Below are 230,686 nucleotides of genomic sequence, written 5' to 3'. Positions count from 1 at the left end.
TTAATGCGGGTATCATCGCGGGTTCACGGGTCAGTGAAGCCAGAATACCGGCACTCAAAGAACACCTCGCCGGGTTGATGCTGAAAGGTCAGTATATCGACGCCACGTTGCAGCTGACGTCGGCACTGGGTGGCGGCTATCATCATGGCTAAAAAGGGTCATCAATCCTCATCGCGAGTTTTCTCGCGATGCTTCAGCCACAGCCGTACTGCAATCACCGCGATAACCACCAGAATTAACCACGCCCAGTGCTTCAGGTGCTGGTCAAGGTTATGCAGCCATGGACCAATCACTTCGCCACCGACGTAACCGAGCGTCGTAAAGATAAGCGCCCAGGCAATCGCGCCAAGAATATTGAGCGGCAGGAAAATTTTCGGAGGCAGATGGCTGGCACCTATCAGTATTGGGCCGATAATTCGAAAGCCGTACATAAAGCGTGTGCCAATGACGAACAGATAGGGATGACGTTGAATGAGCCGCTGAGCGCGTCGAATTTTCTTCTGATGCTTTTTGAAACGCTTAAGTAGCCCTGGTCCAAAGCGCAGCCCCAGAAAGTAGAGCAGCTGGTCGCCAATCATCCCCCCCAGGGCGACGGCGGCGACGACCAGCGGGAATTTCAGTAACCCCTGATGCGCGGCGACGCCGCCGAGCAATGTGATGGTTTCGCCTTCTGCCACGCTGCCAGCAACCAGCGCGGCGTATCCATATTGTTCAATAAGATTGTTGATATCCATTACGTAAACGTCATCTCCCTCGGTATACCTCCGTTAATCATATACCCCATGAATCAACAGCGGGGAAATCAACGGAAATTTCCTGCTGTACATAAAATAATCTAAAGCCTGCATTATACTTAAAGTATCGCTGACGGACCGACAACAAGGGGGCTCTATGAACCATGTCTGGGGACTTTTCTCCCATCCCGATCGTGAAATGCACGTCATCAAAAGTGAGAATGAAACCGTCTCGCATCATTACACGCACCATGTGTTGCTGATGGCCGCGGTGCCGGTAATATGCGCCTTTATCGGAACAACTCAAATCGGCTGGAACTTCGGGGATGGCACCGTAGTTCAGCTTTCATGGTTTACCGGGCTTTATCTGGCCATCATCTTTTATGGCCTGATGCTGGCGGGTGTTGCCGTCATGGGGCGTGTCATTCACTGGATGGCGCGTAACTACCCGCAACGTCCATCGCTGGCGCACTGTATGGTCTTCGCCGGATATGTCGCGACCCCGCTGTTCTTAAGCGGTATTGTTGCGCTCTATCCACTGGTCTGGTTGTGCGCGCTGATCGGTACCATTGCCCTCTTTTACACCGGTTATTTGCTGTATCTGGGGGTTCCAACCTTCCTGAATATTAATAAAGAAGAGGGCCTGAGCTTCTCCAGTTCAACACTCGCTATCGGTGTGCTGGTGCTGGAGGCGTTACTGGCGCTGACGGTAATTCTTTGGGGTTATGGATACCGTCTCTTCTAAGTTCACTGCATTGCTGGCGTAAATGCCAGCAATGCAGCATCTGCTCACGATTATCCGCTGGCGACAAAGCGCGGTGACGGCTATGATGCCGAAGCCAGCCTGTGTTTACCGTCGACACAGGCGGTGTACGTCATTACGTGCGTGAATAATTATCAGAAGTCTCACCATGCTGAAATTCCGAGTCTCTTTACTTAGCCTGGCACTGTTGCTGGGGGCGTCCGCTGCCGTGCCAGCCATCGCCAAAACGCCCGCGGTGACCGCTGCTGCTGCCCAGCCGCAAATTGCCTCCGGCAGCGCGATGATTGTTGATCTCAACACCAATAAGGTCATTTACGCCAGCCATCCGGACCTGGTGCGCCCGATTGCCTCCATTACCAAATTAATGACCGCGATGGTGGTGCTTGATGCACATCTGCCGCTGGACGAAAAACTGAAAGTGGATATTAGCCACACGCCGGAGATGAAAGGGATTTATTCCCGCGTGCGACTGAACAGCGAAATCAGCCGTAAAAATATGCTGCTGCTGGCGCTGATGTCATCTGAAAACCGCGCTGCGGCGAGCCTCGCCCACCATTATCCGGGCGGCTACGACGCATTTATTCGTGCGATGAATGCGAAAGCCAAATCGCTGGGGATGAACAATACGCATTATGTTGAACCGACAGGTCTGTCGATTAACAACGTCTCCACCGCCCGCGATCTGACAAAACTGCTGATCGCCAGCAAACAGTACCCGCTGATTGGTCAGCTCAGTACCACCCGTGAAGAGACGGCGACGTTTGCGAACCCAGCCTATACGCTGCCGTTCCGTAATACTAACCATCTGGTTTACCGGGATAACTGGAATATCCAGTTAACGAAAACCGGTTTTACCAATGCGGCGGGACACTGTCTGGTCATGCGTACTGTTTTTAACGGCAAACCGGTAGCGCTGGTGGTGATGGATGCCTTCGGCAAATACACCCACTTCGCGGATGCAAGCCGACTGCGTACCTGGATTGAAACGGGGAAAGTGCAGCCTGTTCCGGCTGCGGCATTGACCTATAAAAAGCAGAAAGCTGAACAGATGGCGACCGCGCAAAACGACTGAGCCGCCTGTCAGCGCCGGGTGGCGGCTTCGCCTTACCCGGCTTACTCCGGCAGCGTCCAGTCTCCATCGTTGAGTGGACGCTGCATAATCACCGTATCCCGCCAGTCGCCTTTCTTATACCCCACGCTGCGCAACTGACCGACAATTTCAAAGCCGTGTTTTTTGTGCAGCCGTAACGAGCCGGGATTATTACTGCCATCCCCCACAACGGCAATCATCTGGCGCCATGGGCCTTGTTCGCAGCGCGCAATCAGCGCACTCATTAATGCGGAGCCAAAACCGCGTCCGGTGGTGCTGGCATCCACGTATATTGACTCTTCCAGAGTATAACGATAGGCGTGTCGCGGGCGGTAAGGTGTGGCATAGCAATAGCCCACAACGATGCCGCGATACAGTGCGATAAGCCACGGTAAACCGTTCTCTGCCACACCTTTCATACGTTGACGCATTTCGTCAATGGTGGGGGGAACTTCTTCAAATGACGCACGCCCGTGAAGTACATGCCAGGCATAGATGGCCGCGATGGCATGCACATCATCGGGAAGGGCATCACGCACTTCCAGTTCGGTTTCGGATAAAACATCAACAGCCGACATGATGTGCCTGCTCCTCGTTATAGAATGCCGGAGAAACGTTTCTCCGGCGTCAGACAGTTACTCTATTACGATTAAGGAGCGCTTAACAATCTCTCAAATTTGGCTGTAGGAATTAATCAGAAGCTTGCGTAATCTGCTATTCCGTGTCAGCACTCTCTTTCCAGTATTTCTTCCGCGTTGTTTTACCGATACCGGGATTCATGCTGTTTGTAGGGTCATTCTCGCGATAAAACTGCTTAAGTGCGTCAGGGGCTTTATAAAGATGACCGACGTTGTGTTCCGCAGGATATTGTGCGCCACGTTCACGTAACAGGGCGAGCATCTGCTCCTTCAGTTCGTGTGCATCAACCCCTTTTTTAACGATGTAATCCTGATGGAAGACGTAGCACATAAAGTGGCCATAATAGAGCTTATGTACCAGCTTGCTGTCGATCTCCGGCGGCAGGTGTTCAAACCACTCGGTATCGTTGCGTCTTAGGGCGATATCCAGCGCCAGAATATCTTCTACCTCTTCTGAATGTACCGCCTGATAACGGATGGCGGCACCTGCAGCGGCAAAACGGTGCAGGAAGGCTTTGCTGCCTTCTTCAGGAGTACAGGCAAAGAAACCCCCGTCAGCGGTTTTGAAGAATTCGGTCAGCCAGGTCTGCGCTTCGGTAATCCCGTCACCGGCCATTTTCAGCAGTAAATGGTGTTCATATTTGTCGCGCCAGGTTTTCATCCGCTCCGGTAAATGCGCCGGGAAGACGTTGCCTAACTTCTGCATAAAGCGGTCAGTGAAGTGAGGTTTAAACAGCGACACTTTCTCCAGCATCGCGTCGGTGCGACCCTTCATAGTGAAGAAGAACGGCATTTTGTCGGTGCCGAGTTTGTCGATCATCAGGAAGGTGTCTTTGCCGTAGCGCTCGGCAATATCGTAAATATCCCGATGCATATATTCGCCCGCCACGGGCAGGTGCGTGAATTCGCCCAGAATATGGCGGCGGATCTCGGTCAGCACCTCAGGCTGATTAGTACCGATGTAAAATACCTGCTGTTTTTTCTCTGCCGGGAACGTATCAAGGCGTACCGCAAAAACCGCCAGCTTGCCCGCGCAGCCAGAAGATTCAAACAGGCGATCCGGATCGGCGTTGTAACGGGCTGGCGTATCGGCTTCGATATCCCGCACGCGGGTAACATAATCGTGATCGTGCGCATGGCGGCCATCGTGCTGAACGTCTTCATCTTTAACGCGATCGTCGTCAAGTTTGCTGAGGATTTGTTCCGGCGTAACGCCCAGATCAATCCCCAGATGGTTAACCAGCGTCAGTTTGCCGTTTTCGTCAATACGGGCAAAAAGCGACATTTCGGTATAAGCGGGGCCACGCTGCACCAGCGAACCGCCGGAGTTGTTGCAGATCCCACCTACCACCGAGGCGCCAATGCAGGAGGAACCGATTACCGAGTGCGGCTCACGACCCAGCGGCTTAAGTGCCTTTTCCAGAGAGTAGAGCGTTGTACCAGGGAAGGCGAGCACCTGCTCACCTTTATCCAGAAGGTGTAATTTGTCGAGGCGCAGGGTGCTGATGATGACAATGTCACGATCGTAATCGTTGCCGTTCGGCGTTGAGCCTTCGGTCAGGCCGGTGTTTGCTGCCTGCATTAATATAATCTTGTCTGCGGTGACGCAGGCGCTCAGCACGCGCCATAGCTCCAGCAGCGTGCCGGGGAAAACCACCGCCAGCGCCTCGCCCTGACCGGAGCGAAACCCCTTACGGTAGCGGGCGGTTTTGGCCGGGTCGGTAAGCAGGTGAGAGGAGCCAACCAGGCGCGACAGTTCGTTGATAAACGTCGTGTTATTGTGAGTTTGAACAGAAGACATCTTCCACTCCTTGTGGTGGGGCAAATTTCTCGCAATAAAGCATAGCGCGATTAACTGTTAAGCGGTCGAGTATTCACGAGAAAAATCAGAGAATAACCCTGCAACGTTCAGAGGGTTTGTGGCACACTGCGCCTTTCGCACGGTTTGGCCGAGATCTTCCGGCGGTTATTGATGAGAGAGTATAACAACATGAAATGGCTATGTTCTGTAGGTGTTGCCGTCAGCCTGGCGCTGCAACCCGCGCTGGCAGAGGATTTGTTTGGCAATCATCCGCTTACGCCTGAAGCCCGGGACGCGTTTGTGACGGAATTGCTCAAGAAAATGACGGTCGATGAGAAAATCGGCCAGTTGCGTCTTATCAGCGTTGGCCCGGATAACCCGAAAGAGGCCATCCGTGAAATGATTAAGGATAGTCAGGTCGGGGCGATTTTTAACACCGTTACCCGCCAGGACATCCGTAAAATGCAGGATCAGGTGATGGAACTCAGTCGCCTGAAAATACCGCTGTTCTTCGCCTATGACGTGCTGCACGGTCAGCGCACCGTTTTCCCCATCAGCCTTGGTTTAGCCTCCTCCTTTAACCTCGACGCGGTGAAAACCGTGGGGCGAGTTTCCGCGTATGAAGCGGCAGATGATGGCCTGAACATGACCTGGGCACCGATGGTCGACGTCTCCCGCGATCCGCGCTGGGGCCGTGCGTCCGAAGGCTTTGGTGAAGATACTTATTTAACCGCCACGATGGGCAAAACCATGGTGGAAGCGATGCAGGGCAAAAGCCCGGCAGACCGTTACTCTGTCATGACCAGCGTGAAGCACTTCGCCGCTTACGGTGCAGTGGAGGGCGGCAAAGAGTACAACACCGTTGACATGAGCCCGCAGCGCCTGTTCAACGACTATATGCCGCCGTACAAGGCAGGTCTGGACGCGGGCAGCGGCGCGGTGATGGTGGCGCTCAACTCGCTGAACGGCACGCCTGCGACGTCTGATTCCTGGCTGCTGAAAGACGTATTGCGCGACCAGTGGGGCTTTAAGGGCATCACCGTTTCTGACCACGGCGCCATTAAAGAACTGATCAAACACGGTACCGCATCCGATCCGGAAGATGCCGTGCGCGTGGCGCTCAAGTCCGGCATTAACATGAGCATGAGCGACGAGTACTACAGCAAATACCTGCCGGGGCTGGTGAAGAGCGGCAAGGTAACGATGGCGGAGCTGGACGATGCCACGCGTCACGTGCTGAACGTGAAATACGACATGGGGCTGTTTAACGATCCGTACAGTCACCTGGGGCCGAAAGACTCTGACCCGGTAGATACCAACGCCGAAAGCCGTCTGCATCGTAAAGAAGCGCGTGAAGTTGCGCGTGAAAGCCTGGTGCTGCTGAAGAACCGCCTCGACACGCTGCCGCTGAAAAAATCTGGCACCATTGCCGTGGTCGGTCCGCTGGCCGACAGCAAGCGCGACGTGATGGGGAGTTGGTCCGCGGCGGGCGTCGCTGACCAGTCCGTGACCGTGCTGACGGGTATTAAGAACGCTGTCGGTGAAAACGCCAGTGTGGTCTATGCCAAAGGGGCTAACGTCACTAACGATAAAGACATCGTGACGTTCCTCAACCAGTATGAGGAAGCGGTGAAGGTTGACCCGCGCACGCCGAAAGAGATGATCGACGAAGCGGTTAAGACGGCAAAACAGTCTGATGTCGTTGTGGCGGTTGTGGGAGAAGCGCAGGGGATGGCGCATGAAGCTTCCAGCCGTACCGATATCACCATTCCGCAAAGCCAGCGCGATTTGATCGCTGCCCTGAAAGCGACGGGCAAGCCGCTGGTGCTGGTGCTGATGAACGGTCGTCCGCTGGCGCTGGTGAAAGAAGACCAGCAGGCTGACGCGATTCTGGAAACCTGGTTCGCCGGTACCGAAGGCGGTAACGCGATTGCCGACGTACTGTTTGGCGATTACAACCCGTCAGGCAAATTGCCAATGTCCTTCCCGCGCTCCGTTGGTCAGATCCCGGTCTACTACAGCCACCTGAACACCGGTCGTCCGTACAACGCCGACAAACCGAACAAGTACACGTCTCGTTACTTCGACGAAGCTAATGGCCCGCTGTACCCGTTTGGTTATGGCCTGAGCTACACCACCTTCAAGGTCTCTGACGTGAAAATGTCGGCCCCGAGCCTGAAGCGTGACGGTAAAGTGACAGCCAGCGTTGAGGTGACTAACACCGGTAAGCGCGAAGGGGCTACGGTGATCCAGATGTACGTTCAGGATGTGACTGCCTCCATGAGTCGTCCGGTGAAGCAGCTGCGTGGCTTTGAAAAGGTCAACCTGAAACCGGGTGAAACCAAAACCATCAGCTTCCCAATTGACGTGGACGCGCTGAAGTTCTGGAATCAGCAGATGAAATACGATGCTGAGCCTGGCAAATTCAACGTGTTTATCGGTGTGGATTCTGCCCGGGTGAATAAAGGCGAGTTCGAACTGCTGTAAGGGTGTTTAACGTCCCTCTCCTCAATGGGGGGAGGGACGGAGTGACCTATCGGGAGCGTGGATCATCAACCGCTCTGGGAAAGAAATACTTAACCTGTAATTCAAATATATTGCAGTACAAGAGAGTATAATCCAATGGATTATGATGCTCATCAATGGCTTGCGTCTGAATTTTTAAGATGGGATCTTTTGTACTGATACACAATATCCCAGCAATCTCGGGTGTTGGAAATACCGGTGAGAATGTCTCAAAGGTACCCGTGATACGGATATTACATTCTTTTTCTATATATGAAAATTTTGATTGTTTCATATGCGAAATAGTCAGGTCCGGAAAACGGTTAACGGCCAGCCATGTTTCCTCCAGTTGAGCAGGTCTATGCTCAATAAATCGCAAGCGTTTTATATAATATACGGGATCGTTTTGCTTTAAATTTAATTCATTAGCAATGACTAGTGATGCCGTCTGCAATTCAAATTTAATGATCTGACTATCAACATTCTTACCGTTGTTAATAGCTATTTCACTAAAGCTATTCATATGTTCAACATGCGCCATGAAGTTCTTTTTTTGTATATATGTTCCTGAGCCATGTTTACGATGAATAATCCCTTCGCTTACTAAAAGGTCCAGTGCTTTACGCAATGTGTTACGAGATACACGGTAACTGGACGCCAGTTCAATTTCTGATGGCAGTGGGTCGCCAACGTTATATAAACGGCTATTAATATCACTCTTGAGTCTCCTGGCAATATGATGAAAAATCACTTTTGAACCTCTCTGCATTCAATAAAAACAACGTGTTATGTTTCTGTGTTTACACTGGAAGTAAAAGTTGTTTATTTTTGTCAATAAAATTGAACCTATTTAGCTGTATATTACTGTGACGGAACTAACAAAAAATATAATTAGCATTAAATATGATGTCTGCGAATTAATATTAATTCTGAGAATTTATAAGGAAATCATATGAAAAATATATTGTTAGTCTGTGCCGGCGGAATGTCAACCAGTATGCTGGTGACTCGTATGGTTGAACATGCAGCGACTATTAATGTAAATGTTAATATAAATGCATTAGGTATTGTTGAAGCTAAGGGAAAAATTAAGAATAACGAAGTCGATATTGTCTTACTTGCTCCACAGGTTCGTTTTCAAAAATCAGAACTTGAAGCACTAGCATCAGGTAAAATCCCAATCATAGTTATTGAAATGAAAGAATATGGTGCAATGAATGGCAAAGTCGTTCTGGAATCTGCGCTGAACATCCTTCAACGGTAATCCACCCTTCAGACTAATATATTGTCTTAAATTCATATCATTCAATTAATCAATCAGAGTAATTGAGAGATGAGATTCGTCCTGCGTAAGTCGGACGCTAATACACTACAGGAAGGGCATAATGGGAGTGATGAGTTCTTTTGAACGCGGTATGGAGCGTTTTTTAGTTCCTATAGCCATAAAGCTAAATTCACAAAAACATGTAGCGGCTGTCAGAGATGGGTTTGTTTTTACATTTCCCATTATTATGGCAAGTTCATTAATCATTTTAATCAATTTTGCAATTCTGTCCCCAGATGGCTTTATTGCAGGATTACTGCATTTAAGCAGTATTTTCCCAAACCTGGAAAAAGCGCAGGCTATCTTTACTCCAGTCATGAATGGTTCAGTGAATATCATGTCCATAATGATCGCTTTCCTTGTTGCCAGGAATATCGCGATCAGCTATGAACAAGATGATCTCCTGTGTGGACTGACGGCCATTGGCGCATTCTTCATTGTCTATACCCCGTATCAGATGGTGGATGGCCAGGCTTTTTTGACAACGAAATATTTAGGTGCACAAGGACTATTTGTCGCCGTGATCGTGGCGCTAATAACGAGTGAAATATTTTGCCGCCTGGCACGCAACCCAAAAATAACAATCACCATGCCTGCAGCCGTTCCACCGGCAGTCGCACGGTCGTTTAAAGTGTTACTGCCCATCTTCATTGTCATGGTGTTTTTCTCGGCACTGAACTACGCATTAGCCATGATATCGCCAGCGGGGCTGAATGATCTGATTTATAAACTAATCCAGGCCCCACTTAAGCATATGGGAACCAATATTTATGCTGTTGTCATTCTTGGTGCGGTAGGGAATTTTTTATGGGTTTTAGGTATTCACGGTCCGAATACTACGTCGGCCATACGTGAAACGGTTTTCTCAGAAGCAAACCTTGAGAATCTTTCCTGGGCCGCACAACACGGAACAACATGGGGAGCACCTTATCCCGTGACCTGGACGTCTATTAATGATGCTTTCGCCAACTGCGGCGGTTCAGGGATGACTCTGGGTTTATTGATAGCCATAATTATTGCATCAAGACGTGCTGAATATCGCGACCTTGCCAAAATGTCATTTATTCCGGGTATTTTCAATATTAATGAGCCGGTGATGTTTGGACTGCCTATTGTATTAAATCCCATCATGATGGTTCCGTTTATTTTGGTCCCTGTTGTTAACTCAGTCATTGGCTACATTTTTGTGTCGCTGCAAATCATTCCACCTGTTGCATATGCTGTTCCCTGGACAACTCCGGGGCCTCTGATTGCATTCCTGGGAACGGGAGGAAACTGGTTAGCATTATTGGTCGGGCTCTTATGTCTGGTAGTTGCAACATTAATATACCTGCCATTTGTTATCGCCTCAAATAAAGTCAATACATTAATGGATAAATAATACATCAGGGAATCAAATTATGTTTGCAGATGAAGAAATGGTGATGGCGTTATTGATCAATGCCGGACAAGCGAGATCTGATGCTATGGAGGCTATTCATTGCTCAAAGGATAAACAGTGGGAAGCCGCGGATAAATTAATGCAGAGCGCTGAGAATGCTTGCCGTGAAGCGCATAAAATTCAGACTGCGTTAATTAGCCAGGATGAAGGCTGCGGCAAAGTTCATGTCAATTTGATTCTTGTCCATGCACAGGATCATTTGATGAATGCAATGCTGTGCCTGGATTTTTCAAAGGAAATTATTTCATTAAGAAAAGAGATCTCCGCGTAGTTATCTCACACCATGGATTTACCAGGATAATTATTTTTTGTTAAGGATAAATCATGAAATTTAACAGTTTTAAGATAGGTTTATTATCTTTTTCTGTCTGTGTGGCATTTTTCCCTCTGGATGTTTTGGCAAGCAAATTGACTGTAGAACAAAGGCTCGAACTCCTTGAGGCAGAACTGTCGGCGAATAAAAAAGAACTAAATGAAACGACTAAGGAACTCAGTCAGTATAAAACCAGGTTCACATCATTACAAAAGAGTGTGCTTGAAAATAAGTATAAAGATACAACGTTTTCCGATCTTTCGCAGTCATCACCTGTTGCTGACAATATAAGAAATGAAAATGGCGAACTCTTACAAGCTTCAGATAAAGTGCCTGTCAAAGGTACACAGCAAGTCGCAGTGATTGATAAGAGCGGAGAAAAAACGACCATCGAAAGTGTGACGCTGAAAGATATCAGCAAGTATGTGAAAGATGACATTGGATTCAGCTATCAGGGGTACTTCCGTTCTGGCTGGGGAACGAGCAATCATGGTTCTTCGCAAACGTACGCCGCAGGATCGTTAGGGCGTTTTGGTAATGAAATGAGCGGCTGGTTTGATCTGACATTAAATCAACGCGTCTACAATCAGGATGGAAAAACGGCCAATGCTGTTGTGACTTATGATGGTAATGTTGGCGAGCAATATAATGATGCCTGGTTTGGTGATACCAATAATGAAAATATCATGCAGTTTAGTGATATTTTCTTAACCACACGCGGTTTTTTACCCTTCGCCCCCGATGCTGATTTTTGGGTGGGTAAGCATAAGTTACCCCAGTATGAAATTCAAATGTTAGACTGGAAAACGTTAAATACTGATGTTGCGGCGGGGGTGGGTATTGAGAATTGGGCCATTGGTCCAGGTGTGTTTGATATTTCATTAAGCCGTGATGATGTGGATGTTTATTCACGAGATTTTTCTAAAACAACGCAAATGAATACTAATTCAATTGACGTTCGTTACAGGAAAATTCCAGTGTGGGATAAAGGGACATTGTCGTTTATGGCAAAATACTCCACGCCTAATAAAACTGATGAACAGCAATCGAATGAGGATAATGAAAGCTATTTTGATATGAAAGATAGTTGGATGCTGACATCTATAGTTCGACAAGACCTGGAGCGCGATACTTTTAATGAGTTCACTCTTCAGGTTGCCAATAACTCTTTCGCAAGCAGTTTCTCAAGCTTCTCAGATGCCAGTGATACTATGGCCCATGGTCGTTACTACTATGGCGATCACTCTAACGGAATTGCCTGGAGATTAATATCTCAAGGTGAAATGTATCTTGCTGACAAGATCATTATGGCGAATGCACTGGTGTACTCTCATGGTGAAGATGTTTACAGCTATGAAAGCGGAGCGCATAGTGATTTTGATAGTATGCGCGCCGTTATTCGTCCTGCATGGATTTGGAATAACTGGAATCAGACAGGTGTTGAATTAGGCTGGTTTAAACAGAAAAATAAAACTCAGCAGGGTATAACATTAGAAGAATCGGCGTATAAAACTACTCTTTATCATGCGTTCAAAGTCGGGGCAAGTATTTTAGGTTCACGGCCTGAAATTCGTTTCTACGGTACGTATATTGATATTCTTGATAATGAATTATCTAAGTTCCAGTTTAACGATGAAAGCAAAGATGAATTTATGGCTGGGATTCAGGCGGAAGTCTGGTGGTAATTTTTCGAGTGGAGAATAATATGTCTGGTTTTAAAAAGAATTTCCTGTGGGGCGGTGCAGTATCAGCGCACCAGCTGGAAGGTGGCTGGAACCTGGGTGGTAAAGGCATTAGCATTGCAGATGTTATGACCGCTGGTGCATTCGGTGTACCGCGAGAAGTCACTCAGGGTGTTATTGAAGGAGAGAATTACCCCAATCATGATGCAATTGATTTTTATCATCGCTATAAAGATGATATAAAATTATTTTCCGAAATGGGGTTTAAATGTTTTCGAACTTCAATTGCCTGGACGCGTATTTTTCCTCAAGGCGATGAGCTTGAGCCGAATGAAGACGGGCTGCAGTTTTATGATGATGTATTTGATGAGTGCCTGAAGTATGGCATTGACCCTGTCGTCACTTTATCTCATTTTGAAATGCCTTATCATCTTGTGACTGCGTACGGAGGATGGCGGAATCGTAAACTTATTGATTTTTTCCTGCATTTTGCCACGACTGTATTTACGCGTTATAAGACTAAAGTAAAATACTGGATGACGTTTAATGAAATAAATAATCAGGTGAATTTTGATAACGTCTTATGTCCCTTTACTAACTCCGGCATTGTCTATTCACCGGATGAAGATGAAGTGCATCGTGAAAAAATAATGTATCAGGCTGTTCATTATGAACTGGTTGCCAGTGCGTTGGCAGTTGATGTGGCTCGTTCGATTAACGCCAGCTTTAAAATAGGATGCATGATCGCTATGTGTCCGATCTACCCGCTAACATGTGCCCCCAAAGATGTCATGATGGCATTGAGCGCAATGCATCGTCGTTACTGGTTCACCGATGTGCATGTTCGTGGGGCTTATCCTCAACATATACTGAATTATTTCAGCAGAAAAGGCTTTAATCTTGATATTACTGAATCTGACCTGGATGTTCTCAGACGTGGTTGCGTTGATTATATTGGCTTCAGTTACTATATGTCTTTCGTTACTCAGTTTATGGAAGGTAACGAAGAGCTGAATTATATAGAGCATAAACATCTTGTCGAAAACCCGTATATTCAGACGTCTGACTGGGGATGGCAGATTGATGCGACGGGTCTGCGCTACTCGCTCAACTGGTTCTGGGATCATTATCAATTGCCTATGTTTATCGTCGAAAATGGTTTCGGGGCCGTCGATATACAAAACGCAGACGGAACAGTAGATGACCACTATCGTATTGATTATCTGGCAGCCCACATTGGCGAAATGAAAAAAGCCGTTGTTGAAGATGGTGTTGATTTGATTGGCTATACCCCTTGGGGATGTATTGACCTGGTCTCCGCGGGTACGGGCGAAATGAAAAAACGCTATGGGTTAATTTATGTCGATAAAGACAATGACGGAAAGGGGTCTCTGAAGAGATTCAGGAAAAATTCGTTCTACTGGTATAAAGAGCTTATCGCCAGCAATGGTCGCGATATTTGATGTGAAACAAAGGGAGCCGCAGGGTTCCCTTTCTTATTGGACCTGTGTGGTTTTTTATCTTGGGAATGACGTTGTCGAAGAGAGCAGATTTTGCCGACAGAATGGTCCCTCCCGCAAAAAAAAGAATGGGAAAAGTCGTACGGTACAGCACTGAAATTGCTGAATATCACATAAAAAGAATAAGTATATGATATTCAGCGCAAGGAGAGGGTTAGTTATTGACGCTCAGTATACCAGGAATCAGAATAGGAAACATTACCAGGTAAATAGTTAACTGTAATTTTGGTTGAGCGTAACCCAATAATTTCATTCATATTGGAATGAAGAGAGCCTGAAGTAAATGAATGGCCAAATTTAAATGAACATATCCCAGCCTCTTCCATTTCAATATTAAATGTTTCCATTTCTACTCCTGCTGTTGAAACTTCATAATATTTAAATACAACTTTTTTGAAACGTCTGTTTTGACAAACAGAAATGAACATGTAAGGAGTTAGTTTATCAATTTCTTTTCGGAAAACAAATGGATCGTGCTGCCGTGTACCATTGTAACGACCTGTGAAGGAATCCATTGCCTGAAAAACACCAAATTGTGAGCTTGCTACTTCTGTAGAGCCAACTCTTCCTGTGGCGGTACAATCTCCTGGAATTAAAATTCCGTTTTCATCATATAAAAACATATAGGATGGTAATGACATGACAATCCTTATTAATCAGTATAATGGCGTGAATAGATATTAGCGTGGCTATCAGTTATAAAATCTACTGTATACGATTTATTATCCAAACGATAAAAAAGAGTATAACCCATGAGTGATTCAATTTTTAATTTAAAACAATATGGCGTTTGTGACTCTATAATTTTAGAGATCATCATAGTACTACCATCGTGCGGTGAACGAAGTTTTCTGGCTTCTACGCTGTAGAATGATAGATTTTTCCCCCTTGATGAAGGGATACAAATAGATTCATTTGAAATGTTGGCATCACCGGGATAAATTGCAATTTGCCGTTCCCAGCAACATGAAGAAAGCATAAGGCTACATAGCAATAGTAATATTTCATTTTTCAATTTGGGAAATCCCCTAGTATTCTTTCATATTCGGCTAATAGTTTTGAGAGCGGTTTATCAGGATTGAACTTGAGTAATTTTAAACTTCCGGGATCATATGATGTATGGTTTTTAATAAGCCAGTAATCAGAGGTGATGGAAGCCTGTTGTTCCATCGAATAATCAGATAGGCGATATTTATCCAGGCTGTAGTGATAGTTTGATATGCCGGATGCGACACCTCTCAAAATAACATTCATTCCCCGTTCTCTTTGCCAGACATGCATCAATTCATGCATGAAAATATGCTGTAGACCGACATTGCCGATAGAAAAGTCATCAATATATAAATATTCTTCAAACCATATTTCTCCGGCGGGAGTCATTGCAGTATGGTTCTCCTGCATGTCAAAAGGAAGAAAACTGCCGTGATGTATCCAGACTTTTCCATAATGAATACTATTCCCGTATAATTGTTGCGCTAAAAGGATTTCACCCGCTCGCATTACGCGCAAGCCATTTCGGTCGATATGAGGGAACCTGATGGGTGAGAAGTCCAGAGGTTCAAATTGAAGTGGCATAAATATAAATTCCTTTTTTATTCATACAATGAATATTTGATTTCAATTTAATTATTAAAATACACTCCCTATGTGATTAAATATTGCTCTAAATCAAAATAAAAGAGTTCAAACAAGTGAGTTAAGTTACTGACAATTTATTGCAACGGATAAAATGAACAAGTGGAAACATGTTTTTTCTGCATTCAGAAACCTGACTGTCATCATGCCGATATTTTGGCGGCAGTAAGTAAAAAAACAGAGCGTTTGCATACCAGCAGTTTCATGCTGCTTCTCAGTGTCAGATACTGATTGAAGATCTCGCTGGTTATGGGGATGATTCTTATCTTATGCTAAAAAGGCATTTTGACGGTTAATCACGCCGTTTTAAGCTACGCTTTTCTCTCAAGCCTCTGAAAAAGGCAGCAAAAAATATGAGGATAGCGGAATGACGATTGCAAAGGGGATGTTGGGATCTGCGGTGTTGCTGGCGGCAATAAGTCTGCCCTTACAGGCGGCGGAGCCGGTAAAAGTGGGCTCAAAGATAGATACCGAAGGCGCGCTGCTCGGCAATATCATTTTGCAGGTGCTCGAAAGCCACGGCGTCAAAACCGTCAATAAAGTCCAGTTGGGTACTACGCCCGTCGTGCGCGGCGCGATTACTTCCGGCGAGCTGGATATCTACCCGGAATACACCGGCAACGGCGCATTCTTCTTCAAAGATGAAAATGATCCGGCCTGGAAAAACGCCAAAGCCGGATATGACAAAGTCAAAAAGCTCGACGCTGAACAGAACAAGCTGGTCTGGCTGACCCCGGCTCCGGCCAACAACACCTGGACTATCGCCGTGCGTAAAGACGTGGCGGAGAAAGGGAAGCTGACTACCCTGGCCGATCTCAGCCGCTACCTGAAAGAGAAGGGCGATTTTAAGCTTGCCGCGTCGGCAGAGTTTATCGAGCGTCCTGATGCGCTGCCTGCGTTCGAAAAAGCCTATGACTTCAAGCTTGACCAGGCGCAACTGCTCTCTCTGGCAGGCGGCGATACGGCGGTGACCATCAAAGCCGCAGCACAGCAAACTTCGGGTGTTAACGCGGCAATGGCCTACGGTACCGACGGCCCGGTCGCGGCACTTGGCCTGCAAACCCTGACCGATCCAAAAGGTGTGCAGCCGATTTATGCCCCGACGCCGGTGGTACGTGAGGCAGTGCTGAAAGCCTACCCGGAGATTGCCGACTGGCTCAAACCTGTTTTCGAAAAACTGGATGAAAAAACGCTGCAACAGCTGAATGCCAGCATTGCCGTCGAGGGGCTGGATGCCAAAAAAGTGGCCGCCGACTTCCTGAAACAACAAGGGCTTGTGAAGTAACGGGAAAAGGCTGTGCCAATAAAATGTCATAACCGCGTCCTGCTGCTGTTGGCCTGTGTGACCATCGCAGCGGTCGCGTTACCGTTTGTGAATGTCGCCCCTAATCGCCTGATGTCGGGGGAGGGGCGTTCTCTCTGGGAAGTCTGGTCGTTTACACCGTGGTTGCTTGCGGTGGCACCGGGGGCGTGGGTTGCGCTATCGCTCTGGCAAGGTCGTACAGCACAATGGTTGACGTTGCTGCTCTCTGAAGGGCTTTTTATCACCCTTTTCTGGGGAGCCGGGCTTGCGGCAACGCATATGGCTTCGGCGGAAAGCCCGCTGGCAAGAACAACGGTGGGGAGCGGCCTGTGGCTGTGGCTGGCGTTGTGCCTGCTCGCCTGCAGCGATGCTATACGTCGCCTCATCTCTGCGTCCGTCTGGCGTTGGGTGCTTAATGCACAGATATGGGTTATTCCATTGCTCCTGCTGTTTAGTGGCGAACTGAATAATCTCTCGCTGTTAAAGGAGTACGCCAACCGTCAGGAGGTGTTTGATGATGCCCTGACGCAACATCTGACCATTCTCTTCGGGACGCTCTTCCCGGCTCTCCTGCTCGGGATCCCGTTGGGCATGTGGTGCTATCGTCACCCTTCACGTCAGGGGGGCGTTTTTGCCGTGCTGAACGTTATCCAGACTATCCCTTCCGTTGCGCTGTTTGGTCTGCTGATTGCCCCTCTGGCCGGGCTGGTGAAGTCATTTCCTGTGTTGGGAACAATAGGTATCGCCGGTACGGGATTAACCCCCGCTCTGATCGCGCTGGTGTTGTATGCACTGTTGCCGCTGGTACGCGGCGTGGTCGCGGGCTTAAGTCAGGTCGCCCCGGATGTGCTGGAAAGCGCCCATGCGATGGGGATGAGCACGCGACAATGTTTCTGGCAGATACAGCTTCCGCTGGCACTGCCTCTCCTGCTGCGTAGCCTGCGGGTAGTGGCGGTGCAAACCGTTGGCATGGCGGTCATTGCGGCGCTGATTGGGGCGGGTGGTTTTGGCGCGCTGGTATTCCAGGGGCTGCTGAGTAGTGCCCTGGATCTGGTGTTATTAGGCGTGGTTCCTACGATTGCGCTGGCGGTTGTTGTCGACGCGCTGTTTGCCTTATGGCTCGCGCTGCTCAGGAGAAGAGCCAATGATTGAATTTCATGATGTCAGTAAAACTTTTGCGGGACGCCCGGCGGCAAGCCATCTGAACCTGAACTTTGCCGAGGGTGCGTTTTCCGTGCTGATAGGTACCTCGGGCTCGGGAAAATCCACCACCCTGAAGATGATCAATCGTCTGGTTGAGCATGATAGCGGTTTGATCCGCTTTGCCGGAGAGGAGATCCGCAGCCTGCCGGTTCTGGAGTTGCGTCGCCGGATGGGATATGCCATTCAGTCGATAGGCCTGTTTCCGCACTGGACGGTGGCGCAGAACATTGCCACTGTGCTGCAGCTGGAGAAGTGGTCGCGGGCAAAAATAGCTGACAGAGTTGATGAACTGATGTCTCTACTGGGGCTAGAGTCCACACTGCGTGACCGCTATCCGCACCAGCTTTCCGGGGGACAGCAGCAGCGGGTGGGGGTAGCGCGCGCCCTGGCGGCCAACCCACAGGTATTGTTGATGGATGAACCCTTTGGTGCGCTTGACCCGGTCACGCGCGGGGCGCTGCAGGCGGAAATGACCCGTATTCACCGCATTCTCGGACGTACGATCGTTCTCGTGACGCACGATATTGATGAAGCCCTGCGCCTGGCCGACCATCTGGTGCTGATGGATCACGGCGAAGTGGTTCAGCAGGGGACCCCGCTCGAACTGTTAAGCCATCCGAAAAGTGATTTTGTGCGTGAGTTTTTTGGCCGCAGTGAACTGGGGGTCAGGCTGCTCTCCCTGCGGACGGTCAGCGACTATATGCGTCGGGAAGATGCGCCGGTGGGTGGTGAGCCGTTGCAGAAGCAGATGAGCCTGCGGGATGCGCTCTCCGCGTTTGTTGCGGGTCAATGTGAGGTGCTACCTGTTGCGGACGCCCACGGTGCGCCTTGTGGTGCCTTGCATTTTCGCGATCTGCTGGCCGGGGAGGTGATACGTGAAAACACTGCGTGATCCACTTCTCTGGCTGGTAGCCATCTTTGTCGCCTTACTGTTTCTGATGCCACACAGCGCGGCGCTGTTTAGCACCCTTTTTCCCGGGCTGCCACGACCGGTTTATCAGCAGGAGAGCTTTATTAATCTTGCCCTGGCACATCTCTGGCTGGTGGTCCTCTCAAGCGCTATTGCTGTTGTGCTGGGAGTGGGGGCGGGTATTGCGGTGACACGGCCAGCAGGCCGGGAATTTCGTCCGCTGGTTGAGACGATAGCGGCCATTGGTCAGACGTTTCCGCCGGTGGCGGTGCTGGCGATAGCGGTTCCGGTCATGGGCTTTGGTCAGCAACCGGCAATTATTGCGCTGATTTTATATGGCGTATTGCCCATTCTGCAGGGCACGCTGGCGGGTATCGCGGCAGTACCTGCATCTGTATTGAGTGTGGCTGAAGGGATGGGAATGAGTCGCGGGCAGCAGCTACGTAAGGTTGAATTGCCATTAGCGGCGCCCGTTATTATTGCCGGGATCCGCACGTCGGTCATTATCAACATCGGAACGGCAACAATTGCGTCGACGGTAGGAGCCAATACGCTGGGAACGCCGATTATAATCGGCTTAAGCGGGTTTAATACGGCCTATATTGTGCAGGGGGCGGTGCTGGTCGCGCTGGCGGCGATCGTCGTCGATCGCGTTTTTGAGCGGCTGACGCTGCACCTCAGCCGACACCGCCGCGAACAATAAACGAGTATCCTGCCAGCATCACGCCGCCGATACCGCTTACGGCCATCAGGACAAAAAGGGTAATAATGGCCAGTTTGGTTGCCTTCATCATCTGCTCCTGTTGTTAACGGAACAATTATACGGTGAAGCGCAGCTGTTAATGAACCATTAAATGCCGTTACTGTTCATCCGGGCCAAGTGAGTAAACCGGGTAACCATGTTCACGCCATTCCGTCAGCAGCTGTTGCTGCGAGGCGGATGGCACTTCGCCACACCAGACCAGCAGAGTCTGACCATCGAAAAATTCGGGCCGCAGCTGTGCCAGCGAATGCGCAAGGACATCCACGCGCCAACCCTTTTGCGTTGCAATCCAGGCTTCCAGCCACAGGCGGGTGGTATCGTGCACGTTCCATCCGACCACCAGCGCATCTTTCCCGGCCTTGCTCTTCGCGGAGGCAAGACAGACGGCAATGTAGTTGATAAGCACACCATCGAGCATACTGAGCAGCGCCTGCAGGGTGGACTGTTGGCACTGCAGACGACGGCGAAGCGGTATGAAAAGATGCGTGATCAGCGTTTGTGCCGGATAATCGCGCCCTTGCTCTTTTATCCATGCGCGCAGGCGCTGCAGGTTGCCTGCCTGCAGAAGTCTTAGCAGGGTTTCCTGTTGTTCGCGCCAGAGGTGCTGTGTGTCAGGATCGTCCTGGCAAAGCAGAGACTTTACTTTGCCAACCTGCACACCGTTGTCGATCCAGCTTTTAATCTCACGGATCCGGTCGATATCGGCATCGTTGAAAAGGCGATGTCCGCCATCCGTTCTTTGCGGTTTCAGTAATCCATACCGCCGTTGCCACGCCCGTAGGGTAACGGGATTGATATCACAAAGGAGTGCTACTTCACCTATTGTGTAAAGCGCCATATTCGCCCCCTGGCTCACGCTTCCCCAGAATAAATGTAGACCCACTTTGCCGAACCAGGAAGGATTGATTGATTTTTGAACAAAAAATGCGAAGCATGCGCAATGTTCGGAAAAAGATGTGATTGCGAACACGATTTCGCGCTTTTTTGGGGTGCTTCAAAGAAAGTTTCCCCTTATCAGTGTATGTTACGCGTTTTTAGCGTGTGCGGTTTTGAGTATGTACGAGTTTAATCTGGTGCTGCTGTTGCTTCAGCAGATGTGCGTGTTCCTTGTCATCGCCTGGCTGATGAGCAAAACGCGCCTGTTTATTCCGCTGATGCAAGTCACCGTCCGCCTGCCGCACAAATTTCTCTGCTACGTCGTATTTTCCATATTCTGCATTATGGGGACCTGGTTTGGTCTTCATATCGAAGACTCTATTGCCAATACGCGCGCTATCGGTGCGGTGATGGGCGGACTGTTGGGCGGTCCCGTCGTCGGTGGTCTTGTCGGTTTAACGGGTGGCCTGCATCGCTATTCCATGGGCGGGATGACGGCACTCAGTTGCATGATTTCCACGATTGTAGAAGGGCTGCTCGGTGGCCTGGTGCATAGCTATCTGATCAAACGTGGCCGTCCGGATAAAGTCTTCAGCCCACTGACCGCAGGTGCGATTACCTTTGTCGCTGAAATGGCGCAGATGGCGATCATTTTGCTGATCGCCCGCCCGTTTGAGGATGCGCTGCACCTGGTCAGCAGCATTGCCGCCCCGATGATGGTGACCAACACCGTGGGGGCGGCGCTGTTTATGCGTATTTTGCTCGATAAACGTGCCATGTTTGAGAAGTACACCTCGGCGTTTTCCGCAACCGCGCTGAAGGTTGCCGCTTCGACGGAAGGGATCCTGCGCCAGGGTTTTAACGAAGAAAACAGCATGAAGGTTGCGCTGGTTCTCTATAAAGAGCTGGATATCGGTGCCGTGGCGATAACAGACCGTGAGCGGCTACTGGCTTTTACCGGTACCGGGGACGATCACCATTTGCCTGGTAAACCCATCTCCTCAGCCTATACGCTGCGCGCCATTGAAACTGGCGAAGTGGTTTATGCCGACGGTAACGAAGTGCCTTATCGCTGTTCGCTGCATCCGCAGTGCAAACTGGGTTCTACGCTGGTCATTCCGTTGCGCGGAGAAAACCAGAGAGTGATGGGTACCATCAAACTGTATGAAGCGAAAAATCGCCTGTTCAGTTCCATCAACCGCACGCTGGGGGAGGGGATCGCCCAGTTGCTTTCCGCACAGATCCTGGCCGGGCAGTATGAGCGCCAGAAGGCGTTGCTGACCCAGTCAGAGATCAAACTCCTGCATGCTCAGGTGAACCCGCACTTCCTGTTTAATGCTCTCAATACGCTCAAAGCGGTCATTCGGCGCGACAGCGATCAGGCCGCGCAGCTGGTGCAGTTTCTGTCGACCTTTTTCCGTAAGAACCTGAAGCGTCCTTCTGAGATCGTGACCCTGGCCGATGAGATTGAGCACGTTAATGCTTATCTACAGATTGAGCAGGCACGTTTCCAGTCGCGCCTGCAGGTGTCGCTCTCCGTCCCGGATGAGCTGTCCCATCAACATCTTCCTGCTTTTACCCTGCAGCCTATTGTAGAAAATGCCATCAAACACGGTACCTCGCAGCTTCTGGGTATCGGGGAGGTCACTATTTCCGCCAGCCGTTTTAATCATCATCTGGTGCTCGATATCGAAGATAACGCCGGGCTTTACCAGCCTTCCGCTACAGGGGGTTTAGGGATGAGTCTGGTAGATAAACGTCTGCGTGCCCATTTTGGCGATGACTGCGGCATCACCGTCGCCTGTGAGCCCGATCGATTTACCCGAATTACCGTACGACTGCCGCTGGAGGAAAACGCATGTTAAGAGTGCTGATTGTGGATGACGAGCCGCTGGCACGGGAAAACCTGCGCGTTCTGCTGCAGGAGCAGCCTGATATTGAGATTGTGGGTGAGTGTGCGAACGCCATTGAGGCTATCGGTGCTGTCCACAAACTGCGCCCGGACGTGCTGTTCCTCGACATTCAGATGCCCCGAATCAGCGGGCTGGAGATGGTCGGGATGCTCGATCCGGAGCATCGTCCCTACATCGTGTTTTTAACCGCATTCGACGAATATGCCGTTAAAGCCTTTGAGGAGCACGCGTTTGATTATTTACTCAAGCCAATTGAAGAGAAGCGGCTGGAAAAGACCCTGACCCGATTACGCCAGGAGCGTACCGTTCAGGATGTCACGCTGTTGCCCGAGAACCAGCAGCCGCTGAAGTTTATCCCCTGCACTGGACACAGCCGGATTTATCTTTTGCAGATGGATGATGTGGCATTTGTCAGCAGCCGCCTGAGCGGCGTATTTGTCACCAGTGCGGAAGGAAATGAAGGGTTTACCGAGTTGACCTTGCGGACGCTGGAGAGCCGTACGCCGCTCATTCGCTGCCATCGCCAGTATCTGGTCAATATGGCGCACCTGAAAGAGATCCGCCTGGAAGACAACGGTCAGGCAGAGCTGGTGCTGCGCGCCGGGCAAACGGTGCCGGTTAGCCGTCGCTACCTGAAGAGTTTGAAAGAGGCGATTGGCCTGTAAAGCTGGTACACTGCGCGCCATTGCATCATCGACATTCGAAGGCTCTATGCTCAGTAACGATATACTCCGTAGCCTGCGCTACACCCTTAAAGCGAATAATAACGACATGGTGCGCATTCTTGCGCTCTCCGACATGGAGTCCACGTCGGCCGGTTTCGATACCTGGATGACCAAAGAAGACGAAGAGGGCTTTGTCCGCTGCCCGGACATTATTCTGTCTGGCTTCCTGAACGGCCTGATCTATGACAAGCGCGGTAAAGATGAGTCTGCGCCAGAGCTGGCGCTGGAGCGTCGCGTAAACAACAATACGGTGCTGAAAAAGCTGCGTATTGCGTTTTCACTGAAGACTGACGATATCCTGGCGATCATGACCGAGCAGAAATTCCGCGTCTCGATGCCAGAGATCACCGCCATGATGCGTGCCCCGGACCATAAGAACTATCGCGAGTGCGGAGACCAGTTTATGCGCTATTTCTTGCGCGGGCTGACGAATCGCATACACAGCGCGAAGCCATAAAAAAAGCCGGAGATTATCTCCGGCTTTTTTGTTATTTCACCTGCTGACCAGGCTTCGCGCCTTCGTCAGGACTTAACAGGAAGATATCTTTCCCGCCAGGGCCTGCGGCCATCACCATACCTTCAGAAATACCAAAGCGCATTTTGCGTGGTGCCAGGTTAGCCACCATGACCGTCTGGCGGCCAATCAGCACCTGTGGGTCTGGATACGCAGAACGAATACCCGAGAAGACATTACGTTTCTCGCCGCCCAGATCCAGCGTCAGACGCAGCAGTTTATCGGAGCCATCCACAAACTCCGCGTTTTCAATCAGCGCCACGCGCAGGTCAACTTTCGCGAAATCATCAAAGGTGATGGTGTCCTGAATCGGATCGTCAGCCAGCGGGCCGGTAACCGGCGCAGCAGCGGCTTTCACCTCTTCTTTCGAAGCTTCAACCAGCGCTTCAACCTGCTTCATCTCGATGCGGTTGTACAGCGCTTTAAAGGTGTTCACCTTGTGGCCGAGCAGCGGCTGAGCAATCGCATCCCAGGTCAGTTCAGTGTTCAGGAACGCTTCTGCACGTGCAGCAAGCTGTGGCAGAACCGGCTTCAGGTACGTCATCAGTACGCGGAACAGGTTGATCCCCATGGAGCAGATAGCCTGCAGATCGGCATCACGGCCTTCCTGTTTCGCCACAACCCACGGAGCCTGCTCGTCCACATAGCGGTTAGCCAGGTCTGCCAGCGCCATAATTTCACGCACGGCTTTACCGAACTCACGCGCTTCCCACGCTTCGCCAATGGTGGCTGCGGCATCGGTGAAGGTTTTGTACAGGGCTGGGTCAGCCAGTTCGGCTGCCATCACGCCGTCAAAACGCTTGGCGATAAAGCCCGCGTTACGGGATGCCAGGTTCACCACTTTGTTGACGATGTCGGCGTTCACGCGCTGCACGAAATCTTCCAGGTTCAGGTCGATATCGTCGATGCGGGAAGAGAGCTTCGCGGTGTAGTAGTAGCGCAGGCTGTCCGCATCGAAGTGGTTCAGCCAGGTGCTGGCTTTGATGAACGTCCCGCGGGACTTGGACATCTTCGCGCCGTTTACCGTCACGTAGCCGTGTACGAACAAATTGGTCGGCTTGCGGAAGTTGCTGCCTTCCAGCATTGCTGGCCAGAACAGACTGTGGAAGTAGACGATGTCTTTACCGATGAAGTGATACAGCTCGGCTGTGGAATCTTTCTTCCAGTATTCGTCGAAGCTGACAGTGTCGCCACGCTTGTCGCACAGGTTCTTGAAGGAGCCCATGTAGCCGATTGGCGCGTCCAGCCAGACGTAGAAATATTTACCCGGTGCATTCGGAATTTCGAAACCAAAGTACGGTGCATCGCGGGAGATATCCCACTGCTGCAGACCGGACTCGAACCACTCCTGCATCTTGTTCGCTACCTGCTCCTGCAGCGCGCCGCTGCGGGTCCATGCCTGCAGCATTTCACTGAAGGATGGCAGGTCGAAGAAGAAGTGCTCGGAGTCACGCATCACAGGCGTTGCGCCGGACACCACGGATTTCGGCTCGATAAGCTCGGTCGGGCTGTAGGTCGCGCCGCACACTTCGCAGTTATCGCCGTACTGGTCCGGGGATTTACATTTTGGACAGGTGCCTTTGACGAAACGGTCCGGCAGGAACATGCCTTTTTCCGGATCGTACAGCTGGGAGATGGTGCGGTTTTTGATAAAACCGTTCTCTTTCAGACGCGTGTAGATCAGCTCCGACAGCTCACGGTTTTCGTCGCTGTGCGTGGAGTGATAGTTGTCGTAGCTGATGTCAAAGCCAGCAAAATCAGTCTGATGCTCCTGACTCATTTCGGCAATCATCTGCTCCGGGGAAATCCCCAGTTGCTGAGCTTTCAGCATGATCGGCGTGCCGTGGGCATCGTCCGCACAGATGAAATTAACCTCGTGGCCGCGCATTCGCTGGTAACGGACCCAGACATCAGCCTGGATATGCTCCAGCATGTGGCCGAGGTGGATTGAGCCGTTGGCGTACGGCAGTGCGCACGTTACCAGAATTTTCTTCGCGACTTGAGTCATAGTAGGCATTACTTCTTTTAACTGTGAAAAGGGTTTTTGATATTACCAAAAGGGGCATTATTAAGTAAGCACAAACCACGGCCTTTCAGGTAAACTTGTTCATCTAAGGTCTTATTCACAAGAACAAAGGAGTCGGGATGAGTTCTCAATCCCAGGCCAAATCACCGGAAGCCTTACGAGCAATGGTCGCCGGGACGCTGGCTAACTTTCAGCATCCAACCCTGAAACATAATCTTACGACGCTGAAAGCGTTGCACCACGTCGCCTGGCTGGACGATACCCTGCACATTGAGTTGCAGATGCCATTCGTCTGGACCAGCGCATTTGACGCGTTGAAAGAGCAAACCAGCTCTGAACTGCTGCGCATTACCGGTGCAAAAGCGATTGACTGGAAGCTGACCCACAGCATCGCTACCCTGAAGCGGGTGAAAAACCAGCCGGGCGTGAACGGTGTGAAAAATATAATTGCCGTAAGTTCAGGCAAAGGCGGGGTAGGTAAATCCTCCACCGCGGTTAACCTGGCGCTGGCGCTGGCGGCAGAAGGGGCAAAGGTCGGTATTCTGGATGCCGATATCTACGGGCCTTCTATTCCAAACATGCTGGGGGCGGAAAACCAGCGTCCAACCTCGCCGGATGGCACTCACATGGCACCCATCATGGCTCATGGCCTGGCCACCAACTCCATTGGGTATCTGGTCACCGATGATAACGCCATGGTCTGGCGTGGCCCGATGGCCAGCAAAGCGCTGATGCAGATGCTGCAGGAGACGATGTGGCCGGATCTGGATTATCTGGTGCTGGACATGCCGCCGGGCACCGGTGATATTCAGCTCACGCTGGCGCAGAATATTCCGGTTACGGGGGCGGTTGTGGTGACCACGCCGCAGGATATCGCGCTGATTGACGCCAAAAAAGGCATCGTGATGTTCGAGAAAGTGGAAGTGCCGGTGCTTGGTATTGTTGAAAACATGAGCATGCACATCTGCAGCAACTGCGGTCACCACGAACCGATATTTGGTACGGGTGGGGCAGAAAAACTGGCCGCGAAATATCACACCCAACTGCTTGGCCAGATGCCGCTACATATTACTCTTCGTGAGGATCTCGACAGCGGAAAACCGACGGTCGTCAGCCGTCCGGACAGCGAATTTGCTGAGATGTATCGCCAGCTGGCGGGGCGCGTTGCAGCGCAGCTTTACTGGCAGGGTGAAGTGATACCGGGTGATATCGCGTTCCGCGCGGTGTAAGTTCCCAGCTCCGAATTGCCGGGTGGCGGCTTCGCCTTACCCGGCCTACGGAATACGGTTTTGTAGGTCAGGTAAGCGTAGCGCCACCTGACTTTACCCAAGCCGGTAATGCATCAGATAGTACTCTCCGTCCGGAGAAATTCCCTTCGACTCAATGTGCCAGCCGTGTCGCTGGTAAAACGCAACAGCCCGCGAATTCTTCTCCAGACACTTAAGCGAACCTGTGCTGGTAAACGTCTTCTGCACCTGCTCCAGAAGCAAGTGTCCGACTCCACGGCTCTGATACTGCGGGTCAACAAACAGGTTGTGCAGAAAATTATCGTTCGTCCAGACTGAAGCAAAACCCAGGCGATGACCGTTCTGCACGGCGACCCAAATTACTTCGTCACGGGTTGCTGCATCAAAGTCTTCAAGCTGCCACTGTGAATTGTCCAGCCACGGCCAGGCTTCACGCCGGGCGTGGAGGTAGAGCGTGCGCAGGAAAGGGCGATCGCTCTCCTGCCACGGGCGAATCAGGATCGAATCAGCGATGATAGAAGATATCTCCGTTATAGGCTTTGTAGATTTTGCCATCAGTATCACCGATCAGGACGTAATTCTCGCCCATATAGGTCCAGTGTGTACCGGCATCCGGTGCCGGGAGGTTACGCAACTGGTACTGTTTGATGGTGTACTCGGGCGTTTGATACTGCGCAGGTGCGGTGTCGCCAATTTTGAACTTCGTGAAATCAGCGATGAACTCTTGTTCTTCATAAGCTTTGATGCCGCCAGACGCTGACGCTGTTTGCGGGGCTGCTGAAGCCGCACTCGCAAGAGACATTATTACACCCAGAAGTAGCCATGTACGCTTAGCCATTTTTTCTCCAGTTATATCGTTACTGATACTCTCAGCCTGCTGTAGTGATGACGATGTGGCAGACAGCCTATTTTAAGTATCCCAGCAGACCCTGTTAGAAAAAAAATGTAACAAAAATGGACGATTTTGTGTAGATCAAATGGTTAATACCATTTTGCTTATGAATGATATTTCCTAAGAGCAATTCAGTGCAGAAATGTGTTTTTTAATTAATTCTGAAAGTATAAATTTACTCTAAGTTTGTGATCTGAAAGACATGCGTTTTTTTTAAAGACAACTTAAACTTATAAAAGCGGAATGGTTTAATTTTCAATTCAACTTCCTTCCGTTTCTTAAATTAATCCAGCGCATCATTCGATGATGTGTTTTTTTATTTAACTGCATGAAAAACAGAGCGTTGATGGGTTCAGTAATTCTTCCTGAATTTTCTGTTATACGTTTGTTGTGCTCATGAATCATAAATTAATTTTAATGAAAAACACAACGACACTATTTGTAATATTCTTAGCGATAAGTCAGTTGACTGGCTGTGTATTTTCTCCCGGGCAAGCATTAAGCTCATCAGGGAAAAATATCATCACGACGAGTGATGAATATAATAATGTTGATAAGCGTGTGGATCTTTATCCACTTACCCCTTCCCTGATTGAAAAATTACGTCCTGCCGTCGTGAAATCTCAGCCAAATCCTAAGCTGGATGAGCAGCTCAGAAACTGGGAGTACCGCATTGGAGCAGGTGATGTTTTAACCGTTACCGTTTGGGATCACCCTGAACTGACAACACCGGCTGGGCAATATCGTAGTGCCAGTGATGCCGGTAACTGGGTGAACGCGGATGGTACCCTCTTTTATCCCTATGTCGGAAAAGTCACTGTGGCGGGGAAAACGGTCTCTGAAGTGAGAGAGGAGATCGCCACACGACTGGAGAGCGTTATCGAAAGCCCGCAGGTGGATGTCAGCGTGGCGGCCTTCCGCTCGCAAAAAGCTTATGTCACTGGCGAAGTCGCCAAATCTGGCCAGCAGGCTATCACCAATATTCCAATGACGGTTATGGATGCCGTCAACGCGGCGGGTGGGCTTTCTGTTGACGCTGACTGGCGCAATGTGGTTCTCACTCACGAGGGGAAAGATTTACACCTCTCTCTGTGCGCGCTGATGCAGCACGGCGACCTGACGCAAAATAAGCTGCTCTACCCGGGCGATATTCTTTTTGTTCCACGCAATGATGCACTGAAAGTCTTTGTGATGGGGGAAGTGATTAAGCAGAGCACGCTGAAGATGGACAGGAGTGGGATGACCCTTGCCGAAGCGCTGAGCAATGCGGGCGGGTTGAACCAGGACATGGCCGATGCGACGGGTATTTTTGTCATTCGCTCCATTGCTAAAGGCAACAATGCGGGAAAAATCGCCAACATTTATCAGCTTAATGCGCAGGATGCCTCTGCGATGGTGTTGGGCACCGAATTCCAGCTTGAACCCTACGACATTGTTTATGTCACCACGGCTCCGCTGTCGCGCTGGAATCGCGTCATTACTCAGCTCGTGCCGACCATCAGCGGTGTTCATGATCTGACCGAAACGGTCCGTTACATCAGATCGTGGCCGCAATAATGTTCGATTCCATCTTAGTGGTTTGCACCGGCAATATTTGTCGCTCACCGATTGGAGAGCAGTTGTTACGCCAGTTGCTACCGGGAAAACAGATCACCTCGGCAGGCATATTTGGGCTGGAAGGAAGCCCGGCGGATATCCACGCTCAGGACGTGGCCGGGCGACATGGGCTCTCACTCGGTGAACATCGCGCGCGCAAATTAACTCCGCAGATCATGCGGGAATCGGATCTTATTCTGGTGATGGAACCTGCTCATCTTCGCTTTATCTCTGCCATGGCCCCGGAAATTCGCGGCAAATCGCTGCTCTTTGGGCAATGGCTGGAGCCGCAGGACATCCCCGATCCCTATCGTAAAAGCCGTGAAGCATTTGACTATGTTTTCGGACTGCTGGGCAAAGCCAGCCAGGAATGGGCTCATCGATTGAGTCAACAAGGAATGAAGCGTTAATGTCGTCTTACACAACAGGCAGTTACGGTGCCACAACACCGGAAAATCATGAAATTGATCTCATTCGTCTACTCGGCGAAATGATCGATCATCGTGCAGTCATTTTATCGATGACTGTCATTTTTACCTTGCTGGCAGGCCTGTATGCTTTTTTGGCCACGCCCGTATACCGCGCGGATGCCTTAATTCAGGTGGAAGGAAAGCAGGATAATAGCCTGCTCAAAAATTTAAGACAGTTTGGTAATGAGATGTCTCCCGATGTGGAACCCGAAATACTCCTGCTTAAATCGCGCATGATCCTGGGCGCTACCGTTGATGAATTAGGTTTAACGCAGCACGTGACGTGGCGTACTTTCCCTGTCGTAGGGCAGTTGTGGGCGCAGTTGCAGGGCCGTAAGCCAGCGACGATCGTCCTTGGTTGGTTACAACTGCCACTTGTTGATGGAAAACCACGATCCCTTTTGCTCACGGTGCTGGAAAAAGGCGCATACCGGCTGGAAGGCGACAATTTTTATGCTGAGGGTAGGGAGGGAAAACCTTTTGAAAAAGATGGGATTTCCCTGCTGGTGGCGAAACTGAATGCCCCAACGGGCACGCAATTCACGCTACAAACCTGTTCCCGTCTGGAGGCAATCAATGCGCTGAGCAACCAATTTAGCGTAGTTGAATCGGCAAAACAGAGTGGAGTAATGACGCTCACCCTGACCGGCAACGATCCTGATCGTATTGCCCATGTGCTCAACCGTATTGCCAACAATTACCTGCAGCAAAATATTGCCCGTCAGGAAGCGCAGGATTCGCGAAGCCTTGCGTTTTTACAGCAGCAGTTACCTAAAATCAGAATCGAGCTCGAGCAGGCCGAAGAGCGGCTGAATCAGTATCGCAAACAGCGTGACTCGGTCGATCTTTCACTGGAAGCGAAATCGGTTCTTGAACAGATTGTTAATATCGAAAACCAGCTTAACGAGTTGACGTTTCGTGAGGCGGAGATTTCTCAACTCTTCAAGAAAGATCACCCGAATTACCGCGCATTGCGTGAAAAACGCCAGACGCTGGTACAGGAGAAAGTTCGCCTGAATCAGCGTGTCTCAGCCATGCCTTCGACTCAACAGGACATTTTGCGCCTCAGTCGGGATGTGGAGTCAGGTCGGACAATCTACCTGCAGCTACTCACACGTCAGCAAGAGTTGAACATCTCACGTTCCAGCGCCATCGGTAACGTGCGAATTATCGACAGCGCTGTGACGCAACCTGATCCTGTTAAACCGCGAAAGCCGCTGATTATTGTTTTTGGTGCCCTGCTGGGGTTGATATTCTCAATGGGGCTGGTGCTGGTTCGCATTGCGCTCAGACATGGTCTCAACACCGCCGAGCAGCTTGAAGGGCTGGGAGTTCAGGTGATGGCTACCTTGCCGCGTTCGATGTGGCTGTGGAAAAAAACGCACCTGCACAGGAAAAGAGTATTTGGCTCGCGCTGGAGTCACACGATTACCGATGTGCCTTTCCTGCCTGTTGACCGGCCCGCAGATATTTTTGTTGAGGCTGTGCGGGGGTTACGCACCAGCTTGCATTTCACGTTGCAGGATGCCGCTAACCGGATCGTCATGATTTCTGGCCCGACGCAGGACTGCGGAAAAACGCTGGTCAGCACCTCACTGGCTGCGATTGAGGCACAGGCCGGGCTCAGGGTGTTATTCATTGACGCGGATATGCGTGAGGGATATGTCCATAACGTATTCGGTTTAAAAAACCACACCGGACTTTCCGGGGTGCTTGACGGAAAATGTGCGTGTCAGGAGGCGATTCAGCGCTATGAAAAAGGCAATATTGATGTGCTGACCTGTGGGCCGGTTCCATCGCAACCTTCAGAACTGCTGATGAGCGATCGCTTCAGAGTGTTAATGACGTGGGCAGATGAACATTATGACCTTGTGATCCTTGATACCCCGCCGGTGTTGGCTGTTACCGATGCCGCAGTGGCAGTCAGGGTGGCTGCAACTTCATTGCTGGTTGCTCGCTTTGGCAAGACCAGCCTGAAAGAGATGGAGAACTGCATCAAGCGCCTGCAACAAATGGGGGCGTGCATAAAAGGGACCGTGCTGAACGACGTGGTGAAGTCAGCAGCTCTGTATTACCACTCAGGCTATGGTCAATACGAATATGGCCATAGCACGACACGGCAACCGCGCAAGGATTAAAGTTTTACCAGCGTGGCAAAGCGGTACACTCGCGACACTTCTTTACAGCGAAACGACGCATAGCTCGCTAAGATGACCTTCGTTAACTCTCGAGGTCATAATGGAAAACCGCAAATTCAGCAAACTGCGCCGCTGGGCGCGGGAAGGGATCGTACTCGTTCTGCTGGCGCTGGCCGTGATGTGGGGTGTGGATCAGTACCGCAAGCCGACATTACCTGCCACGTTTAGTGCAACTCCGATGCAGGGGATTGATGGCACGATGCACGACATTGCGGCGCTCAGTCAGGACCGACCGCTGCTGATTTACGTCTGGGCCACCTGGTGCAGCATCTGCCGTTATACCACGCCTGCAGTCAATAAGCTGGCAGAAGAGGGTGGCAATGTGGTGAGTATTGCCATGCGTTCCGGTGATGACGCAAAGCTTGCGCGCTGGGTTGAAAAGAAACAGCTGAAAATGCCGGTGATAAACGATGAAAACGGCGCGCTGTCGCAGGAATGGCAGGTAAGCGTAACGCCGACGCTGGTCATTGTGTCGAAGGGGGACGTTGTCAGCACGACTACGGGGTGGACGAGTTACTGGGGATTAAAAGCCAGAATGTGGTGGGCAGGGGTATAAAAATAACCCCTCTCCTTGCGGAAGAGGGGTTTTGTATTACTTCGCCAGAACTTCCTGAGCGGTGCGCTCAACCAGAGACAGCAGGATTTTAATATCTTCCAGCGTCACGGTTGGGTTCAACAGCGTCAGCTTCAGGCAAGTGACACCGTTATGCTCAGTCACGCCGACGTTTGCACGGCCGGATTCCAGCAGCGCATCACCAATTTTCTGGTTCAGCAGGGCGATACCCGCTTCATCGGTCTGCACCTGTCCGCGGAAGCGGAACAGTACGCTTGCCAGCTGCGGTTGCATAACCAGTTCCAGAGCAGGCTGCTCTTGCACATAAGCCGCAACCTGCTGTGCCAGCGTCACGCCGTGATCGATGATCGCTGCGTATTGCTCCTGACCCAGCGCTTCCAGGCTCATCCACAGCTTCAGCGCGTCGAAACGGCGCGTGGTCTGCAGCGATTTGGACACCAGGTTAGGCACGCCCGCTTCTTCGTCGAACTCAGAGTTCAGGTAAGCCGCCTGATAGCGCATCAGTTCATAGTGGCGTGCTTCTTTCAGCAGGAAAGCACCGCAGCTGATGGTCTGGAAGAACTGCTTGTGGAAGTCCAGAGTAACGGAATCCACCAGTTCAATGCCGTCCAGGTAGTGACGATACTGCTCAGACATCAGCAGCGCGCCGCCCCATGCCGCATCAACGTGTACCCAGATATTCTGCTTCGCCGCCAGCTCAGCAATGGCACGCAGAGGGTCAATAGCACCGGCATCGGTGGTCCCTGCTGTCGCGACAATCGCCAGGATCTGTTCGCCATTCGCGTTGCACTGTTCGATTTTCGCCGCCAGATCGGTCAGATCCATGCGCGAGAATTCGTCCGTTTTCACCTGCACCACGGACTGGTAGCCCAGACCCATCAGCGCCATGTTTTTCTGTACGGAGAAGTGCGCGTTTTCTGAGCACAGTACGCGGATCTTACGCAGATCGCCCGTCAGGCCTTCCTGCTGAACGGAGTGGCCCTGACGCGCGAAGAACGCATCACGAGCCAGCATCAGACCCATCAGGTTGCTCTGGGTGCCACCGCTGGTGAAGACACCTGCGTCGCCAGCCTGATAACCCACGCGGGTACGCAGCCATTCGATCAGTTTGATCTCAATGATGGTTGCGGACGGGCTTTGATCCCAGGAGTCCATACTCTGGTTAGTGGCGTTGATCAGCACTTCTGCCGCCTGGCTTACGACCAGGCTTGGGCAGTGCAGGTGCGCCACACACTGTGGGTGATGAACGGACAAACTGTCTTTCAGGAAGAACTCCACGGCGCGTTCAATTGCCGCTTCGTTGCCCAGCCCTTTCGGGTTGAAATCCAGCTTAATACGGTCGCGCAGTTCCGCGACCGTTTTGCCCTGGTACATCTCAGGCTGTTTCAGCCACTGCATCACGGCCTGAGTGCTTTGTTCAATCGCCTGCTGGTAAGCTTCAATGCTCTGTGCAGAGGAGAACAAAATTGGGTTTGAATCTGACATCGTGTTCAACTACTCCGGTTACGCCGGGCGAACGCCCGCAGCAAGCAGTGCCTGCTCGAATTTATCCAGGAAGATTTTCAGCTCTTCATCGCTGATCAGCAGGGAAGGCAGCAGACGCAGAACGATACCGTTGCGACCACCACGCTCCAGAATCAGACCGGCTTCGAAGCACTTCTTCTGAATCAGGGCAGACAGCTCGCCATCACCCGGGAAGCAACCCATGTGGTCAGCAGCTTCGTTTGGCTTAACGATCTCGATACCGATCATCATGCCCAGACCGCGAACGTGGCCGATTACCGGATAGCGCTTCGCCATCTCTTTCAGCTGGCCTTTCAGCCATTCGCCCTGTGCGGCTACTTTGCCTGCGATGTTCTGATCTTTCAGGATTTTCAGCGTGGTCAGACCGGTTGCCATCGCCAGCTGGTTGCCGCGGAAGGTACCGGTGTGGTGACCTGGAGCCCATGCATCGAACTGCTTTTTGATACCGAGCACAGCCAGTGGCAGACCGCCACCTACAGCTTTAGACATCACGATGATGTCTGGCTCGATGCCAGCGTGTTCGAAGGCGAAGAATTTACCGGTACGCGCAAAGCCAGCCTGCACTTCGTCGAGGATCAGCAGAATGCCGTGTTCCTGAGTCACTTTGCGGATACGCTGCAGCCACTCAACTGGAGCCGGGTTCACGCCGCCTTCACCCTGAACGGCTTCCAGAATGACGGCTGCAGGTTTGCGCACGCCACTTTCCACGTCGTTAATCAGGTTTTCGAAGTAGTAGGTCAGCGCTTTCACGCCCGCTTCACCACCGATACCCAGCGGGCAACGGTATTCGTGCGGGTAAGGCATGAACTGTACTTCTGGCATCATACCGTCAACCGCTTCTTTCGGAGACAGGTTGCCGGTCACGGACAGTGCGCCGTGGGTCATACCGTGGTAACCACCAGAGAAGCTGATGATACCGCTACGGCCGGTGACTTTTTTCGCCAGTTTCAGCGCCGCTTCCACGGCGTCAGCACCGGATGGACCGGTGAACTGCAGGCAGTACTCTTTGCCCTGACCTGGCAGCAGAGAGAGCAGGTATTCTGAAAACGCGTCTTTCAGAGGCGTAGTCAGATCCAGGGTATGTAACGGCAAGCCGCTGGTAATGACATTTTGGATGCTTTTCAGCACATCAGGATGGTTATGGCCAAGCGCAAGGGTCCCTGCGCCTGCTAAACAGTCAAGGTATTCTTTATTATCTGCATCGGTGATCCACACGCCTTCTGCTTTAGTGATGGCTAAAGGCAGTTTGCGCGGATAACTCCTGACGTTAGATTCAAACTCGGCCTGACGGGCCAGATAGGTTTCGTTGCTTTTGTGGGCATCTACGGTGTCAATACGGACTTTATCCGTCATCATATCACTCCTACAACCGCCGCTTCGTTATGAGCCACGATTGAATAAAAAGTTAAAAAACAGATGGGGGCCTGAAAAAAACGCCGCCAATATAGAGCCTTTTGCCACGGGGCTCAATGGTTAATTTGTTTACTGTTTTGTGACATGGGGCACAGGGGAGGGAATATCCCTCTTTTCTGAAAGAAAATTGCACTTTATTACAAAGTAAAACAGCCGGTTATGTGCAGTCGGCCTGGAGTATAAAAGCAGAAAAAAGAGTGTGACAAATCGTGCCATTCGCTGACATAAAAGAAGGTATACGACCTCCTTGCCACCATGATATGCAAAAATCCCTGGTCTCTATAGATGCGCAACGGAATCGCGCATTAAAAATGGACTTTCAACACGCGTTGTTTCCCGATGGTTTTCACCGTTAATAATATGCAGGGCACTCAGACGTCCAATTTCATAATGTGGCAGTTGAACCGTTGAAAGAGGGGGGAGAAAGAGTTCTCCAATGCCCACCATATTGTCATAACCGATAACCGCAATATCTTGTGGGATGCGAAGCCCTTGAGCCAGTAGCGTCTGGTACACCATCAATGCGATACGATCGTTGCCGCAGATAACGGAGTCGAATCGGGGAATGCCGTTCTGAATGTGCGCCAGCAAAACTGACGGAATGTCACGATAGTGCTCGTCCCCGAACGCCATATAGCTATGTTCCAGACTGTTCGGGTCGAGCCCAGCTTCATGGCATGCACGTTCCAGCCCCTGACGGCGTCGGGTTGTGGCCAGATGGTCCACGGGTAAATGCAGGCACAGGGGCTGTCGATAACCCTCGGCGAGTAACGCATGCACGGCAGTGTACTGTCCCTGTTCATCATCAGGGATGTAGCTGGCAACTTTTTCATTGATACTTTCGCAGTTAGCCAGCACGCAGGGAAGGGTGAGGAGTTTGGCCGGGAGAGGAACCTGACGTAACCCCATGGTGGTGTAGATAATCCCGTCAGGCCGATGAGAGAGGAGAAGGTCGACAATGGCGTCCGGGTTGTCATCGGTAAACATATTCATCACGAAGCTGTTCCAGCCGTGCATCCGGGCCGTCTCTTCAATGGACAGCGTAATCTCTACCGAGAAAGGTGTCGTCACCGTATCGAGCGCCAGTACGCCTATGGTTTTAGGCGAGGCATGCGCACCGCGTATTTTCTTGGCGGACAGGTCAGGCACGTAGCTGGTCTGCTCGATAGCCAACTGAACGCGCGCCAGCGTTTCCGGTTTAAGGCGCTCCGGGCTGTTAAGCGCCCGGGAAACCGTCATCAGCGATACGTTAGCCAGCTTTGCGACGTCCTTCAGGGAAGCCATTTTCTTACTCCGTTAGTGCTCTGTGTGAGAGGGTATACAACTAAGTCGCTGATGTAAAAGGAAGGCTGATGCCCAGGCCTGGTCATGCTTAGCTCTGTGATGAATATTTGATCGCGATCTCATTCTTTTAATGTTAACGTTAACTTTCGTGATTAACATCTTAAATCTTAGCCAAACAGCATGAGAAAGAAATGATGTTAACGTTACCATTGAGTCATTACTCCAACATGAGAATGTCATGATGAAAACGCATCACTCTCACAGCTACCCTTTACTGAGCGCATTACTGTTTTTCTTTTTTGTCACCTGGTCATCTTCAGGCTCGTTGCTCTCCATCTGGCTTCATCAGGAAGTGGGCTTAAAAGCGGGGGATACCGGCGTTATCTATGCCGTGCTTTCCGTCTCCGCACTTTTTGCTCAAATCTGCTATGGATTCATTCAGGACAAACTCGGTCTGCGTAAAAACCTGCTCTGGTTTCTGACTTGTCTGCTCATTCTTTCTGGTCCGGCTTTTTTGCTATTTGGTTATCTGCTGCAGGTTAACGTTTTACTCGGCAGCATTTTCGGCGGGATATATATCGGCCTGACGTTTAACGGCGGAATAGGGGTACTGGAGTCCTATACCGAGCGCGTGGCCCGCCAGAGCCAGTTTGAGTTCGGCAAGGCGAGGATGTGGGGATCGCTTGGCTGGGCGGCGGCAACTTTTTTTGCGGGGCTCCTGTTTAACATTAACCCGAAGCTGAACTTCGCGGTGGCGAGCTGCGCCGGGCTGGTGTTTTTTGTGTTGCTGGCTCGTCTCAGGGTCTCTTCCGCCCCGCACGCCATGCAGGAGGCGGTGTCCGGCGGTAAGGTCACGCTGGAAGACGCCTTGCGGCTGCTGACGCTGCCGCGCTTCTGGGCGCTGGTGTTTTTCGTTATCGGCACCTGTATTTATGGCGTTTACGACCAGCAGTTCCCGGTCTATTTCTCCTCCCAGTTCCCGACGTTGCAGGAAGGGAACGCCATGTACGGCTATCTCAACTCCTTCCAGGTGTTCCTTGAGGCGGCTGGTATGTTTTGTGCCCCGTGGCTGGTGAATCGCCTTGGCGCGAAGAATGGTCTGATTTTCGCGGGAATGGTGATGGCGATGCGTATGGTGGCATCGGGTCTGGTTGAGGGGCCGGTATTGATCTCCATTACCAAGCTATTACACGCTGTTGAGCTGCCCGTGTTGTTGGTCTCAATCTTTAAATACAACAGTTTGCATTTTGATAAGCGGCTCTCTTCCACCCTCTATCTGGTGGGCTTTGCCTGTACAAGCTCGGTGATTGCCTCGGTCTTGTCGCCGCTGGCAGGCTACAGCTATGAGAAGTACGGCTTTGCCCAGTCCTATCTCATCATGGGGCTACTGGTATTCAGCACCACGTTTATCTCCATCTTCCTGTTGCGCTCGGGTAAGTCCTCTTCTGACCCGCTCATGCCGCAACCTTCAACCATCTGATCGAAAGAGTAAAGAAATGACGTATTCAATCACGAAAGCAGAACAGGAACTGCAGTCCAGACGTGAAGGGCTTAACCAGCGCTGGTATCCGCGTTACCACCTCGCTGCGCGCGCTGGCTGGATGAACGACCCGAATGGCCTGGTCTGGTTTGACGGCTGGTATCACGCTTTTTATCAACATCATCCATACTCGACCCAATGGGGTCCGATGCACTGGGGTCATGCGCGCAGCAAGGATTTAGTTCACTGGGAACATCTCCCGGTTGCACTGGCGCCGGAAGGGCCCGAAGACAAGGATGGCTGTTTTTCCGGATCGGCGGTTGTGGATGGCGATACGCTGGCGCTGATTTACACCGGACACAAATTCCACGGCGATCCCGACGAGGCTAATCTCTATCAGGTGCAGTGTCTGACAACCAGCCGTGATGGTGTCCATTTTGAGCGACAGGGAATGGTAGTTGATACACCACCTGGCCTGCATCACTTCCGCGATCCGAAAGTGTGGCGTGAAGGGGATAGCTGGTACATGGTTGTCGGTGCGCGGGATGGCGAGACGGGTCAGGTACGCGTTTATCGTTCTGCTGATCTGCACGAGTGGCTGGATATGGGCGTACTCGCGGTGGCGGAACAAGAGATGGGCTATATGTGGGAATGCCCGGACTTTTTCACTCTCAATGGCAAGCGCGTGCTGATGTTTTCGCCTCAGGGGCTGGTGGCTGAAGGCTACAAAAATCGTAATCTTTTCCAGAGCGGCTATCTGATAGGCGAGTGGCAGCCCGGTCAGCCCTTTGTGCGTGAAGGTGAGTTTGTGGAGATGGATCGCGGGCATGATTTCTATGCACCACAAAGTTTCCTGACACCTGATGGCCGCCGCATCGTCATTGGCTGGCTGGATATGTGGGAGTCCCCGCTGCCGGAACAGGAGGATGGTTGGGCTGGCATGCTCTCTTTACCGCGCGAGCTGACGCTGAGTGCGGATAACCGTCTGCAAATGCGGCCGGCCAAAGAAGTTGAAACCCTGCGCGGGGCGTGGTTCCCCTGGCCGATAAGTACGCTTAATAATCAGCAGATGACGCTGGTGGAACACTGCGAGGCGATGGAGGTCATTCTGCAGTGGGATTGTGCTAATAGCAGCGCGGAACAATACGGCATTCGTCTTGGAAGCGGGTTACGTGTTTATGTTGATGCGCAGATGCAGCGCCTGGTACTGGAGCGAGACTATCCACAGTATGGCCTGTGCGGTACCCGAAGCGTCGCGCTTAACCTGAATGACGCACTCAGTCTGCGCCTGTTCTTTGACTGCTCTTCCGTAGAAGTGTTTGTTAACGAGGGCGAGGCGTGCCTCAGCAGCCGCATATATCCTGATGCAGAATGCCGTGAGCTGGCATTGTTTGCCTGGACGGGGGGAGCGTCGCTTATACATGGCGGGGCGTGGCAGCTGGAGTAAAGCTTGACCGGGGGATACGGGTAGCCGGTCAGCTTAATTTAAAATAAAGCCCCATATTAATGGGGCTACTTAAATCCGGGATTGCATTGACCTGCCGATAACGTTGCGCCAGCCTTCGTATGCTCGGATGTAAGTAAGAGCAGCTTTAGCGGTGTACTAAAGGTTTACAGGATGTGAATTATTTATGGAAGTAAATAATATGCCGCTTACTTTTATGAGCATTACCTCAATTATTTAGAAATCTGTGAATTTACTACTTTATCATCTTCAACCATTAACGTAAGTGTATAACCTGTTTTATGCCATTTTCCGTTATTGGGTTTCCATCCCTTAGAGAGTAGGTACTCAGAAGCAGTAGAGATAGACATGTTCATCACATGATCTGCTTCATTGGCTTGAGTAGAAACTTTTTGTTTCGTTGAAGCTGTAGCGTTACATTTTCCTGTGGCCTCATCTACTTGCGTACAGCCAGAGTTAGCAAGTTCTTTTCGATGGTGCTCACTGATAGCGGCGGCGTTAAAAGCAGAAAAAGAAAGCAAAAAAAATATTAAAACTCTTTTCATGATAGATACCCGTATTAATTAATCATTATTATGGTGCTTGCCGCTGTTCTTTGCCCAAATACCAGTACCTGCAGCCGCATCACGCGCATTAGCATATGCGGCATTTTGAGCAGCATTATTAATCGAATCTTGTCTATTGTGCTCTACGGTGTAACAGGTATCACGACTTATCCCTTTCGCTTCACATTCAGCCATTCGTTGAGCAGGAGAAGAGCAAGCAGATAAGAAAGTCGCAATACTTGCAACTAATACTAAATTTACTAATTTCTTCATTACCATAACCTTAGATTAGAACGCTATCAACCGATATTAATTTAAATGCACTTATAGTGTTTAAAGCTATCTCTTCACATTCAGTTGCTTTTAGATTAAAATTACCCTCTTTAATTCTTCGCTTAACGACACCCCCGGTTTTATTGAAATCTTCTTTATTGTTAGATGCTTTCATTATCCCTAATGCAGCACATCCCGAAGAAGGCGATGAGTTACTATAAGTAGTGGGTTTTGGTCAGTTACCAGAAGTACATACAGTAATAACGCTAACCATAGCCAACAAATAAATATATGTTTTCAATATTGTTCATTCCTGTCTTGTGTGATTAAAGTAGAAACCTACTAAGCACCTCAGAATATACAGCTAAAATTATTCCACATAAACCCAATCCAGATACCTACTACAACCAAAATAAGATACAACACAACAGAAAGAAAAACATATTTTGCCATAATCGCTATCATCAGTATAATCAGACAGAGCCAGTCAGCTAAAATTCATGGTGTGATTTTGTTGCTTTACTATGGTTAGCTAATCTCTTCTTTTTAGTTGCAAATCAAGCTACCACCTGGAGTGGTGTAGCACGTTGAGCTATAAGATCTATCACCCTCATAAACATTAGTTTGATAGTTACCGTTAGGAAGTTTTGTAGTAGTGCTTTGCACCATATCATCCGTACTACCATCTCTTTCTCATTATATAGCCCCCATTTTGAGGGCTGGCAGGTCATTAATCAAAACCCGAAACCTACTCCGGCTCCGAGAGCGAAATCATTATTTGTGCTAGTTGATACACCCGTTTTAACCGTCGCGGCTCCCGCGTGGAAAGAAGCGCCTACGCTTACGGCTTGCTCGTCTTTAAAGCTACCTACGCCAGCAGAGAACATTACATTTTGACTTGCTTCAACTTGAGGCATAGAAGCAATCGCAATTGCACTCGCAGCGCCAGAACGGGCTTCTTTCTTATTACTGTCTACTTCATCGCGCAATGATTTGAATTGTGCGTTGGTGTTGGCTTGTTGCTGGCTAAACACTTTCTTAGCGTCTTGCAGATCTTGAGCCACGCCAGCAGCCTGGTTAGACGTTGAAGAGATAGCAGCAGTGTTAGCCGCTACTTTAGCTTGTGTAGCTGTGTCTACTTGTGTGATGGTGGTTGTTACACCGTTAGCCCCATCTTTCCCGTCTTTACCATTAGCACCAGTAGCGCCAGTGTCGCCCTTATCACCTTTTGCACCGTCTACGCCGTCTTTAGGCTTAGGCGCATTTTCAAGAGCAGATAAACGCCCATCTTGCTGAATGTTCTGATTCAGAAAAGCATGATTAACCTGATCTTGTGCATCTTTGTTTTGCGTGATCTCGCCTTGCAATTGCTGATCAGCAGTAACACGGTTTGCTGTTTCCTGGTTAGCGTTGCTATTGATGGTGTTAATCTCACCTTGCATATTAGCAACTTCCATTTTATCAGCCTTACCATTTTGAAGAGTGGTAATAGCTGAATCATGATCAACAGTCATTGTAGCAATTTTATCAAGGTCATAACCCGCGCCTTGTTGACCGATGATAGTGATCCCGTCAGTGTCGGAAGTAACAGGGAAAGCAGCGGCTTTAGCTGGTACTACAGCAGCGAACATAGAACCAAACACGATAACAGCCAGAGTAGTTTTAGCAGTAGTCTTAACGATAGTTTTCATTTAAAGCTCTCATCACATAAGTAAATAAGGTTATTTCGCTATCCAGGCGGGAAGATATAACACCCTGTTATATCTAGATGATTTCATGCGGCTTACGGCGATTTTTGTTTAATCACTTATTTCGTAACGTGTAGTAACTATCTTGTAATACATAAATTTGGATATTGACCTGGATCACTAAAAGCACTGAAAGCTAAAATGCCCTTACGCGAGTGATTTTAAATAAAACCAATAAATACATGTAGATATAAATCTCCTCGTTAAATCCAATGCATGCCAGGCTTTCATAAATACATTAATTATATTTATGTGTTTTGTCCGTAAAACGTATAAATCAAGCTCATTCAGTAAAGTTAATTAATATATTTGTGAAAGTTCCTTCTTTTCGAATTAATAGAAACTTTTGAATGAAGGGGGCTTTGACGTGGAGAAAAATATTTTTAATCGAGAATAAAACAGGGTTTTGATTGCTATAAATCAGTGATTGAATTGTTGTAAAAAATGATGTTTTTATTTCTCTTAATTAGAAAATTAGATTGATAGGATTACAAAAAAGATATTAAAGGCAGGTGCACCAACGAGTGACTGAGCGCAAAGCGATAGTAACGATAGAGGGAAAGGGGTAAAGGAACGGTTATGCGAGATACTAACAATAAGAATTTTATTGATTTCATGTGAGAGACAAATTGGGGTACAAGGTGAGGTACAGCGTGAAGAAAGGATAAACGTAAGTGCAAGCTTGCATCGCCAGGCTACATCCCCTAAGCTGGTAATTAATAAAGAAATGTAATCTACATGACTCGGGGTGCCCTTCTTTGTGAAGGCTGAGAAATACCCGTATTACCTGATCTGGATAATGCCAGCGTAGGGAAGTCAGATGCCTTCCCGGTCATCGCTTCTTCACGCAAGGCAGGAGCGAACCCATGCAGCCTGACCTGCTCGATTTACACGTTTTACATCAGTTCCGAACCCGTTCCCCGCTTACGCATTGTATGACTAACGACGTCGTACAGACCTTTACTGCCAACGTTCTGCTGGCGCTTGGCGCCTCTCCGGCGATGGTGATTGAGGCCGAAGAAGCTGAGCAGTTTGCCGCGATCGCCGATGCATTGCTGATAAACGTTGGCACGCTGACCTCACCGCGAGCGCAGGCGATGCGTCGGGCGATTGAGAGTGCGGTAGCTGCGGGTAAACCCTGGACGCTGGACCCGGTTGCCGTGGGCGCTCTAACGTTTCGCACCCGTTTTTGTCATCAAATCCTCGCCCTGAAACCCGCCGCCATTCGCGGCAATGCTTCTGAAATCCTTGCCCTTGCCGGGATGAGCGCCGGTGGTCGCGGCGTCGATACGACTGACACCACAGCCAGCGCGTTACCTGCTGCACAGGCGCTGGCTCGCCAGACCAATGCCATTGTGGTGGTCACCGGCGAGGTGGATTACATCACTGATGGACAACGAACCCGAACGGTTACCGGCGGCGATCCGCTAATGACGCGCGTCGTGGGAACCGGGTGCGCACTCTCTGCCGTTGTGGCGGCGAGTTGCTCACTGCCGGGCGACAGGCTGGATAACGTCTCCGCCGCGTGCGGGTTTATGAAACGAGCCGGAACGGCAGCCATTGCGCAGTCTCGTGGCCCGGGCAGTTTTGCCAGCGCGTTCCTGGATGCGCTCTACACCCTGGAGGAACTGGCATGAAACGCATTAACGCTCTGACCATTGCCGGCACCGATCCCAGCGGCGGTGCGGGTATCCAGGCAGATCTGAAAACCTTCTCGGCTCTTGGCGCGTACGGCTGCTCGGTCATTACCGCGCTGGTGGCGCAAAACACGCGTGGCGTGCAGTCGGTTTACCGTATTGAGCCAGATTTTGTTGCCGCGCAGCTGGATTCCGTATTCAGCGACGTGCGAATTGATACCACCAAGATCGGTATGCTGGCAGAGACAGATATTGTTGAAGCGGTGGCTGAGCGACTTAAACGTTATCAGGTACAAAACGTGGTGCTGGATACCGTGATGCTGGCAAAAAGCGGCGATCCATTGCTCTCCGCCTCCGCTGTTGAAACGCTGCGTAAAAAGCTGCTGCCGCAAGTGGCTCTCATCACGCCCAATCTGCCGGAGGCCGCGGCACTGTTGGGGGCAACACACGCGCGAAATGAACGGGAAATGAAAGAGCAGGGGAATGCGCTGCTGGCGATGGGCTGCGGGGCCGTGCTGATGAAAGGTGGTCATCTTGACGATGCCGAAAGCCCGGACTGGCTCTTCACCCGAGACGGCGAGCGGCGGTTCACGGCGCCACGCGTACACACTAAAAACACCCATGGTACTGGCTGTACGCTCTCTGCCGCGCTGGCGGCGCTACGTCCACGGCATGATAACTGGGCCGATACGGTGAGCGAAGCGAAAACCTGGCTCTCCGCCGCGCTGGCAAAAGCCGATACTCTGGAGGTGGGTCACGGTAATGGGCCGGTACACCATTTTCATGCCTGGTGGTAAGCCGTATACTGGCAGGATACACCACGCCTGAGAAAAACAGAGATGGAACAAGCGCATACCCGGTTAATCGATCAACTAAATGAACGGATCGCCGCGCCCGACAATACGCCGCTGTATCTGAAATTTGCCGAAACGGTAAAAAATGCGGTGCGCAGCGGGGTGCTGGAGCACGGCAATATTCTGCCCGGCGAGCGCGATCTGAGTCAGTTAACCGGTGTGTCGCGCATTACAGTGCGCAAAGCGATGCAGGCTCTGGAGTCCGAAGGGGTGGTGACGCGTGCCCGGGGTTACGGGACGCAAATTAACAACATCTTTGAATATTCGCTTAAAGAAGCGCGCGGTTTCTCTCAGCAGGTGGTACTACGCGGTAAAAAGCCCAATACGCTTTGGGTGAATAAACGCGTGGTGAAGTGTCCGGAAGAGGTCGCCAGCCAGCTGTCGGTGGAGCCGGAGAGCGAGGTCTTTCTCCTTAAGCGTATTCGCTATGTCGACGATGATGCGGTGTCGATTGAGGAGTCGTGGGTTCCGGTGGGGCTGATTCACGATCCGGATGCCATTGGTATCTCGCTGTACGACTATTTTCGCAGCCAGAACATCTTCCCGCAGCGTACCCGTTCACGGGTGAGCGCCCGTATGCCGGACAGCGAATTTCAGGCGCATATAAAGATGGATGACAAAATTCCGGTACTGGTGATCAAGCAGGTTGCACTTGACCAGCAGCACCGGCCGATTGAGTACAGCATCAGCTACTGTCGCAGCGACCTATACGTCTTTGTGTGCGAGGAGTAATTCCTCGAGAGTAGGGGCGCAATCACCGCCACGGTGGCTGACAACCCAGGCGGCTACCGCATTACCCAGCAGGACAGAGTCTGCAAGACTCCACCCCGCAGCCAGCCCGGCAAGCGTTCCGCCAGCATGACTGTCACCTGCCCCGATTGTGTCGACCACGGTGGCGGGAAACGCCGGAACAGAACCTGAGGCGTCACCGTCATGCCAGGTCGCACCGTCTTTGTCGTGGCGAATAATTAGCGCCGAGCCAAAACGCTGCTGCCACTGTGCCCCTAAGCGTGCAGGTGCCATATCAAATCGTTCAGCAGCAATCTGCGCCTCCTGGCGATTAAGCGAGACGATCGGTTTACAGGCCATAATTCGCGCCATTAGTGCGTCAGGAATATCGGCGATGCGTGGGCCAAAATCAATAAACGCGGCGATCGTCTGTAACCCTTCCAGCCAGGACGTCAGGAGCTCGCCGCACGGCGATGCCAGCTGATAACCGGAGAGATATACCAGACTCGCTGGCGGCACGTGAAGTGCTTCCAGCCAGCGCTGTTGCCACTGGTTTTCCACACCGCTAAATGACATAAAAGTGCGTTCACCATCCGGCTCTACCAGCGCCAGACACCAGCCGTTATCGCCGGTTTCGGCCTCGACGGCGCTGTGCAAATCCTGCTTCGCCATGGCGTTACGGATAATATCCGCCCAAACGCCATGGCCGACGGGCAGGGCGTTTTGCGCCGTAATGCCGAGCCGTTTAAGGGAGATGGCAATGTTCAGCGCACAGCCGCCGATATTGACGCCCTGCTGTTTAAGCTCGATATCACATCCGCGCCAGGGCAGGGCGTAGGCATCGGCGATAACGTCAATGACCGCTGCGCCCAGCACCGTCACCGGTCGTGTCGCGTGCAGTGTTTTAAGGCGTTGGGCAAAAGAATTCATACGCCCTCCCTTTGCTCCCGGTAGTGCAGCAGTTTCTCGCAATAGTGACCAAAATCAAGCTGGTTCACAGCGTCGAGTTCCTCTTTCAGCTGCGGATCAATAGCCTGCACCCCGTGGAGTGCGCCGCATATGGCCGTCGCCATCGCGCCAATGGTGTCCGTATCACCGCCCAGGTTGGCACATAAAATGGCACAGCGGTTCGGGTCGGTTCCTGCCAGTTCAACCATTGCAATGGCCGCCGGAACGGACTCGATGGTGCTGGTTCCAGCCCCGACGAGCTGATACACCTGCTCGCTGGCCGATTCTGTGCCGTTGGCTTCACGCACGGTTTTAAGCGCCAGCTCAATACGTGCTGCCAGCGACGCGCTGAAGGTGGTGGTTTTCACCTCCTGCGCATAGCGGGCGATACCCGGCAGGGCATCGACGATGTTCTGCCAGCGTTCGCCGTCGATGGCGCGAGAAACCGCCCAGGCAATCACCACCGCGCCGGCAATCGCGAGATCCGATTTATGGGTCGGACTGGAAGCCAGCGCCACCTGTTCAACAAAGTGTTCAAGACGCGTCGCCGGGAGCAGGCAGCCCAGCAGGGAGGCGCGCATCGCCGCCCCGTTAGTCACGCCGTTGTTTTCTAGTTCGCTAACCGGTTTCCCGTCGCGAATCGCGTTAAGCGCGATTTTGGAGGTCGGGCCGAGCACGTTTTTATTAAACGCGTCGAAATCGAGCGCCCAGTGCAGAATATGTTTGCCGATAACGTCTGCGCTAATCTCCCCATCGCATTCGATAATCGCATCCGCCAGACATAGTGCCATGGAGGTGTCATCGGTGAACTCGGCCTGTTTGAAATAGCAGGCCGCATTATTCTCTGCCGGGCCGGGTAAAAAGCGGTCGATCCAGCCAAAGTGCGCTTTGACACGCTTTCTCGGCCACAGCTCCGACGGCATCCCCATTGCATCCCCTAACGCCTGCCCGTAAAGGGCACCGAGAACACGTTCTTGTTTCATTTCACTTCCCCTTGTGTCAGCGCGGCATCGCCATCAACCACCTCAATTGCGGTGATCTCTTTATCCGATTCGCGGAAAAACAGCATAAACAGCACGGCGATCACGGCAATCATGATCCCTCCGAATGCCCACATTCCGGCCCAGTTGAAGGTCAGCCCGTTCACCGGCTCTTTGTATGCGAACATTTTTTCCATCATCACGCCGCCCAGACGGTAACCCAGCAGGCTACCAAAGCCCTGGCAGCACAGCGTAATCAGACCTTGTGCGGCGGTGCGCATATGCACCGGCGCTTTTTTATCCACATAGATATAGGCGGTCACATAATAGAAGTCGTAGCTCACGCCGTGCAGCAGAATGCCGAGGAACAGCAGGGCGTAAGTGAAGTACTGTTCCGCACCGCCGTAAACGAAGAAACCATAGCGGATAGCGGCGGTGATCAGGCCCAGCAGTAAGACCTTCTTAATACCAAAGCGTTTGGTGAAGAACGGCAGCGCCAGCATAAAGAATATTTCGGAGAACTGGCCCAGCGTCATCCAGCCGGTGGCGTTTTTCATCCCCACTTCGGTGAGATAGCCGTTAGCGAAGATGTAATAGAAGGCCAGCGGCATGGCGAACAGGAACGAGCAGAAGAAGAACACGAGGAAGTTTTTATCGCGCAGCAGGATTAACGCATCCAGCCCCAGCATCACTTTGAAATCCAGCTTGCCGGTGCTCTTCGGCGGGGTATTCGGCAGGAACAGGGCAAATACGCCGAGCAGGGCGGAGCTGGCTGCCGTCATCAACAGCGGAATATTGGTATCGGAAATATCGCTAAAGCCCAGCATCTGCGGCAGGAAACCGCACGCCAGACCGGAGGCAATCCAGCCAATCGTCCCCATCACGCGGATACGTGGGAAATCGGCCTCGACGTCGTCCACGTTGGCGAAGGCAATACTGTTAGTCAACGCGATAGTGGGCATATAGGTCAGAGAGTAAACCAGCAGCAGCGGGAAGAAGGTGCTGAACTGGGTTTGCTGTGCGGCGAAGTACATCAGAATGGCACCGGCAAACATCAGCACCGCCAGCACTTTCTGCGCGGCAAAGAAGCGGTCCGTCAGCGAGCCGACCAGAATAGGTGAGAGAATGGCGGCAATCGCTGTACAGGCGTAAGACCAGCCAATTTCTCCGGCGGTAAAACCGCTCTTGCTCAACCACAGCCACAGCGGCACAAACCACGCGCCCCAGATAAACCATTCAACAAACATCATGAACGACAGTTGGACTTTCGTTTTCATTTTTTAATCCTGCATGTCAGAGAGGGTACGCCTTTAACATACCATTCAATAATACCTTTTAAATACCTTTGTGGCGAATGTTTGATCGGTGTAACAGTTTTGTTGTACACGAAACGAGCCAGCAGATTGCGCTGAAAAAAATGCAAAAGCTGGAAAATCTGTTAAGTCGGTACCAGGCTTAGTCTGCCCGCAAATATGTGGGAATGGATTACATTCACCGACATGACGTCGGAGTTACGGGAGTATCACATGACTGATATTGCACAGTTGCTTGGCAAAGACGCCGACAGCCTTTTACAGCATCGTTGTATGACCATTCCAGCCGACCAGCTCTATCTGCCTGGTCACGACTACGTTGACCGCGTAATGGTTGATAACAACCGTCCGCCTGCGGTCCTGAGAAATATGCAGACGCTCTACAACACCGGGAGACTCGGCGGCACCGGGTATCTCTCTATCCTTCCGGTTGATCAGGGGGTTGAACATTCAGCCGGTGCATCTTTTGCGGCTAACCCGCTCTATTTCGATCCAAAGAACATTGTTGAGCTGGCGATTGAAGCGGGCTGTAACTGTGTGGCGTCGACCTATGGCGTGCTGGCATCCGTTTCACGTCGCTATGCCCACCGTATTCCATTCCTGGTGAAGCTGAACCACAACGAAACCCTCAGCTACCCGACAGAATATGACCAGACCCTCTACGCCAGCGTAGAGCAGGCGTTCAATATGGGCGCGGTAGCCGTCGGGGCGACCATCTACTTCGGTTCCGAGCAGTCGCGCCGTCAGATTGAAGAGATCTCTGCGGCCTTTGAACGCGCGCACGAGCTGGGGTTGGTGACGGTGCTGTGGGCGTACCTGCGTAACTCGGCGTTCAAAAAAGACGGCGTGGACTATCACGTGTCCGCTGACCTGACCGGCCAGGCGAACCACCTGGCGGCGACCATCGGCGCAGATATCGTGAAGCAGAAAATGGCCGAGAATAACGGCGGGTACAAAGCGGTAAACTTTGGTTACACCGATGACCGTGTCTATAGCAAGCTGACCAGCGATAACCCTATAGACCTGGTGCGCTACCAGCTGGCGAACTGCTATATGGGACGCGCGGGGCTTATCAACTCCGGTGGTGCGGCGGGCGGTGATACCGACCTGTCCGACGCGGTACGTACGGCGGTGATTAACAAACGCGCGGGCGGCATGGGGCTGATACTGGGCCGTAAGGCGTTTAAGAAATCAATGGCCGATGGCGTGAAGCTGATCAATGCCGTTCAGGATGTGTATCTGGACAGTAAAGTAACGATTGCCTGACGCCTCCATCTCCCTCTCCCGGTGGGAGAGGGTTGGGGTGAGGGCATCATCGTGCACTGTGTAAAACATCAGCGCAAAAGCGCACAATCCGGCGGCAATCTGCATTGTAGCGCGCCGGGCAAAACTTCTATGCGGAAATGCTTCCCGCTCAATGGCTCTCCGTCCAGATTAAACGTCATCCCGTGCGGAGCATCCACTTCAAACCATGCTGATTCCCCGTCAATAATATTCGGGCTCTCTTCCGGGCGGGTCAATGTGGTAAACAGTGCGGGCAGCAGTCCATCACCTGTGAAAATACGCAACTGCAGCTGACCGTCATTAATCAGCGCTTCCGGGCAAAGCTGCTGCCCACCGCCTGCCTGACGGCCATTACCGATACCAATCACCAGCGCGTCACCTTGCCACTGAAAATCTTCACCGCGAATTTCACAGCGGTCTGGCTTTAGGGTGTCCATTCGCATCAGTCCATGGATCAGGTATGAAACACCACCCAGCGCCGCCTTCAGTTTTTCCGGCGTTTCGCTGGTAATGCGCGTACCAAATCCGCCGGTCGCCATATTGATAAAGCAGGTTTTGTCATTCACCTGGGCAATATCCACGGCGGTGGCCTTGCCAAGGATTGCCAGCTGGAGTGCTTTCTCTAAATCTTCCGGGATCCCGACGCTGGTAGCAAAATCATTGGCGGTACCGAGCGGCAAAATCCCCATCACCGGGCGGTTGGCCTGGTTTAAATCAATCAGGGCAGACGCGATCTCATTGATGGTGCCATCACCGCCGCCGGAAATAATGGTTTTGACACCCAGGCCGAGCGCTTCATTGATATAACGTGCCGCGTCGCCTTTTTCCCATGTCACTCGCACGTGGATACGCGCACCGTCTTCACGCAAAACCTGAATTGCCTGACGCAACAGATCGTTGCCTGCACTTTTGCCATTGAGAATCAATAAACTGTCTGGATAGGTTGCCATCCGCGCTGCTCCCTTTTTTAGCGTTAGTAAGAGTGTATAGCAGGGAGGAAAAAAGCGCGTAAGAACAGGATGAAAGGGAAAAAATAAGCCCGCGTAAGGGAGATTACGCAGGCTAAGGAGGTGGTTCCTGGTACAGCTAGCATTTATGGGTTATGTTTTTCAGCGCTGAGGATAATACCCGTATTGAACGAAGCGGTATGTGATCCGTTTCTAAGAATTATCCCAGCGTGAAAAAATTCCCCTGATTAACTATTTGCTGTGTGGGTTTCGGGTGCTTTCGCCATCGAAATTACGCATCAGCAGTGCGAACTTCAGCTCCACCTCTTCCGGAACCGGCAACCAGACGGTATGACCGTCACCCGGTGCAACTTCAATCGCTTCGCCTTTACCGTTTTCCAGGTGTTCCAGCGTGAAGTTCATGTTGCCTTGCGGGGTCATCAGCTCCAGGCTGTCGCCTTTGGTGAACTTGTTTTTCACCGCCACAGCCGCCAGCGCGCCTTTGCGCTCGCCGGTGAAGTCACCGACAAACTGCTGACGCTCGGAAACGGAGTAGCCGTGCTCGTAGTTCTGGTAGTCGTCGTGGGTGTGACGGCGCAGGAAGCCTTCGGTATAGCCGCGATGCGCCAGGCCTTCCAGGGTTTCCAGCAGGCTGGTATCGAACGGTTTACCGGCGGCGGCATCGTCGATGGCCTTGCGGTAGACCTGGGCGGTACGCGCGCAGTAGTAATAGGATTTGGTGCGGCCCTCAATTTTCAGTGAGTGCACGCCCATCTGGGTCAGACGCTCGACGTGGGCGATGGCGCGCAGATCTTTCGAGTTCATGATGTAGGTGCCGTGCTCGTCTTCAAAAGCGGTCATGTACTCGCCCGGACGTTTGGCTTCTTCAATCATAAACACACTGTCGGTTGGCGCGCCGATGCCCAGCGTAGGCTCAACGTTGGTCACCGGAATCGGCTCATGCTTATGAACGATGTTGCCGATGTCATCTTCTTTACCTTCCTGGACGTTATACTCCCAGCGGCAGGCGTTGGTGCAGGTGCCCTGGTTCGGGTCGCGCTTGTTGATATAACCGGAGAGCAGGCAGCGGCCGGAGTAGGCCATGCACAGCGCGCCGTGAACGAAGATTTCGATTTCCATATCCGGCACCTGGGTGCGGATCTCTTCGATCTCTTCCAGCGAAAGCTCGCGAGACAGAATGACGCGGGTCAGCCCCATCTGTTTCCAGAACTTTACCGTCGCCCAGTTAACGGCGTTAGCCTGTACGGAGAGGTGAATATCCATCTCCGGGAAGTTTTCCCGAACCAGCATGATTAAACCCGGGTCCGACATGATCAGCGCGTCCGGCCCCATATCCACCACCGGCTTCAGGTCACGGATGAACGTTTTCAGCTTGGCGTTGTGCGGCGCGATGTTCACCACCACGTAGAATTTTTTACCCAGAGCATGCGCTTCGTTGATGCCAAGCTGGAGGTTCTCGTGGTTGAATTCGTTGTTGCGCACGCGCAGCGAGTAGCGAGGCTGGCCCGCGTAGACAGCATCGGCACCATAAGCGAAAGCGTAACGCATATTTTGCAGCGTTCCCGCCGGGGAAAGGAGTTCCGGTTTAAACATGTTTGTTCTCGTTCTGATGACAGGTCAGATCCGCGTGCACCCGGTGCAGCGGTAAGGGGAGATCCCCCACTTTAAGGGCGGGCATTGTAGCGCTGCGGGACGGGGAGGTAAAGCGCCGGGGCGTTACGCCACTAACCCGGCGAGTATAAACTGTGTCAGGTGTTGTCTTTTACGGTCTGGCTCGGACCATTAGTTTTCACTGATGCAATGCCCTTATCCCGCGATTGCTCAGATGCGTACATCTGGCTGGTGCCAATTACCTGATGATTGCCCGCTTTGAGGTTGAAATAAAATTTGCCGTTAGAGGCTGTTTTCTTCTCATAACGTTCCTCCAGCGGGCTGTTTGAGCGCACGGAGGCAATACCGTTCTCAGCGGCACTTTTGGTGGTATACAGCTCACTGGTAAGAATGGTTTCTGCGTTCCCTGCTTTAAGAACAAACCTGAACTGACCATCACTGCTTTTGCTTAATTCGAACCAACCAGACATAAGAACTCCTTGATCGAAAGTGAATTTATCAGTGCCGATGATAAATAAACGCATCGGTAAAGAGAGTATGGTTGATTATCGTGTGGATTCCAGAAATGAAAAACCCGCCGGTGGCGGGTTTGATAGCGAAAATGTCACGCAATCCTGCATGCATCCGCTTCCCATCTATACCCCACGCCATACACCGCGCGAATAAACGACTGCTCGGCATCCAGCGCTTCCAGCTTACGGCGCAGGTTCTTGATATGGCTGTCGATGGTGCGGTCGGTCACCACCCGGTAATCGTCATACAGGCGGTTCAGCAACTGTTCGCGGGAGAAGACTTTCCCCGGTTCGTGGGAGAGGGTTTTCAGCAGGCGGAACTCAGCAGGGGTCAGGTCCAGCATCTTGTTACGCCAGCTCGCCTGAAAACGGCTTTCATCCACAATCAGCGGACTTTCTGCGTCCAGCACCTGCAGTTCACGATGAGGCTTGCAGCGGCGCAGAATGGTTTTCACGCGGGCGACGACTTCACGTGGGCTGTAGGGTTTACAGATGTAATCATCTGCACCGATTTCGAGGCCCAGCAGGCGGTCAATCTCTTCAATTTTGGCAGTGACCATGACGATGGGCACGTCGGAGAAGCGACGAATTTCCCGGCACAGGGTCAGGCCATCGGTACCGGGGAGCATCAGATCCAGCAGGATCAGGTCCGGCGGCGTCTGGCGCACGTACGGCAGCACCTGGTCGCCATGATTAATCAGCGACGGGGCATAGCTTGCCGCGCGTAAATAGTCGATCAGTAACTGCCCAAGTTTCGGCTCATCTTCCACAATCAAAATGCGTGGCGTGTTTTCGTCAATCGGTAACTCGGTCATGCTTCTCTCGATAAATCCCGTTCCAGAGGTAACTCTACTGTAATGCTAACCCCGCCAAAAGGCGAATGGGCGGCGCGGATCGTGCCATTATGCGCCTCAACGATGTTAACGCAAATCGCCAGTCCCAGACCGGAACCGCCGCTGGCACGGTTGCGCGAGCCTTCGGTACGGTAGAAACGCTCAAACAGTTTTTCCAGCTGTGCGTCCTGCACGCCGGGGGTGGAATCGGCAAAGGTCAGGGCAAAGTTCCCGTTTTCCTGTTTGCCGGAGATATGCAGCCCGCCACCGCTGTCGGTGTAGCGCAGGCTGTTTTCCAGCAGGTTGTTGAAAAGCTGCATCAGCCGGTCTTTGTCGCCAAACACCACCGCGCTGTCTGGCAAAGAGAGATCAATTTTCAGATTGCGGCTGGCAAAACGTTCCCGGAAAGCGCCGGTGGTGACTTCCAGGACGCTAATCACGTCGACAGGCGCTTTCTGGTAGGCCAGCGCCCCTTCGTCGGACATAGAGAGCTGGTGGAGGTCATCCACCAGTTTGGTGAGCGTGCCCACTTCGGCCTGCAATGAGGCCACCGATTCAGGCGTGAACTGGCGTACACCATCCTGAATGGCCTCCAGCTCGCCGCGCAGCACTGCCAGAGGGGTGCGCAGCTCGTGCGAAATGTCGGCCATAAAATCGCGGCGCATCTGCTGGTTTTTCTCCAGGGTACTGGCGAGCTGGTTAAAGTCCTGAGCCAGCTTACCCAGTTCATCCTGGCTGCGGGTATCGACGCGGGTCGTGAAATCCCCGGCGGCCAGCTTGTGCGTGCCTTCCACCAGCCGTTTCACCGGGGCGAGCAGACCGCGCGCCAGCGGGAAGGTGGCAAGCGCGGCGAGCAGGGTGGAGAGGGCGACAATCAGCCAGCTTGTCCGGCGCTGCTGACGGTCAAAGTTAATATCGGTATTACGCGTCAGGCGCTCCACCGGCGAGGCGATAACCCAGCCGACGGTCGCGTTATTCACTTTAATCGCACGACGGGTGCCGTCCGGCGGAATCGGCGCGCGCGGGCCAACCAGCGGGCGCATATCCTGATCGATCACCCAGAACTGCGTGCGCCAGCCGTGCGGGGGCATGCCTGGCCCAGGGCGATCGTCACCGGTGTCATGCTCAAGTGAGCGCAAGATCTGGAAAATAAAGCGGTCGTTATTGCGCAGAAAACGCCAGTTGCCGTGCTGGGCGTACTGTTCACTCAGCGCATCGCTTAAGCCCTGTAAACGCTGTTCATTGCCATGCTTGATGTAATCAATAAAACCGCGCTCAAAGCTGATCCGCACGGCCCAGTGCATGGTGATCAGCAGGACAATACAGGTGGCAAATATTGCGACAAAGAGCTTACCGGTAATGCCCGGTCGCCAGAATTTCATGATTCACTCCTTTTACTGCGCAGGATAACGACATTCTTGCTGGTATCATCAGGCACTCTGGCGAAGATGAAAGCGGGCAGGGCGATGATGACCGCCATGCTGAGATAGGTGTATAAAAAGACCTGATGCGCGACCGAGGTATCAACGCTGAGATGGTGTTGTCCGTACATACCGAGCAGTAAACCCGCTACGGTGACGCCCACGCTCATCGACAGTTGCATAACCATCGACAGCAGGCTGTTGCCGCTGCTCGCCAGATCGTCCGGCAGGTCCTTCAGCGTCAGCGTGTTCATCGACGAGAAGCGCATGGAGTTAATGATCCCCTGGCAGAACAGCACCAGCGGCAGAACGTAGTACCAGCCCATCAGCGCCACGGCCATAAACAGCAGGCTGACCAGCGCCAGACCCAGCGTGGCGGTTACCAGCACGTGACGGTAGCCAAAGCGGTTCACTACCTGCACCACGATTCGCTTCATTCCCATGCTGCCGAGCACCATCGGGATCATCATCAGGCCCGCGTGGAACGGCGAAAATCCCATTCCGATTTGCAGGAAAACGGGTGTCATAAACGGCAGCATGCCGCTGCCGACTCGCCCGGCGAAGCTGCCGAACAGGCCAAGGCGATAGGTTGGGTTTTTAAACAAGTTCAGGCTGAACAGCGCTTTATCGTTACCTCTGGCGTGCCACAGGTACCACAGTATGGCGGTAACGCCGAGGGCGATCAGGAGCCCGAGCGTCAGGGGCGAAATCCCAAGACCTTTTTGTCCGTCGAGTGCCAGCGTCAGCGTTGCCATCCCTCCCGCCAGCAGTATAAAACCAAAGAAATCAAAGCGTCGGGTTTGCATGGTGTAGTTAGGCATCAGCATCAGCGTGGCAATGGCACCGATGATGCCAACAGGAAGGTTGATTAAGAATATCCAGTGCCAGGACGCATATTCCACCAGCATACCGCCCAGCGCCGGGCCCAGCAGCGGCCCCACCTGACCGGGAAGGGTCACAAAGGTCATTGCCGCCATGTATTGCTCACGTGGAACAATTTTCATAACTGTTAACCTTCCGACGGGGACCATCATCGCCCCGCCAACGCCCTGCAACACCCGCGCCATGATTAGCTGGTCGAGGGTGTTGGCCTGAGCGCAAAACAGCGAACCCGTGGTAAACAAGACGATCGCGGTAAAGAAGATATTCCGCACGCCGACTTTGTCCGCCAGCCAGCCGCTGGCCGGCAGCATCACCGCAACCGTCAGTACGTAGGAGACAATCACCATATGCATATGCAGCGGACTCTCTCCCAGACTTTTCGCCATCGAGGGGAGGGCGGTATTGACGATGGTCGTGTCCAGCGACTGCATAAAGAAGCCGAAGGCGACAATCCATAGTTGCCAGCGAACGTTAGCGGGGAGGTCGGTCATTTATTCGGTCACCGTAGTTCTGTTTTTCCGCAAAAAACGCAGTCGCAGACGGTCAAAGAACAGATAGACCACCGGCGTGGTGTACAGCGTCAGCAGCTGGCTCATGACCAGACCGCCGACAATGGTGATCCCCAGCGGCTGGCGCAGCTCTGAGCCGTCTCCGCCCGAGATAACCAGCGGCAGCGCGCCAAACAGCGCCGCCAGGGTGGTCATCATGATCGGACGGAAACGCAGCAGACAGGCCTGGAATATCGCCTCTTCTGGCGACAGGTTGCCGTTACGCTGAGCATCCAGCGCGAAGTCCACCATCATGATCGCATTTTTCTTCACAATGCCGATTAATAGCATGATCCCGATTAAGGCGATTAAGCTGAATGGCGCACCAAACAACTCCAGCGCAAGCAATGCCCCGACACCCGCCGACGGCAGCGTCGAGAGGATCGTCAGCGGATGAACGTAACTCTCATACAGTACGCCAAGCACAATATAGACCGTGGCAATGGCGGCCAGGATCAAAATCACCTGCGAGTTCATTGTGTCCTGAAATACCTGCGCCGTTCCGGCAAAGCTACCGCGTACGGTAGACGGCACGCCAAGCTGCGTCATCGCGCGGTTGATCGCATCACTGGCCTCGGAAAGTGATGAACCGGCTGGCAGGTTAAAGGAGATGGTCGATGCTGCCGACAACCCCTGATGGTTCACCGACAGCGGCGCGTTGGCAGGCCGCCAGCTGGCAAAGTATGAGAGCGGTATCGCCTTGCCGTCGTTATTGATTACAAACATTTTATCCAGGGCACTAATGTCCTGGGTGTAACGCGGATCAACTTCCATCACCACTTTATACTGATTCATCGGCTGATAGATGGTGGAGATCTCGCGCTGACCGAAGGCATTGTTCAGCAGGCTGTTGGCGGCTTCAACATTAATGCCCAGACGTGACATGGTCTCGCGGTCGTAGGTCAGGGCCATCTCTGCACCGTTGTCCTGCTGATCGGAATTCACGTCCGCCAGCTCCGGCAGGGCGGCCAGCGCCTTGCGGATCTTCGGCTCCCACTCGCGCAGGGCGGCCAAATCATCAGAGAGCAGCGTGTACTGATAGCTGGCATTCGCCTGACGCCCGCCAACGCGGATATCCTGAACGGCCATCAAAAACAGATTGGCACCGGGCTCTTTGGCGAGTTTCACCCTAAGACGGTCAATCACCTGCTGGGCGGTTTCGTTGCGCTCTCCGCGCGGTTTTAGAGTAATAAACATCATTCCGCTGTTGACGCGCGACCCGCCTGTAAAGCCGGTGACGTTATCCACGGCTTTGTCTTCACGAATGATCTTCATAAAGTCCTGCAGCTTGCCGCGCATCGCCTGGAACGAAATGCTCTGGTCAGCCTGAATACCGCCCATCAACACCCCGGTATCCTGTTCCGGGAAGAAGGTTTTCGGGATGGTGATGTACATCCAGACGTTGAGCACAATGGTACCGATGAGCACCAGGCCGACCAGGCGGGTATGGTTCAGCACCCATTTCAGTGATTTGCCGTAGCGCTCCTGTATGGCCATCAGGATGCGACCAAAGCCTTTACGGCGCGGCTGCGAGTGCGGTTGGCTGCGTTTTAACATCCAGCCGCACATCATTGGCGTGAGCGTAAGGGAGATGATCAGCGAAATACCGATAGCGACGGAGAGGGTGACGGCAAACTCCCGCAGTAACCGGCCCGGCAGCCCGCCCATCAGCAGCAGCGGCAGGAACACTGCCACCAGTGACAGGCTCATGGAGAGCACCGTAAAGCCTACCTCGCGCGTTCCCTGAAGCGCCGCCTGTAGCGGTTTGACACCTGCTTCCAGATGGCGGGATATATTTTCCAGCACCACGATGGCGTCATCGACCACAAATCCCGTTGCGATGGTCAAGGCCATCAGCGACAGGTTGTTGAGGCTAAAGCCACACAGATACATGGCGGCAAAGGTACCAATCAGCGACACCGGTACGGCGACTGCCGGGATCAGCGTCGCGCGGCCGGATCGCAGGAACAGGAAGACCACCAGGATCACCAGCGCGACGGAGATAACCAGGGTTTGCTCCACCTCTTCAAGCGAGGCGCGAATGGTTGGGGAGCGATCCTGGGCAATCTGCAAATCGATCTCAGCCGGGATCGTCTCCTGCAACACCGGAAGACGCGCGCGGATGCTGTTCACCGTCTCAATAATGTTGGCTTCCGGCAGCTTGCGGATCATCAGCAAAATCGCCGGTTTGGCGTTGGTCATCCCGGCGTTACGCACGTCCTGCACCGAGTCCGTGACGCTGGCCACGTCGCTTAAACGTACCGCTGCACCGTTGTTATAGTGGACGATCAGCGGCTGATATTCGGCGGCAGTTTTTAGCTCGTCGTTCGTCTGGATCTGCCAGCGATGGCTGTTGTTCTCGACGGCACCCTGCGGTTTACGGACGTTGGCAGTGCTGATGGCGGAGCGCACATCATCCAGCGACACGCCCTGATTGAACAACGCCTGCGGGTTCAAGCCCACGCGCACGGCGGGCAGGGAGCTCCCGCCGACGCTCACGTCGCCGACGCCGTTAATTTGTGAGATTGTCTGCGCCAGCTGGGTAGACGCAAAGTCGTAAAGCTGCCCCTGCGAGTAGGTATCCGAGGTCAGCGTCAGGATCATGATCGGCGCATCGGACGGGTTAGCCTTGCGGTACGTCGGGCGGCTCGGCATTCCGCTCGGGAGCAGGCTTTGCGCGGCGTTAATGGCGGCCTGCACGTCGCGTGCCGCACCGTTAATATCCCGATCGAAGCTGAACTCCAGAATGATACGCGTGCTGCCCAGCGAGCTGCTGGAGGTCATCTCATTAATTCCGGCAATCCGCCCGAGTGAACGTTCCAGCGGTGTGGCGACTGACGAGGCCATCGTTTCCGGCGATGCGCCAGGCAGCGAGGCGCTAACCATGATCACCGGAAAATCTACCTGCGGCAGGGGAGCCACCGGCAGCAGCCGGAAGCCCAGTACGCCGCAAAGGGTGATGGCGAGCGAGATTAAAATCGTCGCCACCGGGCGATAAATGAAGAGAGCGAAAAACTTCACTTATGCCTCCTCTTCACGTTTCGGGAAGCGGCTTTTGGTCCACAGCGCCAGGCGGTCGAACAGCAGGTAGATCACCGGCGTGGTGAAGAGGGTCAGCACCTGGCTCACCAGCAGACCGCCGACCATGCCGATCCCCAGCGGACGTCGCAGCTCCGCGCCGACGCCGGTACTGAGCATCAGCGGCAGCGCGCCCAGCAGGGCGGCCAGGGTGGTCATCAGGATCGGACGAAAACGCAGCAGGCAGGCCTGGAAAATCGCATCGCGCGGGTTCATCCCCTGCTCGCGCTCGGCAGCAAGGGCAAAATCGATCATCATAATGGCGTTTTTCTTCACGATCCCGATAAGCAGGATGATGCCGATAATCGCAATCACATCCAGCTCGCTACCCGCCAGCATCAATGCCAGCAGTGCCCCGACACCTGCCGTCGGCAGGGTAGAGAGGATGGTGATCGGATGGATAAAGCTTTCATACAGCACGCCGAGCACGATATACATTGCGACCACTGCCGCGACAATCAGCCAGATGGTGTTGCCGAGCGCCGCCTGAAACGCCAGCGTACTGCCCTGGAACTGGGTCTGAATATCGGACGGGAAGCTCAGCGTTTTCTCTGCGGCCAGAATCGCTTCCACGGCTTCGCCAAGAGAATAGTTATCCGGTACGTTGAAAGAAATGGTGGTGGACGGGAACTGGTCCAGATGGTTAATCGACAGCGGGGTATAGCGCTCTTCCACGGTCGAGATGGCGCTTAATGGCACAATCCCCCCGTCTTTGCTGGTCAGGCGTACCGAGTCCAGCCCCGCCAGGCCAGGCGTGTGCTCGGTGTTGTGCTCCAGCACCACGCGATACTGATTCGCCTGAGTGTAAATCGTGGAGATCAGTCGCTGCCCAAAGGCGTTATACAGCGCGTTATCGACGTCTGCCATCGTGATGCCCAGACGGCTGGCGGTGTCACGATTCACATTCACATACGCTGCCAGACCTTTGTCCTGCCAGTCGCTGCTGACGTCAGAGAGTTGCGGCAGGGTTTTTAGCTTATCTACCAGCTGCGGTACCCAGGTGCTGAGGGCATCAAGCGTGGTGGCCTGCAGCGTGAACTGGTACTGGGTCCGGCTGACCTGGGTATCAATGGTCAAATCCTGAATCGGCTGCAGATACAGTTCCACGCCAGGCACGCGCGCCACGGACTCTTGCAGACGTTCAATCACCGCGTTTACGCGATCGTCGCGCTGACTCAATGGTTTAAGGTTGATTTGCAGACGTGCGCTATTCAGAGAGGGGTTGGTGCCATCCACGCCGACATAGGAGGTCAGGCTCTCCACCGCCGGATCTTTCATGATGATCTCAGATACCTGCTGCTGCCGCTGGGCCATGTTAGCGAAGGAGACCGACTGCGGTGCCTGAAGCGTGCCCTGAATAATGCCGTTGTCCTGAATCGGGAAAAAGCCCTTCGGGATCACGATCCACAGTAAGACGCTGAGCGCCAGCGTACCGAGTGCCACGCCGAGCGTTGCCCACGGATGGTTGAGCACTTTCGCCAGCAGACGTCCGTACGCCGCGATAATACGTTCAAACATGCGTTCGGAGGCGCGGGAGAAACGGTTTTGCTTGCGCAGGGACTCATGGCTTAGCATGCGGGCGCACATCATCGGGGTCAGCGTCAGCGAGACGACCGCAGAAATCAATATGGCGACCGCCAGGGTCACGGCAAACTCGCGGAACAGACGGCCGACGATATCGCCCATAAACAGCAGCGGGATCAGCACCGCAATCAGCGAGAAGGTCAACGAGATAATGGTAAAGCCGATCTCACCCGCACCTTTTAGCGCGGCCGCCAGCGGTTTTTCCCCTTTCTCGATATAGCGCGAGATGTTCTCGATAACCACGATGGCATCATCCACCACGAACCCGGTGGCGATGGTGAGCGCCATCAGCGTCAGGTTATTGATTGAGAAATCGAGGAACACCATCACCGCAAACGTCCCCACCAGCGAGAGCGGGACGGCGACGGCGGGAATGATGGTTGCCGGAACGTTGCGCAGGAACAGATAGATAATCATCACCACCAGCGCAATCGCCAGCATCAGCTCGAACTGGGTGTCGGTGACCGACGCGCGAATATTCGTGGTACGGTCGGAAAGCACCTTCACGCTGACCGATTTCGGCAGGCTTTCGATCAGCTGCGGCAACATGGTGCGGATGCTGTCGGCGGTTTCAATGATGTTTGCGCCCGGCTGACGCTGGACGTTCATCACGATCGCCTGCTGCTTGTTGGCCCAGGCTCCCAGCCAGCTGTTTTCCGCTCCTTGTTCGACGGTCGCCACATCACCCAGACGCACCGGCGCACCGTTCTGGTAGGCGATAATCAGCTGACGGTATTCATCGGCGGACTGCATCTGGTCGTTCGCGGAGAGCGTAACGGCACGGGTTGGGCCGTCCAGCGAGCCCTTCGCCGAGTTGACGTTAGCATTGCTGATGGCGCTGCGAATGGTTTCGCTGGTCAACCCCAGAGCGGCAATCGCCTGGGCGTTGAGCTTCACGCGTACCGCCGGGCGTTGTCCGCCCGCCAGCGTGACGAGGCCAACGCCGGAAACCTGAGAAATCTTCTGCGCCACGCGGGTTTCGACCATATCTTCCACCTGCGTCATCGGCATGGCGGAGGAGGTCACGGCCAGCGTCATGATCGGCGGATCCGCCGGGTTCACCTTGCTGTAGACCGGTGGATTAGGCAGGTCTGACGGCAGCAGGTTGGTGGCCGCGTTGATGGCGGCCTGTACCTCCTGCTCGGCGACATCCAGTGACAGCGTCAGCTGGAACTGCAGCGTCACGACGGATGCGCCACCGGAACTCTGGGAGGACATCTGCTTCAGGCCAGACATTTGACCGAACTGACGCTCCAGCGGCGCGGTAATGGCTGACGTCACCACGTCCGGGCTGGCGCCAGGATAAAGCGTTACCACCTGAATGGTGGGGTAATCCACTTCCGGGAGCGCCGAAACGGGCAGGAAGCGATAGCCGATAATCCCGGCCAGCAGAATTGCCACCATCAGCAGCGTGGTTGCGACAGGACGTAAAATGAACAGGCGTGACGGCCCACCTGTAGAATCTGGAGGCATGACCTGCATCAGGCTTTCTCCCCCTGTTTTGCAGGCTCAACCACTTCCACTTTCGCCCCTTCGGTCAGACGGTCAATGCCGTCGGTGACCACGCGGTCGCCCGCGGAAAGTCCGGCGCTGATGACCACCATCTGGCTGTCCTGAATCCCGGTTTTCACCAGATGTTTACTGACTTTATTGTCGCTGTTCAGTACCCAGACAAAGTTCCCTTCATTACCCATCTGCAGTGCTGCCGATGGGATCACCACTGCGTTTTCTTCGGTCGCAACCAGCATCCGCGCATTGACGAACTGGTTCGGGAAGAGGGCGTCGTCCTGGTTATTAAACCGTGCTTTGAGCTTGATGGTGCCGGTGGTGGTGTCGATCTGGTTGTCCAGGCTGAGCAGGGAACCTTCGCTGAGTTTCTGCTTGTTGGTGCGGTCCCAGGCTTCCACCACCAGGCCATTACCGGCTTTTTGCGCCTGCACCACGGTCGCAATGTCGCTTTCCGGCAGGGTAAAGACTAAATCAATCGGGTGGGTTTGGGTGATCACCACGATGCCCGTGGTGTCGCCGCTTGAGATTTGGTTACCGATATCGACCTGCTTCAGGCCCACGCGCCCGTCAATCGGCGCGGTGATGCGGCTCCAGTCCAGCTGCAGCTGTGCACTGGCGACGGCAGCTTCATCGGCTTTAATGGTGCCCTGCGTTTCGCTGACCAGCGACTGCTGGGTGTCCAGCTCCTGCCGCGATACCAGGTTGGTTTTGACCAGCTGCTGGTAACGCGCTAAATCGCGCCGGGCATTGGCGAGCGTGGCGTTGTCCTTTGCGAGCTGTCCCTGCGCCTGGGCCAGCGCCACCTTGAACTGGCTCGGGTCGATTTCTGCCAACAGATCGCCCGCTTTGACCTGCTGACCTTCCTGGAAGTGAATGGCCATCAGCTGGCCGTCGACGCGGCTGCGTACTGTTACGGTGTTGGCGGCGGTAATCGTCCCAAGACCTGTAAGATAGCGCGGAACGGCTTTATTCACTGCCGTAGCTGCCTGTACAGGTGCCAGCGCACCGCCGCGCATACCGTGACGCCCTCCACCCGTCGGGCGCTGTGGCTGGCTGGTGGCACCCGCGGGGGCTGCGGAGTTTGCGGATTGACTGTGCCAGTACCAGGCGGCGGCAAGGACCACCACAATGATGCCAGCGGCGATTGCCCAGCGGGATTTATTACGGCCTTTCATCGTTATACGTTCTCATCCTGAATACTTCGGGGAATGATACTAGTTTAGTCAGGTAACACAGCGGAAAAATGGAGGAAATATGGAAGACTGTCAGGAATGGTCTGAGTATGGTGCTCTTTTTAGCCGGGTGGAGCGGATACGCCACCCGGCACAATGAGACTAGCTAAACATCACCTGCGCCCAGCGCGCCAGGCCGGCGGTAACGGAACCAAAGTCATCGCCACCCGCAATCGGAATGCCCGGCAGCTGTTCCGCCAGCGCTTTTTTGATCAGCGGTGAACGCGCGCTCCCCCCGGTCAGATAGATAACGTCCGGCTTCTCTTTGCCGTTTTCCAGCGCCAGCTGCACCTGCTCCAGAATACGCTGCAGCGGCTGCGCGAGCGCGGCCTCCAGCCCGTCCTGAGAAATCGCAGTGGCCAGATCGTCGCTGATAAACGGCAAGGAGACCGCATGCTCAGCGCGGTCGGAAAGGGCGATTTTGCTCTCTTCTGCGGTACGTACCACGCGATAGCTAAGACGCTGACGCCACACTTTATACAGCAGGGCGACTTTTTCGGCGTCCTGCGCGTCGCGTACCAGGTCGTTCAGGAAACGGCCATTTGCAGTGCTGTAAAAATCACTCTGCGCCGGGACGTCGTTAATCGCGATAGCGTTCCACCATGGCAGGATTGGCAGAGCGATGCCTTTTTCAGTTTGTCCGCCCATGCCGAGCAGTGGCATCAGGCTCTTGAACGCCAGGGCAATATCGAGATCGTTACCGCCGATACGGCAGCCACTGTGCCCCAGCAAGCTGTTTTCGCGGTCGCGACGGTTATGCCATTGTGGCCCCATCAGCAGCAGCGAGCAGTCCGTCGTACCGCCGCCGATATCCACGACTAATACGCGTTTCTCTTCCGTCAGTGTGGCTTCAAAATCCAGTCCCGCCGCAACGGGCTCATACTGGAACACCACGTCACGGAAGCCTGCACGGTGCGCCGCACGTTCAAGGATACCCTGCGCCTGCTGGTTAGCGTCATCTCCCCCCAGACCCTGGAAGTTGATCGGACGGCCAATCACCGCCTGGGCGATCGCTTCCGACACCTGGGTTTGCGCCTGATTGCGAATGTGCAGCATCATGGCGCAGACCAGATCTTCAAACATCGCCACCTGCTGTGGCTTCAGACCGCTGGCACCCAGGAAGGATTTTGGTGATTTAACGAAGTAAACCTCTTCGGGATCTTCGATGTAGTGCCCGAGCGAAGAGAGGCCGAACTGCACGCTGGAAGGCGTAACGTCGATATCTTCCTCGCGGTTAAAACTGACCGCGCGGCGCAGCAATGCCTGAGTCTCCGCCGCGGTGGCCGGAACCTGATGATGGCGGAACAGCCATTCGCTGACCGCTTCGCGGGTAGGTGCGCAGAGCATTGAGGGCAGCAGCGTACTCTCTTTTTCCATTTTCAGGAGCTGTGGCTGTCCGTCCTGCATAATTGCAACCGAGCAGTTTGCCGTACCGTAGTCAAATCCAATAAACACGAATAATCCCCATGCCAGTGAGAAGGGGCGAGACTTTAACGAAATGTCTGCATCGCGACAACAGGAATATGAAAGCAAGGCGAAACAAGGTCTTTCGGTTTATGCTGAGGGGAACAAAAAAGGAGCGACAATGTTTACCCTGACCTGGCAACCCCCTTATGACTGGCAATGGATGTTTGGCTTTCTTGGCGCGCGTGCGGTAGAGGGCGTTGAGACCGTCACTGAATACTATTACGAGCGCAGTTTCGCCTGTGAGGGGCACCAGGGGATCTTTCGCGTTACACCGGATAACCTGACCCACACGCTACAGGTGACGCTGAGCCTCGGGTTAATCCCGGTTGCGCAAACCTGTCTTGAACGTATTGGGTGTCTGTTCGATCTGGCCTGCGATCCGCATGAAATTCACAAGACGCTTGGCGATCTCGGCGTTGCACGGCCAGGCTTGCGTTTGCCGGGGGCGATGGACGCGTACGAGCAGGGCGTGCGGGCGATTCTCGGGCAGCTGGTGAGCGTGGCGATGGCGGCGAAACTGACGTCGCGCGTGGTGGCGCTGTGCGGCGAACCGGTAAACGATTCGCCAGGCTATGTCTGCTTCCCCACACCACAAGCGCTGGCCGCAACGGACCCGCTGGCGCTGAAAGCGCTCGGGATGCCAGTCAAACGCGCTGAGTCATTGATTCATCTGGCGCAATCGGTCATTGAAGGCACGTTTCCGCTGACGCCACCTGAGGATGTTGAGGCAGGCATGAAGGCGTTACAGCAGCGGCCTGGAATAGGGCGCTGGACGGCAAACTATCTGGCTCTGCGCGGCTGGCAGGCGAAGGATGTTTTTCTGCCGGATGATTATCTGATTAAGCAACGCTTTGCCGGGATGACGCCAGCGCAAATTCGTCGCTATGCTCAGCGCTGGCAGCCCTGGCGTTCTTACGCGCTGCTGCACATCTGGTATACCGACGGCTGGGCGCCGTCAGTTGATAGCGAAATAACTGGTATTGAGAAGTAGATCCAGCGGCTGTGGCTCGGCAATCGTGTCACCATAAATAAAATCGAGCCCGATGCCAGAGAGTGTATCCATCATGATCGGCTGGTTACAGGGACCCGCGATGGTTTTCATCCCCAGGCGCTGGGCATGGCCCTGGATGATAGTCACCATCATTTCATCCATCAGGTTGCCATAAACATTGGTTACCACTTCCGCATCCAGCATTAGATAGTCGGCCATATTCGCGCTCAGGTGGGTAAAGACGTTCATGTCACGCCCCACCTGACTGAAGATCACGCGACAACCCGCCTGACGAAGCTTTTGCAGCCCCCGTTGCAGGTTTTCATCCGGGTTGCACACCACATCGGCAGGGATGATCAGATGCAGAAGACGGCCCGGCAGTGGGCTTTTATCCAGCAGGTCGAGAAGTTCATCGACCAGCGTCACGCTGGCCAAACCGGCTTCAGAAAGCGGCAGTGCAACGCCCATACCTTTACTGGCAACCTGTGCGGCAGAGGTACGGAAAAATTCGCTAAAGATCCGTCTGTCGAGAGCGTGCAACAGCTCAGGCTCCGCCAGGCCAGATCGGAAGGCGTGTTCTTCCTGTACTTCGCCCTGGCTGGTCCACAGGCGTAACGAAATGAGCCAGAAGTTACAGCTTTCCGGTATGCGTGGCGAGGCGACACTGCGGGCTATCATCATCAGATGATTGTCTTTAATCATGTGCCACTGTTCATCCAGTGACATCATGCTGCGTGCGCTGTGGTCCCGCTCCTGCTGAGGTTCGTAAACCGTGACGATGCCGCGCCCACTGTTTTTCGAGGCATAACAGGCGATATCAGCCTGTGACATGATTTCCGATGCCTGATGATTATTTTCATCAATCAACGTGATACCTGCGCTGGCACCAATTCTGTGCAGGCGTCCTTCCCACATAAAGTGATAGCCATTGATGGTATGGATCAGGCGGCTGGCGATATAACGTGCGCTCTCTATGTTGCAGTCCGGCAACAGCAAACCGAATTCGTCCCCGCCCAGACGCGCCAGCACATCACTCGAGCGAAGCATGGTCAACATTAATGAAGAGAGCTCCCTGAGCAGGGCATCACCTGCGGCGTGGCCTGCCGTATCGTTGACCGCTTTGAAACGATCAAGATCGATAAAGACCAGCGCATGGCGCTGGCGCGTTTCGCGAACGGTCTGCAAGAGCCGTTTGAGATGATTTTCGAAGCTAACCCGGTTTGCCAGGTGGGTCAGGGCATCGTGGGAGGCGCTGTAACTCAACTGGCGCAGCATTTTGCGCGACTCTGTCACATCCTGAATCACGATAACCGAGCCAATGTTTTGTCCGTCCAGTGTGCTGAGCGGCGTAATGCTGTAATGAATATCAAAATTACCGCCGGTGCGGCAGTTCAGGACCACGTCCTGATCGATATCGGAACGGGACATATCACCGCTATGAATGTTCTCCATCAGCGGCCCTTTTTCACCAAAGGTAATATGCAGCACCCGCAGGATGGGCTGACCGATAGCTTCGGTCTGCAGCCAGCCGCTCATTTTTTCGGCAACCGGGTTCATGAAGGTGACATTCATGTTGATATCGGTGCACAGCACCGCTTCGCCGATGGAGTCGAGGGTTATGTGCAGACGCTCTTTTTCCTGGAACAGGGCCTCGTTGAGTTGCTTAACTTCGGTCATGTCCATGTTGATACCGAGCAGGCGTTCGACTTCGCCCTGCTTGTTCAGCACCCGGTTCGCCAGAGAGCGGATATGTCGCACGCCGTCCTTCACGCGGATGCGGAATTCAAGCTTAAACGGCAAACGGGCGATCAGAGAGTCCCGCAGCACCTTTTCTGCATGCGCGCGATCCTCAGGCAGCATCGTTTCATGCCAGAGTTGCCAGGTGGGCTTGATGTGCAGCGGTATTTCATAAAGCTCGAACATCCGTTTGTCCCAGCTAATAATGTCAGGCTCCAGGTCCCACTCCCAGATGCCGATCCCCCCCGCTTCGTTGGCAAGCGTAATACGCTCCATCAGGCGTTTGTTGACCCACTCGGTCTGCTTCAGGTCATTAATATCTTCGATCTGGGCAATAAAATAGAGGGGTGAACCGTCGGTATGGCGCACGACAGAGACAGCAAGAAGCGCCCAGACCACCTCTCCATTGCGCGTGTAGTAGCGCTTCTCAAGGGTGTAGGTATTAATCTCTCCGTTGACCAGTTGCTCCAGTTGTTTCAGGTCGGTATGCAAATCTTCCGGCCAGGTTAACTGCTGGAAGGTGAGCGACTGGAGCTCACTCTGGCTGTAACCGAGAAAGTTGCACAGTGCCTTGTTGGCCTGAAGCCATTTGCCCTCAATGCTGACCAGCGCCATCCCGATAGCGGAATACTCCATCGCGTTACGAAAACGCTCCTCGCTCTCGGTAATATGTTTGCGTTCTGCGCGGAAAGCATACATCACCATGGTCATTACGTTGGCAGGCAGAAGCAGCATCAGGAACGGTAGCCACGGCGCATTCAACATGGCGTTAGTATGCTGAGTGGTCAACGCCAGAGGGTTACGGGCGATCATCAGGGAAACCACCATAACGGTGACCAGAAACACCATGAACGCTTCCATTCGCGGCAGGCGTACGGCACTCCACATAAGCAGAACGATAACGCAGGTAAAGGGCCACGGCAGCCAGCTGATAGCTGCCCAACTGAGGACTAACGTCACCGCCATGGTGGTCAGCGTTTCAAGCAGTAATCTCGGATCACGATGGCGCAGCAGATAATGCGGTTTAAAAAGCAATCCTAACGGCACCAGCGCCAGCGCACCGATGGCTTCAGACAAGACCCAGACGAGGAAATTACGCAGTGGTTCTGGAGTAGGGACCAGAAAATAGACCAGAACACCGCCCATCAGTGGTGGCACCAGCGCGCTGCCAATGGCCAGACGGATCCAGTCATTCAGATTTTGCAGCGGGTTATACCACGGGAGCAATTTGCGCAGTAGCAACGCGCCAATCACAGCTTCAATCACGTTGATTGAGGGGTAGATGAAGCTTGTCGCCCCCCACGAAAACAACATCCATGAAGCCAGAATATTGCCAAACGAACAGGCCAGAGCAATCCCCGGCCACATTTTTCCTGCATGGCGGTAAAACGCCACCATCATGATGGCGGTGGGAAACCAGAGCGGCGCCAGCAGAGTACCGAAGCGAGTTAGCTCAAGCGAAAATAAGGTAAAGATAAAGGTGACCAGGCCCAGACAGACAAGTCGTAATAAAGGATGTGGGGTGGTAACCAAAACCCGCTGGTATTGTTTATTCATTACCGCTTTATCCAGAGACGCCATGCCGCCAGGAAAGAAGTCCGGACGAGTGAATTTGATAATTTGGTTTATGCTAGTACAAACAATTTACAATTCATATGGTGACTGCTCATAATTTGACATCATAGACTTATTAAATAGTTACTCTTAAAAAAATCCATGTTAATTGCTGAAAAAGTGTTCATTTAAATTTAACTAAAGGAAGAATGCGTCACTTTTCAGGCTGTCTCGCAGAACCTGTGCTTTCGACTGGTATCACGCTCCCGAAATCCCTATAATTGCCGCGTTTGACGCTCCGGCGTCGTCCTTCCTTAACATCCAGGTTAATCAGGTCGCTAAATTTATGACTGATAAGTCTCATCAGTGCGTCATTATAGGCATCGCCGGCGCATCGGCTTCAGGTAAAAGTCTAATTGCCAGTACGCTTTATCGCGAACTGCGTGAACAAGTAGGTGATGAGCATATCGGCGTCATTCCCGAAGACAGCTATTACAAAGATCAATCCCATCTGTCGATGGAAGAGCGCGTAAAAACCAACTATGACCACCCAAATGCAATGGATCACAGTTTACTGTTCCAGCATCTGGAAGCGCTTAAGAGCGGCCAGGCGATTGAACTGCCGGTTTACAGTTATGTAGAACATACCCGCACTCAGGAAACTATCCGCATCGAGCCGAAGAAGGTCATCATCCTGGAAGGCATTCTGCTTCTCACTGATGCCCGTCTGCGTGAGTCCATGAACTTCTCTATTTTCGTCGATACCCCGCTGGATATCTGCCTGATGCGCCGCATCAAACGTGACGTTAATGAGCGCGGTCGTTCGATGGACTCCGTCATGGCGCAATACCAGAAAACGGTCCGCCCAATGTTCCTGCAATTTATTGAACCGTCCAAGCAATACGCCGATATCATCGTGCCGCGTGGGGGCAAAAACCGCATAGCTATTGATATCTTAAAAGCGAAAATCAGCCAGTTTTTTGAATAAGCCGCGTGAATTGTGTACCGTTCAGAGATAACCTGGTTTTACCCTGAGTGTTTACCGCCTCAGGGTACGATGCATGAAAGGAGAAAGTGCCATGCGTCTTTGTGATCGCGATATTGAAGCCTGGCTGGATGAAGGCCGTTTGTCTATTACCCCACGTCCACCGGTGGAGCGTATCAATGGTGTGACCGTTGATGTGCGGTTGGGGAATAAATTCCGTACCTTTAGTGGCCACACCGCGCCGTTCATCGACCTCAGCGGGCCGAAGGATGAAGTCAGCGCCGCGCTCGATCGCGTGATGAGTGACGAAATCGTCATTGACGAAGGCGAAGCCTTTTATTTGCACCCAGGTGAACTGGCGCTGGCGGTGACGTATGAATCCGTGACGCTGCCAGCGGACCTGGTTGGCTGGCTGGATGGTCGCTCATCACTGGCGCGTCTGGGGTTGATGGTTCACGTAACCGCGCACCGTATTGATCCCGGCTGGTCTGGCCGTATCGTACTGGAGTTCTTCAATGCCGGTAAACTGCCTCTGGCTCTACGCCCTGGAATGATGATCGGCGCGTTAAGCTTTGAACCTCTGTCAGGTCCTGCCGATCGTCCTTATAACCGCCGTCAGGACGCAAAATATCGCGACCAGCAGGGCGCGGTTGCCAGCCGTATTGATAAAGACTGATCGTTAGTCCATCGAGGATGCCATGAGAAGAGTTCTGACAACGCTGATGATTTTGCTGGTGGTGCTGGTTGCTGGCCTTTCGGCGTTGGTTTTGCTGGTTAACCCGAACGATTTCCGCACTTATATGGTGCGGCAGGTCGAGGCACGCAGTGGTTATCAACTGAAGCTTGACGGGTCGCTGCGCTGGCACGTCTGGCCACAGCTCAGCATTCTCTCTGGTCGCATGTCATTAACGGCGCCGGGGGCTGCTTTGCCACTGGTTTCAGCGGATAACATGCGTCTCGATGTGGCACTAATCCCGCTGTTCTCTCACCAGCTGCAGGTTAATCAGGTGATGCTGAAAGGCGCGGTGATTCAGCTCACTCCGCAAACCGAAGCCGTTCGTGACGCGAATGCGCCGGTTGCGCCGCGAGAAAACACCCTGCCCGATGAACCGTCTGATACGGGCTGGTCCTTTGATATTGGTAAACTGAAAGTTGCTGATAGCGTGTTAGTTTTCCAGCATGAGGATGAGGAGCAGGTTACCGTAAGAAATATCAACCTGCAGATGGAACAGGATGCGCATCATCTGGCAACGGTGGAATTTAGCGGACGGGTGAACCGCGATCAGCGCGATCTGACCCTGTCGCTGAATGCCAACGTGAATGCATCGGATTATCCGCATCAGCTTACCGCCGACATTCAGCAACTGAACTGGCAACTGACGGGAGCCGATCTGCCCTCTCAGGGGATAACCGGTCAGGGAACGTTGCAGGCCGTGTGGCGTGAAGAACAAAAACAGCTGGAACTGGACAACCTCAACCTGCAGGCGAATGACAGTAGCCTGAAAGGGCAGGCGAGCGTCTCTCTCGAGGAAAAACCTAAGTGGGTTTTGAATCTGCAGTTTGACAAGCTTAACCTGGAAAACCTGCTGCCCCCTCTGCCTGCAAGCGCAACGGACAGCGATGCCACGCAAACGGGGCAAAGCCAGACACCGGTCTCACGCCCGGTTATCTCGTCGAATCTTGAACAGCCTGACTATAATGCCCTGCGCGGATTCACGGCAGATATTCTGCTGAAAGCCAATAGCCTGCGCTGGCGCGGCATCGATTTTACCGATGTAAGCAGCCAGATGTTCAACCATAACGGTTTGCTGGTGATCTCTGAACTGAGCGGCAAACTGGGGACCGGACACCTCTCACTGCCGGGCACGCTGGATGTCCGTAAAGATGTTGCCAGCGTCGAATTCCAGCCGCGTCTCGATAACGTTGAGATTGGTACCATCCTGAAAGCCTTCAACTACCCGATATCTCTGACCGGGCAGTTGACGCTGGCGGGTGACTTCTCCGGTACAAAAATTGATGCCGATGCTTTCCGTCGCGAGTGGCAGGGGCAGGCGCATGTTGCTCTGAAAAACTCCCGCATGGAAGGCCTTAACTTCCAACAGCTGGTGCAGCAGGCGGTTGAACGCAGCAGTGATGTGAAAGCCCAGGAAAACTACGATAGCGCCACGCGCCTCGACAGCTTCACCACCGACCTGACGCTGGATAACGGACAGCTTACTCTGGACAGCATGGAAGGAACCTCTTCCATGCTGTCACTGACGGGAGACGGTTCACTGGATCTGGTGAAAGAGACGGCGGACACCCGTTTTAATGTCAGGGTACTTTCCGGCTGGCAGGGTGAAAGTAAGCTGATTGACTTCCTGAAAGAGACGCCGATTCCGCTTAGCGTATATGGTAAATGGCAGGCGCTGAATTACAGCCTTCAGGTGGATCAGATTCTGCGTAAGCATCTGCAGGATGAAGCCAAACGTCGGCTTAACAGCTGGGCGGATCGTAATAAAGATTCACAGACAGGCAAAGATGTGAAAAAGCTGTTGGATAAGCTTTGATGTCTGTTGTGCCGGGTAAGGCGCTGCCGCCTCCCGGCTTTTTTTACACCTCAAAATCCAGCTCTTCTTCATCTCGCAGGGGGATGATTTGAACCTTTTGCACGCGATGGTTTTCAATCTGTAGCGTTTTAAGCAGATAGTCGCCCACCTGAACCTCTTCCCCCGGCTGCGGGATACGCTGCAAATACTCCATCAGCAGACCGGCGATGGTGTGATATTCACGTTTTTCATCCAGCGGTAGCGGTACATATTGCACCAGGTCCTCAAGCGGCATATGGCCGTTGGCCGTCCAGGAACCGTCAGCATTTTTCTGGATGTCATGGCGGGCATCAATCTCATCCACCTCGTTGGGTAAATTACCGGCGATGGTTTCCATCACGTCGCTGAGCGTGACCAGTCCTTCAACCGAACCAAACTCATCTACTACAAAAGCGAAGTGCGTGCGCGCGTTACGGAATTGCTCAAGAGCAGAGAGCAGGTGTAGCCCCTCCGGGAAAACCAGTGGCTGACGCACCAGGGCGCGAAGGTTTAACGCTTCACCGTGTAACTGCTGTTGCAGCAGGTCGATGACATGCACCACACCCAGTAACTCTTCCTCTTCCTCACCGCCAGTCACAACTACGCGGGTATGCTGATTTTTATCCAGCAAAGCGCGAATGTGTTCTTCCGGTGCTGTCAGGTCGATATGCTCAATGTCATGACGTGAAGTCATGATGCTGCTGACCGAACGCTGATTCAGATTGAGCACCCGCTCAATCATGAGCCGCTCCTGCGGATTGAAGATCTGCCCGTCGTTATGATCGGCCAGCATCGCAGAAGATTCGGCATCTAATTCCGCGTCCTCTTTTTGCCCGCTGAGCAGGCGCATCACGGTATCGGCAGTGCGCTGGCGCAGGCTCTGGTTTGCCGACAAAAAGCGACGACGGTTGAATATGGCGAGCTGGTTCAGGGATTCAATCATCACCGAGAAGCCGATCGCGGCGTACAGGTAGCCTTTTGGAATATGGAAGCCAAAACCGTCGGCGACCAGGCTAAAGCCAATCATCAGCAGGAAGCTCAGGCAGAGGATAACGATGGTCGGGTGGCTGTTCACAAACCGCGTCAACGCTTTGCTCGCCATGACCATCAGCGTGATGGCGATAATCACCGCAGCCATCATGACGGCAAGGTGGTCCACCATCCCGACGGCAGTGATCACCGAGTCCAGAGAGAAGACCGCATCCAGTACCACAATCTGTGCCACGACCGGCCAGAATTTAGCTCCCCGTCGCTGTGTGGGATTTTCGCTGTCTTTCCCTTCGAGCCGTTCGTTCAGTTCTACTGTGGCTTTGAACAACAGGAACAACCCGCCGAAGAGCATGATCAGGTCGCGGGCGCTAAAGCTGATATTGTATAGAGTAATCAGTGGCTTAGTTAGCGTGACAAGCCAGGAAATTGACGCCAGCAGCAGCAGTCGCATCGCCATCGCCAGCAGTAAGCCCGTTACGCGCGCGCGGTCGCGCTGGGAAGGGGGGAGCTTTTCAGCGAGGATGGCGATAAAGACCAGATTATCAATACCGAGAACTAATTCGATGACGACCAGCGTAACCAGCCCGGCCCAGATTGATGGATCGGCAATCCATTCCATAGTAATAGCAATACCTTCTGTTATATGACCAATGTCACACTTCGATCATGGATAAAGCTGAAAGAAATTGCAATGCCGGGCTGCGATTTCTCTTAATACGATGTACTAAACAGAATGGCATTGATTGAAACTGTAAATAAGGTAAATGCGTAGATTTAATTACAGAAAGGAATTTTAGGATATATCGCAGCTAATGGTTTTTATTTTTATATTGTCAATATAAAGAAAATCCTAAAAGGTGAAAACTTTGCTCTTAATATTAATCTTAAAAACAGATATTGAGAGAGATGTCTCCTTGCCTGCTATTAGGTAAGCTGCAACAATTCTCCCGGCACCAAATGTTAAATCACGGTGTTGCAATTATTGTTTTGGTCTTCAGACAGGGTTATTCATTGTCCGTTGGATGTTTCAGGCGGTTGATATATTTCCAGAAGACCATCCTCAAGAGGGCGTCTATCCATAACACATTGTTTAGTCAGTGGATTGGTAACTGAAAGCCAAGGGCGGTAGCGTGTCTGAAAGCGTGTGAATCAGCCCCGGTTATTCTGTCAAGAGCCAATGGATGAATAAGCTTTTTTTAGGACTGATGCCAGTTATATTTCTATTTGATTAACTGCATGCTGAAACCCAATACAACACGAGCTTATTTAAATTGAACGGGATAATTACTCTGCCAAAGTGATAAATAATCAATGATGAAATCCAAAATGAAATTGATGCCATTATTGGTATCTGCACTCTTGATGAGCGGTTGTACGGTCTTTCCCGGCAGCAATATGTCCACGATGGGCAAGGACGTGATTAAACAACAAGATGCCGATTTTGATCTCGACAAAATGGTGAATGTTTATCCGCTCACGCCGCGTCTGGTGGAACAATTGCGTCCACGTCCAAATGTTGCCCAGCCGAATATGTCTCTGGACCAGGAGATCGCCGCTTACCAGTACCGCGTGGGGCCGGGTGACGTTATCAACGTGACCGTCTGGGATCACCCCGAACTGACCACCCCTGCGGGTCAGTACCGTAGCTCAAGCGACACCGGGAACTGGGTGCAATCTGACGGCACCATGTTCTATCCCTATATCGGCAAAGTGCATGTTGCCGGAAAAACGCTTGCCGAGATCCGTAGTGATATTACCGGCCGCTTAGCGCAGTACATCGCTGACCCGCAGGTGGACGTTAATATCGCCGCATTCCGCTCGCAAAAGGCCTATATCTCCGGCCAGGTGAACAAATCAGGCCAGCAGGCCATCACCAACGTCCCACTGACTGTGCTGGACGCCATTAACTCTGCGGGTGGCTTAACCGATGGTGCCGACTGGCGCAACGTGGTGCTGACCCACAACGGTAAAGAGCAGCGTATTTCGCTGCAGGCGCTGATGCAAAACGGCGATCTGACCCAGAACCGACTGCTCTATCCGGGTGACATTCTTTACGTGCCACGCAATGACGATCTGAAAGTCTTCGTGATGGGGGAGGTGAAGAAACAGAGCACCCTCAAAATGGACTTCAGCGGTATGACCCTGACCGAAGCGCTGGGCAATGCGGAAGGTATCGATCTGACCTCGTCTAACGCCAGCGGCATCTTTGTGATCCGTCCGCTGAAAGGTGAGGGCAGCGCGAAAGGCAAGATTGCCAACATTTATCAGTTGGATATGTCCGATGCGACCTCTCTGGTAATGGCCACGGAGTTCCGTCTCCAGCCATACGATGTGGTGTACGTCACCACCGCGCCGGTTGCCCGCTGGAACCGCCTGATCAACCAGTTGCTGCCAACCATCAGTGGCGTTCGCTACATGACGGATACGGCGCGCGACATTCATACCTGGTAATCCATGATGTTTAACAAAATTCTGGTGGTATGCGTGGGGAACATTTGCCGTTCCCCCACGGCTGAAAGGTTGCTGAAACAGTACCAGCCTGCATTGGTCGTTGATTCGGCAGGGCTGGGGGCGCTGGTCGGCAAAGGCGCTGATGAGCATGCAGCGAGCGTGGCCCGGGATCATAACCTTTCTCTTGATGGCCACATTGCCCGCCAGGTCACCGGCCGGATGTGCCGGGAGTATGACCTGATCCTGACGATGGAAAAACGCCATATTCATGCGCTGTGCGATATCGCTCCGGAGATGCGCGGCAAGGTGATGCTGTTTGGTCACTGGGACAATGAACGCGAAATCCCTGACCCGTATCGCAAAAGCCATGAGGCCTTCGAGGCGGTTTACACCTTACTTGACCAGTCTGCCCAACAATGGGCGCAGGCACTGAAAGCTCAGCAGGGATAACAATGACAGAAAAAACAAGACTTTCTGCCGCCCCGACTTCGGGCAGTGATGAAATTGATATTGGGCGCCTGGTCGGCACGGTTGTAGAGGCAAAGTGGTGGGTGCTTGGGATCACCGCCGTGTTTGCCGCGGCCGCTGTCGTCTATACGCTGTTCGCAACGCCTATCTACAGCGCTGATGCGCTGGTACAGATTGAACAAAATACCGGCAACTCGCTGGTGCAGGATATCGGCTCTGCGTTGGCGAACAAACCGCCGGCCTCCGACGCTGAAATTCAGCTGATCCAGTCACGTCTGGTGCTGGGTAAAACGGTTCACGACCTCGGGCTCGATATCTCCGTCACCAAAAATACCTTCCCGATATTTGGTGCGGGCTGGGATCGGCTGATGGGCAGAAACAACGACACGGTGAAGGTCACAGACTTCGTGCTGCCGAAAGGGGCAGCCGATCAGACCTTTACCCTGACGGTGCTCGGCCCGAAACAGTATCAGTTGACCAGCGACGCGGGCTTTAGCGCACGCGGCGAAGTGGGACAGATGCTGACCAAAGAGGGCGTCAGCATGATGGTCAGCGCGATTAACGCCCACGAAGGGGGGGAATTCACCGTCACCAAATTCTCCACGCTGGGGATGATCAACAATCTGCAAAACAACCTGACCGTCACTGAAAACGGTAAGGACACCGGCGTGCTGAGCATGACCTTTACCGGTGAAGATAAAGATCAGATTCGCAATATCCTGAACAGTATCACCCGCAACTATCTTGAGCAGAACGTTGAGCGTAAGTCGGCGGAAGCGGCGAAAAGCCTGGCCTTCCTCGCGAAACAACTCCCGGAAGTGCGCGCCCATCTGGATGAGGCCGAGAACAAGCTGAACGCCTATCGTCAGGATAAAGACTCTGTCGACCTGCCGCTGGAAGCAAAGTCAGTTCTTGATTCAATGGTCAACATTGATGCTCAGCTCAACGAGCTGACCTTCAAAGAGGCGGAGATTTCCAAGCTCTATACCAAACGTCACCCGGCCTACCGCACGCTGCTTGAGAAACGCCGCACGCTGGAAGAGGAAAAGGCAAAGCTCAACGGTCGCGTGACTGCGATGCCGAAAACGCAGCAGGAGATCGTGCGTCTGACCCGCGACGTGGAATCGGGCCAGCAGGTTTACATGCAGCTGCTGAACAAACAGCAGGAGCTGAAAATCACCGAAGCCAGTACCGTCGGGGACGTCCGTATTGTAGACCCGGCCATTACTCAACCCGGTGTGCTGAAGCCGAAGAAAGCGCTGATCATTCTCGGGAGCATTATTCTTGGCCTGATGCTCTCCATCGTTGGCGTGCTGCTGCGCTCGCTGTTTAACCGCGGTATCGAAAGCCCGCAGGTGCTGGAAGAGAACGGTATCAACGTCTACGCCAGCATCCCGCTGTCTGAATGGCAAAAATCCCGTGACAGCGTCAAAACCATCAAAGGCGTTAAGCGTTACAAACAGAGCCAGCTGCTGGCGGTGGGTAACCCGACTGACCTCGCCATCGAAGCGATCCGCAGCCTGCGTACCAGCCTGCACTTTGCCATGATGCAGGCCAAAAACAACGTCCTGATGTTAACCGGCGTCAGCCCGTCAATCGGTAAAACTTTCGTCTGCGCCAACCTGGCGGCGGTGGTCAGCCAGACCAACAAGCGTGTGCTGCTGATCGACTGCGATATGCGCAAAGGCTATACCCACGAACTGCTGGGCACCAACAACGTTAACGGTCTGTCGGAAATCCTGCTGGGTAAAGGTGAGATCGGCCAGAGTGCAAAACCGACAACGATCCCGAAATTCGACCTGATCCCACGTGGACAGATTCCGCCGAACCCATCTGAACTGCTGATGAGCGAGCGTTTTGCCGAGCTGGTGGAGTGGGCAAGTAAGCATTACGACCTGGTGCTAATCGATACTCCGCCAATTCTGGCCGTGACCGATGCCGCCGTGGTTGGCCGTCTTGCTGGTACTACGTTGATGGTCGCGCGCTATGCGGTGAACACCATTAAAGAAGTGGAAACCAGCCTGAGCCGCTTCGAGCAGAACGGGATTGAGGTCAAAGGGGTGATCCTGAACTCCATCTTCCGTCGCGCGAGTGGGTATCAGGATTACGGTTACTACGAGTACGAATACAAATCTGACAGCAAATAAAAATCCCCCTCACCCTAACCCTCAGCCCACAGGGAGAGGGTCGGGGTGAGGGATAAGGGGAAGACCATGACCACACAACGCCCTTTAGTTTCAATCTATATGCCGACATGGAATCGTCAGCAGCTGGCGATCCGTGCAATCAAATCTGTACTGCGACAGGATTACGATAACTGGGAGCTGATCATCGTTGACGACTGTTCCTCCTCTTTCGAGCAATTGCAGAAATTTGTGGCCGACCTCAACGACCCGCGCGTGATGTATACGCATAACGAGATTAATTCCGGCGCGTGTGCAGTACGCAATCAGGCGATCACGCAGGCCAAAGGGCAATACCTGACCGGAATTGATGACGATGACGAATGGACGCCGAACCGTCTGTCGACTTTTCTGTCGCATAAGGAACAGCTGGTCACGCATGCTTTCCTGTATGCCAACGATTATGTCTGTCAGGGCGAAGTCTACTCGCAGCCTGCCAGCCTGCCGTTGTACCCGAAATCACCGTACTCCCGCCGCCTGTTCTACAAGCGCAACATTATTGGTAACCAGGTCTTTACCTGGGCGTGGCGCTTTAAAGAATGCCTGTTTGATACCGAACTCAAGGCCGCGCAGGATTACGACATCTTCCTTCGGATGGTGGTGGAATACGGTGAGCCGTGGAAAGTGGAAGAGGCCACGCAGATCCTGCATATCAACCACGGGGAGATGCAAATCACCTCCTCGCCGAAGAAATTCTCGGGTTACTTCCATTTTTACCGCAAGCACAAGGACAAGTTTGACCGTGCCAGCCGGAAGTATCAGCTCTTTACCCTCTATCAGATCCGCAACAAGCGCATGAACTGGCGCACGCTGCTGACATTGCTCTCCGTGCGTAACGGCAAGCGTCTGGCTGACGGGCTTCGGGGGAAATAATGTTTCTGGAAGATTGCCGCGCAAACAGCTGGAGCCTGCGCCCGTGCTGCATGGTCCTGGCCTACCGCATCGCGCACTTTTGCTCGGTGTGGCGTAAGAAAAATGTGCTGAACAATATCTGGGCTGCACCGGTGCTGGTGCTGTACCGCATCATCACCGAATGCTTTTTTGGTTATGAGATTCAGGCCGCAGCCACCATTGGCCGCCGCTTTACCATCCACCACGGCTATGCGGTGGTGATCAACAAGTTCGTGGTCGCCGGGGATGATTTCACTATTCGTCATGCGGTCACCATCGGTAACCGTGGGCCAGACAGTCTGGCGTGCCCGGTTATCGGCAATAACGTTGAGCTGGGCGCGAACGTGGTGATCATTGGCGATATTACGATTGGTAATAACGTCACCATTGGCGCTGGCAGCGTGGTGCTGGACAGCATTCCGGATAACGCGCTGGTGGTGGGAGAAAAAGCCCGCGTGAAGGTGATTAAATGAATATTCTGCAATTTAACGTACGCCTCGCAGAAGGCGGGGCGGCCGGCGTGGCGCTGGATCTGCATCAGCGTGCGCTGCAAAAAGGGTTACAGTCCCGTTTTGTCTATGGCTATGGCAAAGGGGGTAAGAAAAGCGTTAGCCACGATCGCTATCCGCAGGTGTTGAAACAGACCCCACGATTGACGTCGATCGCCAACATTGCGCTGTTCCGCCTGTTTAACCGCGATCTGTTTGGCAACCTGAATAACCTCTACCGCACCGTGACGCGAACCACCGGTCCGGTGGTGCTGCATTTTCATGTGTTGCACAGCTACTGGCTCAACCTGGAAGAGGTGGTCGCGTTTTGTGAGAACGTGCAGGCACATAAACCGGACACCCGCTTTGTCTGGACGCTGCACGATCACTGGAGCGTGACCGGCCGCTGTGCGTTTACCGACGGTTGCGAAGGCTGGAAAAATAACTGCCGGAAATGCCCGACATTAAGTAACTACCCACCGGTGAAAGTGGATCGTGCTCATCAACTGGTGGAGGGTAAGCGCCAGCTGTTCCGCGACATGCTTTCGCTGGGGTGCACGTTTATCTCCCCAAGCCAGCATGTGGCGGATGCGTTCAACAGCCTTTACGGGGCAGGGCGCTGCAAGATTATCAACAACGGCATCGACGTGGCGACGGAAGCCATTCTTGCCGAGCTGACTCCGGTGGCCGAAACCACGGGCAAACCGAAAATCGCTATCGTTGCGCATGACCTGCGTTATGACGGTAAAACCAATCAGCAGCTGGTGCGCGACATGATGGCGCTGGGCGACAACATCGAGCTGCATACCTTCGGCAAGTTTTCCCCGTTCGAAGGGACAAACGTGGTCAATCACGGGTTTGAAACCGACAAACGCAAACTGATGAGTGCACTGAACGAAATGGATGCCTTGGTGTTCAGCTCCCGCGTGGATAACTACCCCCTGATCCTTTGCGAAGCACTCTCTATCGGCGTGCCGGTGATTGCCACCCACAGCGACGCTGCGCGCGAAGTGCTGGAAAAATCGGGCGGTAAAACGTTCGCTGAAAACGAGGTGCTGCCGCTGGTGCAACTGCCGAAAGCCGATATCGCGCAGGCCGTATTTGGTACTGACCTGGAATCGTTCCGCAAGCGCAGCCGCAAGGCCTACAGTGGACAACAGATGCTGGAGGAGTATGTCTCGTTCTATCAGAATCTGTAGTTATCTCCTGCTGCCGCTGATCTACCTGCTGGTTAACGTTAAGATTGCCCAGCTTGGCGAAAGCTTCCCGATAACTATCGTCACTTTCTTGCCTGTCCTGCTTCTGCTGTATGTCGATAAAATCAACCTTAAGAAGCTGATGATTGCCCTGGGGATGGGGACGGGTCTGACGCTATTTAACTACATCTTTGGTCAGTCACTGGATGCCAGTAAATACGTCACCTCGACCATGCTGTTTGTTTATATTGTCATTATTATCGGAATGGTCTGGAGTATTCGGTTTAAAACCATTTCTCCACACAATTATCGGAAAATCCTTAGGTTCTTTTATATTGCCGTTGCGTTAATTGTTATGCTTGCCGCACTGGAAATGATGCAAATTATTTTGACCGGTGGCAGTAGCCTGATGGAGATAATTTCGAAGTATCTCATTTACAGTAACAGCTATGTATTGAACTTCATCAAGTTTGGCGGGAAGCGTACTACGGCCCTCTATTTTGAACCGGCGTTTTTCGCTCTGGCGTTAATCTCAATTTGGCTCAGCATCAAACAGTTTGGTATCAAAACGCCTAAGACCGATGCTATGATTCTTGCAGGAATTGTTCTGTCAGGATCGTTCTCGGGGGTAATGACATTTATCCTGTTTTACCTGCTGGAGTGGGCGTTCCAGTACCTGAACAAAGAGGCAATTAAGAAAAAACTGCCGCTGGCAATTATCTCCCTGACGGTATTCATGGTCGGCGTGATATTTGCTTTCCCGTACATCTCAGAACGTCTGGGTGATTTGGGAACGGAAGGGTCTTCATCTTATTATCGCATCATTGGTCCGCTGGTGATGGTGGGTTATTCCTTAACCCATATTGATGGTGTAGTAAGATTTGGCTCACTTTACGAATATGTTGCATCATTCGGAATCTTTAACGGTGCGGATGTCGGTAAAACCATAGACAATGGTCTGTATCTGTTAATTATTTATTTTTCGTGGTTTGCCGTACTGTTGACAATTTGGTATCTGTTTAAAGTTTTCAAAATGATGATTAACGCGTTTGGTGATAACCAGAACTTTCGCGTGCAGCTTTATCTGTTTACACCAGTGTCGCTGTTTTTTACCGGTTCAATATTTAGCCCGGAATATGCTTTCTTAATTGTTTGTCCGTTTATTCTGCGTAAAGCGCTTAATATTACGAATTCATGACGAGGTGGTCTTATGTTTCTAAGCGTCATTACTGTCGCTTTTCGTAATTACGAAGGGGTGGTAAAAACCTGGCGCTCGCTGCGCAATCTGGCGCGCGATCCGAGCCTTACCTTTGAGTGGATCGTGGTTGATGGCGGGTCGAACGATGGCACGGCGGAGTTTCTGGAAAAACTCAACGGTGAGTTCAACTTACGCTACATCAGTGAGAAAGATAAAGGCATCTACGATGCGATGAATAAAGGCATTGAGATGGCGCAGGGGCGTTATGCGATCTTCCTGAACTCTGGCGATGTGTTCCACGACGACGTGGCGATGTTTGCCCGACAGCTGGCTCGCCAGAAAGAAGAGGCCATGTTTATTGGCGATGCGCTGCTCGATTTCGGGGATGGACATAAAGTTTGCCGCAGTGCGAAGCCGGGTTGGTATATCTATCACAGTCTACCCGCCAGTCATCAGGCCATTTTTTTTCCGGTAAAAGGTCTGAAAAAACAGCCGTACGACTTGCAGTATAAAGTGTCATCCGATTATGCACTGGCAGCCAGTTTATATAAGTCTGGCTACCCGTTCCGTCGAATTAAGGGGCTGGTGTCCGAATTTTCCATGGGCGGTGTATCCACTTCGAACAACCTGGAGTTGTGCCAGGATGCAAAAAATGTACAGCGAAAAATATTGCGCGTGCCGGCCTTCTGGGCAGAACTGTCTTATTTATTACGTCTGAAAACCACAGGTAAAACCAAAGCCTTATATAACAAAGCCTGAAATATAAGGAAACGCAATGCAGGATCTTAAAGGATTCACCGTGCCGAAAGGTTTTCGCGGGGGTAACGGTATTAAGGTGCAGTTGTGGTGGGCCGTTCAGGCAACGTTATTTGCCTGGTCGCCGCAAATACTCTACCGCTGGCGAGCATTCTTATTGCGGCTGTTTGGCGCAAAAATCGGAAAAAACGTAGTTATTCGTCCGTCGGTAAAAATTACCTATCCCTGGAAATTAACGCTTGGGGATTACGCATGGGTAGGGGATGACGCAGTGTTATATACCCTTGGCGAAATTACGATTGGCGCAAATTCGGTGGTTTCACAGAAGTGTTATCTGTGCACCGGCAGCCACGACTTTATGAGTCAGCATTTTGATATTACCGCGTCACCTATTGTGATCGGTGAAAAATGCTGGCTGGCGACAGATGTTTTTGTTGCACCGGGTGTTTCTGTTGGCGATGGCACGGTAGTGGGTGCCCGCAGCAGCGTTTTTAAATCGCTACCGGCAAATAAAGTTTGCCGTGGCAACCCCGCAGTGGTGATACGCGAACGCGTTGAAACTGATTAAATTCATAAGTAGAGGAATATAAACATGTCTAAAGTCGCTCTCATCACCGGCGTTACCGGGCAGGATGGTTCTTACCTGGCAGAGTTACTGCTGGAAAAAGGGTATGAAGTGCACGGTATTAAACGTCGTGCGTCGTCTTTCAACACTGAACGTGTGGATCATATTTATCAGGATCCACACGCGGCGAACCCGAAATTCCACCTGCACTACGGCGACCTGACCGATACCTCCAACCTGACCCGTATTCTGCAGGAAGTGCAGCCGGATGAAGTGTACAACCTGGGCGCGATGAGCCACGTGGCCGTTTCTTTCGAATCCCCGGAATACACCGCTGACGTTGATGCCATGGGTACCCTGCGTCTTCTGGAAGCGATCCGCTTCCTCGGCCTTGAGAAGAAAACCCGTTTCTACCAGGCATCCACCTCCGAACTGTACGGCCTGGTGCAGGAAATTCCGCAGAAAGAGACCACGCCGTTCTACCCACGTTCACCCTACGCGGTAGCAAAACTGTACGCTTACTGGATCACCGTAAACTACCGTGAATCCTACGGTATGTACGCCTGTAACGGCATTCTGTTCAACCACGAATCTCCACGCCGCGGCGAAACCTTCGTGACCCGCAAAATCACCCGCGCTATCGCGAACATCGCGCAGGGTCTGGAATCGTGCCTGCACCTCGGCAACATGGACTCCCTGCGTGACTGGGGTCATGCCAAAGACTACGTGAAAATGCAGTGGATGATGCTGCAGCAGGACAAACCAGAAGACTTCGTCATTGCGACCGGCGTGCAGTATTCCGTCCGTCAGTTCGTTGAAATGGCTGCGGCACAGCTGGGCATCAAACTGCGCTTTGAAGGCACCGGCGTGGATGAGAAGGGCATTGTGGTTTCCGTCACTGGCCACGACGCACCGGGCGTGAAGCCAGGCGACGTGATTGTTCAGGTTGACCCGCGTTACTTCCGTCCTGCTGAAGTGGAAACCCTGCTCGGCGACCCAACCAAAGCGCACGAGACCCTGGGCTGGAAACCCGAGACCACTCTGCAGGAGATGGTTTCCGAGATGGTAGCCAAAGATCTTGAAGCAGCGAAAAAACACTCCCTGCTCAAGTCTCATGGCTACGAGGTTGCCATCGCGCTGGAGTCCTGAGAATGACAAAACAACGTATTTTTGTCGCCGGTCATCGCGGAATGGTGGGTTCCGCGATTGTTCGCCAGCTGGAGCAGCGCGGTGACGTTGAAGTGGTTGTCCGCACGCGTGACGAGCTAAACCTGCTCGATAGCCGTGCGGTACAGGACTTCTTTGCAAACGAACGCATTGACCAGGTGTATCTGGCGGCGGCGAAGGTGGGCGGCATTGTCGCCAACAACACCTACCCGGCGGATTTCATCTACGAGAACATGATGATTGAGAGCAACATCATTCACGCGGCGCACCTGCACAACGTGAATAAGCTGCTGTTCCTCGGCTCATCCTGTATCTACCCGAAAATGGCAAAGCAGCCCATCGCCGAAAGCGAACTGCTGCAGGGGACGCTGGAAGCGACCAACGAACCTTACGCCATCGCCAAGATTGCCGGGATCAAGCTGTGCGAGTCTTACAACCGTCAGTATAACCGAGACTATCGCTCGGTGATGCCGACCAACCTGTACGGGCCGCACGACAACTTCCACCCGAGCAACTCGCACGTGATCCCGGCGCTGCTGCGTCGTTTTCACGAGGCGACCGCCGAGAACGCGCCGGATGTGCTGGTGTGGGGCAGCGGCACGCCAATGCGTGAATTCCTGCACGTGGACGACATGGCGGCCGCCAGCATTCACGTTATGGAGCTGGATCGCGAAGTGTGGCAGGAGAACACCGAGCCAATGCTGTCGCACATCAACGTCGGTACCGGCATTGACTGCACCATCCGCGAGCTGGCGCAAACCATCGCGCAGGTGGTGGGCTACAAAGGCCGCGTGGTGTTTGACGCCACGAAACCGGACGGCACGCCGCGCAAACTGCTGGACGTGACCCGTCTGCATCAGTTGGGCTGGTATCACGAGGTGTCACTGGAGCAGGGACTGGCCAGTACCTACCAGTGGTTCCTGGAAAACCAGCACCGCTTCCGGGGGTAATGATGTTTTTAAGTCAGGAAGATTTTGCCACGATCGTTCGTTCCACTCCGCTCATCTCAATAGATTTGATTGTGGAGAACGAACGCGGCGAGTTCTTGCTGGGGAAACGAACCAACCGTCCTGCACAGGGCTTCTGGTTCGTGCCCGGCGGGCGCGTGCAGAAGGATGAGATGCTAAGCGATGCGTTTGAGCGTCTCACTCTGGCAGAACTGGGCCTTAAGCTGCCGATGGCGGCGGGCCAGTTTTACGGGGTCTGGCAGCACTTCTATGACGATAACTTTTCGGGCTCCGGGTTCAGCACGCATTACATCGTGCTGGGGTTCCGCCTGAAGGTGCGTGAGGCAGACCTGCGTCTGCCTGATGCTCAGCATGACGACTACCGCTGGCAGACGTCAGATACGTTGCTCGCGAGCGACAACGTCCACGACAACAGTCGGGCGTATTTCCTTGCGGATCGTCAGGCCGGGGTACCGGGCTTATGAAAATTTTGGTGTATGGAATCAACTACTCGCCGGAATTAACCGGTATCGGGAAATACACCGGCGAGATGGTCGAGTGGATGGCGAGCCAGGGACATGACGTGCGGGTCATTACCGCGCCGCCGTACTACCCGGAATGGAAAGTGGGCGAGCGCTACTCAAGCTGGCGCTACCGGCGCGAAGAGGGGGCGGCGACCGTCTGGCGCTGTCCGCTGTATGTGCCTAAGCAGCCGTCAACGCTGAAACGCTTGATTCATCTTGGCAGCTTCGCCCTGAGCAGTTTCTTCCCGCTGATGGCGCAACGTCGTTGGAAGCCGGATCGCATCATCGGTGTGGTGCCGACGCTGTTTTGCACGCCAGGCATGCGCCTGCTGGGCAAACTCTCCGGCGCTCGCACCTTGCTGCATATTCAGGATTATGAAGTGGACGCCATGCTTGGCCTGGGGATGGCAGGCAAAAGTAAAGGCGGCAAAGTGGCGAAACTCGCCAGCGCGTTTGAGCGTAGCGGTCTGCATAACGTGGATTATGTCTCGACCATCTCGCGCTCAATGATGAACAAAGCGCAGGAGAAGGGCGTTCCGGCTCAGAAGGTGATCTTTTTCCCCAACTGGTCCGAAGTGGCGCGTTTTCGCGACGTAACTGAAAGTGACGCTCAGGCGCTACGCGCCCAGCTCGGTTTGCCTGATGATCAAAAAATCATTCTTTACTCAGGCAATATCGGCGAAAAGCAGGGGCTGGAGAGCGTGATTGAAGCGGCCCAGTTGCTCAGCAAGCAGCCGTGGATGTTTGTGATTGTCGGGCAGGGGGGTGGAAAGGCGCGGCTGGAAAAAATGGCAAGCGAACGCGGCCTGACCAACGTGAAATTCTTCCCGCTTCAGTCCTACGAAGCTCTGCCTGCGCTGCTGAAGATGGGCGATTGCCATCTGGTTGTGCAGAAGCGTGGCGCGGCGGATGCGGTGCTGCCGTCCAAACTGACCAACATTCTGGCAGTGGGTGGCAACGCGGTGATTACAGCAGAAGCCGAAACAGAATTAGGCCAGCTGTGTAACAGCTATCCGGGGATTGCCGTGTGCGTGGAGCCGGAATCGGTCCCGGCGCTGGTTACCGGCATTGAACAGGCACTTGCCATGCCAAAAGTGAACACGGTGGCACGTGAATATGCCGAACGCACGCTCGAAAAAGAGAACGTGTTGAGCCAATTTATTGCAGATATACGGGGATAAATCATGAGTCAAACCACTTTGTATCCGGTTGTGATGGCTGGTGGCTCTGGTAGCCGGTTGTGGCCGCTGTCCCGCGTGCTCTATCCAAAACAGTTCCTCTGCCTGAAAGGGGATCTCACCATGCTGCAGACCACGGTGAACCGTCTGCATGGCGTGGAGTGTGAAAGCCCGGTGGTGATTTGTAACGAACAGCACCGTTTTATCGTGGCTGAGCAACTGCGCCAGCTGAATAAACTCACCGAAAACATCATTCTGGAGCCGGCCGGTCGTAATACCGCGCCTGCTATCGCCCTGGCAGCCCTGGCAGCAAAACGCAGCAGTCCGGATTGCGACCCGCTGATGCTTGTGCTGGCGGCAGACCACGTTATTCAGCAGGAAGAGGCGTTTCGCAATGCAGTGCGTGCGGCCATTCCTTATGCCGAGAGCGGCAAACTGGTGACGTTCGGCATCGTGCCGGATCTCCCGGAAACTGGCTATGGCTACATTCGCCGTGGCAGCGTGACGCCCGGTGAAGGCGACAGCGTGGCGTTTGACGTGGCGCAGTTTGTTGAAAAACCGAATCTGGAAACCGCGCAGGCGTATGTCGCCAGCGGTGAATACTACTGGAACAGTGGGATGTTCCTGTTCCGCGCCGGACGCTATCTGGAAGAGCTGGAAAAATATCGCCCGGATATTCTGAACGCCTGCGAAAAAGCGATGGCAGTGGTGGACCCGGATCTCGACTTTATCCGCGTGGATGAAGAGGCTTTCCTCGCCTGCCCGGAAGAGTCTATTGACTATGCGGTGATGGAACGCACGGCTGATGCCGTCGTGGTACCGATGGATGCGGGCTGGAGCGATGTTGGCTCCTGGTCATCGCTTTGGGAGATCAGCGCCCACACCCCGGAGGGAAATGTCCACCATGGTGATGTAATCAGCCATAAGACGGAAAACAGCTATGTTTACGCTGAATCCGGGCTGGTTACCACGGTGGGCGTGAAAGATCTGGTGGTGGTGCAGACGAAAGACGCGGTGTTGATTGCCGACCGTAACGCGGTGCAGGACGTTAAAAAGGTGGTGGAGAAGATTAAGGCCGATGGTCGTCATGAACACCACATTCACCGCGAAGTGTACCGTCCGTGGGGGAAATATGACTCCATCGACGCGGGCGATCGCTATCAGGTGAAACGTATCACCGTGAAACCGGGTGAGGGGCTGTCCGTTCAGATGCACCATCACCGTGCCGAGCACTGGGTGGTGGTGGCAGGTACCGCGAAAGTCACCATTGACGGTGAAGTCAAACTGCTGGGTGAAAACGAGTCCATTTATATTCCGCTGGGGGCGACGCATTGTCTGGAGAACCCGGGGAAAATTCCTCTCGACTTAATTGAGGTACGCTCCGGCTCGTATCTGGAAGAGGACGATATCGTGCGCTTCCAGGACCGCTACGGGCGCGTGTAACACCGTCTTTAACGCCGGATGGCGCTTCGCTTATCCGGCCTACGAATGAATAAAAACAATTTTGCCTGTAAATCGGGCGGGCCGACTGTTGCCTGAAAAAGGGGTCATCATGGAAAAGTTAACCTGTTTTAAAGCCTACGATATTCGCGGCAAGCTGGGCGAAGAGCTGAATGAAGACATCGCGTGGCGCATTGGTCGCGCGTACGGCGAATATTTAAAACCGCAGACCATCGTGTTGGGCGGTGATGTGCGTCTGACCAGTGAGTCCCTGAAGCTGGCGCTGGCGAAAGGGCTGCAGGATGCGGGTGTGGACGTGCTGGATATCGGTCTCTCCGGGACCGAAGAGATTTACTTTGCCACCTTCCACCTGGGCGTGGACGGCGGTATCGAAGTAACGGCCAGCCACAACCCGATGGACTACAACGGCATGAAGCTGGTGCGCAAGGGCGCGCGCCCAATCAGCGGCGACACCGGCCTGCGCGACGTGCAGCGTCTGGCGGAAGCTAACGATTTCCCGCCGGTGAACGACGCGAAGCGCGGCAGCTACAAAAAAATCCATCTGCAAAAAGAGTACATCGACCACCTGCTGGGCTACATCAACGTGGCAAACCTCAAGCCGCTGAAGCTGGTCATTAACTCCGGTAATGGCGCGGCCGGTCCGGTTGTCGATGCCCTGGAAGCCCGCTTTAAGGCGCTGAACGTGCCGGTCACCTTCGTCAAAGTGCACAACACCCCGGACGGCAACTTCCCGAACGGTATTCCTAACCCGCTGCTGCCGGAGTGCCGCGACGACACCCGCAACGCGGTGATTGAGCACGGCGCGGACATGGGCATCGCCTTTGACGGCGATTTCGACCGCTGCTTCCTGTTCGATGAGAAAGGGCAGTTCATCGAGGGCTACTACATTGTCGGCCTGCTGGCGGAAGCGTTCCTTGAGAAAAACCCGGGGGCGAAAATCATTCACGACCCGCGTCTCTCCTGGAATACCGTCGATGTGGTGTCCGCGGCAGGCGGCACGCCGGTGATGTCCAAAACCGGCCACGCCTTCATCAAAGAGCGCATGCGCGAAGAAGACGCCATCTACGGCGGCGAGATGAGCGCCCACCACTACTTCCGTGATTTTGCCTACTGCGACAGCGGGATGATTCCGTGGCTGCTGGTGACCGAGCTGCTGTGCCTGAAGGGACAGACGCTGGGCGAGCTGGTACGCGACCGTATGGCGGCGTTCCCGGCGAGCGGGGAGATTAACAGCAAGCTGGCGCAGCCAGCCGAGGCCATTGCCCGCGTGGAGCAGCACTTTGCGATCCACGCGCTGGAAATTGACCGTACGGACGGCATCAGCATGGCGTTCCCGCAGTGGCGCTTTAACCTGCGCTCGTCCAACACCGAGCCGGTGGTGCGCCTGAACGTGGAATCCCGTGCGGATACTGCGCTAATGGAAGCACGAACGAAGGACATTCTGGCGCTGTTGAATCAGTAAAAATTGCCCCTCCCGGCGGGAGGGGGAACCGAAAACAGGAACAACGATGACGAATCTAAAAAAACGCGAGCGAGCGAGAACGAATGCATCGTTAATCTCTATGGTGCAGCGTTTTTCTGATATCACCATCATGGTCGGTGGATTATGGGCGGTGTGTCGGATCGGCGGGCTACCGTTCTTATACATGCATCTGCTGATGGCATTGATTGCGCTGGTTGTGTTTCAGATGATCGGCGGGATGACGGATTTCTACCGCTCGTGGCGCGGTGTGAAAATGACCACCGAACTGATGCTGCTGCTGCAGAACTGGACCTTAAGCCTGATCTTCAGCGCGGGTCTGGTGGCGTTTAGCCATGATTTCGATAATCGCCTCGTGACCTATCTGTGCTGGTATCTGCTCACCAGCGTTGGCATGGTGGTGTGCCGTTCCCTGATCCGTTTTGGCGCGGGCTGGCTGCGTAACCGGGGTTATAACCGTCGCTTTGTCGCCGTGGCCGGTGATTTGCCGGTGGGGCAGGTGCTGCTCGACAGCTTCCGCAAAGAGCCGTGGTTAGGTTTTGAAGTGGTCGGGATTTATCACGAACCTAAGCCTGGCGGCGTGCCTGCGGGCTGGGCCGGCAATTATGACCAGCTTATCGACGATGCGAAAGCCGGCAAAATTCACAACGTCTACATTGCCATGCAGATGAAAGACGAATCCCGCATTAAGAAACTGATGCGTGAACTGGCGGACACCACCTGTTCGGTGATCCTGATCCCGGACGTCTTTACCTTCAACATTCTTCACTCCCGTATTGAAGAGGTGAACGGTGTGCCGGTCGTACCGCTGTACGACACGCCGCTGTCGGGTATTAACCGCGTGCTAAAGCGCCTGGAAGATATCGTGCTCTCTTCGCTGATTTTGCTGCTGATCTCTCCGGTGCTGTGCTGCATCGCGCTGGCAGTCAAGCTGAGCTCTCCGGGGCCGGTCATCTTCCGCCAGACCCGCTACGGTATGGACGGTAAGCCGATCATGGTGTGGAAATTCCGCTCCATGAAGGTGATGGAGAATGACAAGGTGGTGACGCAGGCAACGCAGAACGATCCGCGCGTCACCCGCGTGGGTAACTTCCTGCGCCGTACCTCTCTTGATGAGCTGCCGCAGTTTATCAATGTGTTCACCGGTGGAATGTCGATTGTTGGCCCGCGTCCGCATGCGGTGGCGCATAACGAACAGTACCGCTCGCTGATTGAAGGTTACATGCTGCGCCATAAAGTGAAGCCAGGCATTACCGGCTGGGCGCAGATCAACGGCTGGCGCGGAGAAACCGACACGCTGGAAAAAATGGAAAAACGCGTTGAGTTTGACCTGGAGTACATCCGCGAATGGAGTCTCTGGTTCGATATCAAGATCGTCTTTCTGACCATCTTCAAAGGTTTCGTGAACAAAGCGGCGTACTAAGATGAGCTTACGTGAAAAAACCATCAGCGGCGCCAAGTGGTCAGCGATGGCGACCATCGTCATTATTGGCCTCGGCCTGGTGCAGATGACCGTTCTGGCGCGCATTATTGATAATCACCAGTTCGGTCTGCTGACCGTCTCGCTGGTGATTATCGCCCTGGCCGATACGCTGTCTGACTTTGGTATCGCCAACTCGATTATCCAGCGCAAAGAAATCAGCCATCTTGAACTGACCACGCTCTACTGGCTGAACGTGGGGCTGGGGATTTTCGTGTTTGTGCTGGTGTTCCTGCTGAGCGACACCATCGCCAGCGTGCTGCATAACCCGGATCTCGCCCCGCTGATGCGTACGCTGTCGTTTGCCTTTGTGGTGATCCCGCACGGGCAGCAGTTCCGCGCGCTGATGCAAAAAGAGCTGGAGTTCAACAAGATCGGCATGATCGAGACCAGCGCCGTACTGGCGGGCTTTACCTTCACCGTGGTGAGCGCCCATTTCTGGCCGCTGGCGATGACCGCCATTCTGGGGTATCTGGTTAACTCTGCCGTACGTACGCTGCTGTTCGGTTATTTTGGCCGCAAGATCTACCGTCCGGGGTTGCATTTCTCTCTCGCTTCCGTTTCGTCCAACCTGCGCTTTGGCGCATGGCTGACGGCGGACAGCATCATTAACTATGTGAACACCAACCTCTCGACGCTGGTGCTGGCGCGTATTCTCGGCGCGAGCGTAGCAGGCGGCTACAACCTGGCCTACAACGTCGCGGTCGTTCCTCCGATGAAGCTGAACCCGATTATTACCCGCGTGCTGTTCCCGGCGTTCGCCAAGATCCAGGATGACACCGAGAAGCTGCGCGTCAACTTCTACAAGCTGCTTTCCGTGGTGGGAATTATTAACTTCCCGGTGCTGCTGGGGCTGATGGTGGTATCCAGCAACTTCGTGCCGCTGGTGTTTGGCGAGAAGTGGAACGGCATCATCCCGATCCTGCAGCTGCTGTGCGTGGTGGGGCTGCTGCGCTCCGTAGGGAACCCGATTGGGTCCCTGCTGATGGCAAAAGCGCGCGTGGACATCAGCTTTAAGTTCAACGTGTTCAAAACCTTCCTGTTTATCCCGGCGATTATCGTCGGCGGGCATATGGCGGGCGCCATTGGCGTCACGCTGGGCTTCCTGCTGGTGCAGATCGTCAATACCGTTCTGAGCTACTTCATCATGATCAAGCCGGTGCTGGGCTCCAGCTACCGTCAGTACATCCTGAGCCTGTGGCTGCCGTTCTATCTCTCATTGCCAACCCTGGCGGTGAGCTACGGTCTGGGTGTGCTCCTCAATGGTCATCTGCCGCTGGCCGCGCTGCTGGCGGTGCAGGTAGTGGCGGGTGTGCTGGCATTCGGCGTGATGATTGTGCTTTCACGCAATGCGCTGGTGGTAGAGATGAAGCGCCAGTTTTGCCGTAACGAAAAAATGAAAACGCTGCTTCGCGCAGGCTAGTTATTTAAGAGGCCATTATGAAATTATTAATTCTTGGCAACCATACCTGCGGCAACCGTGGCGACAGCGCCATCCTGCGCGGTTTACTGGATGCGATTAACACCCTTAAGCCTGAGACCGAAGTGGATGTGATGAGCCGTTATCCGGTGAGTTCATCCTGGCTACTGAACCGCCCGGTAATGGGTGACCCGCTTTACAGCCAGATGAAACAGCATAACAACGCCGCGGGCGTGATGGGGCGCGTGAAGAAAGTCCTGCGCCGTCGCTACCAGCATCAGGTGCTGCTTTCCCGCGTGACCGATACCGGCAAGCTGCGCAACATCGCTATCGCGCAGGGCTTTACCGATTTCGTGCGTCTGCTGTCGGGTTATGACGCCATTATCCAGGTTGGCGGCTCGTTCTTCGTCGATCTCTATGGCGTGCCGCAGTTTGAGCATGCGCTGTGTACGTTCATGGCGAAAAAGCCGCTGTTTATGATTGGTCACAGCGTCGGGCCCTTCCAGGACCCGCAGTTTAACCAGCTGGCAAACTATGTCTTCGGCCACTGCGATGCCCTGATCCTGCGTGAGTCAGTCAGCCTCGAGATGATGAAGCGCAGCGAGATCGACACCTCAAAAGTTGAGCACGGTGTGGACACGGCCTGGCTGGTGGATCACCAGGACGACAGCTTCCAGCCAAGCTACGCCGTTCAGCACTGGCTGGATGTGGCGGCAAAACAGAAGACGGTCGCCATTACCCTGCGTGAGCTCGCTCCTTTCGATAAACGTTTAGGCACGACGCAGGCAGCGTATGAAAAAGCTTTCGCCGACGTGGTGAACCGCGTGCTGGACAGCGGTTATCAGGTGCTGGCGCTCTCCACCTGTACCGGTATCGACAGTTACAACAAAGATGATCGCATGGTGGCGCTGAATCTGCGCAGCCTGGTTAATGACCCGTCCCGCTATCACGTGGTGATGGATGAACTGAACGATCTTGAGATGGGCAAGCTGCTTTCTGCCTGTGATCTGACGGTAGGTACCCGCCTGCACTCGGCGATTATCTCCATGAACTTCGGTACGCCAGCCATTGCCATTAACTATGAGCACAAGTCTGCCGGGATTATGCAGCAGCTTGGAATGCCGGAAATGGCCGTGGATATTCGTCATCTGCTGGATGGTTCGCTCGGTGCGATGGTGGGGGATACCCTGGGTCAGTTACCTGCCATCAACGAACGCCTGGCCGTGGCGGTGAAAGCCGAACGTGAAAAGGGGATCGGGATGGTGAAATCGGTGCTTGACCGCGTCCGGGAGGGGAAATGAAGGTTGGTTTCTTCTTACTGAAATTTCCGCTGTCGTCTGAAACGTTTGTTCTGAACCAAATCACCGCGTTTATCGATATGGGATATGACGTGGAGATTATCGCCCTGCAAAAGGGCGATACCAAAAACACCCATGCGGCCTATACCCAGTATGGGCTGGAGGCGAAAACCCGCTGGCTGCAGGATGAGCCGTTCGGGAAGCTGAATAAGCTACGCCACCGCGCCAGCCAGACTTTACGTGGATTCCATCGCGCATCGACATGGCGGGCGCTGAATGTTTCCCGCTATGGGTCCGAATCTCGCAATCTGATCCTGTCGGCCATCTGCGGACAAACGGCGCAGCCGTATCGTGCGGATGTGTTTATCGCGCACTTTGGCCCGGCGGGCGTCACCGCCGCGAAGCTGCGCGAACTGGGCGTGATTGACGGTAAAATTGCGACCATTTTCCACGGTATCGACATTTCCAGCCGCGAAGTTTTGAACCACTACACGCCGGAGTATCAGCAGCTTTTCCGACGCGGTGACATGATGCTGCCCATCAGCGACCTGTGGGCCGGACGCCTGAAAAATATGGGCTGTCCGGGGGAGAAAATTACCGTTTCGCGGATGGGCGTTGATTTAACGCGATTTACCCGCCGCCCGGTGAAGGTGCCGGGTAAACCGCTGAAGATCATTTCTGTTGCGCGTTTGACGGAGAAGAAAGGTCTGCATGTGGCTATCGAAGCCTGCCGTCAGCTGAAAGCGCGCGGGGTGGATTTCCACTATCGCATTCTCGGCATTGGACCGTGGGAGCGTCGACTGCGCACGCTGATTGAACAGTATCAACTGGAAGACGTCATCGAGATGCCAGGCTTCAAGCCAAGCCACGAGGTCAAGGCCATGCTTGATGAGGCGGATGTGTTCCTGCTGCCCTCGGTAACGGGCGCTGATGGCGATATGGAAGGTATTCCGGTGGCGCTGATGGAGGCGATGGCCGTCGGTATTCCGGTGGTTTCTACCCTGCACAGCGGGATCCCGGAGCTGATTAAGTCTGACCATTCCGGCTGGCTGGTGCCGGAGAATAATGCTATGGCGCTGGCCGATCGATTAGCGGCATTTAGCGACATCGACCAGCAGGCGCTGGAGCCTGTGCTCCACAATGCCCGACAAAAAGTTGAAACCGATTTTAACCAGCAGGTGATTAATCGCCAGTTAGCGAGCCTGCTGCAAACGCTGTAACGCCGAGGTTGTATGCTGAAAAAGATTACCCGACGCACCTTTGTCTCTTCTCTGTCCGTTCTGGCGGCCACGCCGCTGTTGTCGTCCCGCATTGCGCGGGCGGCAACCGGAAAGACGGTCTCTGTTAATCAGTACAATAACAACGACTGGATTGCCGCCTTTAAGCAGGCGTTTAACGACGGTGATACGGTCGTTGTACCTGCCGGGCTCACCTGCGAAAACATCAATACGGGCATTTTCATTCCCGATGGTAAAACGCTGCTGATCCGCGGGGCATTAACCGGCAACGGCCGCGGCCGCTTTGTGTTGCAGGAAGGCAGCAAAGTGATCGGTGAAGGCGGGGGGCGTACAGAGAATATCACCCTGGACATTCGCGGCTCTGACTGCGTGATTAAAGGGCTGGCGATGAGCGGTTTTGGTCCTGTGGCGCAGATTTACATCGGCGGCAAGAAACCGAGCGTGATGCGCAATTTGTTGATTGATAACATCAGCGTCAGTCAGGCCAACTACGCCATCTTGCGCCAGGGTTTCCATAATCAGGTGGACGGTGCCCGAATCACCAACAGCAAATTTAGCCACCTGCAGGGCGATGCGATCGAGTGGAACGTGGCCATCAATGACCGCAATATCCTGATTTCCGACCATGTCATCGACAACATTAACTGCACTAACGGCAAGATCAACTGGGGCATCGGCATTGGCCTTGCCGGGAGCACTTATGATAATGACTATCCGGAAAAACAAACCGTCAAGAACTTCGTGGTGGCAAACATCACGGGCAGCAACTGTCGTCAGCTAGTGCACGTTGAAAACGGAAAACATTTTGTTATCCGCAATATTAAGGCCAAAAACATAACCCCTGACTTCAGTAAAAAGGCGGGAATAGACAACGCCACCGTCGCTATTTATGGTTGTGATAATTTCATTATTGATAATGTCGATATGGTCAATAGTGCCGGTATGTTAATCGGTTACGGGGTGATAAAAGGCGATTATTTGTCCATTCCGCAGAACTTCAAACTCAACAATATTCGTCTGGATAATCGGCAGCTGGCGTATAAGCTGCGCGGAGTACAAATTTCATCCGGTAACGCGACGTCTTTTGTGGCGATTACCAACGTTGAGATGCAGCGTGCTACCCTTGAGTTGCACAACAAACCGCAACATCTCTTTTTACGTAATATCAATGTGATGCAGGAAGCTTCCGTGGGGCCTGCCCTGAAGATTAATTTCGACCTGCGTAAAGATGTACGTGGTAAGTTTATGGCCAAAGACGAGACGCTGCTGTCGCTGGCGAACATCAAAGCCGTTAATGAGAAGGGACAAAGCTCGGTGGATATTGACCGGGTGGATCAGCAGGTTGTGAATGTGGAAAGGCTTAATTTTGCGCTTCCGCACAGATAATAGACAATCGTCGGTTTTGGGACTATTCCTGGCATAAAAGCGTGATCGAATCAGATTACAACTACAGAAATTTGTGGGGCTAAGGCGTAACATTGCCTGAGGATTACGGCAAAACATGCTGGCGAAAACAGGTTTAAGAGCTATAATTCGTCAACCATTTTAAGGTGGAAGAAATAATGATTAATTTGAAAGCAGTCATTCCGGTAGCAGGCTTGGGCATGTATATGCTGCCAGCCACAAAAGCCATTCCTAAAGAGATGCTGCCGATCGTCGACAAGCCTATGATTCAGTACATTGTCGACGAGATTGTTGCTGCAGGGATCAAAGAAATCGTCCTGGTTACCCACTCGTCCAAGAATGCGGTAGAAAACCACTTCGACACCTCTTACGAACTCGAAGCGTTGCTTGAGCAGCGCGTCAAACGCCAGCTGCTGGCGGAAGTACAGTCTATTTGTCCGCCGGGCGTGACCATCATGAACGTGCGCCAGGCGCAGCCGCTGGGTCTGGGTCACTCTATTCTGTGTGCTCGTCCGGTTGTGGGTGACAATCCGTTTATCGTTGTGCTTCCGGACATTATTATCGATACCGCTTCTGCCGATCCGCTGCGTTACAACCTGGCGGCAATGGTGGCACGTTTCAATGAAACGGGCCGTAGCCAGGTGCTGGCAAAACGCATGAAGGGCGACCTCTCCGAGTACTCCGTTATTCAGACGAAAGAGCCGCTGGAGACGGAAGGGCAGGTGAGCCGCATCGTTGAATTCATCGAAAAACCGGATCAGCCACAGACCCTGGATTCCGACCTGATGGCGGTTGGCCGTTACGTACTGAACGCTGATATCTGGGCGGAACTGGAAAAAACCGAGCCAGGCGCCTGGGATCGTATTCAGCTGACCGACGCGATTGCTGAGCTGGCGAAAAAACAGTCTGTTGACGCGATGCTGATGACCGGCGACAGCTATGACTGCGGGAAGAAAATGGGGTATATGCAGGCGTTCGTGAACTATGGGCTGCGCAACCTGAAGGAAGGGGCGAAGTTCAGAAGCCGGATTGAGAAGTTGCTGGCGAACGACTGATATTTTTTAGACGATTTGTATAAGCGGCAGTCATCATTCAGGTATGTGAGAACATGTCTAAATGGTGACCGCCGTTTTTTGTTATTATTCATACTGATAACACAGAGTTATCTGATTCAAATCTCGACAGATTTGTAACGATTTGTGCTTGTTTCCAGGGGCATTTAGGACGACAATTAACGCCAGTTTTTTGTCTGTATTCAGACCAGAAAATTCATTTCTGCAAATTCAATCAGTGCACTGGTAGCTGTTAAGCCAGGGGCGGTAGCGTGCCTGGCATTCGGAATTGAATATAGAACGAACTGTCGTGGTCTGTACAGTTTCTCGCGATTAAGTACTTCTCGCGGGAAGAAAATATCAGATTGAGCAGATAGGGGATATCAATGAAAGTATTGGTGACGGGCGGGACCGGGTTTCTGGGTACTGCTTTAGTCCGGACGTTGAAATCATCAGGACATGAGGTGATATTAACAACGCGCAAGCAGGAGAACACTGAACAGGGAATTTACAACCTGGGTGATATCTCAGCCGATACCAACTGGGTAAATATCCTTCAGGGATGTAACACTGTCATTCATACCGCAGGAAGGGCACATATTCTTAATGATGATGCACAGAATGCATTAGCGGAATTTCGTCGGATTAATCATGACGCGACCATGAAATTAGCTACAGATGCCGCGACCAGTGGGGTTAAGCATTTTATTTTCGTAAGCTCGATAGGTGTTAATGGTAACACCACATCGGGAATCCCTTTTACTGAAGCGTCGGAGCCCCGGCCTACCTCTGATTACGCTATTTCCAAGTTCGAAGCTGAGCAGAGCCTGCTTAAAAAGTTTGCAGGGAGTGATATGGCGATCACGATTGTCCGTCCGGCATTAATTTGTGGTGAAAATGCTCCAGGTAATATACAGCGTCTTTTAAAACTGGTTTCGAAGAACCTGCCGTTGCCATTTAAAAACGTCAGGAACAAGCGGGCACTTGTGTCGCTAGATAATGTCGTCAGCTTTATCAATGAATGCGTAGTTAATGAAAAATCAAAAAATCAGCTCTATCTGCTTGCAGATGCAGAACGACCTTCAACTGAAGATATGGTTAATGCCTTTGCTTCAGGTATGAACATTAACTCGAAAGTTATCTATTTCCCAACGGTCATCCTTAAAATATTGTTATCCGCTGTGGGTAAAGGCGGAATTTATGAACAGTTATTTGGCGATTTGGAAGTTGATGCCACCAAATCTCGGGAACATTTAAGTTGGATGCCCCCGATAGCACTTCATGAAACAATGAAAAAAACGGCGAAATATTATATCGAAGGTAATAAATAATGGTGGATTTGGGAATTGTGATATTCGCGTTTTTAGTATCGTGCGCGCTGACATGGGGGTTACGCGGTTATGCCATTAAGCATAATGTTATCGACCGTCCGAACCAGCGAAGTTCGCATTCTGTGCCGACGCCGCGAGGTGGCGGGGTAGCTATCGTCCTGACGTTCCTGATCGCTTTAGTAGGATTTTATTTTAGCCACACGCTTACGTTGGACGGATTCCTGGGGTTATTTATTCCAGGTGTAGTTGTTGCCATCATCGGTTTCCTTGACGATCATGGTCATATCGCGGCTCGCTGGCGTCTATTGATGCATTTCCTGGCAGCGGCAATTGGTATCTATTTCTTAGGTTCCTTCCCTGTAATTACGCTCTTTGGTTTTGATCTTTCCTTATCCTGGATTGGCATGATTCTGGGCTGTGTTTATCTGGTCTGGATGCTGAACTTATATAATTTCATGGATGGGATTAATGGCTTAGCCAGTGCTGAGGCAATCACGTTTGCCGCATGCAGTGCAATGTTAATTGTTGTCAACCAGTACACGAACGCGGCTGGAAGTATTTATCCGCTGACGCTTGCCCTGATCGGTGCCGCTGCCGGTTTTATTGTCTGGAATTTCCCGGTAGCGAAAATATTCATGGGCGATGCGGGGAGTGGTTTTCTTGGAATAACCATTGGACTGATGATCCTCCATATCGCGCAAGCAGACACGCATTTCTTTTTTGCGGAATTATGTTTGCTGGGCGTATTTATTGTCGATGCTACAACAACTTTAATGAGAAGGCTCGTTGCGGGTAAAAAGGTCTACGAAGCACATGCCAGCCATAGCTACCAAATCCTCGCCAGAAAATATGGCAGTCACGTTCCGGTGACAATGATGGCGATTGCTGTCAATCTGCTGTGGCTTTTCCCTATTGCCTTTCTTATTGCCTCAGCCAAAATTGATGGTGTTGTGGGACTGATTGTTGCATGGCTCCCGCTTTTCGTTGTTGCATTCAAATGCGGTGCAGGCGTAAAAGACAAAGAGAGCAACGTTAATGCATGACTTAATGATTTTAGGTGCAGGTGGTCATGGACGTACGCTTTGCGAGATGGCGAAACTTCTGGGATATGAGGATATCGTTTTCCTTGACGATAATACGTCACCCTTCTATGACACTAACAAACTCATAATCGGGAAAATTTCCGAACTAACGTCGCATATCAACAAGGCTAAAAGCATAGCTATTGGCATTGGGAATAATAAAGTCAGGGAACAGCTCTTTGGGCAACTTACCAGTTTAGGTATTCACCCCGAAATACTTATACATCCCTTTGCATATGTTAGCCCATCGGCGACGATTGCTGATGGTTCTGTCGTATTAGCAGGAGCAGTGGTGGGTGCCAATGCGAAATTAGGTGCTGGAACAATTGTAAATAGCCATTCGACGGTAGATCATGATTCCATTCTAGGTGATTTTGCCCAATTAGGGGTAGGCGTTCATCTTGCAGGAAACGCTGTTATTGGTAAGTCAGCGTTTCTGCAGGCGGGAACAGTAGGTGGTTATAATGCAAAAGTAGACGATTACTCAGTGTGTCCTGCTGGTACTATTTTATAAACTGAATGCAAGCTTTAATGAGGCGACCAGTTTTTAGTATGCTAAATTATTTAATATCTTTACCCAGACCGATAAAACGCATTATTACACTTTCAATAGATGTTGTACTTCTCTTATGCGCATTTTGGTTTGCATTTTGGGTACGCATTGATTCAATGACTCCAATATATAGTACGGAGCATTGGTTGTTTATCTTCTCAATAATTATTATCACTCTGGCAATATTTGTTAAGCTAGGGTTGTATCGAGCCGTTATTCGTTATATTACTGCAAAAATACTGCTAGTAGTTACAGTAGGGATGGTTATATCATCCATTTTGCTCATTATTGCGGCGTTTTATACCAATCTCTATTTACCGAGAACGATTCCATTCATTTATTTTTCGTTCGGCTTACTGCTCATTGCCGGATCGCGTCTTGGTATGAGGATGTTGGTTAATCGTGGATTAAATTTGGGCACTCGGGTGGTGATTTATGGTGCTGGTGCATCTGGCCGTCAACTGCTGCCGGCGCTAAGCCAGATGGACGAATATTATCCTGTAGCATTTGTTGATGATAACCGTGCCCTGCAAGGGCAGGTGATTCATGGCGTTAGCGTTTTCGCGCCGGAAAAACTGCCATGGCTGGTTGAGAAATACGAAGCGAAGAAAATTCTGCTTGCCATGCCAAGCGCCAGTAGAACCAGAAAGAACGAAGTCATTAAAACACTGGAAGGTTTGCCGTGCGAGGTACTCTCCATTCCAGGAATAATCGATCTTGTGGAGGGCAAGGCTCGTATTGATTCCTTGCGCAAAGTCGTTATTACAGACCTACTGGGGCGCGATCCTGTCTCTCCCATTCCGGAATTGATATCCCGTAATATTAATGGGAAAACAGTTATGGTTACTGGGGCAGGAGGGTCCATTGGCTCTGAACTATGCCGACAGATAATTAAAAATAAGCCGAAACAGCTTATTTTGTTCGAACTGTCTGAGTTCTCACTGTATTCCATCGATTCAGAGCTGCGTAATCTGAATCTTAGTCAAGAATTTAAGGTTAAAATTTATCCAATCCTCGGCAACGTACAGGATAAAGAGCATCTTGAAAGGTTAATCAAAGCATTCAACGTCGACACGATTTATCATGCGGCGGCCTACAAGCATGTTCCACTTGTCGAGTTCAACGTTCTTGATGGAGTCCGCAATAATATCTTCGGTACGCTGAGTTGCGCTCAGGCTGCAGCGCGTTGTGGTGTAGAGAACTTTGTTTTAATTTCAACCGATAAAGCCGTACGGCCTACCAATACTATGGGGGCGACCAAACGAATGGCGGAGCTAGTGCTGCAAGCCCTGGCGAAGGAATCCAGCAAAACCTGCTTCAGTATGGTTCGCTTCGGCAACGTATTGGGTTCGTCAGGTTCGGTTGTGCCGTTGTTTGAAAAACAAATTGCAGCGGGTGGTCCTGTAACTCTGACCCATGAAGATATCACTCGTTATTTTATGACTATTCCTGAAGCGGCACAGTTGGTAATTCAGGCTGGAGCTATGGGCACGGGCGGTGACGTTTTTGTGTTGGATATGGGAGAACCCGTTAAGATCCTCGAGCTTGCGCACCGCATGATTATGTTGCAAGGGCTAACCGTTCGTGATGATAAAAACCCCTATGGTGACATTGCGATAAAAACGACGGGTCTGCGACCCGGTGAGAAACTGTATGAAGAGTTGCTTATCGGCGACAATGTATCTGTAACCAAGCACCCGCGTATCAGGACTGCTAACGAAGTGATGTTGCCGTGGACTGAGATGAGCATTATTCTCCACGAACTCGACAATGCCTGCCGTGAGTTCGATTACGAGCGTGTGCGTGAGATACTCTTGCAGGCACCTGCAGCGTTCAATCCAACTGATGGTATCTGCGATTTACTCTGGAATGAAAAGTTAAGTTAAAATTGCAGAATATCATTTTCTCCGCCCTGGATGAGTGTCGAAAGATACCAGGGCTGCGTCATGTAATAGATTGTTTTTTAAACATTAAGAGCGAAATAAACGTGAAAATTCTGGTCACCGGTGGAGCAGGCTTTATTGGGTCTGCAGTGGTACGACACATTATAAATGATACGCAAGACTCTGTTATTAACGTCGATAAACTGACTTACGCAGGAAATCTTGAATCGCTGGCTGATGTCTCGCACAGCGATCGCTATCATTTTGAACATGCCGATATCTGCGACAATGACGCTATGGCGCGTATTTTTGCAGAGCACCAGCCGGATGCTGTGATGCATCTGGCCGCCGAGAGCCACGTTGATCGCTCAATTACCGGCCCGGCGGCTTTTATCGAGACTAATATTGTTGGCACTTATGTTCTGCTTGAAGCAAGCCGCAAGTATTGGTCTGAGTTAAGTGCTGATAAAAAGGCGTCATTCCGTTTCCACCATATCTCAACAGATGAAGTTTATGGCGATCTTCCGCACCCGGATGAAGTTGCAAAGGGCTCTGAACTACCGCTGTTTACTGAAAAAACCGCCTATGCGCCAAGCAGTCCATACTCAGCTTCTAAAGCGTCCAGCGACCATTTGGTCCGTGCCTGGCTGCGCACCTACGGCTTCCCTACTATTGTGACTAACTGTTCTAATAACTACGGTCCTTACCACTTCCCTGAAAAACTTATCCCGCTGGTCATTCTCAATGCGTTGGATGGTAAAGCTCTTCCAGTTTACGGTAAAGGAGACCAAATTCGTGACTGGCTGTACGTGGAAGATCACGCCCGCGCTTTGTATACCGTGGTGACGAAGGGCAAGATTGGCGAAACCTATAACATCGGCGGCCACAATGAAAAGCAAAATCTTGATGTGGTAAATACCATCTGCTCCCTGCTGGATGAAATTGTGCCGAAGGAAGGTTCCTATCGCGACCAGATAACTTATGTGGCTGACCGCCCGGGTCACGACCGCCGCTACGCAATAGATGCAGAGAAAATTGGCAAGGAACTTGGCTGGAAACCTCAGGAAACCTTCGAAAGTGGCATTCGCAAAACCGTAGAATGGTACCTGGCGAACACACAATGGGTAGAAAACGTGAAAAGCGGCAGCTATAAATCCTGGATTGAAGAAAACTATGGAGATCGTGCCTAATGAACATTCTTCTATTCGGTAAAACTGGTCAGGTGGGTTGGGAGCTACAACGTGCTCTTGCGCCGCTGGGTAATTTGATTGCTGTTGATGTTCATTCGCAGGAGTATTGCGGTGATTTCAGTAACCCAGAAGGCATTGCAGAAACTGTGCGCTGTATTAAGCCTGATGTGATCGTTAACGCCGCAGCACACACCGCAGTTGATAAGGCTGAGTCGGAACCAGAATTTGCCCAACTACTGAATGCCACTAGTGTCGAGGCGATTGCTAAAGAAGCCCAGAAATTGGGGGCATGGGTTATTCATTACTCCACTGATTACGTATTCCCAGGAAATGGGGATACACCTTGGCTCGAAACGGACGCCACTGCACCGCTTAATGTGTATGGCGAGACAAAACTGGCTGGTGAAAAAGCGTTACGTGAAAATTGTTCACGCCATTTGATCTTCCGGACTAGCTGGGTTTATGCCGGTAAAGGGAATAATTTTGCACGTACTATGCTGCGATTAGCAAAAGAGCGTTCTGAGCTTTCTGTTATTAACGACCAATTTGGCGCACCTACGGGGGCTGAATTATTAGCAGATTGTACGGCTCATGCTATTCGGGTTGCCCTGAACAAACCTGAGGTGGCAGGAACTTATCATCTGGTTGCCAGCGGTACAACAACCTGGTACGACTATGCCTCGCTGGTATTTGACGAAGCGCGTAAAGCAGGAATTGAACTGGCATTAAACCAGCTTCATGGGGTGCCAACCAGCGCTTACCCTACACCTGCAAAACGTCCGGCAAACTCACGCTTGAATACCTTAAAGTTCCAGCAGAATTTCAACCTGGTACTGCCACAGTGGGATGCGGGGGTTAAGCGTATGTTAACTGAGTGGTTTACAGCAATAGCTATTTAATAATGATCAAGATGCCTGGGAATGGGCATCTCATGAATATAGAGATGATGAAATGAAAACGCGTAAAGGTATAATTCTGGCGGGTGGTTCTGGTACTCGTCTATATCCAGTGACAATGGCTGTTAGTAAACAATTATTGCCTATTTATGATAAGCCGATGATTTACTATCCGCTTACAACGCTGATGCTGGCAGGTATTAGAGATATTTTAATTATTAGTACTCCGCAGGATACACCGCGTTTCGAACAACTACTGGGTGATGGAAGCCAGTGGGGGCTGAATCTACAATACAAAGTTCAGCCAAGCCCGGATGGATTAGCACAGGCTTTTATCATTGGTGAAGAATTCATTGGTAATGATGATTGCGCCCTGGTATTGGGGGATAACATTTTCTATGGTCACGATCTTCCTAAATTGATGGATACTGCCGTCAATAAAGAAAATGGGGCAACAGTCTTTGCCTATCATGTTAACGACCCTGAGCGCTACGGCGTTGTCGAGTTCGATAAAAATGGTACAGCCATCAGCCTGGAAGAAAAACCGCTTGAACCGAAGAGTAATTATGCGGTGACGGGACTCTATTTCTACGATAACAGTGTCGTTGAGATGGCGAAAAATTTGAAACCGTCAGCACGTGGTGAGCTGGAAATCACGGATATCAACCGTATTTACATGGAACAGGGAAAGCTTTCTGTTGCTATGATGGGGCGTGGTTTTGCCTGGCTTGATACAGGAACTCATCAGAGCCTGATTGAAGCGAGTAACTTTATTGCAACCATCGAAGAGCGTCAGGGTCTGAAAGTTGCTTGTCCTGAAGAGATTGCCTACCGCAAAGGGTTTATTGATGCTGAGCAGGTTAAAAAACTTGCAGCGCCTTTATCAAAAAACCAATATGGACAATATTTGTTTAAAATGATTAAAGGTTATTGAGAGATGAATATTATTAACACTAAGATACCTGATGTATTAATCTTCGAGCCAAAAGTATTTGGTGATGATCGTGGTTTCTTCATGGAAAGTTTCAATCAGCGAATTTTCAACGAAGCTGTTGGTAAAGAGGTTAACTTCATTCAGGATAATCACTCTAAATCCAGCAAAAACGTACTTCGTGGTTTGCATTATCAGCTTCAACCCTATGCGCAAGGTAAACTAGTTCGTTGTGTCGTAGGTGAAGTTTTCGATGTTGCTGTCGATATTCGCAAAGACTCAAAATATTATGGGGAATGGGTTGGAGTTCATTTATCTGCCGAAAACAAAAAGCAGTTATGGATTCCTGAGGGGTTTGCTCATGGATTTTTCGTATTGAGTGATACGGCAGAATTTGTCTACAAAACAACTAATTACTATTCCCCTGAACATGAACGTTCAATATTATGGTCAGATAGTGATCTGAATATTGAATGGCCAATCAATCACGATTGTTTACCAAGTTTATCTACCAAAGATCTTGTTGGTAAAGCTTTCAGAGATTCAGATTATTAACTTCTGTTTAGGCCTGTAAATAGCATACAGGCTTTTTTCACATAACTGAGTGTATCATACTAGTGAAAAAAAATATTATATTGCTATTTTTTGTTCAGGCATCAAACTATTTATTCCCCTTGCTAAGTCTTCCTTATTTAATGCGTGTCTTAGGAGCTGAGAATTTTGGTATTGTTGCTATGGTTCAGGCATGGATACAATACATTATAATTTTTGTTGATTATGGATTTAACTTTAGTGCAACACTATTAATATCAGTTAATAAAAGTAACCAGTCCAAAATTGATTCTATTTATACAGCAGTAACCGCTGCCAAGATGGTATTATTATTAATAGTTTCATGTATTTTTTCTCTATATGTAATTATTAATGGAATGAGTGTATACTCTTATTTAATCCTATTGGGTATGATTTCCGTTATTGGAACTGTTTTGTTTCCAGTATGGCTTTTTCAAGGGATTGAAAAAATGCAGGGTATTGCAATATGTACAACCCTTGCAAAATGCGTGTCTTTACTGCTGATTTTCCTTTTGGTAAAAACTCCAGAAGATATGAATATGGCTGTTATTAGTCAATCATCAGGAATGTTTATCTCGGGGATATTGGCTTGTATCTTTATAAAAAAACAAAAACTTGCAAAATTTACAAGAGTTTCAAAACAAGAAATCTATTCGGTTTTGTCAAAGGGATTTGATCTTTTTGTATCTAATATAACTATTAGCTTCTATACTACATTAAATATATTAATTATTGGGTATTTTGGTGGTCCGACGTTAGCAGGTTATTTCTCAGCAGCAGATAAAATACGAACTGCAGCGCAAGGTTTAATGAGTCCAGTTCAGCAAGCGATGTTCCCAAGAGTCAGTTCATTGATCAGTGAAGGGAAAAAGCTCAAAGAAATCTGGGGGTTGTATGGTAAGAAGTTTATTGCGTTTGGATTCTTAATATCGTTCTCAATGGCTGTTATAGGATACCCTGCATCTCTTTATTATTATAGCGCGGAATATCACATATCTTCACTGATATTACTGGTGATGTCACCTTTACCATTAATTGTTTCAGTGGGGATTGTATTTGGACAGTGGTGGTTGATACCTAATAATTTAACAAAAATTGTCAGGAAAACATATCTGGCTGTGAGTCTTATGCATATTATAGTTTCTGTTATATTAATGCATATAACGCCAGTATACGGTGTGACTATTAGCGTAATTATTACAGAGATAATTGTTTCAGCTATTTTTGTTTTGGCTAGTTTTAATACCGGGAAAATATTAAAATGATCAAACAAAGGCCCAGGAATCCAGCTGGTTATTTATGCTTCTATATTGTCTTTTCATTAGCGTTATGGCTTTCCCAAAATAGCCTCTATATCACATTTGACTCAGGTTTGATGATCCTGATTGTTTCTTTTTTATATTTTTTCTTAGGGTGTTATGTAGGTAATAAAACAACAAGCTTTCATCGGCAAGGAAACATAATAGAAAATCAAGCGATAGTTAATTTTAGTGTACAAGTGAAAATTTTACTTGTAATCAATTTATTAATATTGGTTTATCTTTCTCTCCTTTTTAAAGATATTATATCAAGTGGTATATCGTTCGCAGAATATAGGGATAGTTTATTTAAAGATCAATCAATAAAAGAATACTATGGTTCATTTGCAGCATATCTATTTGTATTTGCAACGTTGATTCCGCTCTTTGGTATTAGCTATGGGTTATATTTAAAGATTAATAAAAATAAATCATCGATCTTGTTTCTTTCATTTTTAATGTTAATTGGAAAAGAAAGTATTTTGATTTCAAGATACTATGTTTTCGCCCCAGTACTGGCAGCAATATTAGTATTGTATTGTTATGATAATAAAATGACTTTAAAAAAAGTAGTCTTTTCTCTTATCATGTTTTTGATCCTGCTATTAGCTATATTTGCTTTCAGAGGTGATAGTGACTTAAGTCAAAGCCTAATTAATACTCGTAATTATGCCGTCGCCGGTTACTCACTTTTTACTCATGCAATTGATAGCGGTGATATTGATGTATTATATGACCTTTCTAGCCCATTTTCATTTTTAGGCATAGTTGGGGCTAAGTTTTATGACCAAAGTGCTTATTTTGCAAAAGTACAGGATTTTGTTCTTTTAGGGCGCGGGGGCTATTTTAATGCATTTTATACGTCCCTATTATTACCGTTTTTATATTTCGGTAGCATAGGATTAGCTTTATTAAGTTTGCTATATGGATATGTTGTATCAAGAAATCATAATTTGTTTATTTATAAAAACTCATTTCTCAACTTCAACTCTCTTTTTGCTTTGATCGTCATTTTCTTTTCTCATCAATTCTTACCGGTGCAGTTATCCTTTTTTTGGGATTATTTCCTGATATCGTTATTAGTTCATTTTCTTGTTATGTGTTATAGAAATATAAGGAGCAATTTTTGAAAACGTTAGCATTTTATCTCCCGCAATTTCATGAGATTGAAGAAAATAATAAGTGGTGGGGCAAAGGATTTACTGAATGGGTCAATGTCAAAAAAGCCACACCTCTTTTTAGAAATCATAACCAGCCTAGAGAACCTCTGAATGATTATTATTATAATTTACTAGAGGTGGAAACATTAAAATGGCAATCGGAAATTGCAAAGAAACACCATATTGATGGTTTTTGTTTTTATCATTATTGGTTTAATGGTAAGCGTTTATTGGACAAACCAGCTGAACTATTATTAGAGAATAAAGATATAGATCTCCCGTTCATGTTTTCATGGGCGAACGAGCCTTGGACGCGTAGTTGGGATGGCAGCCATCGAGATGTTATCATGCCGCAAAGCTATGGGGATGAATCAGACTGGTTAAATCACTTTAATTATCTCAAGCCATTTTTCGAAGACGAAAGATATATTAAACATAATGGGAAGCCTGTATTTTTGTTATATCGCTCTGCTAGCTTTGAGAAGTGTAACGAGTGGATTCAGTATTGGCGTAAATTGGCAAAAGAAACGTCGTTCGGAGATATACATTTTGTATCAACACTTACTTCATTCGCTCAGGATCATCGCAAGTTAGATTTTGATGCAGAATTGAATTTTGAACCCATGTGTACTTTTGAACACAATATGGGGAAAATTAAGCCGCTAGTTCGAAAAGTCGTTGGAAGAATAAAACGTATTTCAAATGAAAAATTAAAAACAAATTACGTTGAGCAGATATTATCCTATCAATCAGTCTGGGACAAAATACTTGAAAAGGATTTTAGCGAAAGACATTACTCTGGGGCATTTGTTGATTGGGATAATACACCGAGAAAAAAAACTAAATCATTAGTGATGAAAGGAAGTAATCCGCAAGTATTCAAAAGTAATTTCGACAAACTTTATCAAAAATCTGTCTCTGCTAATGTTCCATATTTATTTATAAATGCGTGGAATGAGTGGGCTGAAGGTACCTATCTTGAGCCTGACAAAAAAAATGGTCATGGTTATTTGGAAGCAGTGAAAGAGACTGTTGAAAAATATAAAAAATTAATAGGTGAAAGGTCGTGATTAGTTCCGTAACGGTAACATTCAATCCTGATATTCTTTGTTTAGAAAAGCAATTTTTATCTTTGCAAGACCAGATAGATAGCGCTGTTATTATAGATAATGGTTCTCGAAATTATAAAGACGTAAAAGAATTAGCTGAGAAATTTAATTTCGTGCTGATTAGCTTACCCATAAATATGGGGCTTTCGCATGCGCAAAATATTGGTATCGAAAATGCTATATCTCGCGGTGCCGACTATTTATTACTGCTTGATCAGGATAGTGTGCTAGGCGCTAATTTTATTAGCGCCATGAGTAAGGTTTATACTCAATACAACGTTGGTATCCTTGGCCCTTCTTTTTATGACCCACATACAGACGAATTTTATTGGGGCACTAATTATATCGGCCCATTTATTAAACGAACGCCGATACAGGAAATAACGGATGTAACTTATGTTATTGCATCTGGCTCCTTCTTTTCTTCTGAAGTTTATAAGATAGTTGGCAAGATGGAAGAAGCATTATTCGTTGATTATATAGATGTGGAGTGGGCCCTGCGTGCCAAAAAATTAGGGTATCGCGTTGCAATGACGAATCAAGCATCTATGGCTCACACGATTGGTGATTCAAGGCTGAATCTATTAGGCCGCAAAATATCTATCCATAGCCCCATGCGACGTTACTTCCTGGTAAGAAATAGCTTCTTTATGATTAGGAAGCCATATATTCCCGTAGGATATAAAATTCGTGAGGTTTTCCTGAATTTTGCTCGAGCAGGAATATCTTTAGTTCTTAACAAAGAAAAAAAGAAAACGTTGATGATGATATTTTACGGTATATCTGATGGTCTTTCAGGACGATTCGGACCATTCAATAGAAGTTAATATCAGTGTGGATGTCTCGTTGCAAGTTGATGGGCATTAGTAACGATATACTTATCGGACTGTTTCAAAAATCATGAAAATTCTTTACATCATTACACGCGCGAATGAAATCGGTGGGGCTCAGACCCATTTGCGAGATATGACATCTGCTTTGATAAATGATAATCACCAGGTAGAGTTAATTGTGGGAGAGCAAGGCGCTCTGGTTGATGAACTTCGAGCACTGAATGTGAAAGTTCATATTATCCCTGAGCTTGTAAGGGAAATATCGCCTTATAAGGATATTAAAAGCGCATTAATTACTCGAAAAATTATAAAAGAATTTTCTCCTGATGTCGTTGCACTTCATTCTTCAAAAGCTGGAATTGTAGGGAGATTGGCTGCGCTCTTCTTGAATATTCCTGTGGTTTTCACCGTGCACGGTTGGTCATTTGCGAATGGTGTTAATGATAACAAGCGTCGTTTGTATATTTTTATTGAACGATTCTTTAGTAAGATTACAGATGAAATAATTACGGTTTCTGCTCAAGATAAACAACTTGCGCTCGAACATAACGTTGCGTCTGCCAGTCAGCAAACGGTGATCCATAATGGTGTACCGTTAAAAAAAACTGCTCCACATGTTTATAATAATAATTCAGTAGTGAAGTTAATTTCAGTAGCTCGCTTTTCTGAACAAAAAGATCATGAAAGTTTATTGAAGGCTCTGAGTTTATTAGAGACTAGAAACTGGATATTGACGTTGGTAGGCAAAGGTCCCAGGTTAGATGAGATGAAGCAGTTATCTCGGGATCTTGGAATAAGTGAAAATGTTGTTTTCACAGGTGAACGTTTGGATGTTGATGCCTTACTTGCAGATAGTGATATTTTCCTGTTAATTTCGAACTGGGAAGGTTTTCCTATCAGTATTCTCGAGGCTATGCGTGCAGGCTTACCAGTTTTAGCCTCAGATGTTGGTGGGGTTTCAGAATCTGTCATCGATGGTAAAACGGGATATCTTGTTCCTCGCGCAGATGTTGATGCCATTAAAAACAGAATAGTTGATTTAATTAGTGATAGTGCTTTACGCGTAACATTAGGTAAGTCAGGAAATGAATTTTTCCTTGAAAACTTCTCATTTAATGCAATGTATAATAAAACTTTAGAGCTTTATCAAAAAGCAATTAATAAAAAGAATAATAAATAATTCAAATTGTAATCTCATATAATATTGGTTGTTTATACAAAAATCATACCTATATGTTTTATAAGGATTAAATACAACCAGTTTCGTGTCGTTTTGGGTGATCAAGGCCACAAATGCCTACCTCTGACCCTGATTTATGAGTTAAGATTCTTGCAAATTATATCTGTCGGGGGTTCCCGGCAGTGACCACACCTGACAGGAGTATGTAATGTCCAAGCAACAGATCGGCGTTGTCGGTATGGCAGTGATGGGGCGCAACCTGGCGCTCAACATCGAAAGCCGTGGTTATACCGTCTCCGTTTTCAACCGCTCCCGTGATAAGACCGAAGAAGTCATTGCCGAGAACCCAGGCAAGAAACTGGTTCCTTTCTATACGGTGAAAGAGTTCGTTGAGTCTCTGGAAACGCCTCGTCGTATCCTGTTAATGGTGAAAGCGGGCGCAGGTACCGATGCAGCTATCGACTCCCTGAAGCCTTACCTCGAAAAAGGTGACATCATCATTGATGGCGGTAATACCTTCTTCCAGGACACCATCCGTCGTAACCGTGAGCTGTCTGCTGAAGGCTTCAACTTCATCGGTACCGGTGTTTCCGGTGGTGAAGAGGGCGCTCTGAAAGGCCCATCTATCATGCCTGGCGGCCAGAAAGATGCATACGAACTGGTTGCACCTATCCTGACCAAAATCGCAGCCGTGGCTGAAGATGGTGAGCCTTGCGTAACCTATATCGGTGCGGACGGTGCAGGTCACTATGTGAAGATGGTTCACAACGGTATCGAATACGGCGATATGCAGCTGATTGCTGAAGCGTATTCCCTGCTGAAAGGTGGCCTGAATCTCTCCAATGAAGAGCTGGCTGAAACCTTCACCGAGTGGAACAAAGGCGAGCTGAACAGCTATCTGATCGACATCACCAAAGATATCTTCACTAAAAAAGATGAAGAGGGTAAATACCTGGTAGATGTGATTCTGGATGAAGCTGCGAACAAAGGCACCGGCAAATGGACCAGCCAGAGCTCTCTGGACTTGGGCGAGCCACTGTCTCTGATCACCGAATCTGTCTTCGCGCGTTACATCTCTTCTCTGAAAGAGCAGCGCGTTGCGGCATCCAAAGTGCTGTCTGGCCCTCAGGCCAAACCTGCTGGGGATAAAGCTGAATTTGTTGAGAAAGTGCGTCGCGCACTGTACCTGGGTAAAATCGTTTCTTACGCGCAGGGCTTCTCTCAGCTGCGTGCTGCGTCAGACGAGAACAACTGGGATCTGAACTACGGTGAAATCGCGAAGATCTTCCGCGCGGGCTGCATCATTCGTGCGCAGTTCCTGCAGAAAATCACCGATGCCTATGCAGAAAACGCCGGTATCGCCAACCTGCTGCTGGCACCGTACTTCAAGAAAATTGCGGACGAATACCAGCAGGCGCTGCGTGACGTGGTTGCCTACGCTGTCCAGAACGGTATCCCGGTTCCGACCTTCTCTGCTGCAGTAGCCTACTACGACAGCTACCGTGCTGCGGTTCTGCCTGCTAACCTGATTCAGGCACAGCGCGACTACTTCGGTGCGCATACTTATAAACGCACCGATAAAGAAGGTGTGTTCCATACCGAATGGATGGAGTGAGTTAGTTAGCTAACTCACTGTAATTTCAACCCGGAGCCTGTCTCCGGGTTTTTTTATGCAAAAAATGCCGCGTGTTACTCGAAGTAGTCTGAATCTCATCCCACTCGTCGCGATTACTCCTGGTTTGCCTTGACAGTATTGTTTGCCAGGAGGTACAAAGCCCAACAGTTATGTTTATCGCGATGGTCTGGCGGCCATCAGTACAGTTAACTCACAGAAGTCATTAGCGAATGAAAATAACAATCTCCGGAACAGGCTATGTCGGTCTTTCTAACGGCATTTTGATTGCTCAGAATCATGAAGTGGTTGCGCTGGATATCGTGCAGGCCAAAGTGGATATGCTCAATCAGAAGCAATCGCCGATTGTCGACAAAGAGATCCAGGACTATCTCAGCAATAAACCGCTGAATTTCCGCGCCACGACAGATAAAGAAGATGCATACCGCGATGCGGATTACGTCATCATTGCGACGCCTACTGACTACGATCCAAAAACTAACTACTTCAACACCTCAACCGTAGAGGCAGTGATCAAAGATGTTATCGCGATCAACCCCCGTGCGGTGATGGTTATCAAGTCAACTATCCCTGTCGGCTTCACCAAATCCATCAAAGAGAAGTTTGGTATTGATAATATCTTCTTCTCGCCGGAATTCCTGCGCGAGGGCAGAGCGCTTTACGATAACCTCCATCCTTCGCGTATCGTCATTGGCGAACGTTCTGAGCGCGCTGAACGTTTTGCTGCACTGCTGCAGGAAGGGGCACTGAAGAAAGATATTCAGGTGCTGTTTACTGATTCCACCGAAGCTGAGGCGATTAAACTCTTCGCGAACACTTATCTGGCAATGCGAGTGGCTTATTTCAATGAACTCGACAGCTATGCAGAGAGTCTTGGACTGAATACCCGTCAGATTATTGAAGGGGTATGTCTTGACCCGCGCATCGGCAACCACTACAACAACCCGTCATTTGGCTACGGCGGTTACTGTCTGCCTAAAGACACCAAACAGCTGCTGGCAAACTATCAGGCGGTACCAAACAACCTGATTTCGGCGATTGTTGATGCTAACCGTACCCGTAAAGATTTCATCTCTGATTCCATTCTGGCGCGCCAGCCGAAAGTCGTCGGTGTATACCGTTTGATCATGAAGAGTGGCTCCGATAACTTCCGCGCCTCTTCAATCCAGGGGATCATGAAGCGCATCAAGGCGAAAGGGGTTGAGGTTGTTATTTATGAACCGGCCATGCAGGAAGATCAGTTCTTCAATTCCCGCGTGATTCGCGATCTGGATGCCTTCAAGAAAGAAGCGGATGTCATCATCTCTAACCGCATGGCGGAAGAACTGGCTGACGTGGCGGATAAAGTGTATACCCGCGATCTGTTCGGTAGCGACTGATTCTCTGTTTTATTCCGTAAAAAACCCGGCTGATTTGCCGGGTTTTTTTATTTTCAGACTTTGTAGAAATCGCGGTACCAGTCGACGAAGTTCTTCACCCCATCTTTAACGGAGGTTTGCGGTTTAAATCCTATCGCGTCATAAAGTGGCTGGGTATCGGCACTGGTTTCCAGTACATCTCCCGGCTGCAGCGGCATCATGTTTTTCTCTGCTTTCTTTCCGAGTGCTTCTTCCAGAGCGGTGATGTAGTCCATCAGTTCAACAGGCGCGCTGTTACCGATGTTATAAACACGGTATGGTGCTGAACTGGATGCCGGAGAGCCTGTTTCAACGGTCCAGTTTGTGTCCGGCTGAGGAATAACGTCCTGCAGGCGAAGAATGGCTTCAGAGATATCATCGATGTAAGTGAAGTCACGCTTCATCTTACCGTAGTTATAGACATCAATACTTTTGCCTTCAATCATCGCCTTCGTGAACTTAAACAACGCCATGTCCGGACGCCCCCACGGACCATACACGGTGAAGAAACGCAGTCCAGTGGTTGGCAGGTTGTAGAGATGCGAATAGGTATGCGACATCAGCTCATTGGCTTTTTTGGTCGCGGCATATAGTGAAACTGGGTGATCCACTGAATCCTCAGTGGAGAATGGCATCTTACGGTTCAGTCCATATACAGAACTGGAGGAGGCATAAAGCAGATGCTGAACCTTATTATGGCGGCAGCCTTCAAGCACGTTGAGATGACCAATAAGGTTAGCATCCGCATACACATGTGGGTTTTCCAGGGAGTAGCGTACGCCTGCCTGTGCGGCCAGATGAATCACGCGATCAAACTTCTCGCTGGCGAAAAGCGCTGCCATGCCTTCCCGGTCGGCCAACTCCAGCTTGTGAAAGCTGAAGCTCTCAGATTTTAACAGTTCCAGGCGCGCCAGCTTCAGGTTGACATCATAGTAATCATTCAGATTATCAATACCGACAACCTGATGACCGGCCTCGAGGAGGCGTTTACTGACATTAGCACCGATAAAACCCGCTGCACCCGTTACCAAAAATTTCATAGCTTCCCTCATAACCCCATATTCTTACAGATGCCATAGCGCATCACATGACGTCTATGATAGCGCGAAGGGGGTAAGTTACATAACCCATCTTTCCGATATCACTCATCGGATTCTTATAGAAAAATCCCCAGCAATAGATACACTATGCAAACATAATTATGTTTGCCCTTTTTAATCTGTTAGGGATTGTATGACACAAAACGACAATCGCCAGGTCAGCCAAAGCAATGACCCTGAGCAAATTGATTTACTTGATTTAGTGCTGCAACTGTGGCGTGGCAAGTCGATGATAGCAATATTTGTTGTTGTTTTTATCGCCCTGGCTATTGGATATCTCTCTGTCGCGAAGGAAAAGTGGACCTCAAGTGCGATTATTGCGCAACCTGATGTAGCTCAAATTGCGACCTATTCCAACGCATTGAATATCCTTTATGGTAGCGCTGCGCCATCGATGCTTGATGTTCAAACTCGTGCTATTGGTCGTTTCAATTCTTCCTTCTCTGCATTAGCACAGGCACTTGAAAATCAGGAAGAACCTGAAAAACTGACAATTGAGCCTGCTGTAAAAGGTGAAGCATTACCATTAAGTGTTTCCTATGTCAGTACATCTGCTGAAGCTGCTCAAAAACAACTGGCTCAGTACATCCAGCAGGTTGATGAGCAAACGGCTAAAGAACTTGCCGTTGACCTTAAGGACAATATCAAAGAGCAGATCAAGACCCTGAACGATTCCCTGCAAAACCAGGAGAAGGTTGCTCAGGAGCAGAAAGATCTGCGCATCAAACAGATTACTGAGGCGCTGAAGAACGCTGAAGCAGCAAAAATCACCTCACCGCAGATTCAGCAAACCCAGGATGTGACGCAGGAAACGATGTTCCTGTTGGGAAGCGAGGGACTCAAGTCGATGATTGAAAACGAAGCTTCTCGCCCACTGGTATTTTCTGCTGCATATTATCAGACCAGGCAAAACTTGCTGGATATTCAAAACCTGAACGTAAACCCGGACACCATCCACGTCTATCGTTATGTCATGAAGCCGGACCTTCCTGTCCGTCGTGACAGCCCGAAAAAAGCCGTGATTCTGGTTCTTGCCGTGCTGCTGGGCGGAATGGTTGGTTCCGGAGTCGTGCTGGGGCGCAACGCATTGCGCAATTACAAACCAAAAGCCTGATGAATTGATAAAAAAAACCGGGGAAATTCCCCGGTTTTTTTATTTATGCCGTTTACGAAGATTCTCTATCACCGCCGTCAAGTCCAGCTCCTGATCCTGCAGCAGCACCAGCAGGTGATACATCAAATCAGACGCTTCATTGGTCAGTTCCTCGCGGTCATGCACGGTCGCGGCCAGAGCCGTTTCAACGCCTTCTTCACCGACTTTTTGTGCGATACGCTTAGTTCCGCTTGCATACAGCTTCGCGGTATAGGAACTCTCCGGGTCCGCTGTTTTTCGTTCAGCCAGCAGTTGTTCCAGTTGATACAGGAACAGCCACTGGTGGCTCGCCTCACCGAAGCAGCTGCTGGTGCCCTTATGGCAGGTTGGTCCGATTGGGTTTGCCAGTACCAGCAGGGTATCGTTATCGCAGTCAGGCGCTATGCTGACCACGTTCAGGAAATGACCTGAGGTTTCCCCTTTGGTCCACAGACGCTGTTTGGTGCGCGAGAAAAACGTGACTTTGCCGCTGTCGAGCGTTTTAGCCAGCGCGTCCTGGTTCATATACCCCAGCATCAGTACTTCGCCCGAAACGGCATGCTGAACCACCACCGGCAGTAGTCCGCCCGTTTTTTCCCAGTCCAGCTGTGCCTGTTGTTGCTCTGTTAACATACCCTGATCTCCACGCCCTGGCCGGCCAGGAACGTTTTTAACTCACCAATATTAATAATCTGTTTGTGGAACACGGACGCGGCCAGCGCGCCGTCCACGTTTGCATCGCGGAAGGCTTCCAGGAAGTGTTCCATGGTGCCCGCGCCGCCGGAGGCGATCAGCGGGACGTGGCAAACCGCACGCACTTTTTTCAGCTGTTCGAGGTCATAGCCGTTACGCACGCCGTCCTGGTTCATCATGTTGAGGACAATCTCGCCCGCGCCACGCTTCTGCACTTCCTGCACCCAGTCGAGCGTTTCCCACTGCGTTACGCGCGTGCGGCTTTCGTCACCCGTATATTGATTGACGTGGTACTTGCCCGTTGCGGCGTCATACCAGGTGTCGATCCCAACGACAATGCACTGCACGCCAAAGCGATCGGCCAGACGAGTAATCAGCTCCGGGTCGGCCAGAGCAGGGGAGTTGATGGAAATCTTGTCGGCACCAAACGAGAGAATTTTGGCCGCGTCGTCAGCGGATTTAATTCCACCCGCCACGCAGAATGGAATATCAATCACTTCTGCTACGCGCGCTACCCAGCTTTTATCGACCACGCGGCCATCGCTGGAAGCGGTGATATCGTAAAACACCAGCTCGTCAGCCCCTTCATCAGCATAGCGTTTTGCCAGCGGGACGATGTCGCCAATGATCTCGTGGTTGCGGAACTGCACGCCTTTCACCACCTGGCCGTCGCGTACGTCCAGGCAAGGGATTATCCGTTTTGCCAGCATTGAATCGCCTCCGTCACAGTAAATTTTCCTTCCAGCAGGGCGCGTCCAACGATCACGCCCTGCACACCGGTACCGCGCAGCGCGGCGATATCTTTCAGATCGCCAATTCCACCCGAAGACTGGAAAGCCACCTGCGGAAAACGTGCACAGACCTCGTCATACAGCGAGACGTTAGAGCCGGCCAGCGTGCCATCGCGAGAGATATCGGTGCACAGCACGTGCTTCAGGCCAACAGGTTGATAAATAGCAACCAGCTCTTCCAGCGTCACGCCGGAGTTTTCCTGCCAGCCGCTGACCGCAACCTGTTTATTACCCTGTTCATCAATACGCACGTCCAGCGCCAGTACCAGCGCATCCGCGCCGAAACGGCGGAACCAGCCTTTGACCATTTCGGGGTCTTTTACGGCGGTAGAGCCAACGACAACGCGCGCCACACCTGCTTCAAGCAGAGCCGCAACGTCCTCTTCAGTGCGCACGCCACCACCTACCTGGACGGGGACATTCACGCCAGCGACCAGCTTTTTGAGTAGCGGGATCTGGCGTTTCGCCGGGTCTTTCGCGCCCGTGAGATCCACCAGGTGCAGCACTTCTGCACCCTGCGCCGCGTAATCCTGCAGACGTGGCAGCGGGTCGTTCCCGTAGTCACGCTGCTGCCCGTAATCGCCCTGATGAAGACGAACAACCGTGCCGTCAATTAAATCTAAAGCGGGAATAATCATCACATCTCCAGGAAGTTTTTCAGCAGCTGCGAGCCTGCGGCGCCAGAGCGTTCCGGGTGAAACTGCACGCCGAAGAAGTTATCTTTCTGCACCGCTGCGGTAAACGCTTCACCATAATTGCACTGAGCGATAGTGTAGGGATTTACCGGCATGGCGTAGCTGTGCACGAAGTAAAAATATGCGCCGTCTTCAATGCCGCGAAACAGCCTGTCGCCCGCTTTGGCGTACACGCGGTTCCAGCCCATATGCGGCAGAGGCAGGCCGTGGTCGGTCATTTTCGGCACGTCTTCTTCAATAATGCCCAGCAGGTCGACGCCGTTGCTCTCTTCACTGCGGCGGCCCAGGATCTGCATACCCAGGCAAATGCCCAGCACCGGCTGGGTACAGGCTTTGATCAGGTCGACCAACTCGCGTTCGCGAATCTGATCCATCGCGGCCTGCGCGGTTCCCACGCCCGGTAAAAAGAGTTTGTCGGCGCGCAGCACCACGTCCGGGTCACGGCTCACCACCGGCTCATAGCCGTGGCGCGCAATCGCCGATTTTACGGAGTTCAGGTTGGCGCATCCGGTATCCAGAATCACCACATTCATTACAGCACTCCTTTCGATGAAGGCAGGGCGTCACCTTCCACGCGGATCGCCTGGCGAAGGGTACGGCCAAAAGCCTTGAACAGACTCTCCACGCGGTGGTGGTCGTTTTTGCCCTTGGTCTTAAGGTGCAACGTCAGGCCCATGGTGTAGGACAATGAACGGAAGAAATGTTCAACCATTTCAGTGCTGAGATCGCCCACGCGCTGGTAGTTGAAATCGGCTTTATATTCCAGGTGCGGACGTCCGGAGATATCCATAGCGCAGCGCGCCAGGCACTCGTCCATCGGCAGGACAAAGCCAAAACGGTTGATGCCGCGCTTATCGCCAAGCGCCAGCTTCAGGGCTTCACCCAGCGCCAGGCCGGTATCTTCCACGGTGTGGTGATCGTCAATGTAAAGGTCGCCTTTTACGGTAATTTCCATGCGGAAACCGCCGTGGGTGGCAATCTGATCCAGCATATGGTCGAAGAAACCCACACCGGTGTGGATCTTGCTGCCACCTTCGCGATCCAGCCAGACCTTCACGTCAATCTGCGTCTCTTTGGTGTTACGTTCAACGTGGGAATAGCGGTCACGTTTGGTTAGCTGCTCACCAATTTTTGCCCAGTTAAGACCGTTACGATCGTAGCGCAGCCCCTCAATACCCATGTTTTCCGCTAGCGTAATATCGGTAATGCGATCGCCGATGACATAGCTGTTGGTTTTATCCAGCACATCTTCCGCCAGATAGCGCTCCACCAGTTTTACTTTCGGCTTACGGCAGTCGCACTCATCGGCCGGCATGTGTGGGCAAATCAGCACTTCATCAAAGACCACGCCCTGAGAGGTCAGCACCTGCATCATCAGATTATGCGGACCGTCAAAGTCCGCCTGCGGGAAGCTGTCGGTACCCAGACCGTCCTGATTAGTGATCATCACCAGCTTATACCCGGCGTTTTGCAGCTTAAGTAGTACGGGGATCACGTCCGGTTCAAAAGCCAGCTTGTCGAAACGATCAACCTGAAAATCGGCTGGTGGCTCCGAAATAAGGGTGCCGTCACGATCGATAAAAAGGATCTTCTGGGTCATACTTTCTCCGCTTTCAGGGCGTCAATCACGCGCTGGCTCTCTGCTCGGGTGCCTACGGTAATGCGCAGGCACCCGCTCAGGGAAGGTTGTTTATTCTGGTCTCGTAAGATAATGCCCTGATCCCATAAAGATTTAAATACGGCACTGGATGCAGTGAAACGCACCAGGATGTAGTTGGTTTCCGAATCGAACACCTGCTCCACGCACGGGATATCCTTCAGGGCGGTCACCAGATACTGACGTTCCTCCAGGATTTGCGCCACACGATCGCGCATCGCGTTGATCCCCTGTGGGGTCAGCGCCTGTGCTGCAATATCGGCAACCGGCGTGGAGAGCGGGTAAGGGGCGATCACTTTCAACAGCAGGTCGATGACCTCTTTATTGGCGAGCGTGAATCCACAACGTAGACCGGCGAGGGCGAAGGCTTTCGACAACGTACGCAGCACGACCAGGTGCGGATATTCTTCCAGCCAGCCTGTCAGCGTCGCCTGCGGGCAGAACTCGATGTAGGCTTCGTCAGCGACCACCAGGGCTTTGCCGCGCGTCATCTCCAGCAGGGTACGGATATCCTGCGGGTTGATAATCTGCCCGGTCGGGTTGTTTGGGCTACACACAAACACCACCTTTACACCATCGAGATTATCGGCAATGCCCTGCAGGTCCAGCTGCCAGTTCTCCAGCGAGAGGACGTTGCGACACGCCACACCGAAGGTTTCCGCGCTGACGCTATACATGCCGTAGGTAGGCTGGCAGTACATCACCGCATCTTTGCCCGGCTCGCAGAAGGCGCGGATCAGCAGCTCAATACCTTCATCGGCTCCACGGCTGACCAGCACCTGCTCCGGCTTCACTCCTGCATACTGCGCGTAGTTTTCGATAACGGCCTTTGGCTGGCATTCCGGATAGCGGTTCAGGGTTTGCTGAGAAAGCTCAAACTGGACCGCTGTCGGGAATTCGTTAGCGTTCAGCCAGACATCACCTTTACCACCTAAACGACGTGCAGACTGATACGGAGTCAGTTGACGGACATTTTCACGGGCTAATTCTTCAATGCTCATGCTTGCTCCTTCAGGGCTGCAACGCGCAGCGTTACGGCATTTTTGTGGGCGGTCAGGCGTTCAGCGGCTGCCAGCGTTTCAATGGTGGATGCCAGCGAGGCAAATCCTTCGCGGGACAGTTCCTGCACGGTCATGCGTTTCTGGAAATCCGCCAGGCCGAGGCTTGAACAGGTTGAGGTATAACCATACGTCGGCAGGACGTGGTTGGTGCCGGACGCGTAATCGCCAGCGGATTCCGGTGACCAGTCACCCAGGAAAACCGAACCTGCGCTGGTGATGCTGTCGACCAGATCGCGTGCATTTCGGGTCTGAATAATCAGGTGCTCCGGGCCGTACTGGTTAGAGATGGCAATGCACTGCGCCAGATCGCGCGCCACAATCAGACGGCTGGCGGCTAACGCCTGACGTGCCGTTTCGGCGCGGGGCAGGTCAGCAAGCTGGCGCTCGACGGCTTCGCCGACGCGTGTTGCCATATCGGCATCCGGCGTCAACAGAATGACCTGCGAGTCAGGGCCGTGTTCCGCCTGAGACAGCAGGTCGGACGCGACGAAGTCCGGCGTAGCGCCGCTGTCGGCAATGACCAATACTTCAGACGGACCGGCAGGCATGTCAATTGCCGCACCGTCCAGACGCTGGCTGACCTGGCGCTTGGCTTCGGTCACGAAGGCGTTGCCCGGGCCAAAAATTTTGTCGACCTTTGGAATGGATTCGGTGCCAAACGCGAGGGCAGAAATCGCCTGTGCGCCACCCACTTTATAGACCGCCTGTACGCCGCACAGCTTTGCTGCGTAGAGGATCTCATCGGCAATCGGTGGCGGAGAGCAGAGCACCACTTTCTGACAACCCGCAATACGCGCCGGGGTAGCCAGCATCAATACGGTGGAGAACAGCGGAGCCGAACCGCCAGGGATATACAGTCCAACGGACGCTACCGGGCGGGTCACCTGCTGGCAACGCACGCCAGGCAGGGTTTCAACATCCACAGTTTGCAGCTTTTGCGCGGTGTGGAAGGTCTCGATGTTTTTCACCGCGACGGCCATCGCCTGCTTGATGTCATCACCCAGACGATTACTGGCATCAATGATTTCCTGTTCGGTAACCTTCAGCGCATCCACTTCAGTCTTGTCGAATTTGGCACTGTATTCACGCAGCGCGTCATCGCCACGGGCTTTGACGTTCTCAAGGATCTCCGCCACGGTGCGTGAAATGCTTTCGGAGGCGGAAATCGCCGGGCGCATCAGCAACTCACGTTGTTGTGCGTCGCTACAATTATTCCAGTCGATGATTGTGTTAAAACCCATGGCCGTTACTCCATCATCTTCTCAATTGGCAGCACCAGGATTGAGCTTGCCCCCAGCGCCTTCAGTTTTTCCATGGTTTCCCAGAACAGGGTTTCGCTACTGACCATATGCATCGCCACGCGCTGCTGATCGCCCGCCAGTGGCAGAATAGTTGGGCGCTCGGCGCCTGGTAACAGAGCAATCACTTCATCCAGACGCTCGGTTGGCGCGTGCATCATGATGTATTTGGATTCACGCGCCTGGATCACGCCCTGAATACGGGTCAGGAGCTTGTCGATCAACTGCTGCTTGGCATCGGCCATGTCGCCGTCACGCTGAATCAGACAGGCTTTTGAGCGATAGATAACTTCCACTTCGCGCAGGCCGTTCGCTTCCAGCGTCGCGCCAGTTGAGACGAGGTCACAGATGGCGTCCGCCAGACCTGCACGCGGGGCGACTTCAACAGAGCCATTCAGCAGACAGGATTTAAACTGCACGCCTTTCTGGTCCAGGTAACGCTTTAACAGGTGAGGGTAGGAGGTGGCGATACGTTTGCCGTTCAGTGCAGCCGGGCCGTCCCAGGCTTCATCGACCGGCGTTGCCAGCGACAGGCGGCAGCCGCCGAAATCCAGGCGACGCAGGGTGAAGTAACGCGGGTCTTCGCCCTGTGCACGGCGGGTCAGGAGTTCTTCTTCCAGCACGTTTTCACCGATGATGCCAAGGTCAACGACGCCATCCATCACCAGGCCTGGGATATCGTCATCACGCACGCGCAGAATGTCGATGGGCATGTTTTCAGCCAGAGCAATCAGGCGCTGGGTGTGCAGGTTAATTTTGATCCCGCAGCGGGCCAGCAGTTCGCGTGAATCGTCACTCAAACGACCTGATTTTTGAATAGCTATGCGTAAACGTGAGTTATCTAACATTCTTTATTCCTCGTTAACCTGTTTTAACCTGTCTGAATTTGGTCCAAAAAAAAGCCCCCGGAAGAAGATCTTCCGGGGGCTTTTTCATGCGTTCATGCACCACTGGAAGATCCAAACGTCTTCCAGCACACATCGCCTGAAAGACTAGTCAGGATGATGGTGATGATGGTGGTGTTTAAATTGAACGCGTGTCATATAAATTCTCGATGAATGCTTATTCATTTGATGTCTTTTAACCTAAACCAGTTGTGCAACATATTGCAAGGGCTTTTTTTGATCATTAATTCATTTCATATTGATGCTATGAATTGTGTGTTCTGCCGGGCTGGCGTAGCCTTATGAAAGACGAGTACGAGTCAGGAGAATTCGCATGAAAAAGGTCGCGATTGTCGGTTTAGGATGGCTGGGAATGCCGCTGGCGATGTCATTAGCCGCGAAAGGCTGGCAAGTGACCGGGAGCAAAACCACGGCGGATGGGGTAGAAGCAGCGCGCATGTGCGGTATTGATGGTGTCGAACTGCGTCTGGAACCCGAGCTGGTGTGTGATGCTGACGATCTGGACACGCTGATGAACGTCGATGCGCTGGTAATTACGCTACCCGCGCGGCGCAGTGGTCCGGGCGAGTCGTTTTATCTGCAGGCGATGCAGGAGATTGTCGACAGCGCGCTGGCACACCATGTTCCGCGCATTATTTTTACCAGCTCGACATCAGTCTATGGCGATGTTGAAGGTGTGGTGAAAGAGAGCTCCGGGCGCAATCCTGTTACCGTGAGCGGCCAGGTACTGAAAGAGCTGGAAGACTGGCTGCATAATCTACCCGGCACGCAGGTTGATATCATCCGTCTGGCGGGGCTGGTGGGGCCAGGGCGCCATCCGGGACGTTTTTTTGCCGGAAAGTCAGCGCCAGACGGGCAACATGTTGTCAATCTTGTGCATCTTGACGATGTTATTGGCGCAATTGAGCTACTCTTACAGGCTCCAAAAGGTGGACACATCTATAATATATGTGCGCCTTCTCATCCGACGCGTAGTACGTTTTACCCGCTAATGGCACGTCAGTTGGGCCTGGCTCCGCCGGTTTTTGGTGAGACAAAGGATGAAAGCAAAGGCAAAATTGTTGATGGCAATCGCATTTGCCATGAGCTGGGATTTGAGTATCAGTATCCCGATCCGCTGGTGATGCCCATGGAATAAGTCTCGCAGCGGAGACGATCGCACACCAGAAGGGGGCGAGCATGAAACCGCTGCTTGATGTTCTTATTATTCTGGATGCACTGGAAAAAGAAGGGAGCTTTGCAGCCGCCTCAGCAAAGCTCTACAAAACCCCTTCGGCGCTGAGCTATACCGTTCAAAAACTGGAAAGCGATCTCAATATTCAGATCCTCGATCGCTCCGGGCACCGCGCACGTTTTACCCGTACCGGGCAGATGCTGCTGGAAAAAGGACGTGAAGTCCTCCATACCGTTCGAGAACTGGAAAAACAGGCCGTCAAGCTTCATCAGGGATGGGAAAATGAGCTGGTTATTGGAGTCGATGATACCTTTCCGTTTTCGCTTCTGACGCCGCTGATTGAGGCATTTTATCAACACCACAGCGTGACCCGGCTTATCTTTATAAACGGTGTGCTGGGCGGTTCCTGGGATGCGTTAATCCAGGGAAGGGCGGATATTTTCGTCGGTGCACTCCATGAACCTCCCCAGTTGAGTGATTTTGGTTTTGCCCGTCTGGGCGTGCTGGAGCAGGTTTTTGCCGTTGCGCCGCATCATCCGCTTGCTCAGGAGCCGGAGCCTATTAATCGCCGGGTTATTAAAGGCTACCGTGCGATTGTGGTGGGGGACAGTTCACGGCCAGAGTGTGCGGTTTCCTCGCAATTACTTGATGAGCAGGAAGCCATTACCGTTTTTGATTTTAAAACCAAGCTGGAATTGCAAATCAGTGGTCTGGGTTGCGGCTATTTGCCTCGTTATCTTGCGCAGCGGTTTATTGATAGCGGGGCGCTGGTTGAAAAACAGGTGCTTGCTCAAAGCAGTAATGAATCAGCGTGGGTGGGCTGGAATGAACAAACCTCTGGACTGGCAAGCAGCTGGTGGCGAGACGAAATTTTAGCAAATAGTGCTATCGCTGCCGTTTACTCTCAGGCCAGCGTCGAGAAATCAGCCAGTTAGCAAAAAGAAAATCACCCAGGGCATTGCAAAGTATTGCCTTTTGTATCCGATGTGGGGCAAAATGCGGCCGCTGCAACCAAATGAATAATCGACGATATAAAAGGCGTCGGTTATTTTTTTTTGCATGTACGAAACGAAACTAAAAACCAAGAGGCCGGGCTTCGTACCGGATAGATATTTACTAAAATCCGACAGTTGTTGTCGCTGAGGAATAAAGAAATGGGGCAATTTTTCGCTTACGTGGCGGTTATCACCGTAAAGGAGAATAACTATGTCGCATAACGCAACTCCAAACACCTCTCGCGTGGAATTACGTAAAACACTTACGTTGATTCCGGTTGTTATGATGGGCCTGGCCTATATGCAACCAATGACGCTGTTTGATACATTCGGTATCGTATCAGGCCTCACTGACGGTCACGTTGCAACGGCGTACGCCTTTGCGCTGGTCGCTATTCTCTTTACTGCGCTGAGCTACGGTAAACTGGTTCGCCGTTTCCCGTCCGCAGGCTCTGCGTACACCTATGCTCAGAAATCCATTAGCCCGGCGGTAGGGTTTATGGTGGGCTGGTCATCACTGCTGGACTACCTGTTCATGCCGATGATCAACATTCTGCTGGCAAAAATTTACTTTGAAGCGCTGGTACCTTCCGTACCGTCGTGGATCTTCGTTGTGGCGCTGGTGGCCTTTATGACCATCTCTAACCTGCGCAGCATCAAGACCGTGGCGAACTTCAACACCCTGATTGTTATTCTGCAGATGGGTATTGTTGCGGTAATCGTTGGCCTGATCATCTACGGTGTTTCTCACGGTGAAGGTGCAGGTACATTGACCAGCACGCGTCCATTCTGGTCTGAAGGTGCGCATGTAGTGCCGATGATCACCGGTGCGACGATTCTGTGCTTCTCGTTCCTCGGCTTTGACGGTATCTCTTCTCTGTCAGAAGAGACCAAAGACGCTGAACGCGTGATCCCGAAAGCGATTTTCCTGACCGCGCTGATTGGCGGCATGATCTTCATCGGTGCTTCTTACTTCCTGCAGCTGTACTTCCCGGATATCTCTCGCTTTAAAGATCCGGATGCGTCACAGCCTGAAATCATGCTGTACGTGGCAGGTAAAACCTTCCAGTGGGGCGTGCTGATCTTCTCAAGCGTAACCGTACTGGCATCCGGTATGGCGGCACACGCAGGCGTTTCTCGTCTGATGTACGTGATGGGCCGTGACGGTGTGTTCCCGACTCGCTTCTTCGGTTATGTTCATCCGAAATGGCGTACTCCTGCATGGAACGTGCTGCTGGTCGGTGCAATTGCTCTGCTGGCGATTAAATTTGACCTGGTGACAGCAACTGCGCTGATTAACTTCGGTGCGCTGGTGGCGTTCACCTTCGTTAACCTCTCTGTGATCTCGCAGTTCTGGATCCGTGAGAAGCGCAACAAAACGCTGAAAGACCACTTCAACTATCTGGTGCTGCCAGTGTGTGGCGCGCTGACTGTTGGCGCACTGTGGATTAACCTGGAAGAGAGCTCTATGGTTCTGGGTCTGATCTGGGGTGCTATCGGTCTGATTTACCTGGCTTGCGTAACAAAAAGCTTCCGCAACCCGGTTCCTCAGTACGAAGACGTTGCCTGAGTTTTAACGCACTAAAAAAAACCGGAGACCATCGCCTCCGGTTTTTTTATATCTCTAATTCAGACTATCTCTTGTGCGTACTGGAACAGGGATTTCAACAGTGCCTGTTTTTCAGCATTCCCTTCATACTGAGCATAAAGCATCTCCAGCTCCTGAGCATAGCTATGCAGGAACTCTGGCGTAAAGACATTACGACGATGTTGCAACCAGCGTTCCTGTTCCGCTTCATCGAGGGTTCCCGGGTAGTTACGCGCACGGTAATTAAACATCAACTTTTCAATGCGCTTATCAGCGAACGTGATATCCAGTGCCGGCAGGTTACGCGGCTCGGTTTGCAGGACGATATTCATCGCCGCGCGGTCGGCATCGCCGAAGAAACCGTTGTATAGCTGGGCATCCACGTTTTCAGACGGAACGAACGGTTCTGCTTCTGCAAAAATGGCGACCACTTTCTCACGCACCTGCGGGTTTTCGCGCAGCACTTTCAGGTTATCCAGGCAGTGTTGTCGGTTAATGCCCAGTCTGTCAGCATCTTCCGGGCGCAGTGTATTGGCCTGCGCCAGTACCGGACATTTATTGATATGCACCAGTTTAACCGGCACCGCAGGCAGATCGCCGAGTTCATTTTTCGGTGTGTAAAGCCGTTCACGCAGGGTAGCGCTGTCGAGCTCCAGCAGCGGCGAGATATCGCCAGCTAAATCCACCATAATGACCGCATTACGGTTGTCCGGATGCCAGGCCAGTGGCGCAACCCAACTGGTGTTGCCGCGCCAGGCACCGAACATACCGGAGATATGCACCAGCGGTTTCATCTGCGGTACATCAATCAGCGTGGTCAATTTCTGTTTGCTGCGGTGGCTCAGCAGATACTCAAACAGCCTTGGCTGAGCGGTTTTCACCAGCTTCGCCATGGCAATGGTGGCATACACGTCTGCCATCGCATCGTGGGCATTACTGTGCTCAATGCCATTGGCGCGCGTCAGATGTTCCAGCCTGAAGCTCGTCAGTCCTTCATCATTCTCCGGCCAGTTAATACCTTCCGGGCGTAATGCGTAGCAGGCGCGCATGATGTCGAGTAAATCCCAGCGAGAATTACGGTTCTGCCAGCTCCAGGCATACGGGTCGTAGAAGTTGCGATAGAAAATATTGCGCGTCACTTCATCATCAAAACGGATGTTGTTATAACCCACCACGCAGGTATTGGGGACGGTGAACAGATCGTGGATGCGTCGGGCGAATTCTGCCTCGTTAACGCCTTTTTCCCGCGCTTCCTGCGGGGTAATCCCGGTAACCATAACCGCCCCAGGCTGCGGCAGGTAGTCATCAGCCGGTTTGCAGTAAAAGACCTCAGGCTCGCCGATAATATTGAAGTCGTCATCGGTACGGATGGCGGCAAATTGCGCCGGTCGGTCCAGCGCCGGGTGCGTACCAAAGGTTTCGTAGTCGTGAAATAAAAAAGTCGGGCGAGCGGCAGAGTCAGACACCAGTAATACCATCCTGTTAAAAAATGACGTCACTATGGTAAACGATCGTGCGGGTCAGACCGAATAAAAAGCGCCGCAGCCGCGCAAATTTGCGCGTCAGCTTCAGAGAAAAATCTGCGTCCTGTCACATTTTTTTGCAATTAAGCCAGGTAACGACATCAGAACTCCCGTAAAAAGGTCAGCGATTTTTAATGACCTGAGGATATACCGTTGAAACGCCGTCTGTTTATTGCTGTTTCTTTACTCGCTTCGAGTGTCTCATCTGCTTTTGCGGCCGAACCACTGGATTTTTCGCCGCAGCCTCCTGCTATTCAGGCTGGCTCCTGGGTGCTGATGGATTACACGACTGGTCAAATCTTAACGGCGGGCAACGAACATCAACAACGTAATCCGGCAAGCCTGACCAAGCTGATGACGGGGTATGTGGTTGATCGGGCCATTGATAGCCATCGTATTTCCCCCGATGACGTTGTGACCGTCGGGCGCGATGCCTGGGCAAAAGGCAACCCGGTTTTTGACGGTTCGTCGCTGATGTTTCTGAAAGAGGGCGATCGCGTCACCGTGCGCGACCTGAGCCGTGGTCTGATTGTGGATTCCGGTAACGATGCCTGCGTGGCGCTGGCCGATCACGTGGCGGGCGGGCAGCCGCAGTTTGTGAAGATGATGAACGACTATGTGCAAAAGCTGAACCTGCGCGATACCCATTTCGAAACCGTTCATGGGCTGGATGCGCCAGGACAGCACAGTTCCGCTTATGACCTGGCCGTCCTCTCCCGGGCCATCATTCATGGCGAACCTGATTTTTACCATATGTACAGTGAAAAGAGCCTCACCTGGAACGGGATCACCCAGCAAAACCGTAACGGCCTGTTGTGGGATAAAACCATGAACGTTGATGGGCTTAAAACGGGGCACACCTCGGGCGCAGGTTTTAATCTGATTGCTTCCGCAGTTGATGGTCAGCGCCGTTTAATCGCGGTGGTGATGGGGGCCGACAGTCCGAAAGGGCGTGAGGACCAGGCCCGTAAACTGCTGCACTGGGGGCAGCAGAATTTCGATACGGTGCAGATCCTGCAAAACGGTAAAAAAGTAGGTACAGAGCGTATCTGGTACGGCGATAAGGAGCAGGTGAAACTGGGTACCGACCAGGACTTCTGGCTGGCGCTGCCAAAAGCGGAAGTCCCGAACATCAAAGCCAAATATGTGCTGGATAAAAAAGAGCTGGAAGCACCGATTGCTGCGCATCAGCGGGTTGGGGAGATTCAGCTCTATGATCGTGACAAAGTGGTAGCACACTGGCCGCTGGTGACGCTGGAAGCCGTTGATAAAGGCGGCCTGTTCTCACGCCTGAGCGATTATCTACACCACACGCTCTAACTGCAGATGAGCAGACTGGCAGGGTTGCGAGTCTGCTCACATAATAAACACTCTTCGTTTGCTGAACAGTTAAAATCTGCTTTATAGTGTATAAATATACAGTGATGGGTGGAGGCAGCATGGACTACAGCATTAAGCAGCAACAGAAACGTAAGATTGCCGGTTTTCATTTGGTTGGACCGTGGGAACAAACGGTAAAACAGGGCTTTGAACAGCTGGTGATGTGGGTGGACGGTCGCCACATTCAGCCGCTTGAGTGGGTTGCAGTTTATTACGATAACCCGGATGAAGTTCCGGCAGAAAAATTGCGCTGTGATACGGCTGTGACGGTACCGGACGATTTCGTTATTCCGGAAAACAGCGAAGGCGTCATGATGACGGAAATCGTGGCCGGTGATTATGCCGTGGCGATGGCGCGCGTGGAAAACTACGACTTTGCGACCCCGTGGTATCAATTCTTCAACTCCCTTCTACAGGACAATAAATACCAGATTGCCCCTAAACCCTGTTTCGAGCGCTATCTTAATGATGGCAACGCAGACGGCTACTGGGATATCGAAATGTTTATCGCCGTTGAGCATAAAACGGTTTAAGCCTGCTAAATGAAGGGTTTTTCAGTCGGGAGTGATCCGCCCGGCTGAAAACACAGTACAATTGTGGTTTGCCGTGTAGCTGGAGAGCGGGTGTGCGTCCCGACAAATCATTAACCCCTTTTGAAATTCGGTTGTACAAACATTACCGAGTGGTGCATGGGTGTCGCATCGCGCTGGCGTTCGTGTTGACGTTTGTCCTTGTCCGCTTGCTGGATGTTCCGGAAGGAACGTGGCCGCTGATCACGCTGGTAGTGGTGATGGGGCCCATCTCGTTTTGGGGAAACGTTGTTCCTCGCGCCTTTGAGCGAATTGGTGGGACCGTTTTAGGCTCGGCTCTCGGGCTTATCGCCCTGAAGCTGGAGCTGATTTCGTTTCCGGTCATGCTGGCATGGTGCGGTGCCGCCATGTTCCTGTGCGGCTGGCTGGCGTTGGGCAAAAGACCGTATCAGGCGCTGCTGATCGGGATTACTCTCGCGGTGGTTGTCGGTGCCCCTGCCGGGGATATGACCACGGCGCTGTGGCGAAGCGGGGATGTTATCCTGGGGTCACTGCTGGCCATGCTCTTTACCGGTATCTGGCCGCAGCGTGCTTTTCTGCACTGGCGTATTCAGATGGCCAACTACGTCACCGCGTTTAACCGCGTCTATCAGGCCGGTTTTTCCCCTAATCTGGTTGAGCGACCCAGGTTAGAAAAGCATCTGCAAGCCATCCTTAACGATGTAGTCAAAATGCGTGGTCTGATTACCCCGGCCAGCAAAGAAACTCGTATTCAGAAAGCGATTTTCGAAGCTATCCAGACGGTAAGCCGCAATCTGGTCTGCATGCTTGAGCTGCAAATTAACGCGCACTGGGCTTCTCGCCCGAGCCATCTGTTGATGCTTAACGCACAGACCCTCAAGGAGACCCAGCGGATGACGCAGCAAACTCTGCTGACCATCGCCCATGCGCTCTACGAAGGTAACCCACAGCCTATACTGGCGAACAGCGAGCGTCTGAATGAGATCGTCGCTGAGCTGAAGCAGTTAATCAACGAACGCCAGAGCGATAACGTGGCCGAAACACCTATTCATGGCTATGTCTGGCTGAGCATGGAACTGGCGCGACAGCTTGAGCTGTTATCACACCTGATTTGCCGCGCACTGCGCAAATAAAACGCGGATGTGACGCCTGCTGCTTCGATTCAGCAGCAATTGGGGTTATGATAGCTTTAAACGATATACTCATTGTCATTCGCGGCCGCTGTCAGTAAGGTTAATGTTACAACGGTTGCTTTAACGAATCCGAATCTCACATTATCAGGGGTGTAAAAATGGAAACTACCAAGCCTTCGTTCCAGGATGTTCTGGAATTCGTCCGCCTGTTCCGCCGCAAAAACAAACTGCAGCGTGAAATCCAGGACGTTGAGAAGAAGATCCGTGACAACCAGAAACGTGTTCTGCTGCTCGACAACCTGAGCGACTACATTAAGCCAGGCATGAGCGTTGAAGCTATTCAGGGCATCATTGCCAGCATGAAAAGCGACTACGAAGACCGCGTTGATGACTACATCATCAAAAATGCCGAGCTGTCTAAAGAGCGTCGTGACATCTCTAAGAAGCTGAAAGTGATGGGTGAAATCAAAAACGGCGAAGCAAAAAGCGAATAATCGCAGTGAATTGTGAAAAAGGCTCTCTGGTGACAGAGAGCCTTTTTTTATGACTCAGAGCGCGGTTGTAGCTGGTAGATCCAGGCCTTAACCTGTTGCTCGTCAGGTGTGGTCACCATGACCTCAACCCGATCATAACCGTCTTCAAATTCATCCAGCATTTGCCAGTGTGCGGCAAGGTTATCGGAAATAAACAGATAACCTTCGACGCGGGGGCCATCAGGGTGGAGGACAATCCCCGGAAAATCTGCCGCCGCTCCCCAGCCACGTTCATAGAACGTGCCGGTTACGAAACCGGTCTGCCATTCGCCGCCAATGTTTTCAAGGATATGTGCGTTAGAGTGGCCCGGGCGCAGCGTGCCGTAGACAAACAAAGCGTTCATATTTTCCCTCACCAGCAAAGCAAAAAGCCTGCTTTAAAAGCAGGCTTTTTAAATTTGGCTCCTCTGACTGGACTCGAACCAGTGACATACGGATTAACAGTCCGCCGTTCTACCGACTGAACTACAGAGGAATCGTTGTGGAGGCTTATCTTAGCGGCGAAAAAAGTTTTGTCAAACCTGATCTTAGGGAAAATCGATCGATTGCTGATTCTGTCGTCAGTTTGTTGTAAATCCAAACATTTTTTAATTGAAAATACTTTGCAGGATTAGCATTTCTCCCCCATTATTTGAAATGGAGTTTCAACTTTTCTCGCTAAGGTCCATTTTGAACGTCACTGCTCCCCTGCGCCAGGTGATAACGCGCACACCATGGTACGCAAAACGTAAAAGTTATCGTGTTCTGTTCTGGCGTGAAATCACCCCTCTTGCGGTACCTATCTTTCTGGAAAATACCTGCGTTCTGCTAATGGGTGTACTGAGTACCTTCCTGGTAAGCTGGCTGGGAAAAGAAGCGATGGCAGGGGTCGGGCTGGCGGATAGCTTTAATATGGTGGTGATGTCATTCTTCGCCGCCATAGATCTCGGGACGACGGTGGTGGTTGCGTTTAGCCTGGGTAAGCTTGATCCCAAACGCGCCCGTGAGGCGGCACGCCAGTCGCTGATGATCATGACCATCTTTTCAGTCATCCTCGCGGCAGTGATCCACTATTTCGGTAAAGAGATTATCGACTTTGTCGCGGGTGAGGCGACGGCCGAGGTTAAGGACCTGGCGCTGACCTATCTGGAAATGACGGTCTTAAGCTATCCGGCGGCAGCCATTGCGCTGATTGGCAGCGGCGCGCTGCGCGGGGCAGGCAACACCAAAATTCCGTTACTGATTAACGGTGGGATGAACATCCTGAATATCATCATCAGTAGCGTACTGATCTACGGTGTGTTCTCGTGGGATGGGCTGGGATTCGGCGGTGCCGGGCTGGGGTTAACCATTTCACGCTATATCGGTGCGGCGGCCATCCTTGGTGTGCTGATGACGGGGATTACCCCCTCGCTGCGGCTTACGCTTAAAAGCTATTTCCGCCCCTTTAATTTCGCCATTATCTGGGAAGTCATGGGGATTGGTATTCCCGCCAGTATTGAATCGGTATTGTTCAACGGAGGTAAGCTGCTCACGCAGATGTTTGTTGCCGGGATGGGGACCGACGTGATTGCCGGTAACTTTATCGCCTTTTCCATCGCTTCCTTGATTAACCTGCCTGGTAATGCGCTGGGTTCGGCATCGACCATCATTACCGGTAAACGACTCGGTAAAGGGCAGATAGGGCAGGCGGAACGACAGCTGCGACACGTATTCTGGCTGTCGACCATTGGGTTAACGTTGATTGCCTGGGGGAGCGCGCCTTTTGCCGGGCTGATGGCCTCATTCTATACCCACGAAGACGATGTAAAAGAGGTTGTTAAGATCCTTATCTGGCTCAACGCGGCCTTTATGCCCATCTGGGCGGCTTCATGGGTACTGCCCGCCGGGCTGAAAGGGGCGCGCGATGCCCGTTTTGCCATGTGGGTGTCGATGCTCGGCATGTGGGGTTGCCGCGTTGTCGCGGGTTATACGCTGGGGGTGATGCTCGGATGGGGAGTGGTTGGCGTCTGGCTGGGGATGTTCCTCGACTGGGCCGTGCGCGGGGCGTTGTTCTACTGGCGTATGGTGAGTGGGCGCTGGCTGTGGAAATATCCACGGAAGAATGCCTGATAAATGCGCGAAATGGAGAATAAATCGGCAAACAATCAGAAATATGCATTCTGCCTTTGACATCCCTGGGGAGCCTCGATAATATGCGCCCCGTTCACACGATTCCTCTGTAGTTCAGTCGGTAGAACGGCGGACTGTTAATCCGTATGTCACTGGTTCGAGTCCAGTCAGAGGAGCCAAATTTAAAAAGCCTGCTTTTAAAGCAGGCTTTTTGCTTTTCTGCGCAAGGTAAACGCAAAACGGCAACCTTGTTGCCGTTTTTAGTGTTTGCTCCCTCTCCCGTGGGAGAGGGATGGGGTGAGGGCACCAGACCGCACGAAATTACACGCGAATCGGTGCCGTTGCCTCAACCAGCCACGGGCGTGCATCGCTTTCCACCAGTGGTGAGAGGGTCTCGCGGACCTGCTGGTGATACTCATCCAGCCACTGTTTTTCCTGCTCGCTCAACAGATGCAACTCAACCTGGCTTAAGTCGATAGGGATGAGCGTCAGCGAAGAGAATTTGCAGAATCCTGGGCGGCTTTCAACAATCTCTACCTGGTTCTCAATACGAATACCGTGGCTATCGCCGAGATAGTAGCCTGGTTCGATAGTCATGATATTGCCCGCTACCAGCGGCCACGGGTTGACCTTTTTGGCGATACGATGCGGGTTCTCGTGGATCAGCAACTGATGCCCCACGCCGTGCCCCGTACCGTGATCGTAATCCAGCCCCATCTCCCATAGCGGGCGACGCGCAAACGCATCCAGCTGATGCCCCTGAGTCCCGGAAGGGAACTGCAGGGTAATAAGCGACAGGAAGCCTCTCAGCACGGCAGTGTAGTGCAGGTGCTGCTGCGGGGCGACCTTACCCCATGCCAGCGTGCGCGTGGCATCGGTGGTGCCGTTAACATACTGACCGCCGGAATCATTCAGGTAAAAATGGTCATGCCCGATGGGCTTGTTGCTGGCTTCGCTCGAATGATAGTGGCACATCGCCGCATTGCTGGAGGAGGCGGAGATAGTCGCAAAACTTTGTTCAATAAAACCAGGCTGTTGTTGACGGAGCGCAAGCTGCTGCGCCTGAACCTCCAGCTCGGTCAGGGGTTGTCCCGCAGCCTCACGCTGCGGCACCTCACGGCTCAGCCACGCCAGGAAGTTCACCCATGCGGCACCGTCCTGGTGATGGCATTCGCGATAACCTGCCAGTTCTACCGGGTTTTTGGTGGCCTTCATCAGGGTAATGGGATCGGTTTGCCAGACAATTTCCCCCTGTGGCTCAATGGCAAAGCGCAGGGCTACCGGCGCGGAACCGGCATCCATCATCACCCGTTTGCCTTCGGTGTTCTGCTGACAGCGCGCGATAAAGGCGTCCTGAGGTGCAATGGTGAAAGCATTACGCACCGCGTCCGGAAGGGCGCTGAGCTTAGTGTTGTCAACAAACCACTCAACGTTTCCGTCCCGGCCCAGAAGGGCAAAGGAGAGGGGAACCGGGCTGTATGTGATATCCGAACCGCGCACGTTTAACAACCAGGCAATGTTGTCCGGCAGGGTAACGGCCAGATAATCGGCATTGTTCGCAGCCAGCACTGCGGCGACGCGCTGACGCTTGTCAGCACTGCTTTCGCCACTCATCTCGATCGGCATTTCACGGATAAGCCCTGTCGGAGCCGCAGGGCGATCGGTCCAGAGCACGTCGAACGGAGAGGCAGTCAGAGGGACCAGCTTGCACGGTGTAGCAGAGAGTTGCTCAAACTCCGTATTGGTCATCAGCAGTGCTTCAAAACCGATACGTGTACCCGCCTCAACGTTTGCGGATAACCATTCTGCCAGCGGCTCGTTGTGCAGATGATGGATCTCAACCTCATCCGTATTCACCTGAACGCGGGCCTGAACCTGATAGCGGCCATCAACGAACAGCAACGCTTTGTTTTTCAGTACCAGGGCCAGACCAGCAGAACCGTCAAAACCTGTCAGCCAGGCCAGCTTTTCGTCGTAAGGCGCGCAGTATTCGCTCTGCCAGGCATCCGCGCGCGGGACGATCATCCCGTCGAGATTGTTTTCCTGTAGCCACTGACGCAGGGCTGCTAACGGTGATGTAGAGTACATTTTTTTTCCTTATTGTTATTAGCGGAATGGCGGCTCGTTGAAGGTACGTAGCTTGCGGGAATGAAGCTTGTCACCTTCGGCCCTCAGCAAATCAATGGCACGAATACCAATTTGCAGATGTTCGGATATTGCCCCTTCATAAAAACGGTTGGCCTGGCCGGGCAGCTTAATTTCACCATGCAGCGGTTTATCAGAAACGCACAGCAGCGTGCCGTAAGGGACGCGGAAGCGATATCCTTGTGCGGCAATGGTGGCGCTCTCCATATCAATCGCTACCGCGCGGCTGAGGTTGAAGCGCAGCGCAGAGGCGGAGTAACGCAGCTCCCAGTTGCGGTCATCCGTAGTGACGACCGTACCGGTGCGCAGGCGCTGTTTAACCTCTTCACCCGGCATGCCGCTGACCTCTTTGGTAGCGTCATACAGCGCCCGCTGTACTTCGGCGATGCTTGGAATAGGAATATCAGGCGGAAGAACGGCATCAAGTACATGGTCATCACGCAGATAGGCGTGAGCCAGCACGTAATCGCCAATCAACTGGCTTTCACGCAGCCCGCCGCAGTGTCCAATCATCAGCCAGACGTCAGGACGCAGTACCGCAAGATGATCGCAGATGGTTTTGGCATTAGACGGGCCAACGCCGATGTTAATCAACGTGATCCCCTGACCGTCGGCGGTGATCAGGTGCCAGGCGGGCATCTGGTGTTTTTTCCACGCCAGGTCGGAAATGGCCTGCTCGGGGGCTTCGGTCTCTGCGGTGATCCAGATCCCACCCGCACAGGAGAGCGCGATGTAAGGACTCTCCGGGTCGAGGATCTGGCTGCAGCCCCAGCGCACAAACTCGTCGACATAGCGGGTGTAGTTGGTAAACAGCACAAATGGCTGGAAATGTTCAGCGGGCGTGCCCGTGTAGTGGCGCAGGCGCGCCAGGGAGAAGTCGACGCGGCGAGCATCAAAGTGCGACAGAGGAGCGTACTCCGCCGGATGGAAGATGCCGTCAGCCGTCTCATCGCCAATCTGGGAAAGCTCTGTCGTCGGAAAATGGCGGGTCAGACCCGCGCTCATGGAACGGTCAAGGGTTAACGCTGAACCGTCAATGACATAAGGATAGGGGATTTCATGTTGCGATGGCTCAACGGCGATATGCGCGCCGTAATCCTGATACAGCAGCGTGAGTTGCTCTTCAAGATAGGGGCGGAACAGTGCAGGGCGGGTGACGGTGGTGCTATAGCAGCCGGAGTGGGTAAAACGGGCGTAGGCGCGGGTTTTCGGGGTATTACTGGCGCTACCGTCCCAGGTCACAGAGAGCGATGGATAAACAAAAAGGCCCTCGGTTCTGGCCTTTTCATCGGGAAGTTTCCCTGTTTCGATGTATTCGCTGATGGCGCTGCGCAGCGCGTTGACGGACTGTTCATACAGTGCGTCAAGTTTTTCCAGCGCCTGAGCCGGGGTCAGGCTGGAGCCCTTATTATTCATCTCTGTCTCCTTGTTCCACAGGTGTGCGACTCTACCCGATAGTATGTCACACGGCTGTGAAACAAAAGTGAGATCAGCGGTGGCTCGTCTCTTTCATAAACAGGGCTGTGGCGGCGGACAGCAGGCAACCGACCAGCAGATAAATCGCCACGCTGTGCCAGTTCCCGCCGGAGAAGGTCACCAGCGCGGCAGCAATAAACGGCGTAAACCCGCCACCGACCACGCTTGCCACCTGATATCCCACGCCTGCACCACTGTAGCGGTAGCTGGCGCCAAACAGCTCGGTAAACATCGGCTGCTGGACACAGACCACCATATCGTGAGCGATGTTCGCGAGCATGATGGCAAAGAAGACAATCCAGAAGATCGACTGCGCTTCCAGCGCCATAAAGAATGGCCAGGCGCTGAGGGTGCCGATCAGCGCCCCGGTGATGTAGACGCGACGGCGACCAAACCGGTCTGCCAGCCAGGCGAAGCAGGGGATCGTCAGGCAGCTGAGCCCACCAACCACCAGACCGATATTCAGGAACAATTCACGCGGCAGTCCGAGGTTCTGCGTCGAGTAATTCAGTGCAAATGCGGTGACGATATACATCGTCAGCAATTCGCACAGGCGCAGGGCGATGATTTTCAGAAAAGCGCCAGGATGCTGAACCAGGGCTTCCATCACCGGCAACCGCGTTTTGACGGCGGTTTTTTCGCGCTGCTGCTGTTCGAATTCAGCGGACTCTTCCATTCCATTACGGATCCACAGGGCGGCAATCACCAGCACGATGCTGAAGATAAACGGAATGCGCCAGCCCCAGCTCAGGAACTGTTCGTCGGTGGTGAGCTGACTGATTAAGGATACCAGCCCGGTAGAAAGCAGCAGACCCACGCCATACCCGACCTGCACACCGCTGCTGTAAAACGCTTTCTTATTTTTCGGCGCACTCTCAACGGATAGCAGCGCCGCGCCACCCCATTCGCCACCCACGGCAAATCCCTGAATAGCGCGTAGCGTCACCAGCAGCACCGGTGCCCACCAGCCAATAGTGGTAAACGAGGGGAGAATGCCAATCAGCGCGGTGGCGAGCCCCATCATCCAGACGGTAAGCATTAACATGCGCTTTCGCCCGAGACGGTCACCAAAATGGCCGAAAATCACACCGCCTAACGGTCGAAAAAGAAAACCGACACCGAAGGTGGCAAACGCCGCGAGCGTGCCCATCGCGGGGCTAATCTGCGGGAAGAATTCACGGTTAAACACCAGCGCGGCGGTGATGCCGTAGAGCAGAAAATCATACCAGTCGACGACGGCGCCAGCGAAGCTACCCAAAGCGGCACGGCGGGCGCGGTTCAGCGAAGGGGTCTCCTCGTTGGGGCGATCGGAGATGAGGGTGGAGTCCATAGTAGTCCTGTCTGTACTGATTTTTAATTATTGGTATAAGAAAAGGTCACTCACATAGCAGCCGTCATATAAACGGAACCTATGAGACTACCGCGACAGAACGCTGGAGAAAACGTTTTTATCTTTCCGGAAGGTGCAGAATAAATAAATTTCATCGACACCTGCTACAACATAAATCAGGCTGTTTGACTCTGGTTCGCACTCAATGGTTTACAGTTATAGAGACCGCTGCGTGACGGAAGCTGAGGGATTAACGATGCAACGTACTTTTCTGACATTCTGGATTGTCCTGTCTTTATTCATGGCACCGCTCCATGCTGAATCCAAAGTCTATGGCGAACAGCGTCTGGGCGGCTGGTGGAATGCGCTGACGGATGATATTTCGCAAACCTGGGAGCAGCCTCAACGCTACGATCTCTACCTGCCGTTTCTGAGCTGGCACGCGCGCTTTATGTACGACAAAGAAAAAACGGACAAATACAACGAAATGCCGTGGGGCGGCGGGCTGGGCGTCTCCCGCTACAACGAAGAGGGCAACTGGAGCGCGCTTTTCGCAATGATGTTCAAAGACTCGCACAACGAATGGCAGCCCGCGATGGGCTATGGCTGGGAGAAGGGCTGGTATCTGGATAATGCCAAAGACTTCCGGCTTGGGCTTGGTGCCGCCGCGGGGATTACGGCGCGCGATGATTTTGCGAACTATGTGCCCCTGCCGTTTATCTTCCCGCTGTTCTCTGCTGGCTATAAGCGCGTTACCGTCCAGTTCACCTATATTCCCGGGACCTATAACAACGGTAACGTGCTCTTTGCCTGGTTGCGCTTGGGTTTTTAAAGGGTGATCACTTTTTTTGCTACGGCGTTTGAAAGCACCAGCATGGAGAACAGAACCGAGGTGACGAAAGTGAGCACGATCAGGGTCAGCTTCATACCGAGAGACGTCACCGGGAAAAGCGCCGTCAACAGGTGAAATACCGAGTAGTGCACAATGTATACGCCGGTCATCGTTTTACTGATGGCGGCCAGAATGGACTCTTTGAATTCTGCATTGCGGCGAAAGCGTACGCCGTTCGCCGCGATCACCAGCGCAACGATCAGAATGTAGATTTGCGAGCCGGTGAGAATAAAGGCGTTTCTGTCAGCCTTGAACAGGGCAAAAAAGAAGTGGCGCTCGTAAAACCAGGTGAAGAGATAAATAAACGGGATGGCGATAACCGCGGCCCTGACCACATTCCTGCGGCTTATCCACTCGGCGATGCGGGGATCGCAGAAAAGCTGCCCCGTCAGGTAAAACAGTAACCACGTCCACAGGCGGTACTGTGGCGAAAGGGAAAAGACGTGGACGTCCGGATAGAGCGCTGAAAGCAAATCATACCCGTAGGAGAAGATCAGCAGGCAGGCAATCACGCCGCAAAACAGCGCGCGCCGCTGGCTGAGCCACTCCACCGCCGGGTGGAAAGTGTAAATCACGACAAACGCAAACACGAACCACGGCTGGATTAAATACCCGCGCTGATACGGTTCCCACAGGTAGTAGATCGTTATCCAGAACAGAAAGACAATCACCAGGCTTTTAATCTTGCTCAACTGCCAGCGGGTGCCGTGCCGGGACTGGCCGTCGAGATAGCCCGCGACCACAAAAAACAGCGGCGTGGCGATGGTCGAGATAAAGGTTAAAAACCCCAGGATCCAATGATAGTCATAATCATAATGATCCCAGGTATTGTAGATGGTGAAGAAGGTGACCGCCGTCATACAGCCCAGCGTCTTGATAATGTTCAGGCCTGTCGCATTCATTGTTGTTCCGCTTTGTCCTTACGATGGAAGCACGCATAAATCACGGGAAGTACCAGCAGCGTCAGGATTGTCGCAAACCCAAGTCCGAACATAATCACAACGGCCATGCTCTGGAAGAAAACATCCAGCAGCAGCGGCGCCAGCCCCAGAACGGTGGTGAACGCGGTGAGCAAGATAGGGCGCAGGCGCGAGGTGGCGGCGTAAACGATCGCCTCGTGCTGTTCTTTATGCGCTTTCTGCTGCTCGATCTCTTCCACCAGCACAATGCCGTTACGGATCAGCATCCCGCTCAGGCTCAGCAGTCCAATCAGCGCCATAAAGCCGAACGGAATTCCGGTTACCAGGAATCCCGGCGTGACGCCAATCAGCGCCAGCGGTACGGTCAGCCAGATGGCCACGGCGTTTTTCACCGAGCTGAACATCAGAACCGTAATGACAAACATCACCAGGAACCCGATTGGCAGCGTGGTGAAGAGCCCCTGCTGTGCTTCGCTGGAGTTTTCAGCATCGCCTCCCCACTCGATGCTGTAGCCATGGGGCAGGGCAAGGGCGTCAATGTGCGGTTTCACCCGGGCGAGAATGTCGCCTGACGTTTGCTGGCTAAGCGGGTCAGGATCGGTCTGAACCGTCAGCACCCGCGAGCGGTCGCGTCGCAGAATAAGCGGATCTTCCCATTCCAGCGAAAAGCGGCTGACGACGTTACTCAGCGGGATATACTGCTGCCGGGTCTGGCTCCAGACCAGCACGTTGTTCAGGTGATTGGCGTCCAGCCGTTCGCTTTCCGGCGGGCGTACCACGACGGGAAGCAGATCGCTCCCTTCGCGATACAGCCCCGCACGACTGCCGGAGAAATTCATCTCCAGCGCGTTGTCGACGTCCTGTTTATCCACGCCAAGTTCGCGTCCCAGCGCGGCGACATATTGAGGACGGATCACCTTGCTGCGGTTTTGCCAGTCGTTTCTGACGCTACCTGTGGCCGGATCGCGTGCCAGAATATCATCCACCTGGCTGGCAATCAGACGTAGTCTGTCAGGATCGGGGCCCTTGATGCGCACCTCTATGGCGCTGTCGCCGGAAGGGCCAAACATTACGCGTTTGGTGCTGGCGTTGACCTGCGGGTAGTTCCGGGCGATGTACTCGTCGACGTAGCGCGTCAGTGCGGAGATGTTGCGCTGGTCATCCATGCGCACCATGATCTGCGCGTAGTTGCTGTACTGCCGCTGTCCGCTGTAGGTCAAAATAAACCGCATACTGCCCTGGCCAATGGTTGAAACGGTGGTTTCTACGCCCGGCTGGCCGTTAATGGTTTTCTCAATATCGCTGGTCATTTTCTCGGTCCATTTGATATCGGTGCCGTAGGGTAACCAGAGGTCGACAAAGAAAATCGGCGTATTGGACGACGGGAAAAAGTTTTGCCGCACCGCGCCGAAACCCCAGACAGACGCGGCCAGCAGGGCGGCCATCACTACCAGCGTCGGTGCCTTATAGTGCAGCAGCGTGTTAAGCAGGCGCTGGTAGAGGCGGTACAGACGTTTGTCGTAAGGATCTGACTCGTCGGCGTTGTCCGGCGCGCTGTCGTTTTTAAACAACCACCACTTAATCAGCACCGGCGTGATGGTGAGCGCCGAGAACCAGCTCAGCATCAGGGAAATCAGCAGTACCTGGAACAGGGATTTACAGTATTCCCCGGTTGAATCCTGCGACAGCCCGATAGGCGCAAACGCCAGGATGGCGATCACCGTCGCCCCCAGCAGCGGCAGCGCGGAGCGACGGATGATGTAGTTAATGGCGGTCAACAGCGAGGAGCCCTGCTGCCTCGCAATCAGCACTCCTTCAACAATCACGATGGCGTTATCCACCAGCATACTGAGGGCGATAATCAGCGCGCCAAGCGAGATGCGCTGCAGTTCAATGCCCCACAGATACATGATCAGCAGCGTGCCGAGCACGTTGAGCGCGAGGGAAAAGGCGATGATAATCCCGCTGCGCACGCCCATAAAGATCAATAGCACGCCGATGACAATCGCCAGCGCCATCAGGAAGTTAATGATAAAACCGTTAACCGAGTGGCCCACTTCGGCGGCTTGATCGTAAAACAGATTTATGTGTATTCCCGCCGGTTTTTCCGCCGACATCTGTTTTAGCTTTGCTTCCAGGGCGTGACCCACGTCAATCACGTTCACGCCAGGGATAAACGAGACGCCCATGGTAACGGCTTTTCTGCCGTTGGCATGATAGATACTGGCAGGTGACTCGTTCAACCCGCGCGACAGCGTGGCGATATCCCGCAGACGCGTCGCTGCCCCGGTACCGGACGGCGTAATAATCAGGTCCGCCAGCTCGTCAAGATTTTCAAACTCACCGGTCGGATGCAGGCGAATCGACTCCGTGCCGGAGGTAATCTCCCCGGCGCTGGACACCACATTAAGGCGACTCAGCAGGGCCGAAAGCTGGCTAAGCGTAATACCGCGCGAGGCCATTTTGGTCAGGGAAATATCAATATTGACCTGCTGGCTAATGGCCCCACCAATTGCGACCTTCGCGACGCCGGGGACCAGAATTAATTCGCGACGCAGCTGCTCAGCGTAACGCACCAGCTCAGGGTTGCTGAATTCGTCTCCGGAAATTGCGAAGAAAAAGCCGAACACGTCGCCGAAATCGTCATTCACGAAGGGCGTGACGACGCCGGGCGGGAACTGGCGTGAGGCATCGCCCACGCGGCGGCGCAGTTCGTCCCAGATCTGCGGCAGTTCGTTCGAATGATAGCGTGAGGCAATGTTCACGGTGATCTGCGACAGGCCGTTTGAAGAGATGGAGCTGACATTGTCCAGATAAGGCAGCTGCTGGAGGGCATTCTCCAGCGGCAGCGTAACCTCCTCTTCAACCTGCTGAGCAGAGGCGCCGGGATAGTGGGTGATGACCACAGCAGTTTTGATCGTAAACGCGGGATCTTCCAGCCTGCCGATATTCAACAGGGCGAAAATGCCCCCGACGCCCAGCAGCAGAATCGTCAGCCAGACACGAATGGGGTTATTGATGAATTGACGAGAGATATCCATTACAGTCCCCGTTCACGCGTCCAGATGCGAACCGGCTGGTTAGCATGGAGCTCTCCTACGCCAGCGGCCACCACGCGTTCGCCTGCCTTAAGGCCACTGGTAATTACCACGCCCTCTGTGGTCACTTGCCCCACGCTGACCTTGCGATCTTCCAGGTGGAGCGTGTCGCCTTCCCCGGCCACAACCCAGACGTGCGGTTCATTGCGCGGGCTGTTGTCCGGGTTAAAGACCGCCTCGACCGGCACAACCAGCGCCTGAGCGCCTGCGCCAGCCGGAAGGTTGGTTAGATTGATGGTAACCGTACCGCTTACACCTCCCACGACGGGAAAATCGTCCGGGCGGGGCATGGTTAAAATCACCTGCCAGGTCAGCGTATTGCTGTCGCTGCTGCCCGAGTGTTCTTTGTAGACGGCGGTAAATTCACGATCCGGAATGGCGTTAATTCTCACTACGGGGCGATACTGCGCGTTACGGATATCAAAGGTGTTGAACAGGTTCTCAGGAATACTAAACACCACGTCCAACAGGTCGGTGCGGGTCAGGGTTGCAATCGGTTGACCGGCAGACACCACCTGATGGTTTCGAACGTGTACGCTAGCCGCCGTCCCGCTGAAGGGGGCGACGAGCGTCATCTGATTCAGCTCTTCACGGGCTATTTGCAGCGCTGCATTCGCCGAATCGCGGTTAGCACGCTGTACGTCCATTTCTGCTTTCGAGACAGCCTGGCGTCCCGCCAGCGTCTGGAAGCGTTCGAACTGCCGCTGGGCGAGTGTCGCTGCGGTTTGTCTGTCGTTTACCCGCTGCTGGGTTTCACGGGCGTTGAGCCTGGCGAGCTGCTGTCCTTGCTTAATAGCTGCACCCTGACGTATATCGAGCGCCTCGATTTGACCTCCTCGCTTGAAGGAGAGGTCTGTTGCATCACCCGATTCAATACGTGCGGGAAAAACACGCTGCTGGGCGTGAGCGGGGATAGTTACCTCCGCCACTTTAACCATTCGCGGCAGGGGTGCGGCTTGCTCGGGTTTCGGGTCGCACGCCGTGAGCGTTAGGATAACGAACGGTAAAATGAGGTAGCGGTTCACTGTATTCCCCTAATAAATAACTGTTTTATTTCTTCCGTAGCAAGGGCAGGGGGTGACACTATTCTGCCAGAACAGTGACAACCATATAGGTGAATAGTCCAATTGCCGTGCTGGCAATAATGGCAAGTGCAATAAACAAACCAAGACGGAAAAGGCTTAAACCGTACATTCATTCCTCCATGCGCTGTATAGAGCGTCTTTCTAAGAGCATAGTTGGAGAAAAGATAAATGTTAAATACCCAATATCAGTGGGTAAGCGTTAAACCTGATATTCCTGTGCTACGTTTAATATCATTCATCTTTTTTTCCCGTAACTGGCATTAAGGGTAACTCCCTGCATTTAATGCATTTTATTACTTCACTCACTACTGTGTTGGTTATAAAAAGGATGCTCGATATGTACAAAAATATTCTGGTTCCGGTGGATGTTTACGAGACTAGCCTGGCTGATAAAGCCCTTCAGCATGCACAGTTCCTGGCACAAAGCGCATCGGGTGACATTCATCTGCTGCACGTCATGCCTAAGTTTTCTGCCGAACTGACGCGTGGTTTTATTTCAGATGCGCGCAAGATGGATGAGTATATGATTAATAATTCTAAAGAAAAACTGTCTGACCTGGTCAAAAAACTCAATCTGCCAGAAGAACGTGTTCACCTCCATGTCCGTAGCGGAAATGTTCGTGATGAGGTTATTAAGCTGGCGGATGAACTTGCTGCCGGGGCAATTATTGTCGGCTCTCGAAATCCCAATATTCAAACCCATCTCCTGGGGTCAGAGGCGGCAAGTATTGTGCGTTACGCACATGTTCCTGTTTTCGTTATTCGTTAATTGCATGAAAGCAAGGTGATTTCTGAAAAGAACCTGAGGAAGGAACGATGAAAACAGAAAAACCTGAACGTCCTTATTATCAACAAACCGTTGACGACACCCTGGCGAATATCAACTCCACTGCGGAGGGGCTGAGCAGCAGTGAGGCATCGGTCCGACTCCAGCAGTATGGTGAAAATGCGTTACCGCAAAAAAAAGGCAAACCCGCCTGGCTGCGCTTCCTGGCCCATTTTAACGATGTGCTGATTTACGTTCTGCTGGTGGCTGCACTACTCAAGCTCTTTATGGGCCAGTGGGTCGATATGTTTGTCATCCTCGGGGTTGCCATCGTTAACGCGCTGATTGGTCACATTCAGGAGAGCAATGCTGAAAAATCGCTGCAAAGTATTCGCAATATGCTCTCCAGCGAAGCCGTGGTGGTTCGACAAGGTAATCATGAAACGATCCCTACCACGACGCTGGTTCCGGGCGACATCGTGGTGATCCGCGCCGGGGATCGTATTCCTGCGGATTTGCGTGTGATTGAAGCGCATAACCTTCGCGTGGAGGAGGCCATTCTGACCGGTGAATCCACCGTTGTAGAGAAAAACAGCGATGTGTTAAGCGGGGAATTGCCTTTAGGTGACCGGTATAATCTGCTTTATTCAGGTACTACCGTCAGCTCCGGCGGTGGAAAAGGCGTGGTGGTGGCAACCGGGGGCGAAACCGAGCTTGGACACATCAATCAGATGATGTCTGATATCGAAAAACACCGCACGCCGCTGATGGTGCAGATGGATAAGCTCGGTAAGACTATCTTCATCACTATCCTGGTGATGATGGTGGCGCTGTTTGTCTTCAGTCTGCTGTTCCGCGATATGCCGGTTTCCGAGCTGGTGTTGTCGCTCATCAGCCTCGCCGTTGCTGCAGTGCCGGAAGGCCTGCCGGCGATCATTTCCATCATCCTTTCGCTTGGCGTACAGGCTATGGCGCGCCGCAAGGCCATCATCCGTAAGCTGCCTACGGTGGAAACGCTGGGCGCGATGACGGTCATCTGCTCGGATAAAACCGGCACCCTGACGATGAATGAAATGACGGTCAAAGCGGTGATTACCGCTGACACAACCTATCGCGTGGAGGGAGACAGCTACGAACCGGTGGGGAACATTCACCCCGTAGACGACCCGACGCCCGTCAGCGTGGTGCAGGGTTCGTTACTGGAACGCTACCTGCGCACCATCGACCTCTGTAATGACAGCCAGTTGATCAAAGACGAGCAGGGGCTGTGGAAAATCACCGGGGGGCCGACCGAGGGTGCACTGAAGGTGCTGGCGGCGAAAATTCAGCTCCCGCCGCTCGATACCGAAATGCGCAGTAAAATCCCGTTTGATTCGCAATATAAATACATGTCCACGCTTTACCGTCTGGACGATGAAGAAGTGATTCTGATTACCGGTGCGCCGGACGTGCTGTTCCGCCTCTGTCAGTACCAGCAGACGAATGACGGAATGCAACCGTTCGATCTGCCTTACTGGGAAGGGAAGATTGAAGAGTATGCCCGTGAGGGGCTGCGCATGGTGGCTGCGGCCTGGAAACCCGCCCGCGACGGTCAACGAGAGCTGGATCATCCGGACCTGCAGGATGGAGTGATCCTGCTCGGGATTGCCGGAATGATGGATCCACCGCGTCCGGAGGCCATTACCGCGATTGCCGACTGCCTGCAGGCGGGGATCCGCGTGAAGATGATCACCGGCGACCACCCGCAAACGGCGATGAGTATTGGGCAAATGTTGGGTATTGGTAACGCTGCAAGCGCTATCACCGGACGTGAGCTGGAGGCGATGGACGATCGTCAACTGAGCGATGCCGCGCAGCAGTACGATATTTTTGCGCGAACCAGCCCGGAGGATAAATTCCGCCTTGTGCAGGCCCTGCAAAGTAAACAGGAAGTGGTGGGCATGACCGGGGACGGCGTGAACGATGCCCCGGCGCTCAAGCGGGCGGACGTGGGTATCGCCATGGGGATTAAGGGGACAGAAGTCACCAAGGAAGCCGCCGACATGGTGTTAACGGATGACAACTTTGCCACTATTGCCCGCGCGGTACATGAGGGACGGCGGGTTTACGATAACCTGAAAAAAACCATTCTGTTCGTTATCCCCAGCAACATCGCACAGGCCCTACTGATCATCATCGCGCTGCTGGCGGGGAACCTGATCCCGCTGACGCCGGTCCTGATCCTGTGGATGAACATGGCAACATCGGCGACGCTCTCTTTTGGGCTGGCGTTCGAGGCGGGCGAGAAAGACATCATGAACCGGCCGCCTCGCAAGGCGAATCTGCATGTGATGGACGGCTATGCCATCTGGCGCGTGGTATTTGTCGGCCTGATGATTGCCATCAGCGCCTTCATCCTGGAGGCCTGGCTGCAACCGCGTGGCTACTCGGCGGAATTTATCCGTACCGTGCTGCTGCAAACCCTGGTGACGGCGCAGTGGTTTTACATGCTCAACTGCCGCGTGAATGATGGTTTCTCGTTGAGCAAAGGTCTGCTGGCAAATAAAGGGATTTGGATCGTGAGTGGTGTGCTGCTGGCGCTTCAGCTCCTCATTATCTACGCACCTTTCATGCAGATGCTGTTTGGCACAGAAGCGCTGCCGTTCCGCTACTGGGTCATCACCTTGCTGATTGGTTTTGTGATGTTCCTTATTGTTGAAGCGGAAAAAGTTCTGACACGCAAGTGGCGCAAAACTGAGGCGAAATAGCGTAAACTGAGAAAGCCTGCTTACGTTCAGGCTTTCTCTATTTTCGAGCTCAGGACACTATGATTCGACTTGCCTCGTTCGTTCTCACGCTTTGTGCCGCCGTTCCCGGCGCGTTTGCCGTGACCTATACCTTGCCACCCGAAGGCAGCCGTCTTGTGGGTGCTCCGATAACCATCACTGTTCCACAGGGTAACACGTTGCCCCTTGAAGCCTTTGCCGCGCAGTACGGACTGGGGCTGAGTAATATGCTGGAGGCCAACCCTGGCGTGGATCCTTTTCTCCCCAAATCAGGTACGACATTAACGATCCCTCAGCAGCTGATTTTGCCTGATACTGTCCGCGAAGGAATTGTGGTGAATGTGGCAGAAATGCGTCTCTATTACTATCCGCCGGGCGGCAACACCGTTGAAGTGCTGCCCATCGGCATCGGTCAGGCCGGGCGTGAAACACCGCGTAACTGGGTGACGGTCGTTGAGCGTAAGCAGGTGGGGCCGACCTGGTCGCCTACGCCGAATACGCGCCGTGCCTATGCGGCTGAAGGTAAAACACTGCCAGCGTTTGTCCCTGCCGGGCCAGATAACCCAATGGGGCTGTATGCGATCTATATCGGCAGGCTGTATGCCATTCACGGCACAAATTCGAATTTCGGAATCGGACTGCGGGTGAGCCAGGGCTGTATTCGTCTGCGTAATAACGACATCAAATACCTTTTCGATCATGTCCCTGTAGGGACCCGAGTACAGCTTATCGATCGGCCCGTTAAAGTCACCACGGAGCCAGACGGTAGCCGCTGGGTCGAAGTGCATGAACCATTATCACGTAACCGTGCGGAATTTGAATCGACCCGAAAAGTGCCCCTGCCAATTTCAGCCGCGCAGCGGACGCAGTTGATTAACGAGGGCGCAGGAACTGAACTTGAACGGCGCTCGGGGATGCCGGTTAAGCTTGGCATGTGAAGCCCTTTTCGCCCCCGGCAATTTGCCCTGGCGCAGAAAAGCAAAAAGCCTGCTTTAAAAGCAGGCTTTTCAAATTTGGCTCCTCTGACTGGACTCGAACCAGTGACATACGGATTAACAGTCCGCCGTTCTACCGACTGAACTACAGAGGAATCGTGTGAACGGGGCGCATAGTATCGACGTCAGCCGAGCTTGTCAAAGGGTGGAGCATCGCCTTTTGATCGTTTGCTGACAAAATCGGCAAAGTGATGTTTTTGACAGCGGAATGCACCGTAATGGTGCGGTTATACCTCTAATGGGGCAGATCATAAACTGCTGTTTCAGTAATATATGCCCCCTCCATGATTAGGTTTCCTTATTTTCAGCCGCTTAGCAACAAATCAGACCTCTTCGAAAAACTGGCATTCATATTGCAAAACCTGTTCAACAACGACAGCCGGTTACGGCACAGCATTTCGAACAGGGGGCAAAATGAACTTAAGACGACTGAAATACTTCGTAAAAATCGTCGATATCGGCAGCCTGACTCAAGCGGCAGAAGTACTGCACATCGCGCAGCCTGCGCTGAGCCAGCAGGTGGCTACTCTGGAAGGCGAGATGGATCAGCAGCTGTTGATCCGCACCAAACGCGGCGTTACGCCAACGGAAGCAGGTAAGATCCTTTATACCCACGCACGCACCATCCTCCGCCAGTGTGAACAAGCGCAGCTGGCGGTGAATAATGCCGGTCAGACCCTGAGCGGGCACGTCTCCATCGGTCTGGCACCGGGAACGGCCGCATCGTCTATTACCATGCCGCTGCTGCAGGCCGTGCGCGCCGAGCTGCCGGAAGTGCTGGTGTACCTTCACGAGAACAGCGGTTCCGTGCTCAATGACAAGTTGCTCAACGGCCAGCTGGATATGGCGGTGCTTTACGATCGTTCCCCGGTTGCCGGGATCACCAGTCAGCCATTGCTGAAAGAAGATCTTTACCTCGTGGGCACTCGCGACTGCCCGGGGCAGAGCGTAGACCTGACCGCCGTGGCTGAGATGAATCTCTATCTGCCGCGCGATTATAGTGCCGTGCGCGTGCGCGTGGATGAAGCATTTTCTCTGCGCCGCCTGACGGCAAAAATCATCGGCGAAATCGACTCTATCTCCACGCTGACCGCAGCTATCGCTAGCGGAATGGGAGTGACGGTTCTGCCGGAATCCGCTGCACGCTCGCTGTGCAGTGCGGCAAATGGCTGGATGGCGCGAATCACAACGCCGTCTATGAGCTTACCTTTGTCGCTGAACATGTCCGCGCGCGGTTCGCTGTCACCGCAGGCGCAGGCGGTAAAAGAGATTTTGATGTCGCTGGTCAGCAAGCCTTCGCTGGAGAATCGTGAGCTGCAGCTCGTGAGTTAATATTCCATAAAAGAATAAGATGCTGGTTTTTATTATTTGTTCTGCAGCTCAGCTGACTCTAACAATAGAGCTATGTCAGATGCGCCGGAGTGAATCGTGAATTTCCAGCAACTTAAAATTATCCGTGAGGCGGCCAGGCGGGACTTTAACCTGACCGAAGTCGCCAATATGCTTTATACCTCTCAGTCCGGCGTGAGCCGCCATATCCGCGAGCTGGAAGAGGAGCTGGGTATAGAGATTTTTATCCGTCGTGGTAAGCGACTGCTTGGCATGACGGAGCCTGGCAAGGCATTGCTCACCATCGCGGAGCGGATCCTCAACGAGGCCAGCAACGTTCGTCGTCTGGCGGATCTCTTTACCAATGATGCCTCGGGCGTACTCACCATCGCCACCACCCACACACAGGCTCGCTACAGCCTGCCGCCGGTGATTAAAGCGTTCCGCGAACTTTTCCCTGATGTCCGTCTGGAGCTTATCCAGGGCACGCCGCAGGAAATTGAAGTGCTGCTGCAAAACGGGGGAGCGGATATCGGTATTGCCAGCGAACGCCTGAGCAACGACCCGCTGCTGGTGGCGTTCCCGTGGTTCCGCTGGTACCACAGTTTATTACTTCCTGTTGATCATCCGTTGAATCAGGTATCCCCCCTGACGCTGGAAGCCATCGCTAAGTGGCCACTGATTACTTACCGCCAGGGCATTACCGGGCGCTCGCGCATTGATGAGGCCTTCAACCGCAAAGGGTTAACGCCGGACGTGGTGCTGAGCGCGCAGGATTCTGATGTGATTAAAACCTACGTCGAACTGGGTCTGGGTATTGGTCTGGTGGCGGAACAGTCCAGTGGAGAACGTGAAGACGGGAACCTGGTGCGTCTTGATACGCGTCATCTGTTTGACGCCAACACCGTATGGCTTGGCCTGAAACGCGGGCAGCTGCAGCGCAACTATGTATGGCGTTTTCTCGAGCTGTGCAATGCCGGGCTATCCGTTGATGAGATCAAGCGCCAGGTGATGGAACCCGAAGAAGTGGCGATTGATTATCAGATTTAAGTGCTGGCTTGCCCGGTAGCGCTGCGCTGACCGAATCAGGGGGGAGGGATGTCGTCACTTGTTGTAAGTAATGGCGACATGCTGCCGCATCAATTCAACGATCCAATCAATAAAAACGCGCAGTCTGGCGTTGACATGGCGGTTAGGCGGAAATGCCAGGTACAGGGGCATTGGATTAATACGCCAGTCTTCAAATAGCGGAATCAAAGAGCCAGCAGTCTGATGCGCTGCCGCCATATAGACGGGGAGCGCAATCACGCCTAATCCCGCGAGCCCAGCTTCGAGGTAGGTGTTGCCATCATCAACTGCAAGCAGATAGCTTCCCGTGATTTCAATATGTTCACTCTCACAGCGCAGTACCAGAGGATCAATCTTACCGGTGCGTGAGGACAAGAATCCCACTATGCGATGGTCGGTGTTTTCCAGCTCTCGCGGATGCGCTGGGGCGCCGAGGCGTTCCACATAGCTTGGCGCGACGTAAACACCGATTTGCAAATCGCCGACGTGGCGTGCGATCAGGGACTGGTCATTGATTTCGCCACCGCGCAGGACGCAATCCACGTTGTCGCCGATCAGATCCACCACCCGGTCGCTCACGCCCATGTCGAACTGAATATCAGGGTATCGCGCGTGAAAAGCCGGTAGCGCGGGCACCAGCACCAGGCGGGCGAGAGGAGTGGGCACATCTATCCGTAGCCGTCCCCTGGGCGTCATCGCCGAACTGGACAGGCTGTTTTCAGCATCTTCCATATCCGCCAGCAGACGGATGACGCGCTCGTAGTAGACCGCGCCATCAGGAGTGACACCGAGCCTGCGGGTGGTGCGATGGAGCAGCTTAACGCGCAGGCGCGCTTCAAGCTGCTGAATAAGCTGCGTCACCGTGGTTTTGCTCATATGAAGCGTGTGGGCAGCCTTTGTGAAACTGCCTGCCTCCACCACGCGAGCAAAAGCGCGCATCGCATCGAAACGGTCCATCCCTTGTCCTCTCTTTTCACAGATTGTTTGGATATTACAAACAATGATGGACAAAGTCGCTTGTTTATCCGCCCGATCCTGCACCTGTAAAGTGTCTTTATGTTCACCGGGCAGATTTCGCCCCATTACAAAGGTACAAACATGACAACACGCGAAGCCGTTTTTCCCTTCGGACGCCAGGCGCTCTACGAGCACAATCGCTATTCACCGGCCATCAAATCCAACGGTTTTCTGTTTGTTTCGGGGCAGGTTGGTAGCCGGGAGGATGGTTCGCCAGAAGAGGATCTCAACGCGCAGGTTCGGCTGGCATTCGATAACCTTAATGCTGTTCTTACGGCTGCGGGCTGCACGTTCGCTGACGTGGTTGATGTTACCCTCTTTGTCGTCGATCCCGAGTCAAACCTCGACGCTATCTGGAGTATCCTGCCAGAATATTGGGGAGAAGCGCCTTACCCTACGTTGACCGGCATCGGCGTAACGTGGCTGTACGGATTCCAGTTTGAGATTAAGGTGATTGCCAGGCTGGATGCGATTCTGAGTTAACATCAGAGACGTAGATAAGCAAAAAGCCTGCTTTAAAAGCAGGCTTTTCAAATTTGGCTCCTCTGACTGGACTCGAACCAGTGACATACGGATTAACAGTCCGCCGTTCTACCGACTGAACTACAGAGGAATCGTGTGAACGAGGCGCATAGTAGCGACCTCAGTACGCCTTGTCAAAGGGTGAAAACGCACTTTTCGTTCGTTTGCCGACAATTTCAGCAAATCGCTGATTTTATAGTAAATTTGCTTCGAAATTACACAGCAAAATGCGCCGCCCGCAGGCGGCGCGCGGTATTAGAACAGTACGGAGTAGTTCAGACCAAACGTGCGTCCACGGCCCTTGTAGGTATAAAGGCCCGGTGCACCGTAGGTTGGGCTATACAGCCCCGGCGCGCGCTGGCCCCAGGCGGTGGTGTAGTCTTTGTCCAGCAGGTTTTCCACGCTGAAGCTGACTTTACCCACCGGCAGGGCGTAGCTGCCCAGGAAGTCGACCGTGTTATAGCCATCAATCTTCTTACCGTCGGAGTCAGAGACGTCAAAGGTCTGCGTGCTCTGTACTCGCAAGGTCCAGTCGCCTGGCGCCCAGTTGACCCATGCGCTGGCTTTCGACGGGCTGGCGCTGTCAACCGTCAGCTTCTCCCATTTCCCATTTTCACGGGTTTCAGACTTGATGGCGTTAAAGTTCGCGCCCGTGCTCCAGTCGCTGTCGGTGAAGAAATAGTCCACCTGACCTTCCACCCCGTAGATACGACGTTTGTCGTCTTCGAGGTTAATGGTCATGTCCGTCTTGTTGATGGTGATGGTTTTATCCGAGAGCGAGTAGTAGGCCGCGACCTGCGTGCGCAGGTTATCGCCGGTGTAGCGCCAGCCCAGCTCGTAAGCGTTAACCTTGATACCGTCCAGTTTTGAGTCGTTCACGTTCACGCTATTCAGCAGGCGATAGTGACCATTGCTGAGCTGATAGGTGCCGGAACCGTAGTACTTCGCCAGGTCAGGAATTTCAAAGCCCTGCGAGAAGTTAAACCACACCTGCTGCTGCTCGGTCAGGCGACCGAGGATCCCGGCGTTAAACAGGAAATTGTTGTAATCGGTTTTCCCGCCCGGCACCGCGTCTGCGGAGGTGGCTTTGCCAGTGGCGATAGCCTGCTGCTGCGCGTAACCCACAAAGTCATCTACTTTGTTTTCGGTGTACTGGTAACGCACGCCGCCACTCAGGGTGATGGCGTCAATATCGTAGCTGGCCTGCAGGAACGGGGCGAGGTTGGTGATGCTGTAACCCGGGTAACGACCTACGTTATACGCGTTGTCCAGCTCCATGCCGCCACTCGCCGCGGCTTTGCTCAGGTTGAAGAACTGCTGGTTGGCATCGAAGGTTTCGTGGTCGGCGTCGACACCCCAGGTAAGGTTCAAATCATCCACTGGCTTGCTGTTCAGCGTCAGCTTACCGCCGTAAAAATCGGTTTTCTGCTGAGAGGCACCGATACTGGTCACCACACCTTTGGTCAGGGTCGGGAACGGATAATAGGTCAGGCTCTCGTCACGATAGTAAATCTGCGCAACCAGATCCTGACCCAGGAAATCGGTATTGGAGTACTGCAGGTTTATCAGATGGCGCTCGGTACCCGGCACGCGGTCAGAGTCGAGATTCCCTTTGTTGTACGCGTTAGCATCTCCCGTTACCGCTGAGAAGTTCTTCCCGAGGTACAGCCCATGCTTACCGTCTGACTCACTTTTGTAGTACTGCGTCGTCAGCTGCAATTGCTGGTGATCGTCGATGTTGATGGTGCCGGTCCCCATCACATCAATACGGTCTGAATACTGTAAGCCGGTCTGGGTGTTATCAATGATCACCTCGTTGCCTTTGCCGTCGTACCAGCCACCGTAGCGCTGATAGGAGACCGACAGGCGACCGGAAGCATTGTCGTTGCCGCCGCTGACGGCTGCCGACACGTTTTCATCGTGGTCGTTATGGCTGTTAAAGCCACTTTTTGTTCCGGTCTGGAACTCAACTTCAGTCTCTGGCTGGCCTTTTTTGGTGACGATATTCACCAGACCGCCGGTACTGCCGCCGCCGTAGAGCGATGTGGCACCGGAGATCACTTCAATACGGTCGATGTTGAACGGATCGATGGAGTCCAGTTGTCGGCTGTCACTACGGGACGAGTTCAGGCGCACACCGTCGACCATGACCATCATCGAACGGCCGCGCAGGTTCATTCCGTAGTTGGTACGCCCCTGGCTACTGACGTCCATACCCGGGATCAGCTGTGCCAGTACCTCTTTAATCTCTTTTCCGCCCTGAACCTGCTGCTCAATTTCAGCCCGCTCAATGACCCAGGTGGTCTGCGCCATCTCCGCCACGCTGCGATGCGCACGGCTGGCGGAGACAACGATATTTTCTTCCTTTTGTTCTTCCGCCCACGCAGAGGTAGAAAGCATTGCAAGCAAACAAGGATTTAAAACCCAAAGATGAGAACGTTTCATTGTTATGTCGATCCTGATTGTGTGTCAGTACTCAGTCGTTTTTGATAACGATTTAAAAACCTGGCTGCTTTCCGGGCTGGTGGTGGTACGCCAGTGGATCACGCCAGGGGAGGTAGCCAACTCAAACGGCTCGTCAGCATGTGCGCGATTCAAAATTCGTGCGGCACGCCAGGCCATCAGGCTGAGCTGGGGTTCAGCAATACCGAGACGGTGCATCCCGGCATTCACGGCAAACAGGCGGTTGCTCTGCGGGCCGTCCCATTCGAGGGTGAAATCGTTGTTAATGCAGAAGGCTTCGTCCGTATCCAGATGGAGGCGGTGAGACAGTGGGGCGAGGAAAGCAGGCTGTACGCTGCGGTAACCGGTGGCGAAGATCACCACATCGGTCTCCAGCTGTTCGCGTCCGCCGTCGAGATGATGCTGTATTGCCAGGCGCTGTCCGTTTTGCAGCCTCGTAAGCTCGGTCACCGAGCGGGACGGCAAAAGGTGCGCCCAGGGTTTTTCACGCAGCACTTCGAAGCGGTGGTACATGGCGCGATAAATCGCCAGCAGAGACTCGGTGGTGATACCGTCGGAGGTCATCTTCTGCTCGTGCAGCATCTGGCGGCGCGCCTCTTCACCGAGCGTGGAGAAGCTGTCCACGTACTCCGGCGTGAAGTACTCGTTGGCAAAAGCGGCTTCATCCAGGGCGTTGTAGTTATTACGTCGCGATACCCAGTTCAGGCTCAACGGTTGGCCCCACTCGCCACGGAAAATATTCAAAAACAGGTCGGCACCGCTCTGGCCGCCACCGACAACAGTGACGCGCTTGCCCGCGAGATCCGGCGTGCGCAGCATCATCTCGCTGGCGTGGAAGCAGGTATCGTCCTGAGTTGTGACGCAGTCAGGAAGATTGATCTGTTTGCCAATCCCCACGCAGACATGGCGTGCCAGGAAGCGGTCACGCTGAGTGACCACCTCAAACAGGCCGTTTTTCTCATCAAAACTCACCTGCTGTACCTGCTGGCTGAATGACAGGTTGGTGAGGTTTTCCGCCGCCCAGCACAGGTAATCGGCAAATTCCTCACGAGAAACGGTGCGCTGCTCGGTGGTCAGAAAGCGGTAGAACTTTTTACGCTGTACCAGGTAGTTGAGAAAACTATGTCGGTTGGTAGGCTCGACGGCACTGACCAGATCCTTGAGGAAGCTGGTTTGCATATGGCAGTCCGGCACCATCATGCCAGGGTGCCAGGAAAAATGCGGCTTGCGCTCAAGGAACAGCGAGCTAAAACCGTCCAGCCCTTCCGCCAGCGCGGCGATGCTGAGGTTAAACGGGCCAATACCAATGCCGATGAAATCATAGGTTTTCATTGTGCTGACTCCCGGGAGGCCAGAAAAAGAGGGTTATCAAGGTCGGTGACATAGTTCGGCAGCATGCGGCTGCCGCCGTCGTGTTCGGAGAAGGTCAGTTTGACCGGGTTGAGGATCACGCGAATAATTTGCGGTTTGAACAGGTCGAATTTCGCGAACCGCTCAGCAAGATCCGGGTGAGCCGCCATATACTGGCGCAGCACTCCGGCCAGGATCTGATAGAAACGCGTTTCGCTGATGCCGCTTTGCAGGGTGAGACGCGAGATAAAGCGTAGCACCGTGACAAAGTTGCCGGTTTGAAGGTCATGGATGATGTAATCCGCGCTCAGGCGTGCCGTCACGGCTTTCACCTGTTCCGGCAGGCTTTCCGCCTGCGGGAAGTCTTCATCCACCAGACGCATGTCGCCCTGGAAATCTTTCAGCAGGATGCGCTGCGGAATAGAGTCTTTCATCACCAGCGTCACGTTCTGGCCGTGGGCGATCAGCGCCACGCCGTAGCGGCAGAGCAGGTGGTAGAAGGGGATAACCGTCGCTGCAAACAGCTTTTCCAGCCATGCTTCAGCAGTTAACCCGGAATGGTTGATCCACGCGTCGATCAGTGGGCGCCCGGCATTGTCGGTTTCCATCAGCGCCGCCATCAGCACCGCCTGTTCACCGTCCTGCAGATAACACGACGGATTTTCGCGCCAGATCACGCCCAGCATTTCCTGATAGCGATAGGGCGCTTTCGGCAAGGCGGCATAACCCGGATGCGACAGATACCCGGCTGCGGGTTCGCCAAGCACCTGTGCGCCTGAGCGGGTAAGCGTGGCGTCGGTGGCGAACTGCTGCTGCAGCCAGCGCGAAGCCAGCGGCCCGGCGGCAATGTACTTGCCAGGAATGCCGCGATAGCAGGAGGTGTTGTAGATGGTCAGCGGCAGCTTGATGTCATACGGCGCGCGACGGCTGGCGTTGGTCAGCGTGCGCAGAGATTGTTGCGCCAGATACTCATCGCCAAATTCCCCCAGTTCCACCATCTCACCACGCGCGAGCTGCGCCAGGAAATGAATGGCAATTTTTTGCTGCCACTGCCACGGGTGTAGCGGCACCGGCAGCCAGCTTTCGTCGAGACCCAGCGTCTGCCAGCGGTCGTTAAACCGCGTGCGTTCGGCATTGTCCATGGTGCTTGCCAACAGGACGTTGATATCGCAATCGGCGTCGCTGCTCCAGACCAGATGCTCACGTTGAACGGCAACCCAGTGCAGGCGAAAACGCCCGCGGTATTCCGGGGCGTACTGGCGCAGCGCATCCAGACCCCATCCGCGGCGTCCTTTGTTAAAAATAAACTTAGGATGACCGCTCATCAGGCACTGCAATTCATCCGGGTCGAGATGAATGAGCGCGTCGGCATCCAGCGTTTCACGCGCCTGTAAAAGCTGAATATCGCCCCGCAACGTCGCGTAGAGATCTTCCAGATGCTCCGCCGTTTGCGCATCGCTCATCTCCAGCACCGTCGCCAGCTGCAGCAGCGCGCTTTCCGCTTCCACGGCGGCACCGCTGGTGGTGGTCAGGCTATTTGGATCGATATGCAGCCAGCCCCAGATCCCGCGCGTGGCATGAAACTGCCAGGACTCGTTGCCCATGGTGATGCGCCAGGCGTCCGACGAAAGCGGCTCGGCGCGCAGTGTGCGTTCATATTCCAGCTCGGCGAGGATCTTCGCCACCATCTCATGGTTCACTTTTTGCCAGAGCGCGTTCACAGTCCCACCTCGCTGAAGAAGCGGTGACGCTGGCTCATGATGAGGCGCGAACGTTTATGCGGGAAGTCGAACTCTTTCACGGTATCAAAACCGGCAGACGCCAGATGGCGGAACAGGCGCTGGTTGTCGAAGCGCGGCTCGGCGACAATGCGCGTGGTGCGCGGTTCATCGAGATACAGATAGTGGTTAAGGCCGCGCAGCCAGCTACGGATGTATTGCGCACCACGCCAGTTCTCTTCGCCCACCAGCATGTGCAGACCACGGTCAAATGGCTGCCAGCGGTAGTGGCGACCAATACGGTCTTCTGGAGCCCAGTAGAGTTCAAAATAGCCGAACGGCTGGTCGTCGAAGCAGCCGATAACCGGGTAGCAATAGGTCGAGTCGAGCTGACGACGCAGGTAGTTTTCCTGCTCGGCCTGCGGGCCGGCCATCTCCCAGAAGGCATTGACGCGCGGGTTATTCATCCAGTGGGTGAAGCGCTCGCCGTCCAGCGCCACGTCGGCCACGCGGAAGCTGAGGGTGCGCTTGATTTGTGGGTCATAACGGCGGTATACCTCGCCCTGCGGGCGGTGAGGACGCAGCGGGAAGTACAGCTGACGGCTCTCATCAAACTGCATACCGCCGCTGGCCAGGGGGCGTTCACCTTTCAGCCACAGCGGCAGCTGCCAGAAAGTTTCGCGCGCCAGATAATCGCCACACGCGTGGTTAAACAGTGCCTGTGCCTGCGGTTCATCCTTCCAGGTCGCCCAGGGGAGGGTGATCCCGCTGAGGGTAGGCGCGGCGACAAACAGCTGATCCAGCGCTTCAACCAGCCAGCCGTCCGGGATATCGCGCAGGCGCTCCAGCACCGCGCTACCGTCGAGACCCAACGTCAGCGGCAGGGGCGCGTCCGTTGCGGTGCAACGAAAGCCGTAGCCGGAATGAACGATGTTCGCGTTAGCCATCACACCTTCTCCTTGTAAAACGGGTTGCTAAAGTCGAAATAGATCACTGCCGGGTCGGCAATCGTGTTTTCGTTGCGATCGTGCAAATAGCAGAAAAAGTTGCCTTTGCAGTTCCAGATCGGGCTGTCGAGCACGTAGTCGAGACAGCGGGTCTGCTTGGCCGTGCGGCGCAGTTCCGCCAGCGCGTCACGCACGCGTGCCATCAGGTTTTCTTCGCTGTCGAAACCAGCGGCGGCGAGGGCTGCGGTGACGGCAAGGGTAGAGTTCAGCAGCAGGTAGTAAGGGAAGTAGCGCAGCAGCTGGCTCTCACCGAAGCGGTTTTCCACATCAGTTTCGCCCGCCTCTTTCAGCCATGCGTCGGCTCCTTCGGTCCAGGCGCTGCCCTGGCAGTCGCGGTAGATAAGCCCGACGGGGAAATCCTGCTGCATCTCAACGAGAATGTTTTGCTGGTGTGCCAACAGGACCAGACCGTAATCGGCTTCGGCACTGAACAGCGGAAGTAATACGCGGTCGCAATAGGCGTCCAGCCAGCAGCGCGCGGCCCGGGCGAGCGGTAAATCCAGGCGCTCACTCAGACGACGCACCGCAGCGGCAAGCAGGCTGTCGCCGCCGTCTGGGGCGGCCTGCGTCAGGCTCACCAGCACATTGGTTTGCGTATCCGGAGTATCAAACAGCAGATTGACGCGCAGGGCCATCAGGCTCTCTTCCTGAATCACGCCGTTTTCGTCGCGCAGCCCCGCCCAGCCATCTTCCTGCATCACGCGCATGGTCGGGTAGCGCGCCTGTAGATCTTGCCAGCGTTCGGTTTTAGCCAGACGAGCCAGACGCATCCCGCGCTTAACTTCTTTCACCGACAGCGTGCGCACGGAGTTGGTCAGGCGCACGCTGAGGGAAAACTTAATCATGTCGCTGTTGGTTTCGCTGTACAGCGAGCGTGAAGAGCTGGTTGGCAGCCACTGTGCGCCCGCTTCACCCAGGTCTTGCAGCGAACCGTTGGTCACCAGCCGCTGGCACCACTCCTGGCCGAGCAGGTACTCCGCCTGCCACGGATGCATCGGAAGCAGCCAGCGGGTGTCGGTGAAGTGGCCGAGAAGTTCAGGGGCGCTCTGGGCTGCAAAGCGCAGTAAACGTTCGCGCAGGGAAACATTCAGGCTGTCACCGGCAATAAGTGTGCTCTCAACCGCGAACCAGCGCAGCGGGAAGCGAGAAGCGAAATCGGGTAAATATCGACGCGCCTCGGTTTCGTTAAACGGCTCGTGCGACTTTGGCGCAGGGTGGAATGCATGGCCGACCAGCAGCGCCTGTTCCGCTTCGGCAAAGGTTAGTGGCTTATCGCGCAGGGTTGGCCAGCTGTGGCGCAAATCAATCGCCTGCCAGGTGTGCGCGTGGCTTTCAAGGGCGCGTTGCTTAAAACGCGCCAGCGTCTTGGCATCCAGCGAACCTTTTACTGACGGTTTTTCAAGAATTAAATCAACCAGTTGGTGGAATGTGACGGCGTCACTACTGTCATTGTCACTCTGGATAAGCGTTGCCGGGAAACAGTACTGATGATGCTGGGTCGGGGAAAAATACCGTACCGGAACCCGAAGAGCCTGGGCTGGAGAAAGCGGAATATGTATGTGCGATAACTCATCCGCAGAGGTTGCGGAGTGATAGTGCCAGTCCTTCGTTTCACGCAACAGGGCGTTTAAAAAACACTGGGCCGCAACGTCTGTACCGGCGGAGCGGGGCAGAGTACGCATAGATGAACCTCATTCCATGATTGATAATAATTCTCGTTATGATATTCATTCTGTTTACAGTCGCAACCATTTTTGCAATATTTGTTTTCATAAACTTCATGATTTCCACACATTTATTGACACTATGTTCACATTCTCATGCGCACTGACTCTAAAACGTTGACGGAAAACGTCACCCCAAAAGCCAACTGGCCCCTGGCGTTATGTGCAGGTTTATTAGGGATTGGGCAAAACGGTTTGCTGGTCATGCTTCCGCAATTGGTCACCCAGACAGGGCTTTCGCTTTCGGTCTGGGCCGGGCTGTTGATGTTCGGATCCATGCTCTTTTTACCCGCATCGCCCTGGTGGGGACGCCAGAGCGAGCGACATGGCTGTAAGGTCGTGATGCTGGCCTCGCTGAGTGGCTATCTGGTCAGTTTCGGGGTGATGTCGCTGGTGGTCTGGGCGATGGCGGCCGGGATGCTGGATAAGGTCTGGGGCCTGACGGGGTTGGTTCTCTCGCGCACGCTCTATGGTCTGACGGTCTCAGGTCTGGTGCCTGCGGCTCAGACGTGGGCTATCCAGCGCGCGGGGCTGGAAAAAAGAATGACCGCACTGGCGACAATTAGCTCCGGCCTGAGTTGTGGTCGTTTGCTTGGGCCACCGCTGGCGGCGCTGATGCTCAGCGTCAATCCGGTAGCACCGCTCTGGCTGATGGCGATTGCGCCTTTCATCGCTTTGCTGCTAGTGCTTCGCGAAGTGGCGGACCCACCGTTACCGCCAGTGGCGCATCAGTCGACACGTTTGCGGGCTTCAATGCTGCCGTTCCTGTTATTGGCGCTGCTGCTGGCGGCCCTGGTGAGTTTAATGCAGCTTGGCCTGTCACCGCATCTTAGCCCGCTGCTGGAGGGTAACGCCCGGGACATCAGCCATCATGTTGCTCTCCTGCTGAGCCTGGCCGCGCTGGCCACGCTCGCGGCGCAGTTTCTGGTGGTCCGCCCGCAATATTTCAGCCCGGTGACACTGCTCTGCATGGCCGCGGTATTGATGGTAGTGGGGCTTGGGTTGATGTCTGTGGCGGGTCTGGCTCTTTTCTACGTGGGGATTGTCATTACGTCGCTCGGGGCAGCCATGGCAACACCGGGATATCAGCTACTGCTTAACGATCGGCTAACCACGGGCAAAGGGGCGGGAGCGATCGCCACCAGCCACACATTAGGCTACGGTGTTAGCGCGCTGCTGGTACCTGTAGTGACACGTTTTTACGGTGAACAGTTTTTAACGATGGCTGCATTAGGCATGGCATTGATGTTTTTAGTGCTCAGCATAGGGGTGCGATCAACTGAGCGTCCCCTTGCTGAAAAAAATTAATGGACCTGGCGGGGAGAATGGCCGCCAGCATCCTCATTCTGCCGTAAACGCTGCAGGGGATCTTGCTGGTAAAACTGGCAGAATCGCTGCCACAGTGCCGGGAATCGGGGGGCGAAGAGTTCTGGTGCGCTGAAGAAGTATTCAGAGAGTACCGCAAAGCACTCTGCGGGATCGGTCGCCGCATAGGCGTCAATGCTGGCTGCGCTTTCCCCCACCAGGTCTATTTCATCCTGGATATTATCCATCGCGGCATGCAGGTCGTGCTCCCATCCCGCAACCTCACGAAGCGGAATCAATGGCACGCCGCTGGCGCGATCGCCATTGCGGGTATCGAGCTTATGCGCCACCTCGTGAATAATCAGATTAAAACCTGACGCATCGAACGAGTCCTGAATATCGAGCCAGTTGAGGATAATTGGTCCTTGCTGCCAGCTTTGTCCGGACTGAACCACGCGCTGGTTGTGTACCAGCCCGATATCGTCCTGCCATTCGTCATCGACAACAAACGGCGCGGGATAGATAAGCACTTCGTGGAAACCGTCCAGCCACTCGATACCCAGTTCAAGAACCGGCAGGCAGAACAGCAGGGCGATACGCGCGTTTTTCAGCGGGTCTAGTTCGAATCCCTGCAGCGGAACCAGGCGTTTTTGCTGCAAAAAACGATCCGCCAGCTGAACCAGTTTCGATTGTTCATCCGGGTTTAGATTAGCCAGAACAGGGATCGTCAGCGCGTCATCCCATGGCAGCGCCACATCCCGGCCAGCCTCATTCGTTTTCCAGGGCCACTTTATCATCGCTTTGCTCGCAAACTCGTCACTTGAACAAAAATGGGAAAGTCAGGTTCGGTTAAGATGCCAGAAAATCGCTCACTGCGACAATTCCAGCCTGAATAAACTATCATTCGTACGTAGCGGTGGGTAGCTGTTTGCGGGCATCACCTTCATTTTGTGAAGTCTGTCGTGGCCTTGTCTGTAGTCTCAGTGAATTCACCGACAAAGAGAAACCATCGTTACCTTGACTACAACGAACGCTAATCTGAATTTCAACACCTCACCGGTTGCGGTAGGTCAATAAGACGCTATTATTTTTGACTTTGTTGCGTATTCCCTGACAGGACATCCAGACGCCATGCCCGTGAATTTTGACCTTAACGATCTTTATGCTTTCAGAGCGTTAGTGGAATACGGTAACTTCCGTGTCGCTGCTGAATCTATCTGCTTATCCCAGTCGGCGCTGAGCCGCAGGATTGAAAAGCTGGAAGCCGCGCTGGGAAACCGGCTGTTCGATCGTACCACCCGCCGCGTGGCCTTAACGCTATACGGGCAAAACTTTGCTGAACGATCCGCTCAGCTGCTCGACAGCGTAGAGTCAATGCTGGCTGATGTTGATAAAGTGAGTGAAGAACGGACAGGGCTTATCACGGTCGCCACGGTACCCTCTGCGGCCTGTTATTTTATGCCTGACGTGATTCGTCGTTTTCAGTCTCGCTATTCACGCGTTCGCATTAAGCTCATCGATAGCAGTGCAGGAAATGTGATTGACGCCGTGGCCCGAAGCCAGGCGGATTTTGGTATCTGCTTCGCAGGAAACTTGCCGTCTGACATCGAATTTTTTCCGCTGGTGGAGGATGTTTATGTCGCGGCGTGCAGAAAGGATCACCCGCTGGCACAAAAAAGTCACCTGACGTGGCAGGCGTTTTATCAGCAGGATTATATCTCTCTCGATAAAACGTCAGGTAACCGTAACCTGCTCGATCGGATGCTGGGAGATATTGTTCCCGAGCGCCCCAGCGTCTGTGAAACCCGTCACGTCACCACGATGCTTGGTATGGTAGAGGCGGGGATTGGCATTGCTGCCGTTCCCGCCATGTCGATGCCGACGTCAGAGCATACGCTGTTGACGCATCTGCCGCTGGTGGCGCCGGAAGTGAAACGCACCGTGGGGCTTATCCGGCACCGGGGGCGCATCCAGTCTTACATAGCGGCTGAACTGGAAAAGCAGATCACCGAGCAGTATCGCCGGACGTAACGGGGATCATCCCCGTCTCCTTGATGACGGCCCTTGAGGGCGGTGAGGCGAGATAGGTCAGCAGCGCTTTCCCCTCCGCGGGATGTTCGGCATGGCGGGTAACCGCACCCGCGAAGCGCGTGATGTACTGCAGACTATCAGGGATTTTCCCGATAAAGGTAACGCCCTGAACCGGCAGCAGCTCGCTGACCTGCTGGAAGCCCACGGCGTATTTTCCTTTCGCCACTTCTGAGGCAACCGGAATACGCTCGACCTTTGTCGCTTTACCTGCCACCTCTTTTTCTATTCCCAGCTTTTTGAACAACGCCTGGCTGACGTACCTGCCGCTGGCGCTGTCAGAGTAGGCGATGGAGCTGGCCTGCAGCAGCGCGTTACGCAGGGTCGCCTCGCTGCTGATATCAGGAACATCCGCACCTTTTTTCACCACCATGCCAACGGGAGAGTCCGCGAGTTCAGTTCGTGAACCCGGCTGGGTCTGGCTGGCTTTTTCGAGCTTCTCCAGCGCATCGCCCACCATAATCACCACGTCGGCTTTCTCGCCGCGCGCCAGGCGGTTTGGGATCGCCTGCGGCGTCGTGCCCATTGAGGGGCCGGGGATGATCACGATTTTATCCCCGGTCTGGTGTTCATATTCCGGGGCCAGCTTTTCCAGGGCGGCTTTGAAGCCGCCTGAGATCATGACCTTCACGTCCTGAGCACAGGCATTGGCGCTCAGGAACGTCAGCACCAGCGCGCTGGCGGTATAGCGATAAGTGCGTTTCATACAGCCTCCTGTGACTTGACGGTGTTTTGCAGCGATACCGCACGGCGGCGGTAGAGGTAGAGCGTGGCCAGCAGGGCACACACGGCAGCGAAACTCATCCAGTAGCCAGGCGAGGCTTTGTCACCGGTGTATTCAATCAGCGCGGTGGACATTACCGGGGTAAAGCCGCCAAAGACCGCCGTTGCCAGGCTGTAAGCCAGAGAGAAGCCCGCCACGCGCACTTCGGCAGGCATAATCTCCGTCAGGGCCGGGATCATCGCGCCGTTATACAGGCCGTAGAGGAAGGAGAGCCACAGCAGTACGCTCAGCATCATGGAGAAGCTGGGGGCGCTCGCCAGCAGCGTCAGGGCCGGATAGCTGGTCGCCAGCGCCAGCAGCGTCATGGCAATCAGCACCGGCTTGCGCCCGAAGCGATCCGACAGCGCGCCGCCCACCGGCAGCCAGACGAAGTTAGAGATAGCCACCAGCAGCGTGACCAGCAGGCTGTCCGAGGCGCTGAGCATCAGCACCTTTTTGCCAAAGGTGGGGGCGTAGACGGTGATCAGGTAGAACGCGGTGGTGGTCATCGCCACCATCAGCATGCCTGCGACCACCACCTGCCAGTTGCCAAGCAGCGTTTTAAAGACCTGACGCATCTCCAGATGATGGCGGCGCGCGCTGAACTCTTCCGTCTCCTCCAGCTTGCGGCGCAGGAAGAAGATAAACGGCACGATTAAACAGCCGAACAGGAACGGGATGCGCCAGCCCCATTCGCGAATGGCGCTCTCCTCCATCAGGGCATTCAGGGCAAAACCCATCGCCGCGGCGACCATAATGGCGACCTGCTGGCTGCCGGACTGCCAGCTGGTGTAAAACCCTTTGCGGCCCGGTGTGGCGATTTCAGCCAGATAGACCGACACGCCTCCAAGCTCTGCACCGGCGGAAAAGCCCTGCAGGAGACGGCCCGTCAGCACCAGCAGCGGTGCCCACAGACCAATGCTTTGATAAGAGGGGATAAGCACAATCAGGAACGTCCCCGCCGCCATGATGGAAAGCGTGACGATCAGCCCCTTTCTGCGCCCCACCTTGTCGATATACGCACCAAGCACAATGGCCCCGATGGGCCGCATCAAAAAGCCCGCGCCGAAGACGGCGAAGGTCATCATCAGCGACGCAAATTCACTGCTCGCCGGGAAGAACGTGTGGGCGATGTAGGTGGCATAGAAGCCGAAAAGAAAGAAATCGAACTGTTCAAGAAAGTTGCCGGACGTCACGCGAAGTATCGCGCCCGCCTTAGACCGTACGGTTGCAGGTGAGGTTGAGGAAAACATGGTTATCTCCAGTTATTGTTGACGTTTTACGCGTCTGTTTCTGAAAACTGGATCAGGACGAGGAAATAGATAAGCGCAAATGCCGCATCGGCTGATGCATTTTTTGCATGAATATCATTCACTGTGTAAATACAATTAATGGCAACAATAACTTAACAAGTTATTGTCTTTTTATTCACCAATATTCTGTAAGTCTCTGATATTGCGATTTTGTGATGTTGCGCAGAGGGGCGCTTCAGAAAGTGCCGGGTAACCGCTTCATTACCCGGCGGGGGCAATTTAGCGCAGCGCCCGGGCAATGGCGCTAAACATCAGAGAGGCCTCCAGCGGCTGGGCGCTAAAGGACGGCTCCGCCTGCGGCCAGGAATTCTTACCAACCCATTTTCATGCCGTGCAGTGGCAGAACGAAATAAGGCTGCGCACCGAAGTGGGCAGCCGGGGGATTAGTCAGACGATGGTCACCATCTGGAAGCCGGGAAGCGCTCAGCGCTGTGAACACCCTTTGCACTGTTGGTTCTGGATCTGCTGGAAGAAATCGTTGCCTTTGTCATCCACCAGGATAAACGCCGGGAAGTTCTCGACTTCGATTTTCCAGATGGCTTCCATACCCAGTTCAGGATACGCCACGCATTCCAGACTCTTAATACTGTTTTGCGCCAACACCGCAGCCGGGCCGCCGATGCTGCCCAGGTAGAAGCCGCCGTGCTTATGGCAGGCATCCGTTACCTGCTGGCTGCGGTTGCCTTTTGCCAGCATGATCATGCTCGCACCGTGGGATTGCAGTAAGTCCACATATGAGTCCATACGTCCCGCGGTGGTCGGGCCGAGTGAACCAGACGCATAGCCTTCCGGCGTTTTAGCAGGGCCCGCATAGTAGATTGGATGGTCTTTCACGTACTGCGGCAGTTCTTCGCCATTGTCGAGCAACTCTTTCAGCTTCGCGTGGGCGATATCGCGCGCGACGATGATAGTACCGTTCAGCGACAGACGGGTAGAGACCGGGTGCGCGGAGAGCTGCGCCAGGATCTCATTCATCGGCTTGTTCAGGTTGATGCTGACCACGTCGCCTTCGCCCTGCTGACGCAGAGATTCAGGAATATACTGGCCCGGGTTGTGTTCCAGTTTTTCAATCCAGATCCCGTCGCGGTTGATTTTTGCTTTGATATTACGGTCTGCGGAGCAGGAAACACCCATGCCGATTGGGCAGGAGGCGCCATGGCGTGGCAGGCGGATCACGCGGATATCGTGGGCGAAGTATTTGCCGCCAAACTGTGCGCCGAGACCCAGGTTCTGCGCTTCCTGGAGTAGTTCCTGTTCGAGCTGAACATCACGGAACGCCTGGCCGTGTTCGTTACCTTCCGTTGGCAGTGCGTCGTAATAGCGGGTGGACGCCAGTTTCACGGTTTTCAGGGTGCTTTCCGCAGAGGTACCGCCAATCACAAACGCGATATGGTAAGGCGGGCAGGCTGCAGTGCCCAGAGTACGCATCTTCTCAACCAAATAATTTTTCAGTTTCGCCGGAGTAATCAGCGCTTTGGTTTCCTGGTAGAGATAGGTTTTGTTGGCTGAACCGCCACCTTTTGCCATGCACAGGAATTTGTATTCGTCCCCGTCCACGCTGTAGAGATCAATCTGCGCGGGTAGGTTGGTGCCGGTATTCACCTCTTTATACATATCCAGCGCGGCATTCTGGGAGTAGCGCAGGTTGTCTTCGATGTAGGTGTTATACACCCCCTGGCTCAGGGCTGCTTCGTCGCCGCCACCGGTCCAGACGCGCTGGCCTTTTTTCCCCATGACGATCGCCGTTCCGGTGTCCTGGCAGGTTGGCAGCACGCCTTTGGCGGCAATCTCGGAGTTGCGCAGGAACTGCAGGGCAACGTACTTGTCGTTCTGGCTGGCTTCAGGATCGTTAAGAATGGCGGCAACCTGCTTCTGATGAGAAGGACGCAGCATAAACGCAGCATCGTGGAAAGCCTGCTGTGCCAGCAGCGTCAGGGCCTCTGGCTCGACTTTCAGGATCTCCTGACCCTCGAACTCGGCAACGGAGACGTGCTCTTTAGTCAGCAGATAGTATTCGGTGTCGTCATGCGCGAGAGGGAAGGGGTTCTGGTAGATAAACGGTTTGTTTGACATAGCGTATTGCTCCACAAAAATAAAACCGCCGGAGGATGAGCCCGGCGGTCAGGAATCAGAACATCATGGACATCCACGGATAACCAATCAGCAGCAGGGCCGCCAGGAAAATGGCACCGAAGATGGTGCCGAGGCGCCAGTAGTCTTTGGTTGGCAGGTAGCCACTACCATAGTAAATCGGGCTTGGGCCGGTACCGTACGGGGTGATGATCCCCATCACGCCCAGCGAGGTCACCATCAGCAGAACAAACACTTCCATATTCATACCAGGAATGGTGGAGGCGATGGTCAGCATCGCTGGCAGCAGCGCGGTGGTGTGCGCGGTGGTGCTGGCAAACAGGTAGTGCAGCAGGTAGAACGCCAGCAGCAGAACGATGGTCGCAACACCCGGTGAGATCCCGCTCATTAACAGACCACCTTCTTTACCCAGCCAGCTGATAAAGCCGGTAGACGAGAGGCCATCCGCCAGCGCAACCAGGGTGGCGAACCAGACGAAGGTGTTCCACGCGGCTTTGTTGCCGGTGATATCGTTCCACTCCAGCACGCCGGTCCACAGCATCAGGCCGACGATGAGCAGGGCAGCCATGGCAGGTTCAATCCATGCGGCAGCGAAAATCCACATCAGCAGTGCACAGCAGACGAATACCAGCAGCAGGATTTCGTTGCGGGACAGTTTGCCCAGTTTTTCCAGCTCACGGGTCGCCCACAGCGGCACTTCGTTGTTCACTTTGACTTCTGGCGGGTAGAACCAGTAGGCCAGCAGCGGCATGGTCAGGATCAACAGGATGCCCAGCGGCAGGAAGGCGAGGAACCAGGTACCCCAGGAGATATCAATCCCAACCGTACTTTTCACCAGCGCCAGCGCCAGCAGGTTCGGCGCGAGTGCGGAGAGGAACATTGAGCTAGTAATACAGGCTGCAGTGATCGCCACCCACATCAGATACGAACCAATTTTACGCGCGCTTGGATCGTTTGGTTTTGAACCATACAGCGGCGGAAGGTTAGCGATAATCGGGTAGATGGTCCCGCCGCTACGCGCGGTGTTGGACGGTGTGAACGGTGCCAGCAGCAAATCTGCGAAGGTAATGGCGTAACCGAGCGTCAGGCTGCGACGGCCCAAATACTTCACCAGAATCAGCGCCAGACGGCGTCCGAAGCGGGTTTTATCATAACCAGCGGCGAACATAAAAGCGCCGAAAATCAGCCAAACGGTTGAGTTACCAAAACCGCTCACGGCCCATTTAAAAGAGGCACCGGCCAGCTTGAATTTCGGGTCGGCCAGCTGTTCGGGGCTGAACAGTACCCACTGGCTACAGAGCGCAATGGCCACCACGCCCGTCAGGCCAATCACCGCGCCCGGCAGCGGTTCGAAGATCAAACCAACGATCACACCGACAAAGATGGCGAAGTAGTGCCATGCGTAAGGAGGCAGCCCTTCTGGTACCGGAACAAACAGCAGCAGTACGGCGACGATGACGGGCAGTGCCATCATCAGCAGACGTTTTGCGTTTCCATTTGATGCCTGGTTCGCCACAGGGGGCGTTACAGCAGTTTTTGTATTCATAGTTTCACGTCTTAAGTTGTCAAAAATTCGGTCGTACTGAAAAACAAAATGGCTTTCTTAAGTTTCTTTGATTTTTTTAGTTATTAAAGGTGCGATTTTGTATTTTCAGTAATAGCGATTTAACGCATTTTTGATTGCGCTAAATTAAAAAATGATGATGTTTTTATATTGCGCTTTTGGATGCCATAACTATTGATCACGATCAAAAAAACAGAATGGCAGCGTTATTTTTATTCTTTTATTAATAACCACTCAGACGTATGTGGGTATTACGTGTTTTATTGGTTTGTTTTATCATTTTCGTAACATTTATGTTTTATTTGTTTTGTATCTTGTTGTTTTTAATTGTTTTATTATTTATGTGGAAATTGGTTTTACCAATTTTTATTTAACGTATTTTAAATTATTGTGAATGACTGAATTACATTCGCTAACACCAATGTGTTATTTGTGTTATTGCAGGGATTAAATAGTTTATTAACTAACGTAATAACATTAGAAACTAAAAAAATCATTATATTAATATCATGACATCGGCAAAGAACGACGAAATAAAAAATCAATCCGATAACGAATTCTTAATTTTTAAAAGTTTGGAGTTTTCTATTATGAGCACTAACGAACGCATTCTGAGTTCCTTCACATTACCGAATGGTACCGAACTGAAAAACCGTTTGTTAATGGCCCCAATGACAACCTGTACCGGCTACTATGACGGTACGGTGACCAGCGAGCTAGTGGAGTACTATCGGGCCCGTTCCGGCAGCATTGGCACCATTATTGTTGAGTGTTGCTTTGTCGACGATCTCGGCCTTGCCTTCCCGGGTGCGATCGGTATTGATAATGACGAAAAAATCGCCGGGCTGGCGAAAATCGCTGAGGCAATTAAATCTAAGGGTTCTAAAGCCCTGCTGCAGATCTACCACGGCGGCCGTATGGTTGACCCGAAACTGATCGGTGGCCGTACGCCGGTTGGGCCAAGCGCTGTTGCCGCTCCACGTGACGGTGCCGCGACGCCGGTTGCGCTGACCACTGCCGAAGTCGAAGGCATGATCGGTAAGTTTGGTGAAGCCGTGCGCCGCGCGATTCAGGCTGGTTTTGACGGTGTCGAGATCCACGGGGCCAATACCTATCTGATCCAGCAGTTCTACTCCCCGAACTCAAACCAGCGCACGGACGAATGGGGCGGCAGCCGTGATAACCGTGCGAAATTCCCGCTGGCGGTGCTGGAAATTACTCACAAAATGGTGCGCCAGTACGCGGACGACGCGTTTATTATTGGCTATCGCTTCTCCCCTGAAGAGCTGGAAGTGCCGGGCATCCGCTTTGAAGACACCATGTACCTGCTGGAGAAACTGGCGGCGCGCGGTGTGGATTATCTGCACTTCTCCGTGGGTGCCACTCTGCGTCCTTCTATTGTTGATACCCAGGACCCGACTCCGCTTATCGAAAAATACTGCACCCTGCGCTCTGAGACCCTGGCGCAAATTCCAGTCATGGGCGTGGGCGGCGTGGTGAATGTGTCAGACGTGAATGAAGCGCTGGACCACGGTTACGACCTGATTGCCGTTGGCCGCGCCACCATCGCTTACCCGGACTGGACTGACCGCATCGCGGCCGGTGAAAACCTTGAGCTGTTTATGGACAGCACCAAACGTGAAGAGCTGAACATCCCTGAACCGCTGTGGCGCTTCTCGCTGGTGGAGGCGATGATCCGCGACATGAGCATGGGTGAATCCAAATTCAAACCGGGCACCTTTGTTGAGAAAGTGCAGGACGATGCTAACGAGCTGGTGATTAACGTCAGCCTGGAGACCGACCGCATTGCGGATATCGAACTCGCATCGGGTCCGAGCGAAGACGTTGAGTTTGTGACAAGCTTTGAAGAGATCCGTACCCGCATTCTGGATGCCAACACCCCGCATGTGGATGCCATCACTGGCGCAACCAGCCAGAGTGAGGCGGTGAAGAAAGCGGTCTCGAAAGCAATGCTGAAATCCAGCAAAGCGCTGGCAGCAGAAGAGGGCGCCGACCCGAATGAAACCCGCAGCGTGGACGTGGTGGTGGTTGGTAGCGGTGGTGCCGGTCTGGCCGCCGCCATCCAGGCTCACGACGAAGGCGCAAGCGTGCTGATTGTTGAGAAAATGCCAACCATCGGTGGGAACACCATTAAAGCCTCTGCCGGGATGAACGCCGCCGAAACCCGCTTCCAGCGCGTGAAGGGCATTCAGGACAGCAAAGAGCTGTTCTACCAGGAAAGCCTGAAAGGCGGCGGTAACAAGAACAACCCGGAACTGCTGCGCCGCTTTGTTGAGAACGCGCCGCAGGCGATTGAGTGGCTGGCAACACGCGGCATTATGCTAAACGACATCACCACCACCGGCGGGATGAGCATCGACCGTACTCACCGTCCAAAAGACGGCTCTGCGGTGGGTGGCTACCTGATTAGCGGTCTGGTGCGTAACGTCAACAAACGCAACATCGACGTCATGCTGGACACCTCCGTCAGCGATATTATCTTCGAAAACGGTGAAGTCACCGGCGTGCGCCTGACCACCGAAGAGAATGAAACTATTACCGTAGCAACCAAAAGTGTCATTGTTGCCACCGGTGGTTTCAGTGCCAACAGCCAGATGGTGGTGAAATACCGTCCGGACCTGGAAGGTTTCGTTACCACCAACCACAAAGGGGCGACCGGTGGCGGTATTGCGCTGCTGGAACGTATTGGTGCAGGCACCGTTGATATGGGCGAAATCCAGATTCACCCAACCGTTGAGCAGAAAACATCGTATCTGATTTCCGAATCTATCCGCGGCGGCGGGGCGATTCTGGTAAATCAGAAAGGGGAACGCTTCTACAACGAAATGTCGACACGCGATAAAGTCTCGGCGTCAATCATCGCGCTGCCAGAGAAATACGCCTACATCGTCTTTGATGAACATGTTCGTGCCAAAAACAAAGCCGCAGATGAGTATATCGCCAAGGGGTTTGTGACCAGCGCCAGCTCGCCAAAAGCACTGGCTGAGGCCCTAGGGATGGATTACCACGCTTTCCTGGCGACGCTGGAACGTTACAACGGTTTCGTTGAAAAACAGCATGACGATGATTTCGGCCGTACCACCGCGCTGCGTGCGCCAATCAACGAAGGGCCATTCTACGCCATTCAGATTGCACCAGGCGTGCACCACACCATGGGCGGCGTGACCATCAATACCGAAACCTGCGTACTGGACAGCAACCACAACGTACTGCCTGGGGCGTTTGCTGCCGGTGAAGTGGTCGGCGGGATCCACGGCGGTAACCGTATTGGTGGTAACGCAGTGGCAGATATCATTATTTTTGGTACTCTGGCTGGACACCAGGCGGCTATGCGTTCGAAAAAGAGGTAAGGCACCTGTTTCTCAGGCCGGATGAGCGCAGCGCCATCCGGCATATTCCCCGGCGGCGCTGTGCTTGCCGGGGTTACATTTGAGGATACATCCTATGCCTGATAGCCATCGCGTTTACAGCTACTCCGCCGTCCTGATGGGCTCACCCATCCTCCTGAAACTCTTCTCCCATGACGAAGCCCTCGCTTCCCGCGTGTTTCGCCTGATCAAACAGTATGAAGATCTGCTCACCGTCAACCGCGCGCACTCGCAGGTCATGGACATTAATCATGCTGCAGGCCAGCATCCGGTCACCGTCAGCCGACCCGTATTTGAACTGATCCGCTGTGCAAAAGCGGCAAGCCTCCTCAAGGACAGCGCCTTTAACCTGGCCATTGGCCCGCTGGTGAAGCGCTGGAAAATTGGTTTTCAGGGAGACAGCGTTCCGCCTGCCGATGAATTAGCGTCACTGCTGGCGATTACCCGTCCTGATGATGTCATCCTTGATGAGGCCCGCAGCAGCGTTTTTCTGACCAGCACGGGTATGGAAATCGATCTGGGGGCCATCGCCAAAGGATATATCGCCGACAGAGTTCGGGATTATCTGCACAAAGAGGGGGCCGATCTGGGGCTGATTAACCTCGGCGGCAATATCCAGACATTAGGCTCGCCGGAAGGGGGCTGGAGCGTGGGGCTCAAAAAACCGTTCGCCGGGGATGCGTTGATCGGCACGATGACGGTCGAGAACATGTCAGTCGTGACGTCCGGAACATACGAACGCTACTTTGAACAAAACGGCAAACGCTACCACCACATTCTCGATCCGCGCACCGGGTATCCCCTGGATAACGAACTGGATAGCGTGACCATCATTTCTAAAAACTCCATTGATGGAGATATCTGGACCACGTTGATGTACGGCATGGGCGTAGAGAAGGGGTGTGCAACGCTGCGCGCGCGCCCCGATATTGAAGCTATCTTTGTGACAAAAACAAAAGAAGTGGTGCTCTCTTCAGCGCACCACTTCCGGTTTACCTTGCTGGATAACAGCTACTGCGTTACTGACAATACTGCTTGAGCAGGCCTGTTTGTTCCGGCTGGAGGCGGTAGCGATACACCGGACGCCCGGTGGCACCGTAGTGAATGCTGGTGAACAAAATGTTGATTTGCGCCAGCCAGATCAGATATTTGCGGCAAGATACGCGGGAGATATTGACCGCGCCTGCCAGGTCATCGGTGGAGAATTCTGTCTCCGGATGGGCATCAATCCACTGACAAATCGTGCGCAGCGTCTGCGGCGTTAACCCTTTCGGCAGCTTTTTGCTGTCCGCCAGCTCTGGCGCTCCGCCGTGGATCAGTCTGTCAACGTCGGCCTGCTCGTAGTACTGGTGCGATCCCATCAGACTGTGCTTCGCCTTCCAGCCGTTTAGTGCCTCCTCAAAGCGTGGGAACTGGAACGGTTTAATCAGATAATCCATCACGCCGTAATGGATGGAGGTCTGGATCGTGGCGGCGTCAGCAGCGGAGGAGATCATAATGACATCAATCGGGCGGCCCGAAGCGCGAATAACGGGCAACAGATCCAGCCCGTTATCCTGCTGCATATAAACGTCCAGCAGCACCAGGTCGACAGGCTGGTTGGGGTTATTGATAAAGGCCTCGGCCTGGTTGAGCGTAGAGGCGACACCGCAGCAGCTAAAGCCTTCAACACGGTTGACGTACAGACGGTTGAGGTCAGCTACCATGGCATCATCATCGACAATTAATACATTTATCACGCGATATTCCTCTCGCTATCCCAGGGGATGTGAACAAAAAATTGGGTAAAGACACCAGGCTCAGACTCGACGGAGATGTCTCCGCCCAGGTTCTGGATTTGCTGGCGAGCAAGGAACAACCCAACACCGCGGTTTTCACCTTTGGTTGAGAATCCCTTTGTAAAAATAGCCTCCAGCTGAGTGGGATCAATACCGGGGCCATCATCACTGACTTCACAACTGAGCCAGCCATTCTGATAATGCAACAGCAGAGTGATTTCGCCTTCCTGCTGTCCTTCCATCGCGTCGAGTGCGTTTTCAATAAGGTTACCCAGCGCGGTGATCAGCACTGCAACCTGCTCTTCACTGGCGGTATCCGGAATCTGGCACTCATCGGCCAGCGACAGGGTGACGCCCGCTTCTTTCGCCCGGTTTATTTTACCCAGCAGGAACCCCGCAATCACCGGAGATTTTACCTTGCTCTGTATCTCACCGATATCTGTCTGGTAATTGTGCGCGGTCTGGATGATGTACTCTTCCAGCTTGTCGTAGCGTTTCATGTGCAGCAGGCCAAGGATCACGTGCAGTTTGTTCATAAACTCATGTGTATGGGTGCGCAGGGCGTCGACGTAACTGACCATGCCATCAATCCGCTGCATCAGCTGGCTGATTTCCGTTTTATCGCGGAAGGTGGTGATCGCGCCGATCACCCGATCCTGGCTTTTGACTGGCACCATGTTGCACAGCAACAGCCGCCCGTTACAGCTGATCTCCTGATCCTGGCGGGCAATACCCGTTTTCGAGACTTCCCGCAGGCTGGCCAGCAGCGGCGCGCTGGCGTTTTCAGTTTGCTTCCCTGAGGGCAGGAGTAAAATCTCTCTGGCGGTTTGATTAATCATTGTCACCCGGCCATGAATATCGACAGCCAGCACCCCTTCACGGAGCGACTGCAGCATTGCCTGACGCTGTTCGAACAATGCGGAGATTTCGTAGGGTTCGAGCCCGAACAGGATGCGTTTCAGTACCCGAACCAGACCCCAAATCGCCATGGAACTCATAAAGATACTGAATAAGATGGTCCAGACGGCGTTCATCCGTCCACGGGCGATCTGATCTTCCACTTTTTTGAGAGAGATACCGACCACCACCACACCGATCTGATCGTGCTGGCTATCATAAACAGGGGTGAAAACACGGAGCGCTTCGGCGAGCGCACCACGGTTTACGGAGACATTCTCTTTACCTTCCAGCGCAGGCTCGAGGTCATTACCAATAAAGTGCAGGCCGATCAGCGCTTCGTTCGGGTGCGAGTAACGAATCCCCCGCATGTCAGTCACCACCGTGAGCAGCAGATCGTTGCGTTGGGTAACGGCTTTGGCGATGGGCTGAATGATATCTGCCTGCGGGGGCTGCATCAGGCCTCGCTGGATCTCCGGGCTGTTAGCCAGCGTTCGGGCGATACCCAGAGCGGTATCTTTAACATCATCGCGGGTCGCCCGGGTAATTTGTACTGAATAGAGTGCAAAGACCACCAGCAGCACAGAGGCAATAATCGCGCATACCATCAACGTGACCAGCGTATTCAGTTTCATGGGGCGCTTGCGCGTCAGAAGGAAAGGCTGCAAATCGCTCATCAACACTCCGCGATGATTAAGAAAGGGGGTAATTATCGCCGATGACGCGCTTTTCTTAAAGCCATGTAAAGGCGTGGATTTGCTCCTCTTTTCGTGACCCTCCTCGCATGTCATCCATATAAAACACTTTATAGTGTGTGGGTACTCATAATAAGGAGGCTGTTTATGAGCATTATGCTTACCGGTTCGGTCAAGGAAAGACGGCACGCCAGCACGATGAATATTGATAGATTGTCCACGCTGGACATGCTGAAAGTCATTCACCAGGATGATGCACTTATCACTGCTGCTATTACCCCCTGTTTAACAACTATCGCCCGCGTGGTGGATAACGCCGCCGCGACCCTCAGCCACGGTGGTCGTTTAGTCATTGTTGGCGCAGGCCCGTCGGGCCGTGTCGCGCAACAGGTAGCGGATGAATATGCTCCGGGTAAAACTCCTGTCATTGCCGTTACAGCAGGCGAGGGAGAAGGAAGCTATGAGCGTGGCGTTGCTGACCTGCAGGCCATCACCTTTGGCGAACACGATATGATGCTGGCGGTGACCATTAGCGGAAAAACACCGTGGGTTTGGGGCGCGATGCGGCATGCATGGTCGCTGGGCTCTTCGGTTGCTGTCATTACCGGCGACGCGCAAAGTGAAGCGGCGCAGCTGGCGAGCATGGTGATTGCCCCGGAACTGGGTGCTGATGTGGTCGCAGGCTATATCAATACCAAAGCGGGGATTGCGCAGAAAATGATCCTCTCGATGATTGCTACCGGATTGGCCGTCCGAACCGGTCGCGCATACAGCAACCTGCGTGTGGATCTTGAGGCAAGCAATACCAAATGGGCCGAGCGACAAATCGCAATAGTGATGGAAGCAGGCGGATGTACCCGGGCGGAGGCGAAAGCCGCGCTGGAAGGGTGTAACCATAACTGTAAAACAGCGGTATTGATGGTGCTGACAGGGCTGGATGCCTGGAAAGCCCATGAGCTACTGGCGCAGAATAACGGATTTATTCGCGTGGCGTTGCAGGAAGCGCCGTAGAGCCTGACAAATGGCATAAAAAAGCCCGCGAAAGCGGGCTTTAGTATTTTAGATATTAGAACTGGTAGGTCATACCGATGCCAACGATGTCATCGGTGGAAATACCGTATGTTTCATACAGCGCTTCGTCGTTGTCCAGCATGTTGATTTTGTAATCAACATAGGTAGAGAAGTTCTTGTTGAAGCTGTAGGTCATGCCCAGGTCGATGTAGTTAACCAGATCCTGATTGAATCCCTTACCGTCCAGGTCTTTACCTTTTGAGTAAACCCAGGCCAGGGAAGGGCGCAGGCCGAAGTCGAACTGGTATTGTGCAACCGCTTCAAAGTTCTGAGTCTGGTTAGCGATACCAAAGTTACCGATTGGCGTCATATTGCGGGTTTCCGCATACATCATTGCCAGGTAGATGCTGTTTGCATCGTATTTTGCGCCAACGGTCCAGGCTTCAGCTTTTTCGCCACCGGCATAACCGATGCCTTCCGCGGCTTTGCCATAAGCAACCTGCTCGTTAGTACGATCAGAAGACGAATACGCTGCACCCAGGCTCAGGCCGGACAGGTCGCCAGAGAAGTCGTAGGAAGTCGACATACCGAAGCCGTCGCCATTCTGGAAACGCACATCTTTATGACCATTTTTCGTGCCTTCCTGAACATCAATATTATTACCGAATTGATCTTCGTGTGGACCACTTTCGTTATTACCTTGATATTGCAGCGCAAAATTCAGACCATCAACCAGACCAAAGAAATCTTTATTACGATAAGTCGCCAGACCGTTAGCACGGCCATTCATAAAGTTATCGGTCCAGGTGTAAGAATCACCGCCAAATACCGGCAGCATATCGGTCCAGGCTTCAACGTCGTACACGACGCCGTAATTACGGCCATAATCAAATGAGCCGTATTCACCATATTTCAGACCTGCATATGCCAGACGGTTAAAGGATTTATCACCCGCGCCTTCAGTATCATTTGCGTAGGTTTTATATTCCCACTGGCCGTAACCGATCAGATCGCGAGTAATCTGGGTTTCGCCTTTGAAACCAATCTGTACATAGGTTTCATCGCCGTCGTCACCTGGGTTGTCAGAGAAGGTATGACGTGCATCGACTTTGCCATACAGGTCAACTTTGTTGCCGTTTTTATTGTACATCTCTGCCGCATTTACCGCGCCAGCCATTAATAAAGCGGGTACAAGAAGTGCCAGAACTTTTCTTTTCATTATATATTCCCTTTAAAGATAATTTATATGAATATATGTAATTACTCTCCGCAATTACATGGCTGATACTATTCTATGGATTGTTATTTTGGTTCAAAAATAAATGTAATTAAAGTTGTATAAATATTGCAAAATATTTCTAAATGTCGCTTTATTTTTCTTGTGAATTATTCGATTGAACATATAGGGGTTAATTATTATTAAGTATTTCACGCTATTATTATTTCATTTTTATAATTGCTTGAAATTATATATCTCGGCCTTTCTGAGCAAAAATAACACAACCGTTAATCTTGCCTGAGATCAACTTAACGCAAACTGAGCGTAAGAAATCTTCCCACACTGCCGCGTTTAATGACAAAATGTGATGATTGTCACAAAACTAAGTGAGCAGGTGAAAACGATAGTGCAGCTATCGTGGAGTGAAGGATAAAGATGGAACGAAAAATTGAACGCAGCCTGGGAGGCAAACTGGCTCTGTGGGTGTTCTACGCATTTTGCGGTTATTTTGTCTGGGCTATGGCGCGCTACGCGTGGGTGGTAAGTAAAATTCCATCACTGCCTGATACCGTGGCTGACGGGGATTTAGGGTCGACCAGCGGGAAGTGGCTTGGAGCCATTCTGGGGTTTATGGTGCTGGGCACCGTCGGTCTGATTCTGGGCGCGATTGCCTGGTATACGCGTCCCCGTCAGGACAACCGGTGATAGCAGCGGGGAAAGTTGCTATTGTTACCGTTTCACCGACAGGATGTGATCATGGAACTTACGCAGTGGCAGCACCGCTTTGAACGCTGGCTCGACGAAAACCACACCACCGACGACGCCGCTCATGATATTTCACACTTTCGTCGTGTCTGGATGACCGCGCAAAAAATTATGGACAACCAGACGGTTGACCCGCTGGTTGTGCTGACCGCATGTTATTTTCATGACATCGTTAGCCTGCCAAAAAACCATCCGGAACGCAGTCAGTCATCCCGTCTGGCGGCGCGTAAGACACGTAGCATTCTGCAATGCGATTTCCCTGATTTTCCGTCCGAATGCTATGCCGCAGTGGAACATGCCATCGAGGCACATAGTTTCAGCGCCGGGCTGACGCCGCAAAGTATTGAGGCCAAAATTGTCCAGGATGCAGACCGTCTGGAAGCACTGGGTGCCATTGGTCTGGCGCGAGTCTTTGCCGTGTCAGGCGCTTTGGGGGTGGCACTGTTTAATGCTGACGATCCGTTCGCCGATGCACGAGCCCTTGATGACCGGGCGTTTGCCCTTGACCATTTTCAGACCAAGCTGTTGCGCTTGCCTGATACAATGCAAACGGATGTCGGGCGCGAGCTCGCGCATCACAACGCCGATTTTCTGATCCAGTTTATGGCGAAACTCAGTGCCGAATTACACGGCGACTGCATCGGGCTGGATAGCCAGGTTCAGAGCCGCTTCCGTCGCAGTTTGCGCAAATGAACTGTGGTAATCTGTTTCCAGTCTTTATTGTCCGGTTAAAAGAATGCAGGAAAATCGATCAGTGACTGAGCCCGCACCTGAGCAGGCTGAGAAATCAACGGCAACGGTGCAGGCGTTATTGCACCAGTTGTTAGATATCTATGATGCTAAAACCCTGGCAAATCAGCTGGTAGCACACGGTGAGAGCCACTGGAGCCCGGCAATCCTGAAAAGACTGCTGACCAGCGAGCGGGCAGGGCGTCGCCTGAGCGAAGGCGAGTTTCGTTACCTGCAGAGCCTGCTTCCACGCCCTTCAGCCGCGCACCCGAATTATGCCTTCCGCTTTATCGATCTGTTTGCCGGTATCGGTGGCATCCGACACGGCTTTGAAGCCATCGGCGGTCAGTGCGTGTTTACCAGCGAGTGGAACAAACATGCTGTGCGCACCTACAAAGCAAACTGGTACTGCGATCCGCATGAACATCATTTCAACGCGGATATCCGCGATGTCACCCTGAGCCATAAAAGTGGCGTGAGCGATGCACAAGCCGCGGAGCACATTCGCCAGACGATCCCGGCGCATGATGTGCTGCTGGCGGGTTTCCCGTGCCAGCCTTTCTCCCTGGCGGGCGTGTCGAAAAAGAACGCCCTCGGACGTGCCCACGGTTTCGCCTGTGATACCCAGGGAACGCTGTTTTTTGATGTGGCCCGCATTATTGACGCCCGACGCCCGGCGATTTTTGTGCTGGAAAACGTCAAGAATCTAAAGAGCCATGATGGTGGAAAAACCTTCCGCATCATCATGCAAACGCTGGACGAGTTGGGCTATGACGTGGCCGACTCACAGGACATGGGCGCGGATGACCCAAAAATCATTGATGGGAAACATTTTCTGCCCCAGCATCGAGAACGAATCGTGCTGGTGGGTTTCCGCCGCGATCTCAATCTGAAGGGGGATTTCACCCTGCGTGATATTCCTTCTTTATATCCGGCGCACCGTCCCACCGTGGCTGAGCTGCTGGAGTCTGTCGTCGACGCGAAATTTATCCTCACTCCGGTGCTGTGGAAATACCTCTACCGCTATGCCAAAAAACATCAGGCGAAGGGCAACGGCTTCGGTTTTGGGATGGTCAACCCAAACGATCCGCACAGCGTCACCCGCACGCTTTCTGCCCGCTACTATAAGGACGGTGCAGAAATTCTGATCGACAGAGGCTGGGACAAGGCGCTTGGCGAGCAGAATTTCGACGACCCGGACAACCAGCGTCATCGTCCACGGCGCTTAACGCCTCGGGAATGCGCCCGGTTAATGGGGTTTGAAACCCCGCAAGGCTACAGCTTCCGCATTCCGGTTTCGGACACGCAGGCTTACCGCCAGTTTGGTAATTCTGTGGTGGTTCCCGCGTTTGCGGCGGTGGCAAAACTGCTGGCCTCCCGCATCAAACAGGCTGTGGCGCTACGTCAGAGTGAGGCCGTCAATGACGGATGTTCACGATAAAGCAACACGCAGTAAAAACATGCGTGCCATCGGCACGCGTGATACCGCAATTGAAAAACGCCTGGCCGCGCTTCTGACGCAGGCCGGCGTTGATTTCCGCGTGCAGGATCCTTCGCTTGCGGGTCGCCCGGACTTCGTTGTCGACGCGTACCAGTGCATCATCTTTACCCACGGCTGTTTCTGGCATCATCACGACTGCTACTTGTTCAAGGTTCCGGCGACACGCACCGATTTCTGGCTGGAGAAAATTGGTAAAAATGTTGATCGTGACAACCGGGATCTCACCACGCTTATTGCTCAGGGCTGGCGAGTGCTGATCGTCTGGGAGTGTGCCCTGAGAGGCAGATTAAAACTGAACGATGACGATCTCACGGAACGGCTGGAAGAGTGGATCTGCGGCGGCGGTCAGACCGCGCAGATCGACACACAGGGTATTCATCCGCTTACGGTTTTTCCACCTCGCAAGGTGTGACAACCGGTTTGGCAGGCAGCAAATATTTGCCCAGCGTGACCAGCACAACAGCAAAAACAATCACCCCGAGTGCCAGCCATTCTACCGACGAGAGCGTTTCACCGCCCAATCCTGTGCCGAGCAGCACGGCCACGACCGGGTTGACATAGGCATAGCTGGTGGCGACGGCCGGAGAAACATTGCGGATCAGGAACATGTAGGCATTAATGGCGATGAGCGATCCAAACAGCGCCAGATAACCGACCGCCAGAAAGCCCGACAGACCCGGCATTGTCGTCAGCTTTTCTCCCGTCAGCGTTGAGGCGAGTAAGAGCACAATCCCCGCAGCGAGCATCTCTATTGCGCCTGCCATCATGCCGGAGGGCAGCTCAATACGGGAGCCGTATACGGAACCGAACGCCCAGCTCATAGAGCCGATCAGAATAATCACGGCGCCCCATGGGTTCCCGCTCAGATTACCGCCGCTGTTGAGCAGAATAATGCCAGCAAGCCCGATGCCAATCCCCAGCCATTCCAGTTTGCGGGTACGAATGCCAAAAAGGCGGCTAAAACAGAGGGTAAACAGCGGGACGGTGGCCACAACCACGGCGGCGATCCCTGACGGTACATTCTGGTGCTCGGCAATGGTCACAAAACCATTGCCCACGGCCAACAGCAGCAGACCAATCAATGCAGCATTAAGCAGCGGGCGAAGTGGGGGAAGTTTATGACCGCGTAGCAGCAGGAATGCCAGCAGAAGCACCCCAGCCGAGAGGAAGCGAATACCCGCCATCATCAGCGGCGGCCAGCTTTCTACCCCGATGCGAATGACAAAGTAGGTTGAACCCCAAATGATATACAGTGAAAAAAGTGCCCCAATGAGCGGTAGCAATTGCCGGAAACGCATAATCCCTCACGACGAAATAAAAAGGTCGCTGATAGTAAACGCGAAAACTATCGTGCTGGCGAGCCCTTTAATTGTGTGGTTGATGTGAATTTTTTGTTGACGAAAGGTGCCTGTTTCCGGGTTCACGCTTTTGCTCCATACTATTCACTACATTAGCAAAAAAAGAAGGATTGAGATTTTGGCAGGAAGTAGCTTATTAACATTGCTGGATGATATTGCCACCTTGCTGGATGACATTTCAGTGATGGGGAAACTGGCAGCGAAGAAAACCGCTGGCGTTCTGGGAGATGATTTATCGCTTAACGCCCAGCAGGTGAGTGGGGTTAGGGCTAATCGTGAACTGCCGGTGGTGTGGGGCGTTGCGAAAGGTTCATTCCTGAATAAAGTGATTCTGGTACCACTGGCGCTACTGATCAGCGCGTTTATTCCCTGGGCCATCACGCCGTTACTGATGATTGGTGGGGCATTTTTATGCTTCGAGGGCGTCGAGAAAGTCCTGCATTCGTTCGCGGCACGTAATAAGAGCGATACGCCTGAAATGCGCCAGCAGCGTCTTGAAGCACTGGCCGCGCAGGATCCGAAAACCTTTGAGCGCGATAAAGTGAAAGGGGCTATTCGTACCGACTTTATTCTCTCTGCTGAGATCGTCGCCATTACGCTGGGGATTGTGTCTGAAGCACCGCTGATGAACCAGGTTCTGATCCTCTCCGGGATCGCTATTCTGGTCACGGTAGGGGTGTACGGTCTGGTGGGGTTGATCGTTAAGCTGGATGATATCGGCTACTGGCTGGAAGAGAAATCAAGCGCGGTGGCAAAAGGGGTAGGCAAAAGCTTACTGGTGCTGGCGCCCTGGCTGATGAAGAGTTTATCCGTAGTCGGCACGCTGGCGATGTTCCTCGTTGGCGGCGGTATTGTGGTTCACGGTATTGCGCCATTGCATCACGCTATCGAACATTTCTCCACTGCGCAGGGTGCTGTTGTCGCGGCGATTCTGCCCACGCTGCTGAATCTTGTGTTGGGCTTTATCATTGGCGCTATCGTGGTGGCGGCAGTAAAGTTGGTCGAAAAAATGCGTGGCACGGCGCACTAATTGCTACCTGTTACAGATGCAAAAAGACCATTCCTCGTCTAAATTGAAAAAGTTTCACCCTGATACAGGAGGCAGGTATGGTCTTTTTGGTCAGTGATGAAGTTAAGCCTAAGAAGGGCGGCCCACGTATGATTGTCACCGGGTATTCCAGTGGAATGGTGGAGTGTCGGTGGCACGATGGCTACAGCATCAAGCGGGAAGCATTTCGTGAAGATGAGCTTCAGCCGGGTGATGGGCAGCAGAAACGAGACAAGGCTTAATCACATAACGCCCGGCTTTGTCGGGCGTTTTTTATTTCAGGTACCGGGTGTAGGCAGTCATCAGGGAGAGTGTGTGTGCAGCGCGATACATTTGTTGTAAGACGATCTTTTTTTCAATGGCTGCAAAAGCGCAGCAACCCTGGCCTGATTGTTAATTCCTGTTTTCTCGTCGTACTGATCTTCTCCACTCTTCTGACCTGGCGCGAGGTGGTGGTGCTGGAAGAGGCCTATATCTCCAGCCAGCGCAATCATCTGGAAACGGTTGCCAGCTCGCTCGACAGACAGCTGCAATTTGGCGTTGATAAGGCGCTATTTTTCCGCAACAGCATGCGGGACGCACTGCAGAAACCGCTGGCATTTGACGTTTTGCATCAGGCTGTTGATCGTTTTGACCTCCTCCGGAATCGACCTGCCTGGCAGCTGGCGGTGGATAAAGAACGCACACTCCCCATTAATGGCGTATCAGACGCCTTTGTTGAAAAAACGGTACTCCTCAACCGTGACGATGAACGTATCCGTAATGAAATTTCTGCTGCACTTGAAGTCGGTTACTTACTACGTCTGGCCTCATCGACGGTACAGAATGAAGAGCGGATTATCTATATCTCCCGCGCCGGGTTTTATCTTTCCACGGATACGCCTGCGCAGAGTGACGACATCATTACGCGTTATTACCACCTGGTGACCCAGCCCTGGTTTACGCAGCAGTCTGAACGTAACAATCGTGCGCGGGCGGTGCGCTGGTTTATCTCTACCGCGTCCTCCTGGACCGGCAACGAACGCATGATTACGGCCAGCATACCCATCTATTTTGAACATTACTGGTACGGCGTAGTGGCGATGGATTTTTCGTTTAGCACCATGAAGCGTTTGCTGGCAGATGCCACGGACGATCATGCCGAAGGGGAATATCAGCTGTACGATTCGCGCCTCAACTTGATTGCCTCTTCGGAATCCCCTGCCAGCCTGATGAACCGTTTTGACGAACGTGAAATGGCGCAAATCGCACATGCCATTGAAAGTGACACGGAAGGCGGAGTCCGTCTCGGCAGTCGTTTTATCAGTTGGGAACGGCTCGATCACTTTGATGGCGTCGTTCTGCGAGTGCATACCCTGCATGAAGGTGTTCAGGGTGATTTCGGTAGCATCAGCATCGTGCTGGCTCTGCTGTGGGCACTGTTCACGGCCATGCTGCTTATCTCCTGGCTGGTGATTCGCCGAATGGTGAGCAACATGTATGCACTGCAAAGCTCACTGCAGTGGCAGGCCTGGCATGATCCGCTCACCCGTCTGAATAACCGTGGTGCGCTCTTCGAACGGGCCAGAATACTGGCACAACAATGCCAGCAACAGTCGCTACCGTTTTCCGTGATTCAGATCGATCTGGATCATTTCAAAAGCATCAATGACCGCTTTGGCCATCAGGCGGGTGATAAGGTGCTGTCTCATGCTGCCGGGATTATTGCCAGCGGACTGCGTGAAAACGATGTCGCCGGGCGCGTCGGCGGGGAAGAGTTTTGCGTGGTATTACCTGGGGTGGCGCTTCCCGAGGCCTCGGTGGTAGCAGAGCGCATCCGCGCAAGGATTGACAGCAAAGAGATTCTGGTGAAAAAAAGCACCACATTACATATCACTGCATCATTTGGCGTGAGCTGTGCCCATGAAAAAGGGAACTACAACTTTGAACAGCTGCAGTCGATTGCCGATACCCGTCTGTATCTGGCAAAACAGGGGGGACGTAATCAGGTTATCTGGCGCGATGACGACAAGAAGTGATCCAGCCCCTCACTCCAGCCAGCCGGTCCGGGCTGCTGAGTGTAATAGACCCGCGCAGGGGAAGTGTCTCGCAGCACGATACCCTGTCGGTTTATCCCTTTGATGACGACAGCGAAGTCCATGCTGTCCAACAGGGGGGCATCATTGGGGCCATCACCGAGTCCCAGGGTGACAGGAGTGATATCTTCCTGCTCACGGTACTGCTCAATAAGCCAGTTAACCGCAACGTCCTTACCACAGCGGGCGTCCAGAATATGCCAGAAACGGGCGCCTTGCAGGCATTTCAGGCCACTTCGCGCCAGCACCTCTTCAAACTCAACCATTTTCTCATCGGTGTCGCGCCAGATAAGCGTGACGGAGGCTTCATGCTTACGTGCAAGGGCTGAGCGATAGCGCGTCAGCCCGGTCCACTCGCTGATAACCCGTTCATCGACGTCGTCAAAGGTGGTGAATTTAACGCGCAACTGCAGGCGGATTTGTTCAATCAGCCGGTGGATATCCTGGTGCGACATCCCTCTGATGTGGCGCTGACCCATTTCCCAGCGGACATCAGGCTGAATCACTGCGCCGTTTTCGGCAATAAGCGGTAAACCTTCCAGCCCCAGATCCTGCTGGATCTCAAGCATCTCTGCCACCGTCTTACTGCTGCAAAGAATGACCGGTACCTGGTTATCCAGCAGCCTGTCGAGCCAGGGTATCGCTGGCTGCCAGTCATAGGTATGAATATCCAGCAACGAGCCATCCAGGTCAGAAAAAATCAGCAGCGTGTCCTGCAGTGAAGGCATAGTGGCTCCAGATAACGGATGCGTCAGAGATTAAGAATATTCCTAAAAAATAACGGAAAGGGAAATCCTGGAAAAGGGAACTATCCCAGGCAAACCCGCATTCGGCGTATGTTATCGCTCATAACAAAAATCAATATGTTAAAAATGTTATATTCATTCCGAGAATATATGCTTGTCAGGCAAAATTGTTGGGGATAGTGTGGCATGTACATCAGGTTTCCTGGTGTAACGAATTTCAAGTGCTTCTTGCATAAGCAAGTTTTGATCCCGGCCATCCCCATGACCGGGATTTTTTTCGTGCTACCGATTTGCTTCAGACACGCTAAAGTCATGAATATCAAGCTCGAAGGCCTCAGCCAGTTCACGATAGGTGTGATAATCCCTTCCGTTAACAATGACGCGGTCAGAATTATCGTCCATACGACGGACTTCTGATTCACTGATCTCATTGATCGCGGCCAGCAGGGCATCGACATCCACTTCGACGTCGCGTTTGATGGTGTCGCTGTAAGCTTTGTCGGTCTTCATTACGGGACTCCTCTTTCAACCTACAAACGTGTCCAGGGTTAAGTATAGCCTGTGTATAAAAACGCCATTCGCGCCGGACGGCGATGTGCGTTTTTGCGTTTTGTTCTACACTGGCTCAAAACCAGAGGAGGAATGTATGAAGGTCAACGATCGGGTAACCGTTAAAACGGACGGTGGGCCGCGCCGCCCGGGTGTGGTACTGGCAATTGAAGAGTTTAGCGAAGGCACAATGTACCTGGTATCACTGGAAGACTACCCGCTTGGCATCTGGTTTTTTAACGAACTGGGGCATCCTGACGGCATTTTTGTTGAGAAAGCAGAGTAGCTCGGCGTCGGGTGGCACAGCGCGTACCCGACAACGTTCTCAGAAGCAAAAATCTCTGGCCAGGCCAGAGATCAAAGGTAGGGTGCACAGGGTCTTAAGCGACTAACGCATGTTGACGAAAATCCCGTTCGTCACATTATCGGTCAGGCGTACTACGTGGTAGATCACTTGCTTATTATGCGTTTTAATTTTCCTTTTAATATTTCCTTTGTGTGACGAAACGGTTTTAGCTTTAATATTCATCTGGTCTGAGATCTGAATAGTTCCTTGGCCCGCCATCCACATTCTCAGCATACTTGATTCAGTCCTGCTTAATGATAGGGTGGGTAAGTTAACCGCTCCTACATTTTTAACTTCTTTATTCAAATAATCACCCAGAATGTCATCCAGCGACTCTGGTTTAATCGATTTAGAGCTGATTAATAAGTTTTTACGGACCAATAAATACTCATCGAAATGGATATTCGCGATCGCCATAAAAACAATAAACAGGGTTTTTGGATGCTGATTAATGATTTGCTTAATGTGCTGACTGTTGGCTGGATCGTGAATGAAACAGTCCTCATTAATAAACACCACGCCTGGTTTTAGTTCGTCACAAGCGGCTGCGAGTTCGTCAACGGTGTGTGCATCGTTGATGTCTCTCTTTCTTACCCCTCTGCTTGCCAGGTACCCGGTTAACCCTAGCCGGGTGTAGCTGCATAAATCCATAATGATCGTTGACATGGCATACCCTCACTCAATGCGTAACGATAATTCACCATCTGCCTGAGAGCTCAAAACAGCCATACGGGATGGAAAAAAATAATAAACCTGTGAGCATGACAAAGACTTTCAGGCGGACTCACTATCCCGTAAAGTTACGTATAATTTGCCAGGAATCTTCTTAAAGTAAAGTAATTATTAAGTATTGTGAGGTGCTTAGAAACAATTAAACCGCGTCAGATATATCCTGGAAGATGTTTTTCAGGTTTTATTTTAGGAATATCCTCAGAAAGACAATATCAATAGTGAGGGCTATTATTTACGTGGCAGTTCGCTGACAATATCCGCTAACAGGTTGAATATCTCGCCGAATAAATGTTCACAGAAGGGGGCGATAAGTGGCATGAGTAATGACATTAATAAAATTCCGACCGTCAACGTCAGCGGAAAACCAATGACAAACACCGATAACTGCGGCGCCATTCGGTTCAGTAAACCTAATGCCAGGTTTACTGTCAGCAGCAGCGTGATAATCGGTAGCGCGAGCATCAGCCCGTTCAGGAATATCAGCCCTGCGGCACGGGTGAGCGCCAGAAAAGCATTGCTGTTCACCGGGTTCTCACCAATTGGCAGCGTATGGAACGTATCCACCAGCATGGAGATGAGCCACAGATGACCGTTGAACGACAAGAACAACAGCATGGCCAACAGGTCGATAATGCGCGCCAGCACAGGCATGTTGAGATGGCTGCCGGGATCGACGAACGTGGCGAACGATAAGCCCATCTGCAGGCCGATGAGTTCCCCTGCGGTGCGCACGGCGGCAAAGGCGAGTTGCATGGTAAAGCCGACGGCGACGCCAATCATCACCTGCTGCAATGCCACCCATACCGCATTGGCCGAGAAAATCGGAATATCCACGGGAGGGAGAGAGGGCGCGACGATAATGGAAATGATAATGCCCAGCCCCACTTTGACACGCTTGGGGATCGATTTCTCACTGAGAATCGGGGCTGTTGAGATCAGCGCCATGATGCGCAGCATTGGCCAGAAATAGACGCCAAGCCACTGAACCCACTGGTCGCTGGTGAAGTGCAGCATCGTCAGGTCAGCCGATGATGTACGGCAGATTGGTAAACAGGTTGCGCATATAGTCCAGCAACAGGTTCAGCATCCATGGCCCGGCAACGATAATCGCCACGAACACGGCGATGATTTTCGGGATGAATGACAGCGTCATTTCGTTAATTTGCGTGGCGGCCTGCAGAATACTGATAATCAGACCGGTTACCAGCGCGACAAGCAACAAAGGCGCGGCAACGGCTATCGCGATTTTCATCGCTTCCGTGCCCATCATCATGACCGATTCGGGTGTCATCGCCGTTCCTTAACTGTAGAAACTCTGGGCCAGAGAACTGACCAGCAGCTGCCAGCCATCGACCAGCACGAAGAGCATGATCTTAAAGGGCAGGGCAATAGTGGCGGGAGGAACCATCATCATACCCAGCGCCATCAGCACGCTGGCGATCACCAGGTCGATAATCAGGAACGGAATAAAAATGGTAAAGCCAATCTGAAACGCGGTTTTCAGCTCGCTGGTGACATAGGCGGGCAGCAGAATACGCATTGGAACCGCTTCCGGTCCCTGAAGCTCACCGGTGTTGGACAGGCGAGCAAAGAGCGCCAGATCCGCTTCACGCGTCTGGCGAAGCATAAATTCCCGTAACGGCTGAGCGCCTTTATCCAGCGCCTCCTGCATGGAGATTTTGTCTTCGCTGAACGGCTGGTAGGCGTCGGTGTAAATCTTATCGATCACCGGCGACATAATGAAAAAGGTCAAAAACAGCGCCAGCCCCAGCAGAACCTGGTTTGGCGGTGCGGAAGGGGTTCCTAGCGCGTTTCGCAGCAGACCAAAGACGATGATGATGCGGGTGAAGCTGGTCATCATCAGCAGGATGGCCGGAATAAACGTCAGCGAGGTGATGAAAACCAGTGTCTGAACCGGGAGCGACCAGCTTTGGCCGCCGCCAGCGAGGGGCGTTGAGACCAGACCAGGCAGTTGCGCATAAACCGCGGGAGCAAACAGACCCACGCCCGCAAGCGTAAGGGATAACAAACGGCGCATCAGGATCTCCCGGAACGCTTAAGCAAACTCTTCATAACGGACTGGAAATCCGCAGGGGCGTCTGCGCGCTCGTCCACCAGAACAGGAGCGGGCGGCAGTTTATGTAATACGTTGATGTTTGAGGCAGTGACGCCCAGAACCAAACGCGCATCTTCCACATCGACAATGACCACGCGTTCCCGTGGCCCCAGTGTGGTGCTGGCGCTGACCCTCAGACCGCGGGTACCGGCGGTTTTACCCGCCAGACCAACGCGTTTCGCCAGCCATGCGGCGATAAGAATAAAGGCAATAATACCGAACAACGCCCCGCTCACCTGGAGCAGAGGTGAGCCGGGGACGGCAGAAGGTTGTGATATTGTTGCCTGAGTTTTCATGCTTAACGGCTCAGACGACGCATACGTTCTGATGGGGTAATGATGTCGGTGATGCGTACGCCGTATTTATCGGCAACCACCACCACTTCACCCTGGGCAATCAGATAACCGTTGATCAGAATATCCAGCGGCTCACCGGCCAGACCGTCCAGCGCCACCACGGAACCCTGCGTCAGGCGCAGCAGTTCTTTAATGGTCATACGGGTACGTCCCAGTTCCACGGTCAGCTTAACAGGGATGTCCATAATCAGGTCGATGTCCTGCAGCGTGCCGCTGACATCACCCCCACCGAGCTGCTGGAATACCGCATCCGCCGCGCTTTTGCTCGGGGTGGATTGTTGCTCGTTTAACGCGTCAGCCCACAGATCGTCCAGTGCTCCGCTGTTTTCATCGGACGGATTGTTCATGTCACTCATTTGGGCTGTTCCTCATTCAGCGAATTCAATATCGGGTTGATCAAGTGCTCAACGCGTAACGCATACTGACCGTTAAGTGTGCCGTACTGGCTTGTCAGCACCGGGACACCATCCACATGGGCAATAATGCGGTCGGGTTTTTCTATCGGCAGAACATCGCCGGGTTGTAATTTCAGTATCTGGGATAACCGCAGCGGGATATCGGCAAAACTCGCGATCAGCTCAAGCTGCGAATGCTGAACCTGACGTACCAGGTTTTCACGCCAGTTCTGGTCTTCGTTGCGTGAGTTCTCCAGCGGGGGGTTAACCAGCAGTTCGCGCAGCGGTTCGATCATGCTAAACGGCAGGCAAATGTTGAATTCCCCGGTCAGGTTACCGATTTCTACATGGAACGGTGTGTTGACGACGATATCGTTTGGAGAGGTGGTGATATTGGTAAATTTCACCTGCATCTCAGAACGTACGTACTCCACGTCCAGTGGGTTAATGGCTTTCCACGCGTCGCTGTAAGATTCCAGCGCCAGCTTCAGCATACGGTTAATCACGCGCTGCTCGGTGTGGGTAAATTCACGACCTTCTACTTTGGTCGGGAAACGCCCGTCGCCACCGAACAGGTTATCCACCGCAATGAACACCAGGCTTGGCGAAAACACCACCAGTCCAGTGCCGCGCAGCGGCTTCAGATGAATCAGGTTAAGGTTGGTTGGCACCGGCAGGTTGCGGGCAAACTCATGATACGGCTGAATACGGATCGCACCGACCGTGATGTCCGGGCTACGACGCAGCAGGTTAAACAGCCCCATACGGAACTGACGTGCAAAACGTTCGTTAATGATCTCCAGCGCCTGCAGACGTTCACGTACCACGCGACGCTGGGTATTCGGGTCATAGGGGCGAATATCGCTATCGCCGCCAAGACCCGGTTGCGGATCATCACTCTTATCGCTGTCGCCGTTAAGCAGCGCATCGATTTCTGCCTGAGAAAGAATACTGTCGCCCATGTCGTTACCGCAGAATGAAGGCTGTATACAGAACGTCAGTGACTTCCTGCTTAGGTTGGCCGTTTACCAGCGGGGTCGCCAGCGTTTGTTTAATGGCGTCGACCAGCTTTTGCTTGCCGACATCGGTGGCCAGCGTCGAAGCATCCTGACGAGAGAACAGCAGCAGAAGGCGGCTACGCACTTCAGGAAGATAATCATTCAGGCGCGCACGCGTGGCCTCATCCTTCAGGCGCAGCGTAATACCGACATACAGCACACGATCCGCATCACCGAGATTCACGGTGAAGGTATCGAGAGGGAAAAATACCGGTGCCGGCGGTGGTGCTGGTTCGGCTTTGGCCGCAGCGGTCGAAGGTTCCTGCTGCATACGCCAGTAACTATAGCCCGCGGTGGCGCAGGCGGCGAGCGTGATCAACACCAGCAGCGGGATCCAGATGGAACGCTTACTTTTTTTGGTGATAGCGGAGTCAGTCATCTGATACGAGCTTCCTGTTTCGGTACAGCTTAATAAGGTGATTATCCCGTGTCCTGCCGACGTCAAAGCGTGGAAAAGACGGGGATAATCACGTTACCTCTGGCGTTTAGGCGAAGATGTCTACGGCGCTGTTGCCACGTGCTGCGGATTGCAGGGCGGCAGGGGTAGGCAGTATCTCATCACTCTCTTCATTAAAGCCGCCGGTATTACCGGAACGCGAAGCCTGCTGTTGCTGCTGGGAGAAGGACTGCTGCTGCCCGGCAAAGCTCTCACTGCTGACGCTGCTCTGCGCAAGCTGAATACCGTTCTCAGCCAGCGATGTCCGTAGTACCGGCAGGGCTGCTTCCAGTGCTGCACGCACGTGGCTGTGCGCCGAGACCATCTGCAGTTGCGCCTGGTTATCATCCAGTTTAAGCGAAATTTGCACCTGACCCAGATCTTCCGGGTGCAGACGCAGCTCCGCTGTCTGTTGTCCCTGCTTAGTGAACAGCGTGATGTGCTGGCTCAGCGATTGCTGCCATTCGTGAGTTCCCAGAGGCTGGCTTAACACCGGCGCAGTGGCAACGGTGGCGGCCGGCTGGCTGGTCGCGTGGCTGGACATCACTGGCGCCAGGGTTGCGGTCGGCGATGTTGAAGACGACGCGCTGGCGAGTTCTTGTTTCTCCACGGCAGCGGTTACAGCCGGTGTCGCGGGCGCGTTGTCAGGCAGAACAGGGTCGCTGTGTTTGCCCTGACTCTGATACGACGCAGAAAGCTGGGCTTTGTCATGGCCTGCCAGCGGGGTGTTCTGGGACGATTGTCCCGCGCCATTCTGTGCAAGCGTCGCTGAACTCAGAACAGACTTCGCGGTAATACCGTCAGTGCCTGTCGCGTGAGCTGTGCTGGTCTGCTGGTGGGGGAGCATCGCCATCAGCGCACTCAAACCTGCCAGTTCTTCTTCGCTCAGTTCGCTTTTGCTGTCATCTTTGCTGGCTGTATTCAGGGTCTTCAGGGCATCTCCCTTTGACAGCGGCGTCAGTCCGGAGACCAACGTTTCCAGCGGCGTGGTTGAGGACGCTTCATCGCTATTCAGCACACCCTGACGCGAGAGCAGGTCCGTTATTTTAGCCTGCAGCGTGGTATCGCCGCTGGCGTCCTGAGCGACTTTTGACAGCTTACTGCCAGCGGCTTTCAGGTCAGCCAGGGTCAGTGGCGCATCCTTGCCTTTGCCGGTTGCATCCGTCAGGGCGCCCGCCAGCAGAGAGAGAAAGTCTTGCGCACCGTCAGTGCCTTTCCCTGTCAGCGTGCCGCCTGACAGGTCGCTGTCGCTCATCAGCAGTTGTTGCAGTGTGATCATTCCGGTTTCCTCATTGATGCGCGCTGGGCAAACTCATCCATTTTTTTCTGATCCAGACGGTTTTCCGCCAGGGTCGAGGCTGCAATCTGCCGATCCTGTAAGGTTTGCCAGGCCTGCAGCCGCTGTTTTTTCTCGCGCCAGAAATTCAGCGCGGTATCCACTTTCTGGGTCCACTGGTTAAGCTGCTGGCGATGCTGCTCTATCGCCTTCTCCAGCGTCTGGATAAACTGCTGATAGTTAATCCAGCGCTGACTGCCAATGCCCTGTGTCATATCGGTATTGAGGTTGGTGCGATATTCATGCTGATAGTCGATTAACATCTTCAACTGTTCTTCAGCCTGCTGGCACCCGCGTCGCATTGCGCCAAGCTGCAATGCGGCATCATCAACTTCTTTTTCAGCCAGATCTTTCAGCGTTGATAACGCGCTGTTTTGCGCCATAACCTTCGCCCTCCACCTGTGTTACACCTGCGGGAAAATCAGCTCCAGTGCCTGAATTGAATCTTCCCAGTCGGCACGTTCAAAAATGCCTTGTTGCAAAAACGCCTCCAGCTGCGGCCACAGGTTAATCGCTTTGTCGAGCATCGGGTCGCTGCCTTTGGCATACGCCCCCACGCTGACCAGATCGCGGTTACGCTGGAAGCTGGAGAGGAGTTGTTTGAAATTACGCACGCGGGCGTAGTGCTTCTCGGTTATCAGCGCCGTCATTGCGCGGCTGATAGAGGCTTCAATATCAATGGCCGGATAGTGCCCGGCTTCGGCCAGACGACGCGACAGCACAATGTGACCGTCAAGGATCGCACGCGCGGAATCGGCAATCGGGTCCTGCTGATCATCTCCCTCGGTCAGTACCGTATAGAACGCGGTAATGGAGCCGCCGCCGCTGATGCCGTTCCCTGCACGTTCTACCAGAGCAGGGAGCTTGGCGAATACCGAAGGCGGGTAGCCTTTGGTCGCCGGAGGCTCACCAATAGCCAGCGCGATTTCACGCTGTGCCATCGCGTAACGGGTCAGGGAATCCATGATCAGCAGCACGTGCTTGCCGCGGTCACGGAAATCTTCGGCGATACGGGTGGCATACGCTGCACCCTGCATACGCAATAACGGCGAGACATCTGCCGGTGCGGCGATAACCACCGAACGGGCGCGACCTTCCGCCCCCAGAATGTTTTCGATAAAGTCTTTAACTTCACGCCCACGCTCGCCGATCAGACCCACGACGATAACATCGGCTTGAGTGTAGCGCGCCATCATGCCGAGCAGGACGGATTTCCCCACGCCAGACCCGGCGAACAGGCCCATACGTTGTCCACGGCCTACAGTCAGCAGGGCGTTGATCGGACGCACGCCGGTATCCAGCACATGCTCAATAGGTGTTCGTTGCAGAGGGTTAAAGGGCTGAGTAATGAGTGCGCCGGTTTCCGTGGTGTCCGGTGAAGGCAGACCGTCAAGCGGTTTACCGCTGCCGTCCAGCACGCGGCCCAGCAGGGCAGGGCCAAGCGGCAGCTGTTTCCCGCTCTGCAGTCCATCACCGATAATGTTTTTGGCGTATACACGAGCACCGGGAAGAATGCCTTCCACCTCTTCAAGCGGCATCAGAAACAGACGCTGGCCGTTAAAACCGACCACTTCGCTTTCGACTTCGCGCGTTTCCAGACCATCCTGACGCTCAATGACGCAGGTCGCACCCAGCGGAAGCTGCAGGCCGGTGGCCTCCAGTACCAGCCCGGTGGCGCGCGTCAGTCGCCCATAACGACGAACAGATGGCAGTTGCGCCATCTTCGTCTCAAAGTTGTCGAGCGTGGTGAGCCAGCGGGTGAGGCGTGCGGTCATCAGACGACTCCCGGTGCCGCAAGGCGACACAGTTCCTGCCAGCGGGTAGCCACGCTGGCATCCAGGTCACCTTCATCGGCAGAGACTTTGCAGCCGCCGTGATGTAACGACGGGTCGCCGCGCAGACGCCAGCCGTGCAGGTTTAGCGTCGCCCCCAGGCTCTCTTCCACGCGCTGCAGGTCGTCCGGGTGAACGCGTAGCTGAGGCTTCCCGCTGAACAGCGGCTCTTGTTGCAGCAGACCCTGAATTTGTTTGATCAGCGCAGTGTTATCCACCACCGGCGTCTGGCCGATAACCTGACGCGCGGCTTCCAGCGCCATCTGCATTAGTCGTGATGCAATCACGCTGTCCAGCGCATCCAGCGTGTGCTGGAACTCGCTGACCAGCTGCTGCATGCGGGCATGGATCGGCGCCTGCTGCTGACGCGCCTGATCAATACCGTGCTCTAACCCTTTCGCCAGACCTTCCTGATACCCTTGCTCGTGGCCCTTCTGCCGGCCTTCGTTCAGACCGGCATTATAACCTTGCTCGTGTGCCTGCATTTGCAGCTGAGCCAGCATCTGTGCTTGTTGCTCCTCTTCACTCAGTTCGGGCTGCTCAGCGTCCGGGTCGAGCTCCACGGGCGATACCACCGCTGGTGTGAATTCGGAGAGGGGAGGTGCCAGATCGTCCGGTGTCCAGCGCTTCCACGGCATCTCATTAGACATAGGTGTCGTCTCCGCTGCCAATCACCATCTCGCCGGTTTCTGCCAGACGACGAACAATAAGCAGGATAGCTTTCTGTTCGTTTTCCACCTGAGACAGACGTACCGGGCCACGGTTGGCAAGGTCGTCGCGCAGGATATCTGCCGCACGCTGAGACATGTTGCGCAGGAACTTCTCGCGCAGTGGCTGCTCGGCACCTTTGAGGGCGATAAGCAGCGACTCGGAGTCCACTTCCTGGAGCAGGCGCTGGATGCTGCGATCGTCCACTTCGACCAGGTTTTCGAACAGGAACATCTCGTCGATAATTTTCTGTGCCAGCTCGCCGTCGAATTCGCGTACTGCGGTAATAACCGCCTCTTCCTGCTGGGTTTTCATCAGGTTGATGATTTCCGCCGCCGTTCTCACGCCGCCCATTTTGCTGCGCTTGAGGTTCTGACCGTCGAGCAGGTTGTTCAGTACTTCTGTCAGCTCCGCCAGTGCGGCTGGCTGCACGCCGCCGAAGGTCGCGATACGCAGCATCACATCGTGGCGCAGACGCTCTTCGAACAGCGCCAGAATATCGGCCGCCTGACCACGTTTGAGGTGGACAAGGATGGTGGCAATAATCTGCGGGTGCTCGTCGCGAATAAGGTCGGCGGCACTCTGCGGTTCCATAAAGTTGAGCGTTTCGATACCGCTGGCGGTATCGCGCGTTTCCAGAATATCTTCCAGCAGGCTGGCGGCACGCTCTTCGCCCAGCGCCTTGACCAGCACGGAGCGCAGGTAGTCGTTGGCGTTGACGTTGAGCGCGGCAAACTGTTCGGCTTCCTGCTCAAATTCCGACAGCACTTCGGTCAGCTGTTTATTGGAGATTTGACGCACGTTGGCCATGGCCGCACTGAGAATTTGCACTTCTCGCTGGGAGAGGTGTTTAAACACCTCTGCCGCGCGATCTTCGCCAATGGTCATCAACAGGATGACGCTTTTATCGGTGCCTGTAAGCGTATTACTCATGTTCGTTACCCATCCACTGGCGGATGACCAGCGCCACGACGCGCGGATCGTTATCTGACATTTCGCGAATGCGCTGGCTCATCACCTCAGCGCCCATGCGCTGGTTAGCACGGCGTTGCTGCATTTGTTCATCTTTGCTGAGGCGTACTTCAACCGCTTCTTCCACTTCCTGACGCGCGCTCATCTGTTCGCGAGCGGCTTTCTCGGCTTCAGCACGACGCTGGAGCTGCGGACGAACGCCTTTACGCCACAGCAGCCACGCGACAATCAGCACCAGCAGCCAGCGTCCCGCGGACATCAGCTGATCGATAAACGCCTGCTGTTGCCAGAACGGCAATTCACCACCGGTCTCATCCACCGCGTTGAACGGTGAGTTCACCACGTTGAGGCTATCGCCACGCTTCTCGGAGTAACCCATTGCTTCACGGGTCAGGTCTTCGATCTGCTTCATCTGCTCGGCTGTCAGCGCCAGCGGTTTGCCATTTGGAAGCGTCTTGTAGTTCACCACTACCGCAACAGAAAGACGCTGAATATCGCCCACGTTCAGTTTAGTGTGGCGAATCGTCCGATCCACTTCGTAGTTCGTGGTTTCGTTACGGCTGCTGGTATGTGGACCGGCATTATTGGCCGTTGACGTAGTCTGCTGGTTATTTTGCTGACCGTTCTGCTGGTTTGCCGGAGGTGTAGAAATAGGTGCTGCGTTAGCAGGGGCGGGCTGGTTAGACAGCGCACCCGGAACACCGCCAGGGTATGCTCCCCCAGACTGTTCGCTCGAATTGATCTGGCGAGAACGCATCACCGCCTGAGCGGCATCACCGTTCGGGCTGTACTGCTCTTCGGTCTGTTCTTTATTAGAGAAGTCGATCTGCGCGGTCACCTGCGCGTGCACGTTACTGTTGCCCACAACCGGACCGAGGATCGCTTCAATACGACGCTGGAGACGGTTTTCAACATCCGCGGCATATTTCAGTTGCGCGTCATTCAGATCGCGACCGGCGGTATTGGATTGCGTCAGCAGATGACCACTCTGGTCAACCAGCGTCACGTTACCCGGTGGCAGACCGGCGACAGCGCTGGAGACGAGATGCGTCACCGCGCTAATTTGCCCTTCGTCCAGCGCGCGGCCAGGTTCGAGATTCACGGTAACGGAGGCGGAAGGTGATTTCTGCTCGCGGACAAATAACGAAGGTTTAGGCATCGCCAGGTGCACACGGGCGCTTTTCACCGGGCCTAATGTTTCAATGGTACGAGCCAGTTCGCCTTCCAGCGCACGCTGGTAGTTCACCTGCTCGCTGAACTGGCTGATACCGAATTTTTCCTGATCCAGTAGTTCAAAACCGACTGCGCCACCTTTCGGCAGCCCCTGCTGCGCCAGACGCAGACGCAGTTCGTGCACCTTATCCGCAGGAACCTCAAGCGCCCCCCCGTTATCGGCAAAGCGATAAGGGATGTTCATCTGGGTAAGCTGGGTGACGATGGCACCGCCATCCTGATCGGAAAGGTTACTGTAGAGCGTCCGGTAATCAGGGCTTTTCGCCCACAGGACCATCGCTACAAGGATCGCAATTGCGGCAGCGCCTGCCACGATCAACGGGATTTTAGGATTCGCGCGAAGGCGGTTCATCCACTCGAGTGATTTATTTTGTGGCGCTGTCGATGCTGTTGCACTCATTGCGCACCTCTTAAATCCTGGTGGTTTACGTTATTCGTGTAGAGAAACAAAACTGACTCCCGGGTCGGCAAACACGACAAAAGTTCCATATTGATGGCCCTGCCATTATTTGATGATTCGTGATTTTCTATGCGTCAAATAACCTGGTTTTTTCACGCTATTTACCGCCATTATCTTATTGACAAGCTGTTAGTCTTGACCGCGTAAAAAACCATCCAGGGGAGAGTCATGGCTATACAGGGTATTGAAGGGGTAATCAGTCAGCTGCAGGCAACGGCGATGACGGCCCGTAATCAGAATGTGGCAGAACAACAGCCGAGCATCAGCTTTGCAGGGCAACTGCATGCCGCTCTTGACCGTATCAGCGATACCCAGACCGCCGCACGGACCCAGGCAGAGAAGTTCACCCTCGGTGAACCGGGTGTGGCCCTGAATGATGTGATGACCGATTTACAAAAAGCTTCGGTGTCCCTGCAGATGGGGATCCAGGTGCGTAACAAGCTGGTGTCGGCTTACCAGGAAGTGATGGGGATGCAGGTTTAAGACCTGTCGATCTTCGCTGGCAGCCTTAGCGCTTTAATGCCACAATATTTTTTTCTTCGAATGCAGGAAAGGTGATGAAAAAAATAGCAATTGCTGGTGCGCTGCTGGCACTGACCGGGTGCGTTCAGGTCGATAACTATAAAGAAGTGATCAAGCATCCTGTTCCGGCGGAGCTGGCGGGATACTGGCAGTCAAAAGGGCCGCAGAGCAAAATGGTCAGCCCGGAGGCGATTGCCACGCTGGTGGTGACGGAAGAGGGCGATACGCTTGACTGCCGTCAGTGGCAGCGCGTGATTGCCGTGCCGGGTAAAATCATGCTGCGTTCAGACAGTTATTACAATGTAACCCGCAAGCTGGATATCTATCCGCTGGAACGTGATGGTTTAACGCTTGAGTACGACGGACTGGAGTTGCAGAAGGTGGACCGCCCTACGGTTGAGTGTGCTGATTACCTGAGCAAAAATCCGCTGGAGAGTAAGGCGCCTTAACCAATTTTGCCGGGTGGCGCTGACGCTTACCCGGCATTGTTTCTACAACACTTCCTCTATTACCCACACGCTGACGCTCCCGCCTTTACAGGTAAACGTCCCTTCGCCATCTGCAGCCGTGGTGATGGTCTCTTCGCGATTGCCGAGGAAATCCCGCCACGTTTTATTACCGTAGTTTTCCCCAAGACAAATCACTTTCTCTCCATCGTCACCATTTGACAACACGACCACACAGCCGGGATCGTCCTCGGTACCGCTGCGGCTGAAGGCGATACAGTTAGGATGGTCAAAAAAGAGCGTCTGCACGCCGTGGGCAAAGCGCTGACGAGCGAGGATCAATTCGTGGAGCTGCTCAATGACCGGCATGTCTATATGGTACATTTCACCGTCGCCCCCCGTATCGTCATAACTGGCACCGAAGAGATCGGGATAAAAGACGCTCGGCACACCATTTTCCCTTAGCAAGATCAACGCATAAGCCAGGGGTTTAAACCAGGGTTCGACCGGTGCCTCCAGGGCCTGCAAAGGTTGGGTGTCGTGGTTAGCCACAAGGGTTACCGCATGAAACGGATCGGCTTCCACCAGCGTACCGGTGAAGATTTGGCTCATGTCGTAATCCCGTCCCTGGCGTGACGCTTCGTGGAATTTCATCTGCAGGGGGGCGTCAAACAGCATCGTTTTACCCTCAACCTGGTCAATATAGGCCTGAAGCTTATCCACTTCGTGGGACCAGTATTCCGCCACGATAAACAGCGGCTGGTCCGCGACTTCCTGTACGTGTTCAATCCACTCTTTGTAAAACCAGGCGGGAATATGTTTAACGGCGTCCAGACGAAAACCGTCGCAGCGCGTCTGTTCCATGACCCAGCGGGCCCAGTATTTGATCTCTTCCGTGACGGCGTGATTGCGAAAGTCGATATTTTCGCCCATCAGATAATCGAAGTTACCCATTTCATCATCAACCTGATCGTTCCAGCCTTCGCCGGTGTAGTCGTTGACGATTTTAAAGATGCCGTCTTCAGCAGGGTTTTCAATATGGTCGACGCCGCTGAAACATTTGTAATCCCAGATAAACTGCGAATATTGCCCGGCGCGGACAGGGAAGGTGTAACGTGTCCAGGCTTCACACTCGATGACCTCGTCATCAATTTGCGTGCGGTCCTGTTCGTTTACACGCTGAACGCGGACAGACTCTTTCTCATCTGCCCCCATTTTATGATTCACCACCACATCCAGCAGCACCGCAATGTCGTTGCTTTTAAGCGCGTCAATGGCTTCCAGCAACTGTGCTTTGTCGCCGTATTTGGTGGCGATGCTGCCTTTCTGGTCAAACTCACCGAGATCGAATAAGTCGTAAGAATCATACCCAACCGAATACCCACCAGACGCGCCTTTATAAGCGGGTGGCAGCCAGATCATATTGATGCCGATTTCGTTAAGATTGGGGGCTAATGCCGTGACCTCTCGCCACAATTCACCGCCAGCAGGGTAGTACCAGTGAAAACATTGTAACAGGGTGGGGTTTTTCATCGTCCGTGCTCCGTTTTGAGAACACAGTGAGTATGAGCGAAAAGGGGATAAAACGCGGATGAAATCACAAAATAATATTCATCCGCAAAAGACCATATCCAGACTAGAGATCAGAGGGAAAGAGAACATTTCCTGATAAACGTCCATAAGTTGAGTTCAGATTATGTTGTCTCGACGTCTGTCCAACCAGTGCTTTCAGCTCTTCCATACGCTGGTGCAGCAAGGTTTTCAACTCGATTTCATTATCGAGTATTTGTTTCAGAATAGGGCGTATTTGCGCCTGAATATGAGGCGGAATTTCGCTGGCATCCTGGAACATGGTAAGTTTTTCAACTGATGTCAGATAATCAACCTCGTAAGCGATAAGCTCGTCCCAGCGCCCTGCCTGGGTAAGAACAAGCATCGTGTTACTGGTTGTTAATAACTGCTGATAATGTTGGAGCAAGCCGAGATGGACGTCCATTAGTAATTGTCCCGCATGTTTTGAGAATGAGGGCCTATCTCTTTCCAGGCATCAGCAATGTTATTGAGTAACTCCACTACTTCATTAATGGCATTGATGTCGTTATGAAGATTAGCCTGTAAAAGACGCCTGGTCATATAGTCATAAAGACTATCGAGATTTGCCGCCAGGTCGCCACCAATCTCATGGTTTAGACCTGACTGCAAACCGTTACTGATGATATTGATTGCTTTACTTATGGCCTGCCCTTTACCGGGAATATCACCTTGTTCAATCAAAATGATGGCTTTCTTCATGGCACTTAATGCGCCATCAAAAAGAAGCACAACCAGTTGATGTGGGCTGGCACTCAGAACGGCCGATTCAACGCCGACCTGAGCATATGCCTGAATTCCCGATTTTGTATACATGGTAAAACCTCAATTCATCATTTATTAACGGTTCATGGCGTTGAACTGTTGGGTCAGATAACTTCCGGTCTGATCCATCTTTGAGACAAGCTGGCTCAGACTGGTAAATTGCGTTTTATAACGTGCCATGGTGGCAGTGATCTGCGCGTTTACGCGATCGTATTCGTCCGACAGTTTTTTCAGCGTCTTGTTAATGCCCGCGGTGGCATTCTGTACGGAACCATCAGTTCCGAGCATGTCTTTCAGCAGACTGCTGGTCTGGGTGGCAAACCCGGTGGTTTTTCCATCGCCGGACAGGAACGCGACGACGTCAGCCGATTTTTCGTTCAGTGCCTTGTTGAGTTTGGTACTGTCCACCGTCAGCTTACCGGTGATATCCTGCGTAATCCCAATCTGGGATAAAGTGGCCAGATCGCCTGAACCCTGACTGGCCGAAATCATCGAGCGCAGACGGGTCTGAATATTACGCAGCGTTCCGTCGCCCAACAGATCGCCGTTGCTGCTGTCCTGGTTGGTGCTTCCCTGATCGACCGCCGTATATTTCGTCTGATTGGCAATAGTGGTCTGCAGAGAGTTATACGCATCCACAAAAGCCTGAATGGCATCGGTCATTGGCTGGTTGTCTTTGACAATTGACAATGTCTCCGGGCTGCCTTTATTGGTCTTCGTCAGGTTTAGGGTAACGCCCTCTGGTGCATCCGTGATGGCATTACTGCTACGAACGATCTCGATACCGTTGATATTGACTTTAGCGTCGGCGGCTGGAACCTGTTCACTCATCACGTTGGTGGCGCTGGATGGGTTGTAGCTGACGTATTTCGCCAGTTGGCTATCATCCGTCGTAATGGTCATCTCGTTTGCTGTACCAGTATCACGGGAAGTCAGCGCTAAGTAATAACTGTTGTCATCCGCTTTGATGATGCTGGCGCTTACGCTTCCCTGCCTGGCGTTAATAGCGTCACGCACATCGGCAAGGCTGGTCTTATCGCTCGCCAGGGTGATCGTTAACGGATCTTTCTGGCCCGGCTGAGTGATTGTGAGGGTGCGCGTGCTCATGCTGCTGTCGCCGAGTTCGGTATCCTTACTGCCGACTTTAGGGCTCAACAGAGACTGCGCAGCCGCCAGTTGCGTTACTTCAACGGAATAAGATCCTGCCGCTGCGCTGCTGGCAAGCGTTGCACTAAACGCCGTGTTAGTGCTGGAAACTTTTGATTGTGCAATAGCAGAGGTATTTTTTAATGCATCTGAAGCAGTCTGTAATTTAGTGAGTGCTGTCTGCACCACCCCCCATGCTGTCAGCTTGGCTTTATATGACGTTTGCTGGGTAGTGATAGGCTTTAGCTTGGTTTGCTCAGCTGTCTGTAAATTGTCATACAACGTATTGAGGTCCAGTGAAGTACCTGCGCCGAGTGAACTAATACTTGCCATTTTTTCATCCTTTATTGAGACAATCGCTGGATGGTCTATCGGCAGAAACGAGAAAAAGATTAGCGCTATTTAAAAAAAACAATGCGTAAATAAAGAGGGAGAAATTCGGGCAGTTTACAGGTTTAAAAAAATGTTTTTTTTCCTAAAGCTTGAGAAAGGACGGTCGATAACCTCATTGACGGTGAGAAAGCCGTAGGCAGATGCCTAAATCTGATAACTTTTTCAAAGGAATACATCATGGCTGTTATTAATACTAACACCCTGTCTCTGATGACTCAGAACAACCTGAGCAAATCTCAGTCTTCTCTGGGCACCGCGATTGAGCGTCTGTCCTCCGGTCTGCGCATCAACAGCGCAAAAGACGACGCTGCTGGTCAGGCGATCGCTAACCGCTTCACCTCTAACATCAACGGTCTGACCGTTGCTGCACGTAACGCCAACGACGGTATCTCTCTGGCGCAGACTGCTGAAGGCGCACTGGGTGAAATCAACAACAACCTGCAGCGTATCCGTGATCTGACCGTGCAGGCGCAGAACAGCTCTAACTCTGCTTCCGACATTGACTCCATCCAGGCTGAAGTTAACCAGCGTATGGAAGAAGTGAACCGTGTGACCAAGCAGACCGACTTCAACGGTATCAAAGTTCTGGATACCGGCACTGGCTCCAGCACCTACAACTTCCAGGTTGGCTCAAAAGATAACGAAACTATCGGTATCACTCTGAGCTCCAGCGATAGCTTTAACCTGGCCGCTGCTGGCAACACCGGCGCGACGCTGAACACCAAAGCAATGACCACTGGTGACGTTGTTAACGGTAACCAACGTACGACTGCAGCAGAAGGCTTCGACGTTCTGCACGGTGCGGTAACTGGTGGCACTGGTGGTACTGCAGCAGGTACTACCCCACTGGCAGACATCGATAAGGCAATCAAATCTGTAGACAACCAGCGCAGCCTGCTGGGTGCGTCTCAGAACCGTTTCGAGTCCACCATCACCAACCTGAACAACACCGTGAACAACCTGTCCGCTGCCCGCAGCCGTATTCAGGATTCCGACTACGCGACTGAAGTGTCCAACATGTCCCGCGCGCAGATCCTGCAGCAGGCTGGCTCTTCTGTACTGGCTCAGGCCAACCAGGTTCCACAAACTATGCTGTCCCTGCTGCGTTAATCGCTGTTATGACAGACAAAAAGCGCCGCATGTCGGCGCTTTTTTCTTTTAAAATCAAGATGAAATAAGAAAAGAAAAAAAGATCAAAAGATCTAAAGTTTGTAAGTGCCCTGTCGATAACCTTTATGAAGGCGATGAAGCCCCTGGCAGCTAGCCGGAACTCATAATCAATTAAAGGATACTTACCATGGCAGTGATTAATACTAACACTCTGTCGCTGATGACTCAGAACAACCTGAGCAAATCTCAGTCTTCTCTGGGCACCGCGATTGAGCGTCTGTCCTCCGGTCTGCGCATCAACAGCGCAAAAGACGACGCTGCTGGCCAGGCGATCGCTAACCGCTTCACCTCTAACATCAACGGTCTGACCGTTGCTGCACGTAACGCCAACGACGGTATCTCTCTGGCGCAGACGGCAGAAGGTGCACTGGGCGAAATCAACAACAACCTGCAGCGTATCCGTGATCTGACCGTTCAGGCGCAGAACAGTTCTAACTCTGCTTCCGACATTGACTCCATCCAGGCTGAAGTTAACCAGCGTATGGAAGAAGTGAACCGCGTAACGACTCAGACGGACTTCAACGGCATTAAAGTTCTGAACACCGGCACTGGCTCCAGCAGCTACAGCTTCCAGGTAGGCTCTAAGGATCAAGAAACTATCTCTATCAGCCTGAGCAGCTCTAACGCCTATAACCTGTTCAACGCCTCTGGTGCAACCTCTGTTACCTCTGGTCAGAGCATCAACGGTACCGCACGTACTACTGCAGCAGAAGGTTTCGACGTTCTGAGCGGTACGGTGACCTCCGGTGGTACTACCGATGGTAGCCCGCTGGCAGATATCGATGCGGCAATCAAATCTGTAGACAACCAGCGTAGCCTGCTGGGTGCGTCTCAGAACCGTTTCGAGTCCACCATCACTAACCTGAACAATACCGTGAACAACCTGTCCGCTGCCCGCAGCCGTATTCAGGATTCCGACTACGCGACTGAAGTGTCCAACATGTCCCGCGCGCAGATCCTGCAGCAGGCTGGCTCTTCTGTACTGGCTCAGGCCAACCAGGTTCCTCAAACTATGCTGTCCCTGCTGCGTTAATTTTGATAACGCAAAAAAGGCATCTTCGGATGCCTTTTTTATTTCCCAATCGCCGGATTTAAACCCAATTACACAAGCTATTTTTCCTCTTGAACCGTCCTCTATCCCTCACAATATTGCATTACTGAAAATAGATCTGTAGGCGTCCTTGTGGCGGCGTTAAGGATAAAAAATGCCTGAAATTCTGATAAGTGTGGACAAACTGGACGCATGGTCTGCTTCCTGCACGGAAGTGCTCGACATAGCTGATGCCCTGCTAAGACGGGAATGGCGCGTGATTTTATGTACCTCGTTTATCGGGAAGCGTCTTCAGCCTGAAGTGGCGCGACTGGAGGCAACTGGAGCCCTGGCGATTGTTACAGAGAATTCGGGAGAGCTGGCCGCACACTATGACGTTATATGGGTCGTCAAAGGCTTTTTTAGCGAGAAACTGCTTACTGCTCTGCATGAGCAGAAAACTGCGGGATCTTTTATCTTCCGTCATTACAGCGATTACAATGATCTTTATATTCCATGGGGTGCCGAGCTAGAGAATGCTCTGGCAACCCGCGTGCTTGGCCTTTCAGCATTTACTCAGACTATCCTGCTACAGACGGGGATCCAGGAAGACAAGCTACACCTGATGCCGTGGATCGTGCCGGACGCTTTCTCCGACGTTTACGCGAAGCGTGAGGCGCAAGAGTTGCGTCGGATTCTCTATATCGCGGATAAAATGTCCGCTGAAATGTATGAAGTGCAGCAGCGCGCAGCTCAGTCGCAGCTACGCATCGAATGGCTCGATTTAAGTGTTCAATCCGGGCGAATTGAACCGGAGTGGCTCGCGGGTTATGACGTTATCATCACCGATGAACAGTATGCTCCTAAAGCACTTGTTCTCGGCGTACCAGTCTTTTTAGCCCACGGGAACTACGTTGAAGGGTATCTGAGCGATGCAAATCTTCCGCACTATGAAGCTAACTATTTCTCCGGGGTAAATCTGCGTTTTTGCCCGGGAGCAGATGAGTGGATTCAACTGCTGACCGACGGCTATGACGATGCCATGAAATGGGTGCAGAGAAATCATCAGACGTTCGTATCACGCTGGAGCCTTGAGCAAAATATTCTCGCTGTGCTGGATTTTCCTGCGTCGCAAACGCCTTATACGCTTTCTGAAAAAGATCGCTATGCGCTGGCATTCCACAGCAAAGCACTGCTGGTCCAGCAGAGCGAAAACTACTCCATCACCCGCTGGATGAAGGATCGAAATATCACGAACGCGCGTCGTGAAGCTTTGCGTGCCTTTGCTGATGCCTTTCCGGCTAGATCCAGCCTTGGTGTTGTTATCCTCGCGCAGAATAAAACGAATGAAGAGTACCTGATTACCCATGCATCGGCGCTCGCTCAATCGCTAGCGCCGATCTCCGTAGAGGTGGCGCATTCTATTTCCGATATTAATGCGTTACTGGAAAACAGCCCTGCTCAGGCGCTGCTGATGCTACCTGCGGGCTACACCCTGTTAGATGACGCGCTGCTGCGGTTTGCTGAGCACCGAATTCATCATCCAGAGGCAAGTGTCGCCTATTGTGACGAAATGACGATTGCCGAAAATGATGAACCTGTTGTCACCTTGCGCCCCGGGGTTAATATCGATCTCCTGCGCAGTCAACCTTACATTGGACAGGCGCTGCTTATTGATTGCCATGCGGCAAGGGCCGCAGGAGGGTTGGACCCTCTCTTTACCAATACGCCATTTATTGATTTGCTCTGGCGTCTGGTCGAGAAGCAGGGTACCCGTATCTTAACGCATGTGCCGGAAGTGCTGATCTGCAATTCGGAACCTGCGCAACGCTGGACAGAGCAGCCAGGTCTTATGGATCAGCATCGGAATGGCGTACTGGCCCACCTTATGCGGCTTGGCATCTTTGCCTCCTATGAGCAGGCATCCGCTCACGCTCTGCCTCGCCTTCGCTATCACTGGGACGCCCAGCCGATGGTCTCTATTATTATCCCCACGCGCGATCGGTTTGCTTTACTAAAGAACTGCATTGAAAGCCTGATGGAAAAGACCCGCTATGCGCGCTATGAGCTGATGATCGTTGATAACCAGTCGGTAGAGGACGATGCCTGCCAGTTCCTGAACGATTTAGCGAGTCTTGGGCTGGAACAGGTGCGGATATTGCGTTACGACGCGCCATTCAATTTTGCTGAGATGGGCAACGCCGCCGCGCAGCAGGCGAGGGGGGACGTGCTCGTTTTCCTTGATAACGATTGTGAAATCATTGATGGCGGGTGGCTGGAAGCGTTACTGGAACACGCATTACGCCCGGAGGTGGGTGTGGTAGGGGCTCGACTGGAGTTTAAGGATGGACGGATCCAGCATGGCGGCTATCTGACTGGCGTTCAAAACGGTGTGGAGGTTGCTTTTGCCGGGGCTGGAGGGGCTGACTCAGGTTTTCAGGACTATCTTTGCGCTCCACATAATGTAACTGCAGTGAGTGGTTCTTGTATGATGCTGCGAAAAGAGGTTTTCTTTGCACTTAACGGATTTACGCAAGAACGTTATCCCGTCTATTTTGCCGATGTTGACCTGGGAATAAGGCTGCAAAAGCAGGGCTACTTAAACGTCTGGACCCCCTATTCGCGCGTTCAACATATGGGCGGAGCGACACGTCTTCTGGCCGATAAGTACCAGATTCCCGAACGACCGATGTTGGAACACTTTACACAGTTGCGTAACGAGTGGAAGGCAGAGCTGCTCAACGATCCTTCTTATCATCCGCTGATGCAAAAATCCGGCGCGCTTTTCACCCTGAGTGTAAACACCGCGCGTCTGCATGCACCTTTGCCGGGACGTCCTGTGCCGGTTGTGCTGGCGCATCATGTTGACTGGAATGGCTGCGGGCATCACCGGGTTATGCAGCCGTTTAAAGCGATGGAGCGCCATCATATGCTGGAGGGAGGAATGATGAACAGCATCCCTTCCGTCATGGAAGCCGCGCAACTTCAGCCAGATGTGATTTTACTTGAATCCCTCACCGGTAGCCGTTTCCCGGACATTATTCAGCAGTTGCGTGAGGTCTGTAATGCCAAAGTTATCATTGAATACGATGATTTCTTACTTAACGTGCCGTTGAAAAATGGTAATCGTAATAACTATCCGCAGCATATGGTGAAGAGCTTCCGCAAAATACTCGAAAGCGCAGACAGAATTGTTGTCTCAACGGCGCCGCTTGCTGAAGCCTATAGCCGTTACCATCACGATATCCGCATTGCACAGAACCGCCTTGCACCCGACCAATGGGGACATTTGCAGAGTCAGCGTGGGGTGGGTAAAAAATTACGTGTTGGCTGGGCGGGGGGGAGCACCCATGCCGGGGATCTGCAAATTCTGCTACCTCTGATTAAGGCACTGGAAGATGATGTTGAATGGGTCTTTATGGGGATGAAGCCGCGTAATGTCCATTGTGAGTTCCACCCTGGCGTTCCTTTCGAGATGTACCCGGAAAAGCTGGCCAGCCTGAATCTCGATCTGGCCCTGGTTCCTCTGGATATCAATCAGTTCAATGAATGTAAGAGTAATTTACGTCTGCTGGAAATTGGTACCTGTGGAGTACCGATCGTTGCCACGGATATTGCTCCGTACCGTTGCGGACTACCGGTGACGCTGGTGGAAAACCGTTATAAGGACTGGATGAAAGCCATTCAGCCGTATCTCAATGACGCGGATTACCGTATCCGCCAGGGGGATGAACTCCGGGATGCCGTGCAGCGTGACTGGTATCTACGTGATAATGGACTCAATGACTGGCAACAGGGGTGGCTGGCATAATGACTATGCATATAGATCTTCATTCTCCCTACCTGATTGCCGCGCCGGACTACCGCGAGTCGTCGTTGGGTATTCAGGTACTTCACCGTTTATGCCATATGATCAATGAGCGCGGTGGTCGCGCTTGGATGGTCGGTTGTACCGTCAACCCCGACTGGAATGCGCCAGCGCTTACGCAAGAAGCCTATGAACAGGTCATCTCCAGCGGCAAGTCCTGGATTGCTGTTTACCCGGAGGTAACAACGGGAAATCCCTTTTCTGCGCCAGTAACCGTTCGCTACATGCTAAACAGGGAAGGGGTCATCATGCAAAATGCCATTGAGGCCAGTGCTGACGATCTCTTTTTCTGGTATCGCCCTGAGTTTGCAGACAAAGAACCCAATCCGAACATTCTGGGGATTGAATGTTATGACCTCTCACTCTTTCAGGATGACCAGCCAGTTAAAGATAAAGACTTTCTCTACCTGAACAGGATCCCTGAATCTGCGCTTGATTTATCGGGGCTGCCAGAAAATATCACTATTTTGTCGATGCGTAATCCTTTGTCATTACGCGATCTGGCGATGCTTCTCAAACGCGGGCGGGTACTTTACACCTATGAGTCGTCAGGAACCTGCCTGCTAGCCATGCTATGTGGCTGCCCGGTCGTTTCGTTGTCGGCTCCGGGCTACGAACATTATGCGTTGAATGAGCAATCGTTACAGGATATCGGTGGTGCCGGTTTCGGTTACTCCGATTCCCCGGAAGCACTGGACGAGATTCGGGCAGGGCTACCGCTTGTCCGTGACGTTGTTCTGGCCAAAAGGCGGCTTCTGGATACCCAGTTTGATCATTTCCTGTCTCTAACCCAGGCGAAAGCGCAGCAGCACGATGACGTAAAGGAGCGCACCTCATTCAGCCACTGGCTTTCTCACCGTACCCTGCCGACGACGGTTACGGCGGAAACCCGTCTGCTGCACGTTATCCTGTGCCCGAATGCGCAGGTGAGTGCTATCGACGCATCCGTCGCCTCACTTACCCGTCAAGGTGTTGATCCACATACAATTCTTCTTGTTGCGCCAGAGCCAGGGTATCGCGCTAAGACCATGGATATTCGCGCGGTTACGGGAGATAGCTGGGTTAGTGCTGTAAGGCAACTGGCAGAAACAGAGGCATTCGACTGGCTGCACTGCATCGAAGCGGGTGTTGAATATACTGCGGCAAGCATCGGGATGATGCGTAATATGCTCTCACATGCCGGGGAGTGTCAGGCCATTTATACGGATGAGGCGGTACGCGCTGACGGTGGTGAAATCACTCCGATACGTAAACCAGATTTCAATCTCGACCTGTTCCTCGCTTCGCCTCACCGCTATTTACGGCGCATCTGGTTCCGGCGCGAGAGCTGGCTGAGCGCGGGTCAATTTAATCCTGAATTCAGCCAGGCTTTCGAATTTGACGTGTTGATCGATTATCTGTTGCAATGGGGAACTGGCTGTATCGGGCATATTGCAGATATTACTACCCTGGTGCCTGCCTCCGTATTTGACTCCCCAGCTTCGCTCGAAGAAGCACAGATCCTCCAGCGTTATCTGCAGCATCGTGGATTCTCTCAGGCCCAAGCCGGGCAGCAAAAAAATCTGACATGGCGGATTAGTTACCCACAGCCAGAACATGAAAAAGTCAGCATTCTGCTCGACGCGGGCGACGATCCGGCGTTACTGATCCGCTGCGTTGAGAGCCTCATAAATAATACCGAGTGGCAGAACAAAGAGATTCTGCTGGCGGTGGCTGAAAATGCCAGTTCAGCAATGATTGATCTTATCAAGCAGATGCAGGAGGTGATGCCATTGACGGTGATCGTCTGTGGAGTTGAGCAAAACTTCGCAAGTCGCATGAACCTCCTGGAGCAAAATGTGACTGGCGATTTTATTTTACTTCTGGATCTCCACACGCTTTTTGTCCTGAAAAACTGGCTGACAACATTGCTGAGCCATGTAATTCGCCCTGAAGTGGGAAGCGCTGGGCCGAAATTTATCACCACCGACCAACGGTTGCTGAGTGCGGGTATGATCGCTGGGGCCGATGGTTGGGTCGGACATGTAGGTCAAGGGGAACCCTGGCAAACAGAAGGGGAGCTGTCGCGCTACCAGTGCGAGCAAAACTATACCGTTCTGAGCAGCAACTGCCTGCTGGTAAAGCGTGAGGCATGGCAACGGGTCGGAGGGCTGTCGGTTGAATATGACGACCAGCACGTCATTGATATTATTCTGCCTCTGAAGCTAAAGCGTGCTGGTTATCTTGCCGTCTGGACGCCGTTCAGCGTTGTAGTATCGGACAATACCCGGCTTCTCGAAAAGATTTGCGTCAGCGAGAGTACCCAGCGCCAGACATTACTCGCGGAGATGCCGGAGTTTTTCACTGACGATCCGGCCTATAACCGCTATCTCAGTCTACAACGTCCATTATTCCGTCACGGGCCTTTTATAACCAACGGATCTGAAGATTTCTCCTCGACGCGCGCAAATGTTCTGTTGCTGAAAAATGGTGAGGACTGCGAATACTCGAAACGTATCGCCGACTTGCTGCAGAATCTGTCGACAGATAATGCTATCTGCCTGAAACGAGATTACTCCGACCTCACCGTGCCAGAAATATTGCGTCTCGTACCGAATATTGTGGTGCTAACCCACGCCCCGGATAAGGCGCTTTCAGCACGTCTTGCGGCGGTGAGCCAGATTATTCCTTTGCGAATTTATGCGCTGGCGGATTCAGGCGGGCCAGGGAATAACACTCAGGACCAGGTAAGCGTGGTGACGCACTGGCTTACCTGGTCTGCAGAGCGTGAAGCTCAGTTAAGCAAACGAAAACGGCCGGTGTCGTGCCTGCCGGTGTTGCTGGGGCGTGAATGGGTGGCGCAGGCAAGGTCGACTTTGACCGAACGCAGACGCGTATTGTGTATACCGGAGGCGTTATCCGTAAAAGAGCGAGAATTCATTAGCCGGATTATCGCCGCCACGCACACCAGGGTGGATTGGATCATTTTGGGGGCCTGGCCAGCGGCGTGGTTGCCGATGGTCGCAGAAACGGTTCGCTGGCGCGGAGAACGGATGTCACCTGAACAGCTGCATCAGTTGCAAGCCGATATAGCGATTATTTTCAGGCTGAACAGCGACCAAAACCGCTTCAAAGATGACTATCAGGCGGTTCAGCTCGCAGCCTGTGGGATAGGGATACTGGCTAGCGATGTTCCTTCATTGCAAAACGATCTCCCTTTCCGACGCCTTAATGCTGACCCTCAGGTCTGGCAGAACGAAATCGCTAATGCTAACAGCCACGTGGTTAGCCAGCAGGAGATTAACGCCTTCATTTACCATCGGGAGTCCATCCCGGAGGTTGTCCGCAGGCTGTTTATGTAACAAAGGGCACTTTCCGGGGCGTTTTTTGCCCGGAAAGCTGAGCCGTTTGGGTAATTGAGTCCTGAAAGGTGTCTTGTTTTACCGATAGCAACTGCGTGCTCATCGCTATGATGGGACACCGCCCCTTAGTCCACAGGTTCTCATATGAGTGATAACGTCTATGTTACCAGCCCGCTTTTGCCTCCTCTCGAGGAATTTCTTCCTTATCTGGAAAAAATCTGGCAAAACCGGATCCTGACAAATGGCGGCGAGTTTCACCAGCAGCTTGAACAGGAATTGGCGCGTTATCTTGGCGTAAAGTACGTGAGTTTATTCTCAAATGGTACGCTTGCCTTGCTGACTGCTATGCAGACACTGCGGATCCGTGGTGAGGTGATCACCACCCCATACTCCTTTGTTGCAACCTCTCATAGTTTGCTATGGAATGGACTAACTCCAGTCTTTGCGGATATTGATCCCGACACCTTCAATATTGATCCTGAGAAAATTGAATCGCTCATCACGCCGCAAACGTCAGCAATATTACCGGTGCATTGTTACGGGATTCCTTGTGATACCGTACGTATTCAACAGATCGCCGATACGTATGGACTAAAGGTTATTTACGACGCTGCCCACTGTTTTGGCGTAAAAGATAACAATATTAGTGTCCTGAACCATGGCGATCTGTCGGTCGTGAGTTTCCATGCCACCAAAGTATTTAATACCTTCGAAGGTGGCGCGATTATTTGTCATGACAGTAAAACCAAACAGCGAATTGACTATCTGAAAAACTTTGGTTTTGCCGATGAGGTCACCATCATGGCCCCTGGTATCAATGGCAAAATGAATGAGGTCCAGGCGGCAATGGGGTTGCTCCAGTTGCAGCATATTGACGCGGCTCTGGCGGAACGCAAAGCGATCTATCAGCAGTATGTACAGATGCTGGATGAATGGCTGCCGGAGCTTCGCTATATAATCCCAGCTCACTCGATTGAATGGAATTTCGCCTATTTCCCCGTCCTCTTTGACGGTAGCATTATAAGCGCGCGCGATGAAGTCTATAGTGCCTTACGACAGCAGGGGATTTTTGCACGACGTTATTTCTATCCTCTGATCAGTGAGTTTCAGATGTATCGTCAGTTTGTTACAGCAGATGTCCGGCATCTTCCTGTTGCGTGGTCAATTTCGCGAGGTATTCTCTGCCTGCCTATTTATCCCGGCCTGTCATATGAAGAACAGTTCCGGATCGTGGAAATTATTAGAAACACATTTTCGCCGCATAAAAATCAACAATGTGTCGAGTATAGTGAGTGATAAATAAGGACTATCGGCTGTGAAAATTGCAGTAATGCAACCTTACTTTCTGCCCTATATTGGTTATTTTCAACTGATGTCAGCGGTTGACCGCTTTGTTTTGTTTGACAACGTGCAGTACGTCAGGCAGGGCTGGATCAATCGCAATCGTATTTTGCAACACAATCAACCTGGCATTATTACTATTCCATTAGCGAAGGATTCTCGCTTTCTCGCAATCAACGGTCGTCACTTGTCAGAAAGTTTTATTCGTGAGAATTTGCTCAATCAATTTCTTGATGCTTACCGTTATGCGCCTTACTTTCATACGGTATTTCCGGTTGTTGAAGAGATTGTCAATTGTTCTCACGAGAATTTGTCAGCCTATCTATGTAACTCTTTGATGATATTGCGTCAGATGCTATCTCTGGAGTGTGAAGTTATGCTCTCGTCTGACGTCGACATTGATCATAAATTGCGTTCTCAGGACAAAATATTGTCCATTTGCGCGGCTCTGGGGGCGCATACATATATCAACCTGCCTGGTGGTCGCGAACTTTATGATAGCGAAAGCTTTCAGCAGCAGGGTATTAATTTACAGTTTATTCAGCCGGAAAATGTTAGTTATCCGCAGTTTGGTGCTGAGTTTGTTCCCTGGCTCTCAATTATTGATGTCCTGATGTTTAATAGTAAAAATGAGGTAATCAATTTTTGTCGTCATCGCTGGACTATGAGTGGTTAAGGAGTATGCGATGATATTACGCCTTAACACCGCCACTGTCATGCAGATTGCAGGGCATCTGAACGTTGGTGAATCCGATTTTGTCGAGCATCTCATGGCGCAGGTTAATATTGAATGCTATGCGGCTAAAATTAAAAAATATGGCTGCACCTTTGAAGCGTGGAGCGATAACCAGTTGATTGGTCTCGTCGCAGCATATCTGAATAAGGAAAATCGGACCGGATTTATTACTAACGTCTCTGTACTACCCGCTTGGCAATCATGTGGCATTGGGAATCAGTTATTGCGTAACAGTATTCGTTATCTTGAAGAGGCGGGTGTTGAACAGATCGCCCTTGAAGTGCTTAGCATCAGAGAAAAGGCTATTAGATTGTATTCAAAACATGGCTTTATCATCTCTTCTGCAGAACAGGATACGCTCATAATGGTGCGAAAAAGTAGAATGTCCGGTCCGTCCCAATCCCTTTAATTTGGGCCAGGGAAAGTGTAAGGCAGAAATAACCCCCCATTTCACCCACTATTCATCCAATTGAACGCCCTGCAGAATCGGATAATCATGCCGATAACTCAACTAACGCAGGGCTGTTTATCGTGAATTCACTCTATACCGCTGAAGGTGTAATGGATAAACACTCGCTGTGGCAGCGTTATGTCCCACTGGTGCGTCACGAAGCATTGCGCCTCCAGGTGCGCTTGCCGGCGAGCGTGGAACTGGACGATCTGCTACAGGCGGGCGGTATCGGGTTATTGAATGCAGTTGACCGATACGACGCTCTGCAAGGAACGGCATTTACGACTTACGCAGTTCAGCGTATTCGTGGTGCGATGCTGGACGAACTGCGCAGTCGCGACTGGGTGCCGCGCAGTGTTCGCCGTAACGCCCGCGAAGTGGCGCATGCGATAGGGCAGCTGGAACAGGAACTGGGACGTAACGCAACGGAAACTGAAGTGGCGGAACGTCTTGGCATTGCTGTTGAAGAGTATCGTCAGATGTTGCTCGATACCAACAATAGCCAACTCTTCTCTTATGACGAGTGGCGCGAAGAGCATGGCGATAGCATCGAGCTGGTGACGGATGAGCATCAGCAAGAAAACCCGTTACACCATTTAATGGAAGGTAATTTACGCCAGCGCGTAATGGAAGCGATTGAAGCTTTACCGGAACGCGAGCAGCTGGTGTTGACCCTTTATTACCAGGAAGAGCTAAACCTCAAAGAGATTGGCGCTGTTCTGGAGGTGGGAGAATCGCGGGTGAGCCAGTTGCACAGCCAGGCCATTAAACGCTTACGAACAAAGCTGGGTAAGTTATAGGTGATTAATTCACCTGGGAAATGCCGCACAACGTATTGACAACCAGGAGTTATCATGACGGTGCAGCAATCTAAAAGACGGCCTTTAAGCCGCTACCTGAAAGACTTTAAACACAGCCAGACGCATTGCGCCCACTGTAACAAGTTACTCGATCGTATCACGCTGGTTCGTCGTGGCGAAATCGTCAATAAGATCGCGATTTCTCGTCTCGACACGTTGATGGATGAATCAGCATGGCTCGAAGAACAGAAAGAGTGGGTGGCGCTTTGCCGTTTCTGTGGCGATCTCCACTGCAAAGAGCAAAGCGACTTCTTCGATATTATCGGCTTCAAACAGTTCCTGTTTGAACAAACGGAGATGAGCCATGGGACCGTTCGCGAATATGTCGTTCGCCTGCGTCGCCTCGGGCAACATCTGACCGTAAACAACATTTCCCGCGATCTGCTGAAGACCGGTTATCTGGATGAAAATCTGGAGCCGTGGCTGCCTGCAACCAGCACCAACAATTACCGTATTGCGCTGCGCAAGTATGCACAATACAAGGTGCAAATGCCGGGTGTTATGAAGCAGAAAGCGCTCGCCGGAACAACTTCTGATATATATTAAAAAAGAATAAGATGTAGCGCAGTCGCCTTTGACGTTGCAGGCGATTTCTCTACACTACGTAAAAATTCCACTATATCGGGGTATTTATGAAATTTGCACTTCTGGGTCGTCAGGCGCTGATGGGTGTTATGGCCGTTGCGCTGGTTGCGGGCATGAGCGTGAAAACGTTCGCCGCAGAAAACCTGCTGAATAAAGTAAAAGAGCGCGGTACGCTGCTGGTCGGGCTGGAAGGAACCTATCCTCCGTTCAGCTTCCAGGGCGATGACGGTAAGCTGACCGGTTTTGAAGTGGAGTTTGCAGAAGAACTGGCGAAGCACCTTGGCGTTAAAGCGTCCCTGAAACCGACCAAATGGGACGGTATGCTGGCGTCGCTGGATTCTAAACGTATTGATGTGGTGATTAACCAGGTGACCATTTCTGACGAGCGTAAGAAGAAGTATGACTTCTCCACGCCGTACACCGTGTCCGGTATTCAGGCGCTGGTGAAGAAAGGCAACGAAGGTACCATCAAAACCGCTGCTGACCTGAAAGGGAAGAAAGTCGGTGTGGGTCTGGGAACCAACTACGAAGAGTGGTTGCGCCAGAACGTTCAGGGCGTGGATATCCGCACCTATGATGATGACCCGACGAAATACCAGGACCTGCGCGTGGGCCGTATTGACGCGATTTTGGTTGACCGCCTGGCGGCGCTGGATCTGGTGAAGAAAACCAATAATACCCTGGCAGTAGCGGGTGATGCGTTCTCTCGTCAGGAATCAGGTGTGGCCGTTCGTAAAGGCAACGAAGACCTGGTAAAAGCCATTGATACCGCGATTGCTGACATGCAGAAAGACGGAAGTCTGAAAGCACTCTCTGAGAAGTGGTTCGGGGCAGACGTCACGAAATAAGTTTCTGACGTTAAAAAAAGGCGCTTTTAAAAGCGCCTTTTTTATTTCTTACGCGTCTGCGTGCATAATGAAAAATATCACATTTTGTCTGAGCTACCGGAGAACCCATGTCACTACAGAATTTAACGCGCTTTCCTCGCCTGGAGTTTATCGGCGCACCGACTCCGCTGGAGTATCTGCCGCGATTTTCTGATTATTTAGGACGCGATATTTTTATTAAGCGTGATGACGTGACGCCAATGGCAATGGGTGGCAACAAACTGCGCAAGCTGGAGTTTCTGGCGGCTGATGCGCTGCGCGAAGGAGCGGATACGCTCATTACTACCGGGGCTATCCAGTCCAACCACGTTCGTCAGACGGCGGCAGTGGCAGCAAAACTCGGGCTCCATTGCGTGGCCTTACTGGAAAACCCGATTGGGACGCGGGCAGAAAACTATCTGACCAACGGTAACCGTCTGCTGTTAGATCTCTTTAACGTGCAGGTTGAGATGGTGGATGCCTTGAACGACCCGACCGCACAGCTTGATGAACTGGCGACACGTCTGGAAGCGCAGGGCTTTCGTCCCTACGTTATTCCTGTCGGTGGCTCGAACGCGCTGGGTGCGCTGGGGTATGTGGAAAGCGCACTGGAAATTGCTCAGCAGTGCGAGGGCGCGGTTAACCTCTCATCCGTCGTGGTGGCCTCAGGCAGTGCGGGCACGCATGCCGGGCTGGCGGTAGGGCTTGAGCAGTTGCTACCGGATGCTGAGCTGATTGGCGTGACGGTCTCTCGTAGCGTCGCGGACCAGAAACCGAAAGTGGTCACCTTGCAGCAGGCGGTAGCAGAACAACTGGAGCTCAAGGCAAAGGCCGATATTGTGCTCTGGGATGACTACTTTGCACCGGGTTATGGCACGCCTAACGAAGAGGGCATGGAAGCGGTTAAGCTGCTGGCTCGCCTTGAGGGTATTTTGCTTGATCCGGTCTATACCGGTAAAGCGATGGCCGGGCTTATTGACGGCATTGCACAGAAACGCTTTAAGGATGAAGGGCCAATTTTATTTGTCCATACAGGTGGAGCGCCCGCGCTGTTTGCCTACCATCCTCATGTCTAAAAATCAGGTCGAAAAATAATAATGCAAGAAAGTATTCAACTGGTTATTGATTCGCTGCCGTATCTGCTGAAAGGTGCGGTATTTACGTTACAACTCAGTATTGGCGGGATGTTCTTTGGGCTGGTGCTGGGCTTTGTGCTGGCCTTAATGCGCATGTCACCGGTTTTACCGGTGCGTTGGCTGGCGCGTTTTTATATCTCTGTGTTTCGCGGTACGCCACTTATCGCTCAGCTCTTTATGATTTACTACGGTTTACCGCAGTTTGGTATCGAGCTGGATCCGATTCCGGCGGCAATGATTGGCCTGTCGCTTAATACCGCGGCATATACCTCAGAAACGCTGCGTGCGGCCATCTCCTCTATTGACAAAGGACAATGGGAAGCCGCCGCCAGTATCGGGATGACGCCATGGCAGACGCTGCGCCGGGCCATTCTGCCGCAGGCCGCGAGAGTCGCGCTTCCGCCACTCAGCAACAGCTTCATCAGCCTGGTGAAAGATACTTCTTTGGCGGCGACGATTCAGGTGCCGGAGCTGTTCCGCCAGGCGCAGCTCATTACCTCGCGTACGCTGGAAGTCTTCACGATGTATCTGGCGGCCTCGCTGATTTACTGGGTGATGGCGACGGTGCTGTCTGCCCTGCAAAACTACTTCGAAAACCAGCTTAACCGCCAGGAGCGTGATCCAAAATGAGTGCTATCGACGTCAAAAACCTGGTGAAAAAATTCCACGGTCAAACGGTGCTCCACGGGATTGATCTGGAAGTTGAGCAAGGGGAAGTGGTGGCAATTATCGGACCGAGTGGTTCGGGAAAGACGACGCTGCTGCGCAGCATTAACCTGCTGGAACAGCCGGAAGGTGGAACCATCCGTGTCGGTGATATAACCATTGATACCGGCAAATCCATCAGTCAGCAGAAAGGGTTAATTCGCCGTTTGCGCCAGCATGTTGGCTTCGTTTTCCAGAACTTCAATCTTTTCCCGCACCGCACGGTGCTGGAAAACATTATTGAAGGGCCGGTAATTGTGAAAGGGGAATCAAAAGAGGAAGCAACAGTTCGAGCGCGTGAACTGCTTGCCAAAGTCGGGCTGGCGGGTAAAGAGACCCGCTACCCGCGCCGTTTGTCAGGGGGGCAACAGCAGCGCGTGGCAATCGCGCGCGCGCTGGCCATGCGTCCTGACGTGATCCTGTTTGATGAGCCTACCTCTGCACTCGACCCTGAGCTGGTGGGGGAAGTGTTGAACACTATTCGTCAGCTGGCTCAGGAAAAACGTACGATGGTTATCGTGACCCATGAAATGAGCTTTGCCCGCGATGTTGCCGACAGAGCCATCTTCATGGATCAAGGGCGAATTGTGGAGCAGGGGCCGGCGAAAAGCCTGTTTGCTAACCCTCAGCAGCCGCGAACTCGCCAGTTCCTGGAAAAATTCCTCATGCAGTAGCATTTTTGCACTAATTTGCTCCAGGAATTTAGCCTGGGGCAAATTATTCTCCTTTATCGCCTTATCCCATGTTTTTTTATTCCATCCAGCTCGGATAAACCTTATCAATAGTAAAGTTAATTGTGCTATTGCCGATATTTTGTAGTTAGAAATAAGTTTTATGTGTTAATTTATATTCACCATAATAATGATTATCTTTTCAGAGGCTTCATTTAGTAAGTATGAAGGATTCAGACTTTTTCACCTGGCGACGGGATTGCTCCCTCCGGTTTCAGGAATTGACCTGTGCCGACGAGGTATATCAGGAACTACAGAGACAAACTCAGGCGCTTGAATTTGATTATTACGCACTCTGTGTGCGTCATCCCGTGCCATTTACGCGTCCTAAGATTGTAGTGCATACCACTTACCCAAAGCAGTGGATGGCGCAATATCAATCTGCGAACTATTTCACGGTTGATCCAGTGTTAAAACCCGAGAATTTCATTCATGGTCATTTACCCTGGACCGATGAATTATTTGCGGATGCTCAGGAATTATGGAGCAGCGCGCAAGACCACGGTTTACGTAAAGGAATAACGCAGTGTCTGATGCTGCCGAATCACGCACTCGGTTTTCTGTCGGTTTCCCGTACTAGTGTGCTGGAAATACCCTTAGCCAGCGAAGAAATAGAATTACGCTTGCAGATGCTGGTACAAATGGCCTTAACCACGCTGACCCGTTTTGAAGATGAGATGGTCATGCAGCCTGAAATGAAATTCAGCAAGCGTGAGCGCGAAATTCTGAAATGGACCGCGGAAGGGAAGACGTCAGCGGAAATAGCGATCATTCTTTCAATTTCGGAGAATACCGTTAACTTCCATCAGAAGAATATGCAGAAGAAATTCAACGCGCCAAACAAGACGCAGATTGCGTGCTATGCGGCGGCAACGGGACTGATCTGATTAAACTCTACGTTCTGCGTGCCAGACGAGCTAACGGCTGAATGCAATGCATCCAGCCGTTTTTTATTACTGGCGGTAGGCTTGTTTGATTTGCTTAACGGTGTTGGCAAATACCGCTGATTCCGCCTGGTCTTCCATCTGCGCGATTTGTTTTTCCATTTTAATGATCACACGACCGGCATCAGCCTGGCCCATCGCCTGTAGCATCAGTGTTAGCAACGCCTTCAGACAGTTTACTTCCTGTGCCAGTTCCTGGTTATTCTCCGCAGTGGCAAATTCAGGTGTGCTCATTTATTTTCCTCATTATTAAACGGCGCTAAAGCGCGACGACGAAAGTCAAGGCGGCGGAGTATACCACAAGCTGCAGCAAAAAATGCAGCGGTTGTTTTTCGTACTTTTACGCAGATGTTTAATTGCGTAAACAGAACGTGCCCGTAAACTGAGCGACAGCCAGTGGCTATTAATTGTTTATGTCCGGTTCGCTTGCCGTTAATTATTGTTACAAAAATTTGAACGCTGTTTTCTGGTGGGGAATCTCTGCAATTTTTTTGTAACTATTTGAATACAGATGCTTAAAAATAGCCGCAAAAGCCCTGAATGCACGGACCCGCTTTCCAGAGTCTGTACAGGCTAATTTCCAGAAACGAGAGCAAAATCGAATAGCCAGTTTTTTAACGTTTTAATCTTGTGAGGAAAACCGTTAATATAAACCAAATTATCACTCAGTAGCGTTATCCCTATTCTGGAGACATTTCCTTTGATCAACGTCCTTCTTGTTGATGACCACGAACTGGTGCGCGCAGGGATACGACGCATTCTTGAAGATATTAAAGGTATTAAAGTTGCCGGTGAGGCGTGCTGTGGGGAAGATGCCGTAAAATGGTGCCGCACAAACTCGGCCGATGTGGTGCTGATGGATATGAACATGCCCGGTATCGGTGGACTCGAAGCAACACGCAAAATTGCGCGGACTTTCGTCGATACGAAAGTCATCATGCTGACCGTGCATACCGAAAATCCTCTGCCCGCGAAAGTGATGCAGGCGGGTGCTGCGGGTTACCTGAGTAAAGGTGCCGCACCACAAGAAGTTGTTAATGCTATCCGCTCTGTGTTTGCCGGACAGCGTTACATCGCCTCCGACATTGCTCAGCAGATGGCGCTAAGTCAGATCGAGCCTGAGAAAAACGAATCACCGTTCGCCAGTTTGTCTGAGCGTGAATTGCAGATTATGCTGATGATCACCAAAGGTCAGAAGGTGAATGAGATCTCGGAGCAACTGAATCTCAGCCCGAAAACGGTGAACAGCTATCGTTATCGGATGTTCAGTAAACTGAACATTCATGGTGATGTCGAACTGACTCATCTGGCCATCCGACATGGTTTGTGTAATGCGGAGACGTTGTTAAGTCAGTGAGCGATGTGTTCGATTCAAAAGCGTTTCTGAAAACCGTAACCAGCCAGCCTGGCGTCTATCGCATGTATGACGCTGGCGGCACGGTTATCTATGTGGGGAAGGCAAAAGATCTTAAAAAACGCCTCTCCAGCTATTTCCGCAGCAACCTTGCCTCCCGTAAGACCGAAGCATTGGTCTCACTCATTCAGAACATTGATGTCACCGTCACGCATACCGAAACCGAAGCGCTGCTGCTTGAGCACAACTATATAAAGCTCTACCAGCCGCGCTATAACGTCCTGTTGCGTGATGATAAATCCTATCCATTTATCTTTCTGAGTGGTGATACCCATCCGCGTCTTGCTATGCACCGCGGTGCAAAGCATGCGAAAGGTGAATATTTTGGACCGTTTCCTAACGGCTATGCCGTTCGCGAGACGCTGGCGCTGCTGCAGAAAATTTTCCCGATCCGCCAGTGTGAAAATAGCGTCTACCGTAACCGATCGCGCCCGTGCCTGCAGTACCAGATTGGGCGTTGTCTGGGGCCCTGCGTTGCCGGGCTGGTGAGTGAAGAAGAGTATGCCCAGCAGGTTGATTATGTGCGCCTGTTTTTGGCTGGAAAGGACGATCAGGTATTAACGCAGCTGATCGAACGGATGGAAAAAGCCAGCGCCGCACTCGAGTTTGAAGAGGCAGCGCGTATCCGCGACCAGATCCAGGCGGTGCGCAGAGTCACTGAGAAGCAGTTTGTCTCAAATACTGGTGACGATCTCGACGTCATCGGCGTGGCCTTTGACGCCGGGATGGCCTGTGTGCACGTTCTCTTTATTCGTCAGGGCAAAGTGCTCGGCAGCCGCAGCTATTTCCCAAAAGTGCCTGGCGGCACCGAGCTGGGTGAAGTGGTGGAAACCTTTGTCGGCCAGTTCTATCTGCAGGGGAGCCAGATGCGCACGCTGCCATCGGAGATCCTGCTTGATTTTAACCTCGGTGATAAAACGCTGCTGGCCGATTCGCTTTCTGAACTCGCCGGTCGTCGGGTTAACGTACAAACCAAACCGCGTGGCGATCGCGCGCGTTATCTGAAGCTGGCACGAACCAACGCGGCGACGGCGCTCACGACGAAGCTGTCTCAGCAATCTACGGTGAGCCAGCGCTTAACCGCCCTGGCGACGCTGCTGAAGCTGCCGGAAGTGAAGCGTATGGAGTGTTTCGACATCAGCCATACGATGGGTGAACAGACGGTAGCGTCCTGCGTGGTGTTTGATGCCAATGGCCCACTGCGCGCCGAGTATCGCCGCTATAACATCACTGGAATCACGCCGGGCGATGACTATGCGGCGATGAATCAGGTGCTGCGCCGTCGCTATGGTAAAGCGATTGAAGAGAGCAAAATCCCGGATGTGATCCTGATTGACGGTGGAAAAGGGCAGCTCGGCCAGGCGAAAGCGGTATTTGAATCGCTTGATGTCAGTTGGGATAAAAACCATCCGCTGCTGCTGGGTGTTGCAAAAGGGGCCGATCGCAAGGCTGGTCTGGAAACGCTTTTCTTCGAGCCGGAAGGTGAGGGGTTCAGCCTGCCGCCGGACTCCCCGGCGTTGCATGTCATTCAGCATATTCGCGATGAATCACACGATCATGCTATCAGCGGTCATCGTAAAAAACGGGCAAAGGTAAAAAATACCAGTACCCTGGAAACGATTGAAGGCGTGGGGCCAAAACGTCGTCAGATGCTGCTGAAATATATGGGTGGATTGCAAGGATTACTCAACGCCAGCATGGAGGAAATTGCAAAAGTGCCGGGTATTTCGCAAGGGCTGGCAGAAAAGATCTACTACTCGTTGAAACATTGAGGGCTCTGTAGCAACATAGAGCTAAATTTTACTGACAACAAACAGTTACCGTCATTATGCAATTTAATATCCCTACGTTGCTCACTCTCTTTCGTGTCGTGCTTATTCCGTTCTTTGTACTGGCGTTTTACCTGCCGGTTGTCTGGGCACCTTTCGCCTGTGCATTGATCTTCCTGATTGCAGCAGTCACCGACTGGTTTGATGGCTACCTGGCACGTCGCTGGAATCAAAGTACTCGTTTTGGTGCCTTTCTCGATCCCGTTGCTGATAAAGTGATGGTCGCTATCGCGATGGTGCTGGTGGCCGAGCATTATCATACCTGGTGGGTGACGCTGCCTGCGGCGACGATGATCGGCCGTGAAATTATTATCTCTGCACTGCGTGAGTGGATGGCTGAACTGGGTAAACGCAGCAGCGTGGCGGTCTCCTGGATTGGTAAAGTGAAAACGACTGCGCAAATGGCTGCGCTGGTCTGGATGCTCTGGCGTCCGAACGCCTGGGTTGAGTGGGCGGGGATTGGCCTGCTGTGGGTTGCGGCAGTGCTGACGCTGTGGTCAATGCTGCAATATTTGAACGCTGCCCGCGGGGATTTGCTTGATCAGTGATCGTTTCGCCGTAATTTTCAGCAAACGATCCTGGGATGCAAAAAATAACGTTGACTCATAACGTCATATCAGTAGAATGCAACGCATCGAACGGCGGCACAGCAAGCCGGACGATAATGAAATCAAGTGGTTATAAGTCAACTTGATGACATGCGGGAATAGCTCAGTTGGTAGAGCACGACCTTGCCAAGGTCGGGGTCGCGAGTTCGAGTCTCGTTTCCCGCTCCAGATTAAAGACATGCGCAATAGCGGGTGTCAGTTTGAAAGATTTAACGGCGCGTTAGCAAAGCGGTTATGTAGCGGATTGCAAATCCGTCTAGTCCGGTTCGACTCCGGAACGCGCCTCCACTTTCTTCCCTGGCCGGATGGTGGAATCGGTAGACACAAGGGATTTAAAATCCCTCGGCGTTCGCGCTGTGTGGGTTCAAGTCCCACTCCGGCTACCATGGGAACAGAAGAATAAAATCAATGATAAGCAGTGTCGTATAAACCACCGAAAGGTGGTTTTTTATTGCCTTTTCCACCCTCCACTACAGTAATTTTCCTGTTTCCCCTATGCGTGACTAGAGCCTTTGCAGTGGTTTACTGAATTTGCTCATCTGAACTCGACCAAAGCGTAACGATCGATTTCGGTCTGAAGCGAAAAGTAGACCTTGTGTATATGTAAGTAAAACGACCCTAAGTGTTAAACAAAGGGTCATTAGTTAGGCTTATTTTACCGTTTCAATTTTCGGTGGCTGCCAGGTGCCATCGAGAATCGACTGCTCTCCCCAGTAAGCGCGGATATAGAGTGACAGGTTACCGTCAGGTGCTGTTACCAACGGTGCAAAACTGATCCACCCCAACGGTTGAAAATTGATCCAGGGGTTAATCTGCTCCTCTGAATACAGGGGAGCTTATGATCACTTTTGAGATTCGTATGGAAATTAAAGTCCTGCA

At 52.5% G+C, this 230,686-nt stretch carries 203 protein-coding genes, 7 tRNA genes, 1 pseudogene, 1 riboswitch and 1 other annotated feature (1 of these 213 cut by a window edge); of the genes and pseudogenes, 121 read left to right on the top strand and 90 right to left on the bottom strand.

Annotated elements, in window-relative coordinates; genetic code table 11:
• Positions 1–152: the final stretch of a multidrug resistance outer membrane protein MdtQ gene (gene mdtQ / locus JGF26_RS07285; protein WP_134707733.1), read on the top strand. Its footprint begins 1,267 nt before the window's first position; 152 of the gene's 1,419 nt are visible here — the last part of the coding sequence; its start codon lies beyond the left edge, outside the window; it ends in the stop codon at positions 150–152.
• A gap of 9 nt (positions 153–161) precedes the next feature.
• Here mdtQ and JGF26_RS07280 read toward each other — a convergent pair whose 3' ends face one another.
• A complete protein-coding gene (locus tag JGF26_RS07280; protein WP_028016318.1) occupies positions 162–734 on the bottom strand; it encodes a DedA family protein in 573 nt (190 codons plus the stop codon).
• 157 nt (positions 735–891) lie between these two features.
• Here JGF26_RS07280 and JGF26_RS07275 point away from each other — a divergent pair, with 157 nt between their 5' ends.
• The gene (locus tag JGF26_RS07275) at positions 892–1,479 is read left to right on the top strand and encodes a Yip1 family protein (RefSeq protein WP_008500904.1); all 588 of its coding nucleotides are present in this window, start codon (positions 892–894) and stop codon (positions 1,477–1,479) included.
• Positions 1,480–1,645: 166 nt separating this feature from the next.
• The gene (gene pbpG / locus JGF26_RS07270) at positions 1,646–2,569 is read left to right on the top strand and encodes a D-alanyl-D-alanine endopeptidase (protein ID WP_028016319.1); all 924 of its coding nucleotides are present in this window, start codon (positions 1,646–1,648) and stop codon (positions 2,567–2,569) included.
• A gap of 41 nt (positions 2,570–2,610) precedes the next feature.
• Here the strand turns inward: pbpG and JGF26_RS07265 are convergent, their stop codons facing one another.
• Entirely contained in the window at positions 2,611–3,165 is a 555-nt protein-coding gene (locus JGF26_RS07265) for a GNAT family N-acetyltransferase (protein ID WP_028016320.1), read from the bottom strand.
• 136 nt (positions 3,166–3,301) lie between these two features.
• The gene (dld, locus tag JGF26_RS07260) at positions 3,302–5,026 is read right to left on the bottom strand and encodes a D-lactate dehydrogenase (RefSeq protein ID WP_134707734.1); all 1,725 of its coding nucleotides are present in this window, start codon (positions 5,024–5,026) and stop codon (positions 3,302–3,304) included.
• 189 nt (positions 5,027–5,215) lie between these two features.
• Here dld and bglX point away from each other — a divergent pair, with 189 nt between their 5' ends.
• Complete coding sequence (bglX, locus tag JGF26_RS07255; protein WP_028016322.1) at positions 5,216–7,513, top strand: beta-glucosidase BglX; 2,298 nt, start codon at positions 5,216–5,218, stop codon at positions 7,511–7,513.
• Between the two features lie 46 nt (positions 7,514–7,559).
• Here the strand turns inward: bglX and JGF26_RS07250 are convergent, their stop codons facing one another.
• Complete coding sequence (locus tag JGF26_RS07250; RefSeq protein WP_134707735.1) at positions 7,560–8,282, bottom strand: GntR family transcriptional regulator; 723 nt, start codon at positions 8,280–8,282, stop codon at positions 7,560–7,562.
• 201 nt (positions 8,283–8,483) lie between these two features.
• Between JGF26_RS07250 and JGF26_RS07245 the strand changes: the two genes are divergently transcribed.
• From JGF26_RS07245 to JGF26_RS07225, 5 genes are all read left to right on the top strand, one after another.
• A complete protein-coding gene (locus JGF26_RS07245) occupies positions 8,484–8,795 on the top strand; it encodes a PTS sugar transporter subunit IIB (protein ID WP_134707736.1) in 312 nt (103 codons plus the stop codon).
• 121 nt (positions 8,796–8,916) lie between these two features.
• Positions 8,917–10,236: a PTS sugar transporter subunit IIC gene (locus tag JGF26_RS07240; RefSeq protein WP_134707737.1), complete on the top strand. Its 1,320-nt coding sequence runs from the start codon at positions 8,917–8,919 to the stop codon at positions 10,234–10,236.
• A gap of 19 nt (positions 10,237–10,255) precedes the next feature.
• Positions 10,256–10,567, top strand: a complete 312-nt coding sequence (locus JGF26_RS07235; protein ID WP_134707738.1) for a PTS lactose/cellobiose transporter subunit IIA — start codon at positions 10,256–10,258, stop codon at positions 10,565–10,567.
• Positions 10,568–10,620: 53 nt separating this feature from the next.
• Positions 10,621–12,294: a carbohydrate porin gene (locus JGF26_RS07230; protein ID WP_134707739.1), complete on the top strand. Its 1,674-nt coding sequence runs from the start codon at positions 10,621–10,623 to the stop codon at positions 12,292–12,294.
• 20 nt (positions 12,295–12,314) lie between these two features.
• Positions 12,315–13,754 (top strand): 6-phospho-beta-glucosidase, encoded by a 1,440-nt coding sequence (locus JGF26_RS07225; protein WP_134707740.1) that lies wholly within the window; start codon positions 12,315–12,317, stop codon positions 13,752–13,754.
• Between the two features lie 215 nt (positions 13,755–13,969).
• On the opposite strand, the gene JGF26_RS07220 is transcribed toward JGF26_RS07225, so the two are convergent.
• A complete protein-coding gene (locus tag JGF26_RS07220; protein WP_134707741.1) occupies positions 13,970–14,452 on the bottom strand; it encodes a type VI secretion system tube protein Hcp in 483 nt (160 codons plus the stop codon).
• A 370-nt stretch (positions 14,453–14,822) separates the two neighbouring features.
• Positions 14,823–15,386 carry a type IV secretion protein Rhs gene (locus tag JGF26_RS07215; RefSeq protein ID WP_134707742.1) on the bottom strand — a complete coding sequence of 188 codons (564 nt, stop codon included), beginning with the start codon at positions 15,384–15,386 and terminating at the stop codon, positions 14,823–14,825.
• 427 nt (positions 15,387–15,813) lie between these two features.
• Here JGF26_RS07215 and JGF26_RS07210 point away from each other — a divergent pair, with 427 nt between their 5' ends.
• From JGF26_RS07210 to JGF26_RS07195, 4 genes are read left to right on the top strand one after another with little or no spacing between them, the layout of a single operon-like run.
• Complete coding sequence (locus tag JGF26_RS07210) at positions 15,814–16,731, top strand: ABC transporter substrate-binding protein (protein ID WP_028016323.1); 918 nt, start codon at positions 15,814–15,816, stop codon at positions 16,729–16,731.
• Between the two features lie 12 nt (positions 16,732–16,743).
• Positions 16,744–17,901, top strand: a complete 1,158-nt coding sequence (locus tag JGF26_RS07205; RefSeq protein WP_108090790.1) for an ABC transporter permease — start codon at positions 16,744–16,746, stop codon at positions 17,899–17,901.
• Entirely contained in the window at positions 17,894–18,844 is a 951-nt protein-coding gene (locus JGF26_RS07200; protein ID WP_134707743.1) for an ABC transporter ATP-binding protein, read from the top strand. Before JGF26_RS07205 ends, JGF26_RS07200 begins: the two co-directional genes overlap by 8 nt.
• Positions 18,828–19,565 (top strand): ABC transporter permease, encoded by a 738-nt coding sequence (locus JGF26_RS07195; RefSeq protein WP_028016326.1) that lies wholly within the window; start codon positions 18,828–18,830, stop codon positions 19,563–19,565. Before JGF26_RS07200 ends, JGF26_RS07195 begins: the two co-directional genes overlap by 17 nt.
• Here the strand turns inward: JGF26_RS07195 and JGF26_RS07190 are convergent.
• The gene (locus tag JGF26_RS07190; protein WP_008500895.1) at positions 19,540–19,653 is read right to left on the bottom strand and encodes a protein YohO; all 114 of its coding nucleotides are present in this window, start codon (positions 19,651–19,653) and stop codon (positions 19,540–19,542) included. The genes JGF26_RS07195 and JGF26_RS07190 overlap by 26 nt on opposite strands.
• Before the next feature lie 69 nt (positions 19,654–19,722).
• Positions 19,723–20,463, bottom strand: coding sequence for an HTH-type transcriptional regulator MlrA (gene mlrA, locus JGF26_RS07185; RefSeq protein ID WP_108090788.1), 741 nt, complete (start codon positions 20,461–20,463; stop codon positions 19,723–19,725).
• A gap of 217 nt (positions 20,464–20,680) precedes the next feature.
• Between mlrA and JGF26_RS07180 the strand changes: the two genes are divergently transcribed.
• The 3 genes from JGF26_RS07180 to JGF26_RS07170 are packed head-to-tail and all read left to right on the top strand — an operon-like array spanning position 20,681 to position 23,596.
• On the top strand, positions 20,681–22,366 hold the full coding sequence (locus tag JGF26_RS07180) for a sensor histidine kinase (RefSeq protein ID WP_108090787.1): 1,686 nt from the start codon (positions 20,681–20,683) through the stop codon (positions 22,364–22,366).
• Positions 22,360–23,079, top strand: a complete 720-nt coding sequence (btsR, locus tag JGF26_RS07175; RefSeq protein ID WP_024908144.1) for a two-component system response regulator BtsR — start codon at positions 22,360–22,362, stop codon at positions 23,077–23,079. The genes JGF26_RS07180 and btsR overlap by 7 nt, the downstream gene beginning before the upstream one ends.
• A gap of 46 nt (positions 23,080–23,125) precedes the next feature.
• On the top strand, positions 23,126–23,596 hold the full coding sequence (locus JGF26_RS07170) for a DUF1456 family protein (protein ID WP_028016328.1): 471 nt from the start codon (positions 23,126–23,128) through the stop codon (positions 23,594–23,596).
• Between the two features lie 31 nt (positions 23,597–23,627).
• Here the strand turns inward: JGF26_RS07170 and metG are convergent, their stop codons facing one another.
• Positions 23,628–25,661: a methionine--tRNA ligase gene (gene metG, locus JGF26_RS07165; protein ID WP_028016329.1), complete on the bottom strand. Its 2,034-nt coding sequence runs from the start codon at positions 25,659–25,661 to the stop codon at positions 23,628–23,630.
• 137 nt (positions 25,662–25,798) lie between these two features.
• On the opposite strand from metG, the gene apbC reads away from it, so the two are divergent.
• Entirely contained in the window at positions 25,799–26,908 is a 1,110-nt protein-coding gene (gene apbC, locus JGF26_RS07160; RefSeq protein WP_049008223.1) for an iron-sulfur cluster carrier protein ApbC, read from the top strand.
• A gap of 93 nt (positions 26,909–27,001) precedes the next feature.
• Here the strand turns inward: apbC and JGF26_RS07155 are convergent, their stop codons facing one another.
• Entirely contained in the window at positions 27,002–27,481 is a 480-nt protein-coding gene (locus JGF26_RS07155; RefSeq protein WP_134707744.1) for a GNAT family N-acetyltransferase, read from the bottom strand.
• Positions 27,432–27,764 (bottom strand): RcnB family protein, encoded by a 333-nt coding sequence (locus tag JGF26_RS07150; protein WP_128347454.1) that lies wholly within the window; start codon positions 27,762–27,764, stop codon positions 27,432–27,434. The genes JGF26_RS07155 and JGF26_RS07150 overlap by 50 nt, the downstream gene beginning before the upstream one ends.
• A gap of 471 nt (positions 27,765–28,235) precedes the next feature.
• On the opposite strand from JGF26_RS07150, the gene JGF26_RS07145 reads away from it, so the two are divergent.
• The 4 genes from JGF26_RS07145 to JGF26_RS07130 all read left to right on the top strand — a co-directional run bounded on the left by JGF26_RS07145 (position 28,236) and on the right by JGF26_RS07130 (position 32,638).
• Positions 28,236–29,375, top strand: coding sequence for a polysaccharide export protein (locus tag JGF26_RS07145; protein ID WP_134707745.1), 1,140 nt, complete (start codon positions 28,236–28,238; stop codon positions 29,373–29,375).
• Positions 29,375–29,824 carry a protein tyrosine phosphatase gene (locus JGF26_RS07140; RefSeq protein ID WP_108090785.1) on the top strand — a complete coding sequence of 150 codons (450 nt, stop codon included), beginning with the start codon at positions 29,375–29,377 and terminating at the stop codon, positions 29,822–29,824. The genes JGF26_RS07145 and JGF26_RS07140 overlap by 1 nt, the downstream gene beginning before the upstream one ends.
• A complete protein-coding gene (gene etk, locus JGF26_RS07135) occupies positions 29,824–32,022 on the top strand; it encodes a tyrosine-protein kinase (protein ID WP_134707746.1) in 2,199 nt (732 codons plus the stop codon). The genes JGF26_RS07140 and etk overlap by 1 nt, the downstream gene beginning before the upstream one ends.
• Before the next feature lie 100 nt (positions 32,023–32,122).
• On the top strand, positions 32,123–32,638 hold the full coding sequence (locus tag JGF26_RS07130) for a protein disulfide oxidoreductase (RefSeq protein ID WP_134707747.1): 516 nt from the start codon (positions 32,123–32,125) through the stop codon (positions 32,636–32,638).
• A 36-nt stretch (positions 32,639–32,674) separates the two neighbouring features.
• Here JGF26_RS07130 and JGF26_RS07125 read toward each other — a convergent pair whose 3' ends face one another.
• The 3 genes from JGF26_RS07125 to JGF26_RS07115 all read right to left on the bottom strand — a co-directional run bounded on the left by JGF26_RS07125 (position 32,675) and on the right by JGF26_RS07115 (position 36,877).
• The gene (locus JGF26_RS07125) at positions 32,675–34,141 is read right to left on the bottom strand and encodes an aspartate aminotransferase family protein (protein ID WP_134707748.1); all 1,467 of its coding nucleotides are present in this window, start codon (positions 34,139–34,141) and stop codon (positions 32,675–32,677) included.
• An 18-nt stretch (positions 34,142–34,159) separates the two neighbouring features.
• Complete coding sequence (locus JGF26_RS07120) at positions 34,160–35,536, bottom strand: diaminobutyrate--2-oxoglutarate transaminase (RefSeq protein WP_028016338.1); 1,377 nt, start codon at positions 35,534–35,536, stop codon at positions 34,160–34,162.
• Between the two features lie 336 nt (positions 35,537–35,872).
• Positions 35,873–36,877 (bottom strand): LacI family DNA-binding transcriptional regulator, encoded by a 1,005-nt coding sequence (locus tag JGF26_RS07115; RefSeq protein WP_049008229.1) that lies wholly within the window; start codon positions 36,875–36,877, stop codon positions 35,873–35,875.
• A gap of 238 nt (positions 36,878–37,115) precedes the next feature.
• Here JGF26_RS07115 and JGF26_RS07110 point away from each other — a divergent pair, with 238 nt between their 5' ends.
• The gene (locus tag JGF26_RS07110; protein WP_028016340.1) at positions 37,116–38,357 is read left to right on the top strand and encodes an MFS transporter; all 1,242 of its coding nucleotides are present in this window, start codon (positions 37,116–37,118) and stop codon (positions 38,355–38,357) included.
• 16 nt (positions 38,358–38,373) lie between these two features.
• A complete protein-coding gene (locus JGF26_RS07105) occupies positions 38,374–39,804 on the top strand; it encodes a glycoside hydrolase family 32 protein (RefSeq protein ID WP_134707749.1) in 1,431 nt (476 codons plus the stop codon).
• 230 nt (positions 39,805–40,034) lie between these two features.
• Here the strand turns inward: JGF26_RS07105 and JGF26_RS07100 are convergent, their stop codons facing one another.
• From JGF26_RS07100 to JGF26_RS07090, 3 genes are all read right to left on the bottom strand, one after another.
• Positions 40,035–40,367, bottom strand: coding sequence for a hypothetical protein (locus JGF26_RS07100; protein ID WP_134707750.1), 333 nt, complete (start codon positions 40,365–40,367; stop codon positions 40,035–40,037).
• A gap of 18 nt (positions 40,368–40,385) precedes the next feature.
• Positions 40,386–40,640 (bottom strand): hypothetical protein, encoded by a 255-nt coding sequence (locus JGF26_RS07095; protein WP_128347459.1) that lies wholly within the window; start codon positions 40,638–40,640, stop codon positions 40,386–40,388.
• A gap of 734 nt (positions 40,641–41,374) precedes the next feature.
• Complete coding sequence (locus JGF26_RS07090) at positions 41,375–42,331, bottom strand: YadA-like family protein (RefSeq protein WP_053089361.1); 957 nt, start codon at positions 42,329–42,331, stop codon at positions 41,375–41,377.
• A 791-nt stretch (positions 42,332–43,122) separates the two neighbouring features.
• Positions 43,123–43,219, top strand: a riboswitch (TPP riboswitch).
• A 35-nt stretch (positions 43,220–43,254) separates the two neighbouring features.
• On the opposite strand from JGF26_RS07090, the gene thiM reads away from it, so the two are divergent.
• Genes thiM through JGF26_RS07075 form a run of 3 tightly spaced genes read left to right on the top strand, consistent with a single transcriptional unit; the run spans position 43,255 to position 45,611 of the window.
• The gene (gene thiM, locus JGF26_RS07085; protein ID WP_128347471.1) at positions 43,255–44,025 is read left to right on the top strand and encodes a hydroxyethylthiazole kinase; all 771 of its coding nucleotides are present in this window, start codon (positions 43,255–43,257) and stop codon (positions 44,023–44,025) included.
• Positions 44,022–44,822, top strand: coding sequence for a bifunctional hydroxymethylpyrimidine kinase/phosphomethylpyrimidine kinase (gene thiD, locus JGF26_RS07080; RefSeq protein WP_128347472.1), 801 nt, complete (start codon positions 44,022–44,024; stop codon positions 44,820–44,822). Before thiM ends, thiD begins: the two co-directional genes overlap by 4 nt.
• Positions 44,823–44,864: 42 nt before the next feature.
• Positions 44,865–45,611, top strand: coding sequence for a GntR family transcriptional regulator (locus JGF26_RS07075; RefSeq protein WP_028016344.1), 747 nt, complete (start codon positions 44,865–44,867; stop codon positions 45,609–45,611).
• Here the strand turns inward: JGF26_RS07075 and JGF26_RS07070 are convergent.
• The 3 genes from JGF26_RS07070 to JGF26_RS07060 are packed head-to-tail and all read right to left on the bottom strand — an operon-like array spanning position 45,585 to position 48,813.
• The gene (locus JGF26_RS07070) at positions 45,585–46,538 is read right to left on the bottom strand and encodes a PfkB family carbohydrate kinase (protein WP_134707751.1); all 954 of its coding nucleotides are present in this window, start codon (positions 46,536–46,538) and stop codon (positions 45,585–45,587) included. The two genes, JGF26_RS07075 and JGF26_RS07070, sit on opposite strands and share 27 nt — an antisense overlap.
• Positions 46,535–47,539, bottom strand: a complete 1,005-nt coding sequence (locus tag JGF26_RS07065) for an ADP-ribosylglycohydrolase family protein (RefSeq protein WP_134707752.1) — start codon at positions 47,537–47,539, stop codon at positions 46,535–46,537. The genes JGF26_RS07070 and JGF26_RS07065 overlap by 4 nt, the downstream gene beginning before the upstream one ends.
• Positions 47,536–48,813 carry a nucleoside permease gene (locus tag JGF26_RS07060; protein ID WP_028016347.1) on the bottom strand — a complete coding sequence of 426 codons (1,278 nt, stop codon included), beginning with the start codon at positions 48,811–48,813 and terminating at the stop codon, positions 47,536–47,538. Before JGF26_RS07060 ends, JGF26_RS07065 begins: the two co-directional genes overlap by 4 nt.
• 249 nt (positions 48,814–49,062) lie before the next feature.
• On the opposite strand from JGF26_RS07060, the gene fbaB reads away from it, so the two are divergent.
• Positions 49,063–50,115, top strand: a complete 1,053-nt coding sequence (fbaB, locus tag JGF26_RS07055; RefSeq protein WP_028016348.1) for a class I fructose-bisphosphate aldolase — start codon at positions 49,063–49,065, stop codon at positions 50,113–50,115.
• A gap of 68 nt (positions 50,116–50,183) precedes the next feature.
• On the opposite strand, the gene yegS is transcribed toward fbaB, so the two are convergent.
• From yegS to yegD, 10 genes are all read right to left on the bottom strand, one after another.
• A complete protein-coding gene (gene yegS / locus JGF26_RS07050) occupies positions 50,184–51,083 on the bottom strand; it encodes a lipid kinase YegS (RefSeq protein ID WP_134707753.1) in 900 nt (299 codons plus the stop codon).
• Positions 51,084–51,332: 249 nt separating this feature from the next.
• On the bottom strand, positions 51,333–52,694 hold the full coding sequence (yegQ, locus tag JGF26_RS07045) for a tRNA 5-hydroxyuridine modification protein YegQ (protein ID WP_049008242.1): 1,362 nt from the start codon (positions 52,692–52,694) through the stop codon (positions 51,333–51,335).
• A gap of 155 nt (positions 52,695–52,849) precedes the next feature.
• The gene (locus JGF26_RS07040; protein ID WP_028016353.1) at positions 52,850–53,182 is read right to left on the bottom strand and encodes a YegP family protein; all 333 of its coding nucleotides are present in this window, start codon (positions 53,180–53,182) and stop codon (positions 52,850–52,852) included.
• A 134-nt stretch (positions 53,183–53,316) separates the two neighbouring features.
• Positions 53,317–54,039 carry a two-component system response regulator BaeR gene (gene baeR / locus JGF26_RS07035; protein ID WP_028016354.1) on the bottom strand — a complete coding sequence of 241 codons (723 nt, stop codon included), beginning with the start codon at positions 54,037–54,039 and terminating at the stop codon, positions 53,317–53,319.
• A complete protein-coding gene (gene baeS, locus JGF26_RS07030; protein ID WP_028016355.1) occupies positions 54,036–55,439 on the bottom strand; it encodes a two-component system sensor histidine kinase BaeS in 1,404 nt (467 codons plus the stop codon). Before baeS ends, baeR begins: the two co-directional genes overlap by 4 nt.
• Entirely contained in the window at positions 55,436–56,851 is a 1,416-nt protein-coding gene (locus tag JGF26_RS07025; protein ID WP_134707754.1) for an MFS transporter, read from the bottom strand. Before JGF26_RS07025 ends, baeS begins: the two co-directional genes overlap by 4 nt.
• Positions 56,852–59,929 carry a multidrug efflux RND transporter permease subunit MdtC gene (gene mdtC / locus JGF26_RS07020; RefSeq protein WP_134707755.1) on the bottom strand — a complete coding sequence of 1,026 codons (3,078 nt, stop codon included), beginning with the start codon at positions 59,927–59,929 and terminating at the stop codon, positions 56,852–56,854.
• On the bottom strand, positions 59,930–63,052 hold the full coding sequence (locus JGF26_RS07015) for an MdtB/MuxB family multidrug efflux RND transporter permease subunit (RefSeq protein WP_134707756.1): 3,123 nt from the start codon (positions 63,050–63,052) through the stop codon (positions 59,930–59,932). It abuts the gene before it with no gap.
• On the bottom strand, positions 63,052–64,254 hold the full coding sequence (locus tag JGF26_RS07010; protein WP_134707757.1) for an MdtA/MuxA family multidrug efflux RND transporter periplasmic adaptor subunit: 1,203 nt from the start codon (positions 64,252–64,254) through the stop codon (positions 63,052–63,054). The genes JGF26_RS07015 and JGF26_RS07010 overlap by 1 nt, the downstream gene beginning before the upstream one ends.
• 159 nt (positions 64,255–64,413) lie before the next feature.
• Positions 64,414–65,766 (bottom strand): molecular chaperone, encoded by a 1,353-nt coding sequence (gene yegD, locus JGF26_RS07005; protein WP_134707758.1) that lies wholly within the window; start codon positions 65,764–65,766, stop codon positions 64,414–64,416.
• A 130-nt stretch (positions 65,767–65,896) separates the two neighbouring features.
• Here yegD and alkA point away from each other — a divergent pair, with 130 nt between their 5' ends.
• Positions 65,897–66,769: a DNA-3-methyladenine glycosylase 2 gene (gene alkA, locus JGF26_RS07000; RefSeq protein ID WP_134707759.1), complete on the top strand. Its 873-nt coding sequence runs from the start codon at positions 65,897–65,899 to the stop codon at positions 66,767–66,769.
• Here the strand turns inward: alkA and JGF26_RS06995 are convergent.
• Positions 66,734–70,063, bottom strand: coding sequence for a diguanylate cyclase (locus JGF26_RS06995; RefSeq protein ID WP_128347482.1), 3,330 nt, complete (start codon positions 70,061–70,063; stop codon positions 66,734–66,736). The genes alkA and JGF26_RS06995 overlap by 36 nt on opposite strands.
• A gap of 343 nt (positions 70,064–70,406) precedes the next feature.
• Between JGF26_RS06995 and udk the strand changes: the two genes are divergently transcribed.
• The 3 genes from udk (at position 70,407) to asmA (ending at position 73,594) form a co-directional block, all read left to right on the top strand.
• Entirely contained in the window at positions 70,407–71,048 is a 642-nt protein-coding gene (gene udk, locus JGF26_RS06990; protein WP_008500855.1) for a uridine kinase, read from the top strand.
• A 91-nt stretch (positions 71,049–71,139) separates the two neighbouring features.
• Complete coding sequence (gene dcd, locus JGF26_RS06985) at positions 71,140–71,721, top strand: dCTP deaminase (RefSeq protein ID WP_028016363.1); 582 nt, start codon at positions 71,140–71,142, stop codon at positions 71,719–71,721.
• A gap of 22 nt (positions 71,722–71,743) precedes the next feature.
• Positions 71,744–73,594, top strand: coding sequence for an outer membrane assembly protein AsmA (asmA, locus tag JGF26_RS06980; protein ID WP_134707760.1), 1,851 nt, complete (start codon positions 71,744–71,746; stop codon positions 73,592–73,594).
• Positions 73,595–73,637: 43 nt separating this feature from the next.
• On the opposite strand, the gene JGF26_RS06975 is transcribed toward asmA, so the two are convergent.
• Entirely contained in the window at positions 73,638–75,221 is a 1,584-nt protein-coding gene (locus JGF26_RS06975) for a TerC family protein (protein ID WP_134707761.1), read from the bottom strand.
• 692 nt (positions 75,222–75,913) lie between these two features.
• Between JGF26_RS06975 and JGF26_RS06970 the strand changes: the two genes are divergently transcribed.
• From JGF26_RS06970 to ugd, 36 genes are all read left to right on the top strand, one after another.
• Positions 75,914–77,053 (top strand): polysaccharide export protein, encoded by a 1,140-nt coding sequence (locus tag JGF26_RS06970; RefSeq protein ID WP_028016366.1) that lies wholly within the window; start codon positions 75,914–75,916, stop codon positions 77,051–77,053.
• Positions 77,054–77,059: 6 nt separating this feature from the next.
• On the top strand, positions 77,060–77,503 hold the full coding sequence (gene wzb / locus JGF26_RS06965; protein ID WP_134707824.1) for a low molecular weight protein-tyrosine-phosphatase Wzb: 444 nt from the start codon (positions 77,060–77,062) through the stop codon (positions 77,501–77,503).
• A gap of 2 nt (positions 77,504–77,505) precedes the next feature.
• Positions 77,506–79,668 (top strand): tyrosine-protein kinase Wzc, encoded by a 2,163-nt coding sequence (gene wzc, locus JGF26_RS06960; protein ID WP_028016368.1) that lies wholly within the window; start codon positions 77,506–77,508, stop codon positions 79,666–79,668.
• 66 nt (positions 79,669–79,734) lie between these two features.
• Entirely contained in the window at positions 79,735–80,577 is an 843-nt protein-coding gene (gene wcaA / locus JGF26_RS06955) for a colanic acid biosynthesis glycosyltransferase WcaA (protein ID WP_028016369.1), read from the top strand.
• Positions 80,577–81,068, top strand: coding sequence for a colanic acid biosynthesis acetyltransferase WcaB (gene wcaB, locus JGF26_RS06950; RefSeq protein ID WP_023312402.1), 492 nt, complete (start codon positions 80,577–80,579; stop codon positions 81,066–81,068). Before wcaA ends, wcaB begins: the two co-directional genes overlap by 1 nt.
• Positions 81,065–82,282, top strand: coding sequence for a colanic acid biosynthesis glycosyltransferase WcaC (gene wcaC / locus JGF26_RS06945; protein WP_049008259.1), 1,218 nt, complete (start codon positions 81,065–81,067; stop codon positions 82,280–82,282). The genes wcaB and wcaC overlap by 4 nt, the downstream gene beginning before the upstream one ends.
• On the top strand, positions 82,257–83,477 hold the full coding sequence (gene wcaD, locus JGF26_RS06940; RefSeq protein ID WP_134707762.1) for a colanic acid polymerase WcaD: 1,221 nt from the start codon (positions 82,257–82,259) through the stop codon (positions 83,475–83,477). The genes wcaC and wcaD overlap by 26 nt, the downstream gene beginning before the upstream one ends.
• 12 nt (positions 83,478–83,489) lie before the next feature.
• On the top strand, positions 83,490–84,236 hold the full coding sequence (gene wcaE, locus JGF26_RS06935) for a colanic acid biosynthesis glycosyltransferase WcaE (protein ID WP_134707763.1): 747 nt from the start codon (positions 83,490–83,492) through the stop codon (positions 84,234–84,236).
• Positions 84,237–84,252: 16 nt separating this feature from the next.
• Complete coding sequence (gene wcaF, locus JGF26_RS06930; RefSeq protein ID WP_114977771.1) at positions 84,253–84,801, top strand: colanic acid biosynthesis acetyltransferase WcaF; 549 nt, start codon at positions 84,253–84,255, stop codon at positions 84,799–84,801.
• Between the two features lie 24 nt (positions 84,802–84,825).
• A complete protein-coding gene (gene gmd, locus JGF26_RS06925) occupies positions 84,826–85,947 on the top strand; it encodes a GDP-mannose 4,6-dehydratase (protein WP_028016374.1) in 1,122 nt (373 codons plus the stop codon).
• Between the two features lie 2 nt (positions 85,948–85,949).
• Positions 85,950–86,915, top strand: coding sequence for a GDP-L-fucose synthase (locus JGF26_RS06920; RefSeq protein ID WP_134707764.1), 966 nt, complete (start codon positions 85,950–85,952; stop codon positions 86,913–86,915).
• Between the two features lie 2 nt (positions 86,916–86,917).
• A complete protein-coding gene (locus tag JGF26_RS06915; protein ID WP_134707825.1) occupies positions 86,918–87,397 on the top strand; it encodes a GDP-mannose mannosyl hydrolase in 480 nt (159 codons plus the stop codon).
• Positions 87,394–88,617, top strand: coding sequence for a colanic acid biosynthesis fucosyltransferase WcaI (wcaI, locus tag JGF26_RS06910; RefSeq protein ID WP_134707765.1), 1,224 nt, complete (start codon positions 87,394–87,396; stop codon positions 88,615–88,617). The genes JGF26_RS06915 and wcaI overlap by 4 nt, the downstream gene beginning before the upstream one ends.
• A gap of 3 nt (positions 88,618–88,620) precedes the next feature.
• Positions 88,621–90,057 (top strand): mannose-1-phosphate guanyltransferase, encoded by a 1,437-nt coding sequence (gene cpsB / locus JGF26_RS06905; protein ID WP_028016378.1) that lies wholly within the window; start codon positions 88,621–88,623, stop codon positions 90,055–90,057.
• A 109-nt stretch (positions 90,058–90,166) separates the two neighbouring features.
• Positions 90,167–91,537 (top strand): colanic acid biosynthesis phosphomannomutase CpsG, encoded by a 1,371-nt coding sequence (gene cpsG, locus JGF26_RS06900; protein WP_134707766.1) that lies wholly within the window; start codon positions 90,167–90,169, stop codon positions 91,535–91,537.
• Between the two features lie 46 nt (positions 91,538–91,583).
• Positions 91,584–92,978 (top strand): undecaprenyl-phosphate glucose phosphotransferase, encoded by a 1,395-nt coding sequence (gene wcaJ / locus JGF26_RS06895; RefSeq protein ID WP_028018512.1) that lies wholly within the window; start codon positions 91,584–91,586, stop codon positions 92,976–92,978.
• A gap of 1 nt (position 92,979) precedes the next feature.
• Complete coding sequence (wzxC, locus tag JGF26_RS06890) at positions 92,980–94,458, top strand: colanic acid undecaprenyl disphosphate flippase WzxC (protein WP_049008274.1); 1,479 nt, start codon at positions 92,980–92,982, stop codon at positions 94,456–94,458.
• 17 nt (positions 94,459–94,475) lie between these two features.
• Positions 94,476–95,756, top strand: a complete 1,281-nt coding sequence (gene wcaK / locus JGF26_RS06885; RefSeq protein ID WP_134707767.1) for a colanic acid biosynthesis pyruvyl transferase WcaK — start codon at positions 94,476–94,478, stop codon at positions 95,754–95,756.
• Positions 95,753–96,973, top strand: a complete 1,221-nt coding sequence (wcaL, locus tag JGF26_RS06880; RefSeq protein ID WP_134707768.1) for a colanic acid biosynthesis glycosyltransferase WcaL — start codon at positions 95,753–95,755, stop codon at positions 96,971–96,973. The genes wcaK and wcaL overlap by 4 nt, the downstream gene beginning before the upstream one ends.
• A 12-nt stretch (positions 96,974–96,985) precedes the next feature.
• Positions 96,986–98,377 carry a colanic acid biosynthesis protein WcaM gene (gene wcaM, locus JGF26_RS06875; RefSeq protein WP_134707769.1) on the top strand — a complete coding sequence of 464 codons (1,392 nt, stop codon included), beginning with the start codon at positions 96,986–96,988 and terminating at the stop codon, positions 98,375–98,377.
• Between the two features lie 176 nt (positions 98,378–98,553).
• Complete coding sequence (galF, locus tag JGF26_RS06870) at positions 98,554–99,450, top strand: GalU regulator GalF (protein ID WP_134707770.1); 897 nt, start codon at positions 98,554–98,556, stop codon at positions 99,448–99,450.
• Between the two features lie 383 nt (positions 99,451–99,833).
• Entirely contained in the window at positions 99,834–100,778 is a 945-nt protein-coding gene (locus JGF26_RS06865; RefSeq protein ID WP_049008280.1) for an NAD-dependent epimerase/dehydratase family protein, read from the top strand.
• Positions 100,778–101,821, top strand: coding sequence for a glycosyltransferase family 4 protein (locus tag JGF26_RS06860; protein ID WP_049008282.1), 1,044 nt, complete (start codon positions 100,778–100,780; stop codon positions 101,819–101,821). Before JGF26_RS06865 ends, JGF26_RS06860 begins: the two co-directional genes overlap by 1 nt.
• Positions 101,814–102,374, top strand: coding sequence for a sugar O-acyltransferase (locus tag JGF26_RS06855; protein ID WP_134707771.1), 561 nt, complete (start codon positions 101,814–101,816; stop codon positions 102,372–102,374). The genes JGF26_RS06860 and JGF26_RS06855 overlap by 8 nt, the downstream gene beginning before the upstream one ends.
• Positions 102,375–102,412: 38 nt before the next feature.
• Positions 102,413–104,299, top strand: coding sequence for a nucleoside-diphosphate sugar epimerase/dehydratase (locus tag JGF26_RS06850; protein WP_134707772.1), 1,887 nt, complete (start codon positions 102,413–102,415; stop codon positions 104,297–104,299).
• A gap of 101 nt (positions 104,300–104,400) precedes the next feature.
• Positions 104,401–105,486, top strand: a complete 1,086-nt coding sequence (rfbB, locus tag JGF26_RS06845; protein ID WP_134707773.1) for a dTDP-glucose 4,6-dehydratase — start codon at positions 104,401–104,403, stop codon at positions 105,484–105,486.
• On the top strand, positions 105,486–106,385 hold the full coding sequence (rfbD, locus tag JGF26_RS06840) for a dTDP-4-dehydrorhamnose reductase (protein WP_049008287.1): 900 nt from the start codon (positions 105,486–105,488) through the stop codon (positions 106,383–106,385). The genes rfbB and rfbD overlap by 1 nt, the downstream gene beginning before the upstream one ends.
• 52 nt (positions 106,386–106,437) lie before the next feature.
• Entirely contained in the window at positions 106,438–107,316 is an 879-nt protein-coding gene (rfbA, locus tag JGF26_RS06835) for a glucose-1-phosphate thymidylyltransferase RfbA (protein ID WP_134707774.1), read from the top strand.
• Positions 107,317–107,319: 3 nt separating this feature from the next.
• Positions 107,320–107,868 carry a dTDP-4-dehydrorhamnose 3,5-epimerase gene (gene rfbC / locus JGF26_RS06830; RefSeq protein ID WP_134707775.1) on the top strand — a complete coding sequence of 183 codons (549 nt, stop codon included), beginning with the start codon at positions 107,320–107,322 and terminating at the stop codon, positions 107,866–107,868.
• Between the two features lie 62 nt (positions 107,869–107,930).
• A complete protein-coding gene (locus tag JGF26_RS06825) occupies positions 107,931–109,151 on the top strand; it encodes an oligosaccharide flippase family protein (RefSeq protein ID WP_167587176.1) in 1,221 nt (406 codons plus the stop codon).
• Positions 109,148–110,314 carry an O-antigen polymerase gene (locus tag JGF26_RS06820; RefSeq protein ID WP_134707777.1) on the top strand — a complete coding sequence of 389 codons (1,167 nt, stop codon included), beginning with the start codon at positions 109,148–109,150 and terminating at the stop codon, positions 110,312–110,314. The genes JGF26_RS06825 and JGF26_RS06820 overlap by 4 nt, the downstream gene beginning before the upstream one ends.
• Positions 110,311–111,414, top strand: a complete 1,104-nt coding sequence (locus tag JGF26_RS06815) for a glycoside hydrolase family 99-like domain-containing protein (RefSeq protein ID WP_134707778.1) — start codon at positions 110,311–110,313, stop codon at positions 111,412–111,414. Before JGF26_RS06820 ends, JGF26_RS06815 begins: the two co-directional genes overlap by 4 nt.
• Positions 111,411–112,280 (top strand): rhamnosyltransferase, encoded by an 870-nt coding sequence (locus tag JGF26_RS06810; RefSeq protein WP_134707779.1) that lies wholly within the window; start codon positions 111,411–111,413, stop codon positions 112,278–112,280. The genes JGF26_RS06815 and JGF26_RS06810 overlap by 4 nt, the downstream gene beginning before the upstream one ends.
• Before the next feature lie 73 nt (positions 112,281–112,353).
• Complete coding sequence (locus tag JGF26_RS06805; RefSeq protein ID WP_134707780.1) at positions 112,354–113,466, top strand: glycosyltransferase family 4 protein; 1,113 nt, start codon at positions 112,354–112,356, stop codon at positions 113,464–113,466.
• A gap of 208 nt (positions 113,467–113,674) precedes the next feature.
• Positions 113,675–115,081: an NADP-dependent phosphogluconate dehydrogenase gene (gndA, locus tag JGF26_RS06800; RefSeq protein WP_024908082.1), complete on the top strand. Its 1,407-nt coding sequence runs from the start codon at positions 113,675–113,677 to the stop codon at positions 115,079–115,081.
• 230 nt (positions 115,082–115,311) lie between these two features.
• A complete protein-coding gene (ugd, locus tag JGF26_RS06795) occupies positions 115,312–116,478 on the top strand; it encodes a UDP-glucose 6-dehydrogenase (protein ID WP_128348755.1) in 1,167 nt (388 codons plus the stop codon).
• A 53-nt stretch (positions 116,479–116,531) separates the two neighbouring features.
• Here the strand turns inward: ugd and JGF26_RS06790 are convergent, their stop codons facing one another.
• Positions 116,532–117,536: an NAD-dependent epimerase gene (locus JGF26_RS06790; RefSeq protein WP_049008302.1), complete on the bottom strand. Its 1,005-nt coding sequence runs from the start codon at positions 117,534–117,536 to the stop codon at positions 116,532–116,534.
• 193 nt (positions 117,537–117,729) lie between these two features.
• Here JGF26_RS06790 and wzzB point away from each other — a divergent pair, with 193 nt between their 5' ends.
• Positions 117,730–118,710, top strand: coding sequence for an LPS O-antigen chain length determinant protein WzzB (gene wzzB / locus JGF26_RS06785; protein WP_129325231.1), 981 nt, complete (start codon positions 117,730–117,732; stop codon positions 118,708–118,710).
• 39 nt (positions 118,711–118,749) lie between these two features.
• On the opposite strand, the gene hisIE is transcribed toward wzzB, so the two are convergent.
• The 9 genes from hisIE to hisL form a co-directional block, all read right to left on the bottom strand.
• On the bottom strand, positions 118,750–119,361 hold the full coding sequence (gene hisIE, locus JGF26_RS06780) for a bifunctional phosphoribosyl-AMP cyclohydrolase/phosphoribosyl-ATP diphosphatase HisIE (RefSeq protein ID WP_129325232.1): 612 nt from the start codon (positions 119,359–119,361) through the stop codon (positions 118,750–118,752).
• The gene (gene hisF / locus JGF26_RS06775; RefSeq protein ID WP_134707781.1) at positions 119,355–120,131 is read right to left on the bottom strand and encodes an imidazole glycerol phosphate synthase subunit HisF; all 777 of its coding nucleotides are present in this window, start codon (positions 120,129–120,131) and stop codon (positions 119,355–119,357) included. The genes hisIE and hisF overlap by 7 nt, the downstream gene beginning before the upstream one ends.
• Complete coding sequence (gene hisA / locus JGF26_RS06770) at positions 120,113–120,850, bottom strand: 1-(5-phosphoribosyl)-5-[(5-phosphoribosylamino)methylideneamino]imidazole-4-carboxamide isomerase (protein ID WP_134707782.1); 738 nt, start codon at positions 120,848–120,850, stop codon at positions 120,113–120,115. Before hisA ends, hisF begins: the two co-directional genes overlap by 19 nt.
• Positions 120,850–121,440: an imidazole glycerol phosphate synthase subunit HisH gene (gene hisH, locus JGF26_RS06765; RefSeq protein WP_134707783.1), complete on the bottom strand. Its 591-nt coding sequence runs from the start codon at positions 121,438–121,440 to the stop codon at positions 120,850–120,852. The genes hisA and hisH overlap by 1 nt, the downstream gene beginning before the upstream one ends.
• A complete protein-coding gene (gene hisB, locus JGF26_RS06760) occupies positions 121,440–122,507 on the bottom strand; it encodes a bifunctional histidinol-phosphatase/imidazoleglycerol-phosphate dehydratase HisB (protein ID WP_134707784.1) in 1,068 nt (355 codons plus the stop codon). Before hisB ends, hisH begins: the two co-directional genes overlap by 1 nt.
• The gene (gene hisC, locus JGF26_RS06755; RefSeq protein ID WP_128348763.1) at positions 122,504–123,565 is read right to left on the bottom strand and encodes a histidinol-phosphate transaminase; all 1,062 of its coding nucleotides are present in this window, start codon (positions 123,563–123,565) and stop codon (positions 122,504–122,506) included. The genes hisB and hisC overlap by 4 nt, the downstream gene beginning before the upstream one ends.
• On the bottom strand, positions 123,562–124,866 hold the full coding sequence (gene hisD / locus JGF26_RS06750; protein WP_028018501.1) for a histidinol dehydrogenase: 1,305 nt from the start codon (positions 124,864–124,866) through the stop codon (positions 123,562–123,564). The genes hisC and hisD overlap by 4 nt, the downstream gene beginning before the upstream one ends.
• A gap of 5 nt (positions 124,867–124,871) precedes the next feature.
• Positions 124,872–125,771 (bottom strand): ATP phosphoribosyltransferase, encoded by a 900-nt coding sequence (hisG, locus tag JGF26_RS06745; protein WP_028018500.1) that lies wholly within the window; start codon positions 125,769–125,771, stop codon positions 124,872–124,874.
• A 45-nt stretch (positions 125,772–125,816) separates the two neighbouring features.
• Positions 125,817–125,940 (bottom strand) — a sequence feature (His leader region).
• Positions 125,916–125,966, bottom strand: coding sequence for a his operon leader peptide (hisL, locus tag JGF26_RS06740; RefSeq protein WP_001364200.1), 51 nt, complete (start codon positions 125,964–125,966; stop codon positions 125,916–125,918). Its footprint overlaps the feature before it by 25 nt.
• Before the next feature lie 175 nt (positions 125,967–126,141).
• On the opposite strand from hisL, the gene JGF26_RS06735 reads away from it, so the two are divergent.
• The 4 genes from JGF26_RS06735 (at position 126,142) to JGF26_RS06720 (ending at position 129,567) form a co-directional block, all read left to right on the top strand.
• The gene (locus JGF26_RS06735; protein ID WP_134707785.1) at positions 126,142–126,966 is read left to right on the top strand and encodes an SDR family oxidoreductase; all 825 of its coding nucleotides are present in this window, start codon (positions 126,142–126,144) and stop codon (positions 126,964–126,966) included.
• A gap of 41 nt (positions 126,967–127,007) precedes the next feature.
• Positions 127,008–127,937: a LysR substrate-binding domain-containing protein gene (locus tag JGF26_RS06730; protein WP_028018498.1), complete on the top strand. Its 930-nt coding sequence runs from the start codon at positions 127,008–127,010 to the stop codon at positions 127,935–127,937.
• Between the two features lie 219 nt (positions 127,938–128,156).
• Complete coding sequence (gene yoeI, locus JGF26_RS06725) at positions 128,157–128,219, top strand: membrane protein YoeI (RefSeq protein ID WP_099458931.1); 63 nt, start codon at positions 128,157–128,159, stop codon at positions 128,217–128,219.
• On the top strand, positions 128,209–129,567 hold the full coding sequence (locus tag JGF26_RS06720; RefSeq protein ID WP_032666924.1) for an APC family permease: 1,359 nt from the start codon (positions 128,209–128,211) through the stop codon (positions 129,565–129,567). The genes yoeI and JGF26_RS06720 overlap by 11 nt, the downstream gene beginning before the upstream one ends.
• Before the next feature lie 59 nt (positions 129,568–129,626).
• Here the strand turns inward: JGF26_RS06720 and sbcB are convergent, their stop codons facing one another.
• Positions 129,627–131,054, bottom strand: coding sequence for an exodeoxyribonuclease I (gene sbcB, locus JGF26_RS06715; protein WP_203250363.1), 1,428 nt, complete (start codon positions 131,052–131,054; stop codon positions 129,627–129,629).
• A gap of 207 nt (positions 131,055–131,261) precedes the next feature.
• Here sbcB and dacD point away from each other — a divergent pair, with 207 nt between their 5' ends.
• From dacD to JGF26_RS06695, 4 genes are all read left to right on the top strand, one after another.
• Positions 131,262–132,428: a serine-type D-Ala-D-Ala carboxypeptidase DacD gene (gene dacD / locus JGF26_RS06710; protein WP_028019640.1), complete on the top strand. Its 1,167-nt coding sequence runs from the start codon at positions 131,262–131,264 to the stop codon at positions 132,426–132,428.
• A 119-nt stretch (positions 132,429–132,547) separates the two neighbouring features.
• Entirely contained in the window at positions 132,548–133,021 is a 474-nt protein-coding gene (gene sbmC, locus JGF26_RS06705) for a DNA gyrase inhibitor SbmC (RefSeq protein ID WP_049008318.1), read from the top strand.
• A 92-nt stretch (positions 133,022–133,113) separates the two neighbouring features.
• The gene (locus tag JGF26_RS06700; RefSeq protein ID WP_134707787.1) at positions 133,114–134,172 is read left to right on the top strand and encodes an FUSC family protein; all 1,059 of its coding nucleotides are present in this window, start codon (positions 133,114–133,116) and stop codon (positions 134,170–134,172) included.
• A 158-nt stretch (positions 134,173–134,330) separates the two neighbouring features.
• Entirely contained in the window at positions 134,331–134,666 is a 336-nt protein-coding gene (locus tag JGF26_RS06695; RefSeq protein ID WP_008499467.1) for a DUF496 family protein, read from the top strand.
• Positions 134,667–134,713: 47 nt separating this feature from the next.
• Here the strand turns inward: JGF26_RS06695 and JGF26_RS06690 are convergent, their stop codons facing one another.
• A complete protein-coding gene (locus tag JGF26_RS06690; RefSeq protein ID WP_134707788.1) occupies positions 134,714–135,049 on the bottom strand; it encodes a gamma-glutamylcyclotransferase family protein in 336 nt (111 codons plus the stop codon).
• Positions 135,050–135,104: 55 nt separating this feature from the next.
• Positions 135,105–135,180, bottom strand: a tRNA-Asn gene (locus tag JGF26_RS06685).
• A 161-nt stretch (positions 135,181–135,341) separates the two neighbouring features.
• Between JGF26_RS06685 and emmdR the strand changes: the two genes are divergently transcribed.
• A complete protein-coding gene (gene emmdR / locus JGF26_RS06680; protein WP_134707789.1) occupies positions 135,342–136,796 on the top strand; it encodes a multidrug efflux MATE transporter EmmdR in 1,455 nt (484 codons plus the stop codon).
• Positions 136,797–136,899: 103 nt separating this feature from the next.
• Positions 136,900–136,975 (top strand) — tRNA-Asn (locus tag JGF26_RS06675).
• Between the two features lie 142 nt (positions 136,976–137,117).
• Here JGF26_RS06675 and JGF26_RS06670 read toward each other — a convergent pair.
• The 3 genes from JGF26_RS06670 to shiA form a co-directional block, all read right to left on the bottom strand.
• The gene (locus JGF26_RS06670; protein WP_134707790.1) at positions 137,118–138,884 is read right to left on the bottom strand and encodes an aminopeptidase P family protein; all 1,767 of its coding nucleotides are present in this window, start codon (positions 138,882–138,884) and stop codon (positions 137,118–137,120) included.
• A gap of 18 nt (positions 138,885–138,902) precedes the next feature.
• The gene (locus tag JGF26_RS06665; RefSeq protein ID WP_049004968.1) at positions 138,903–140,357 is read right to left on the bottom strand and encodes an AMP nucleosidase; all 1,455 of its coding nucleotides are present in this window, start codon (positions 140,355–140,357) and stop codon (positions 138,903–138,905) included.
• A gap of 73 nt (positions 140,358–140,430) precedes the next feature.
• The gene (gene shiA / locus JGF26_RS06660; protein ID WP_134707791.1) at positions 140,431–141,747 is read right to left on the bottom strand and encodes a shikimate transporter; all 1,317 of its coding nucleotides are present in this window, start codon (positions 141,745–141,747) and stop codon (positions 140,431–140,433) included.
• Positions 141,748–142,003: 256 nt separating this feature from the next.
• Here shiA and pagP point away from each other — a divergent pair, with 256 nt between their 5' ends.
• Positions 142,004–142,579 carry a lipid IV(A) palmitoyltransferase PagP gene (pagP, locus tag JGF26_RS06655; protein WP_049004970.1) on the top strand — a complete coding sequence of 192 codons (576 nt, stop codon included), beginning with the start codon at positions 142,004–142,006 and terminating at the stop codon, positions 142,577–142,579.
• Here the strand turns inward: pagP and JGF26_RS06650 are convergent.
• From JGF26_RS06650 to JGF26_RS06640, 3 genes are read right to left on the bottom strand one after another with little or no spacing between them, the layout of a single operon-like run.
• Positions 142,576–143,541 (bottom strand): acyltransferase family protein, encoded by a 966-nt coding sequence (locus JGF26_RS06650; RefSeq protein ID WP_134707792.1) that lies wholly within the window; start codon positions 143,539–143,541, stop codon positions 142,576–142,578. The genes pagP and JGF26_RS06650 overlap by 4 nt on opposite strands.
• Entirely contained in the window at positions 143,538–146,600 is a 3,063-nt protein-coding gene (locus JGF26_RS06645) for an efflux RND transporter permease subunit (RefSeq protein ID WP_134707793.1), read from the bottom strand. The genes JGF26_RS06650 and JGF26_RS06645 overlap by 4 nt, the downstream gene beginning before the upstream one ends.
• Positions 146,600–147,682: an efflux RND transporter periplasmic adaptor subunit gene (locus JGF26_RS06640; protein ID WP_028019629.1), complete on the bottom strand. Its 1,083-nt coding sequence runs from the start codon at positions 147,680–147,682 to the stop codon at positions 146,600–146,602. Before JGF26_RS06640 ends, JGF26_RS06645 begins: the two co-directional genes overlap by 1 nt.
• 397 nt (positions 147,683–148,079) lie before the next feature.
• Here JGF26_RS06640 and JGF26_RS06635 point away from each other — a divergent pair, with 397 nt between their 5' ends.
• Genes JGF26_RS06635 through ldtA form a run of 3 tightly spaced genes read left to right on the top strand, consistent with a single transcriptional unit; the run spans position 148,080 to position 152,211 of the window.
• Positions 148,080–148,511, top strand: coding sequence for a universal stress protein (locus tag JGF26_RS06635; protein WP_028019628.1), 432 nt, complete (start codon positions 148,080–148,082; stop codon positions 148,509–148,511).
• A gap of 47 nt (positions 148,512–148,558) precedes the next feature.
• Complete coding sequence (locus JGF26_RS06630; protein WP_134707794.1) at positions 148,559–151,255, top strand: cation-transporting P-type ATPase; 2,697 nt, start codon at positions 148,559–148,561, stop codon at positions 151,253–151,255.
• A gap of 59 nt (positions 151,256–151,314) precedes the next feature.
• The gene (gene ldtA, locus JGF26_RS06625) at positions 151,315–152,211 is read left to right on the top strand and encodes a L,D-transpeptidase (RefSeq protein WP_134707795.1); all 897 of its coding nucleotides are present in this window, start codon (positions 151,315–151,317) and stop codon (positions 152,209–152,211) included.
• A gap of 76 nt (positions 152,212–152,287) precedes the next feature.
• Here ldtA and JGF26_RS06620 read toward each other — a convergent pair.
• A tRNA-Asn gene (locus tag JGF26_RS06620) sits at positions 152,288–152,363 on the bottom strand.
• A 319-nt stretch (positions 152,364–152,682) separates the two neighbouring features.
• Between JGF26_RS06620 and nac the strand changes: the two genes are divergently transcribed.
• Both nac and cbl read left to right on the top strand, forming a co-directional pair.
• Positions 152,683–153,600, top strand: a complete 918-nt coding sequence (gene nac, locus JGF26_RS06615) for a nitrogen assimilation transcriptional regulator NAC (RefSeq protein ID WP_134707796.1) — start codon at positions 152,683–152,685, stop codon at positions 153,598–153,600.
• Positions 153,601–153,696: 96 nt separating this feature from the next.
• Entirely contained in the window at positions 153,697–154,647 is a 951-nt protein-coding gene (cbl, locus tag JGF26_RS06610; RefSeq protein ID WP_108089623.1) for an HTH-type transcriptional regulator Cbl, read from the top strand.
• Between the two features lie 54 nt (positions 154,648–154,701).
• On the opposite strand, the gene JGF26_RS06605 is transcribed toward cbl, so the two are convergent.
• A complete protein-coding gene (locus JGF26_RS06605) occupies positions 154,702–155,622 on the bottom strand; it encodes a LysR family transcriptional regulator (protein WP_134707797.1) in 921 nt (306 codons plus the stop codon).
• Between the two features lie 141 nt (positions 155,623–155,763).
• On the opposite strand from JGF26_RS06605, the gene JGF26_RS06600 reads away from it, so the two are divergent.
• The gene (locus tag JGF26_RS06600) at positions 155,764–156,165 is read left to right on the top strand and encodes a RidA family protein (RefSeq protein WP_134707798.1); all 402 of its coding nucleotides are present in this window, start codon (positions 155,764–155,766) and stop codon (positions 156,163–156,165) included.
• Between the two features lie 54 nt (positions 156,166–156,219).
• Here JGF26_RS06600 and JGF26_RS06595 read toward each other — a convergent pair.
• From JGF26_RS06595 to JGF26_RS06570, 6 genes are all read right to left on the bottom strand, one after another.
• Positions 156,220–156,295, bottom strand: a tRNA-Asn gene (locus tag JGF26_RS06595).
• Positions 156,296–156,459: 164 nt separating this feature from the next.
• A complete protein-coding gene (locus JGF26_RS06590) occupies positions 156,460–158,649 on the bottom strand; it encodes a TonB-dependent siderophore receptor (RefSeq protein WP_049006657.1) in 2,190 nt (729 codons plus the stop codon).
• 24 nt (positions 158,650–158,673) lie between these two features.
• Positions 158,674–159,999 carry a SidA/IucD/PvdA family monooxygenase gene (locus JGF26_RS06585; RefSeq protein WP_049006653.1) on the bottom strand — a complete coding sequence of 442 codons (1,326 nt, stop codon included), beginning with the start codon at positions 159,997–159,999 and terminating at the stop codon, positions 158,674–158,676.
• On the bottom strand, positions 159,996–161,738 hold the full coding sequence (gene iucC, locus JGF26_RS06580) for an IucA/IucC family siderophore biosynthesis protein (RefSeq protein ID WP_134707799.1): 1,743 nt from the start codon (positions 161,736–161,738) through the stop codon (positions 159,996–159,998). The genes JGF26_RS06585 and iucC overlap by 4 nt, the downstream gene beginning before the upstream one ends.
• On the bottom strand, positions 161,735–162,682 hold the full coding sequence (locus tag JGF26_RS06575) for a GNAT family N-acetyltransferase (protein ID WP_134707800.1): 948 nt from the start codon (positions 162,680–162,682) through the stop codon (positions 161,735–161,737). Before JGF26_RS06575 ends, iucC begins: the two co-directional genes overlap by 4 nt.
• Positions 162,682–164,424 (bottom strand): IucA/IucC family protein, encoded by a 1,743-nt coding sequence (locus tag JGF26_RS06570; protein ID WP_134707801.1) that lies wholly within the window; start codon positions 164,422–164,424, stop codon positions 162,682–162,684. The genes JGF26_RS06575 and JGF26_RS06570 overlap by 1 nt, the downstream gene beginning before the upstream one ends.
• 138 nt (positions 164,425–164,562) lie before the next feature.
• Between JGF26_RS06570 and JGF26_RS06565 the strand changes: the two genes are divergently transcribed.
• Complete coding sequence (locus JGF26_RS06565; protein WP_108089629.1) at positions 164,563–165,774, top strand: MFS transporter; 1,212 nt, start codon at positions 164,563–164,565, stop codon at positions 165,772–165,774.
• Here JGF26_RS06565 and mtfA read toward each other — a convergent pair.
• Entirely contained in the window at positions 165,771–166,568 is a 798-nt protein-coding gene (gene mtfA, locus JGF26_RS06560) for a DgsA anti-repressor MtfA (protein WP_028019616.1), read from the bottom strand. The two genes, JGF26_RS06565 and mtfA, sit on opposite strands and share 4 nt — an antisense overlap.
• A gap of 334 nt (positions 166,569–166,902) precedes the next feature.
• Between mtfA and JGF26_RS06555 the strand changes: the two genes are divergently transcribed.
• Entirely contained in the window at positions 166,903–167,802 is a 900-nt protein-coding gene (locus tag JGF26_RS06555) for a LysR family transcriptional regulator (RefSeq protein WP_134707802.1), read from the top strand.
• Here the strand turns inward: JGF26_RS06555 and JGF26_RS06550 are convergent.
• Positions 167,777–168,565, bottom strand: a complete 789-nt coding sequence (locus JGF26_RS06550; protein ID WP_049005752.1) for a substrate-binding domain-containing protein — start codon at positions 168,563–168,565, stop codon at positions 167,777–167,779. The two genes, JGF26_RS06555 and JGF26_RS06550, sit on opposite strands and share 26 nt — an antisense overlap.
• On the bottom strand, positions 168,562–169,875 hold the full coding sequence (locus JGF26_RS06545; protein ID WP_134707803.1) for an MFS transporter: 1,314 nt from the start codon (positions 169,873–169,875) through the stop codon (positions 168,562–168,564). The genes JGF26_RS06550 and JGF26_RS06545 overlap by 4 nt, the downstream gene beginning before the upstream one ends.
• 367 nt (positions 169,876–170,242) lie before the next feature.
• Between JGF26_RS06545 and JGF26_RS22355 the strand changes: the two are divergent.
• Positions 170,243–170,365, top strand: a pseudogene (locus JGF26_RS22355) (LysR family transcriptional regulator); the annotation flags it as partial.
• Here the strand turns inward: JGF26_RS22355 and fumA are convergent.
• Both fumA and JGF26_RS06535 read right to left on the bottom strand, forming a co-directional pair.
• A complete protein-coding gene (fumA, locus tag JGF26_RS06540; protein WP_028019612.1) occupies positions 170,359–172,008 on the bottom strand; it encodes a class I fumarate hydratase FumA in 1,650 nt (549 codons plus the stop codon). The pseudogene JGF26_RS22355 and the gene fumA sit on opposite strands and share 7 nt — an antisense overlap.
• Before the next feature lie 55 nt (positions 172,009–172,063).
• Positions 172,064–173,572 (bottom strand): anion permease, encoded by a 1,509-nt coding sequence (locus tag JGF26_RS06535; protein ID WP_023325580.1) that lies wholly within the window; start codon positions 173,570–173,572, stop codon positions 172,064–172,066.
• Between the two features lie 608 nt (positions 173,573–174,180).
• On the opposite strand from JGF26_RS06535, the gene JGF26_RS06530 reads away from it, so the two are divergent.
• Together JGF26_RS06530 and JGF26_RS06525 are read left to right on the top strand one after the other, a co-directional pair.
• A complete protein-coding gene (locus JGF26_RS06530; protein WP_128348833.1) occupies positions 174,181–176,961 on the top strand; it encodes a flavocytochrome c in 2,781 nt (926 codons plus the stop codon).
• 94 nt (positions 176,962–177,055) lie between these two features.
• Complete coding sequence (locus tag JGF26_RS06525; protein ID WP_128348832.1) at positions 177,056–178,018, top strand: FAD:protein FMN transferase; 963 nt, start codon at positions 177,056–177,058, stop codon at positions 178,016–178,018.
• Here JGF26_RS06525 and dcuR read toward each other — a convergent pair.
• On the bottom strand, positions 177,999–178,718 hold the full coding sequence (gene dcuR, locus JGF26_RS06520; RefSeq protein ID WP_028019609.1) for a two-component system response regulator DcuR: 720 nt from the start codon (positions 178,716–178,718) through the stop codon (positions 177,999–178,001). The two genes, JGF26_RS06525 and dcuR, sit on opposite strands and share 20 nt — an antisense overlap.
• Positions 178,715–180,331, bottom strand: a complete 1,617-nt coding sequence (locus JGF26_RS06515) for a sensor histidine kinase (protein ID WP_028019608.1) — start codon at positions 180,329–180,331, stop codon at positions 178,715–178,717. Before JGF26_RS06515 ends, dcuR begins: the two co-directional genes overlap by 4 nt.
• Before the next feature lie 165 nt (positions 180,332–180,496).
• Between JGF26_RS06515 and JGF26_RS06510 the strand changes: the two genes are divergently transcribed.
• Positions 180,497–181,360, top strand: coding sequence for an N-acetylmuramic acid 6-phosphate etherase (locus JGF26_RS06510; RefSeq protein WP_028019607.1), 864 nt, complete (start codon positions 180,497–180,499; stop codon positions 181,358–181,360).
• 55 nt (positions 181,361–181,415) lie between these two features.
• On the opposite strand, the gene ompC is transcribed toward JGF26_RS06510, so the two are convergent.
• Positions 181,416–182,579 (bottom strand): porin OmpC, encoded by a 1,164-nt coding sequence (ompC, locus tag JGF26_RS06505; protein ID WP_134707804.1) that lies wholly within the window; start codon positions 182,577–182,579, stop codon positions 181,416–181,418.
• Positions 182,580–183,014: 435 nt separating this feature from the next.
• Between ompC and drpB the strand changes: the two genes are divergently transcribed.
• From drpB to JGF26_RS06485, 4 genes are all read left to right on the top strand, one after another.
• On the top strand, positions 183,015–183,284 hold the full coding sequence (drpB, locus tag JGF26_RS06500; protein ID WP_028019605.1) for a cell division protein DrpB: 270 nt from the start codon (positions 183,015–183,017) through the stop codon (positions 183,282–183,284).
• Between the two features lie 51 nt (positions 183,285–183,335).
• A complete protein-coding gene (locus tag JGF26_RS06495) occupies positions 183,336–184,037 on the top strand; it encodes a phosphohydrolase (RefSeq protein WP_128348898.1) in 702 nt (233 codons plus the stop codon).
• Positions 184,038–184,098: 61 nt separating this feature from the next.
• Complete coding sequence (locus JGF26_RS06490) at positions 184,099–185,514, top strand: DNA cytosine methyltransferase (protein ID WP_134707805.1); 1,416 nt, start codon at positions 184,099–184,101, stop codon at positions 185,512–185,514.
• On the top strand, positions 185,495–185,986 hold the full coding sequence (locus JGF26_RS06485) for a very short patch repair endonuclease (RefSeq protein WP_134707806.1): 492 nt from the start codon (positions 185,495–185,497) through the stop codon (positions 185,984–185,986). Before JGF26_RS06490 ends, JGF26_RS06485 begins: the two co-directional genes overlap by 20 nt.
• Here JGF26_RS06485 and yedA read toward each other — a convergent pair.
• Entirely contained in the window at positions 185,958–186,872 is a 915-nt protein-coding gene (gene yedA / locus JGF26_RS06480) for a drug/metabolite exporter YedA (protein WP_028019601.1), read from the bottom strand. The genes JGF26_RS06485 and yedA overlap by 29 nt on opposite strands.
• 175 nt (positions 186,873–187,047) lie before the next feature.
• Here yedA and JGF26_RS06475 point away from each other — a divergent pair, with 175 nt between their 5' ends.
• The 3 genes from JGF26_RS06475 to dgcQ all read left to right on the top strand — a co-directional run bounded on the left by JGF26_RS06475 (position 187,048) and on the right by dgcQ (position 189,998).
• Positions 187,048–187,962 carry a DUF808 domain-containing protein gene (locus JGF26_RS06475; RefSeq protein ID WP_192831230.1) on the top strand — a complete coding sequence of 305 codons (915 nt, stop codon included), beginning with the start codon at positions 187,048–187,050 and terminating at the stop codon, positions 187,960–187,962.
• Between the two features lie 77 nt (positions 187,963–188,039).
• Positions 188,040–188,222 (top strand): DUF2158 domain-containing protein, encoded by a 183-nt coding sequence (locus JGF26_RS06470; protein ID WP_028019599.1) that lies wholly within the window; start codon positions 188,040–188,042, stop codon positions 188,220–188,222.
• A gap of 75 nt (positions 188,223–188,297) precedes the next feature.
• Positions 188,298–189,998 (top strand): cellulose biosynthesis regulator diguanylate cyclase DgcQ, encoded by a 1,701-nt coding sequence (gene dgcQ / locus JGF26_RS06465; protein WP_134707807.1) that lies wholly within the window; start codon positions 188,298–188,300, stop codon positions 189,996–189,998.
• Here dgcQ and JGF26_RS06460 read toward each other — a convergent pair.
• Both JGF26_RS06460 and yodD read right to left on the bottom strand, forming a co-directional pair.
• On the bottom strand, positions 189,965–190,783 hold the full coding sequence (locus JGF26_RS06460) for a mannosyl-3-phosphoglycerate phosphatase-related protein (RefSeq protein WP_129323335.1): 819 nt from the start codon (positions 190,781–190,783) through the stop codon (positions 189,965–189,967). The genes dgcQ and JGF26_RS06460 overlap by 34 nt on opposite strands.
• A 300-nt stretch (positions 190,784–191,083) precedes the next feature.
• Positions 191,084–191,311 carry a YodD family peroxide/acid resistance protein gene (gene yodD, locus JGF26_RS06455; RefSeq protein ID WP_028019596.1) on the bottom strand — a complete coding sequence of 76 codons (228 nt, stop codon included), beginning with the start codon at positions 191,309–191,311 and terminating at the stop codon, positions 191,084–191,086.
• Positions 191,312–191,447: 136 nt separating this feature from the next.
• Here yodD and dsrB point away from each other — a divergent pair, with 136 nt between their 5' ends.
• Positions 191,448–191,636, top strand: a complete 189-nt coding sequence (gene dsrB / locus JGF26_RS06450) for a protein DsrB (RefSeq protein WP_013097741.1) — start codon at positions 191,448–191,450, stop codon at positions 191,634–191,636.
• Positions 191,637–191,738: 102 nt separating this feature from the next.
• Here dsrB and rcsA read toward each other — a convergent pair whose 3' ends face one another.
• The 14 genes from rcsA to fliF all read right to left on the bottom strand — a co-directional run bounded on the left by rcsA (position 191,739) and on the right by fliF (position 203,270).
• On the bottom strand, positions 191,739–192,362 hold the full coding sequence (gene rcsA, locus JGF26_RS06445) for a transcriptional regulator RcsA (RefSeq protein WP_008500313.1): 624 nt from the start codon (positions 192,360–192,362) through the stop codon (positions 191,739–191,741).
• Positions 192,363–192,656: 294 nt separating this feature from the next.
• Entirely contained in the window at positions 192,657–193,442 is a 786-nt protein-coding gene (fliR, locus tag JGF26_RS06440; RefSeq protein WP_008500314.1) for a flagellar biosynthetic protein FliR, read from the bottom strand.
• 7 nt (positions 193,443–193,449) lie between these two features.
• A complete protein-coding gene (gene fliQ, locus JGF26_RS06435) occupies positions 193,450–193,719 on the bottom strand; it encodes a flagellar biosynthesis protein FliQ (RefSeq protein ID WP_008500315.1) in 270 nt (89 codons plus the stop codon).
• 9 nt (positions 193,720–193,728) lie between these two features.
• A complete protein-coding gene (fliP, locus tag JGF26_RS06430) occupies positions 193,729–194,466 on the bottom strand; it encodes a flagellar type III secretion system pore protein FliP (RefSeq protein ID WP_008500316.1) in 738 nt (245 codons plus the stop codon).
• Entirely contained in the window at positions 194,466–194,840 is a 375-nt protein-coding gene (gene fliO / locus JGF26_RS06425; RefSeq protein ID WP_108089644.1) for a flagellar biosynthetic protein FliO, read from the bottom strand. Before fliO ends, fliP begins: the two co-directional genes overlap by 1 nt.
• Before the next feature lie 2 nt (positions 194,841–194,842).
• Positions 194,843–195,256 (bottom strand): flagellar motor switch protein FliN, encoded by a 414-nt coding sequence (gene fliN, locus JGF26_RS06420; RefSeq protein ID WP_028019594.1) that lies wholly within the window; start codon positions 195,254–195,256, stop codon positions 194,843–194,845.
• Positions 195,253–196,257, bottom strand: coding sequence for a flagellar motor switch protein FliM (gene fliM, locus JGF26_RS06415; protein ID WP_028019593.1), 1,005 nt, complete (start codon positions 196,255–196,257; stop codon positions 195,253–195,255). Before fliM ends, fliN begins: the two co-directional genes overlap by 4 nt.
• A 4-nt stretch (positions 196,258–196,261) precedes the next feature.
• Positions 196,262–196,732, bottom strand: a complete 471-nt coding sequence (gene fliL, locus JGF26_RS06410) for a flagellar basal body-associated protein FliL (protein WP_028019592.1) — start codon at positions 196,730–196,732, stop codon at positions 196,262–196,264.
• 106 nt (positions 196,733–196,838) lie between these two features.
• The gene (gene fliK, locus JGF26_RS06405) at positions 196,839–198,068 is read right to left on the bottom strand and encodes a flagellar hook length control protein FliK (RefSeq protein ID WP_134707808.1); all 1,230 of its coding nucleotides are present in this window, start codon (positions 198,066–198,068) and stop codon (positions 196,839–196,841) included.
• Positions 198,065–198,508 carry a flagellar export protein FliJ gene (gene fliJ, locus JGF26_RS06400; protein WP_006811155.1) on the bottom strand — a complete coding sequence of 148 codons (444 nt, stop codon included), beginning with the start codon at positions 198,506–198,508 and terminating at the stop codon, positions 198,065–198,067. Before fliJ ends, fliK begins: the two co-directional genes overlap by 4 nt.
• A gap of 21 nt (positions 198,509–198,529) precedes the next feature.
• Positions 198,530–199,900 (bottom strand): flagellar protein export ATPase FliI, encoded by a 1,371-nt coding sequence (gene fliI, locus JGF26_RS06395; protein ID WP_028019590.1) that lies wholly within the window; start codon positions 199,898–199,900, stop codon positions 198,530–198,532.
• Positions 199,900–200,607, bottom strand: coding sequence for a flagellar assembly protein FliH (fliH, locus tag JGF26_RS06390; protein ID WP_028019589.1), 708 nt, complete (start codon positions 200,605–200,607; stop codon positions 199,900–199,902). Before fliH ends, fliI begins: the two co-directional genes overlap by 1 nt.
• A complete protein-coding gene (gene fliG, locus JGF26_RS06385) occupies positions 200,600–201,598 on the bottom strand; it encodes a flagellar motor switch protein FliG (RefSeq protein ID WP_008500327.1) in 999 nt (332 codons plus the stop codon). Before fliG ends, fliH begins: the two co-directional genes overlap by 8 nt.
• The gene (fliF, locus tag JGF26_RS06380) at positions 201,591–203,270 is read right to left on the bottom strand and encodes a flagellar basal-body MS-ring/collar protein FliF (RefSeq protein ID WP_028019588.1); all 1,680 of its coding nucleotides are present in this window, start codon (positions 203,268–203,270) and stop codon (positions 201,591–201,593) included. The genes fliG and fliF overlap by 8 nt, the downstream gene beginning before the upstream one ends.
• A 228-nt stretch (positions 203,271–203,498) precedes the next feature.
• Between fliF and fliE the strand changes: the two genes are divergently transcribed.
• Together fliE and yedD are read left to right on the top strand one after the other, a co-directional pair.
• Positions 203,499–203,813 (top strand): flagellar hook-basal body complex protein FliE, encoded by a 315-nt coding sequence (gene fliE / locus JGF26_RS06375; RefSeq protein ID WP_028019587.1) that lies wholly within the window; start codon positions 203,499–203,501, stop codon positions 203,811–203,813.
• Positions 203,814–203,887: 74 nt separating this feature from the next.
• On the top strand, positions 203,888–204,301 hold the full coding sequence (gene yedD, locus JGF26_RS06370) for a lipoprotein YedD (protein WP_108089646.1): 414 nt from the start codon (positions 203,888–203,890) through the stop codon (positions 204,299–204,301).
• A 42-nt stretch (positions 204,302–204,343) separates the two neighbouring features.
• On the opposite strand, the gene amyA is transcribed toward yedD, so the two are convergent.
• From amyA to fliD, 4 genes are all read right to left on the bottom strand, one after another.
• On the bottom strand, positions 204,344–205,831 hold the full coding sequence (gene amyA / locus JGF26_RS06365) for an alpha-amylase (protein WP_134707809.1): 1,488 nt from the start codon (positions 205,829–205,831) through the stop codon (positions 204,344–204,346).
• Between the two features lie 103 nt (positions 205,832–205,934).
• Entirely contained in the window at positions 205,935–206,294 is a 360-nt protein-coding gene (gene fliT, locus JGF26_RS06360) for a flagella biosynthesis regulatory protein FliT (RefSeq protein ID WP_028019584.1), read from the bottom strand.
• Positions 206,294–206,704, bottom strand: a complete 411-nt coding sequence (gene fliS / locus JGF26_RS06355; RefSeq protein WP_021241380.1) for a flagellar export chaperone FliS — start codon at positions 206,702–206,704, stop codon at positions 206,294–206,296. The genes fliT and fliS overlap by 1 nt, the downstream gene beginning before the upstream one ends.
• Positions 206,705–206,728: 24 nt before the next feature.
• On the bottom strand, positions 206,729–208,132 hold the full coding sequence (gene fliD / locus JGF26_RS06350; protein WP_134707810.1) for a flagellar filament capping protein FliD: 1,404 nt from the start codon (positions 208,130–208,132) through the stop codon (positions 206,729–206,731).
• A gap of 237 nt (positions 208,133–208,369) precedes the next feature.
• Between fliD and JGF26_RS06345 the strand changes: the two genes are divergently transcribed.
• The 14 genes from JGF26_RS06345 to sdiA all read left to right on the top strand — a co-directional run bounded on the left by JGF26_RS06345 (position 208,370) and on the right by sdiA (position 225,899).
• On the top strand, positions 208,370–209,302 hold the full coding sequence (locus JGF26_RS06345) for a flagellin (RefSeq protein WP_134707811.1): 933 nt from the start codon (positions 208,370–208,372) through the stop codon (positions 209,300–209,302).
• Positions 209,303–209,489: 187 nt separating this feature from the next.
• Complete coding sequence (locus tag JGF26_RS06340; protein ID WP_108089650.1) at positions 209,490–210,395, top strand: flagellin; 906 nt, start codon at positions 209,490–209,492, stop codon at positions 210,393–210,395.
• 172 nt (positions 210,396–210,567) lie between these two features.
• Positions 210,568–214,203 (top strand): glycosyltransferase, encoded by a 3,636-nt coding sequence (locus JGF26_RS06335; protein ID WP_134707812.1) that lies wholly within the window; start codon positions 210,568–210,570, stop codon positions 214,201–214,203.
• Positions 214,203–217,601 (top strand): glycosyltransferase, encoded by a 3,399-nt coding sequence (locus JGF26_RS06330; RefSeq protein WP_134707813.1) that lies wholly within the window; start codon positions 214,203–214,205, stop codon positions 217,599–217,601. Before JGF26_RS06335 ends, JGF26_RS06330 begins: the two co-directional genes overlap by 1 nt.
• A gap of 144 nt (positions 217,602–217,745) precedes the next feature.
• Positions 217,746–218,897, top strand: coding sequence for a DegT/DnrJ/EryC1/StrS family aminotransferase (locus JGF26_RS06325; RefSeq protein WP_049007212.1), 1,152 nt, complete (start codon positions 217,746–217,748; stop codon positions 218,895–218,897).
• Positions 218,898–218,916: 19 nt separating this feature from the next.
• Entirely contained in the window at positions 218,917–219,618 is a 702-nt protein-coding gene (locus JGF26_RS06320; RefSeq protein WP_065422674.1) for a WbqC family protein, read from the top strand.
• A gap of 10 nt (positions 219,619–219,628) precedes the next feature.
• Positions 219,629–220,087 carry a GNAT family N-acetyltransferase gene (locus JGF26_RS06315; RefSeq protein ID WP_049007211.1) on the top strand — a complete coding sequence of 153 codons (459 nt, stop codon included), beginning with the start codon at positions 219,629–219,631 and terminating at the stop codon, positions 220,085–220,087.
• 122 nt (positions 220,088–220,209) lie between these two features.
• Positions 220,210–220,929, top strand: a complete 720-nt coding sequence (locus JGF26_RS06310; RefSeq protein WP_028019580.1) for an RNA polymerase sigma factor FliA — start codon at positions 220,210–220,212, stop codon at positions 220,927–220,929.
• A 54-nt stretch (positions 220,930–220,983) separates the two neighbouring features.
• Positions 220,984–221,535: a flagella biosynthesis regulatory protein FliZ gene (fliZ, locus tag JGF26_RS06305; RefSeq protein WP_028019579.1), complete on the top strand. Its 552-nt coding sequence runs from the start codon at positions 220,984–220,986 to the stop codon at positions 221,533–221,535.
• Between the two features lie 86 nt (positions 221,536–221,621).
• Complete coding sequence (gene tcyJ, locus JGF26_RS06300; RefSeq protein WP_028019578.1) at positions 221,622–222,422, top strand: cystine ABC transporter substrate-binding protein; 801 nt, start codon at positions 221,622–221,624, stop codon at positions 222,420–222,422.
• A 107-nt stretch (positions 222,423–222,529) separates the two neighbouring features.
• Positions 222,530–223,516: a D-cysteine desulfhydrase gene (dcyD, locus tag JGF26_RS06295; protein WP_134707814.1), complete on the top strand. Its 987-nt coding sequence runs from the start codon at positions 222,530–222,532 to the stop codon at positions 223,514–223,516.
• 21 nt (positions 223,517–223,537) lie between these two features.
• Entirely contained in the window at positions 223,538–224,206 is a 669-nt protein-coding gene (tcyL, locus tag JGF26_RS06290; protein ID WP_028019576.1) for a cystine ABC transporter permease, read from the top strand.
• Positions 224,203–224,955, top strand: a complete 753-nt coding sequence (tcyN, locus tag JGF26_RS06285; RefSeq protein ID WP_134707815.1) for an L-cystine ABC transporter ATP-binding protein TcyN — start codon at positions 224,203–224,205, stop codon at positions 224,953–224,955. Before tcyL ends, tcyN begins: the two co-directional genes overlap by 4 nt.
• 221 nt (positions 224,956–225,176) lie before the next feature.
• The gene (gene sdiA / locus JGF26_RS06280; protein ID WP_134707816.1) at positions 225,177–225,899 is read left to right on the top strand and encodes a transcriptional regulator SdiA; all 723 of its coding nucleotides are present in this window, start codon (positions 225,177–225,179) and stop codon (positions 225,897–225,899) included.
• 66 nt (positions 225,900–225,965) lie between these two features.
• Here the strand turns inward: sdiA and JGF26_RS06275 are convergent, their stop codons facing one another.
• The gene (locus JGF26_RS06275; protein WP_014832453.1) at positions 225,966–226,190 is read right to left on the bottom strand and encodes a DUF2594 family protein; all 225 of its coding nucleotides are present in this window, start codon (positions 226,188–226,190) and stop codon (positions 225,966–225,968) included.
• 466 nt (positions 226,191–226,656) lie between these two features.
• Here JGF26_RS06275 and uvrY point away from each other — a divergent pair, with 466 nt between their 5' ends.
• The 6 genes from uvrY to JGF26_RS06245 all read left to right on the top strand — a co-directional run bounded on the left by uvrY (position 226,657) and on the right by JGF26_RS06245 (position 230,193).
• On the top strand, positions 226,657–227,313 hold the full coding sequence (gene uvrY, locus JGF26_RS06270; RefSeq protein ID WP_028019574.1) for a UvrY/SirA/GacA family response regulator transcription factor: 657 nt from the start codon (positions 226,657–226,659) through the stop codon (positions 227,311–227,313).
• Positions 227,310–229,142, top strand: coding sequence for an excinuclease ABC subunit UvrC (gene uvrC / locus JGF26_RS06265; protein WP_028019573.1), 1,833 nt, complete (start codon positions 227,310–227,312; stop codon positions 229,140–229,142). Before uvrY ends, uvrC begins: the two co-directional genes overlap by 4 nt.
• A 56-nt stretch (positions 229,143–229,198) precedes the next feature.
• On the top strand, positions 229,199–229,747 hold the full coding sequence (pgsA, locus tag JGF26_RS06260) for a CDP-diacylglycerol--glycerol-3-phosphate 3-phosphatidyltransferase (RefSeq protein ID WP_028019572.1): 549 nt from the start codon (positions 229,199–229,201) through the stop codon (positions 229,745–229,747).
• A 152-nt stretch (positions 229,748–229,899) separates the two neighbouring features.
• Positions 229,900–229,975 (top strand) — tRNA-Gly (locus JGF26_RS06255).
• Positions 229,976–230,021: 46 nt separating this feature from the next.
• A tRNA-Cys gene (locus JGF26_RS06250) sits at positions 230,022–230,095 on the top strand.
• Between the two features lie 11 nt (positions 230,096–230,106).
• Positions 230,107–230,193 (top strand) — tRNA-Leu (locus JGF26_RS06245).
• Between the two features lie 264 nt (positions 230,194–230,457).
• Here the strand turns inward: JGF26_RS06245 and JGF26_RS22515 are convergent.
• Positions 230,458–230,592, bottom strand: a complete 135-nt coding sequence (locus tag JGF26_RS22515; protein WP_275296351.1) for a hypothetical protein — start codon at positions 230,590–230,592, stop codon at positions 230,458–230,460.
• Positions 230,593–230,686: the final 94 nt, after the last annotated feature.

The organism is Enterobacter sp. E1, assembly GCF_016809815.1.
Lineage (GTDB): Bacteria > Pseudomonadota > Gammaproteobacteria > Enterobacterales > Enterobacteriaceae > Enterobacter > Enterobacter adelaidei.
Note: the sequence above shows the minus strand (reverse complement) of the source record. Positions and strands in the feature narration are given on the sequence as shown.

What these genes read in the sequence shown, in the direction of transcription:
- JGF26_RS07280 (WP_028016318.1), bottom strand. Translation starts at nt 734, where the DNA reads ATGGATATCAACAATCTTATTGAACAATATGGATACGCCGCGCTGGTT.
- JGF26_RS07275 (WP_008500904.1), top strand. Translation starts at nt 892, where the DNA reads ATGAACCATGTCTGGGGACTTTTCTCCCATCCCGATCGTGAAATGCAC.
- pbpG (WP_028016319.1), top strand. Translation starts at nt 1,646, where the DNA reads ATGCTGAAATTCCGAGTCTCTTTACTTAGCCTGGCACTGTTGCTGGGG.
- JGF26_RS07265 (WP_028016320.1), bottom strand. Translation starts at nt 3,165, where the DNA reads ATGTCGGCTGTTGATGTTTTATCCGAAACCGAACTGGAAGTGCGTGAT.
- dld (WP_134707734.1), bottom strand. Translation starts at nt 5,026, where the DNA reads ATGTCTTCTGTTCAAACTCACAATAACACGACGTTTATCAACGAACTG.
- bglX (WP_028016322.1), top strand. Translation starts at nt 5,216, where the DNA reads ATGAAATGGCTATGTTCTGTAGGTGTTGCCGTCAGCCTGGCGCTGCAA.
- JGF26_RS07245 (WP_134707736.1), top strand. Translation starts at nt 8,484, where the DNA reads ATGAAAAATATATTGTTAGTCTGTGCCGGCGGAATGTCAACCAGTATG.
- JGF26_RS07240 (WP_134707737.1), top strand. Translation starts at nt 8,917, where the DNA reads ATGGGAGTGATGAGTTCTTTTGAACGCGGTATGGAGCGTTTTTTAGTT.
- JGF26_RS07235 (WP_134707738.1), top strand. Translation starts at nt 10,256, where the DNA reads ATGTTTGCAGATGAAGAAATGGTGATGGCGTTATTGATCAATGCCGGA.
- JGF26_RS07230 (WP_134707739.1), top strand. Translation starts at nt 10,621, where the DNA reads ATGAAATTTAACAGTTTTAAGATAGGTTTATTATCTTTTTCTGTCTGT.
- JGF26_RS07225 (WP_134707740.1), top strand. Translation starts at nt 12,315, where the DNA reads ATGTCTGGTTTTAAAAAGAATTTCCTGTGGGGCGGTGCAGTATCAGCG.
- JGF26_RS07220 (WP_134707741.1), bottom strand. Translation starts at nt 14,452, where the DNA reads ATGTCATTACCATCCTATATGTTTTTATATGATGAAAACGGAATTTTA.
- JGF26_RS07215 (WP_134707742.1), bottom strand. Translation starts at nt 15,386, where the DNA reads ATGCCACTTCAATTTGAACCTCTGGACTTCTCACCCATCAGGTTCCCT.
- JGF26_RS07210 (WP_028016323.1), top strand. Translation starts at nt 15,814, where the DNA reads ATGACGATTGCAAAGGGGATGTTGGGATCTGCGGTGTTGCTGGCGGCA.
- JGF26_RS07200 (WP_134707743.1), top strand. Translation starts at nt 17,894, where the DNA reads ATGATTGAATTTCATGATGTCAGTAAAACTTTTGCGGGACGCCCGGCG.
- JGF26_RS07190 (WP_008500895.1), bottom strand. Translation starts at nt 19,653, where the DNA reads ATGAAGGCAACCAAACTGGCCATTATTACCCTTTTTGTCCTGATGGCC.
- mlrA (WP_108090788.1), bottom strand. Translation starts at nt 20,463, where the DNA reads ATGGCGCTTTACACAATAGGTGAAGTAGCACTCCTTTGTGATATCAAT.
- JGF26_RS07180 (WP_108090787.1), top strand. Translation starts at nt 20,681, where the DNA reads ATGTACGAGTTTAATCTGGTGCTGCTGTTGCTTCAGCAGATGTGCGTG.
- btsR (WP_024908144.1), top strand. Translation starts at nt 22,360, where the DNA reads ATGTTAAGAGTGCTGATTGTGGATGACGAGCCGCTGGCACGGGAAAAC.
- JGF26_RS07170 (WP_028016328.1), top strand. Translation starts at nt 23,126, where the DNA reads ATGCTCAGTAACGATATACTCCGTAGCCTGCGCTACACCCTTAAAGCG.
- metG (WP_028016329.1), bottom strand. Translation starts at nt 25,661, where the DNA reads ATGACTCAAGTCGCGAAGAAAATTCTGGTAACGTGCGCACTGCCGTAC.
- apbC (WP_049008223.1), top strand. Translation starts at nt 25,799, where the DNA reads ATGAGTTCTCAATCCCAGGCCAAATCACCGGAAGCCTTACGAGCAATG.
- JGF26_RS07155 (WP_134707744.1), bottom strand. Translation starts at nt 27,481, where the DNA reads ATGGCAAAATCTACAAAGCCTATAACGGAGATATCTTCTATCATCGCT.
- JGF26_RS07150 (WP_128347454.1), bottom strand. Translation starts at nt 27,764, where the DNA reads ATGGCTAAGCGTACATGGCTACTTCTGGGTGTAATAATGTCTCTTGCG.
- JGF26_RS07145 (WP_134707745.1), top strand. Translation starts at nt 28,236, where the DNA reads ATGAAAAACACAACGACACTATTTGTAATATTCTTAGCGATAAGTCAG.
- JGF26_RS07140 (WP_108090785.1), top strand. Translation starts at nt 29,375, where the DNA reads ATGTTCGATTCCATCTTAGTGGTTTGCACCGGCAATATTTGTCGCTCA.
- etk (WP_134707746.1), top strand. Translation starts at nt 29,824, where the DNA reads ATGTCGTCTTACACAACAGGCAGTTACGGTGCCACAACACCGGAAAAT.
- JGF26_RS07130 (WP_134707747.1), top strand. Translation starts at nt 32,123, where the DNA reads ATGGAAAACCGCAAATTCAGCAAACTGCGCCGCTGGGCGCGGGAAGGG.
- JGF26_RS07125 (WP_134707748.1), bottom strand. Translation starts at nt 34,141, where the DNA reads ATGTCAGATTCAAACCCAATTTTGTTCTCCTCTGCACAGAGCATTGAA.
- JGF26_RS07120 (WP_028016338.1), bottom strand. Translation starts at nt 35,536, where the DNA reads ATGATGACGGATAAAGTCCGTATTGACACCGTAGATGCCCACAAAAGC.
- JGF26_RS07115 (WP_049008229.1), bottom strand. Translation starts at nt 36,877, where the DNA reads ATGGCTTCCCTGAAGGACGTCGCAAAGCTGGCTAACGTATCGCTGATG.
- JGF26_RS07110 (WP_028016340.1), top strand. Translation starts at nt 37,116, where the DNA reads ATGATGAAAACGCATCACTCTCACAGCTACCCTTTACTGAGCGCATTA.
- JGF26_RS07105 (WP_134707749.1), top strand. Translation starts at nt 38,374, where the DNA reads ATGACGTATTCAATCACGAAAGCAGAACAGGAACTGCAGTCCAGACGT.
- JGF26_RS07100 (WP_134707750.1), bottom strand. Translation starts at nt 40,367, where the DNA reads ATGAAAAGAGTTTTAATATTTTTTTTGCTTTCTTTTTCTGCTTTTAAC.
- JGF26_RS07095 (WP_128347459.1), bottom strand. Translation starts at nt 40,640, where the DNA reads ATGAAGAAATTAGTAAATTTAGTATTAGTTGCAAGTATTGCGACTTTC.
- JGF26_RS07090 (WP_053089361.1), bottom strand. Translation starts at nt 42,331, where the DNA reads ATGAAAACTATCGTTAAGACTACTGCTAAAACTACTCTGGCTGTTATC.
- thiM (WP_128347471.1), top strand. Translation starts at nt 43,255, where the DNA reads ATGCAGCCTGACCTGCTCGATTTACACGTTTTACATCAGTTCCGAACC.
- thiD (WP_128347472.1), top strand. Translation starts at nt 44,022, where the DNA reads ATGAAACGCATTAACGCTCTGACCATTGCCGGCACCGATCCCAGCGGC.
- JGF26_RS07075 (WP_028016344.1), top strand. Translation starts at nt 44,865, where the DNA reads ATGGAACAAGCGCATACCCGGTTAATCGATCAACTAAATGAACGGATC.
- JGF26_RS07070 (WP_134707751.1), bottom strand. Translation starts at nt 46,538, where the DNA reads ATGAATTCTTTTGCCCAACGCCTTAAAACACTGCACGCGACACGACCG.
- JGF26_RS07065 (WP_134707752.1), bottom strand. Translation starts at nt 47,539, where the DNA reads ATGAAACAAGAACGTGTTCTCGGTGCCCTTTACGGGCAGGCGTTAGGG.
- JGF26_RS07060 (WP_028016347.1), bottom strand. Translation starts at nt 48,813, where the DNA reads ATGAAAACGAAAGTCCAACTGTCGTTCATGATGTTTGTTGAATGGTTT.
- fbaB (WP_028016348.1), top strand. Translation starts at nt 49,063, where the DNA reads ATGACTGATATTGCACAGTTGCTTGGCAAAGACGCCGACAGCCTTTTA.
- yegS (WP_134707753.1), bottom strand. Translation starts at nt 51,083, where the DNA reads ATGGCAACCTATCCAGACAGTTTATTGATTCTCAATGGCAAAAGTGCA.
- yegQ (WP_049008242.1), bottom strand. Translation starts at nt 52,694, where the DNA reads ATGTTTAAACCGGAACTCCTTTCCCCGGCGGGAACGCTGCAAAATATG.
- JGF26_RS07040 (WP_028016353.1), bottom strand. Translation starts at nt 53,182, where the DNA reads ATGTCTGGTTGGTTCGAATTAAGCAAAAGCAGTGATGGTCAGTTCAGG.
- baeR (WP_028016354.1), bottom strand. Translation starts at nt 54,039, where the DNA reads ATGACCGAGTTACCGATTGACGAAAACACGCCACGCATTTTGATTGTG.
- baeS (WP_028016355.1), bottom strand. Translation starts at nt 55,439, where the DNA reads ATGAAATTCTGGCGACCGGGCATTACCGGTAAGCTCTTTGTCGCAATA.
- JGF26_RS07025 (WP_134707754.1), bottom strand. Translation starts at nt 56,851, where the DNA reads ATGACCGACCTCCCCGCTAACGTTCGCTGGCAACTATGGATTGTCGCC.
- JGF26_RS07015 (WP_134707756.1), bottom strand. Translation starts at nt 63,052, where the DNA reads ATGCAGGTCATGCCTCCAGATTCTACAGGTGGGCCGTCACGCCTGTTC.
- JGF26_RS07010 (WP_134707757.1), bottom strand. Translation starts at nt 64,254, where the DNA reads ATGAAAGGCCGTAATAAATCCCGCTGGGCAATCGCCGCTGGCATCATT.
- alkA (WP_134707759.1), top strand. Translation starts at nt 65,897, where the DNA reads ATGTTTACCCTGACCTGGCAACCCCCTTATGACTGGCAATGGATGTTT.
- JGF26_RS06995 (WP_128347482.1), bottom strand. Translation starts at nt 70,063, where the DNA reads ATGAATAAACAATACCAGCGGGTTTTGGTTACCACCCCACATCCTTTA.
- udk (WP_008500855.1), top strand. Translation starts at nt 70,407, where the DNA reads ATGACTGATAAGTCTCATCAGTGCGTCATTATAGGCATCGCCGGCGCA.
- dcd (WP_028016363.1), top strand. Translation starts at nt 71,140, where the DNA reads ATGCGTCTTTGTGATCGCGATATTGAAGCCTGGCTGGATGAAGGCCGT.
- asmA (WP_134707760.1), top strand. Translation starts at nt 71,744, where the DNA reads ATGAGAAGAGTTCTGACAACGCTGATGATTTTGCTGGTGGTGCTGGTT.
- JGF26_RS06975 (WP_134707761.1), bottom strand. Translation starts at nt 75,221, where the DNA reads ATGGAATGGATTGCCGATCCATCAATCTGGGCCGGGCTGGTTACGCTG.
- JGF26_RS06970 (WP_028016366.1), top strand. Translation starts at nt 75,914, where the DNA reads ATGATGAAATCCAAAATGAAATTGATGCCATTATTGGTATCTGCACTC.
- wzb (WP_134707824.1), top strand. Translation starts at nt 77,060, where the DNA reads ATGTTTAACAAAATTCTGGTGGTATGCGTGGGGAACATTTGCCGTTCC.
- wzc (WP_028016368.1), top strand. Translation starts at nt 77,506, where the DNA reads ATGACAGAAAAAACAAGACTTTCTGCCGCCCCGACTTCGGGCAGTGAT.
- wcaA (WP_028016369.1), top strand. Translation starts at nt 79,735, where the DNA reads ATGACCACACAACGCCCTTTAGTTTCAATCTATATGCCGACATGGAAT.
- wcaB (WP_023312402.1), top strand. Translation starts at nt 80,577, where the DNA reads ATGTTTCTGGAAGATTGCCGCGCAAACAGCTGGAGCCTGCGCCCGTGC.
- wcaC (WP_049008259.1), top strand. Translation starts at nt 81,065, where the DNA reads ATGAATATTCTGCAATTTAACGTACGCCTCGCAGAAGGCGGGGCGGCC.
- wcaD (WP_134707762.1), top strand. Translation starts at nt 82,257, where the DNA reads ATGTCTCGTTCTATCAGAATCTGTAGTTATCTCCTGCTGCCGCTGATC.
- wcaE (WP_134707763.1), top strand. Translation starts at nt 83,490, where the DNA reads ATGTTTCTAAGCGTCATTACTGTCGCTTTTCGTAATTACGAAGGGGTG.
- wcaF (WP_114977771.1), top strand. Translation starts at nt 84,253, where the DNA reads ATGCAGGATCTTAAAGGATTCACCGTGCCGAAAGGTTTTCGCGGGGGT.
- gmd (WP_028016374.1), top strand. Translation starts at nt 84,826, where the DNA reads ATGTCTAAAGTCGCTCTCATCACCGGCGTTACCGGGCAGGATGGTTCT.
- JGF26_RS06920 (WP_134707764.1), top strand. Translation starts at nt 85,950, where the DNA reads ATGACAAAACAACGTATTTTTGTCGCCGGTCATCGCGGAATGGTGGGT.
- JGF26_RS06915 (WP_134707825.1), top strand. Translation starts at nt 86,918, where the DNA reads ATGTTTTTAAGTCAGGAAGATTTTGCCACGATCGTTCGTTCCACTCCG.
- wcaI (WP_134707765.1), top strand. Translation starts at nt 87,394, where the DNA reads ATGAAAATTTTGGTGTATGGAATCAACTACTCGCCGGAATTAACCGGT.
- cpsB (WP_028016378.1), top strand. Translation starts at nt 88,621, where the DNA reads ATGAGTCAAACCACTTTGTATCCGGTTGTGATGGCTGGTGGCTCTGGT.
- cpsG (WP_134707766.1), top strand. Translation starts at nt 90,167, where the DNA reads ATGGAAAAGTTAACCTGTTTTAAAGCCTACGATATTCGCGGCAAGCTG.
- wcaJ (WP_028018512.1), top strand. Translation starts at nt 91,584, where the DNA reads ATGACGAATCTAAAAAAACGCGAGCGAGCGAGAACGAATGCATCGTTA.
- wzxC (WP_049008274.1), top strand. Translation starts at nt 92,980, where the DNA reads ATGAGCTTACGTGAAAAAACCATCAGCGGCGCCAAGTGGTCAGCGATG.
- wcaK (WP_134707767.1), top strand. Translation starts at nt 94,476, where the DNA reads ATGAAATTATTAATTCTTGGCAACCATACCTGCGGCAACCGTGGCGAC.
- wcaL (WP_134707768.1), top strand. Translation starts at nt 95,753, where the DNA reads ATGAAGGTTGGTTTCTTCTTACTGAAATTTCCGCTGTCGTCTGAAACG.
- wcaM (WP_134707769.1), top strand. Translation starts at nt 96,986, where the DNA reads ATGCTGAAAAAGATTACCCGACGCACCTTTGTCTCTTCTCTGTCCGTT.
- galF (WP_134707770.1), top strand. Translation starts at nt 98,554, where the DNA reads ATGATTAATTTGAAAGCAGTCATTCCGGTAGCAGGCTTGGGCATGTAT.
- JGF26_RS06865 (WP_049008280.1), top strand. Translation starts at nt 99,834, where the DNA reads ATGAAAGTATTGGTGACGGGCGGGACCGGGTTTCTGGGTACTGCTTTA.
- JGF26_RS06860 (WP_049008282.1), top strand. Translation starts at nt 100,778, where the DNA reads ATGGTGGATTTGGGAATTGTGATATTCGCGTTTTTAGTATCGTGCGCG.
- JGF26_RS06855 (WP_134707771.1), top strand. Translation starts at nt 101,814, where the DNA reads ATGCATGACTTAATGATTTTAGGTGCAGGTGGTCATGGACGTACGCTT.
- JGF26_RS06850 (WP_134707772.1), top strand. Translation starts at nt 102,413, where the DNA reads ATGCTAAATTATTTAATATCTTTACCCAGACCGATAAAACGCATTATT.
- rfbD (WP_049008287.1), top strand. Translation starts at nt 105,486, where the DNA reads ATGAACATTCTTCTATTCGGTAAAACTGGTCAGGTGGGTTGGGAGCTA.
- rfbA (WP_134707774.1), top strand. Translation starts at nt 106,438, where the DNA reads ATGAAAACGCGTAAAGGTATAATTCTGGCGGGTGGTTCTGGTACTCGT.
- rfbC (WP_134707775.1), top strand. Translation starts at nt 107,320, where the DNA reads ATGAATATTATTAACACTAAGATACCTGATGTATTAATCTTCGAGCCA.
- JGF26_RS06820 (WP_134707777.1), top strand. Translation starts at nt 109,148, where the DNA reads ATGATCAAACAAAGGCCCAGGAATCCAGCTGGTTATTTATGCTTCTAT.
- JGF26_RS06805 (WP_134707780.1), top strand. Translation starts at nt 112,354, where the DNA reads ATGAAAATTCTTTACATCATTACACGCGCGAATGAAATCGGTGGGGCT.
- gndA (WP_024908082.1), top strand. Translation starts at nt 113,675, where the DNA reads ATGTCCAAGCAACAGATCGGCGTTGTCGGTATGGCAGTGATGGGGCGC.
- ugd (WP_128348755.1), top strand. Translation starts at nt 115,312, where the DNA reads ATGAAAATAACAATCTCCGGAACAGGCTATGTCGGTCTTTCTAACGGC.
- JGF26_RS06790 (WP_049008302.1), bottom strand. Translation starts at nt 117,536, where the DNA reads ATGAAATTTTTGGTAACGGGTGCAGCGGGTTTTATCGGTGCTAATGTC.
- wzzB (WP_129325231.1), top strand. Translation starts at nt 117,730, where the DNA reads ATGACACAAAACGACAATCGCCAGGTCAGCCAAAGCAATGACCCTGAG.
- hisIE (WP_129325232.1), bottom strand. Translation starts at nt 119,361, where the DNA reads ATGTTAACAGAGCAACAACAGGCACAGCTGGACTGGGAAAAAACGGGC.
- hisF (WP_134707781.1), bottom strand. Translation starts at nt 120,131, where the DNA reads ATGCTGGCAAAACGGATAATCCCTTGCCTGGACGTACGCGACGGCCAG.
- hisA (WP_134707782.1), bottom strand. Translation starts at nt 120,850, where the DNA reads ATGATTATTCCCGCTTTAGATTTAATTGACGGCACGGTTGTTCGTCTT.
- hisH (WP_134707783.1), bottom strand. Translation starts at nt 121,440, where the DNA reads ATGAATGTGGTGATTCTGGATACCGGATGCGCCAACCTGAACTCCGTA.
- hisB (WP_134707784.1), bottom strand. Translation starts at nt 122,507, where the DNA reads ATGACCCAGAAGATCCTTTTTATCGATCGTGACGGCACCCTTATTTCG.
- hisC (WP_128348763.1), bottom strand. Translation starts at nt 123,565, where the DNA reads ATGAGCATTGAAGAATTAGCCCGTGAAAATGTCCGTCAACTGACTCCG.
- hisD (WP_028018501.1), bottom strand. Translation starts at nt 124,866, where the DNA reads ATGGGTTTTAACACAATCATCGACTGGAATAATTGTAGCGACGCACAA.
- hisG (WP_028018500.1), bottom strand. Translation starts at nt 125,771, where the DNA reads ATGTTAGATAACTCACGTTTACGCATAGCTATTCAAAAATCAGGTCGT.
- JGF26_RS06735 (WP_134707785.1), top strand. Translation starts at nt 126,142, where the DNA reads ATGAAAAAGGTCGCGATTGTCGGTTTAGGATGGCTGGGAATGCCGCTG.
- JGF26_RS06730 (WP_028018498.1), top strand. Translation starts at nt 127,008, where the DNA reads ATGAAACCGCTGCTTGATGTTCTTATTATTCTGGATGCACTGGAAAAA.
- JGF26_RS06720 (WP_032666924.1), top strand. Translation starts at nt 128,209, where the DNA reads ATGTCGCATAACGCAACTCCAAACACCTCTCGCGTGGAATTACGTAAA.
- sbmC (WP_049008318.1), top strand. Translation starts at nt 132,548, where the DNA reads ATGGACTACAGCATTAAGCAGCAACAGAAACGTAAGATTGCCGGTTTT.
- JGF26_RS06695 (WP_008499467.1), top strand. Translation starts at nt 134,331, where the DNA reads ATGGAAACTACCAAGCCTTCGTTCCAGGATGTTCTGGAATTCGTCCGC.
- JGF26_RS06690 (WP_134707788.1), bottom strand. Translation starts at nt 135,049, where the DNA reads ATGAACGCTTTGTTTGTCTACGGCACGCTGCGCCCGGGCCACTCTAAC.
- emmdR (WP_134707789.1), top strand. Translation starts at nt 135,342, where the DNA reads ATGGAGTTTCAACTTTTCTCGCTAAGGTCCATTTTGAACGTCACTGCT.
- JGF26_RS06670 (WP_134707790.1), bottom strand. Translation starts at nt 138,884, where the DNA reads ATGTACTCTACATCACCGTTAGCAGCCCTGCGTCAGTGGCTACAGGAA.
- JGF26_RS06665 (WP_049004968.1), bottom strand. Translation starts at nt 140,357, where the DNA reads ATGAATAATAAGGGCTCCAGCCTGACCCCGGCTCAGGCGCTGGAAAAA.
- shiA (WP_134707791.1), bottom strand. Translation starts at nt 141,747, where the DNA reads ATGGACTCCACCCTCATCTCCGATCGCCCCAACGAGGAGACCCCTTCG.
- pagP (WP_049004970.1), top strand. Translation starts at nt 142,004, where the DNA reads ATGCAACGTACTTTTCTGACATTCTGGATTGTCCTGTCTTTATTCATG.
- JGF26_RS06650 (WP_134707792.1), bottom strand. Translation starts at nt 143,541, where the DNA reads ATGAATGCGACAGGCCTGAACATTATCAAGACGCTGGGCTGTATGACG.
- JGF26_RS06645 (WP_134707793.1), bottom strand. Translation starts at nt 146,600, where the DNA reads ATGGATATCTCTCGTCAATTCATCAATAACCCCATTCGTGTCTGGCTG.
- JGF26_RS06635 (WP_028019628.1), top strand. Translation starts at nt 148,080, where the DNA reads ATGTACAAAAATATTCTGGTTCCGGTGGATGTTTACGAGACTAGCCTG.
- JGF26_RS06630 (WP_134707794.1), top strand. Translation starts at nt 148,559, where the DNA reads ATGAAAACAGAAAAACCTGAACGTCCTTATTATCAACAAACCGTTGAC.
- ldtA (WP_134707795.1), top strand. Translation starts at nt 151,315, where the DNA reads ATGATTCGACTTGCCTCGTTCGTTCTCACGCTTTGTGCCGCCGTTCCC.
- nac (WP_134707796.1), top strand. Translation starts at nt 152,683, where the DNA reads ATGAACTTAAGACGACTGAAATACTTCGTAAAAATCGTCGATATCGGC.
- JGF26_RS06605 (WP_134707797.1), bottom strand. Translation starts at nt 155,622, where the DNA reads ATGGACCGTTTCGATGCGATGCGCGCTTTTGCTCGCGTGGTGGAGGCA.
- JGF26_RS06600 (WP_134707798.1), top strand. Translation starts at nt 155,764, where the DNA reads ATGACAACACGCGAAGCCGTTTTTCCCTTCGGACGCCAGGCGCTCTAC.
- JGF26_RS06590 (WP_049006657.1), bottom strand. Translation starts at nt 158,649, where the DNA reads ATGAAACGTTCTCATCTTTGGGTTTTAAATCCTTGTTTGCTTGCAATG.
- JGF26_RS06585 (WP_049006653.1), bottom strand. Translation starts at nt 159,999, where the DNA reads ATGAAAACCTATGATTTCATCGGCATTGGTATTGGCCCGTTTAACCTC.
- JGF26_RS06575 (WP_134707800.1), bottom strand. Translation starts at nt 162,682, where the DNA reads ATGGCTAACGCGAACATCGTTCATTCCGGCTACGGCTTTCGTTGCACC.
- JGF26_RS06570 (WP_134707801.1), bottom strand. Translation starts at nt 164,424, where the DNA reads ATGCGTACTCTGCCCCGCTCCGCCGGTACAGACGTTGCGGCCCAGTGT.
- JGF26_RS06565 (WP_108089629.1), top strand. Translation starts at nt 164,563, where the DNA reads ATGCGCACTGACTCTAAAACGTTGACGGAAAACGTCACCCCAAAAGCC.
- mtfA (WP_028019616.1), bottom strand. Translation starts at nt 166,568, where the DNA reads ATGATAAAGTGGCCCTGGAAAACGAATGAGGCTGGCCGGGATGTGGCG.
- JGF26_RS06555 (WP_134707802.1), top strand. Translation starts at nt 166,903, where the DNA reads ATGCCCGTGAATTTTGACCTTAACGATCTTTATGCTTTCAGAGCGTTA.
- JGF26_RS06550 (WP_049005752.1), bottom strand. Translation starts at nt 168,565, where the DNA reads ATGAAACGCACTTATCGCTATACCGCCAGCGCGCTGGTGCTGACGTTC.
- JGF26_RS06545 (WP_134707803.1), bottom strand. Translation starts at nt 169,875, where the DNA reads ATGTTTTCCTCAACCTCACCTGCAACCGTACGGTCTAAGGCGGGCGCG.
- fumA (WP_028019612.1), bottom strand. Translation starts at nt 172,008, where the DNA reads ATGTCAAACAAACCGTTTATCTACCAGAACCCCTTCCCTCTCGCGCAT.
- JGF26_RS06535 (WP_023325580.1), bottom strand. Translation starts at nt 173,572, where the DNA reads ATGAATACAAAAACTGCTGTAACGCCCCCTGTGGCGAACCAGGCATCA.
- JGF26_RS06530 (WP_128348833.1), top strand. Translation starts at nt 174,181, where the DNA reads ATGAGCACTAACGAACGCATTCTGAGTTCCTTCACATTACCGAATGGT.
- JGF26_RS06525 (WP_128348832.1), top strand. Translation starts at nt 177,056, where the DNA reads ATGCCTGATAGCCATCGCGTTTACAGCTACTCCGCCGTCCTGATGGGC.
- JGF26_RS06515 (WP_028019608.1), bottom strand. Translation starts at nt 180,331, where the DNA reads ATGAGCGATTTGCAGCCTTTCCTTCTGACGCGCAAGCGCCCCATGAAA.
- JGF26_RS06510 (WP_028019607.1), top strand. Translation starts at nt 180,497, where the DNA reads ATGAGCATTATGCTTACCGGTTCGGTCAAGGAAAGACGGCACGCCAGC.
- ompC (WP_134707804.1), bottom strand. Translation starts at nt 182,579, where the DNA reads ATGAAAAGAAAAGTTCTGGCACTTCTTGTACCCGCTTTATTAATGGCT.
- drpB (WP_028019605.1), top strand. Translation starts at nt 183,015, where the DNA reads ATGGAACGAAAAATTGAACGCAGCCTGGGAGGCAAACTGGCTCTGTGG.
- JGF26_RS06495 (WP_128348898.1), top strand. Translation starts at nt 183,336, where the DNA reads ATGGAACTTACGCAGTGGCAGCACCGCTTTGAACGCTGGCTCGACGAA.
- JGF26_RS06485 (WP_134707806.1), top strand. Translation starts at nt 185,495, where the DNA reads ATGACGGATGTTCACGATAAAGCAACACGCAGTAAAAACATGCGTGCC.
- yedA (WP_028019601.1), bottom strand. Translation starts at nt 186,872, where the DNA reads ATGCGTTTCCGGCAATTGCTACCGCTCATTGGGGCACTTTTTTCACTG.
- JGF26_RS06470 (WP_028019599.1), top strand. Translation starts at nt 188,040, where the DNA reads ATGGTCTTTTTGGTCAGTGATGAAGTTAAGCCTAAGAAGGGCGGCCCA.
- JGF26_RS06460 (WP_129323335.1), bottom strand. Translation starts at nt 190,783, where the DNA reads ATGCCTTCACTGCAGGACACGCTGCTGATTTTTTCTGACCTGGATGGC.
- yodD (WP_028019596.1), bottom strand. Translation starts at nt 191,311, where the DNA reads ATGAAGACCGACAAAGCTTACAGCGACACCATCAAACGCGACGTCGAA.
- dsrB (WP_013097741.1), top strand. Translation starts at nt 191,448, where the DNA reads ATGAAGGTCAACGATCGGGTAACCGTTAAAACGGACGGTGGGCCGCGC.
- rcsA (WP_008500313.1), bottom strand. Translation starts at nt 192,362, where the DNA reads ATGTCAACGATCATTATGGATTTATGCAGCTACACCCGGCTAGGGTTA.
- fliR (WP_008500314.1), bottom strand. Translation starts at nt 193,442, where the DNA reads ATGCTGCACTTCACCAGCGACCAGTGGGTTCAGTGGCTTGGCGTCTAT.
- fliQ (WP_008500315.1), bottom strand. Translation starts at nt 193,719, where the DNA reads ATGACACCCGAATCGGTCATGATGATGGGCACGGAAGCGATGAAAATC.
- fliP (WP_008500316.1), bottom strand. Translation starts at nt 194,466, where the DNA reads ATGCGCCGTTTGTTATCCCTTACGCTTGCGGGCGTGGGTCTGTTTGCT.
- fliO (WP_108089644.1), bottom strand. Translation starts at nt 194,840, where the DNA reads ATGAAAACTCAGGCAACAATATCACAACCTTCTGCCGTCCCCGGCTCA.
- fliN (WP_028019594.1), bottom strand. Translation starts at nt 195,256, where the DNA reads ATGAGTGACATGAACAATCCGTCCGATGAAAACAGCGGAGCACTGGAC.
- fliM (WP_028019593.1), bottom strand. Translation starts at nt 196,257, where the DNA reads ATGGGCGACAGTATTCTTTCTCAGGCAGAAATCGATGCGCTGCTTAAC.
- fliL (WP_028019592.1), bottom strand. Translation starts at nt 196,732, where the DNA reads ATGACTGACTCCGCTATCACCAAAAAAAGTAAGCGTTCCATCTGGATC.
- fliK (WP_134707808.1), bottom strand. Translation starts at nt 198,068, where the DNA reads ATGATCACACTGCAACAACTGCTGATGAGCGACAGCGACCTGTCAGGC.
- fliJ (WP_006811155.1), bottom strand. Translation starts at nt 198,508, where the DNA reads ATGGCGCAAAACAGCGCGTTATCAACGCTGAAAGATCTGGCTGAAAAA.
- fliI (WP_028019590.1), bottom strand. Translation starts at nt 199,900, where the DNA reads ATGACCGCACGCCTCACCCGCTGGCTCACCACGCTCGACAACTTTGAG.
- fliH (WP_028019589.1), bottom strand. Translation starts at nt 200,607, where the DNA reads ATGTCTAATGAGATGCCGTGGAAGCGCTGGACACCGGACGATCTGGCA.
- fliG (WP_008500327.1), bottom strand. Translation starts at nt 201,598, where the DNA reads ATGAGTAATACGCTTACAGGCACCGATAAAAGCGTCATCCTGTTGATG.
- fliF (WP_028019588.1), bottom strand. Translation starts at nt 203,270, where the DNA reads ATGAGTGCAACAGCATCGACAGCGCCACAAAATAAATCACTCGAGTGG.
- fliE (WP_028019587.1), top strand. Translation starts at nt 203,499, where the DNA reads ATGGCTATACAGGGTATTGAAGGGGTAATCAGTCAGCTGCAGGCAACG.
- yedD (WP_108089646.1), top strand. Translation starts at nt 203,888, where the DNA reads ATGAAAAAAATAGCAATTGCTGGTGCGCTGCTGGCACTGACCGGGTGC.
- amyA (WP_134707809.1), bottom strand. Translation starts at nt 205,831, where the DNA reads ATGAAAAACCCCACCCTGTTACAATGTTTTCACTGGTACTACCCTGCT.
- fliT (WP_028019584.1), bottom strand. Translation starts at nt 206,294, where the DNA reads ATGGACGTCCATCTCGGCTTGCTCCAACATTATCAGCAGTTATTAACA.
- fliS (WP_021241380.1), bottom strand. Translation starts at nt 206,704, where the DNA reads ATGTATACAAAATCGGGAATTCAGGCATATGCTCAGGTCGGCGTTGAA.
- fliD (WP_134707810.1), bottom strand. Translation starts at nt 208,132, where the DNA reads ATGGCAAGTATTAGTTCACTCGGCGCAGGTACTTCACTGGACCTCAAT.
- JGF26_RS06345 (WP_134707811.1), top strand. Translation starts at nt 208,370, where the DNA reads ATGGCTGTTATTAATACTAACACCCTGTCTCTGATGACTCAGAACAAC.
- JGF26_RS06340 (WP_108089650.1), top strand. Translation starts at nt 209,490, where the DNA reads ATGGCAGTGATTAATACTAACACTCTGTCGCTGATGACTCAGAACAAC.
- JGF26_RS06335 (WP_134707812.1), top strand. Translation starts at nt 210,568, where the DNA reads ATGCCTGAAATTCTGATAAGTGTGGACAAACTGGACGCATGGTCTGCT.
- JGF26_RS06330 (WP_134707813.1), top strand. Translation starts at nt 214,203, where the DNA reads ATGACTATGCATATAGATCTTCATTCTCCCTACCTGATTGCCGCGCCG.
- JGF26_RS06325 (WP_049007212.1), top strand. Translation starts at nt 217,746, where the DNA reads ATGAGTGATAACGTCTATGTTACCAGCCCGCTTTTGCCTCCTCTCGAG.
- JGF26_RS06315 (WP_049007211.1), top strand. Translation starts at nt 219,629, where the DNA reads ATGATATTACGCCTTAACACCGCCACTGTCATGCAGATTGCAGGGCAT.
- fliZ (WP_028019579.1), top strand. Translation starts at nt 220,984, where the DNA reads ATGACGGTGCAGCAATCTAAAAGACGGCCTTTAAGCCGCTACCTGAAA.
- tcyJ (WP_028019578.1), top strand. Translation starts at nt 221,622, where the DNA reads ATGAAATTTGCACTTCTGGGTCGTCAGGCGCTGATGGGTGTTATGGCC.
- dcyD (WP_134707814.1), top strand. Translation starts at nt 222,530, where the DNA reads ATGTCACTACAGAATTTAACGCGCTTTCCTCGCCTGGAGTTTATCGGC.
- tcyL (WP_028019576.1), top strand. Translation starts at nt 223,538, where the DNA reads ATGCAAGAAAGTATTCAACTGGTTATTGATTCGCTGCCGTATCTGCTG.
- tcyN (WP_134707815.1), top strand. Translation starts at nt 224,203, where the DNA reads ATGAGTGCTATCGACGTCAAAAACCTGGTGAAAAAATTCCACGGTCAA.
- sdiA (WP_134707816.1), top strand. Translation starts at nt 225,177, where the DNA reads ATGAAGGATTCAGACTTTTTCACCTGGCGACGGGATTGCTCCCTCCGG.
- JGF26_RS06275 (WP_014832453.1), bottom strand. Translation starts at nt 226,190, where the DNA reads ATGAGCACACCTGAATTTGCCACTGCGGAGAATAACCAGGAACTGGCA.
- pgsA (WP_028019572.1), top strand. Translation starts at nt 229,199, where the DNA reads ATGCAATTTAATATCCCTACGTTGCTCACTCTCTTTCGTGTCGTGCTT.